The organism is Algoriphagus antarcticus (assembly GCF_002150685.1).
GTDB lineage: Bacteria > Bacteroidota > Bacteroidia > Cytophagales > Cyclobacteriaceae > Algoriphagus > Algoriphagus antarcticus.
In genome coordinates this window covers 1-179937 of record NZ_MSSW01000007.1, presented here as the reverse complement: position 1 = coordinate 179937, position 179937 = coordinate 1, and the positions used below count along the sequence as shown (strand labels likewise).

The following is a 179937-nucleotide window of genomic DNA, read 5'->3' as shown; positions in this document are numbered from 1 at the left end:
AAATATTTGATAGCCCTATTAGAGCTGATCCGACTTGAAAAGTACCTCATTTATTCTCTCAATCGACGCTCTAAATTTACATAGGGTCTGGGGCGTTTACATTGATCATATTGCTGGTTGCTGGTAAACAGAAATCAATAATTCGGCTATCCTTACATCCATATAATTGATCCATGAATTCACAAACTGCTCTATCATCTCTACTATTTGCTTTTTCCCCTGAAGTCCAGCTTCAACAGCAGAAAATTAATCGAAAACCGAATATTGATTTAAAGGGATTACAATGAATTTTGAACATGCTTAAAACCATTTGATGAGTGAGGCAATAATTTGTCTCGCTCTGATACCATATGGCGGTCTGAGAAGCGTCACATTATTAAGTCCGATGCGTTGCTTGAGCACACCTTTTTCATTACTGAAAGCCAAAAAACCATGATATCCATGTGCTTTGCCGATTCCACTATTATTGACCCCGCCAAACGGCAATTCCATATGGAGGTAGTGAAGCACGCAATCATTGATCACTGCATTTCCAGAGCTTGTTTCTCGCAGTACCGTGGAAGTGTCCTCAGAATTTTTTCCAAAATAGTAAAGCGCTAATGGTTTTGGTTTAGAATTGACATACGCAATAGCCTCTTCCAAGCTATTATAGGTTACAATTGGTAAGATAGGGCCAAAAATTTCCTTTTGCATCACCAGCATTTGGTCAGTGACATTGGTTAAAATCGTAGGTTCTATATAGCGCGTATGAGGTTTGGCCGTTCCGCCAAACGAAATCTCAGCTCCTTTTGCAACAGCGTCTTCAATAGTTCTTGTAAGTCGATCAAAATGTTTATCATTTACTATTCGCGCCATATCAGGCGATTGCTCTATTCCGTTAAAATCTGGATCGTACATCTTTTGTAGAGCGACTTTCATTTCTACGAGAAGTGTTTCTAGCTGAGATTCATGTACCAAAAGGTAATCAGGAGAAATACAGGTTTGTCCACAGTTGACATATTTTCCCCAAATCAGCTTTTCCGCAGCATCTTTACAATTTGCGTCTCGATTCACGATGGCGGGCGATTTTCCACCTAACTCCAAAGTAACCGACGTCAGGTGTTCCGCAGCTGCTTTCATGACGATTTTTCCCACTGCTGGACTCCCTGTAAAAAAAATATGGTCAAAAGGAAGCTGAAGCAGATCCTGCGACACATCTACTTCACCTAAAATTACGGCTACTTCATTCGGCTTAAAGAGTTCAGAAATCATTCTTGATATTAACTCAGAGGTATGTGGCGTCATCTCAGAAGGTTTGATTATAGCTGTGCAGCCTGCCGATAAAGCCGAAATTAACGGTCCTATCGTAAGATTGAACGGATAATTCCAAGGGGAAATAATCAAGGCCCTTCCTTTCGGTTCAATGTATATCATACTTGATGTTCCAAGCATAGGAAGAGGTGTTGAAACTGATTTTGGACTCATCCATTTTTTTAGATGTTTGATGGAATGGTTGATTTCAGCTGTGACAGGAAATATTTCGCTGAGATCTGTCTCAGTTTCTGGCTTTCCAAAATCATTTTTTAATGCGTCTCGAATAGCTTGTTGGTTGTCTTTTATCCATGATCTGATTTTGATCAATCTTTCGATCCTGGACAGTGGATTTGATGATCTCCACAATTGGGCGGTTTTCGACTGATCTTCAAAAAGGCGTTTACGATTTTGGGCTTTGGATTCTGTTGGTAAAGGATTATTCATACCTATGGAGAGTCTTTGGGTTGGATACTATTGAATACATAATCAATTCACGAATGTTTTTTACAACAACTAATGCTATATTGATAACAGTGCCCCCTCGTTCAATTATTTAAAAGGGGTTGTTAACGACTAAAATATCCTTAAAATGCTGAATAAAACCATTAAATAGATGCCTCATAGAAAAATTTAAAATTCAAATATTTGATTGTAAATAGCAAAAAAATGTATGTTTGTAGTGCAATACTGTATAAAAAATAATTGCAGTAAAGATTTATTTATTCACTTTGGCAAAATCAAAGTGATTCCTCTCGGTTCCTAGGCAGAAGTTCCTGGAATAAATATATGCGAAATATTATGAAAAATTTTAAAATCTTATTACTGGCTTTAGTTGGTTATTTGACTGTTTCTTGTTCATTAAACTACGATGATGAAATTTTTGTCTCCGATTTTCAAGGGGAATGGATCGGGACTTATAGTGGGAGCGCTGATAAAGGCATCTGGGCAATGGAGATACAGGCAAATGGGGATGTCATTGGATCGGTAACTTCAGAGCTATCAAAGGATACCTACGAATTCTATGGTACTGTGAAAAAAAATGGTAATATAAGTGAAATCACAGGCACATCGACGAACGGCGCTAGTTTTATAGGAAAAATGTCCGGAAATACCACTGAAGGAATTTGGACAGTAGGATACTCAGGTTTAAAGTCCGAGTGGAGTGGTCGCAGGAAGTAAAGAGGTTTGGTTTAATCCCTTATTTCCTTTTCAATTTGCCCTATTATCAATCGAGTTTAAAATTTGAGGTTTGTGATAATTCCCACACAAAATCTGTTGCTATTGAAAATCTGATTTCCTTTTTAGATTTTGGGCAATCGGATAGATTAGTTTGAGTGACAATAAAGTCAAATCCAATTTGAGCAAAAGTCACCTAGCCTCCCGCATGATTTTGCTCCCCATCACTCCATAAATCTTTCTCCAAAGCTTCATAATATTTTCCAGCATTAGGAGCTAAAAGTTCGTTATCTGTAGCCTTAATTGATTGCATTAGATTGGATAGGCATTAATGCAATTACCTCCCTGATAGTTTTAAGCTCTTTCTGTGCTGAATTGATCAGAATCAGTTTTTAGGCAAAGATTTATAGTTTTTATTCAGGCAATAATTATGTCTCTTATTCAAGCTTGCTAAAAAGAAGCTTTTGCAACTTGCTATTTTGACTTAATTTGATCCTTTCTTTAGTGCCAAAGTCCTTTTACATGATCTATCGCACACTTCTCTTTCTATTTTTCGCACTAACACTTACTTGTAGTATCCAAGCTCAGTTCAAACCCGCTGGAACTGAATACACATTGGTTTGGCAAGAAGAATTTGAGAATTCTGGTCAGGTAAACCCGGAGTCTTGGTCTTATGAGAAAGGGTTTGTTAGAAACAGTGAGTTGCAGTGGTATCAAGAGCCAAATGCTCTGGTAAAGAATGGAAAGCTGGTAATTACTGGAAAGAGAGAGCAGATCAAAAACACAAAGTACGATCCTGAAAGTAATGATTGGAGAAGAAATTGTGAGTTTGCCGAATATACTTCATCGAGTATCAACACCCGCAACAAGTACGAATTCCGATATGGCATCGTGGAAGTTCGAGCCAAAATAGACACCGCAATGGGAATGTGGCCTGCGATTTGGACACTGGGAATTTCCAAACCTTGGCCTTCCAACGGTGAAATAGACATCATGGAATATTACCGAGTGACGGGCCAAGCTACCATTTTAGCCAATGCGGCTTGGGCAGACGAAGGAGCATACAATGCCAAATGGGATGAAACCAAGATCCTTTTTTCCGAATTCCTAAATAAAGACCCAGAATGGCCAAGTAAATTCCATCTCTGGAGAATGGAATGGACAGAGAAGACTATCAAACTCTTTCTAGATGATGAGTTGCTAAATGAAGTTGATTTGGCAAGAACTATAAATCCAGATGGATTCAATCCTTTCCATCAACCGCACTACATTTTACTCAATCTTGCGATAGGAGGCAATGGAGGAGATCCAAAAAGCACTGTATTTCCTAAAGAATATGTGGTTGACTATGTCCGTATTTACCAGAAAAGATTGTAAGCAAAATGCTACGTCTCCGTTATCCTGCTTCTCCAAAAGCAGGATAGTATAAATAGTAAAGTGCAGCTTAAGGAGAAGCAGCAAAAAAGACTGCGGCCTCTACGAAAACTCCGCGCCCACCGCGGTTAAATCAATCAAACGTCTTTGAACTATCCGAAACCATCTCCTTGATTTCTGCTAGTTCCTTCTCCGTCAAGTCACGCCATTTGCCCACAGGTATGTCCAAATGCACATTCATAATTCGTATGCGTCTCAATTGAACTACTTTGAAACCAAAGTGGTCGCACATTCTTCGAATCTGTCGGTTGAGACCTTGAGCCAGTATGATACGAAATTTGAATTTGCTGATCCGCTCCACTTTGCAGGGATCGGTTACCGTATCTAGAATCGGGACACCAGAACTCATCAGTTTGATAAATTCATCATTTACTGGTCTATCCACCGTGACGATGTATTCCTTCTCATGATTGTTTTTGGAGCGAAGAATCTTGTTGACAATGTCTCCTTCGCTAGTCAAAAAAATGAGCCCTTCACTGTCCTTGTCTAATCTCCCAATCGGGAAAATACGCTGAGAGTGGCCGATGTAGTCGATGATATTATCCTTTTCACCTTTGGTGTCAGTAGTACTTACTATTCCCACCGGCTTGTTGAAAGCAATGTAAATATGTGCTTGTATTGGCTTGCCTATAGGATTTCCATCCACTTCGACCATATCTTTTGGACCTACTTTGGTACCAAGTTCGGGTACTTTACCATTGATGGTGATTCGGCCTTCTTCCAAAAGTTTATCAGCTGCCCGTCTTGAGCAAAAGCCAACTTCACTCAGGTATTTATTGATTCGTATTTGTTGATTTGCTTCCACTGGAAATCGAAAATGGATTGAGCTTGCAAGTTACATAAACTGATTGAAGTCATTGTTTCCCTTAACCACGGAGAACACGGAGTTTTTCGCAGAGAGCACGGCCAGTTTATTTGCAGAAGTAATCAAATCAATTTATAGAATGCTGTCAATTAGCACATCTTTCGTCCGTAAGACGATTAGGAAGTAAAATAGTGAGGGCGCTGTTCAACTGGTTCTTCCGACTTGGACCGAAAGCAATGCAGTATCCTGACTGCTTAGCCTTTCAATGATGGTGTTTATGTAGGTTTTTACAGTGAACTAGACTAGTTGTATTTGCAGTTTCTTACTTATCCAGAAGCTGGACTTTAATAATAATTTCATCCCCATTTGTGAAATCTTAAGTAATCGATTTCCCCTTTGTGATAAAAGCAGTCTGAATACTTCAATGAAATAGGTCCAAGTCATGGTACTTGAACCAGAATAAAAAAAGCGCAAGCCCTGAGACTTACGCTATTGTATTTTTTAAGCCTAAGCTTTACTCACCTTTCGGTAAAGCAGCTGGTTTTGGGTTCACTGCTACCAATCTCGTTGGCTCACCAGGAAGTCTGATTGATGCCAGTCTTTCCATGTATTCAGCTTTCGTAGATTCAAATGCCAATTTATTATTAGATGAGATGGGCTCTGAAGGTGGAATCTTCTCACTCAACCAATCTTCTTGTTTGCCATTTTTCCAGAATCTAAAACAAAGATGTGGGCCAGTTGCCAAGCCAGTGCTTCCTACATAACCAATCACTTGACCTTGTCTGATACGAGCTCCAGGTTTGATGCCTTTGGCAATTTTAGACATGTGCAAGTACTGTGTAGTATAAGTGCCATTATGTTTGATTTTCACATAATTGCCATTTGCGGAAGCGTATCTAGCATCCGTTACAGTTCCTTCACCTACTGATCTGATTTCTGTACCTTTTGGAGCTGCGTAGTCCGTACCTAAGTGAGCTTTATAGCGCTTTTGAACAGGATGATATCTTCTCAGGTTATATCTAGAGCTAATTCTGGAATACTTCAATGGATCTCTCAAGAATGCTTTTTTGAAGCTATCTCCATTTTGATCGAAGAAAGTAACTTCTCCATTTTGCTCAAAAGGAATCGCATAAAAGGGTTCGCCTTTATGCTCGAAAAATGCCGTCTGAATATCTGAAACCCCTACTACAATTCCATCTATTACTTTCTCCTGATAAGAAACTTTGTATTTATCGCCCTTTTGCAAGGCTCCAAAATCTATAGACCATCCATACAAATCGGCAAACTGATCAATGATATCATACGTCACACCTAGACTGGTCATGTCAGCCGAAAGATTGGAATTGATTATTCCGCCAGCTTCTTTGGTTCTGAATTCTGCTGGTTTTTCTGCTTTGTATATATCTATGGAGTCCAAATTGAAAACTACATATTCAGCTGGATTTGGCTCGTATATGAAGAATTGAGCTTGGGAAGAATCAGCAGGAGTGACCACCGTAAATTTTCTATTTGCGGCGATACCTCTTACATCGAAAATCTCCTTTGACTTCTTGGCGATTTGATCTATAATTTGGTAAGGGACATTGAAAGGTGCGAGAATAGAACCAAGAGTCTGATTTTTACTTACGGTTCCTTCTACAATATTCAGCCCAGTGACGTTGATTCCATAAAGGAAAACCTGATTCGCAAGGGAATCAATCAAGGGTGGTTCAACAATCTCTGCTTCCTTTTCAGCTTGAAAAGGCAGGCTGAAAAATTGGAGTGAAGATGCTGCGCCAATGGTGATAACGAGTGTAGCAATTCCTATCCAAGACTTTTTCATCAATATATTCTATTATGGGAAGGTGAAAGTTTAATTCAATAAAGCAAAAAAGGGCTCTTAATCCAAGTTTTGTGGCATAAACCTTTCGGGCGCTTGCTTCCAACTATCATACCAACGATGAAAGGCATTTGAATATTTTATAAAAAATTTCTTATCCTATTAGTTGAAGGTATCTAATTTCTAGTTGACATTTATTGAAGAATTGACTGCTTTTCCGTGAAAAATGGAAGGAAATCAACGAAATAAATGCTAATCCTTCAATGATTCCTGTGTACTCGCTGTCATTTCTTTATCTTTAACTTCCCAAAAAAAACTAAATAAACATGCTGAGAACGCATACTTGTGGCGAACTGCGCCTGGATCACGTAAATCAAGAAGTAACCCTTGCCGGTTGGGTACAGCGGGTAAGAAATAAAGGAGGTTTAATCTGGGTCGATCTTAGAGATAGATACGGCTTGACTCAATTGATTTTTGAAGAGGATTCCAGCGAGAAAGCGTTGTTGGAAAAAGCGGCGGTACTTGGGCGTGAGTTCGTAGTGCAGACTACTGGTAAAGTAATCGAGCGCACATCCAAAAACGATAAGATCCCCACAGGTTCCATCGAAATCAAAGTGACAGCACTCGAAGTTTTGAACGCTGCGAAAGTTCCCCCTTTTATCATTGAAGATGAGACAGACGGCGGCGAAGAGCTCCGTATGAAATATAGATATCTGGATCTTAGGAGAAATGTAGTGCGAGAGAAACTTCAATTGCGTCATAAAATGATGCAGGAGACGCGAAAGTACATGGATGCGCAAGACTTCATCGAGGTAGAAACTCCGGTTTTGATCAAGTCAACTCCTGAAGGAGCAAGGGACTTTGTCGTGCCTAGCCGCACCAATCCAGGTGAATTCTATGCCTTGCCACAGTCACCACAGACCTTCAAACAACTGCTGATGGTTTCTGGGTTTGACAGGTATTTTCAGATTGTAAAATGCTTCCGTGACGAAGATTTGAGAGCAGATCGCCAGCCTGAGTTTACTCAGATTGACTGCGAAATGGCTTTCGTAACTCAGGAAGACATCCTAAACACTTTTGAAGGCTTGACTAAGCATTTATTTAGCAAAGTAAAAGGTGTGGAGCTGGAAGAAGTGAAGCGAATGACATATGCCGATGCCATGAAGTATTATGGTAACGATAAGCCGGATCTTCGTTTTGATATGAAATTCGTAGAGCTGAATGAACTGGCGCAAGGCAAAGGATTTAGCATTTTTGACCAAGCGGAACTGGTGGTTGGGATCTGCGCCAAAGGCGCTGCCGAATATACCCGTAAGCAACTGGATGCGCTGACTGATTGGGTGAAACGTCCTCAGATCGGAGCAAAAGGAATGATATACGCCAAGTACAATGCTGACGGCACGATCAAATCTTCTGTGGACAAGTTCTACTCAGCTGATGATCTTCAGGATTGGGCGGATGCGTTTGGAGCAGCACAGGGAGACTTGATGTTGATCCTAAGCGGAGATGCTGATAAAGTGAGAAAGCAACTTTCCGAACTTCGTCTGAAAATGGGTGAAGACCTTGGCTTGCGTGACCGTTCGGTATTTAAGCCACTTTGGGTGATGGATTTTCCATTGCTGGAGTGGGATGAGGAAAGTGCGCGCTTCCACGCGATGCACCATCCATTTACTTCTCCAAAGAAAGAAGACATTCCTTTACTGGATTCAGATCCGGGAGCAGTTAGAGCAAACGCTTACGATTTGGTAATTAACGGCGTAGAAATAGGAGGAGGTTCTATTCGTATTCACGATAGAGCTACCCAGCAATTGATGTTTAAGCATCTTGGTTTTACAGAAGAAGAAGCACAAAAGCAATTTGGATTCCTATTGGAAGCTTTCGAATACGGGGCTCCACCACACGGAGGAATTGCCTTTGGATTTGATAGATTGTGTGCGATTTTCGGCGGATCTGATTCTATCAGAGATTACATCGCCTTCCCGAAAAACAATTCTGGAAGAGACGTGATGATCGATTCTCCAAGCAGCATTGCTGACGAGCAATTGAAAGAACTTTCTATTCAATTAGCAATTAAGAAGTAGGGGGGAATGTTTATTCGCTCTTGAGCAATACCATTTGGGAGAAAAATATTTCACCACTACTATCATATATAAAAGGCTGTTTCAGAGATGAGACAGCTTTTTTTGTTAGCGCACCTACAGCTCAAGCTATATAAAATGTTCGACAGCTTAGCCGGCGTGTTTCCATTCTATATCTCCTTCTACCCCCCAGTAGTTTGAATGCACGCCCTGCAAATTGGACACAAACTTATTCCGGGCCAATGCCTGCCCAAGGAAGTAGCGTAGAGCTCACAGCTTTTCTTACTTAAGGGAGTAGATATAAGGAATTTAACACCGGACGGCAAAATTGGTATCACTTTTCGGGTATTTCCTAGGGGTGATAGCAAAGGAAACAATTATGACAAATCTGTTGCTTCCGGAAATACTTTAAAGGTAGAAGGTGATTTTAATTGGACACTCATTAGGGTCACGCTTGATAACTTTCCTGCAGAAGCAGATTTTATTAAGGTCAGCTTAACTTATCCAAGTTTGAATACCGGGAGGATTTATTTTGATGAAATTTCACTTACGGTAAAATGAATTTGACGAATCCAGCTGTTCGAGTACCGATATTACGGATGTAATCTAGAACCTTGATCATGGGATTTTAATCCCGAAAAATCATTGATCAATTCAAAATTATGAGGACTCTGTTCTATGTGGTTAAAAAATTACCTTCCAACCGTTTTGGCGAACCCTCATTTTCACGATTGACAACCATTCGGCCAAAACCCGGAATCCGTTGGATTATCGCTTTTATATTTTGCGCCATCAGCGCTATACATCCAGCAATCTGGTATCATTTCAAATTTCGCTCTGCGAAACTCTGCGCTCTGTGGTAAAAAAAAATCTCCCAGCCTATACGTAGTTTTCCATATCCCGCTTTAATATTTTCTTGAAATTTGTAATTGCGTTTCCTAGCTTAAGCGTAGTCTTTTCCAATTGAAATACTTCAAGCCAATTTTAATTCCCTACGCATGATACTTCCGGATTGCAATTCGGCAAGAGGGCGATAGCGACATTCCTAGCCTTTATTCAACAGGTGGGGTCCAGCGAATTGTGACCTCTTGGTTACCCCATTCTCGGGCTTTGGAAACATCCTTGCCCATGTAGATATCGATTTTTTGGGTCCATCTGCGTTGCATTTTATCCAAGACTATATATTTCCCATCCAGCCCATCAATGCTTACTTCCATGTTATAATGCAATCCTGAATCAAGCAAATCCCTGGAAATAGCAATGGCTTTCATGCCTGGCTTTAACGTATCGCCCCATGCAGTTATGTTCGGATCATTTGCTGTTTGTGCTTTAACTGAGTTGTAAGCTGTAGCCGTCACTTCCATGGTTTGAATTTCGGGATTGCCGCATGCGGTGAGCAAAAATAAAAGCGCAACAGTAAGAAAATGAATGGTTTGGGTCGAAGGGCACATAACTTTTAAACAGCTGTTAACGACAATCGTTCCCTCGTTAGTTTAAGTCCCACCACAGTGGAAAGGTATGATAAGAGCAAATCTCCGATGCTTTAGGCCAAATTATTGATTTCATATTTTACTCGAAGATCGCCGCGATTTCCAATCTGAACGACGCGGTGGGAGGATGTAGCAGCGGTAGGTTGCGATTATAACATCGCAACAACTCATTCTGCCAGCAGCCCAATTCCCGATTATTATCCGCGCAGGCAACATTGTTGGGTGGAGCAAGAAAAAAGGCTACCAGAAAAATCAGGTTAGCCTTTCAAATTTTTATGGATAGGTATAAGAAAAACTCTTTTTCAATCAAGCATAGCTCAAGTGTTATACTTTTTTATTTTTGAGCTTCAAGCGGTTTTTCTACACGTTCCTTTATTTCAATTAAATAATTGTTGAATTCTTCAGGCTGCTCATACATCGGACTATGGGAAGATTTTTCAAATTCTTTATAAGAAATATGAGGACCAGCTAGCCTTTGGGCATATTCCTTTATTAAAGGTGTTGGTGTATTGAAATCATCTTTTCCGGCAATAAAGAAAACAGGAACTGCTATCGCTTTGACGTCTAGGAAGAAGTTCATTTTGCCAATGCTTTCCATCATTCGGAAAGAAAGCTCCATCCCCTTTAGATATTTCAGGATATCCATTGCAGAATACTCGCGCGAAAGCAAAATTTCTAAAGCGATATCAGTATACCCAGTTTTCCCATACCGTTCTCCTCCCAATGCCAACAACCATTTCCGTTGAACATGTACATCTTCTGGATTGGTATAGTTTCCCTGTATCGGGGCTTTTATTTTTTCAAGTTCAGCAATAGCCTCGGGTATATTTCTTTCTCTCGCTCGCTGCAGCGTGAAATGGTAGGATAGCTCCTGTCCCTTTGCTGTGTGGACAATTTGGCTTACACTGATGTAAGCTTTTAGCAGTTCAGGATGACGGTGGGCAGTCAAAAGGCCTAATGCACTCCCCCAGGAATGCCCGAGCAAATAAATCTTTTCCTGATCAAATCGCTCGCGGAGGACATCAATCAATTCTTTGGTATCAGTCAAGTACTTTTCCAGATGAATGCTTTCAGGGTCTATAGTTCGGAGAAAGACTTCGCCGCTCCCCTTTGATCCCAATACACCACTGTGAAATGCTGTTCATGCTCTTGGTTATACTTCCGGAACATGGCCGTTTCGGAAGAACCTGGTCCTCCATGCAAGAGCAATAAAACAGGATTGGTAATATCATGTGACCTTGTCAAAACGAACTGGGGAATGCCGCCGATTTTCAGGTATTCCATTTTCGAAATAGCTTTGCCGGAAGATTCCCGAATGGCAGGAGTAGAAACAAGATAGTCCATTAAAAAAATGGAAATCGAGATGATTACAATAGTGAGAAAGGCAATTTTAAAATTTTTCATGTGCATAAAATCTTTTGTGAATTTTTATGCAAAACAAGGTTCTTCTCACCATGAAGCGCCTTTTCCGATAGGATCGGACTTAATTTCATGTTTTTGTTGAAAGGAATTTCTGTATTCTAGTGGGGTTTGCTGGGTGTGTTTTTTAAAAGCGGTATTAAAAGCTGATTTTGAATTAAACCCTGCTTCCATGGCCATACCTAACAAGGAATAATGAGCATAAGCAGGATCTATCATCAATTTTTGCACTTCTTTGACGCGAAATTCATTCACGTAATCGAAAAATGTTTGGCCGAGATTCTCATTTAAAACCTGGGAAAGATGATGAGTTGAAACCTCCATTCTAGCTGCCAGCTTTGGAAGCGTCAACTTATTATCAGTAAATAATTTCTCATGCTGCATGCAGTCTTTCATTTTAAACAAGATTTCCTGTTTTCGATCTTCTCCCAAAGTCGAATTGCGATAGTTGTCATTTTTCTGCTGGAAATGCGCTGGACTTGGTTCCATTACCTCAGCTGTTGCAAAGAGGCGGGAATGTTTCATCCCCAGATAAGCAGTCACATAAATGAGCACTGCTCCCAATAAGGGCGCAAGCTTCAATATTTCTGCCCCCGTAAATACAAAGGAGGAAAGGCTGATCAGGTAGATAAAACACATTCCGATGAGGATATTCCGCAACCAGTTTATCCTTATTTTTTCCAGGCTGGCGTAATAGTTTTGGATCATTACCGAGTGTTGAAGCCAAACTTTAAATGATGCAAAGAGGTATACCAGAAACTGAATGGATATCAGAAGTTTTAAAAATTCTCCATTCATCTCCCAAGTAAAATTCTGAAAAGAAACGGCCTGCAAAACACTAAAAGCTAGAAAAAGCAAAGACGGTATAAAATGCAGGAAAAAAGATCGCTTCCATCCAAAACTTCCTATTTAACATGGATACGACATAAAGGAAAAAGAGCGGGCCATATAAAAACTCATTGGCTGGGAAGAGCCATCCCATATAAGGATGTGCTAGAAAAAAATCTGCCCGATGCACCACATTGCCAGCCATTCCCATACCCATGGAAAGTAAAAGTGCTGCCAATATTCTAAAGTTCAACACATAGTTCGATTTCAACGACAAGAGATATGCAGCTAGAAAAAAAGCATGTGCAACCCCTAATAAAATTCCAAGGGAAAGGAAATTAAGATTCATGTTGCTCATCGCTTAATTCGCAAGAAATTATTTTAGAACCAATTGGCCACACGGGAGGACTGCATTATTCAGTTTATGATTGCACTAAATAACAGCCTTTTTGATAAAAATAGTTGTTAAAAATATAGATTACAACAGCCATTTTCGTTCCTCGTCTAGGTCTGGAATGCTTCTCCACCCGTTTTGGGGAACCCTTATTTCTTCGATTGACATCCATCCTGCCAAAACACCAATTGCCTTCGATAATCTTAACCATGGGCGTTACCCATGGCTAACAGCTGTTCGAGTCCCGATAGTTATCGCGGATGTAATCTCGAACCTTGATCATGGGATTTTTAATCCCGAAGATAATTGATCATTCAAAACGATTAATAAATTACTATCTCCTGCTTATAAATCGTTAAAACGATTTTCCCTTTCTAAAATTGAAACCATAGCCAATGGTTTGATATCCTAATTCTAATATTCCTCCTAAATTAGCTCTATAATTTTCTCTACCTGTATATGAACAAAGTCAACCTGAACGAAAAATTTGATCTGATCAAGGAACATTGGAGCCCAAAGATTATCGGCGAACTCAATGGTCAGGATGTCAAACTAGCCAAAGTCAAAGGGGAATTTGTCTGGCATGATCACAAAGGTGAAGACGAGCTTTTTCTGATTATGAAAGGCACGCTGAGAATTGAGTTTCGAGACCGAAGTATTACACTGAATGAAGGTGAAATGCTGATTATTCCTAGAGCTGTGGAGCATTTCCCGATTGCGGAAGACGAAGTTTGGATTCTGCTTTTCGAGCCTCAAAGCACCAAGCATACCGGAGATGTGATTACTGATCGTACGGTGGAGAAATTTGAGAAGATTTAAGTTTAAATGGGTGTAAGGAATGATGCCATTAGTCTTATTTTCTTTGATTAGCAGGACGGAAGACCGATTACCGAAGAAAGAATTGCGTTGTTGCTAGTTTGCTATGGCCATTGAGGATCATCTCACGAGTCAGCTCAAGTTGCAAGTTGGTTTCCGTGGCCATAAAATAGCTTTTGTCAATTCGCCCTGCTATTGAAAGTTTTGCAAATGAAACCTCGCTTTAAAAGGCCTCTGCGTTAGTTTCTTCAGCATTTTGAGCGTTTCGGAGCCAGATATCGATTTCCCAGGAAGCTGAAAGCAAAGCGCCATGGAGACCTCCGACTAAGTAACCACCTAATCTTGTGATCAGATTATAGCAGTCCTATCCATCAAGGATGTGGGAATTATGTAAGCTTAGCCTTGCTTGGTGTAACACATTACATCTTGATTTAATTGATCTTTGGTAAGACCTATAGGAGCCTTTTCCAACATATTGAATACAGAATAAAATCATGGCTAAGAAAAAACGATAAAAGAAACGATGAATCAAGTCCTGAGCAATTGCACTCTTTTATAAATTTTCTATGATAAAGCCAGTGTTTGAAAAATCTATTGCGCATCAATTGGTCGATACGTTTGAGTATGTATCAGGAGCAGTGGTGATCAAATCCAATCTGAAAAGCAGACGCGGATGGTGACGGTGTCTTAATTCGATACAGTCGAAGGGATGCTGACCAAATCATCTCCATTTGACATTCTGATACAAATACTAGAAGGCCTGGCTGAGATTATTATCGAAGAAGAATCTAATATGGTACAGATGGGTCAGGTAATTATAATCCCTGCTCACGCAAAGGACCGGATAAAGGCTAATAGTAAGTTTAAAATGTTGTCCACAATAATCAAAAGTGGATACGAGGATATTAGTCTTTGATATAAAAGGCATGAAATGATAATCAATGATCAAGACAACAGATTCAAAGTAGGCGATTTGGTTCACACCAAGGTAAATTCTGACGTCAAGATGATTGTAAGGAAATATTACGCAAAGATCTACTATTGCACGTTTGCTGACCTTCCTATGAAAAAAGAATTAGCGCTCTTCGAAAGAGAACTTGTAAATGAAAAGCAGGAAAGTAAGCAAATAGCTAATCATTAATAAATCATAAAATGGCCCCAGAATTTTGGATCATAAAATCACAAGGTTTATATTTTGGATCTTCGGATAGAAGAACACAAATGGCACACCCTATTCTGGTTCATTTCTTTCCTAAGCTATTCAAGCGGTTCAGGTTTTTATCACCCAAATAATCACTGCCTGATTCCTATTGACAAAAAAAGCATATCTACCACTTAATGAGCAACTAAGATGAATATCACCAGAAGCTGGCGGGAACAAAAAGTAATGCTGAAACAACGGTTTTCAGTTCTAAGCGATGCTGATTTTGAGTTTAAAGAAGGACAAAGAGAAGGAATGCTTGATACACTTTCTCAAAAACTCAAGAAGACTAAAGAGGAGCTTCACTTGCTCTTTGCAGAATTGCAGACCTATTAATCTATTGGTAAATGCAAATCAGTAATTAGCAGAAGCCATGAAATCGAAACAAAAGCACATATGAAAAATTTGAAATTCGACAAGACTGGAAGTGCAGATTTCTCGAAAACTTTGAGGTCTAGAGTCAATGCATATTTCAAAAGCACAAATACCAACATCTATGGAGATCGTAGCATGGTCATCAAGACAATCATTATGCTCACTGTATTCTTTCTCCCACTGATTATCATGAGCACTGGATTGGTTTCAAGTCCTCCACTTATTTTTGCCCTATACATCACCAGCGGCCTGGGTATGGCCGGGGTAGGAATGGGCGTGATGCATGATGCTATTCACGGGTCTTATTCTAAGCACAAGCTGGTGAACAAATACGTGGGCTATACCATGAATCTGATTGGTGCCAATGCCAATGTTTGGAAAATACAGCACAATGTACTCCATCACACCTATACCAATGTGGACGAAGGAGATGACGATATCAATTCACCTTTTTTTCTACGCTTTTCCCCAAATGCGAAGCACTATTGGATACATCAGTTTCAATACTTGTATATCTGGTTTTTCTATGGCCTTTCTACAATATCATGGATTACCACAAAGGATTTTGTCAGATTAAAGAGGTATAAAGAAATGGGGTTCTTTAACAAGGAGGGCGAATATGGCAAAGAGGTGTTGAAAATCACAGGGTGGAAGCTTTTCTATTATTCTTATGCGTTAGTCTTGCCCTTGATTATGATACCGCTACCGGCTTGGATTATAGTGCTGGCTTTTTTGAGTATGCATTTTGTCACAGGTATTTGCATTAGTCTTGTATTCCAGACAGCTCATATTGTATCAGATGCGGTTTTTCCGAAGGCTGATCAAGAGGGTCTTATTTCCTATGATTGGACTGTACATCAACTGGCCACTACAAGTAATTACGCACCTCGAAGTAAGGTTTTTTCTTGGTTAATCGGAGGATTGAATTTTCAGGTAGAGCACCATTTGTTTCCCAACATCTGCCATATACATTACAGCAAGTTGTCAAAGATCGTGTCTGAAACTGCCAGAGAATTTAATGTCCCCTATATGGTGAAGAAAACTTTTGTAGAGGCACTTTCGGATCACGTCAAAATGCTCCGGCAGTTAGGAAGGGCTTAAGAGTTACTGTTGGTTGTAAGATCTGGCGCAAAGTCAGATCTTTCATGTTTTAGAAAGGTTACCTACTTCTTCTTGTAGGTCAACCTTGGGCCTCCATTCATACTCCAAGTATTATTGAGTTGATTGTTATCCCTCAATAGGATTACTCACTCTTTTTGCAAGAACAACTCTTGCCTAGCTCATCTCCGCCTTCCTTGCGCCTGGATTTAATTGCAGTCTTCAGATAGACTTGCGTTAGGTCTGTGCCATTAGAAGTCTGAAGACTTCATTGATATAAGTCCAAGTTATGAGACTTGAAATAATGTTCGTTGCATTCATTCGACTTCACATCATGTTCCATTTTTACCTTTTCACTCTCACAACTTTACTTCAGAGTTGGATGGAGCATAAGCGAGCGTATTCCCATCACGATCATTAACTGGGCAATGATATAAGTGCCCATAATGAGAATGCCTGCATCGGGAATAGGTTGGTAGAACTTATCCAGTGCGATAAATCCATCTGAAATAAAGAACAGACATGCTCCTATGAAAACCTGCCAAAAGGATGCTGAATTGCATTTTCCAAAGCGCTCTCTCGCGGTAGTGACCATACTTATGATCACGATAACGTACACAATCACTGGAATTTTCAATGCTCCAAGATTCGGATTGATCATATAGTACGTGAAAGCTGCCAAGAAATAAATAGGAAGATTGATAAAAAACGTTTTTATAAAATTCACATTTAGAATAGACTCTGGGGCTTTTTGAGCCACTTTGAAACCTATTATGTAGCATACATGTGCCAGGAGAAAAGCGCCAATTCCGTAAATAAATAGGTGATCCCATAAAAGCAAAATGTCGCCAAGGAGGGAGAAAATCAAAGCACCTAAGACTGATTTTGCTAGTAAAGTTGAAGAAATAGGTTTTGTTATTTGGTAGAAATAGCCCACTAACCCTACAATAATCAGAGGTTTGGAAAAAAATCTTAGCTCATTTTCTTGTTCTAAGATGAATGCAATGTCTGTAAGGGAAGCAAACAAAAACAGGTACAGCCAGAGAATATTTTTCTTTTTCAAAGGGATGATAATTTTGGTGATAATTCCAAATAAATAGTATTCGTTCGTTTAATCTCAGAATTCGGAATTAAATATTGAAAAAATAAGAGTTCTCCAAACGCTGCATTCTGGTTTTTTTTGAAATTTTATTCTAACATACGACCAGTTTTGTATGCAAAAGGTTTGAGAATCAATCTTTTTTGTGATTGAAACAGAATTTTATTCATCTGTCTATGTTAAGAAATAGTTAAAATTTGTGAAATTTGGATCGCAAAACTTAACAGTATGTACCCGTACTTAAGTCCGGGTGAATTTACCTTTGCAGGGAATATTTTCAAACCAACTCAAATAAAACGTACAAATTATGAGGCAAAATTTACTTAAAAGTTTGATGTTACTCGTACTGGTAGTCATAGCTACCATTGGTGTGTCTCAAGCGCAAGTGACCACAAGTTCTGTGGTAGGGCTAGTGGTGGATGCTACAGGAGAAACACTTCCTGGGGCTAATGTTGTCGCAACGCATGTGCCATCAGGCACTCGTTACGGAGCGGTTACGAATTTGGAGGGTAGATTTACCATACCAAATATGAGAATTGGTGGACCTTACACTATTCAAGTAAGCTTCATTGGGTACCAAGCCGCAACGTATGACAATGTGGTTCTTAGGCTGGGAGAGCCTTTTTCAGTTTCGATTACCCTTAACGATGATAGCACTGAACTTGGTGAGGTACTCGTTTCTGGCGCAAGATCATCTGAATTTGACGGTAACAGAACAGGTACTTCAACAAATGTATCTACGAAGCAGCTTACAGAGTTGCCGCAAATCAACCGATCTGTGACAGAGTTTACAAGACTTACGCCACAAGCAAACGGCACGTCGTTTGCAGGTCGGGATTCAAGATACAATAACCTTCAGGTGGATGGTGCAAACTTCAACAACGGCTTCGGCTTGAGTGGAAACCCCCTTCCAGGTGGAAATGCACAACCAATTTCTTTGGATGCGATCGAGCAAATCTCTGTAAACATTGCACCGTTTGATGTCACTCAAAGTGGTTTCACAGGTGCTGGTATCAACGCAGTGACTCGAAGTGGTAATAATACTTTTACTGGATCTGCTTATTACTTTACTAAAAACCAAGATCTACAGGGTAGAAAAATTGGTGACAATGAACTTGAGTCAGTTGAAGCCGCTACTAGAAATTTTGGTTTTAGACTTGGCGGGCCTATCATTAAGAATAAATTATTCTTTTTTGTCAATGTAGAAAGAGAAACGGAAACTGGAGCGAATGCTTCCGGAACAAATCTTTGGAGACCATCTGAAAATGGAATTGCTGATGCAGAAAACAATATCACTAGAGTAAGAAGAAGTGAAATGGATGCGGTAGGCAATCACTTGAGAAATCAATGGGGATATGAGCCGGGCAGATACGAAGGCTATGCCAACGAAGCTTCTCAGGACAACACGAAGTTTTTGGCTAGAATTGACTGGAATATCAATGACAAAAATAAACTCGCTGTTAGATATAATCAGGTAGTTGGAATTTCCAACCAGTTAACAAATGGCTCATCTGGTCCAAGACCTAGAACTCCAAATGATGCTAACAGAGTATCCCAAAATTCAATGGTTTTTGAGAATGCAGGTTACGGATTTGAGAACTCAGTAAGATCTCTAACTGCAGAACTTAACTCATCAATTAGCTCAAAAGTATCGAACCAGTTTCTATTTACTTATTCTAAAATTCAGGATAGAAGAACCACCCCAAGCGATCAGCTTTTTCCATTTGTAGATATCTGGGATGAAGGTAGAGGTGATGGAGACAGGAACTATATCTCTTTTGGTACTGAGTTATTCTCGTTTAATAATGACGTGATCAATGATAATTTTTCATTTATCAACAACCTGACGTATGTCGAAGGAAAGCATACGATCACTGGTGGTGCTGCATTTGAGATTCAGAAGTTTGGAAACAGCTTTACCAGAATGGGAACATCTTACTATAGATATGCATCTGTAGAAGATTTCTTGACTACAGGTACTCCAAATGAAGTTGCTCCAATCATGTTTGGACTAACTTACCCATACGAAGGTCAAGAAACTTACTCTAGAGTAAACTTTGGACTTGCTTCACTTTATGCTCAAGATAAGTATAGTGTCACTAATCGTCTAACCTTGACTTTTGGACTTCGATTTGAACTTCCTATTTATTTGAACGACCTGACGGCAAATCCTTCTATTAACAATTTGGATTTGTTGAATCCTGAGGGTGAAGTAGTTAATTATGATTCTGGCAACTGGCCAGATTCACGATTGATGGTTTCTCCTAGACTTGGATTTAATTTTGATGTGAAAGGAGATAGAAGTTTAATCTTAAGAGGTGGTACTGGTATTTTCACAGGTAGAGTTCCATTTGTTTGGTTGACCAACATGCCAACAGGAGCTGGTGTTCTTCAGAATACAGTTGAGCCAGGAAATTATGCAGAAGTAGCACCTTGGATTGGTAATGTAACCTTCCAGCCTGAGCGCTATTACTATGTAGAAAACCCTCCAGCTGGCGCTGAGAACGTGTTTATCTCAAATCCATTAGGTGGTGCGCCAAATTCTTTTGCCTTAGTGGATAGAGATTTTAGAATGCCAAGCGTATGGAGAACAAGCCTTGGAGCGGATTACCAATTAGGCGATTCACCTTTCTTGTTGACTTCTGATTTCCTTTATACACGAGATATCAATGCAGTGTATCAGTTCGGTGCCAACAGAGCAGAATCTACCAATAGAATGAACTATGCGGGCGATACCCGTGAGGTAGTATTGCCCGGAACTTCAGTGGCTTACAATCCTGCAATCGGAGCAAACAATGCTACAATTCTTACCAACACAGATTTAAAAGGTTATGCATTCAGTGCTACCGTTGGTTTGGTTGTTCCTGATTACAGAGGTCTTTCTGGAAGTATTTACTATACTTATTCAGAAGCTAAAGAAATCAGTGCCAACTCCGGATCATCTGCTAACTCAGCATGGGGAGCTAGTCCAAATATCAATTCTCCCAATGACGAGATATTGAATATTTCAAACTTTGCTTTACCGCATAGAATCGTGGCGAATCTTGCTTACAGAGTGGAGTACGGAAATCACTTTGCTACTACTGTAGGAGTATATTACAACGGATCACATCAGGGTAGATTCTCTTATGTGTATGGTAATGATTTCAATGGTGATGGAATTGCTGCTGACTTACTTTATCTACCCGAAAATTCAGCTGAATTGAAGTTTGTCGATATCGTACAAAGCGGAAACGTAGTATTTACTGCAGCAGAGCAGCGCGCTGCTTTTGACGAGTATGTGGCTGACAATAATCTTGAAGAATTCAGAGGTGGCTATGTACCAAGAAATGAATTCTTAAGCCCTTGGTTGAATAGATTCGATGTAAGAATCCTACAGGATATTTTCACTAACATAGGTACTAGAAGAAATACACTTCAAGCAAGTTTTGACATTGTTAATTTTGGAAACTTATTGAACAGTGGGTGGGGAATCCAAGAGAATTTAAATGGCGCACAGAACATACTTTCTAGATCTGGTTCAGTTTCAGCTGCACCTAATGTAATCATGAATAGAGTTTCTGATGAGCTTCCTACCACTCCATTCCAGAATGCCAATGGTTTCGGGACAACTTGGAGTATGCAGTTTGGTTTAAGATATATCTTCTAAGAAACACTAAATTCATTCCTAGTTTATTTTATTCAGAAAGGCTCGATATCACCTGTGGTTTCGGGCCTTTTTGCTTTTAGTATCCTGTATTTTTTCCATTGATAGAGGCGATTTGCCATCAGTATGTTTTATTACTTTTTCCTCCCTATTGTAAGTTATTTTTGTATTCTGACAACCTTAAGAAAGATCCAAAGGTTAACCAAGCATGTTGTATTATAAAATATTTTCTCATTCGGTGAGTAAGGAATGGGTCGTGTTCATACATGGGGCAGGAGGATCTTCTGCAGTATGGTTTAAGCAGCTTAAGGATTTCAGGGAAAAGTATAATCTTTTGCTTATCGATCTTCGTGGGCATGGCAAGTCTGCTGATCTGCCTCAGGCGATTTACAACGAAGAATATACTTTCAAAGGAGTCACTAAAGATGTGATCGAAGTGCTTGATCATCTGAGTATTCCAACTGCTCATTTTATGGGCGTGTCACTGGGGACGATCATAGTCCGCCAATTGGCAGAGATGGAGCAATGGCGTGTGAAATCACTGGTGATGGCAGGAGCAGTCACACGCTTAACTATCCAGTCGAGGATTTTGGTTTCCTTGGGGAGTGCATTTAAGAGAGTGATTCCCTACATGTGGCTTTACAAATTGTTCGCCTTTGTGGTTCTGCCGCGAAAGCAACATGCAGAATCTAGAAATCTATTTATCAGAGAGGCTCAGAAACTATGTCAGAAGGAATTTATTCGCTGGTTCGAATTGACAAAAGACATAAATCCGTTGCTTAGTTACTTTAAAGAATCCGATCTGGGGATTCCTACTCTTTATGTAATGGGCGATCAGGATGTTATGTTTTTGGAGCCGGTTAAGAAAATAATTAAGACGCATAAAAACTCAGTACTGAAAATTTTACAAAAATGTGGACACGTAGTGAACGTGGAAAGACCTCAGGAATTCAACCAGATCGCTCTCGCTTTTCTTCAAAACCACACCTAACAAGCCTATTATTTCCTCCATGAAATCGAGCATAACTCTAAATGTCACACAAGGGGATGACTATCTATCAAGCGAGATTCCTCCCGATAGCTATCGGGATGACCATAAAAAAGCAATTATTAACAGATGAAAAAGCAAACTAAGACCATATTGATTATTGCGGTTATCGTGATTGCTGCCGTTGCATACTTGTACCCACGAATGGACACCCGCAAGAGCAATGATTCAGGAGTGGGATCGGTGGGCGCTGGGCCTGGTGCTCCCTCTGATTTGCCTGTGAAAGTGGTGAAGCTTCAGCGTGAGACTCTGAGAAATCAACTGTCAGTTACAGGGACTATTCTTCCAAACGAAAGCGTGGATTTGCGGTCAGAGATTACAGGTCTCGTGACCAAGATTTCTTTTAAGGAAGGTCAATACGTGAGCAAAGGAACACCACTTTTATACCTAAATGACGATGAACTTCAGGCTCAGTATCAACGATTGGAATACACGCAAAAGCTTTTTGAGAGCCAGGAGAATAGACAAAAACAACTGTTGGCTCGTGAGGCAATCAGCCAAGTAGAATATGATATCGTACTAAATCAATACAATACAACTCTTTCAGATTTGAAATTGGTAGAAGCCCAGCTTTCCAAAACCGTCATTAGAGCTCCTTTCAATGGAATTCTGGGTTTGAGACAAGTCAGCGAAGGTTCAGTGATCGGCACATCTGATATCATCGCGAACTTTGTAAATATCGATCCCATAAAAATTGAGTTTTCCATTCCGGAGCGCTATGCTAATCAGGTGACTGTAGGTTCTCCGATTTACTTTTCAAATGAATCCTCTCCTGAGGAAGTTTTGGGGAAGGTCTATGCTTTTGAGCCTCAGATCGATGCCGCCACACGTACTCTGAAGTTACGTGCAGAAAGCCCAAATAAGGAGCGGAAATATCTACCGGGAATGTTTGTTAGAATTCGCTTTGTGTTGGAAGTGACTGAGGATGCCCTCATGGTGCCATCAGAATCGGTGATTCCCGAATTGCAAGGCTATAAGGTTTTCATAGTTGGTGCTGATAACAAAGCCGAGGAACGTAAGGTGGAGATCGGTACTCGTACAGATACACATGTTCAGATCACTAGTGGTCTGGATATCGGAGATCTGGTGCTCACTACTGGTGTATTGCAAGCAAGGACGGGAACGCCTGTTGAATTCACTCAAATCAACTAACATGTCGAGTTTATCAAGTGTAAGTATTAATAGGCCAGTTCTGGCAATAGTGATGTCCTTAGTCATCCTACTTTTTGGGGCGATCGGTATTTCTCTTTTAGGAATTAGAGAATTCCCAAGTGTTGATCCTCCAGTGATCAATGTAAGGACAAATTATGTAGGTGCAAATGCCGATGTAATCGAGGCACAAATCACAGAGCCGCTGGAAGAAGCAATCAATGGAATTCAAGGGATCAAATCCCTGACTTCTACCAGTAATGATGGATCAAGTAGCATTACGGTAGAGTTTGATGTAGGTGCAGATCTAGAGGCTGCTGCCAACGATGTGCGGGATAAAGTGGCCGGTGCTCAGCGAAATCTCCCTCCTGATGCTGAGCCGCCGGTAGTATCCAAAGCAGATGCGGATTCCCAACCTATTGTATTCTTGAATGTAAAGAGTGACGAGAGAAGTTTGTTAGAGCTTTCAGATATTGCTCAGAATATTTTTAAAGAAAGACTTCAAACCATTCCGGGCGTCAGTCGGGTACAGATATGGGGAGAAAAAGAGTATGCGATCCGACTGCGAATGGATCCACTCAAAATGGCTTCTTATGGAGTCACCCCATTGGATGTATTATCCAAGGTACAAAGTGAGAATGTAGAGCTTCCATCAGGAAGAATCGAAGGCGAGACGATCGAGCTATCTGTTCGAACCAAAAGTAGGCTTAGCAGTCCACAGGAATTCAATGATCTCATTATCAAAGAAGACCAAAATAATATTGTCCGCTTTCAGGATATTGGAAGAGCGGAGTTAGCCGCCTTAAATGAACGAACGGTACTCAAGAGAGACGGAGTACCAATGGTGGGTGTGGTGCTGGTACCACTTCCCGGCTCCAATAGTATTGAGATAGTAGATGAGTTTTATCGACGGTTGGAGTTTATCAAGAAGGACCTGCCTGCAGATATTGGGTTGGAGATAGGATTTGATTCCACAGATTATATTCGTAGCTCCATATCGGAAGTTCAGGAAACGATTATCACCGCCTTTGTCTTGGTTGTGGCGATTATCTTCCTTTTCCTTCGCGATTGGCGTACTACGTTTATTCCGGTACTGACGATTCCTATATCCTTGATTGGTGTATTCTTTATTATGTACCTGATGGATTTCTCCATCAATGTACTGACGCTATTGGGTATTGTGCTCTCGATTGGACTAGTCGTCGATGACGCTATCGTGGTTTTGGAGAATATTTATACGCGAATAGAAAAAGGGGAAGAACCTCAAAAAGCCGCAGAAAAAGGTTCTGAGGAGATTTTCTTTGCGGTGATTGCGACTACAGTAGCCCTTGCAGCAGTATTCCTTCCGGTCATATTTTTAACTGGTACCACGGGTCGTCTCTTCCGAGAATTTGGAATAGTAGTAGCTGGCGCAGTGATTATTTCCTCTTTTGTAGCCTTGACTATGACTCCAATGTTGAGCGCAAGGCTTTTGAAAAAGAGAGAAAAGCATAATCGATTTTACAATGCCACAGAACCGATATTTGTATGGATAAACGACAAATATGAATCTGCGTTAGCGTGGTTTATGCAAGTTCGCTGGGTATCCTTTCTAATGGTTGGATTAATGGGTTTTGGCATTTACTATTTGTTCAATCAAATACCAAGTGAATTGGCACCGACGGAGGACAGAGGCGAGGTTAGGATTATTCTTTCAGGGCCTGAAGGAGCCACATTTGGTTACATGGACCGTGTGATAGATCAGATGGTAGAAGATTTTCAAGCTGAATTCCCGAAGGATGATGTAAGAGGATTGATTTCAGTGACTTCTCCGGGATTTGGCACATCAAGCACTAATTCAGGATTTATTCGATTCATTCTGTCAGACGCGGAGGATAGAGATAAGACACAAAGGGAATACTTCAATCTAATCAACCAAAAATTAAAAAAATATTCGTCTGTAAGAGCATTTGCTTCAGAGGCCCAGTCTATTGGTAATAGTCGCGGTGGTCTTCCTGTCCAATATGTTTTGCAAGCCCCTACGCTGGATAAATTGAAGGAAGTGATACCAAAATTTATGGAGGAAGTAGGAAAAAGTCCGGTCTTCATCTTCTCGGATATCAATTTGAAGTTTACCAAACCAGAGCTTGAGATTGAAATAGATCGAGCTAAGGCCAGAAATATTGGAGTTTCTGTTCAGGAAATTGCCAGAACACTGCAATTGTCTTACTCAGGACAGCGATTTGCCTATTTCATCCGTGACGGTAAGCAATATCAAGTAGTCGGGGAAATGAGGTTGGAAGATAGAAATGAACCTGTAAATCTACGGATGCTATACGTGCGTGCCGAAAACGGATCGTTGGTTCAGCTAGACAACTTGGTCACCGTCACGGAAAAAAGCACTCCTCCACAACTATATAGATTCAATCGTTTTGTAGCGGGGACAGTTTCAGCTAACCTTGCTGAAGGCTATACGATTGGAGACGGACTAGAAGAGATGGACAGGGTCGCTGCTGAGGTACTCGATGATTCTTTCACGACGGACGTATCTGGCCCATCTAAGGAATTCAGAGAGAGTTCAAATTCACTGTTGTTCGCATTCATATTCGCTTTAGTCTTGATCTATCTTGTTCTTTCTGCACAGTTTGAAAGTTTCTTGGATCCACTTACCATCATGTTTACTGTCCCTTTGGCCCTATTTGGAGCCTTGTTTACTCTTTGGTCTTTTGGATTTACGCTGAATATTTTCAGTCAGATTGGAATTATCATGCTGATAGGGCTAGTGACTAAAAACGGCATTCTGATCGTGGAATTTGCCAATCAGCGAAAAGCTGCTGGAATGACCCCCCAAGAGGCAATTTTTGGAGCCGCAGTGGCTAGATTTAGACCTATTTTGATGACCAGTTTATCCACCATTTTGGGTATTTTACCAATTGCGTTAGGTCTAGGAGCAGGAGCAGAAAGCCGCGTTCCGATGGGCGCTGCCGTAATTGGTGGGTTAGCCTTCGCTACGATTTTGACTCTTTTTGTCATCCCAGCTATTTATACTTATCTCACTTCCAAAGAAGGAAGATTAGCCAGAATTTAATGAAGAAACTTAGCCTATTGTTCTTATTGAGCATTATTGGAACAAGCGTGTATGCTCAAAGTAATGAATCTCTGGATTTGGAGAAAGCCATTCAATTGGGGCTGGAAAATAACTTTCAGATCAAAATAGCGGTCGAAACCATCACAATTCGCGAAGGCGAAGAGCGGATCGGTAGGGGAGATCTATTTATGCCACGAGTGGATGCGACCTATTTGAGAAGCTATAGCAAAGAGGATGTAGAACAGAAATTTATTAATGATCCCGAGCCCCGTCAGATCAATGGTGCTAACTCCGATAATGAGAACTTTTCTATAGCTGCGATCTATGGCTTCAGACCTGAAAGCCTCATCGTGATAAAACGGCTGGGACAGCTCACGGAGATCAGCGAACTGGAATCAAAAGTCGTTGTGGAAAATACCGTTGCTGGTATTTCTTCAGCATATTACCGATTGGTATTGGAGCTTCAACGCTACGATGTATTGCAAAATACTCTAGAACTCAGCCAGTCGAGATTGGATATTGCGCAGGCTCAGTACGAACTTGGCGGTGCAGGAAAACGAGATTTTCTAACCGCACAGGTGGATTACAACTCAGATCTTACGCTGTTGCTGACTCAGGAGCAGGTGATTCAGAATGCAAGAGTCAATCTGAATGAGCTGATGGCTTTGCAGCCCGATGAGAAGTTTACTGTAAAGGACACCATCTTGATCGGTGATCCACTCTTACTGTTAGAATTGGAGGAAAATGCACTTATGGAAAACAAAAACCTTCTCATAGCGCAGCGGGCTGAAAACGTAGCTTTCCTTCAGATGAAAGAACTGAGAGCTTCTAGACTGCCAATTTTAAATCTAAATGGAAACTATGTAAACAATACTTTCGGTTCTGATGCAGGTTTCTTGATTCAAAACCAAAGACAGGGATTCAACGGAGGTGGAAATATCACAGTCAACCTTTTCAGCGGATTGACGCTGAACCGTCGGATTCAAAATGCCCGAGTGCAAGAGCGACTGCAAAGCTATGAAACCGAACAGTTTGAGGTTCAACTCAGATCGGATATTCACCGGTCGTACAATACCTATGTGAATAATAAAAGCTTGCTGGAAGTAGAGAAAAAGAACTATCAAGTCGCAAAGGAAAGTACCGAGATTGCATTGGAGCGATTTAGATTGGGGATTGCATCCTATCTGGAATTCAGAGATGCACAGGTCAATTTGCTGACTGCAGAGAACAGACTTATCACTTCGATTTTTAATATAAAAGAGCAGGAAATTGAATTGAGAAGACTCTCTGGGAAGATTTTCTTCCAAAATAGCTCGGAAGATTTTGAGTTGCCTTCAGAAGATTAGTTAAGAAACGAAGGTCTGAGAAATAGCCTTCGTTTTTTTATTCGCTTTTTTAACGATTGCTGTATTTTTCTTTTGGCATAGCATTTGCCAAATGGGCTTTTGTGTAACATCCAGAGTCTTACGGCTCTAGTGAATGAAAAAAATATTAATCCTATTTTCCTCCGTAGTAATACTTCTCCTCTTTGGTGTGCAATGTACCTTCATTGAGAAGCATTTTGGCTCCAATCCCAAGGAGGAAGCCTATTTACTCGATCTTCAGGGAATCCAAAACCGTGGATTTATCCGAGCTGCAGTGGATAATAATTCCACGGGTTATTATATCTATCGTGGACGAAGAATGGGTTACGAGTATGAATTACTTCGTGATTTAGCCAAAAGATTGAATGTGCAATTGCACTTAGTCATGGTAGCGGATATAGATAGAGCATTTGATTACTTACTTGAGGGTAAAGTGGATTTGATTGCCATGAATCTTGAGAAGAACATGGAAAGGTCTGAGAAAACTTCCTTTTCTCTTCCTTTAGGTAAAATGAATACCGTCCTAGTAGGCAACGAAACGTCTGGACAAATCACTTCTTGGGATCAATTAGCTTCAGACACAATATATGTGCGTGAAGGTGCAGTTTACAAAACTCAACTTTGCTCGTTGAAGGATTCCCTGAAGTTGACCTATACCATAATTCCTACACCTGATCACGAGGAAATGCTAATTGACCAGGTGGTAGATGGGAAAATCAAGTGGACCATAGCCGATCAGAATATTGCACAAGCCAATGCTACCTATTACGAAGGGCTGGATATTTCTTGGAAAGTCCAGAAAGAAGGCGATGTGTCATGGGTAGTTCGTGAGAATTCTCCCAAGCTATTGGCTTCACTGAATGATTGGCTTAAGGAAAAGAAAAAGCGATTTATCCCTGAATTGTACGCAAAATATTTCCTGAATTCGAAAAACAGTTATTTCCGAACCAATAGCCCTTTCTCATCTCTTGTAGGAAATCAGATTTCTGCTTATGATGATATTATCAAAGATGGAGCTGAGCTATTGGGCTGGGATTGGCGATTGTTGGCTTCTTTGGTATATAAAGAGTCTAGGTTCGATACCGTTGCGACTTCCTATGCTGGCGCAAAGGGATTGCTTCAATTGATGCCTGTGACATTAGAACGCTTTGGGGTAGAAAACCCCAATGATCCTTCACAGTCTCTCATGGGAGGAGTTAGATATCTGAGATACTTGGACAAGTTCTGGATGGAAAGAGTGCCAGATACCAGCGAGCGCCTGAAATTCATCTTAGCTTCTTATAATATCGGTCATGGACATGTAGAAGACGCCTGGAGATTGACCATGAAATTTGGGGAAAATACCCAGACTTGGGCTGATGTTTCCAAATTTTTAGTACTAAAAAGTGATCCCGATTATTACCGGGATCCGATTGTGAAGAGTGGCTTCGCCAAAGGACATCTGGCCGTAAACTACGTCAAAGATGTGATGAGCGTGTTTGAATCTTACAAGGCACTCGTGCAGCCCTAAACTCCGGGGACCGTGGTCTGTGGGACACAGACCACCCAAAGTATAAAAGCTGACGCTTTTTTCTGTGTCGCACAGACCACTGAAAGTAAGACCATTTCTGCCTTGGTATGTGTCCCTCTTGACCAATTCACTTTTGGATTCTAATAGATTCATTTTAGCCTTAGGCTCCTTCGTGCAGCTCAAACATTGCCTCCACTTCGACAGGAATATTACCTGGCAGCGATCCCATACCGACAGCGGATCTGACTCCGATACCATATTCTTCTCCCCATACCTGTGCGAATAATTCGCTGCAACCATTGATGATGTAAGGGTGACGCTCAAAAGTCGAGATGCAATTCACCATTCCCAGGACTTTGATCACGCGCTTTACACGACTGAGTGAGCCTAGATTTGCTTTGATGGTAGCAAGCATCGCGAGTCCTACTTGTCTTGCAGCTAGTTTTCCTGCTTCTATATCTAAGTCTTCACCTATTCTTCCCACGATCAGGCTGCCATCATCCTGCACTGTGCCATGGCCAGAGAGATAAAGGTATTTGCCGTCAATCAGGCAGGGCTTATATACACCAAGTGGTTTTGGTGCAGGAGGAAGTGAGAGACCAAGTTTGGAGAAATTGCTTTCAGGGGTTTCCATGTAATTTAGATTTTCTTTGAAATTATACAAAAATGTCCAAGATCAGGACTCCCGCCAAGCCTGCTACAGCTACAATGGTTTCCATCAGTGACCAAGATTTTAAAGTGTCTTTGATGCTGACGTTGAAAAACTCCTTATACATCCAGAATCCTCCATCATTGAAATGGGAGAACATCAAACTTCCAGCTCCGATGGAAAGTACTAAGAGATTTGGATCCACATTCATGGTAGTGACTAGCGGAGCGATAATACCTGCCGTAGTCAGTCCTGCTACGGTAGCAGAACCCACACAAACGCGAATAATAGCAGTAATGGTCCAGGCTAAGATCAGCGGATGAATATCCCACGATTGCAGACCTTCAGCGATCTCTAGACTGACTCCTGTATCTGTGAAAATTTGCTTCAATGCGCCAGCGCCAGCCACAATCAATAGAATCATAGCGATATCTTTGGTAGCTACAGTGTATAGATCCATGATTTGCCTCATGTTGAAATTGCGTCTTAAACCGAGCGTGTAAGTAGCAATAAGCACTGAAACCAACATCACGATTCCCGGATCTGCCACAAAGGAAATGATAGGGGCAAGGGGACTTTCTTCAGTTACATTGAGATTGAGAGCGGTGGTCCCTACCAATAATACGACAGGAAGTAGTGCAGTGAAAAAGCTGTTTGCGGCAGATGGAAGCTCTGATTCAGGTTTTATTTCAGCCTGAAAAGTTTTAAGAGGTTCAGCCTTCATGTTTTTCAATGTCTTAGCAAAAATAGGCCCTGCAAGTGCGATGGTAGGGATAGCGATCATGAAACCGTAGAACAACGTCAAGCCCATATTCGCATCAAACTGAGCTACTAATGCAGCTGGCGACGGATGCGGTGGCAAAAAGCCATGGGTAACAGAAAGGGCTGCCAATAGTGGAATGCCCACATAGACTGCAGAGATTTTATATTGGTAGGCTACGGTAAAAGCCAGCGGGACTAACAGTACAAAGCCTACGTTGTAGAATAAGGGAATTCCCACCACCAAACCCGTGATGGACATAGCCCAGGTGATGTGTTTCTTTCCAAAGATCTTCATTAGGAAACCGGCTATTTGCTGGGCAGCACCACTTTCGGCCACTAGCTTGCCGAGCATCGCGCCCATCACAATCACGATGACCAAGTCTCCCAACAATACCCCCATGCCCCGCTGCACGGAGCCTGCGATCTGGTCTGCGGGTAGTCCGAGCAGGAAACCTGCACAAATGGATGAGATCAAAAATGCTAAAAAAGGATTGAGCTTAGCCCAGACGATCAGCAGCACAAGGATGGCAATACTGAGCAAAACAAGAACAATGGTCATAGGAATAGGTTGGGTTTAGCTGGCTAAGATAAAAAAATTGGGGTAAAGTGCGTTTCGGTTTGAGAGATTACGCGATAATGCGCATTGGCTTAAACTGCACGTAAATTCTTAGAATCATGGATTGAGTTTAATTTCGGCAAATCCCTGCGCCGCGGCGGAGGGCAAGGGGGATTTTATATGCAAATGCCAAACATCACTCATGAACGCGAATTCATTAGGATACACCTTCACTCATATGCACTATTAATGTTTAATCCACCTCATTTGAACCGAGATATCCGAGTTTGAAAAAGTAATTAAGTATACCCCCGGTTGCATTATTTCTAATCTTTCGGAGAATTCAATATCATTAAAGCTAAAGGATGAAATCAAAACCCCTTGAGTAGAGTAAATCAGTACTTGAGTTTTTTCTGAATGGAAAGATTCTGGTACGCTAACTCGGATTTTGCCATTCGTATGAGGATTGGGGAATATTGAAAGTCGATCTGTTGATTTTGAAAAGTCGTTTTCATGTCGGACGACATGGCTCCAAGACCATTTGCCAGAAAAATCTATTTGCTTGATACGGTAATAGGAATCGATAAACCTTGGCAGGCTTTCATCTATGAAAGTATAAGAAACGGGAACATCTGAATTTCCGTCGCTTGAGACTTCTCCTATTTTTGACCATCCCATCAACGGATCCGTAGAACTATAGATCTCAAACTTTTCATTGTCTTTTTCCTGCGCGACCGACCAAGTGATCTGCCTAGCAGTATCTTTAAGTTTGGCTGATAGCGAGAGCCAGGTAACGGGAAGGATAGTCAATGTTCTGAAGCTGCCGACAGTGAAGTTTTTGCCCGGGAGATCATCAAAAGTCAGTTCTCTAATTGCCCAAAGTTCTGAAGTATCAGTACCAGGAACATGAACTCCTGGCGCTGCGTAACCAGTACAGACTAATCTCACATCATCGGGATTATCAACGATTAAATTATTAGCTGAAATTCTCAGTTCGAGAGGATTGGATGTTGAGGCTAATCCGGAAAACTGGAAATAGCTGAATAGGCGATAGAGTATAGGAGTGCTATCCAAGTCGTTGAAGCTAGGATTAAAATCTGCTCCTTTATATTCTGTGAATTGTATCGTCAGGTTTCCCCCTGCTGAAGTTCCGAGCATTTGAACTTTTCGGATTCCGCCTTGATATAGATCGTAAAAAGGGAAAGTGGCATTTAAAGCTGTAAGAGAAGTTGGCGTATTTTGATAAGTAAATAGTCCTAGATTTCTCCATTGTCCTCCATTATACTCCAATCCTCCACTCCCCAAGGTGTTCAGGATTAGATTGTTTCCCTGAAAATTTATTTCACCAGCATCCATCGAAAGTTTATTTCTTACGATGAGATTTTGCTCAAAAAAAGCTGTTCCTGCTGGCTTATTTACAATAAGATCATTCACGTTCATGGCAAAGCCTGAAACTGTTTGATCTGTTGATCCGATAATATGGAGTTCTGTGTTTGAAAGATTGAATGCTCCACTTCCTATTTGAGAGATATTACCAGTTAAAGACAATGTAGCAGGTAAATTGACATTTTGAGAGCCTTGAATTTCTAGGTCATGGAAATTCTGTGGTAAGGTAGAACTAGCGTACGATTTTGAAAGAAAGTTTTGTGTGCCTGAGTTTTTTCTGTAAGTGACTTTGCCGTCTAGTTGTATGTTTGCTGCTTCAATTTGTGGGGAGGAGCCTTCAAGAATTAGCTCACCTCCTGCTTGGAGATCGAAGAGAGCAGCTGATCTAGGTGTAGAAGCTGTTCCACTTCGAAATAGTATATCGCTACTACATTCACTTATTAATTTTGCTCCAGTTTCTATTATAAAGTCACCGTATTCATTAGATCCAAATGAGTTGTTTGTATTAAAAGAAAAAGTAGAACAAGCATTTGGTATAGATGTGGTATTTATTTTTTGGTTAACGATTCCTGATCTGATTGTGAATTGCAAAGCTTTGAAGGCTCTTTGAGTAATGAGTTCAATCCCCGATCCTGGATCAAAAATGACAGCGTAACGACTATTCGTGGATTGTGCTGACCATGTGCCATCTGGAATAATTACTCTACTTCCTCCTTTAAATGTAATCGTGCTAGATAAGGAATTTCCAATCCAGTCCAAGCTTGCATTTGTGCCAGCGGGTATTCCTGGAGCTGCACCATCGAAGGCCTGTAGTGTTCCATATATATCTAGATTATTTCCATTTAGATTTAATTTTTGCGCAGCACCGGCATCAGCGTTAATAAACAAACTCTTTACCTCTTCATTTCCAGTCAGCGTTAACAAATGAGTGCGGTCAATATAAATATCATTAATCTGACTTGGCTTTAAAGTAGCAGGTGACCAAATAGCACCATCATACACTTGCCAGATACCTATATTTCCAAAATTCCCAGAAGCAATTGTGCGGTAAGAACCAATTTCCTGGCTAAATGCGACGTTTAAGTAAAGGCAATGAAATGCAACTGCCGAGAATATGAAGTATATTCGGCATTGAAAAATTGCCTCTTGGGCCAACGTTTTGCCCCGTGTTTTCATTCGAAAAAATATCTTGAAAAAGCGTTTTATAATTTAGTGAAATGAATTTTAAAAAAATAGTAACTAGTTTATTTTTTTTACTGACTGTCAGCAGTTTAGATTCTTTGCAAGCCCAGCAGTATCAGATAAGCCTGTTGACCTGTGATCCCGGTGAGCAGATTTACAGCTCCTTTGGGCACAGTGGGATTCGGGTGCTGGATTTGGATTCGGGCAGGGATGTGGTGTACAACTACGGTACGTTTGACTTCGGCGCTCCTAATTTTGTCCTCAAATTTGCCGGAGGCAGACTGGATTACTTTCTCTCCGTGTCCACCTTTGATCGCTTCATCGCAGAGTACGATTACTTCAATCGCTCTGTGCGGGAGCAAGTGCTGAATCTCAATGAGCAGCAGAAGCTGGATTTGATCCTGTTTCTGCAGACAAACTATCTGCCTGAAAACCGCGCTTATCGCTACGATTTTTTCTTTGACAATTGTGCTACCCGTGTGCGCGATGCGATCAGCACGGTGCTGGGGGATCAGCTGGTCTGGGACGATGCTGTGCGGGAACCTGTGGATAAGAGCTTTCGGGAATTGATAGATGAGATGGTTTATTATATGACTTGGTCGGATCTGGGGATTGATTTGGCGCTGGGTTCTCGGCTGGATAGAGACGCCACTCCGCTGGAAGAACAGTTCCTGCCAAAGTATGTGGAGGAAGCTTTTGCCAGAGCAGAGATCCAAGGCGACGGACCTACTCGTCCTCTGGTGGAAAAAAGCAGGGTGATTTTAGATTTTGAAAAACCAACCGGTTCTTTTGGCGCGGTCAATCCCTACTGGATTTTCTGGGTAGTTGCCATCGTTTTTACCGGTATTACATTTCTAGGGTTCAAGAAGAAAAAGCTCTTTGTAGGGTTTGATGTGGCATTTTTTGGAATACTGGGAATCATAGGGGTAGTGATGTCTGCGCTTTGGATAGGGTCGGAAATCCCCTCTACCAAGTACAACTGGAATATTCTCTGGGCTTTCCCTGGCCACCTGGTGCTAGCCATTGTTTTGCTCAAGAAGACTATCAAACCTTGGGTGTTGAAATACTTACTCTTTGCGTTGATTATGGCAGATGCAGCGGTCGTTTTCTGGATTTTGGGCTGGCAGTCCTTTCACCCAAGTCTTATGCCATTGCTTTTGGTACTGATTCTGAGAACGAACTATTTGTATTATAATCTTGGGAAGTTTAAAAGGGTGGTTTGAGTCTTCGGATTCGGCACTTCATTATTCAGTATTACCTTGATCTCGCTTTAGCTAATAGCAAAGTATGTGCTTATCGACAGAAAGGCTTCGACTTTGCTCAGCCTGACAAGGAAATCTAAGACAAATAGCAATAATACTGATCGTGCCTTTGGCACGCTATAGTTCTTGGTTTGATAATAATACCCTGAATTTCGCTTTGCTGCATTCAGGGCTCTTACAGATTGTGCCTTTGGCACAATTACCATCCATTATTTTCAAACCCCTTGCCAAAGGCAAGGCCTTTAAAAGCCCAGAATTAGATTCTGGGTTAAAAAAGGCAATGGATTTTTATTGAGTGCCAACGGCACGATCAGTATTTGAATAAGTTACTTCCAGAAAGATTTTTCGGAGATTTTATTATCCGATTATCTGTATGTAAGCTATTCTGCCAGTACGCGAATTCTCTTTGGTCAATGGGTTGGATGACCGAAGACCGGAGTAAACCTGAATTCAATGTGTATTTGGATTATCGAACCTATAATTTTCTACTGGCAAGATTCCCTATAATCATATTTGATTAAAAGCAGAAAGCTAAAACCAAAATTCACTCCGATCTAGAAATTCTTGCCTGATTAAACTTTTGTATGGGGGATTGGTGTTGGGTACTTTCGGACGAAGCTTATGGAATTCAAACTTACCTCAGATTATCAACCAACTGGAGATCAACCCAAAGCTATAGAACAGCTCACGGAGGGAGTAAATAACGGCGATCAGGCTCAGGTTCTGCTTGGTGTGACGGGTTCTGGCAAAACATTTACAGTAGCAAACGTAATTCAGCAAACTCAAAAGCCAACTTTGGTTTTAAGTCATAATAAGACGCTGGCGGCGCAATTGTATGGGGAGTTCAAGCAATTTTTTCCCGAAAATTCCGTCGAGTATTTTATCTCCTATTACGATTACTATCAGCCAGAGGCTTTTATCCCTAGCTCCGGCACTTATATAGAAAAGGATCTTTCGATCAATGAAGAGATCGAGAAGCTGCGCCTAAGTGCTACTTCTTCTTTGCTGACTGGTCGCAGGGACGTGATCGTCGTTGCTTCCGTGTCCTGTATTTACGGTATAGGAAATCCTGATGAGTTTGGGAAAAATGTCATCAAACTTCAGGAAGGCGATCGAATTCCAAGAAATCAGTTGCTGTTCAAATTGGTGGATATACTCTACAGTCGAACTCAGCATGATCTGACCCATGGGACTTTCCGGGTGAAAGGTGATACAGTGGATATCTTTGTGGCTTATGCTGACTGGGGATATCGAATTTTCTTCTGGGGAGACGAGATTGAGGCGATTCAGCGCTTTGACCCGGCAACTGGAAAAAAGCTAAATGACGAGAAGATCATTTCGATTTTTCCGGCAAACCTATTTGTGACTGGTAAAGACACCTTGCAAACTGCCATCCATGAGATCCAATATGACATGGTGGATCAAGTGAATTTCTTTGAAAGAGAGGGGAGATTTGCAGAGGCAAAACGTCTTCAGGAGCGCACAGAGTTCGATTTGGAAATGATGAGAGAGTTAGGGTATTGTTCTGGTGTGGAAAATTACTCGAGGTATTTCGATAGAAGAGCGCCGGGAGCAAGACCATTCTGCCTCATAGATTATTTTCCGGATGATTTTCTGCTGATTGTGGATGAAAGTCACGTGACTCTGCCACAGGTCAGAGCGATGTGGGGAGGAGATAGATCCAGGAAGATCAATTTGGTGGATTTTGGTTTTCGCCTTCCTTCGGCTTTGGACAATCGTCCTTTGAAATTTGAAGAGTTTCAGGATCTCACAAATCAAGCGATTTATGTCTCTGCTACTCCGGCTGATTATGAGTTGTCATTGACCGAAGGTGTGGTAGTGGAGCAAATTATCCGTCCTACGGGGCTTTTGGATCCTACGATTGAGGTGAGACCAAGTCAAAATCAGATAGATGATTTGCTGGAGGAAATAGATCAGACTATTAAATCTGGCGCTAGAACTTTGGTCACGACATTGACTAAACGAATGGCTGAAGAACTTCAGAAATTCCTTGAAAGAGCCGGCGTGAAGTCTCGCTATATCCACTCTGAGGTGAAAACGCTTGATCGGGTTGAAATCTTGCGGGAATTACGCTTGGGGATTTTTGATGTGCTTGTTGGAGTAAATTTATTGAGAGAAGGTCTGGATTTACCGGAGGTTTCATTGGTGGCTATTTTGGATGCGGATAAGGAAGGTTTCTTGAGAAATGAACGAAGTTTGGTGCAAACCATTGGCCGTGCAGCTCGAAATTCTGAAGGGCGTGTGATTATGTATGCTGATAAAATCACCAATTCCATGCAATTGGCTATGGATGAAACGAAGCGAAGAAGGGTCTTACAAATAGAATATAATTTGGAGCATGGCATTACGCCGACTACGGTGGTGAAGTCGCATGATAAAATCATGGGACAAACCAAAGTAGCTGACTCGAAGAAAAACCCTAAGTTCTATGCGGAGCCTATGCCTGGAGAAGCGAGCATGGCAGCTGATCCAGTGGTGCAATACCTAAGCAAGGATAAGCTGGAGAAACTGATCCAGCAAACACAGAAGTTGATGGAGAAAGCTGCGAAAGAGCTGAACTTCATGGAAGCTGCGCGGCTTCGGGACGAGTGGCAATCCCAGAAATCAAGGTTGGATCAGCTGAATCAGGGAGTAAGAAAGTAGGAGTTTAGAATGTTTATTTTAACCGCGGAGAAAACACAGAGGTTTACGCAGAGGACGCAACTCTGTATTTGTATCCTGAAAGGGAGAACTAGTTATTTTACTTTCATCTATTTGCGGGTTCGAACCATAACTACAAGTTTCAATTCACAAGTATGTATATCCGCAAATGCACAAATAAAAAACAAAAAAGTGGCTTAATATATGGTAAACACTAGTATTGCTGCTACTACTCCCAATATTCTATCGGGACGTCATCGGTCTTCGTGCCAGTTAAGCAAAGAAAATAAGGTTACGGGCATAATTACGGATAATCAGATTCACAATTAACGCTATCTAAAAATCTACTAAAAATGACACTTCAGGATGTGAAGTTGCTCGCTGCGAAAGGCGAGGGTCTGAGAATAGAATTCAAAAAGAAGGCAACTTTTCCTGAGAAGATTGTGCGTGAACTTATCGCGTTTGCCAATACTTCGGGTGGCAGCTTGCTGATCGGAGTGGACGATGACGGCACGGTCAGTGGGCAGCGCTATATAGAGGAGGAGGTTTTTGTGATGGAAAAAGCTATCCATGCCCTTATTTTTCCTCGATTAGAATACGAGTTGTTTTCCCTGAAGCTAAGTGAGAAAAGGGGAGTTGCGGTTTTCAAGGTTCCCGTGAGCGCACATCGGCCACATTACCTTAAAGAATCAGACAGAAAACATGCGTTCATTCGCGTGGCAGATCGATCTGTGCAGGCGAGTAAGGAAGTTTGGGAGATTTTGCGAAGAGGTAAAAATCCAAAAGACATGGTTTTTACTTATGGAAATAAGGAAGATATCTTAATGAAAGCCCTGAGTGCATCCGATAAAATTACGCTGAAGGAATTTGCGAAGCTTGCGAATCTGCCAAGATTTCTAGCATCTAAAACATTGGTGAGGCTAGTGCTGGCAAATGTGCTTCAAATTCATCCACAGGAATCGGAGGATTATTTTACGCTTAAAGAATAAATCATTGGAGATCAAATCTGTAGAACTCCCAATTGCTCCACGATTTCCGGTAGATCTTTTCCATATTTTTTTTCAAGTGCATCCACCTTCGCCCTTGATAAAGTCTCGACAGCCGTTTCCACAGAAAACCAATTCATTGAATCTTCCTCATTGGAAAGTATCAGGTCATAGTAAGGCAGTGCTTTTTCGAAGTCATTTTCACGAAAAAATATGCATAAAGACACCACAGCATAGAAAAAGTAAACTTCCTGGATGTGAAAGATCTTTCTACTTGGCATGAGCTCTTGCAATTGATATTTACCTTCGAGGATTTCCCAAGCTCTTGAGTATTTCTTATTTTGGATCAGCTGAAAAGCTAAGAACAATCTTCCCAATAGGTAATCAGGAAAATCAATTACACACTGCTCAAAAAGCTGTGTCCCTTTTTTAACATCCCTTATTAGAAAGTAACTGTTTGCCAAATAATTGTGAAAAATTGGGTTTTCAGGATATTGCGTGATTTTCTCTGAAATATGTTTTTGGAAATTGGAAATCCCATCTATGCTCCCGGATTCTGTGAGCTCGCGAAGTTTATTGTATATGGATTCAATCGAATCCGCCATCTCCGCATTCGGTTCGTAAATAGGCTCCTCTGTAATGGTTAATTGCTCGTGTGCATTTTTAATCAACTGCTCAAAATCATCCTTTCCCTTTGGAAAGCTTTTGCCATAAGCGAGATCGATCGTCTTAAACATCAGCTTTTGGGCTTCATTTATCAAATCTTCCTCGTCAAATTCTTCTTCATCATCCCAATAGTCTGCATGATCATCCTCTTCATTGCCTGGTAAAAACACGGGTTTACCATCGATCCCAAACTCAAATTCAATCAATGGAATAGCCTCCGTATCTTCTTCCAGTAGGTATTGGGTGAGATCCCAGTCTTTATGAGATTTGATAGCATAGCCATAAGCAAAGTCTGCCGCTCCATAAATCAGATTATGCGCCATTGCGTAATCACAAATAATCATATCCTCTCCCATCCCCTTTATAAGTTCGTCAAATGCAAAAATGGGTTGGTTATAATTGAACATCGTGTCCTTCACTCCCAGTCCAAGCAAGTCTGTCAGATATGCGGCAAAAGTGAGGTTGCCATTTGTATGTTTCCTCGCGACGACTATTTGAGCTAGTTTTGAGCTTTCCCAGTCTTGATTAATATAACAGGCGTAAATAGGCAATTGTCTGGCTTTGGTCTGTATGTATTTTTTTGGACTGATCGCCGGAGCTTTGATGGAGGCACCTTTTCTTTTCTTATTCTTAGCCATATAATTAGTGAAAGATGGAGGAATGATTTCAAATGTCTGAAATATCAATTAATGAGACAATTTAAATAGCCTGAAAAATTGATCTTCAGATCTAAAACACCTAATTAATTTTGCTGACAATTGCTGTGGCAGTACGTGTCTTTGACAGGTATTTTATTCAGAAATGGAGGGTAAAGAAATCCCTGTCCTTTCAGTAAATCCAGTATTTCCCTGAAGTCCTCCAGAATGAATCATTAGGATTTTGGATCCTTTGGCAAAATGATTTTTCTTGATTAGATCCCAGATCCCAAAAGCCATTTTACCGGTATAAATCGGATCTAAGACTATTCCGAAGCTTTCATAAAACCACCAGATAAAATCGATTAATTCTTGCTTGTATTTGGCGTAGCCACCAAAGTGATAATTCGTAAGAATCTCGTAAGATTCTTTACTGGTGAGTTGATATTTCTCGATTAGGTCAGTGATTTCTTTCTGAATGAATTCGCCTTTAAGCGAGGAAAAACCAAGTAATTTTTGATTTTCAGAAATTGAAGCGTATAGCCCTGCGAAAGTTCCTCCAGTTCCTATTGAACTACAGATATGTGAGAATTCCTTATCTTCTTCAATTAAAATTTCTTTGGTGCCTTCTATAGCTAGTTCGTTGGTTCCACCTTCAGGAATAAGATAGAAATCACCGAATTTTTCTTTTAATCTCGCTAGAAATTCTGGCTCTGTTTTATTTCTGTAGCTTTTTCTATCAATAAAATGAAGGTTCATCCCAAGCTCTGATGCATGCGAAAGAGTAGCGTTTAGAGACTCGGTTCTTTCTCCCCGTATGATGCCAATCGATTCTAGGTTCTCCGCATTTGTTGCTTCGGCTGTGGCATAGATATGATTCGAAAAAGCCCCTCCAAAAGTCAGAATCTTGCTTTTACGTTCACTTTTAGCTTTTTCCAGATTGTATTTGAGCTTGAAAAATTTGTTTCCGGAAACTTTGGGATGGATTAAATTCAGACGTTTGATGGCCAGTTCGATTCCTTTTTTCTCAAGTAGATCATGAGTTAAAAACTGGACTGGAACTGGATTTGGGAGGAGCATTTAAGGTGCTTTTTTGCAGAGGTGCCAAAGTTAAGCCTGATAATCCTATTTTTGCAGCATGAGCATGCAACCAATGGAAGATTTTGATGAGGAAGAGTTAGAACTTTATGAGCATTTCAAGTTTGTAATCGATAAAGGCCAGACTCCGATCAGGATCGACAAGTTTTTGACAGATAAGATAGCTTTTGCCACCCGAAATAAGATTCAACAAGCCATAGACGCAGGCGCGATCCAAGTGAATGGCGAATCGATCAAGGGTAGCTATAAGGTAAAACCGCTGGATGATATTCGGGTACTTTTTGGCAAACCGCCACGAGATACGGAGGTTGTCCCTGAGAATATTCCGTTGAATATTGTCTTCGAAGATCAACATATACTGGTAGTGAATAAGGCCGCAGGCATGGTAGTTCATCCCGCGCATGGCAATTGGACAGGCACATTGGTCAATGCATTGGTGTACTACTTTCAGAATTTGCCAGAGATGAAAGGCAATGAAGGCAGACCAGGACTGGTTCATCGCATAGATAAGGATACATCTGGACTGCTCGTGATCGCCAAATCGGAGGATGCGATGACTCATTTAGCTTCCCAGTTTTTCCACCATACAATAGAGCGAACGTATCAGGCACTTGTATGGGGTGAAATGGAAGAGGAGTCTGGTACCATTACCGGTCATGTAGGCAGAAGTGCCAAAAACAGAAAAATAATGGATGTGTTTCCTGATGGAAGTCAGGGCAAGCATGCCGTTACCCACTGGAAAATGCTGAAGAGGCTCAGATATGTATCGCTGGTACAATGTAATCTGGAGACTGGACGTACGCATCAGATCCGTGCTCACATGAAATATTTGGGGCATCCGCTGTTCAATGATGAAACATACGGTGGAGACAAAATCCGAAAAGGTACTCAATTCTCTAAGTACAAGACCTTTGTCCACAATGCATTTACTCTTTTGCCAAGACAAGCATTACATGCGCTTTCGTTGGGGTTTATACATCCGGTGACTAAGGAAAAACTGTATTTCGAAGCTCCGCTACCCGAGGATTTTCAGGCAGTTTTGGATAAGTGGGAGAACTATGTGAATTTTGAATAAGAGAGGTTTGATTGCTGAATTAGTAACATTTCAATTGAAATGATATGAATTTCGCAATAAAAACATGCTTCAATGGCTGTATTGGCAATTTTGATCAGTAACGTTGAAAAATAGTCAATTTAAGGCACGATATTAATATTGATTTTAACGATAATGTATTTTTCAATCGATTTCATTAAATATACTGTAAAAATTCACTTTTATTTTTGAATTATTTTTAATAAACAAACCAGTCTGCTATATTTGAATCATAGAAAGAGAGCAAACAGACGGTAAGCACTCAAAATACATTGAAATTACACAACATTGTAGGATGTTGAAATTGGCAGACAAGCCCTCCTGTCTCGAGGGTGGAGGTCATAGGATAAAGCATTTAGCGAGCTCGTAAATTTGCCTAACTACTCCGTGGAGGTTCGAATCCTTCTCCTACAGCAGGTTATTTTGGGTTTATTGTTAATTGACTAAAACCATGAAATTTTGTTTCATGGTTTTTTTTATGTCCTTATCAAATTGACTCTCATTTTTAATTTGGTGTTAAAACCTATAGTCCGAATAAGATTTTGTGTAAATACTTAGCTGCTTCAATTATTAATTTATTAATTGCCTAGCTTAAATTGTGCTAAAATTTATTGATATGGCATGTATAAGTTATAATCATTATAAATACTGCAAAAAAATTAATTAATTGTTATTAAAATTTTAATAAACCAATGGTATTTCTAATTTTGACCCAGCGAAATTATAAACGGTTGAGACTAGTTTGTTTTAATCGGTCTGAGAATCTTGCTCTTTCAAACCTATTAACCTTTGGTTTTCTTTTAAACCATTAAAGCTGGCAAAAGGCCGGTGACGAGTACAAATCCATCATTGTAGGATGTTGAAACTGGCAGACAAGCCCTCCTGTCTCGGGGGTGGGGATCCGGTCCTGATAGCTATCGGGATCGAAAGTACAAAGCGTAATTCTACCGGACTATTGCCTAACTGCCCCGTGGAGGTTCGAATCCTTCTCCTACAGCATGAAAAAGCAGCACTGAAGTGCTGCTTTTTTCGTTTAAATTTGTCCTTAAATACCTATTTTAGACAAAAAACCAACTGAATGACAAAAGAGCATAAAGAGAAGCATTCCAGACATCCTCTTAGAAAGAAGGTACTGAGATGGGTGATGTTTACTTTTTTAGCTATACTTTTTTTGGAGTTTGTAATCTATTTTGGCTCAAACTTACTGCTCTCCAACTGGGCGAGGAGGAAAATTAATGAAGCAGCCAAGGATGTATATTTAGTTGATTTTAATAGAATTAGATTTTCTCTACTCAGGCGCGGACTTTTCATGGACGGCATCGTGATGAAGCCCATAGGTGAACGTAAGCCGGGACAAAACCAGGCATTGTTTGATTTGACTTTGGATCAATTGGCACTTAAGAATCTGTGGTATGATTTCTCTGAGGAAATTTTGTACGTGGGAAGCTTAGAGTTTGACAATCCTAATATTAGCATGGATTTGCCCCCAAAGTTAGATTCAGAAGATAGAAATGAAGAGGAAAGCAAAGGATCTCCAGTAAAAGCTTTAGAGGACGAGCTAAAAAAGATAATTGATAAGATCAATTTCACTGGGGTTTATATCAGTGAATTGGAAATCAATAACGCAGATTTATTCTTCCTAAACTTTCTAAGCCAGAACTCTCTTAAAGCTGAGAATACCAGGTTGCTAGTGAAGGATATTAATTGGGCGACCAAAGATGAGTGGACGACTCCTTTCAATGCCAGAGGGTTTGAGTTTGATCTGGAAAATGTGGTTTTCCCACTGCCTGACGGAGTGCATTCCCTTCAGTCCGAGAAAGTTTATATAAGTTCTCTGGACAACATGATCGAAATAAATGGTTTTCGGCTCTATTCTGATAAAACCGTTGAAAGTAGAGCTTATTATGATGTTTTGCTGAGCGAACTTCGAGTTGGAAATGTTGATTTGAACAAGGCATTTATGACTTCAAACGTCAGGATAGATGAAATTGTCTTGAACGATCCAGAGTTTCTAGTCGTGGATAATAGTGACAGCAAAAAGGATAGTACTGCCACTGGAGATTTGAATGAATTGATTGAGGGCATTTTGAAGTCCTTTGAGGTACAGGAACTCTCAGTGAATAATGGGAAATTCACTACCTATAGTTTAGCAGATACGCTCAAAAATCGGATTGATATCAAAAAGCTTGGCTTCAAAATGATCAATTTTTATCTGGGAGAAGATGAATCCAGAAAAACAGACCAGTTTTTCTATGGAGAAGAAGCCGCTATGGACATTGAAAAGGCTGACTTGTATCTGTCAGATAATGTCCATATAATCTACGGAGATAGGGTAAGTGTATCCTCTTTCAAAGATGAGATTGTCGTCGAAAACGTTCATATGGAGCCTAGGGAAGATGCTCTTAAAAATGGTGTAGCGAACCAGATTATCCGAATTTCCCTTCCGAAACTTGTGCTTTCAAAAGCCAACTTGAAGCGTTTGTACAACGAGGGTGTTTTCAATATTGACGAGATGCTCATACAATCTCCCAATGTGGAAATCACTGAGCTCAGCCAAAGAGATGATAGTCAAAACACAGTGCCCATCAGAGAGCTTTTGGAAGGCTATCTGGACGAGATAGCGATTGGTAAAATGGATCTGCGTGATGGGGAAGTTCAATTTACAAATGAAAAGGGAGTCAGAAGTAATGACATTGGATTTGAACGGTTCAGTTTGTTGCTTGAAAATGTATTGCTCCAACCAAATTCTGAGTCAGATGTTCGCAATATATTTTTAGCTGATGATATGGTGCTGAGTTTGGATAAGTATAGACTCAAATTGCGTGACAATCTCCATGAGTTCATGGCAGATAAGGTGCTGATAGATTCTAAGAATTCTCTCGTGGTGATCAATAACTTCACGCTGAGGCCTGAAAATCCTGATTCTACACAAGTGATTCTTGATGCCTATGGGAAGTCTGTCATTTTGGATATCTCCATTCCAGAGTTTCGCGTAGAGGGGATCGATTTGATGTCAGCTTATATGGATGAGAAGTTGATAATCAATCAAATTCTTGTGCCCTCTCCAGTAGCAAGTTTGACTCGATTTAGAAAGAATAGTAATGGAAACTCTACAACTGCCCAAGTAGATTCATCAGATGAAATAGAGGGTTTACTTACCTCTTATTTTTCTTCGATTCAGATAGATTCTATAAGTTTCAGCAATGGGCAAGTTCAGTATAAGAATTTCGCAGGAAAGAAGGATCTTTCCCTTAGTGAGGATAGTCTTTCACTGAGTTTGAAAGGCTTTTATCTTGAAAAAGGGCTTGAGAAAAGTCCTGGTAGAACGTTTTTTTCGGATGAAATTGACCTTATTCTGAGGAAATATGATTTCAGCGTGGCAGGTGGAAATTACGATGTGGATACAGATGGTCTTCGATTTAATTCTCGATCGAAAACAATAGAAATAGATAACCTGACGCTAAGTCCTAGTAAGTCTATCCAAAGCAAAATTGCTTTATCGTTGAATCTTCCAAGTGTATCTCTTGAGGGCGTTGATATTGAGTCGTTCTTATTTGAGAATCAGCTGAAACTCGATAAGCTAGCTGTGGATGGAAGTGCGATCAATCTTGAGATTAACAAGAATTTTCAGAGGGAAGAAACCGAAGTGAAGACCAGTCTACGCTCAGCCAAGACGCTTCCAAAATCTATTGAGCAGATTTCTATCGGAGATATAAAAGCAACAAATTCCAGGTTGAGTATGAATTACAGGGTAGGTAAGGATGGTTTCGAATTGATCCAGACAGACTTTGACCTGGGAATAAAAGGTTTGAATCTTGACTCAGCGGCCAATGCACAAAAGGACATCGCAGGATTGTTTAATGAAATAAATCTGACCCTGAATGATTTTTCGTACACCTTGCCTGATAGTATCCATACGATCAAATTTTCTAATCTTTATGTGGATAATTCAGCTGCTGAGACCATATTCTCCAACTTTGAAATAGTCCCCAGCACTATAACAGGAAACCCTGGTTCGCCTATTTTATCCGCTAAAATAGATGAGCTGGGAGTGAAGAATAATACGATCAGAGAGATACAAACTACCGGCGTATTAGATCTTACTCAGCTAAGGTTGATGAATCCCAAAATCGACGTATACCTCGATACGACAAGTAAATCGCGTAAGCCAAAGCTAAAATCGGATTCAATAAAAACTACTAATGTGGGATTGATAGAATCAATCTTACTTCAGGATGTGCTTATCAACAACGGCAATATTGTACTTCACAATAAGGACACAGGTCAGATTCCAAGGATGGCATTCAGTAATGTTAACCTTGGATTGGAAGAATTGAATCTCGATTTGATGAAGAAAGGCACTGACCTAAGTCCACAATTATTGCTGGAAAAAGATTTGAGTCTTTCGCTGACGAATTATCACATTTATACCAAAGACAGTTTAAATAAATTGAGAATCGGGAGGATAAGGTATCTCGATAATGCGATTGTTCTAGACAGTGTTCATTTCCAGCCAGCGATGGGACGCTATGACTATTTGCGCAAAAAAGAGTATCAGGACAATACAATAGACGCTTTTGTGGCGAAGGTACGGATAGAAGACATAGATTTTGACGAGTATTTCAGCAATCAAAATCTAAAGGCTCATGTGCTGAGAGTGGAAGGACTGCAAGTGGATGTTTTCAGAGATAAGAGAATTCCTCGCGAAGAAGGGATAATCAAGCCTATGCCGCAATATCTCATGGAAAACGCCCAATTTGATTTGGAGGTAGATTCGGTGATAGTACGTGATGGGTTAGTCCGATATCAAGAGTTCGTCCCCAAAGCCATGCTTCCAGGTTCGATTAGCTTCGAAGATCTAGATGCTTCTATTGCTCCTTTTGTGATGCGGAAAAGCACAGAGGAATTCCCGCTGAAGTCCAGTATTTTATTTGCAACAGCTCAATTGATGGGCGAAGGTGATGTCACATTGAAGGCAGATATGCGTTTTGGAGATCCTTACCCTATGAACGTAGAGGTGGAATTGGGAGAGTTTGATCTGACCAAGTTGAATAGTATAATTTCAAATGTCGCCTTTATCAATGTCGTCGATGGTAACGTGACGAATGGAAAGTGGGATTTCAAAATAGATGATGACGCAGCCAAGGGTAAAATGAAATTTATGTATGAGGACTTAAAAATTGAATTTTTGGATAGCCTCACCTTAGAAAGAGGACGAGGAAAGCTAGGTCTGTTTACCTTTCTCGCTAATACCTTTACCAAAAAAAGTAACCCAAGAAATTTTTTTAATCGTCGTGTAACCTCAAGAATATACTTTGAGCGTGATAAGTCCAAGTTTATTTTTGGAGGATGGTGGAGAGCTACTTTCAGCGGATTAAAAGGTGCTGTGGGATTGGGACAGGCAAAGCCGCCAAAGAGAAAAGAAGAAGAGGAGTAGAGTCAGGTGAAAAGTGGTCAGTGATCTGTCGCAGTCCCAGAAGTACGACGCTGTACGAGCCTTCCTTTGCCTGCAGGACACTGTAAAAATGAAGGTCCAAGTCTGAGGACCTTGAACCAGGCAAGTACAGTTAAGTATCAATGGTGTACTCCGTTAGTTCAGCGGTATATGAGTCTATAACAAAAAAGCCGATCCAGGGCTAGATCGGCTCTCTATGCTAATAAAGGGAAGTGGTTATTTCAAATTTCCTTCCGTATCAGTATATTTCCCTATTATTTTAGCTCCACTATTGATAGAAACTTTTCCATATACTGTAATCGTATTGCCTTCTCCTAAGAACTCAAGAGTCGCTCCACTGTTTAATTTTAGATCTCCATAGATTACTGTGCTGCCATGAAGCTGTAGTTTTGACTGGCTGTTGATGTTTAAGCTTGTATTTTTCTTGTATTGACCAAAAGCAAATGAACCGTTCACGGTCATCAATCCATTACTATTGATATTCAAGTTTTGCTCGATTGCCAAAGAACCACAGAATAAGAAAGTGCCTCCAATATTTACGTTTTTCAATACGCTTGATCCAGCGTAAGATTGAGACTCATTGCTGTTAATATTTAAGTTTGAATTACCAGTATAGCTAGACAGTCCTACGCAAGAGACATCCGTTGATACTTCACTCTTGTTGATTTTCAAAATTTGAAGGCCACCGAAACCAGTAGCTACGAACACAAATTCTTCTTCATTCCTCACGAAATTAGAAGATCCATCCAAATCCAACACACCAAATTGCTTGATTGCTGCCAGATTGGAAACGTCTGAGATAGAAATGCCAGCTGCACCGTTGGCCATGAATAGCAAATTGTCATCTACTGAAACAGCATTGGTTACGATATCTCCCGCATCCACATCCTCAGGCTTGATTGGAATGTGCAGTTTTTTAATTAAACTACCATCTGTCATTTTATATATGCCAGCACCGTTTGCTCCTTCAGATACAAAAAGATTACCGTCGGCAATATCCAAGGTTCTTTTAGCACCAGCTACATCAGCTGTCATGGGAATAGTAAATAGCTCGGAAAGACTGTTTGGATCCAGGATTTTTACTCCAGCATTACCCGTAAGCACTGCGAGTTTATCACTTCCAAAAGCTACTGCTCTTAGATCTTCTATTTCAGAAGTAGCTCCAGGAGTTTGAGTGGCATCAAATAGTCCAATTATACCGTCATTACCGCTGGTTACCGCCGTATTAGAATTTGTGTTTACAACATCTGTCGCCACATAACCAGGCAAAGAACTGTACACAAAGCCCGAAGTGAATTTGCCACCAGAAACAGAAACGGTGATTAAGTTAGCAGGAGAAGTTACATCAGAGTTTTCGTCGATGTTAACAGCCGCTGCTAAGTAAAGCTTACCATTCTTGAATTCTAAGGAGCTAATGTCCGTATCTGAAAAAATAGCTTGTTCTGTTATCTTTGGGCTATAAGGGCTGGTGATGTCGAAAATATCAACAGCACCTAAGTATGTTTCGCCTTCCGTATTGTAGGATACATAAGCGTAGTTGCCTTCGATATCTACGTGAGTTGCGCGAAGAGTTTGGCCACCCACTACTGGGGCATCTACTTGGGAAACCAAAACAAGAGGAAGCTCTGAAGCCACTTCTTGAATTCTGCCTGCAGGGGCGGAAGGGTCAATCAATCCAATAACTCCAGCGTTGTCCATTTTGACACGTGCAGTGAGTGACTCACTGTCAGAATTGATGGTGATGGAGCCATTATTCATTGGATCTGAGCTGTCATTACATGAGTAAAGCGCAAAGACAAGCGCTAGGCCGAGTAAATAATGTTTTTTCATAATTTTTTGATTAAAAGCTGAGATGTTTTTTATCTCCTGAAAATTGTAGTTCGAGTATAGTTTTTAGAATTTTATTCTGTAAAATCCAATTTATTAGACTTTAGATAACAAAAAATGAATTCATTAAGCACAAAGTTGAAATAATATTCTGATTTAAAAAATTGATGTTAAGAAAGTCTTGGTGATTTTAGCAATCAATTTCTCATCAGCTTGACTTGCTGTCTTTGATTTCCCCATGAAATATCTAGGATATAAAGTCCGGAAGCAGAAGCATTGAGCCAGTCGGATATAATGGATGTAATTTCCTCAGGTGAGGATGTATAATAGGACTTGATTTGACCAAGTAGGTTACTTAGAGCAACATGAATTTTTCCGTCTTGGAAGCTTCCAGGCTGGATTAATTTCACGTTTACTTCACTCCCAAGAGAGCTTGGGTTAGGATAAACATTCCAAGCGGTTTTAGCTTCAGAAGTATTTTGTGCCTGAATCGCTCTGGTTGAACTGTAGGTATAGCTACCATCGAAGTCCACTTGCTTTAGTCTATAGAAGATATTTCCCCTTGTAATCGGAAGAATATCGTTAGTAAATGAATATTCAATAGGACCTTCAGAGTAGCCATTGCCTTCTACTCTTCCTACTGTTTCCCAAGTATTAATAGTATTCACCCCACGCTCTATCTCGAAGTGAGAGTTTTCCCATTCTTTTGAGGTGGCCCAAGTAAGCAAACCAGATTTAGTTTCGGGTTGATAGTCGGCGTAGAAGTACAGGAATTCTACTGGCAGGATGCGCAACGCACCATAGTAAGCTGGCGAAGAATCAACTTTTATTCTTGGATCGCTTCCTTCTGTGGGAAAACTGCCAGTTATTTCAAAAGAGGAAGAATTTCTTACATTCAGGTTACTATTTCTTCCTTTTAAAAAATCACCTTCTACCAATACAATTACTGACTGAGAGTTTGTCCAAGAGGTTCCGTAGTTATTATCAAGAATTATATCTTTTTCACTGGTGACAGTCGAATTACCCTGCAGAATAACATCTGCACCATTTCTTACTTTTACATCATCTTTAAATGTGATTGATGAAGTTCCAGAGCTAACTAAGGTACTTGCATTGCGATTAAGCCTTACCTCTGAATTAAACTTACCTGTCGAATTACCATTAAGTTTTAGACCTGCACTTGGATTGTTTGTATCGATAGTTGCTCTATCCTGGACTTGAAGCGATGAATTTCCATTTAAGTTTACGAGAGATTGATCACTCAACGTCAAACGTCCATCAATTGTAATTTTATTATCAGCATTTCCATTAATTTTTGAACCGTTTTCCAGAGTAGTATTACCAGATACTTTTAAACTCGAGAATCCATTTAAAGTAATGTTCCCTTGATTGGAAATTGATATATCATCTCCTATTTCGATTTTGCTAGACTCATTTGCTACAATCTCTACTCCACCACTTAATGTTGACTTATCGGAAATAGTGACTGATGAATTATTAAAAATTAATAATTTGCTTTGATTTTCCATAAAGAGATCATCATGTGATTCAATTTTAGAATTATCATACATCGATAATACGGCACCACCTTGTATTGTTAAATCTCTCTTGGCTTTGATATACGAATTGTCTTCAAATCTTACTGATGGTGTATAACCTGAAATCGTTAAATCTCTATCAGAATCTATTCCGGAAGTACCTGAAAAAAATACCTCAGCACCATTCTGTATTTCAAAATCTTGATTGGTTGTTTCAAATATAGTATTGGTTTTTGCTGAAAAATTTAAGGAACCATTCCCATTAATGTTGGCGCTTTTTGATGTGATATTTATATTTCCATTAGACTTGAAAGTAGAAGCCTGACTCACATTTACTATTTTATCTACGTCTATAGTCAAATTACCTGTTATGGATATTTCACTGTTTCCTGTGGAAATTAAATCATCACCTATTTCGAGCATGCCAGACCCTGAAAGGTTTAATTTTTTGTTGTTGTATCCTGTTATACCCAGATCATCATCTATTGAAAGTGTTTTGGTGTTAGCAATTTGGATGGAGACAGTATTATTATTGCCTACTGTTAGACTGCTTGAGAGGTTAACATTGTGATTTATATTAATTATAATTGGACAGGATCTTGAATTTGTAGCGTTAGGAGGAGTTGAAGGAACAGTACTACAACCTGCTGTGCCGGTGATTGTCCAAGTCGAGGCAGAATTCCAATTCCCATTTGCTTTGGAAGTATAAGTCTGCCCCATCACTTCGACTCCAAAAAACTGGGTAACAGCAAAAGATAGAAGAATAAACACAAAATTACTTTTCATAAGGAAATTAATTCAGGTGTCCACAAGGGAGTAATAAACTTTAGACCTTCTGATTTAATATGGGATTAGCCTTTTTTAGGCCTGGGATAAATTTTTTCTTTACGCTAAATTATATCCATTAGATGGATCGACCTAGTAGAACTGGAATTGTTTTTCTTATAATAACTTGCATTTAAGCTATACAAAAAGTAGAAAGTACTGATTTCCTTATTTAAATACAAAAATTTAAGTTCTCAAAACAGAAAGCTGTATGTTATCGTATTGAGCAGAACTTAAAAATATTTGATCATTCAGTTTTTTTTATGCAAGTTTCTAATCTGATGATTCACCGAGTGTATGTTTTGTCAATACTCTTCCATGCATTAAAGGATATTTTTTCTAGGGGTATAGGTTTGAGTATTCCGCTTTTTGGGATTTGTAATCTCGAAACTTTATCCTAAGATTTTCAATCCGAATAAATAAATTCATTCGTGATTGCACTACCTAGAATAGCGAAAGGGAAAACCATTTATGATGATATGAATGAAGGCAAAAAAGAATTGAACAAAGCTGTTTACCAATTTACAATCCTCAGTATGTTCTTGTGATTGCAAATCATTCCGAGCGCAACAACCGCATGCCCAGAGTTAACCTTGGTAGGTGACCTCCTCTGTCGCCAGGTTAGTCAGAACCTCGGTGAATTCTTGAAAAACCCTTAATAAAAAAATCCCTGTCAGATTTTAATTCGACAGGGATTTCAATATTTAAGAGCAGTTAAATTCTACCTTCTAAGAATTACCTTATGATATTCCCGCTGAGCACCCCAAATGATCTCTATGGTATAGATTCCAGATGCCCGGGTTGTAAACCAATCACTGACTTGAGCTCCCATCTGCTTCATTTCAGAAACCTGAATCGTTTCGAACTGACCAGTAGCAGAGATAATTCTCAGAGTAATCGGCTCATCCTGATATGCTGATGGATCCAAGATATCTATATTGAATGGGGTACCGGTGGTTGGATTTGGGAACACTCTCCAATGCGTAGTACCAGGTAGCGCTTCAACCTTGATTGACTTAGTGTCACTATAGGTAAAGTCTCCATCAAAATCGTATTGCTTCAAGCGGTAGAAAATATTTCCTCCGGCTACTGGCAATTTTATATCTGAGTAGTCGTACTTCACTTCCTTATCTGAGTATCCCGCTCCGTCCACCTCACTGATAGCTTCCCATTCCTTCACATTATTCACAGATCGCTCAATTTCAAAGCGGTCATTTTCCCATTCTTTGGCAGTGGCCCAAGTCAAGTCTCCAGCTCTTTCAAATGAGTTGTATTTTGCATTGAAGTAGAGGTATTCGACTGGGAGGATACGGAAATTAGGGTAGCGAATATACACGACCCCTGGGAAGCCAGAAGAACCGCCTAATCTTCCGGCACCTCCACCCGATCCATAGGTTGTTGCTAATTGACCAAAACCATTATTAGTTCCACTTCCACCTGAATAAAACTGCGCACCATTGGAACCTAGGTAAGAACTTCCACCTATTCCTGATTGATTGGTTGTTGCTCCAGAAGATGTTCCTCCTCCTCCAGCACCATAATAAATAGCCTCGCCCGAAATAGTTCTTTCTTCACCCATTCCTCCTGTTCCACCAGCCATAGTTCCATTTCCAGCAGTATATGTTCCGGATAAGCCTAAACCTGAGAATCCACCACCACCTGCACCAGAAGAACCAAAAGTTTCTCCAATTCCATCTCCTCCACTAGTACCAACATTTCCATTCCCGCCAGCAGATTCATCAGTTCCTGAGGCTGCACCACCTCCGCCAGAAGCACCATCTGCACCCTGTCTAATTGTAGGGTTGGCACTTGAGGAGCCTGCGCCTCCACCACCTGCTGCAGTAAGAGCAACGAATGAATTTCCACCCGAAAAATCAAAATCAGGTCCAGTAAAGGTAGAGGCAACTCCATTTCCACCTTGGGTAGCTGTGGTTGCTCCCGGGCCTTGATCTCCCACGAATAGAGGGAATGAAGCACCTTGAAGCCCGGGAAGTCCACTCATCGTTATCCCTTGGTATTGCTGATATACAACAGCTCCACCGCCACCGCCACCGGCAGCTTCGCCAAAGCCTCCGCCTCCGCCTCCACCGACGACTAATACCTCAAACTCATCCAATCCATCCGGTGCAGCCCAAGCACATGGTCCGGCAAAATCAAATCTCAAAATCGTATATCCTTCCGAATCTGTATACTGTGTTCCATTATCTTGTACAGAGGCACAGGGAGGTAAAGTACTACAGTCATAAGTGATTACTATTCTTCCATTAGGTCCTGTTGTGCTTACGATTGCTTGGGCTAGTCTAACTGCAATTGGCTCAGTTGGAGAAACCTCGGTTGCAAAGACATCAGTTCCGTCGAATACAATAAAAATAATTCCAGCAGGCAATACGTTCATGGTTTCGGAGTCTGTGTTGCCTCCCAATCCATCTCCAAATACCTGAATAGTGACTTCGGATACATTAGTAGGCACATAGAAAGTAGCTTCTCCATTCACCTTAAAATATTCTGAGCTACAGTTTATTCCATAAGTAGCAGTATTATTTGAAGGGAAATAAGGGCAGAGATCCGTACTTTTTTGTATTGAAAGGATTGTTAAAAGAGTTGTCCCCTCGGTAGTATACGGGAGAGATGAGAAGGTAAGCTGACCCGCCGTGGTGACAGTAGCGGTAAGAGTCTGATTTGCTACTTGGTTAATTCCAGAAGTGCTATATATAAGTGTATAAGTTCCCAGTGTGAATCCTGGACTAAAGACAGTAAATGTGGAGGTGTAAGGCGGAGTTCCAAAGGGTGGATTTACCACACTGATGCTTGAGATAGGATAGCTAGGGTTTGAAATCGTGATGGTTCCGGTTGCGCTTACTGACCCGCATCCTCCGGTCAAGGGGATACTGTAATTGAAAATTCCTTCTTCGGTTGGTGTTCCGGAAATGGTAAGGACACCTGCATTCCAGCTTGCTGTAACGCCATTAGGCAAATTGTAGCTTACACCGCCTCCTTGCGGCACAATTCCGGTAGCTCCTGTTGTAGTATGGGTTATAGTTGGAGACAAAGATGTGTTAATACAAACCGCTTGCTGAGTTGATGCTGTAACTGTATTGTTTGGGGTAACTATTATTGTGCCTGTTGTGGTAGCTGGCAAACAACCGCCTGTTGTGGTTACTGTATAGTTAAATGATCCTGAAGCGGTTGGAATACCACTAATTGTCACAACGTTACCTGCCCAAGTGCCTGTCACACCTGCTGGCAAACCAGTTACTATTGCGCCGGTTGCACCAGTTGTAGCCAAGGTGACAGTTGTAATAGCGCTATTGATACAAACGGTTTGGTTTGTTCCTGCGACGACTGTATTCAATGGAGTTACTGTAATTGTACCATTTGTAGTAGCTATGGTACAAGCATTACCGGTGGTAGTTACTGTGTAGTTAAAAGGACCTGAAACTGTTGGAGTGCCACTTATTGTCAGGGTTGTCCCTGATACGCTAGAGTTAACGCCTGTTGGCAAACCTGTAACGGTAGCGCCTGTAGCTCCACCACCCAACGTCATTGTGATATTTCCCATCGCTGCATTTTGACAAACCGTTTGGTTGCTTCCTACAGTGATGGTATGGATTGGACTGACTGTGATTGTTCCTGTTGCAGTCGCTGTAGCACAAGTATTTCCTGTGGTAGTTACTGTGTAATTGAACGGACCTGAAACTGTAGGAGTGCCGCTTATTGTCAGTGTATTACCTGATGCACTAGATGTCAAACCTGTCGGCAAGCCTGTCACTGTTGCACCCGTAGCTCCACCGCCCAAAGTCATGGTAATATTTGCTATTGAGGCATTTTGGCAAACCGTTTGGTTGCTTCCTGCAGTGATGGTATGGATTGGAATAACTGTAATTGTACCAGTAGCAATGGCGGGTACACAATTTCCAGTGGTAGAAACTGTATAGTTATATGTCCCTATAGCTGCTGTTGTTGGTGAACCATTAAATCTTAAGGTTACTCCGTTCCATGAGGTAGTAATTCCTGGTGGCAAACCAATAACTGTTGGGCCTGCGATTCCACTACCTGCTGTGTAAGTAATATCGGTTAATGGAGAATTTTGACAAACAGTTTGACTATCTGTACCAACAGCAGAGGTCAATCTTAAAAATGTCGATAGAGTACCAAAAGAGATGTCATCTAGAGCGAAGTCATTTCCACTTAATGATCCTTGTAAGTTTACAATACTAATATTAATATTGCCACTGATAGCACCTGAATTCCATGAACCATAAAAACGTCTCCAATAGATGTTATTATTGACTTCAGTTGCATTAGTTGGTCCAGTCGGTAAAGCTGCTGAGATACCTAGCTCATCTCCATTCACGGCAAAGATCAGTTCTGCAAAAGGGCTAGCATTATTTATACTCATGGCCCATCCAGAAAAATAATATTCAGTATTAGGTTGAACGTTAACCTCTTGTTGCCAAACTGTTGTTGAAGGCAACAATGTGTTGAAAATCATTAGATTTCTTGGTCCCACAGCATTGTTGGTGTGATCAATCCCCCAAAAATTTGGATGATAATCTCGTGCACTTTGACCAACTCCATAAAGGCCTTCTGGAGTTAATTCGTTAGTGACAAGTGGATTATTAGCTACATAAATGTTACCAGTAGTGAAACTTATATTATTCGGATCAAAGTTTGTAAAGGATCCATCGATTACCAATTCCTGAGCTACACTGATGGTAGCTGTTGTAACACATCCGGCAGTAGAAGTTGCTGTCACAGTAAATGATCCGGCAAGATCCACGTCAATAGTTGAGCTAGTTGAAGGGGATGTGCTCCATGCCCAGGTTACTGGTATGTTTGAACTTGCTATTAATCTTACTCTTCCACCTACGGCACAATAATCTGCCAATAATGTCACTACAGGTGAAGGGTTAACAGTAATGGTAAAATTTCTTGGAGTTCCAGGACAGCCATTTGCAACTGGCGTAACTGTAATTGTTGCAGTAACTGGTGCTGCACCAGTATTGGTTGAAGTAAAAGAAGGGATATTTCCTGTGCCTGAAGCCGCTAATCCAATTGAAGGGGTGTCATTTGTCCAAGTATAAACCTTGCCCGCCACCGCATTGCCTGTGAAATTAACAGCATTAGTGTTTAACCCATTACATAGAGTTTGGTTGCTTACTGCATTTACTGTAGGGGTTGGTTTTACGGTTATGGTTACCGTAAAAGGAGTTCCTGCGCAACTTCCTGAGGTTGGTGTGACGGTATAAACTACTGTCTGAACTGAAGTAGTACTATTAGTTAATAATTGAGAAATATTTGCTTGTGGTGTTGCTTGATTAGTCTCACCCGTAACGCTGCCATTAGGTGCGACTGTCCAAGTGAAAGTTGTACCAGCCGGAACTATATCATTCGCGCCGTTAACAGGCGAAACTGTAAAGGTTTCGCCGCTACAAATCGCTTGTGTAATTGGAGTAATTGCCGGTCTAGGGTTCACAGTAACAGTTACATTCTGGGTATTGCTGCAACCGTTTGCCGTCAATGTATAGACATAAACAACATTAACAGGATTTGCTGTTGTGTTTATCAGGTTCTCGTTTGCTGTTGCACTCGCCCCACTGCCAGCACCATTGCTGATTCCAGCAGCCACCGCACGAGTCCATGAGAAAGTTGTGCTTGGCGTTGTGCTTATCGCTGTATAGCTAGTTGATAGATTGGTACATCGGGTCACAGCAGTTGCGCTGCTCAATATCGGAGTCGGGTTGACCGTTACAGTTGCTGTAAATGAAGGCCCTGTACAACCTCCTACAGAGGGAGTAATTGTGTAGGTTACCGTTTGAATTACAGCCGAAGTATTAACCAAAGTCTGAGAAATATTCGTTGGTGGCGTTCCCCGAGCCAAGTCACCTGTTACGTTAGGATTATCTACCACTGTCCAAGTATAAGTTGTACCCGTAGGGACGATAGTGGCTGAAGTTGGCGAACCGTTAGCTGGCGAAATGGTAAATTCTGAGCCGCTGCAAATTGCTGCTGTCCGATTGGAGACCACTGGTCTAGGGCTTACAGATACCGTTACGTTCTGTGTGTTGCTGCAGCCGTTTGCAGTGGTAGTATAAGAATACACCACACTAACTGGGTTAGCAGTAGTGTTGATTAAGATTTCATTTGGATTGGTTGACTGAGCGGTGGTAACCGCGGCATTGCTTATACCAGTTACCGCTGCTCTAGTCCATGTAAAGGTCGCACCACTCGTAAGGCTAGACGGAGTATAGGTAAACGCAGAATTGCTACAGATCGCAACAGGTGTTAATGTACTATTGAGCGTAGGTATTGGGTTTACCCTTACCGTTACATTCTGTGTATTACTACAACCGTTTGCTGTGATGGTATAAGCATATACCACATCAACTGGGCTGGCGGTGGTGTTTATTAAAGTCTCATTTGGATTTGAAGACTGCGCAACAGTCACTGCTGCATTGCTGATACCTGTTACCGCTGCCCTTGTCCAAGTGAAGGCCGTACCGCTCGTAAGGCTAGTCGGAGTATAGTTGAATGCAGAATTGCTACAGATCGCCGCAGGAGTTAATGTACTATTCAATACCGGTGTTGGGTTTACTGTCACTGTCACCGTAAAAGTAGTGCCCGCACAAGAACTGGTTATCGGAGTGACTGTATATGTGGCAGTTTGAGGAGAAGTAGTTGGATTGGTTAAAGTACCTGTAATGCTGGTTGGCGAGCTACTGCTTGCTGCGCCTCCGGTCAAACTTCCAGTCACAACCGGAGCAGGCCAAGAATAGGTCGTACCCGCTGGCACAATTCCATTAGTACTATTTATCGGTGTTGTTGTAAAACCTGAACCACTACATACTGCATTGACCATGTTTGTCACTGCTGGTCTTGGACTGACTGTCACAGTTACTGTGAAAGCAGGCCCTTTACAACTTCCTGACGTAGGTATCACCGTATAGGTAGCAGTTTGAGCGGTATTTGTTGGATTGGAAAGAGTCCCTGTGATGCTGGTTGGGGAGCCAATACTAGCTGTTCCTCCAATAAGTCCTCCTGTTACAGTTGGTGCCAACCAAGCATAGGTAGTTCCAGCAGGAACCACCCCATTCGTGCCGTTAGCTGGTGTAGCTGTAAAAGCTGCATCACCACATACGGAACTGGTTGATGCCGTTATTGCTGGTTTTGGACTAACTGTGACAGTTAAAGTGAAAGTAGGTCCTGCACAACTTCCTGATAGAGGTGTAATTGTATAAGTAGCCGTTTGAGCGATGTTAGTTGGGTTGGACAAAATCCCCGTAATGCTGCTTTCTCCACTTCCAGAAGCTCTACCGGTAAGTCCCCCAGTTACCACTGGAGCTGGCCATGAATAAGTTGTTCCGGCAGGTATCAAACCATTTGTCCCATTACCTGGTGTAGAGGCAAACCCTTCACCGCTACATATCATATCAGTCATGTTACTTATCGCCGCTTTTGGATCAACAGTAACAGTAACTGTAAAAGTAGCTCCCGGACAAGTTCCGGTTATAGGTGTAACAGTGTAAGTAGCTGTTTGAGTAGTATTAGTTGAATTGGTTAAAGTACCTGTAATGCTATTTCCACTGCCTGATGCTCCACCACTTAGCCCACCGGATACAGCAGGTATTGCCCATGAATAGGTAGTTCCCGCTGGAACCACGCCATTTGTGCCATCAACTGGGGAAACTGTAAACCCTGCCTCGCTACAGACTGCATCGGTCATATCATTTATTTGTGGTTTGGGATCAACAGTAAAAGCTCCTGAAACTGCTGTTGAAACGGTTCCGCAATCACTTGAGGCTAGTACATAATAGTAGCTAGTTCCTACCGATGAAGCTAGTGGGGTATAATCTTCATTGATTTCCCCAGGAATTAAAATGCCCCCACTATTGGTCGGATTTGAATTGCTATACCATTGGTAATTTATCGTGCCCTCACCGGATGCTAAAGCCGAAATAGTAGTAAAAGTATCTCCCAGACATACAGTTTGATCAACATCAGAAGGATCCACAGTAATTAAAGTCTTTGATGGATTGACTGTATATTCTCCTGAGGGAGCAGAAGTCTGGGTTCCACAGGAGCCGGTAACTACCACGTAATAATAAGTAATACCTTCTATAGCAGAAGGAGGTGCATAGCTTACAGATTCTGCTCCTGCTATCAAAGTCCCCCCTATATTTGATTGAGTGGTATTACTAAACCATTGATAGGTTAAATCTCCTCCAATCGCACCCACTGATAAAGGAGGAAAACCATCTCCAAAGCATTTGAATCGATTGGTGTTATCGGGAGGAAAATTTATTGCGGTTGCTACATTTACCGTTATGATTACTGTAAAAGGAGTACCTGTGCAACTTCCAGTCGTAGGCGTAACGGTATAGGTAGCTGTTTGCGCTCCATTGTTTGTATTTCTTAGGGTGCCAGAAATACTAGTTGCTGAGCTGCCTGCTGCTCCACCTGTCATTCCACCTGTGACAACAGGTGCAGACCAGGAATAAGTTGTCCCTGCTGGAACATTTCCATCAGTGCCGTTAACTGGTATAATTGTAAAAGTGCCATCGGTACAAACCGAGGTGATCATGTTACTAATTGCTGGGGTTGGATTGACGATAATTGTTTTAGTCGCAGTAGTTGTTCCGCAAGAACCTCCGCTTGTGGTTAAGGTCAGGGTGATGGAACCCGACTCAGTAGCACCTGCGGTGTAAGTTGCCGTTGAAGGATTGTTGGCATTTGTCCATATACCTGCTCCGCCACTCCATGTACCACTTGTAGCTCCACCACCGACACTACCGCCCATGGCTGCTGATGCAGCTCCTTGACAAATCGCTGCTAAATCGGGTCCTGCATTGGCAGTTGGAGTTTGATTGACTGTAATAGTCTTAGTTACAAAAGTTGTTCCGCAAGAACCACCGCTAGTGGTTAAGGTCAATGTAATGGGACCTGACTCAGAGATACCAGCGGTGTACGTTGCTGTAGCTGGATTAGTAGCATTTGTCCAGATACCTGCTCCGCCACTCCATGTGCCGCCCGTAGCTCCTCCACCAATACTACCGCCCATGGCTGATGATGTTCCCCCTTGGCAGATAGCTGCTAAAGCTGCTCCTGCATTGGCAGTTGGGTTAGGATTTACTCTAATAGTTTTGATTGCAGTAACTGTTCCGCAAGAACCACCGCTGCTTGTTAAAGTCAAGGTGATTGAACCCGACTCAGTAGCCCCTGCGGTGTATGTTGCTGTAGCTGGATTCGTAGCATTTATCCAGGTACCTGCTCCGCCACTCCAAGTACCGCCCGTAGCTCCTCCACCAACGCTACCGCCCATGGCTGCAGATGTTGCACTTTGACAGATAGCTGCTAAATCGCCTCCAGCATTAGCGGTTGGGTTAGGATTTACTGTAATAGTCTTGGTTGTATTAACTGTTCCGCAAGAACCACCGCTTGTGGTTAAGGTCAATGTGATCGAACCCGACTCAGAAGCACCTGCAGTGTAAGTTGCAGATGAAGGGTTGGTTGGATTTGTCCAGGTACCTGTTCCACCACTCCAGGTGCCGCCTGATGTTCCTCCACCTATACTACCACCCATGGCTGCTGATGTATCCCCTTGACAAATCGCTGCTAAAGCGGGCCCTACAGTGGCAGTCGGGTTTTGATTGACTGCGATAGTCTTAGTTATAAAAGTTGTTCCGCAAGAACCTCCGCTTGTGGTTAAGGTCAAGGTGATGGAACCCGACTCAGTAGCACCTGCGGTGTAAGTTGCCGTTGCAGGGTTGGTGGGATTTGTCCAAGTACCTGCTCCGCCACTCCAAGTACCGCCTGTGGCTCCACCGCCCACGTTACCGCCCATGGCTGCTGATGTTGCTGCTTGACAGATAGCTGCTAAAGCTGCTCCTTCATTGGCAGTTGGAGTTTGATTGACTGTAACAGTCTTAGTTACAAAAGTTGTTCCGCAAGAACCACCGCTGCTTGTTAAAGTCAAGGTGATTGAACCCGACTCACCAGCACCTGCGGTGTAAGTTGCCGTTGCAGGGTTATTTGCATTCGTCCAGGTGCCTGCCCCGCCACTCCACGTGCCACCTGTAGCACTTCCACCCACACTACCTCCCATCTGTGCTGATGTTGCTCCTTGACAGATAGCTGCTAAAGCACCTCCTACATTGATTGTTGGATCTGGATTAACGGCTATAGTACCAGTAGTGGTGCTTGTACTGCAACCACCGGTCAATGTAACGGTATAAGTACGTGCTGCTCCCGCTACTGTAGGCGTACCACTTATGGTTACCACATCGCCTGCCCAAGTTCCAGTGACACCTGCGGGTAAGTTGGTAACCGCCGCATTGGTTGCTCCGGTTGTCATATACGTGATAGGAACAATTGCTGTATTGATACATACTGCCTGGGTGGAGGTCGCAGCAGCAGAAGTTAGGGTAAGGGTATTATTTGGAGTAACGGCAATGGAACCTGTGGTGATGATTGCTCCACAACCTCCTGTCAATGTGACGGTATAGGTCAATGCAGCTCCGGCTACTGTAGGTGTACCGCTAATGGTTACTACATTCCCAGCCCAAGATCCTGTGACACCTGTTGGAAGGTTGGTAAATATAGCCCCTGTGGCATCGGTAGTCGAATAGGTGATGGGTGTGATCGGGGTATCGATACATACGGTCTGTGCAGTTGTAGCCGCGGCAGAGGTTCGCGTGATGGTATTATCTGGATTAACCGCTATCGTTCCTACGGTGGTGATTGTTTCGCAACCGCCAGTCAATATGACGGTATAGGCAAGCGCTGGTTTAGCTTCCGTTGGAGTACCACTGATGGTTACTACATTCCCAGCCCAAGATCCTGTGACACCTAGCGGAAGATTAGCAAAGGTTGCCCCTGTGGCATTGGTGGTAGCATAAGTGATCGGAGTGATCGGTGTATTGATACATACTATCTGCGCTGTAGTTGCAGGAGCCGAAGTTAGGGTGAGGGTGTTTGTAGAAATTCTAATATTTAAGACCCTTGTGGTACTTCCACATGAATTGGATGCGGTTACTGTATAATTAGCTGCTGGTACACCGCCAGTTGTGGTTGGGGTACCGGTTATTTGTCCTGTAGTAGTATTAAATGTTAAACCCGCAGGTAAAGCTGGGGATACTGAAAAACTGGTTGCTGCACCGCCTCCGCTTGTACTTGTGCTATTAGGGGTTATAGCCTGACCCACACAATAGGCTAGAGGGCCGTTTGAGGTATAGCTTAAGCCGGTGGGGGCTGCAGGCGTAATTCTAATATTCAACGTCCTTTCGTTAAATCCGCATGAATTGGTTGCTCTTACGACATAGTTAGCTGTTGCTACACCCGCTACTGTGGTTGGTGTGCCGGTTATCTGTCCGGTAGTTGTATTTAGTGTCAAACCGGCGGGGAGAGCTGGCGATACTGAAAAGCTTGTTGCAGCACCCCCTCCGCTAGTACTTGCGTTATTAGGTGTTATTGGCTGACTTGCACAATAGGTTAAAGGTCCATTAGCAGTATAGCTTAAGCCGGTTGGGGCTGCCGGGGTAATTGTAATATTCAAGACCCTTTCGGTAAATCCGCATGAATTGGTTGCTCTAACGGTATAGTTAGCTGCTGGTAAACCGACAGTTGTGGTTGGTGTACCGGTTATTTGTCCCGTAGTAGTATTAAATGTTAAACCCGCAGGTAAAGCTGGGGATACTGAAAAACTGGTTGCTGCACCGCCTCCGCTGGTTGCACTATTAGCGGTAATTGTCTGACCTGCACAGTAGGTTGGACTATTGATAGTATAGCTTAAGCTGGATGGGGGGGCAGTTACTGTCACTGTCCGAGTAGTTGTACCATTTGCACATCCACCTGTTCCTGTGACAGTATAAGTCATCGAAGCTGTACCCGCAGAAACTCCGGTAATAACTCCTGTTGAAGAATTGATTGTGGCAATTGCAGCGCTACTAGTTGACCAAGAACCACCTGATAAAGTGGAAGTAAAAGTAGTAGTTCCCCCAGCGCAGATTGTTTGTGCGCCACTCAACATTCCGGTTGTCGTATTACAAGGCCGAAGGGCTAAAAGGATTGAAGCATAGGTATCATTTTGACTACCATTCATTTCCGCGTCTCCATCTCCGGTATTACCGGTGTTAGGATTTAGAACCCAAGCAGCTCCGACGGATAAGTTAGCACTTGTTGTGGATGTTTGTTCAAAAATTTCTGTTAATTGTAGTACGCCAGGACCAGGAGTATTTGTATTCCATCCATCATCCGCATAGGTAGTATTGTCTGCTATGGCAGCCAGCATTACTAAAGCATTTCCAGCTACAGTCGGAGAAATCTCATCTGAAATAACATCATCTCCGGTACCTACATAGGGATTTCCAATTACGTCGAAAGGATTAGAAGAATCAACTCCCGAGAAGGTAGCAATACCTCCGACAATGCTCTCCGCCTGATTATCTGCATCAAAACCAAAATTACGGTTGGCCACATCACCGGCATCTGCAATCTTGTACAGCCAAGCTACAGCCCATCTATCATTTCCAGCCGAGGCAAACACACCAGAAGCAATAGTTGTCCATCCAGCCAAGTAACCTCCTTGACCTAAAGTGGCTCCATCATTATCACTTTCAGCAATATTAACGATCATCAAATCACCAACTTGTAAGGTTGCAGGCGCAGTAATGATTATTGAACCCCCATTACTTGTGTTGGTGGAGGATCCCCTAAAAGCTATCTGCCCAAATCCCTCACTCACTCCCCATCCAAAAATCAAAAATAGAATCATCCCCAACCTTCTAATGGCTAAAAAACGGGTAAAAAAAAGGGAAAAATGGAAGTTAGGAGTTTCCTTAAAGGGCATTACTAAGGCAAATTTGCCAGTAAAGTAATTAATTCTATTTTAAAACTAACTTTATTTTTTTCAAATACATTAAAATGGTTTTCAGATAATTTTAAGCGTGAATGATAGTTTAAAAAGCTGAGAATCAGAAGCTAAAAAAAAAGCTTTCTTACCGTCTCAGTATGACTTTATGGTATTCTCCCTTTGCCCCCCAAGCGATCTCGATAGTATAAACTCCAGCGGCTTTTGATTCAAAATAGCTACTCACCAAAGCCCCCATTTCTCGTATTTGATCTACCTGAAATAGCTCATATTGACCGGTCGGAGCGATAACTCGTAGGCTGATCGGCTCATCACGATAGGCAGATGGATCCATGATTTCTATGTTAAAAGGAGATCCTGTGGTAGGATTAGGGAATACTCTCCAATAGGTAATGCCAGGCAGAGGTTCCACCTTGATCGCTCGGGTTTCACTGTAGGCAGAATTTCCCTCGAAATCGACTTGCTTTAATCGGTAGAAGATATTCCCTCCGGCGATTGGGAGGTTAGAATCTCTAAAATCATATTCTACCGGAGCATCTGAGTACCCTTGTCCAGCTAACTCCCCGATCTTTTCCCAAGAAGTGACTGTATTTACAGATCGTTCGATATTGAAATGCGCATTTTCCCATTCTTTGGCAGTAATCCAACTTAGTTCTCCGGTTCTATTAGATTCAGAATATTTTGCATTGAAATAAAGGAATTCTACAGGCAAAATTCGATAAACAATTTGGACGATAACTTTTCCGTTTGAACCATTACCTCCTGAGGTGGAAGAACTTCCTGCGCCACCCCCAGATCCTGAATTGGAAGCTGCATTTTCTCCTGGTCCAGATGGATTTGAATTTCCTCCATCACCAGATCCACCAGATCCTCCATTCCTCCCATTTCCGCCGCCTCCTGCACCATATGAATTACCGGTGGAAGCTATAAATACTCCATTACCACCTTGTCCGCCAGTAGAGGAAGATCCATTTCCGCTTCCATTAGTACCAGGTCCAACTGCACCTCCACCGCCACCACCTTTAGCATTCTGTCCAGGTCCATTGACCAAACCTCCCGCATTTCCATTTCCATTTGAACCCCCATTTCCACTTCCGGATCCACCCTGACCACCACTTGAAGTGTATGCTTGAGAAAAGGATCCGGAATTTAAACTGACAACAGTATTTTCACCCGTTAATCCATTATCGGTATTATTACCTGATTGCTGTGCTCCCTTTCCCCCTTGTCCGATTGTTATCACCAAACTTGCTCCTAAGTTTAAAGTAATTGTTTCAATTTTAACTTGACCACCTCCACCTCCTCCGGCTGCACGCCCGCGTCCGGCACCTCCCCCACCTCCCACTATCACCACCTCAACTTCTGCTACAGCAAAAATCTCATTATTGGGGTCAAATCCAAGAATGTCTGAAAGGTCCGTAATCGTAAAAGATCCGTTTGATGTATAGGTCTTGGTCGCAGTTACAGACCTTAAATATTGGGCACAAGCCTCATTACAAGAAAGTAATGCTTAGGAAAACACAATAAGAGACACAAAAAATTTACTACTCATTAAAGAATTGCTTGGTAAAGAGGGCTTGGGTGAGCTAATAGGATTACTAATTAATCAAATAGGGGTATTTCAAAGATAGTTAGACTTTTATTTAAACGTATAAATTCATTTAAATAAATGTTGTTAGTATAGGTTAAAACGCGCTTCATATTTTGAATATAACTGTTGAATTTCCATGAATTATATACTTCCGATTCGATTCAGCATAAAAACAAAAAGGCTCTTGATTTGTTTAAATCAAGAGCCTTTAAGTGTTAATTGAATTGGAGTGCTACCCGTTCATACTGATCAAGAACTCAGCATTGTCCCGGGTTCCTTTCATTCGGTTGAGATGGAATTCTATCGATTTCTGAGAGTTCATATCCCTCATCAATTTTCTCAGAATCTGCGTTTCGGGATTTGTAATCGTGAAACCCTAACCTAGGATTTGCAATCCGAATAAAAAAAGTCCCTGACTCTCGCGAATCAAGGACCATTTATAGTTAAAAGCTTTTCCAATGTTTTCAAACTTTTGGAAAAGCTATTTTGCTGGCGTAGCAAAGAAAAAAACCGACTTTCTCAAGCCGGTTTCTCATTATATTATTGTTGGAAACGATTATTTCCGTCTCTCAGCATCGGACATCCAACATCGGTCACCCGACTTTCTACCCATTCATACTGATCAAGAACTCCGCATTGTCGCGCGTTCCTTTCATTCTGTTCAAGAGGAATTCCATAGACTCCTGAGAGTTCATATCGCTCATCAGTTTGCGAAGGATCCATACACGCTGCATCTCTTCTTTGTCCATCAAGAGATCCTCACGACGAGTGCCTGAATTAAGCACATCGATGGCAGGATAGATTCTTCTGTTGGAAAGCTTACGGTCAAGTGCAAGTTCCATGTTACCGGTTCCTTTGAATTCTTCAAAGATCACCTCATCCATTTTAGATCCTGTTTCTACAAGAGCTGTAGCAATGATGGTCAATGAACCGCCATTTTCCACGTTACGTGCTGCACCGAAGAAACGCTTTGGTTTGTGCAATGCATTCGCATCCACACCACCGGAAAGGATTTTTCCAGAACTTGGAACCACAGTGTTGTGAGCTCGGGCAAGTCTGGTGATAGAATCCAAAAGAATCACTACATCATGACCTACTTCCACCATACGCTTGGCTTTTTCCAAAACGATATTTGACACTTTCACATGTCTGTCGGCAGTCTCATCAAATGTGGAGGAAATCACCTCTGCTCTCACCGAACGAGCCATATCCGTCACCTCTTCAGGTCGCTCGTCGATCAGCAAGATCATCAAATGAACCTCAGGGTGATTTATCGTAATAGCATTTGCAATCTGCTGTAGCAATACCGTTTTACCGGTTTTTGGCTGAGCCACGATCATACCTCTTTGGCCTTTTCCGATAGGAGCAAAAAGATCTACAACTCTCGTGGAGTATTTGTCTCCTGTGGTAGATAGATTTAATCTTTCTTCAGGGAAAAGTGGAGTTAGGTATTCGAAAGGAACCCGGTCTCTGATTTCATCTGTAGTCTTGCCGTTTACGGTGGCGATCTTCAAAAGAGCGAAATACTTTTCACCTTCTTTGGGAGGGCGTATAGAACCTTTGATATGATCGCCGGTTTTCAAGCCGAAAAGTTTCACTTGGCTTGGAGAGACGTAGATGTCATCCGGTGAAGCTAGGTAGTTGTAATCCAATGAGCGAAGGAAGCCGTAGCCTTCTTGCATCATTTCCAATACGCCTTCATTGTCGATGACTCCGTCGAATTCCCGTGGATTCACGCCTGGACGTCTGCGATTAGAATGAGGAACTGTTTCGGCTGCGGGAGCCATCACCTCATCGGGCGACTTGAAGTTTCTTCTTTTGGGAAGCTCTACTTCCTGCTCAGGCCTAGCTTGAGTAGGAATATTAGCAGGCTTTTCTTCTTTAGTCTCTGTTGTTGTTTCTACTTCTTCAACGGCTTTACGTCTTGGTCTGAAAGTTTTAGGTTCTTCAGCATTTGCTTCAGCTTGTGGCTGAGGTTTTCTTTCAGGGCGTTCTGGCTGAGCTTCTTTTTTTGCTTTCCAATCCGGCTTAGCTTCTTTAGCTCTTGGTTCTGCTGTGTTTTTAGGCTCTTCTGCTGGAGTTTCTTCTGCTTTAGGGATTGCCGTTACGTTTTGTCTTTTGAATTTAGGCTTGTATTCCGGCTCTTCATTTGGTTTGGCAGCTGCAGGTTTTGGGGATTCTACAGGTTTGTCGGATTCTGCAGGTTTTTCAGGTGCTTTTGGTGGCTCTGTGGCTGCTGAAGGTTTCTTTTTTGGCAAGGCTTGCTCTGGGGTGATGGCCTGCTGGTCGAGGATAGCATAGACGAGTTCGTCTTTCTTAAGAGATTTGTGGTTTTTGACACCAAGCTCCTCTGCGATTTCCTTCAGTTCAGACAGTAATCTGACTCTGAGTTCTTCTATGTTGTACATAAAGAGGGTATGAAATAAATAAAATGTGGTAAATGCGGTATTTGAGAACGTGGATGATTTTCTGAGCAAAAAAGATCTGCAGGAAACAACTCAAGTCAAAGCGGGCTGACTTGCTCATACACGGTGATGGCACAATATTAACCCATGAGTTTGTATTAAACAAATATTTGTTTTGTAATTGTGTGATATAGAGAAAAAAGAGAGACGAGAATTTAGATTTAGAGAAAAGAGAATAAGAAGATTGGAGAATGAGAGGTTGGGTATATGGCATAGAGATGCACCGAGTATTTAAGGAGGTACACAGAGATGTGGAGAAAAGATTTAGAGAGAATGATTTCGCCTTAGCTCCTTAGCGGGAGGTATAACTACAAAACCTTCGAGGTTCAATCCCGATGGCTTTACTGGAAACCTCAAAGATTAAATTCGCCACGCCGCTACGCCGCCGCGAGAAACCTGCGCCTTGACGGGAGATCTATTCATTAATCTGCCTAAGAATCACCAAAGATTTCCAGTTTCCCGGATTGTCCAAGTGCTGACTATAAAAGTCGAGTAGGTGATCCAAAAGCTTTTGGCGGAGCAACTTGCCTATCTTGGCTTCATTGGCAAATGAGTCCGTCATAAGTGCTGTCAGGTAATTTTCAGCTTGAACGAGCTCGTTTGGAGAAAATGGCTGTGATCGACTTTCTGTCAAAAAACCCAGTGCTTCTTGGGGAGCAAAGCCCAGAAAGCTGGCTTTCTCGATCAGAAAAACCAGCGGAAATTGTCCGAGATGTACATCTTTGCTGTCTAGTTGGATGATGCAATCTTGCAGAAAATCAAACAGGGATTCGTTCTGATAATTCTCATAGATAGACTTACTGATTACTTCTGTAAGGAAAAGCGCAATCCCCGTCCGGGTAAAATCAAAAGGTATAAGTTGATGTGCTCTATATAGTTGCGCTTCGGAAATCCGTTGCAGTCCACCGTTGTCTTTATCATATACCACAAGATCCAATAATGTCAATGGTTGATATAAAGCTATTTTTGACTTGTTGCCTTGCGTTCGAACGCCGTTTACTAAATAGGATTTAAGACCTAGCTCCCGGGTAAAGATCTTCACTATGATGCTCGTTTCCTTGTATCGAATGGCACCTAGAACTATCCCTTGAGTCTTTTTGAGCATATTTTGAAGTAGTCTATCTACTGCGTTTTTGGGTTGGGGGTGATGATTGGCGGTGGTGACTTCATCATTCGCTATTCATCATTCGACATTCATTATTCAATTGTTATTTTATTGCTGTCAGACTTCGCTGTCCATTATGTCCGTCTCAGAGGAATCGAATGCACTCTCAATTGTAAGTGACATTATTGCCCTCGACTTTCATGCCTTTGGCAAATAGGACGCTTAAACTGACAAAATCGCAATCCAACATCGGTCATCCGACATCCAACACCCTACTATTTTCGATCTTCATAAAAACACTTTCTGCATCGGGCTTCATAGCTTTCCTTTTCTCCAAGTACCACTTTCTCTTTCGCATCTGAGAGTCGAAATGAAAATGCTGCCAAGTCACCACATTTCATGCAAATGGCATTTACTTTAGTGACATATTCCGCAATTGCCATCAGCTTGGGCATTGGCTCAAATGGTTTTCCTTCAAAATCCATATCCAGCCCAGCGAGTATTACACGCTTGCCTTGTCCGGCTAGCTTTTGTGCAACAGTTACTATTTGCTCATCGAAAAACTGAACCTCATCGATTCCCACTACGTCGCAGTCTCCACTGAGTAAAAGGATATCATCTGCGAAATTTACAGGAGTTGATCGGATCGAGTTCTCATTGTGAGAAACTACATCGTTTTCGTCGTAACGTTTATCAATTGATGGCTTGAAAATCTCTACTTTTTGCTTTGCTATTCTGGCACGATTCAGACGCCGAATCAATTCTTCAGTCTTTCCAGAAAACATGGAGCCACAAATCACTTCGATCTGACCTTTATTTCCTGAGGACTTCAGCCTACCAATTGAAGGTTCTATAAACATGCCTGAAACTATTCGCTATAGTCTATATGTGGAAATTTATTTATTTCGCCTACTCGGACAACTATCTCACCAGTAGGAAGGTAAGCTTGGCAGGCCAGCCTTTCTCCACGCCTCAATCTACCCTGCTTGAGGAAATCAAGTTCTGGTTTGGTAGGGGGGGAAAGGTTTTCCTCTCCGGTCTTCAGTATGATTTTGCAAGTGGTACATCGGCCTTTTTTCCCGCAGGCATGCATCCAGTCGATACCATTTTCATGAATAATTTCGATAACTTTACGATGAACGCTACTGGAATTAATCCTCAGATTAAATAGATTTTCTATGACGATTTGAGGCATTTGTTCGTTGACTTTTGTAAACACCACTCTTCAATGATAACTCAAATTAACAGCAATTATTTAGAAAAATACGCCGAAGACTATGCCGCAATTGTTTGCGGGCATTTTTTCTCTTCCAAACAATACATGACGGGTCAGGACATCGTGCAGCTGACCAACAGTGCCCAGGTGAATTTCTTCATTATCAAAAGACTCTTCGAACTGTGGCAAGAGGAGCTTGCCAAGCTCAAAAGCAATCCTTATTTTGATTACCGGGATATCACGGTTCATGAGGCGTTGACTGAGTTTATGAATGTGCTTTCCAGAAGAATCAAAATAGAAAAGGAGCAGTTACAGCCGTTGTTGGAAACATCTGTGCAACAGGCAATCCAAGTTGCTACAGATCCGGTTACCTTTTACCAAAATGAGATTTCTAAAGCACCGTCTGGACAAATCAATGAATTCCTGAAGGAAAATAGAAAGTATTATAAATGGCATTCACAGGCAGTCACTTTTTTAGTAGATAAGACGGGGTTCGGTCATGATGAAAGTGCTTACCTAAGAGCGGTTGCAGCTAATTATCAGGCAATACAGGATTCTTTGGAATCCGTGAATTTGCTTCTGGCAACTCTGGGAGACGTAAAGCCATTTGATTTGGATTTTTATTTGGTTCAGGAATCAGTGGAACCAACTCCTCCTAATAATCCAACTCCGGAGCCGACCAGGGAACAGGAAACCAAAAGCTCATTTTTCGATCAAGTGGAAATAGAAGCCTCAGAAAGTAGGAATGTTACTCCTGAGTATGTGAAAGCAGCGGAACCAGAACCACTGAAAGTAGCTCAGCATTCCTATTCTAATGGTTTGGATTCACATAATTTGAAAGCGAAATTTGAAACGCTCTCTTATAAAGGGATGAAAGGGATAATGGGTGAACTTGCTGAAAGCCTCGCCATCAATCAGCGCTTTATGTTTACCAAAGAGCTTTTTGACGGCAATGCAGATCTACTCAAACATGCGCTGAAATCCTTAGACAAATGTAATTCATTTGATGAGGCCATTGCTTTGGTCAATTCTCGCTATGCAAGTGAATTGGGATGGAAAGCAGAAGCAGAACCGGTACAGGAGTTTCTGTTGCTTGTTTACAGAAAGTTCGAAGTTTAGTCACTTACAAAGTATAAGAGTATAAAGAGCAGGTTTAAAGCTCTTTTTTCTTTTTGTAAATCAAAACTCCTTAATTTATAGGAATTGCTTAATTCTCAGATTATCTTGTTTTTACATGTTGATATTTTTCTGCAAGCCTTTTTTGATCAATGCGTAAGAAACTCCAAGACCTGAAAGACCTTCCTCCGTTAGAACCAGGCATAGATGCCGTGGATAATTATTGGTATCTAATCATGTATTTACGTGATTTGATCAAAGCTTCTGAGATCAAAGCTGGCCTGGTGCTGTCTTTTTATGGTTTACTGATGAATGTCTTTTTCCAGTTTTATGAGCATTTGATCGAGCTGGCATCTGCTGACTTTGTGACTTATGGATTCATGGGACTATGGTTCGTTTTCAGCGTCATTTCTATTTACTACAGTTTCAGATGCTTTATGCCGCAGATTGAGTCCAATTATGACAAAAGCGTATTTTTCTTCGGAAACATTATTTCTTCCTACGGCCCTATCAAAGACTACGTCAAGGAGTTGGAGAAAGTAAGTACAAGCAGGAAACCGCTTTTTGATCAACTGGGTGAGCAGGTTTTCATTAATGCCAAGATCACGGCAACAAAATTCAGAAATGTCAACCTTTCCGTCCGATACTTATCATTTAACATTGGCTTAGTGTTTGTCTTTATATTGTATTATGCACTAAAGACGGCCTTTTAGCCTATAGCCCTGTATCAACCAATGAAAGGATATCGTAGTCTTCGAAAACAAGTTCTATCCAATCTTGCGGCAAATTTACCCAAGACTTTGACCTACCATGCCCTTGATCACACGCTGGATGTGCTTAATGTATGCAATCAATACATAAAGAGAGAAAAGCTTCCCGAAGAAGAAAGATACTTGCTCAGAGCTGGGGCGATTGTACATGATATGGGTTTTCTCAAAGGCTCCGCAAATCATGAAGAAGTGGGGGCGAACATGGCTGAGATTATCTTGAAGGATTTGAGGGTGGATCAAAAAGATATAGAGAAAGTAAAGGGGCTAGTGATGGCTACTAAAATCCCCCAAAACCCAAAAAATCATCTACAGCGAATCATCTGTGATGCGGATTTGGATTACTTAGGAAGGCAAGATTATCCGGAGATTAGTCAGAAATTATTCGAGGAACTAAAGAATATGAATGTGATCTCTAGCGCTCAGCAGTGGAAGGATCTTCAGATTAATTTTTTAAAAGCGCATCAATATCACACCCCGTTTGCAATTAAAAATAGAGAACCTCAGAAGCAAGTCTGGCTCAATAAACTGCTAGCTTCTTAACCCATTCGTCCTAGCTGAAGTGCTCTTGAGCTATCCATTTTGATGAAAATGAACAGTAAAATTGTGAATGACCAAAGTGACGATCCCCCATAACTGAAGAATGGCAACGGGATTCCTACCACAGGAAATAATCCGATTGTCATGGCGATATTGATCATGAAGTGAAACATCAAAATAGATATCACGCAGTACCCATATATCCTGCTAAATCTATTCTTTTGGCGCTCAGCCATAATTACCAGCCTAGTAAGCAAAGTCACAAACAAAGCAATGACTATGAAGCTACCAAGCCAGCCAAATTCTTCGCCCAAAGTGCAAAAGATGAAATCGGTATGTTGCTCCGGAACAAAATCAAACTTGGTTTGAGTGCCCTGCAGATAGCCTTTCCCAGCAAGTCCGCCAGAGCCAATAGCGATTTTGGATTGAGTAACATTCCAGCCGGCTCCAAGCGGATCAAGGTCTGGATTGAAGAGTACCATGATTCTGTTTTGCTGGTGCTCGGGAAGCTTGGATACTACAAAATCAAGACTATACGTAAATGCTATTACTGCTATTCCTATTACACTGAAAGCAATTATCTGCTGGGGTGTCTTTTTCCCCATCAGGATTAGGATGACGACTATTACCACAATCGCACCAGCTAAATAAAGATTGTTTTCTATTCCTAACGCGAGTAAAACCAGTGCAATTAAGCTAATGCCAAGCACGAAGTATTTTTGCGGCAGCCCCTCTCGATAGAACATGATGAGCATGGAAAAATACACCATGGCCGTACCTGTATCTGGCTGGAGGATAATCAAAATTACCGGGACTAATAGCACCGCAAATGCCCGAAGTTGATATTGGGTTTTGGAAAGATCAAAGGTCGGTCTTTCCATGAATTTGGCGAGAGCCAAAGCCGTTGCAAATTTTGCAAACTCCCCAGCTTGGATCCGGAAAGAACCAACTCCAATGGCAAGTACCTGCCCATTTACTGCTTTCCCCAAAATCGGCGTCAGCAGTAATAACACTAGGAATACCAGATAAATAGGGATAGCTAGATTTTCAAACAGCCTGTAATCGGCAGCCATGATCACGATGATGATTGCCATGGCAGTTCCTATCCAGACAAGCTGCTTTCCGGAATTGATGGAGAAATCAAAAATGCTTTTATCTACCTGGCCATCATAGACAGCAGCATAGATATTAAACCAGCCTACCATCACCAATGCGAAATAGATCATAACGGTGATCCAATCCACCCGATTTATGTTGATATCCGTCTCGCGCATTAATAAATGAAATTTCCCGCTATGACATATTTCTCCAAATCAGGTCTGGAGATACTGTCTCTGAGGTATTTTTCTATCATCAGAGAAGCCGTACTTGCTGCGGCTCTACCTCCCCAGCCAGCATTTTCCACATAGACAGCAATTGCTATTTGCGGGTTTTCTTTTGGGGCAAAAGCAATGAATACAGAGTGATCTTCACCGTGTGGGTTTTGTGCCGTTCCAGTTTTACCTGCGATCTGTATGTCCTTCATGATAGCTCGCTGGGCAGTGCCGTATAACGCTTGAACCATAGCATCCTGCACCATGTCAAAATGATGTGCATCCACGCCCACTTCGTGTTTGGTAAGGTATTGCTGAGGGATTTGACTTTTGTCACCGTCTATTGCTCTTATCAAGTGAGGAGTGTAGTAATAGCCCTTGTTTGCGAAGATCGCTGCCAAATTGGCCATCTGAATTGGAGTGACTAGTAATTCTCCTTGACCAATTGAAAGTGAATAAATAGTGGAATATTTCCAGCGACCATTGCCATAGAAATGGTCGTAATACTTACTGGAAGGAACATCTCCGCCTTTTTCATTTGGCATATCTATTCCTAAAGTGCCGCCTAGTCCAAATTTCAGCACATTATCACGCCAGGCATTTAATCCAATCTCAGTGTCCTTATAGGTATTACTGGAAACTTCCTGATTGATGATTTGGCGGAAAGCCTGATGATAGTAAGGATTACAAGAATTTCGGATCGCGCCGAATAGATTTAAAGGAGATGGGTGATTGTGACAAGCTACCAAGGACTTATTGCAAGCGAAAGTAGTTTCAGGAGTCAAAACACCTTCCTGAAGACCAATTAAACTCTGAACAATCTTGAAAATAGAACCGGGAGGATAGGTCGCCATTATGGGACGATTGAATAGTGGCTTTGTCTCCAGCGCATTTAGTGCTGTATAGCTTTTGCTAAACTCTGAGCCAGTAAGCGTATTTGGGTCATAGAAAGGAGCGGAAATCATGGAGAGGATTTCTCCTGTTTTAGGCTCAATAGCCACAACAGATCCTGTCTTTCCCATCATAAGCAATTCGCCATACTTCTGGAGCTCCATATCTATGGAAGAGTTGATATTATGACCTGCAACAGATGCGGTGTCATACTCCCCATCTTTGAAGGGGCCTTTATCTACTCCACGTACGTTGACCATTTTGTATTTCACTCCTTTTTTGCCTCGCATCTCATCCTCGTAGAAGCGTTCCATTCCACTCAGACCTACATAGTCCCCTTGCACATAGTAGCCTGAGCTGTCACGTTCCAGCTGTCTGCCGCTGATCTCACCTATGTATCCTAAGGCATGAGCAGCCACTGGCTCTGGATAGGAGCGGACAGACCGAGTCATGATAAATAAGCCTGGGTAATCGATCAGAAAATCCTGAATTCTGGCAAATTCATTGGTGGAGATCTGCTTGATGAAAGTGGATGGTTTGACGTAGGAATATTTTCGCGCAGCCTGATATGATTCGATCAAGTGCTCTTTAGTAATCCCAAAAAGCTCTAAGAAACGGGTAGTATCTCCCATTTCAAATTCTTTCGGAACGATCATTAAATCAAAAATAGGATTGTTATAAACCAACAATTTTCCATTGCGGTCATAGACTAATCCACGATAGGGGTGATCTACTACTCGTTGAATAGCGTTTCGCTCAGCTCTTTTGAGAAAGCTGTCGTCCATCACTTGTATCATAAAAAGCTTGGTCAAAAGAACCACAGCTATTAAGAAAACAAAGATGATTATTACTACGGGCCTTTGGTCGTTCATCAGATTCCTCTCCTGCGTTTGAAGAACAGTAGTTGTACAATTATAGCCAAAATGACTGTGAATATCGAGGAGAAAAGACTTTTGTTTAACACGCCAAACAATCCTCCGGTTCCCCACTGATCGGCAATGAAAAACATCAGTGAAAAGACAAAAACCAAAGGCAATGAATAGCTAATGTACCAACCAATTCCCATTGCAGGGAAGGTAGGATTGTTAGCGTCATCATAGCCGCCATTGGGACTGATAGCTTTGAGCCAGTAGGTTCGCAGGAACGCCAAGAGTGTGGCCGCAGCAGCATGAAGTCCAAGTGTGTCGTAGAACACGTCGATAAGTAGGCCTAGTCCGAAGCTGATTAAGATCAAGGGAAAGCTTCGCATGTTGATAGGAAAACTCAGTATAGCCAATAGGTATATGAAACAGAAGGCTACACCAAAAAGCGCAAGGTTTTTCAGCAGGAGTATCTGTACCAAGCACAGGCAAATCACCAGGAAGACGTGAGTGATCAGATTTCTAAAATTCATTTTCTATTTCTGATTGCTTGTAAAGCGTATCAAGCTCAGCCAATTGAGTATTTTCTACCAAATAGACATAATGAGCTTTGCTAAAATCTACGCTAAGATGTATTACTACATCCAAGTAGTTTGGGTCTTCGCTTTGATTTACGCTTTCAATGATGCCAACTAGAATTCCTTCTGGGAATACTGCACTGTATCCAGTTGTGACGACCGTATCCCCAGGGTTCGCAGTCACGTGCCGAGGAACATACAGTAGTTTGGTTTTGTTGGAGTCTTTTCCATCCCATTTTGCGGTACCAAAAGAATCATTGGTTTTGATTTTGGAGGAAAGGTTCATTTCTGTGTTCAGCAGTGAAATGGCTACTGAGTAATTTTCAGAAACTGACTTCACTCTTCCTATTACACCTTGCTCATTGAATACTCCCATTCCCGGCTTTACACCATCGTAAGACCCTTTGTTTAGGGTAATATGATTTTGTGCAAAACGCAGGGAGTTACTAATAATCCTGGCTCCTTTGAAATTGAATTGTGCTTCAAATGCAGAATCCAACTTGATAGTTGCACTATCAGGAATTGCATTCATGGTTTTAAGCTCCTCAAGCAATCCGGCATTTTCGCTGAGTAGCGCTTCATTTGCCTCTGCAAGGGAAAAGAAATCCACGACGTCTGAGCGGGTCTTGAGAACAGATCCGGTTACTGCATTGGAACTATTATAGAAAGCTGCACCCTGAGGTGAATTATTGGAGACAATTAATCCTATCGCCAATACTTCAAGCAAAACAAACAAGAGAAAAGACCTTAGACTATAAAGGAATTGAAGGATGCGTAGCATTCGGGGTTTAAGTCATCAATACTGTTCGGAAATTCTGTACGTTTTTCAAGGCTGTGCCTGTTCCTCTCACCACAGCTCTCAGTGGATCTTCTGCGATATGAATTGGAAGTTTGGTCTTCTGATGAAGCCTTTTGTCAAGGCCTTTCAGCAAAGCGCCACCGCCAGTAAGGTGAATACCATTGTCATAGATATCAGCAGAAAGTTCAGGTGGAGAAATCTCCAATGCTTTCAGTACAGCTTCTTCTATTTTCGAAACTGATTTGTCCAGAGAGAAAGCAATTTCAGAATAAGAAACTTTGATCACCTTAGGAATACCAGTCATCAAGTCACGACCTCTGATCTCGTAATCTTCCGGTGGATCGTCGAGCTCTGTCAAGGCCGAACCAATTGCTATTTTTACTTTTTCAGCAGATCGCTCACCGATTAGCAAGTTGTGCTGACGACGCATGTAGTCCAAAATGTCTTTGGTGAATGTGTCACCTGCAACTCTGATAGACTGATCGGCTACGATACCAGAAAGAGCGATCAATGCGATCTCAGTAGTACCACCTCCGATATCCACAATCATGGATCCCATTGGTTTCTCTATGTCGATCCCGATACCGATAGCCGCAGCGATCGGTTCGTAAATCATATAAACTTCTTTTGCGCCAGCGTGCTCGGCAGAGTCACGCACTGCTCTTTTTTCCACCTCGGTAATTCCAGAAGGAATACAGATCACCATGCGGTGAGACTGTGGGAATAAGCCTTTCTTCTGACCAGGGATCATTTTGATCAATCCTCTGATCATTTGCTCTGCGGCGTAGAAATCGGCGATTACCCCATCTTTCAGTGGACGGATGGTTTTTATGTTTTCATGCGTTTTCTCATGCATGTTCATTGCTTCACGACCCACGGCCAATACTCGATTGGTAGTTTTGTCAATTGCGATGATGGAAGGTTCGTCTACTACAATTTTATCTTTATGAATGATCAGGGTATTTGCGGTACCGAGGTCAATTGCAATATCACTAGAGAAAAAGTCAAATAATCCCATTTTTAGGTATTGATTGTATTTACTGGAGTTGAGAGTTTAATATACTATGCTAAGCATTCATATTAAACGAGGGTCGGCAAAATTATTATCTTAATGGGACAAATTTGATAGAATCGGGATATATTTTGGTAACAAAATCAAATGACTTAAAAGGGGCTTTAGTTTGGCGAAGTTTTTTAACAGAAAAAAAACCTAATTATCTCTATCTCTTGATTTAGGAGGTGCTTTGTTTTTACTGCAAAATTATTTTACCTTTGCGTCGTATTCGAAAGTTTCTGGAGGGGACACCATATGGTCCCCTCTTTCATTATACATACTATGACTGAATTGAAGCAAGCTATCGAAGAGATTGTAGAGAAGCATCTTCCCGATGAGAATCATTTCATCGTAGAGGTGAAGATGTCTGAGAAATCGGGTAAAAAGCTTCTCAACATCCTTCTGGACGCTGATGTAGGTGTGACTATCCAAGCTTGCGCTAAGCTAAGCAGGGCGGTTTCGGAAGAGCTGGAGGCAAAAGATATGATGCCTGAGGCTTATATTCTGGAGGTTTCTTCCCCAGGGCTAGACTTTCCTTTGAGTAGTAGGAGACAATTTCAGAAAAATATCAACAGGGAGCTAAAGATTTCTTTGACTTCGGGAGAAGAAATTCAAGGCAAACTACTGGAGGTATCTGAAATCGGCGTAAAAGTACTGGTGAAAAAGAAAAAGGAAAAGGGCAAAAAAGCCACAGAGGAGGAAGTTTCTCTTCCTTTTGAAGAGATGAAGAAATCAATTGTACAAGTATCTTTTAAATAAATCAAATGGATGCCAAAGTCTTAATAGAATCCTTCGCTGAATTTGCGAGATCTAAAAATGTGGATCGACCTACGATGATCCGTATCTTGGAAGATGTGTTCAGAGCGATGATTCGCAAGAAGTTTGAAACAGATGAAAACTTCGATGTGACCATTAACGCTGATCAAGGTGACCTTGAGATATTCCGTATCCGCGAAATTGTCGACGACGATTCTGAGGATATTTGGGATTTAGACAAAATCAGCTTTGCGGAAGCCCGTAAAATCGAACCGGATTTTGAAATAGGTGAAGAGGTTTACGAGAAAATTGAGCTGGAGGCTTTCGGAAGACGTGCTGTGCAGATGGCTCGTCAGACATTGATCCAGAGAATCAAAGACCTCGAAAAAGATATTCTTTATAGTAAGTATGAAGAGCTGGTAGGAGAGATCGTAAGTGCTGAGGTTTACCAGATTCTGGGAAGAGAGATACTTCTGATGGATGGTGATGGCAACGAACTGATTTTGCCAAAGGCAGAGCAGATCTCTAAGGATCGCTTCAGGAAAGGGGATACCGTGAAGGCAATAGTCCACAGAGTGGATATGTCTAATGGTAATCCAAAGATCATACTTTCTAGAACTTCTCCGATTTTCTTAGAACGCTTGTTTGAGAATGAAGTGCCAGAGGTATATGATGGATTGATTACAATTATCAAAATTGTAAGAGAGCCAGGAGAAAGAGCCAAAGTTGCGGTGGAATCTTACGATGATCGTATTGATCCAGTTGGAGCTTGTGTGGGAATGAAAGGATCAAGAATTCATGCTGTGGTAAGAGAACTGCAGAATGAAAATATTGATGTGATCAATTTCACAGAAAACTTGGATCTTTATGTCACTCGAGCATTGAGTCCTGCCAAGGTTTCTTCCATCACTGCGAATGAGGAGACAAAGAGAATATCAGTATTCCTTAAGCCAGACCAAGTATCACTTGCTATCGGTAAAGGTGGATATAATATCAAACTTGCGAGTAGATTGATTGGTTATGAGATCGATGTATTCCGTGAGTTGAATGAGAGCGAAGAAGAAGATGTTGATTTGAGAGAGTTTGTCGATGAAATCGACAGCTGGATCATCGACGAATTAAAAAAGACAGGCTTAGATACTGCAAAAAGCGTATTGAGCTTGACTAAAGAGGACCTGACTCGAAGAACAGAACTTGAAGAAGAAACTGTTGATGAGATATTCAGGATTCTCGGACAAGAATTTGATCAATAAAGCGGGAAATAATCCCCGTATAATACCCTAATTATTTAAGATTTCGAAAGAAGTTTTTGCTTATGTCAGAAGAAAAAATGATGCGTTTAGGCCAAATAGCCAGAAAACTCAACGTGGGTACGGCAACCATAGTTGAGTCCTTGGCTAAAAAGGGCTATGAGGTGGAGAATAATCCTAATTCAAAAATCAACATGAATCAAGTTGAGATGCTGAATAAGGAATTCAAATCTTCTGCCCTGGATAAAGAGGAGGCTTCACACCTCTCTATAGGGAAACGCCATGAGCCTATTTCAATAGAGCCTGAAACTCCAAAAGAGGAGCCAAAGCCTAAGCCAGCGCCACCAGCGCCTGCGCCAGCTCCAACTCCAGCGCCTGCTCCCAAAGCAGTCGAGGAGCCAAAGCCAGCAGCCTCGACACCAACTCCAGCTCCTGCCAATAAAGCAGCTGAGGAGACTAAGTCAGCGCCGTCTTCTACACCTACTCCGCCTGCCGAGCCGGAGAAAGTTTCTGCCGAAACTCCTAAATTAGAGGGTATTAAAGTTTTGGGTAAAATTGACCTGAGTAAAAACACTGCTCCAGTGCCGAGGCATAAGCAGCAGCAAGGTCAAAACAAGTATGGTCAAAAGCATGGAGACACTAGAAAGCCGCATCCTGCTCAACAGTCCAGACCTCAGCCAAAACCAGCTCAGGAAGCGAGAAAGCCGAATGTTCCTCCAGCACCGCAGGTTAGAAAGGAACAGCCTAAGCCAGCTCCACAACAACCTACTCCTACTGCCCCTGCGGCTCCAGCTGCAAAGGATCAGTTAATTTCTGCTAAAGCAGAGTCTCTCAAAGGACTTACTGTATTAGGTAAAATAGAACTCCCAGCAGATCGACCTAAGAAAAAAGGTGGTCCAGTAGCTTCTTCTGATGAAAGAGGAAGAGATAAAAAGCGACCACGTAAGCGCATAGATAAGCCAGGAGGACCAGGACAAGGAAATCGTCCTGCGGGAGGCCCGGGCAACCGTCCTCATCCTGCCGGAAATCGTCCGGGTGGAAATCAACAAAGAAGCGGTCCTCCGGTCAGAGTTCAAAAAGCTGAACCTACTCAGAAGGAAATCCAAGATCAGATCAAGCAAACTTTAGCTCGTCTTCAAGGCAAAAGTGCCGGCGGAGGAAAAGGTAAAAGTCGTAGAGATAAGAAAGCCGAAAGAGATAGAGATGTAGATTTTGAAACAGATGAGGTTAAAATCTTAAAGGTTACTGAATTTATCTCAGCAAATGATCTTGCTTCATTGATGGATCTTTCTGTAAATCAGGTAATTTCCGCTTGTATGTCTTTGGGCATGTTCGTTTCTATTAACCAGCGATTAGATGCAGAAGCAATTACAATTATTGCGGACGAGTTCGGCTATGAAGTAGAATTCACCAAATCAATTGAAGATGAAATTGAGGTTGACGAAGCTGATTTGCCAGAACAACTATTAGAAAGAGCACCAATCGTGACCATCATGGGTCACGTCGATCACGGTAAGACTTCTTTGCTAGATTTCATCCGTAAGTCCAAAGTGACTGCTGATGAAGCAGGTGGAATTACTCAGCACATCGGTGCTTACGATGTAATGACTAAGACAGGCAACAAGATTGCTTTCCTAGATACTCCAGGTCACGAAGCCTTTACTGCGATGCGTGCCCGTGGAGCTAAAATAACCGATATCGCAATTATTGTAATTGCAGCTGATGATAACATCATGCCTCAGACTAAGGAAGCCATCAACCACGCGCAAGTGGCAGGTGTTCCTATGATCTTTGCGATTAATAAAATAGACAGACCAAACGCCAATCCCGCCAAGATCAAAGAAGAGCTTGCTAATATGAATCTCTTGATTGAAGAGTGGGGCGGAAAATACCAATCCCAAGATATCTCTGCAAAAACAGGTGAAGGTATCGATGACCTTCTAGAAAAAGTACTTCTTGAAGCGGAAGTATTGGAACTTACTGCCAATCCTGATAAAAATGCCGCTGGTACAGTTATCGAAGCTTCCTTAGATAAAGGACGTGGGTATGTCTCTACTATTATGGTTCAGGCGGGTACGTTGAGAGTTGGAGATATAATCCTTGCAGGTCAGCATTACGGTCGTGTGAAAGCGATGTTTGATCATAAAGGTAAAAAGTTGAAAGAAGCTGGACCATCTACACCTGTTCAGGTACTAGGTCTTGGTGGAGCTCCACAAGCAGGCGATATCATTAAAGTTTACGGCACAGAGCGTGAAGCTAGAGATATAGCTAACTCAAGAGAGCAAATCCAGAGAGAGCAAAGTTTACGAACTAAGAAGCATATTACGTTGGATGAGATCGGTCGTCGTTTGGCTATCGGTAGCTTCAAGGAATTGAATATCATCATCAAAGGTGACGTGGATGGATCAGTAGAAGCACTTTCCGATTCACTATTGAAACTTTCTAAAGATGAAGTGAAGGTGAGTATTATCCATAAAGGCGTTGGCCAGATCTCTGAATCTGATGTATTGCTAGCTTCTGCTTCTGATGCGATTATCCTGGGATTCCAAGTGAGACCTTCTTCCAACGCGAAGAAACTAGCAGAGCAGGAAGAGATCGAAATCAGACATTACTCGATCATTTACGATGCGATCAACCAGATCAAAGATGCAATCGAGGGTATGCTTGAGCCTACATTTGAAGAAATAATTACTGGTAATATCCAAGTAAGAGAAGTCTTCAAAATCACGAAGATCGGAACTGTTGCAGGTTCGTACGTTACGGATGGTTTCATTACCAGAAAAAACAAGATCCGTGTAATCAGAGACGGTATCGTAATTCATGAAGGAGAGATAGATCAATTGAAGCGATTCAAAGACGATGTAGCTGAAGTGAAAGCTGGTTACGAATGTGGTATTTCAATCAAGAATTTCAATAACATTGAAATTGAGGATACAATCGAAGGTTATGAAATGAAGGAGATCAAGCGTAAGAAATAATTTTCGCTTAGATATAGAAATGAAGAGGAACAGCATTGCTGTTCCTTTTTTAGTTTTACCTCATGATGTCTGCAATTCTAATCCTGCTTTGGTTTCTTTTCTATTTTTCTCTGGTTAGCCTGGTTGCTGGAATGATCCGCCCGGTGTTTGTACTTTGGTTTATGGACAGGATGAATCGTCTCAAAGTCCTAAAGATCTATGGGCTATCTTCAGTTTTACTTTTTATTATTTTGTTTATCCTAAAAATATTATTTCGATAGTTTTGAAATGGTAGAATATCATTTTGATTTAGTATTAAATAATAAAATATTAGATCATATATTTTTGGCTGAGGTTGGTTTTACAAATTGAATTTTGATATTTTTCGAATTGTAATAATCCCAGAATTGAAGAAAGCCCTTTCCATATTTCTTTTAGGATGCTTTGTCCTGTACCATTTTGGCTACTACGCATTCTATTTTTCTTACGACCAGCACCTGGAGCGTAAGTGGGTGGATATTATTTATAGTGAAAATTCAATTCCTGCTCAGGAGACACTAATTGAGATTCCGCTTTTAGCTCCTTACATGGCAAATCAAGAGCTTTTTCAACCTACCAATACCTCTTTTGAGAAGGATGGTCAATTCTTTCGTGCGATCAAGCAGCGTTATCAAAATGATACACTACAAATTATTGTGGTACCCGATACCGCTAGAGGAGTTCTGGACAGTACGGTAAAAAAGTGGATATCTTTCCTGACAGAGGATGACATTCCACTAGACCAAAATGGAAAAACGGTCATTAAACTTCTAGTCAAAGATTATCTTCAGCCAGTCCCTTTTTTCTTTGAAGTTTTTGCTAATACAAATTTGAATTCCAAAATTGAATTAGTTATTAATTTCTATTTAGATCCTGTTCATGGGATCGAATCTCCTCCTCCATTATTTTCTTGATTCTATTTTAACTGATCTCATCTTTTCTCTAGGCTCACCTGCAAAGAGAGTAAGAATGAGTTGTTTTCTATTTCCAGTCAGAAAGGCTCGGGAGTATTAAATCCAATCTACTACAGAATCAAAAAAATCTTTTTATGAAAAAATACTTCTGGACGCTGATCCTCCTAATGGGAGGATTAGGTCTGTCCTATATAACTATGGCACAAACTCCTACGGATGGTTTAATGATGCCAAAAGGTGATATATGCTTTTTGCTTAACTATGAGTATGGGCAATTTGATCACTATTGGGAGGGAGAGACCCTTCGGAAAAATGGAACGATAGCCAAAGTGCAGCGAAGAACGTCATTGGTAATGGCTGCTTATGGAATTACAAATCGCTTGAATGCTTACGTGGGACTTCCCTTTGTGAGTACAAATTCCACCACTCCGAACGGTGGCAAATTTGCTGGGACTACCGGAATTCAGGATTTGACTCTAGGCCTCAAGTATGAGGCATTTAGGTACCAAGGTGAAAAAGGCGAGTGGACCGCATTCGGCTCTGTGACATTTTCCACTCCAGTTTCAAACTACCTATCTGACTACCAGCCCTACAGTTTGGGAATTGGCGCTCCACAGCTTGCTTGGAGAGGCTTGATAGAATATGAGTGGAATAATGGATTCTATCTGAGAGGAAATGGAGGATATATCTGGAAAGGTTACACAGAAGCTGAGCGCGATTATTACTACAATGATGGAAGTTACTTTACTTCTTGGATGGATGTACCGAGCGCCTGGATTTACGAAGCCGTAGTTGGGAAATGGTTTATGGATAAATCATTAAGAGTAGAATTGAATTACAACTCTTCCATATCTACTTCTGGCGATGATATCCGGGCATATAATGCTCCTCAGCCAACCAATAAAGTAAATATGGATTGCGTTGGTGTATTTGCTCAATATTTCTTCAAAAAGCCAAAAGGACTGGGTTTGGTTGCATCTTATAGTCGGGTCATTGATGGCAGAAATGCACCAGAAATGTCTTCTGTAAATGCTGGTGTAACCTATCAGTTTGGTTTGTTCCATCCTACAAATTAATTCCATGAAAACACTTTACTTACTACTAGCAGTAATTATTGCTGTGGTCACGATGACTAGATGCAATATGGACTTAGCAACAGAATTAGAATACGAGAGCTATGCGTTTTCCGGAATAGATTCAGACGCTGGAAGTTGGAAACCTATTTTAATTTCCGCAGGAAGTGATATTTCTGTTGATGAACCCACAGCCCAAAATTCTCCGGTGTTTTTGGCAGAACTAGAAGCGGTAAAATCAAGGATCTCATCTATGTCCAATGATCAAAAGAAAAATGTGGATCACTGGACCAATAATGCTGTGTTACGATGGAATGAAGTCGCGCTGGGGCTGATTGCTAAGTATAACTTGATTCCAGGGCCAAATGTAGATGAATCTTATTCATTACCTGATCCGGCTAATCCAGCTGGACCTCCGGTATTCCCTTTTGCCCACCCTCCTTATGCGAGTAGAGCTTTGGCATATCTATCTGTGGCGCAATATGACGGGATGATTTCGGCTTGGCATTACAAATTCCAATTCAATAGGCCAGCTCCTTATCGGGTGGATTCGGAAATTTCACATGCTTATGTTTCCAATAATTTGCCTTCCTATCCATCGGAAGGGGCGGTATTGGCTACTGTTTCCAGAGAAATCTTAACCGCGATGTTTCCCTTGGAAGCTGATTACCTGAAGGAACTAGAAGAGCATCATTTGGAAAGCTTGATTTTGTCAGGGGAAAATGTGCCCAGCGATCTAGCAGCTGGAAAGAAAATAGGAGAAGAAATAGCTGCAATTGCTCTAGCCAGAGCTTCTAATGATGGCATGAAATATTCTCAGTCTCCAAAAGCAGTTTCTGATTCCTTACGAAAAGTAGCATTTGATCGATTTGGATGGCAATGGGTAAATTTAGAGAGCCCTGTTCGACCAGTTGGATTAACACCTCTTTTTGGGAAAGTGAAAATGTGGAGTGTCCAAAATGTGGAATCCACAAGACCTGGAATGCCTCCCGCACCAGGTTCTGAAGCATTCCAGAAGGATGTTAAGATTTTGCAGGATTATGCTGATAATGTCACACAAGAGCGAAGGAGAATTGCTAATTTTTGGCAAGATGGTCTAGGTACATATACGCCTCCAGGTCATTGGAATGACATCGCAGGAGAATATATTCTGAAATACAAGATGAATTCAATTCGTACAGCCCGTGCGTTTGCCTATATGAATATGGCTATAATGGATGGAGGGATTAGCTGCTGGGATACGAAGTACTATTATTACTATCCTAGGCCAATTCAGCTGATCAAGGATTTCGAGACTATTGCAGGTACACCTAACTTTCCAGCCTATACTTCTGGGCATTCTGTATTCTCAGCAGCGGCTGCAGAAGTGTTAACCTATCTGTTTCCTCAGGAGGGCAGTATTTTCCGAGAGTGGGCGGAAGAAGCAGCTCTATCTAGGATTTACGGTGGGATTCACTGGACTTTTGATGCTACAGTTGGCACCACCCAGGGCCGGGATGTAGCCCAATACACTATTGATGTAGCCAAAACAGATGGCGCTGATGATTAATTATTAGATAAGTATCTCATGAAATCGAGCATGATGCGAGAGGCACATAGAAGAAGGAATATTGACCATGCGAGATTCCATGTGACTTATACAATCAAATTATAAACACATGAAAAAATATACCAAAATACTGTTTGCTACTGTCGTATTGACTTTAGCATATTTTCATGCTTATCCTCAAGGCTGTGTTGCTATACGCCAGTTTTCAGGGCTTGGCAATGCTGTTGGCCAAGGAAATATGCTCAATGAAGGTGAATGGAACGTCAGTGCCAATTATCGCTATTTTAAGTCATTCAGACATTTTCGAGGTACTGAACAAGAACACGAGCGCTTGACCGATCACACTGAGGTGATCAATAAACAGCATGGTCTGGATTTCAATGTCAGTTATGCTTTTACTGAGCGATTTTACGGTATTCTCTCTCTGCCTTTGCAATACAACGAAAGAAGTTCGCTGTACGAACATGGTCGCACGGAGCGGCATACTTCCTATTCCCAAGGATTAGGGGATATGCGCATAGGAGTTGGCTACTGGTTGCTTTCTGGAGAAAAAGCCAAAAAAGGAAATACAGCGATTGGTCTAGGGATCAAATTTCCTACTGGAGATTACGCTGCCAAAAGCACTTTCTATAATCAAGGAGCTGAGGGATCGAGCAAGACAAAACCGTCGATCAATCTATTCAATTGGGAGATGGAGGCACAGGCTTGATCATTGATTTTCAAGGTCTATGGAACAGGGGTAGTGCATTCTTCTGGTATTACGATGGATTTTATATGTTTAATCCGAAGGAAGCAAATGGAACTCCCACCAATAGAAGCCGACCAAATGAAGCCATTATGAGTGTGCCAGATCAATTCGCAGTGAGAACTGGTGTATTCAAATCATTTGAAAAAGTACATGGATTGGGAGCCTCCCTCGGCGTAAGGATTGAAGGGATTCCAGTGCACAATGCTTTCTCGGGTAGCGAAGGTTTAGAAGACTTGGTTATATTATCTCTTTGGAGCCAGGAGTGAGATATATGCGGGGGGTTTGTGACAGGGACTTTGAATGTGCCGCTTGCTTTATTCAGAAATAGAACACAAAGTGTAACAGACATCGAAAAATCCACTCCCGGCAATGTGGTTCAAGGAGATGCGGCTTTTGCGGATTATCTGATCAATTTCACAGTTGCTGTGAGAATCCCTAAAAAAGTACAGGAAGTATTTAACTCATTATAGTTGTCAGAAAGTCAAAGAACCTTTGCGGGTTCTTTGACTTCTTTTTTCAAGCTTTTGGTGGCCAAAACCATTAAGGCTATCGCTAATATAAAAAGCAGTGCTGCTATGATGGCAAGGACATAAACTTCGTCTTTGAAGTTTTTCCAGGCAAAAAGGCCTAAAGATGAAAGCGTTACCGTGAACATGAAGAACATGGGAATCGTCACGAAAAGCGCATTGATGTTTTTCTTGATGAGCCAAACTGCAATGGTCAAAAGCGCAAGAGCTGCGAGCAATTGATTTGCTGAGCCAAAAATTGGCCAGAGCGTGGTGAATTCTCCCGAAAGCAACAGGAGTATAGAAAAGACAACCACAATTCCTGTGGAAACATATCTGTTTTTAGCGAGATACTGACCAGCAGCTTGAGGAACATCTTCAAAGTATTCTTGTAAGGTGAACCTGGCCAATCGAGTGCATGTGTCTAATGTCGTAAGTGCGAAAGCTGAAACGGTGAGTGCTACAAAGCCCACAGCAAACTCTTCTGAAATTCCCAACGTAGCAATCATACCTCCCAATCCTGTGGAGAAAAGTGCAACTGGGCCCTCTCCCGAAAGACGTTCAATATATTCAGATCGGGATAAAATAACCACTGCTCCTACAGAAATAATTGCTAGAAATGACTCAATTAACATTCCTCCAAAACCTACCAATTTAGCATCAGATTCCTTATTCAATTGCTTGGAAGTAGTGCCTGAAGCAACTAAGGAGTGAAATCCGCTGATGGCTCCGCAGGCAATAGTGACAAACAGTACAGGGAAAATATATCCAAGATTTTCATCCGAGACATGAATTTCATTGCTCATCTGAATTTCAGGATTAGCAATGAAAACGCCTAATACCGCAGCTATAATTAATCCATATAGCAAAAAACTATTGAGGTAATCTCTCGGCTGAAGCAGCGTAGCTACTGGAGTCACTGATGCAATGAATGCGTATGCCAAAAGTGCCAAAACCCAGATATTATAATCAAGCACAAAAGGAATTTTCATACCCAAATACACAAAGAAGTACATCAATATCACACCAATTATGGTGATGAAAATGAATGCAGCCTTTTTATCACCTATTAATTTATTCACTATTCCGAAAACAATCGCTAGCAAAATAAATAGAATGGATGCTGAGCCCACGCCCGGATTTGTGACAAAAGTCTTGGCAATAATATCTGCAAATACACCAATAACAAGGATTAGCGTAGAAAAACTGAAGATAACAAAGAGCTGCTTTCCTTTCATTCCGATTTGATTTCGGATGATCACACCTATAGATTTCCCATCAGTTTTGAGCGAAGTAGCCATACTTCCCAAATCATGTACAGCTCCAAAGAATATCCCTCCTACTAAAATCCAAATGACCGCGGGAATCCATCCAAAAGTTACTGCAATGATCGGCCCCACAATCGGCCCAGCTCCGGCAATTGAAGCGAAATGATGTCCCAAAACCACTATGGGCTTACTTGGCTCATAATCTATACCATCTCTGTGCGTATGAGATGGAGCTGGATTTTTATCGTTTAAGCCAAATTTTTTATACACAAATTTGCCGTAAATGGTGTAGGCTAAAAATAAAATTACAGCTGAAATGAGGAGTAGAACGGCTAAGTTCATGAATAGTTATTTGGATATTGATAGATTCTCCGGTGAAAAATCTTTTCTAATTGATTGATATCAAAATAAGGTAAATAATAATCACTGAAAAAGAGATTTTCGATAAAGTGTCGAATTCCTTTACGTAATTGAATTCCCGTCCTATTTCCAAGGGGGTTTTATTTACGGGATTTAACGACTAAATTTGTAACCTTTGACTCGTCAAAAGACAACCTAAACACTCAATATGGCTTGGTTTAAAAGAACTGACAAAGGCATCAAAACATCTACAGCTGAGAAGAAAGATGCACCTGATGGCCTTTGGTTTAAGACCCCAAATGGAAATATCATCCATACAAGAGAGCTCAAGAATAATGCTTACGTATGCCCGGACGATGATTTTCATGTGAAAATCGGTTCAAAGGAATATTTCGAAATTCTTTTTGACAACAACAAATTCAAAGAGCTTGATGCCAAGATGACATCGGCAGATCCTCTGAAATTCACGGATACCAAACCTTATGTTTCCCGAATAGAAGCTACAATCCAGAAAACAGAGTTGAATGACGCTGTGAGATCGGCCGTAGGTAAAATGAACGGATTGGACATCGTGATAGCCTGTATGGACTTTAATTTTATCGGTGGATCTATGGGTTCTGTAGTGGGTGAGAAAATCGCCAGAGCTATTGACCATTCTCTGAAAAATAAAATCCCATTCCTGATGATCTCTAAATCAGGTGGTGCTCGTATGATGGAAGCTGGATTTTCTTTGATGCAAATGGCAAAGACTTCTGCTAAGCTTGCTTTGCTGGATCAAGCTGGTGTCCCTTACATCTCGATGCTCACAGATCCTACTACAGGTGGAGTGACTGCTTCTTACGCGATGCTGGGTGATTTCAATATTGCAGAGCCAGAAGCATTGATTGGTTTCGCTGGACCTAGAGTGATTCGTGAGACGATAGGTAAGGACTTACCTAAGGGTTTTCAAAGTTCAGAGTTTGTACTCGAGCATGGATTCCTAGATTTTATCGTCGATCGTCGTCAATTAAAAGGCAGATTGACCACCTTACTCAAACTTTTGAATAATTAATCGAGTTACTACTAAAAGGATTTGAATATTCGGCTCAAATTTGGGTCGTGATCTAGTCTCTTTTAGTGATTAATAAATATATTTGTGCTCCCGTATTGGGCCAATCCATAAGAAAAATTAAACCAAAATTTCATGGGTTCAGTAATTATTACTTCCATTGTAGCTTTTACAGTTATCATATTGCTACTGGTATTTATTCTCCTTTTTGCCCAGTCTAAGCTGGTCAACTCGGGAGATGTCAACATTATCATCAATGGTGACGAGAGTTCTCCAATTGTGACAGCAGCTGGAACTACCCTGCTTTCTACACTAGGAGGCCAAAAAATCTTTCTTCCATCCGCTTGCGGTGGTGGCGGTACTTGTGCAATGTGTAAATGCGTGGTCGAAGAAGGTGGAGGAGAAGTCCTTCCTACGGAAGTTGGCCACTTAAGCAGAGCAGAGCAGCAAAGTAACGTACGTCTAGCATGTCAGGTGAAAGTGAAAAATGACATGAAGATCCGGGTTCCGGAAGAGATCTTCGGTATTAAGAAGTGGGAGTGTGAGGTTATCTCCAACTACAACGTGTCTACTTTCATCAAAGAATTCAAAGTAAAACTTCCTGAAGGTGAAACTCTTGACTTCGAGGCTGGTGGATACATTCAAATTGATGTTCCCATTATTACGGTGAACTTCAAAGGCATAGACATCACTCCCCATCCAGATCTGGGTCACCCTGATGACGTATATCAAAGTGATTGGGATAAATTCGGTCTTTGGGACTTGACCATGAAGAATGATGAGGAGCTGTTCAGAGCTTACTCGATGGCTAATCACCCCGCAGAAGGTAACATCGTAATGCTTACAATTCGTATCGCCACACCACCTTGGGATAGAGCAAATAACAAATGGATGGATGTGAATCCAGGGGTTTGTTCTTCGTATGTGTTCGGTAGAGTTCCTGGTGATAAGGTGACTATTTCTGGCCCTTACGGTGAATTCCATATTAATCCTACACAGCGTGAGATGGTTTACATCGGTGGTGGCGCAGGTATGGCTCCATTGAGAGCACAGATTTTCCACCTTTTCCATACAGAGAAGACCGGTAGAAAAGTATCTTACTGGTATGGCGGTAGATCTAAGAAGGAGCTTTTCTATGTTCCGCAATTCCGAGATATTGAAAAAGACTTCCCGAACTTCCAGTTTAATATTGGTTTGTCCGAGCCTCTTCCAGAAGATAATTGGAAGATCAAGAAATCAGAAGAGGATAAAGAAGGTGACGGATACGTTGGATTCATTCACCAAGTGCTTTATGATAATTATTTGAAAAATCATCCTGAGCCAGACGAAGTAGAATACTACCTATGTGGACCACCTTTGATGAATTCAGCAGTTCTGAAGTTGCTGGATGACATGGGAATTCCTGAGGAAAATATCCGATTTGATGACTTCGGAGGTTAATAAATAAACAAAAGATCCCGCTCAAGCGGGATTTTTTATTTGAGAGGCTATTTTGATTATTTTTACCTAAGACTACCATCCCTTATGAATATCCAATCCTACTTTGATCCTGTAGCCGAGTACCTTTGGCAGAAAAAATACCCACTCAATTCATTCTTCAAGCAAATTCACTTTTTCGGAGAGGAATTTCCCGATCTTAAAGGAGTGCAAATCGCTCTTGTCGGAATCAAAGAAAACCGGGGTCTGGCTAAAGTGGAAAGTGCAGATAGAGGAAGTAGCGAAATTCGCGAGAAGCTCTACGATCTCAAAAAAGGTTTTGGGCCTTATAGAGTAGCAGATTTGGGAGATATGATTTCCGGAGAGAAGCTGAGTGATACCTACCAAAGAATGCAGGAAGTGGGAGAGTATCTGATGAAGCAGCAGATTCTACCGATCTATTTTGGAGGATCGCACGATCTGGACTATGGCCAATATTTGTCCTACCAGAAAATGAAAAAGCTGGTCAGTCTGCTGACAGTAGATGCCAAGTTGGATATGGAAGAGGACGGCCCTCTTGCTGATCAGCATACACAGGAAATCATTCTTCATCAGCCTAATTTTCTCTTCTCCTCAGCACATTTAGCATATCAGAGTTTTCTGGTTGACCCTTCTTTGATCAACGTGGTGGAAAAGCTATATTTTGAGCATGTGCGTTTGGGCGAATTGAGAAGTGAGTTCAAGGAAGTGGAGCCGTTAATACGAAATGCGGATTTGCTGAGCTTTGACTTATGCGCTATTCAGTCTGCGGATGCTCCTGGGGCGGTAAATGCTGAGCCTTTTGGATTGACAGCAGAAGAAGCTTGCCAGATTTGCTGGTTTGCCGGTACCAATGAGAAGCTGAGTTCTATCGGGATCTATGGCTATGAGCCATACTTTGACGATACAGTAAATAAGACTGCGAAAGTGGTTTCGGTGATGATTTGGTATTTTCTCGAGGGATTTTATTCCCGAAAGGACAGCCTCTCTTTCAAAAGCAGTGACTATACCAAATACACAGTTTCACTGGATGCAAAGCCAAACATGCTGGTTTTCTATAAAAGCAAAAGAAGTGGGAAATGGTGGATGGAAATTCCGCATAATGAAACTGAGAAATTTGACCGAGTGAGTACCGTGCCATGTAGCTATGCTGACTATCAGATGGCTCAAAAAGGGGAGATTCCTGAGCGTTGGATCAATGCTCAAATCAAGTTGCTTTGATGAAATCGCGCATGTCCATAAAGTCACGCGGAGGGATGATCATTGTAAATGCGAGATTCCATGTGGCCGTAAAAAAAAATAAACTCATGAAAATCTATACAAAGCAACAGCTAGCACTTCGAAATGGCCAGGATAAACCCGAAATATGGGTAGCTTTTCAAGGAGTAATTTATGATGTGAGCGGTTCTAGGCTATGGAAAAGGGGTATGCATTACGAACATTGGGCTGGTCAGGATCTTACAGAAGAGCTGCCAGATGCTCCTCACACAGAAAAGGTATTTGAGAAATTTCAAGCCATTGGGCAATTAGCATAGATGATATTAATCGCAGATAGTGGTTCCAGCAAAACGGACTGGAGAGTAATTCATTCAGATCGAAGAATTAGTCAGCACCGAGGTATTGGGTTTAACCCCTATTATCAAACGTCGGAAGAAATGGCGATTCAAATGCAGAGCGAATTCCTGGTAAATCTGGAGAGTGAAATAGAAGAGATATTTTTCTATGGCGCAGGATGCTCTACACCTGATCGAAAGAATGAGGTTTCGTCAGCATTGAAAACTGTTTTTCCAAAAGCTAAAATAACTATAGATCACGACCTCACTGCGGCCGCAAAGTCAACCTGCGGTCACCAGCCTGGAATAGCATGTATTTTGGGGACAGGATCGAATAGCTGTGATTACGATGGAAAGCAGATCGTGGATACTCGCCCTGCTCCAGGTTATATTTTTGGAGATGAAGGCGGCGGAGGCTATGTTGGCAGGAAGCTTTTGAAAGATTTTATCAATGATGAAATGCCTTCAGAAATTAAAAGGGAGCTCACTAACAATTTTCATTTGACCAATATATTAATTCAGGAGCATGTGTATCAAAAGCCGTTTCCCAATAGATACATGGCTAGTTTTTGTAGATTTATCACAGAGCACAAATCCAATCCTTATTGCTACCTGCTCTACTACAATTCCTTTCAGGAATTCTTCAAGCAGCATGTGATGAAGTATAAAGAGTATAGGGAGAAGCCGGTGAATTTTGTAGGATCTATTGCTTATTATAACAGTGATATTCTTCGTAAAGCTGCCTCAGATGTGCATATTAACGTAAATCTAATAATTGAAAGCCCAATAGCAGGTTTGACACTTTACCACCAAGAGACCCTGTGAAATCGAGCATGTCTAAGGCAACGCTCGGAGGGATGATTATCCGTAATGCGAGATTCCATATGACCAATTAAAAAAAATTAAAAACAGATGAAAGTAACCGAAAGTACCTCCCACTATGATAATTTGGAGCAAATGGATTTGTTGGATTTGCTTCATAATATCAATACCGAGGATAAAAAAGTGCCGTTAGCCGTAGAGAAGGTGATTCCTAATATCAGTGGATTGGTAGAGGAAATTGTACTTAGAATGCAAAAAGGCGGAAGGTTGATTTACATCGGAGCTGGCACCAGTGGAAGACTTGGCGTGCTGGATGCGTCTGAATGTCCGCCGACATATGGTGTACCGTTCGATATGGTTTTGGGACTAATTGCAGGAGGGGATACAGCGATCAGGAAAGCCGTGGAAAATGCTGAAGACGATCCTGAGCAGGCGTGGAATGATATTTTGGAATATGGGTTCAATGCAAATGACACCGTGATTGGAATTGCTGCATCAGGGACAACTCCTTATGTGATCGGTGGCGTGAAAGCGGCTCGTGAAAAAGGGCTCTTAACAGGAAGCATCACCTGTAATCCAGATTCCCCACTTTCTAAAGAAGTGGATCATCCCATAGAGGCAGTGGTAGGTCCAGAGTTTATCACGGGAAGTACACGTATGAAATCTGGTACAGCTCAGAAACTTATTCTCAACATGATCTCCACAACAGTAATGATCAAGCTTGGAAAGGTGAAAGGCAATAAGATGGTGGATATGCAGCTTTCTAATGCGAAGCTGATGCAGCGAGGGATCAATATGATCATGGAAGCTACTGGGCTCGATGAGGCGACTGCCAAGGGACTCTTGATCAGTGAGGGTTCTGTTCGTAAGGCAACAGATTATTATTACAAAAATTTGAACTAGTGTTGTGCAAATCAAAACCTGCCAGGTTTCCAGCCTGGGGCTTTAATAAAATTTCCCTTTGCGCGATTTTTATTAAAACCTGGCAGGTTTTCTAGTCTAGATTATTTTTGGAGGAGATGATTAAAAATCTCCAGATAGACTGTACCTTTGCAGCCCGATTAAGCGGTTGAAAACCAAGTGCTTATTTTATTTACAATCAATCCAGCAGTGATGCTGCAAATCTATGAAAGATAACAATTCAAAAAAGCCGTTTTTCGGCGAAGGAAAAAAAGATTCCAACTCTTCAAATTCAGGACAAAGAGGAAGTTACAAGGGGAAATCAGAAGGATTTAATAAATCCAAAGATTCTGGGTTCTCCAAATCTGGCCCAGCAAAGAAGCAATTAGGCAAAAGTGAAGATGATTTCTCTGACTTTAAGAAAAAGCCAAGAACTAAGAAAGATGGATTTAAGAATCTGGGAGAAAAGAAATTTGGTTCTAAATCTCCTTTTGGAAGTAATAAAGAACAAGGTACGGACGTATCTGAAAAGAAGGATTTTGGCACAGGTAAGAAACAATTTTTCTCCAAAAAAGAAGAAGTGGAAGGTCCTAAGCCATACAAAAGAGATGCTAAACCAGGCAAGCCGGAATTCTCAGAAAAGCCAGGCGGACTTATTTACAAGGGACGAGGCAAGGATCAAAAGCCAGTGTTTGCAGAAGGCAAACCGACGTACAAGTCTGAAAAGAAGGACACGAAGGGATTTGGTAAAAAACGTTTTGTGGATCAGGATACTAACGTAGAGAGACCTGATTATAACTTCGACGCGCTTCCTCAAAAGAAGAAAAAAATGGAGAATGATGAGAATCTTATTCGCCTGAATAAATACATCGCCAATTCTGGTATTTGCAGCAGAAGAGAGGCAGATTCACTGATCAGCAAAGGTTTGGTGACGCTGAATGGAGAGATTTGCACTGAGCTTGGACGTAAAGTTAAGAAAACTGACCGTGTGGTCTATCAGGGCAGAAAAATCAATCCTGAAAAGCCTACTTATGTGTTGCTAAATAAGCCTAAAGATTTCATCACAACTACTGATGATCCTATGGATCGTAAAACGGTGATGAACCTAGTTGGTAACGCTTGCGAAGAGCGAATTTTCCCAGTTGGTCGATTGGATAGAAATACCACCGGGCTATTGTTGTTTACCAATGACGGTGAGTTGGCCGCAAAGCTTTCTCACCCTTCCAATGAAATCAAGAAAATCTATCAGGTGACGTTGGATAAGCCGCTTACGAAGAAAGACGAAGAGGCTATTATCGAGGGCTTGACTTTGGAAGATGGAAAGGTTAGTGTAGATGATATGCAGGTATTGTCTTTGGACAGAACTATCCTAGGTTTGGAGATTCACGTGGGAAGAAACAGAATTGTGCGTAGAATCTTTGCTCATCTGGGTTATGATGTGACAGCACTTGATCGCGTGGTCTATGCAGGGTTAGACAAAAAGGATTTGAAACGGGGGCATTATCGCTTCCTCTCAGAGCAGGAAGTGATTCGTTTGAAGTTCTTTATATAAAAATTAAAAGCTCCCAAATCGGGAGCTTTTTTAATTTAAGGGTTAACCGCTGTGAGCGCAAAGGTTCACGCGGAGAGCGCGGTTGTCTTGCTTCTCCGGAAGCTGGACTGAGTATTTTTCAAACAAACCCTTTCAACGCCTGATGTAAATCCCGCTTCGTAATCAAGCCGCCTTTTCTCCAGAGGATTTTACCTTTCTTGAAGAGGATGTAATTGGGGATAGACCGCACTGCAAATTGTTGAGCCATCTGAGGACTTTTATCAATGTTGATTTTAAGCAGTTTTATTTTCCCACCTAATTCTGTCAGTACTTCATCGATGATAGGATCCATCGTCTGACATGGACCGCACCATTCTGCATAGAAATCTACGAGTATAGCATCCTGGCTTTTACTGATTATGTCTTTTGGGTTCTTTTTTGGCATGCTTTGAAATAAGACTAGGAGCGAGGTAGAAAGTTTTAAGTAAGGAGTTTTCAATGGTAGGAGATAGTTGCTGCAGGGGGCTATGTATTAGGACTTAGAATCCCTTCCTTTCAGGAGGTAAGCGTTAGTCTGACATGGCAAATACTGCTAAAGACCTGCGCTCTCTGTGAATAACTCTGTGGTCTCCACGGTTAAAAAAGACCTTCGCAAAAAAAAGCCGCTAATTCGATATCGAGTTAGCGGCTTCTTAGTTACTATAAGTTAATTAGTTTGTTGGTGCTGGAGCAGCTGGCATCTCAAGACCCAACTTCGCTAAAACTAGCTCAGTGAATTTATCTTCTTCTTTAGTATAAAGAAGGATAGGAGCCTGTCCTGCTGACTCAGCAAAGATATGCGTGTAGCTGTTTTCAGCGGCCACTGCATTAATTGCATTAATCACCTTAGTCTGAACAGGTGAAAGAAGCTCACCTAGTTTTCTCTGATAACTGACTTGAGTATCAGACTCCATTTTTTGCATGGTGCCTTGTAGGGCAGTCAATTCTTTCTCCTTAGCAGCTCTAGCTTCTTCAGTCATAGTCTGAGCAGCTTGCTGATAAGCCTGTACCTGACGCTGAAAATCTTCAGCTTTTAGTTGCAAAGTAGTCTGAAGCTGAGTTTCGTAATCTTTAACATCAGCAGCTATTTGCTCCATTTCTGGCATCAAATCCATGATAAATTCTACATTGGTATAACCAATTTTGACATCTTGAGCCTGAGCCGCGAATCCTACGCAAAGCAAGGCTACTGCGGAAAGGATAACTTTTACTTTCATCATTTCTGTGTTTCTTTTTTATTTGTTTTCTTCAATTCCCAATTCCACCAAGACGAACTCCGAATAGTCGTGTCTGGGATCTGTATAGATAATTGCCGATGGTTCGGCTGCCTTATCAAACAGTATTCCTAGATTGTTTCTTCGAGTTACTCGCTCAATAGCGTCATAGATTTTGGATTGTAAAGGCTGCATCAGTTCCGCTTGTTTTTGGAAATACTGCCCGTCGATTCCGAAAATCCTACTATTGAATTCCTGGGATTCTTTTTGTTTCAATTTAATTTCCTCCAGCCGTTGCTGGTACATTTCTTCTGTGAGGAGCACTTCCTCTGCTTTTAGCTGGACAGAAAGATCTTTAATCTCTTTGTCCAAATTTTGTGCCTCTTTCTTCCATTCGGAACTTATGTTCTCTAGCTCTTGCTGGATTACTTTGTAGTCCGGATGCTTGTTTAGAATATATTCCGAATCAATGTATCCGATCTTCTGGGCTGCCAAAGGTGCCGTTTGGAGCACAAAGAGCAACAAAAATACGATTTTCAGTGATTTATTCATGAGTCTTAGAAGTTAACATTGACCTGATTTCTTAACATTCTTAGAACGTCATTTTTTGCATAAATTAACTATTCCCAATCCTAAACCCACACTTATCTTATTTGTTGGCCTATAGTAAAGTGGAATTGTGAGCCAGCTCGCTGAAGCGCACCAGGAGCTTTGTCAAATCCATAGCCCCAATCAATACCCAATAGACCAAATGCCGGCATAAAGATTCTTGCGCCCAAACCTGCAGATTTCTTTAGGTCATATGGATTGAAATCCTTGTAGGACCCCCAGTTGTTTCCTGCCTCTGCAAAACCAAGTACAAAGATCGTTGCAGAAGGATTTGGAGAGATTAGGTATCTCACTTCCATCACATATTTATTATAGACAACACCTCCGAATGGATCTGAGCCAGGTTGGCCTCTTCCAATGGCGCCTGGAGTAATAGACTGATTTTCGTAGCCACGTAAACCAATGATCTCCTGACCCAACGCAAAGTTGTTCATGTTCATACCATCACCACCCATTACGAATCTTTCCAGTGGAATGATTCCGTTCTTTTGGCTATAAGAGCCTAAGTATCCCATGTGAGCTCGTGCACTAGCCACCAATTTGGTTGAGCCAAATAAGGGAGTATATATCGATGCATCAAACATCCACTTGTGGTATTCTAACCACTTATATTTCTCCTCATCACTTGATTCCTCATTTATATTCTTGTTTAGTGAAGAATAGGGAGGAGTAAATGCTGTGGATAGGATAATGTTGGATCCAAATCTTGGGAAGGTAGGATTGTCAATGTTGTATCGGGCGATAGTTGTATTCCAGGTGATACTGTTGGATTTTCCCGTAGGATAGCTCAGGCCAAATGAAGTACCGAAACGGTCAAAATCATAAACCTGGAACTGCAAGGAGTTACTGATGCTGAAGTTGTCATCCGGCCAAGTAACTCTCTTAGCAAGACCTAAGGTCACCCCCGTGATCTTAAAGGATCCTAACTCGTTTCCAAAGTTATTTTGATTTTGGAAATCAAGCTGACGCTGTACTGAGTGATTGAATGAAAAGCTCAATGCATTAGGCTTTTTGCCGCCAAACCATGGTTCTGTCAAGGATACAGAGTAGTTCTGGAAAGATTGACCGTTTGCCTGTACTCTTAGTGAAAGTTTCTGTCCATCGCCTACAGGAAGTGGATCCCACTTAGAGAAATCCTTGATATTCTTAATGGAGAAATTATTGAATGAAAGACCCACCGTACCTACGAAACCGAATAATCCTCCCCAACCACCAGAGAGTTCAATCTGATCATTTGGTCTTTCTTCTAGCTCAAAAGTAATATCTACTGTTGCTGCTTCGAAATTCGGTCTTAGATCAGGATTGATTTTTTCAGGGTCAAAGTAACCCAACGTGGAAAGTTCGCGAATGGTACGAACTAGAAGTTCTCTGTTGAATTTTTGACCTGGTAGAATACGTATTTCACGCATTACTACGTGATCAGATGTTCTATCATTTCCTTTGATATTGACAGAGTTTACCGTCACTTGCGGGCCTTCAAAAACCCTCATTTCCAGATCAATAGAATCTCCGGCAACATTTACTTCCACAGGATCGATATCAAAAAAGAGGTAGCCATCATTTTGATAGAGCGAGCTTACGTCATCTCCCTTAGTAGGATCGTAATTAAGACGTTTGTCAAGTTTTTCTTTATCGTAAACGTCACCTCTTTGAATACCTAGCCTAGCTTGAAGTACTTGGTCTGGGTGGATATAGTTACCGTTGAAAGTGATGTTTCTATAGTAATATTTTTGTCCTTCTTGTAGCGCAATATCAATGTTGATTTTATCCTTCCCGTAGTTATATACCGAATCAGCTGTGATTTTAGCATCGCGATAACCTTTACTCTGGTAAAAGTTAATTACGTTATCCTTGTCATTTCTATATTCACTAGGGATGTACTTAGAGCCGCTGAAGAAGTTCAGTTTAAAATTCTTATTGATGTAATCTTTTACATCTTCATTGGAAGCAGAGTCCGTGTACAGTATGGTATTCTTAATGTCCGTAGCTGATGCGTCTGTCAATCGGGAATATCCATCTTTAAAAACGCTTACTCGTGCATGTTCCTTAGTCTTCTTAAGCTTCTTTTTCAGCTTGGAATCAGTGACCTCCTCGTTGCCATAGAATTCGATGGCATTGATTCTAACTTTAGAATTTTGCACTACGTCGAAAATCAATTTCACCGAATTGGGTAGTGTAGTATCTCTTTCCTGCCTGATTTTTACATCAGCATTCATGAAGCCTTTATCCAAGTAATATTTCTCAATAGTCCTCTTGCCGTTATTCAGTACATCGTCCCTTACTACACGTCCTCTGATATTTACTTTTTCTTTGAGTTCAGTTTCCTGAGTTTTGTTCATTCCGGTGAACTCAACACGGGAGAATCTTGGTCTCTCGGTCAAATCAAGAAGTAGCGAAATGTCTTCACCTTCTATTTTTGTCACCAAGATTTTCACATCTCCGATGATCCCTTGTCCCCATAGCTTTTTCAAAGCATTGGAGATAGCGTCTCCCGGTACCTCGATTTTATCATCCACTTTCAATCCTGATAAGGACAGTATGGCGATTTCATCCAAGGTAGTAAGACCCACAGCTTTTATTTCTGCGATTCTATAGGTTTGGGGCTTAGCGTAATTCAGCTCCAAAATATCGATTGGCTTGCTTGAGGCATAGCGACTTTGGCCCAAACGTATTTGCGCCATTGCTGAACTTGCCCAAACCAGACAAAACAGAATCAGTAAACTTTTTTTCATTAATTACTTAAGATTAAACTTGCTCACCCGTTTTGCCAAATCTCCTTTCCCGAGAATGGTAGTCAGAAACTGCAGCAAAGAGGTGCTCTCTTCTAAAATCCGGCCATAATACAGGAGTGAAATACAACTCTGTGTAGGCCAGTTGCCAAAGGAGAAAATTGCTAATTCGATATTCACCGCTAGTTCTGATCATTAATTCAGGATCAGGATAGTCGGCTGTTGCCAGATGCTCAGCCATTACTTTTTCTGTAATATCGGCAACATTCAATTTTCCTTCGGAGACTTTTTGAGCAATGTGTTTAGCTGCATGAGTGAGCTCCCAGTGACCGCTGTAGCTTAGCGCCAAGATCACTTTGAGTCCGGTATTTTTAGAGGTTATTTCCTTTACCTTCATCAGCGTATTGTAAGCTGACTTTGGTAAGCTTTCTACATCTCCAATACTTTCTAATTTGAAATTGCCATTCATTAGCATTGGGACCTCGTCAGACATGGTCTTCACCAGAAGTTCCATTAATCCGTCAACTTCGGCTTTCGGTCTTGACCAATTCTCCGTAGAAAACGAGAATAAAGTCAGGTATTTAACTCCAAGACTGTCTGCACCTTCTATGGCTTCTCTAACTGCCTTAGTGGCATTTTTATGACCAAATATCCGCATAGCACCCTTTTTCGTGGCCCAGCGTCCATTGCCGTCCATGATAATCGCAATATGCTTTGGGATGTTGTTATTGTCAGATACTTCCTTCATTCCAGCCGTCTCCGGTCCCTTACTTTTTTTGAGGTACAAAAATGCCATTTCTTTTCCAAATATTAGCCCTAGAGCCCGATTTATTAATATGCGTAGCATTTGGTAGTCATGAGTGTATAGCTGATCGTAACTCCAAAGAAGTGGTACCAATCCTTGTCATAGGCATTACCAAAGTTAATTCCAAAAGGCTGATTAGGATTATTGGGATCCTGAAACCTTGGAATTGATGGCTCAGTACTGTCTATTTTGTCTAAATAATCTGTAAAGGTTGGCCGAAAGCCTAATTCCGCTGCTAATGTCCAGCGTTCATCGAGCTGGTACTTGATGCCTCCGCCGAAGGGGATGACTACCGTGCCCAAATTGTATTTAGTTGATACGTTATAAGCAAAGGTGTTGCCCTTTGCAAAAGCTAGTGTATAGCCAATACCAAAGAAAGCATAAGGTGAGAATCGGAACTGGGAATTGCTAGAAAGGTAATCCAGGAAATTAAATTCCATCACCGCCGAAGCTTCCATTATTCCAGCTCTAAATCTACCATCTCTGACTTTTGCCAGTTGATCAATAGGTTTGATGCTATCTGCTCCATTGAGCATGCCTCCAGATATGCCGACACGCAGTGCCCACACATTGTCAAAATTTCTCCTGCCAAACAACGTGACTTGGGGTCCTAATTGGCCCGGGTCAATTTTTCTGATTATATCACCTGAATAGGCAGCGACTCCGATGCCTCCACCGATATCGAATTTCTGTGCTTGTATTTCTGAGGAATACCCCAGAAAAAGCATGGAAAATGCGAGTAAGTAATTGAAAATCTGAAAATTGACCTTTTTCAAGACGATGCAAGATATGAAGTACCTAACGTTTAAAAAACGCATCTCAGTATTTAGCGGGTTAATAATTGTTAAGCTCAAATTGGCTAAGTCTATTATTGGACTTTGATTCAGTTTCTCATGTCAAGACCCCAATTTAGCTTTTGTCTTAGTGTATCAAAGAAATGATAATGAGGCAACTTTACCAATTTTGCTGAAAAGTTCTCCTTTTTCACACTTAGCTTCACTTCCGAGGAAATTGACGTAGATCGTGAATCCAAAGATATTAAGAATTTCTCTGTCCTTCCCTCTATTTCAAAACTGATCTCACTTTCATCAGAAACGATGATAGGTCGCACGTTTAGATTGTGCGGACTTACTGGTGTGATTACCAAATTTTTAGCCTCTGGAGAAATTAATGGACCTCCGCAACTTAGCGAATAGCCTGTAGAGCCAGTAGGAGTAGAGACTATTAACCCATCCGCCCAATAACTGTTGAGATATTTCCCGTCAATATAGGTATGAACCGTGATCATAGACGAGGTGTCGCGTTTATGAATGGTGAATTCGTTTAATCCGAAATTCAAGCCATTGAATAACTTTCGATGACTTTGAAGAGAAATCAAAGTCCTTGATTCTATTTGATAATTGTTATTTGCCAAATCTGCTATGGAATCCGAAATCTTTTCTGTTGCTACCGTGGCCAAAAAGCCAAGCCTGCCGGTATTGAGTCCCAAAATCGGGATTTCGAGCTCGCCGACAAGACACACTGCATCAAGTAACGTACCATCTCCTCCTATAGAAATCACAAAATCCATAGAGGCCATGTCTTCTCGATTTTCCAGTACCCAATAATTCAAAGATTTATTGCCATGCATACGCAATTGCCGATCAAATTGCTCGGTGGCAAATATTTCGAATTGATGCTTGATAAGTTCGGCGAAAAGTGACTGAACGTCCGAGAACAATTCTGCTTTCAGCGCTAAGCCATGAAGGGCGACTTTCATGTCCTAAATATCTAAAAATCTAAGCAAGTTACCGATTCTGTCCTCTTCGCTACTGACACCACTTTCTTCCTGATAATGATCTATGATTTTGTAGCCGAATCGTTCCAGTGTTGCTTTGATGTGTCGAAGTTCAGGTTGATCGAGTTTTAAAGTGAGTTTGATTTTACTGTCATCCAACGGATCAGTTGTAATGAATGAGCTCAGGACTTTGGTGTTTTCCGATTCGATGATTCTGGCGATCTCTGCCAAACTATAATCAGTCATGCTAATAGATAATATCAACACACTGCCCTGCGATTTTATAGAGAGACTGTCTGCAAATGCAGCGATAGAATCCTCCATCGTCACGATGCCCAAGTAGTTTAATTCTCTGTCCAACACGGCCACAATATTGGAATGTTGCTCCGAACTGACGCGCAGCACATCATAAATATGCTTGTCAGAAAATACCCAGCAGTTTTGGTTTTCAGGCTCTATTTCACCAATTAAAGTATCAGGATTATTGATCTCAAATATTCTTTCCTCTTTTATAAATCCCAGAAAAATACCCTTATCAATAACTGGGAGTACGTCAGTTCTGATTTCTTCCATCCATGCCAAAGCCATTCCCGTTTTATCAGAAAGCTTCAAAGGTGGGATCAGATTGTTGATGTATTCGTAGGCGTGCATAGAAGTAAGATAGGGAATGAATTTAGATTTAAAAACGTCGCAGTCCCTAATCTTGTTCCTTTTGGGCGAAATTAAAAGGGTGCTCTTCAGTTTTACAGAAAGAAATTATTGTAAATAATCCCCAATATTACGCCACCGGCGATGATAACCGGCGATGAGATTTTAGTGAACTGAAGCAGTACATAAGTAGCGAGAATAAACAAAATATTCAAGCCATTTGCCTCAAGGGGCTCAAAAAGCAAGTAGGCTGCAGCGATTAGCATGCCGCATGAAACTGCATTAATTCCTTCCAAAGCAGCTCGCACCGGTCGATATTTTTTCAATTGATCCCAAAACCTGATTACGAAGAAAATGAGGAATATTCCTGGAAGAAAAATTCCTGCAGCAGCTATAAACCCTCCAATGAAAAAGCCTGCTGTTCCGAATTCTTTCATAGAAAGAGCTCCCACATAAGATGAAATACTGAATGTAGGGCCAGGGATACCTTGAGAAATCGCGTATCCGGTAAGGAACTCCTCTGAGCTCAGGAAGTGTTTGAAGTCAACAAATTCAGTATATAAATAAGGAACAAGCACTTGACCACCACCGAAAATCAAGGATCCGTTTCTGTAGAAGTTCTCGAAAAGGATGATAGGTTGATATTTAGTGACAGCACCCAACACCGCTGCCGTTATTAGCACTCCACCCCAGAGGTAGAAGTTGGCCCATTCGATTTTTAGTGGCGCATCTTTTTCCAGCTTAGGTTGCTGCTTGTATTTGATAGAGGTGCTTAATCCTCCTATAATCAATAGAACCGGGAAGATATAGGGTGAACTGTAGAAGAATGAAACGAAGGCTGAAATCAAGACTAGAACCATTGCTTCGGTAGTTTTGATCGTTTTGCCGATTATTTTTTGCGCAGCAAAAATGATAAATCCAATCGCCATGGGTTGGATAAATCGTGCGAAATCCAATGCCCCAGGCGTATTTTCCTGAAGAAAATAAATCAGCATTGCCGCGAAAATCATGAGAAGCGTAGCTGGCAAAATCCAGACTATTAGCGCAAGATAGGCCAAGTTTGGGCCGCCAACCCGGTAGGCAATCGCGCATATAAGTTGAGTAGAAGATGGGCCAGGCAGCATATTGCAAAGTGCATTAAGCTCCCATAGCTCATCCTCCAGAATATAGGCTCTCCTGTTTACCATTCGCTCCAGTAGCATCGCAAGAAATGCTTGCGGGCCGCCAAATGCGGTAAGAGAAAGAGTAAAAATGTCTTTCAAAAAAAGATAGTATCGGACCTGCTTTACCGACATCCCCTATTTTCTCAGTCCAAGTTCGCGAAGGCGTTCTTCTAGGAATTCACCCGCAGTAGTATCTTCAAATTGTTTTGGATGATCAGAATCTACGCAGCTTTCAAGGCAAGTGAGATCCATTTTGGAGCGGGGATGCATAAAGAAAGGAATAGAATATCTGCTGGTATGCATCTTCTCTCGAGGTGGATTCACCACACGATGAATGGTGGACTTCAATTTTTTATTCGTCAATCGCTCCAGCATGTCACCTACATTCACTACCAGTTGATCTGGCAATGCGGTAATTGGTATCCATTTTCCATCTCTTCTCAATACTTGAAGTCCATCTGCACTTGCGCCCATTAGTAAAGTGATCAAATTAATGTCTCCATGCTCAGCTGCTCTTACTGCATCAGCAGGCACTTCATCTGGATTTTCGATTGGGAAATAATGAATTTGTCTTAATATGGAATTTCCATGAGCGACTTTATCTTCGAAATAATCTTCCTCCAAATCCAATGAAAGCGCGATAGCTTGAAGCATGGATTTGCCTGCACTCTCCAGAGTTCGATAAGCTTCGTTTGCATCGTTTTGAAATTCAGGCAGCTCCGAGGGCCAGATGTTTGGAGGATATTCTGACTTGATTGGATCAGTATCCGGAATTCGGCTGAGTTCTTGTCCTACATGATAGAATTCCTTTAAATCACCGGTGTTTCTGCCTTTGGCATGTTCTTTTCCCTTTCCTGTGTAGCCCCGTTGAAATCCGATCTCTGGTTTCTCGTAGTTGGACTTGATATCATCCGTTAGCTCGAAGAAGTCTTTGATAGATCCATAGAGTCTTTCCTGGAGATCTTGGGACAAGCCATGGTTTTTGATGGCCACAAAGCCAATGTTCTGATAGGCTTCTCCAAGCTTCTGCACAAAGGCTGCCTTTTGTGCTGGGGTACCAGCAGTGAAATGAGCTAAATCTAAACTTGGGATCTCATCAAATAGAATTTCCATATCTGGATGTATTATAGTTTAAAGTCTAATTTATCTTTAAAATTAAATATCTTTAATCTCAATTTACATGCTGTATGAATAAAATCCTGACTTTACTCCTTTTGATTTGTCTTTTCTCAGCTTGTTCTTCCGAAAAACAGCGAGTGAACGAGGAAGTAGTAGTAATGCCTCCAAGCCAAGATGCTGAAGAGGCTGCTTCCCCAAAAGTGAAATTCTTTCAGTATGAGGACCAAGCTTCCTATCCAGACGCCATTCTTGAATTATACACTCCCTTAGGAAATCAAATCTTCAAGCCCGGAAAGGTGCCCTTTGAGTTTAATGTCAAGAATTTCCCCTTCGACCTGAATGCAACAAAGGAATTTAAGCTTTTCAATATTTTAAATGGAGGAGATCCGGCAGGTTTTTATTCACCAATTTTTCAACGGGATCTTACTGTAGGAAGCTACCGGGTTGTCGCATACTTGGTAGACGAGGAAGGGTTGGCATTGAAGAATTTCGGGAATTATGTGGATAGAGATTTTCAGGTTGGGAATTCTAGTCCTTTTCCGTATTCAGCAGAGCCTTATCTAGCGTTAAATTTTCCTCGTTCTGATCAGCTTTATGAGGTTGGCAGCGAAGTGATTATTGATTTTTTGGTTGTTGGAGGTGATATGAAGTTGGATGGTTTGAAAGTGGCAATTGAGGTGAATGACCTGCGTTATGAAATTGATCACATGGCTCCAGTCAGGATAGAAAATCTTCCTGCAGGCGCTTATCAAGTGAAAGTGAGCTTGCTTCGCTCAGATGGACAGGAGCTGGATGGGCCATTTTCAACTGTGAGTAAAGACATCATTGTTCGCTAACATGCTTATCTTTGAACTTCAATTTCAAAGATTTTAAGATGCTTTTAGTTAATCAGATTCGAGAAAACTACTCCGGTGTACTTACCGGACTTCAAAAAAGAAATTTCCCACATGTTGAAACGGTTTTAAAAACAGTTATCGATTTAGACGATTTAAGGAAACACTATCAATTCCAAAAGGATGATTTTAAGGCTGAAGGAAACTCAATTTCAAGAGAAATTGGACAGCTAATGAAAGAAGGAAAAAAGGAAGTATCCGATGTCATAAAGGTAAGGTCAGCTGATATAAAGGAACGCATAAAAAGGTATGAAGAATATAATATAAAGGCTGAGGCCGATTTGAAAGCCTTGCTTTATACTATTCCAAACGTTCCTCATATTTCTGTACCAGCAGGTAAAACAGCCGATGATAATGAAGTGGTGCTGGAAAATGGAGTGATCCCTACACTACATGCGGACAAACTTCCTCACTGGGACTTGATTAAGAAATATGATATAATCGATTTTGACCTTGGAGTCAAGATCACCGGAGCTGGATTTCCGGTGTACAAAGGAAAAGGGGCAAGGCTTCAGCGAGCACTGATTAATTTCTTTTTGGACGAAGCGCTGGCTCAAGGCTACTATGAGATCCAGCCACCAATTTTGGTGAATGAAGATTCTGGCTATGGCACTGGCCAACTACCGGATAAAGAAGGGCAAATGTATTTTGCTGATGCTGATAAGTTGTACTTAATTCCAACTGGGGAAGTACCAATTACGAATATCTACCGCGATGTGATTCTTTCTGAAAGTGATCTGCCAATCAAAAATGTGGGTCATTCACCGTGTTTTCGTAGGGAAGCTGGAAGCTGGGGCGCTCATGTGAGAGGATTGAACAGACTTCATCAGTTTGACAAAGTGGAGATAGTACAGATCACCCATCCTGATAAATCCTATGAAACTTTGGAAAGTATGAGCAGCTATGTGCAAGGACTTTTACAAAAGCTTGAATTGCCTTATCGAGTACTAAGGCTGTGTGGAGGTGATATGGGCTTTACTTCTGCGCTGACCTACGACATGGAAGTATTTTCTGCTGGGCAAGAAAGGTGGCTAGAAGTGAGTTCTGTTTCCAACTTTGAAACTTACCAGTCTAATCGATTGAAGTTGCGTTTCAGAGGCGAGGACAAGAAAATTCAACTTGCACATTCGTTAAACGGAAGTGCTTTGGCTTTGCCTAGAATAGTTGCTGCTATCTTAGAAAACAATCAGACACCTGATGGTATCAACATGCCGAAGGTGCTTCATCGGTACTTGGGATTTGATATGATTTCTTAAGAAATAGGACTATAAAAAAAGCGTGAAGATAAATTCTTTACGCTTTTTTGCTTTTAGGCTATCCTACATTTTCTTCAAAAAGTCTTTCTAGGGTTTTTTCCAGATCTTCTGCATAGCCTGAATGTGGACGGGAAGTCTGGATAATGGAGCTTCGCACTGCCGTGAGCCATCTGAACCTTGAAGCTAAATCCATAGAAGCGATATTGCCTCCATTGACCGAGCCAGTGCATATTTTTTGGAAAGAAGCCAGATTCAGCTGGATCATTTCCACATCAGCAAGTGGGTCAAGCATGAGTAATTTCCTGGAATCCAGATGAAGCTTGCACGCAAGAAAGTCTCTTTTCCAATGACAAATTACTACCCCGACATTGATGAATTCTTCTCGCTCCACCCGCGGGACTACGCGAATGATCGCATATTCATATAAGTGCTGTTCTTGCATCTTGAGCGTCTTTTATGAATTGATCTGAATAGGAAAGGCGGAGATCCAGGAAGTTTTGATAAACCTGCCGAATCTCGGTTGCATCCTCGGAGTCGCCGCCAGCTAATAGCCACTCTTCGGGAATTGTATTTACGATTGCTTTGATTTTTTCTGGTGTCAAAATCTTTTTAAAGGCTTCATTCACGACTTCAAGCTCGGAAGCTAGGGGAAGCAGCACATGGTTTTTGATAATCGGAAATGGACCTTCGGCATTTTTCTTCCAATTGACCCAAGCATGCTGAAATAAAAATGAAGCGCCATGATCGATCAACCATAGCTCTCGATTCCAAAGAAGCATATTCGTATTTCGAAACGTCCGATCCACATTCGTAATAAACATGTCCAGCCAAACAATTTTCGAAGCCATATGCGGATCTGTGCTCATTGCAACTGGATCGTAATTCATGGCACTGGATAAGAAATGCAATGCAAGATTTAGCCCTTGACTTCCTTTCAGTAGATCTTGGATTTCTTCGTCTCCCTCAGATCTGCCAAAAGCAGGATCTAAATTCGCAAATACTAATTCAGGTACTTTCAATCCCAAGGCTCTTGCGATTTCTCCTCCCAGCAGTTCTGCGATAAGTGCCTTTTCTCGCTGGCCAGCTCCGCGGAATTTCAGCACATATTTGAACCCATCATCTGCGTCTGCAAGAGCAGGCAAAGAGCCACCTTCCCGTAGAGGTAAGATATAACGGGTCACGTTTACCGTGCGTAGATTTAGTTTTTCATCCATTAGATTTCTATTTGAGACGGGATGGTCTGCAAAGAAAAAGTGTCTGAACGACAAGATTCCGGACTGAAATACCGAACAATATCTCAGCTATCAAAATTGTTGCGAGGTTGTTAGCGTATTCAGATTAATTCTTCTACGTGCTTTTGGATGTTTTCCGATAATTTCCCCATCGGCAAGTCATTCTCATCTGTGCCAAAGGGCTCTTCTATTTCTTCGGCAATCAATTCCAAACTGGCCAAAACGTAAAAAATGAAAGTCACGATGGGAGCGGCATAATATCCCAATGAAAACACATAGCCTAGCGGCAAAGTAGCAATATAAGCCAAAATAAATTTTTTTATAAATGAGCTGTAGGAATACGGAATCGGCGTGTTCTTTATCCGTTCACAAGCGCCACAGATATCTGTGAAAGACATCAACTCTTGATTCAGTACGATCAATTGGTCGCCGGTGATTTGCCTAGCTTTATATAGGTCATTTACCTTGGCAAATAGTAATTTAGCGACTTGATTGGGAACATGTTTTTCTGGGTCGATTTCTGGCTTTATCTCCTCATCTTCCTTATCATCCAGCATATAGAGGGTCACTTTGGATTGTAAATGCTCTTTCAGTGCAAATGCATAAATGGGGATAGTTCTTCTAAAAAATTTTCTTGATTCTTCATCTGAATTATCTAGAATTCCCGCTAGTTTGAGTGCGAGATTTCTGCTAGTATTCACCAATTGACCCCAAAGTTTTCGTCCTTCCCACCATCTGTCGTAAGCGGTATTCGTCCGAAAAACCAATAAGAGTGAAATCACAAAGCTCAATAAGCTGTGCATGATAGGGATATTCTGCACCCAGCTATTCTCTCCGATTTTTAGATAGTCCATTTCCAGCCATGCAATACCTAGGGAGTAGATAAAAATAATGAGCATAAATGGGCCAAGCTTGATTAGCGTGTCAGATTTTTGGATCAAAAATATTACCTTAAACCATTCCTTGGGATTGTATCCTTTCATAAAGTATTGAAAAGTGTTTTTTTGCTGAAAGAAGGAAAATAAGAATTACGCTGCTTTTATCACAAGCTTGAAAAGCCTATTTATCAGAGATTAGTTGCTGATGAATTTTCAAAACCTGCGGAATCAAAAGTTTGTTGTCTGTATTCTTAATTACAAAATCTGCTAATTCGTTTTTTTGCTCGTCTGGAAGTTGCTGATTGATGATTTGATTCACCTGCTCTTCAGAGCGAAAAGAATCTCTCATCAGCGTTCTTGCGATGCGGACTTTCAGAGGCGAACTCACATTGATTACAAAATCAAGGGCTTTATTATTTCCTGTCTCAAAGATCAAAGCCGCTTCTTTTAATACATAGGGAGTGTTTTGGGTAGATGCCCAATCAGAAAAATCCCTCCCAACAGCAGGATGAACAAGGGAGTTAACAGTCTTGACCTTCTCAGGATCGGAGAAGACCTCCTTTGCCAGAAAGCTTCTGTCCAATTTTCCCTCAGAATCATAAGACTCAGATCCAAATGCCTCTATAAGCTGTTTTTTAAGGATTTCATCATTAACCATTAGCCATTTTGCCCGGTCATCGGCAAAATAGATGGGAATACCGAGTATGGAAAAAATCTTTGCCACAGTGGATTTACCCGATCCGATTCCCCCAGTAATACCCACTAAAACCGGAGTGCGATTACTCATATTTTAGCTTTAGAATTGCGGGTACGGCCACCACTTTTTCGAGGTAAGCTGGCTTTGGCTTCACTTGTACGGTAAGCGTACTGTCTTCCTTGTTTCTTTTGTAATAATCCAAAACAGCTTCGAATTCTAACTCCTTTAATTCAGATGATTTTCGCTGATCTACTAGATACGATATCATAATTGTCACATCTTCATTCGCTAAGGAGACAGATTTCGGGAAATTTATTTTTTTGATCTTTAGCCTTTTATTTCCTTCAAGAAATTCAATTACTTCAAATTTCACATTTATTTCTTCCTCCTCTATTTGTACCAGTTCACCCCAGGCTTCAGGTTCCGCAAGAGAGATTTCTTTGTCAATCGATTTGTTTATGCGGCTTTCGTCAAGAAAGATTCGGAAGCTTCCGGTGAGGCTGTCTAGCATTGAACTAGGGCCTCTCAGGGTGATGGACTCAGGGCTAAAAGAAATCTGATCAATAATCCTGAAGTTCTTTGCCATAGAGAAGCTCATTGAGTCCAGGACTGGTTTCAATTTGACGGTTGTGATTTTATCAATGTTAAACTTTAGGGAGTCTTTTAGCACTGAAACGAGCTGGGTAGGAGAAAGGAAATCTCCTAGAGATCTTTTCAGATCTGCAGTAAGAATGTAATTAGTGGAGGCAGGATTGTTGAGTTCTACTTGGTAAGAATCGTTGTTGAAATTGAAGTACTTCCTCAGCAGATCCCAGCCATTTCCAGCGATTTCTATTTCCAGAGTTTTTGGTAGACTGGCTACCGCTACGAACTCATTTTGGTCATAAATTATTTCTACTGGGAAATCGACAATAGTGTTGTAATCGTCCTTATTCAGGGCGTTTAAAATCCAAAAAGTGGTAGCTGCTGCAATGCAGAGAACTACCACTTTTAGATTAGAGAGTTTTTTGGGAGAAAACCTGTTGGAGGCTTTTTTAGTTTCCGGCAAAATTCAATTTATTTTTTTGTTTCTGTCTTCTTAGAGAAATCAAGAGAAATGGCAGATTTTTCCACTTTAACTTTAAGGCCTCTATCAAGTTCTAGCATTACGGCATCGCCCTCAACAGAACTTACTTTGCCATGAAGTCCACCGATAGTCACTACTTCATCTCCTTTTTTTATTTCTTCTATAAATTTCTTGCTTTCCTTTTGTTTCTTTTGCTGAGGTCTGATCATGAAGAAATACATAATCAAAATGATAGAACCAAATAGGAAAACTTGTCCTAAAATTCCGCTACCACCTCCAGCAGCTTGAGCTAATACTGTAGAAATCATAATTATCGTTTAACCGGGCCAACTGATGCGGCCGCGCCTGCAATTTTTGGAGTTACTGTGCCTTTCAATCTCAGTCTAGTAACGCTAGGATTAGTATTAGCTTGAATACTCACAGTAGGAGCTTGAGCGCCAGACTTTGCGGAAGAATTAAATACTACTTTCACAAATCCCTCTTCACCTGGTTTTACCGGAGCTTTTGTCCAATCAGGGCTGGTACAACCACAGGAAGCTGTGATGTTAGATATTACTAATGGCGCTTGGCCATTATTAGTGAATTTGAATAGATGCTCTATAACTTCACCTTCCTTGATAATCCCAAAATCATGTTCAATCGCTGGAAACTCAAATGAACCCAAAGTAGCCGCATCAGCCACCTGAGTAGCTTGTGCATTGACAGGGGTTACGGCAGTGTTACTTGTTTCTAATTGAGCGATTTTATCTTCAAGAGCCTGAATCTTGGCATCCTGTTCACTTTTTTGGTTACAGGAAGTTCCCAATGCAAGCATGACAGCACAGACCGTCATATTCATTACGTTGATTTTCATAGATTAATTATTTCCTTGATTGATTTGATCTATTAATTTATTAACGTCACTAAGCAGGTTTTCTGCTTTGTTTTTTGCTTCGGAGATTACTCGCTTACCCTCGGTCTTTGCCTCGTTTAAGTGCATCTCTTTTCCATCTACTAGGTCGTCAATCAACTCTTCCAGCTCTTTCTTATATTTGGAAAGTTTGAAGGTAAGTCGATCGCGGGTGTTTGTACCGGTATCAGGTGCAAAAAGTACCCCAAGTGCTGCGCCCGCGCTTGCACCGATTAGGAATGCGATGAGTGTGTTACTGCTCTTGCTCATAGTTATTTTATTTATTGTCCAAAAGGCCTCTACCGCTCTTACGGATTTCTCCGTTTTCGGTTAACTCTTTTGCCATTACATCCAACAAACCGTTGACAAATTCCTTGCTTTTCGGTGTGCTGTAGGTTTTAGAGATATCTATATACTCGTTTATACTTACTTTAACAGGGATGCTTGGGAAATTTTTCATTTCCGCAACTGCCATGGAGATAATCACTTTATCTGTAAAAGCTAGTCTGTCAATATCCCAGTTTTTAGTTTTTGAAGTGATAAGAGCCTTGCTGCTGGCATCATTTTCAATGGTGAAGTTAAAGATATTTTGAAAGAACTCCTTATCCTCTTCCCAGTTCATCGCAATCTCAGGCATTTCGCTTTCATTTTCCTCATTGAGATTGGCTGCATTTTTTAAAACCTTGGAAGCTAAGCTTCTCACCACTGATTTGTCCTCTGTCCAGTTCAAGTCTTTTTCAGAGAAGAAATTCAAGACCACTTCATTCTTGAAAAGGACTTTTTTCAGCAAATCATCCACTAAGTCAAAATCCTGCGCCATCGTAGGACTCTCCAATTGCAGGTAAGCTTGATATTGCTCCGAGGGCTTCACGTAGTCTCTAAACCATTCTTTGATTTCCAGCTCTACATCATCCAGATTCACATTGTTTCTAGCAATAGCTGCTCTATAATAATCGGATTCGCGGAGAGATGCCAGTACTTGATTGTTTGGGAAATTCAGTTCATTCCCAAAACCAACTGGATTATTACCCGCAAACCTCTTCTTCTTCTCAATCTCTTTTTCTACATGCTTTGCAAAAGCCTGTAAAAGCTCAATAGCTAATAAATACAACTGAGGAATGCGCTCGGCAGATACCACCATATTTTTTAGCAGAAACTGGTGATCCTTTTCGTTTGCTTCATGAAATTTTTTCAAAGCATCCAAAACCACCTGTTTCACCTTAGGACTTGCATCACTCGACTTGAGTAGATCTCTGGAAGTAAGATTAAGTTTGAAAAGCTTAATTGCTTCCTCAGCTTCTTTGTTAAGTGCGGTTTTATCTTGCACCTCCATGCTATTCAAATCCGGTAAAAATGACGCGCGGATAAAATCTTTCGAAAGGTTGAGGTTGGACCCTTTGCACTGCTCGTATGCATATAGGTTTTGAAAAGCCTTTACTCTTAGTATTCTTCTGTTTAGCATGTCTTCGAAATGAGTTGCAAATATAGGTAATTTGATGGGGCTATTACCTAGTGGTGTTAGACAAAAAAACCACCGGAAGCCTTTCGCGGTGGTTTTGATGAGGATGTTTGATTGATTAGAAAGAAAGCTTCACTCTTCCGATAGCTTCAATTCTAGCTTTTGCTGTCTCGATAGCAGCTTGCTGAGCCGGGATATTTTCCTTTTCAGATTTATTCAAAATACCCAAACAGGTGTCGTAGATTTTCTCTGTTTGCTTGTAAACGGTCTCTCTATTGTAGCCGCCTAAGTACTCAGCACCTACATTGATGACGCCACCAGCATTGATCAGGAAGTCTGGTGCATACACGATTCCTTTTTTTACCAATATTCTACCATGCTTAGCTTCGTCTTTCAATTGGTTGTTAGCACCTCCAGCGATCACAGCACATTTCAAACGGTCTATGGTCTGATCATTGATAGTAGCACCTAGCGCACATGGAGAAAAGATGTCCATTTCCAGATCATAGATCACATTTGCATCGACTACCTGAGCGCCTGTAGCTTTTGCGACAGCCTTTAGTTTGTCTTCGAAAATATCAGTCACCAACACATTGGCACCTTCTTTCACCAAATGCTCTATCAAGTATTTGCCTACTTGGCCCACCCCTTGGACACCGATTATTTTCCCTTCCAAAGACTCTAAGCCAAATGCTTTCTTTGCAGCGGCCTTCATGCCCATATACACGCCATAGGCTGTCACTGGCGAAGGATCTCCACCGCCGCCTTTGATCTCAGGAAGTCCAGTCACATGGCGCGTTTCCAATCCAATCAGCTCCATGTCAGAAGTGTTCATGTTGACGTCTTCAGCTGTGACATATCTTCCGCCAAGACTCTGAACAAATCTCCCGAAACGTCTGAGGAAAGCTTCATTTTTTAATTTTGGATCACCCAAAATCACGGCTTTACCACCGCCGAGATTAAGTCCGGCTAAAGCGTTTTTGAATGTCATTCCTCTGGAAAGCCGAAGAACATCCGTAATCGCTTCTTCTTCAGAAGCATAAGGCCACATGCGGGTCCCACCCAATGCAGGCCCCAAGGTGGTGTTGTGAATTGCGATCAATGCCTTTAGGCCGGTTGCTTCATCATGACAGATCACTAGTTGCTCGTGATCCATCGTGGTGATTTGGCCAAAGATTGAACCTTCACGTACTGTTTCGGTTGCTTTAATCTCTAACATGTGAACTTAGCTTTTTAGAATGTGTTATATTTGGGTAATCCTGACGAATAATAGCCGATACAAAATTAAATACTTTTATTGGCCTTCAAAGGATTAATGTACCCAGTTTTACTAATCTATTTCCTTCATTTTAAAATTTTTATTTGGTGAAACCACTTTGGCGACTTAATAAGTATTTGTACAAATACAAGGGCTTGATCCTTTTGGGGATAGTTTTTACGGTGATTTCTAACATTTTCGTAATTATCCCTGCGCAACTAGTCCGGCTTGCAATAGATTATGTGGTTGAAAGTTTGTCCATTTATCGCCCTTTGGAGCAGGGTGGAATGGGTGAGCAGGCACAGGATATTTTTCTAAAATTCGTCCTGGTCTTCGGAGTTTTGATCCTAGTGATGGCTTTGCTACGAGGAATTTTCTTGTTTTTCATTCGGCAGACACTCATCATCATGTCCAGAAGAGTGGAATATGACATGAAGAATGAGATCTATGATCACTACCAAAAACTTCCGTTGAGCTTCTATAGAAAGAATAGCACGGGAGATTTGATGGCTAGGATTACGGAAGATGTAAGCCGTGTCCGGATGTATCTCGGACCAGCTATTATGTATGGCTTGAACCTGCTGATCCTCTTTCCTTTGGTGATTACTTATATGATCACCGTCAATCCTATGCTGACGCTCTATGCACTTTTGCCACTTCCGGTGCTTTCTTTGAGTATATATTATGTGAATAATATGATCAATGAGCGGTCGGAAAAGATTCAGCGAAGTTTGAGCGAGTTAAGCACATTTGTTCAGGAGGCTTTTTCAGGAATTCGAGTGCTAAAGGCTTTCGTCAGAGAAAGTGATAGTGCCAATGATTTTGCGACAGCAAGTGAAGATTACAAAGTGAAATCCATACGTCTAACTAGAGTCAATTCACTGTTTTTCCCGATCATCATGGCCTTGGTGGGTATTTCTACGATCATTACAGTCTATGCAGGCGGGTTGCAGGTAATCAGCGGCGAGATTGGCTATGGAGTGATAGCGGAGTTTATACTTTATGTAAATATGCTCACTTGGCCAGTTACTTCCTTAGGCTGGGTCACCAGTATTGTGCAGCGAGCAGCAGCTTCTCAGACTCGGATTAACGAATTCATGGATGAAAAGAATGACCTGCTGAGTACAGATGAAATCAAAGCAGACATCCGCGGAACAGTAGAAGTGGAGAATGTCTCTTTCGTATATCCTGATTCGGGAATAAATGCGCTGAAAGATGTCAGCTTCCAGATTAAAGAAGGACAAACACTGGGGATCATCGGTACCACAGGCTCTGGTAAATCTACGATTGCCAATTTATTGATGCGCATGTATGATCCTGATAGCGGAGTGATTAAGATTGATGGTAAACCAATTGATGCGTTCTCTATCTCTGATCTACGCAGGCAAATAGGTTATGTGCCGCAGGATGTGTTTTTATTTTCTGATAGCATTGGTAATAACATTGCATTCGGGATAGAAGAATCAGATCCGAAGATCATCGAGCAGGCGGCTAAAGATGCTGATGTCTATCAAAATATCGTGGATTTCCCTAAGGGATTTGAAACCATGTTAGGTGAGCGGGGAATCACGCTCTCCGGTGGGCAGAAGCAGCGTGTCTCCATTGCAAGAGCGATTGCTAAGGAGCCTAAGATTCTTATTCTTGACGATTGTCTTTCGGCAGTAGATACCAAGACAGAAAATGTGATCTTGACAGCGCTGAAGAATATCATGCTAAATCGTACTTCCATCATTATTTCCCATAGGGTGTCTTCAGCTAAGCTAGCAGATCAGATCATCGTACTGGACGATGGTAAAATCATCGAGCGCGGAAATCATAAGTCGCTGATGAAGCAGAAAGGAGTGTATGCTGAGCTGTACGAAAAGCAGACTCAAGCTGGGGAATCTGTTGATAATTAGAGATTTCAATTCATATTCTGTTAAAGAAAAGTAGCATTTACGAAAAAGTATTTAACTTAACGCATATCAGTTCATCTAAATATTTTTAGTCATGGAAGAAAAGAAATCCGCCACACAAGACATGGAAAAAGTACTCAAGGAAATTGGTGATAAAATTGAAGAACTGGTCAAGAAAGGCGCCGAGGCGGGATCGGATGCTAAGGACGAGATCGAAAAGAAGATCAAGGAATTGAAAGAGAACAAGACTACGCTAGAAGCGGAGTTTAAAAAAGGCAAGGATATTCTAGAGCGGGAGTTTAAGGAAAGATCTGACGATTTCAAGCCAAAATTGGAAGAGTCAAAAGGCTTATTTAAAGAAGGATTGAAACAAATAGGGCTGGCGTTTAAAGCGCTATTTGCTAAAAAGAAGTAGAAATTAGAGATTGAAACTCTCTAGAAATAAAAATGCCCGAGAATTTTCGCGGGCATTTTTTTGTTATTTCTCTGCGAGTGCATTACATCGATCATAGGCTGGATCGAGGTCAATGAAAATATCCTCTTTTGCTGTAATAAACCATTTTCCAAGAAGATCATCTTCCTTTTTGCGCAGAGCAGCTGCTTTTAGCTTTTCGTAGTCATCCTCCATATTAGCTCGGTGAGCAGGATACTTTGCTTTATAGTAAAGTATCCGCACTTTCTTTCCTTCTCTAGGATCATCAAACTGCATAGGCATAGTAATATCGCCAACCTGCATAGTATCTATCATAAAGAATAAAAGTGGATCCTCAAGCGTACGCAAGGATAGTCGACTTGAATTGTTGGAAGGATCTGTAAAGAAGCCTCCATTATCAGATGTGCTTCTATCGTCAGATAAGTCTTTAGCTGTTTTAGCAAAATCCATTCTTCCAGCCTCTATCTCCGTTTTTAAGCTGTCAAGGTACCTTTCTGCTTTTTCTATATCAGCAGTAGTAGCCTTCGGGATTCTCAAAATATGCCTTGTGTTAAATGTCCCGTCATCGCGTCTCTCAAGTAATTGAATTAAGTGAACTCCAAAAGCTGTTTCTACAGGGTCACTTAATTCGCCTGGCTTCAGTGCTAATGCTGTTGATTCAAACTCTGGGGCTAATTCGCCTCTTCGGAAAAAGCCTAAATCTCCGCCTTGAGCTCCAGATCCGGGATCTTCTGAATACTGTCTGGCTAGGTCTGCAAATTCCGCTTTTCCTTCCCCAATATCATTTTTGAATTGATTCAATTGTTTGAAAATATCATCTTTAGTCTGAAGATTTACTTCAGGTTTGATCACGATTTGGCCTACAGTAGCTTCTGAAGTGAATAGAGGCAAAGAATCGGCAGGAATACTGTTGTAAAATTGTCTCACATCATTCGGAGAAACTGTCAATCCTTCGGTGATCTGACTTCTCATACGTTGTACGATCAGTTGTTCTCTGATCACGTCCTCGATTTCAGCCTTCAGCTGCTCCGAGGTTTTGCCATAGGCTTCTACAAGTGTATTTTCATCTCCTCCAAACTGCTGCATGACCATGCTGAATCGCTGCTCTGTCTGTAGCATTACTTCTGCGTCAGTGACTATCACCGAATCTACTTCTGCTTTGGCGACCATCAGTTTATTGATCATCAATGATTCAAAAATTTGGCATCTAGATGGAGCTTCTTGCCCCTGCTGATTTTGGGACAAAGCTTCCAAATACGCTTTCTGCACATCTGATTCCAGCAAAATATAATTGTCCACCTTAGCCACGATTTTGTCAAGAACCTGTCCTGTTGGAGGTGCTTCTTGAGCAAATGATGCGGTAATTAGCAAGCTGGCAATTAAAGTGAATGTAAGTCGGTTTAGCAATTTCATGGATGTTTTGCCATCTCTTTATTTTTGGGAGACGGTTTTCTTTTGTGAATTATTATTGATTCAAAGCAATGAAAGTCTCTTCTTTAGCTTTTGGGTTGATTTTAACAGGATATTTTTTCCGTAAAGTCTCTATGAGATTTTTGTCCAAATACTCCTGATAATCCCGTATGACAAATCCGCGCGTTTCATCGAATTTTTTAGGCTCTGCATTCGTCTTTTCGCCTAGAAGCACGATATGCAAATGACCGTTTGCTTCCAGCTCTTGATAGCTTTCATTCATATTTGCTTTGGATAGAACCGGGTGCTCACTGTATTCGATGTTACCGGATTCTGTTTGGAAAGCCAGTGAATTGGTGCTTTCGTAGCTACTCTCGAAGGAAGCGATCAGCTCATCCGAAAGTGGATTGCCTTGGAGAATTTTCCTCGCAGCATCCAGTTGAGTCATATCAAGGACTTTAACGATGTAGGCATTCACTCGGCCTTTCCACTGATATTCCTGAATGTTTTTCTGGTAAAAAGCTTTTTGCGCCACAGAATCCATGAGGCCTTTTTGCCAGACTTCTTCATTCATAAGTGAAAATAGCAAAATACCGTCTCGGTACTCTTTCAGCAGCATGCGATATTCTTTATTGTTCGCTGCCAAATCTGCCTCTTCAGCCTTATTTAATTCTGATGCCGCAAAACGCTCATACCAAGCATCGAAAGTTCCGGTCTTAATCTTTAGACTAATTTCTTCTTCTGCCATATAATCTGCAAGATCCTGAGCGATGTAGCTTTTGCCCTGGAGGGAAAAGAGTTGATCAGCTGCTAGGTCTTTTTCGGTCAAATACTGAGCAAATCCAGATTTGGTGGTAGTATTTAATTCTGCTCTCAATTTTGCAACATTCCCTTCGTTTTCGTCGAAATTGTATCGGGATTTCTGAATGGACATCACCTGCGACTGAATCATTGTAGAGCGCGAATCTCTTAAAATTCTGGAGCGGATACTCTCTTCCATTGATTCAAAGCTTTCTACAGGTCTTTTTTCCTCTAATCTCAAAATATGATAACCATATCGAGTTCTGATAGGAGGGGACACTTCACCCGTTTCGGTCAATGAAAATGCAGCCATTTCAAATTCTGGAATCATAGATCCAACGCTAAACCATGGCAATATTCCACCTTTTAAGCTACTTGATGGGTCTTCAGAATAATTTTTTACGATGTCGTCCCAGATGGTGCTTACCTTCTGGATCTCATTATATATATCAGCCACCTTGCGCTTAGCCAGATCTTCGCCATTTGGCGCATTTTCATCTATTCTTATTAAAATATGCGAAACGCGGACTTGACCAGGATTAGGTTGACGATCCTTTACATTGATGATATGGTAGCCAAAGTTGGTCAAAACTGGGTCTGAAACTTGCCCTGGCTGAAGAGAGAATGCAGCGTCTTCGAATGGCTGAACCATTTGAAGGGCGGTGAAATACCCTAGGTCTCCTTTATTGATTTGCGCAGATGGATCATCTGAATATTCTACCGCAAGATCATTGATACTTCCGCCGTTTTTTATTTCATCTTCAATCTTCATTGCCATACGAAGGACTATCATACTGTCTTCCTCGCTTGCATTTGCAGGAAATTGGAGGAGAATATGACTGGCTCGTATGATCTCCTGCATTCTGGAATAGGCTTTTCTCAATTCGCCTTCTTCCAATGAATTTCGGATAAGGAACGGAGCTTTGATATTCTCTCTGAAGGATTCGAACTCTTTGAGAAACTCCTCAGACTGATCAAGCCCTTTGGCTTCAGCTTCTCTTACTTTTAGTTTGTAATTGATGAATAGATCAAGATTCTCATCAAACTCGTCTCTGGACATTCCTGGAGTGCCAGGTTCAGACTTATTTCCTTTTGAAAGTAAGTAAATCAACTCATCCTTATCCACAGTCTTACCTCCTATGGTCAATAAGGGGTCATCCTGCCCCGTTGCTTGAACAAAAGCCATCGTTGCTACAGAAGACTCAAATATTAGGAGGAGGGTAAATAGAAGTGCCGAAATGGTTCGGTTTGTCATGTATGAAATGGCAGAATTGGAATGCAATTTTACAAATTTATTAGGATTTCAAGTCAAATGTCCCGAATACTAAGCATTTAACAAGAATTAGGATTGAAACCATTTGATCAGGCGGCAGGTATTTGTGCCTTTGCTAGACTCAAACTCTATTTCATCCATTATCTTCTTGACCAAAATTATGCCTAAACCTCCTTTTCTCTTTTCAATTTTTACTTTATCTAAGGCGGGAACCTCATAATCGAGCATATTGAAGGCCTTGCCTTTGTCGGTGATTTCAAAAATCAATTTGCCGGGATTTTGTTTGATTTTGAGTTGGATATAATCTAGCGGATTGCACTGATGCGAGTGGATGATCAGATTGGCACATACCTCTTCCACTGCCAGCGTGATCTGGAGTTGGTCGATGTCAGACAGATGCAACTCTCCGAGCGTCTTTTTCAAAAAGACACGCAACTCAGCGAGTGCTGTAGTCTGACAGGATATTTTCAACTGATGTTCCATTTCAGCTAAGCAGGGCAGTTTTTTTATCAGGATAAATACGCATCAATTGGTCTAAGCCCAATATTTTAAACACTTCAAATACGCGATCGGAAAGCGAATAGATTTTGAGATCAATTTCTTTTTCCTGAAAATCCTCCAAATAAGACATGAATACTCCCAATCCTGCCGAAGAAATGTATTCCAGACCAGCCCCATCTACTAGAATGGAACTGCTTCCATCGGCAACTGCCTTGGTGATCGCCTCATCCAGTATCACCGAATTGCTGGCATCCACTTCTCCTCTGAGCAGTAAAATGTCGTGTCCGTTTTCGTGTTGGGTTTCTATTGTTAGCATCTTCTAGCTTTCTTTATTTGAATGGGTAAATTTCACTACCATAATAGAATAATCATCATCTATCAATCCATCTCCACCTACAAATGCATGCAGAGAATCAATTATTTTAGTCTGAATTTCTAGAGGATTAAGTTCGTGAGAAACTTCTAATAAGGTTCTGATGCGTTCATAACCGAATTGATGGGACTTTTGATTTTTTGCTTCTACTATGCCATCTGTGAATAGGACTAATATATCTCCTGACTGATAGGTGAATGTCTTCTCCACAACGTGATTTTCATATTGCATGTTTCTTAAAATTCCCAAACCCAAACCATCAATCTCTAAATAGGTAGAATTGTTCAGTTTTTTCTGATGAAAAAGGGTAGGGACATGACCAGCACGTGAATGACACACGGTTTGTTGAGCAGTATTGATGATGAAAATAGAGGCAGTGATGAAATGGTTTCTTTCCAAGCAGTTACTTAAAGCGGCGTTGGCTTTGATCATAAAATCAGAGGGACTGAGATTCAACTGAATGAGACTTTGGAAAATACCCTTCATCTGAGCCATGTGAAAAGCTGCCGAAGTTCCCTTGCCAGATACGTCCCCGATAATCAATACATATCTGTCTTCGTCGAGTTTGTAAGTGTCGTAATAATCACCCCCCACTTCATCCGCAGCATTGGAATAGGCGCAAATATCAAAAGTATGATTATGATCCAGTTTGGTAGGAAGTAGGGATTTTTGCACTCGCTGTGCGATTTTCAATTCCTCTTGATAGCGTTCGTTCAAAATTGCTTGATTTAGCAATCGATGGTTTTCTACTGCGATGCAGGCTTGGCTTCCAAAAGTGCTGATGATGTTCAACATTTCTTTGTTGAAGCCATCACGAACCTCTTTGCAGAGCACGATTTTTCCAATTACCGATTTGTTGATTACCAAAGGAACCAAGAGCACCGATTCGAATTTTGGATGATTCAGTCTGAGGGTGATTGGGTTGAGTTTGTCTAGACGCTTTTCAGTAGACCATTCTTGTGCAGGTTTTTGCTGCTCGATCAAATCGGCGATTTCTTCCCTAGTCTTTCGATCAATAAAATGCTCTTGAAAAAAACCATCGGGAAATTCTTCACTAGTCATCGACAGCCAAGCAGCATCAGCATATGCCGCACTCATACAGGAATCCATTAGAATGTCCAGCACTTGTTCCTCGTTTTCTTCGGGCTGTATGGACTGACTTAGGCGCTGGAAATTGATCGCTTCTGTCAGCTTTTGCTCAAAAACTGAAGAAGTGGGGAGATTGAATAATGTGACTAAAAAGCTGAGAACAGCATAAACTAAAACAAACCAAAAAAGAGAAATCAGGAATAAATTATAAGTTAGATTGACTGGATAATTCCTTTCGACCTCAATGGAAAAAGTGTACCAAACGAAATAAGATACAGAGGAAATAATGATGGCAAGAAAGAGTAAGGATTTCCATTTTTCTTTATAAGTCAAGTAAGGAATCCATTTCAAATTAGTTGAGAGGATTACTGCTAATATTCCCAGTAGAACCATGCCAAAGAAGAAGGGATAATCACTTACACCTCTATCAAAAAACACTAAAAACATTGCGATTAGCATAGCTATTTCATAAGCCTGCCATTGTTTTACTACTCCCTTGGTTTTTTGATAAAGAATAAGGTGCTGCCACAAAAGTGCAGTAGAAATCAAAAAAATAGTTAGTAACCCGAAGCGTACATGATAGAAGAATGTTTCAAGAAATGGATCTGAGGCAAGTTTACTTTCGCCTAGCGAGCCAATGAATAAATCAATGATAATATAGACCGCAACGGCAAAGATGCCGGTAGAAACTCCTCTCCATATTAAATTGAGGAAATCGCTTTGAGTACTTTTTGAAATTGAATAATTATAAAAACCATATACGGTCAAATAGAACAGCGTTTGCAAGATCCATGTGAATTCGATTGCAATACCAGAATCCATTTGATTGAGGCTTCCAACCAGTCTTACCAAATTCACAAATAGCAAGGCGAGCCATACCAAGATGGCGAGCAATAAGCTTAGCTTTCCGATATGGATAGGTGGTAGTTTGATCATGGATGTGCTTCCACAATATTACTCATTGGGATTGGGAAATGGTGATGGAGGATAAGTTAGTGAATGGAGTCGAATGTTAAAAAGCCTAAATTAAAGATAAACAGCTTGTATTTATATACAAACCAAATCATCGATCACTCCAGCACCATACTTCTCTGCGATCAGCGTGAGTACTTTACTTTTGTTCATCAATAATTCTTTCTTGATAGGCCCTGAACTTAGCTTCACAAAAAGTTTTTTGTCTTTAATAAATACAGAAGTGGTTCGATCTGCGATGGTTTTACCTACAAGATCTGGCCAGTCGTGCACCAAAGATTTTTCTCTGAATTTACCTTCCAATCGGTATGCTTTGAGCAGATCATTGAAAGCTGACTCGAGTGGTGCCACTTCCTTTTTTCTACTGAAATATCCGTCTTTGCTCATATTGAAGTGAATCTTAAACGAAAAGTGCAGCTGCAATACTGTCTGCGAGCAGTTTTCCGCTTTTGCTCAAAGATAGGTTTTTATCCTTCCATTCGAGCCAGCCTTCAGAATCCATTTGGGCCAAAATGGATTTTTTGGAAGACAAAAGATCATGATCAAAATCCTTATGGATAACTCCAAAATCAATTCCCCAAAGTGTGCGCAGTCCTGTAAGGATATATTCGTTTAATCGCTCCTCATCTGTCAGGTTGTCCACAGCAAATGGAATGGTCTGTCTCTCCATGCTTTTCAGATAAAGGGAATTATTGGAGGGATTTGCACCCCTATTTTTCCCATCAAAAGAATGAGCACTTGGTCCTACTCCTAAGTAGGGTACGCCTTTCCAGTAATTTGTATTGTGAAGCGCAAATTGATCGGGTTTTCCAAAGTTGGAAACTTCGTATTGAATATATCCAGCTTTGTCGGTTTGCTCTTGAAGCATTTCAAATTGCTCAGCTACAAAATCCTCATCCGCTGGCTGGAAAGCTCCTTTTTTTGCCCAGTTACCAAGTGCAGTTTTGGGCTCTACAGTCAATGCATAGCTGGAAATATGTCCTGGGTTCTGGGCGAGAGCTTCAGATAGATCCTGGTTCCATAGGGTGTGATCTGGCTGTGGATAACCATATATCAAATCCAGACTGAATTTTTCAAATCCTATCTTTCTCGCCTTTGCTATTGCGGATTTGGATTCTTCCGAAGTGTGTGCCCGATTGTAGAATTTTAATACATCCTCATCGAAACTCTGAATTCCCAGACTCAGACGATCTATTCCCAGGTTTTTCCAAGTGCTTAAATTTTCCACACTTAGATCATCAGGATTTGCTTCAAGCGTTACTTCTTTCCACCCCGAATTATAAGTCTTGGCAATCTGGCTTAGAATTTTTTCAATCAGTTTTGGCTTAAGAAGTGATGGCGTTCCTCCACCAAAATAGACGGTTTCTAAGTTTTTGTTTTTGAGGTAATCGGCTCTTAATTCCAATTCATGACAAATCATTTCGGTCATCTGATCCATTCTTTCCAGATTGGTGCTGAAGTGAAAGTCGCAATAATGGCAAGCCTGCTTGCAAAAAGGAATGTGTATGTATATGCCCGCCAATGTGAATTCTATTATTTTGCGAATATAATCAATCCCAGCCAGCCCTTTGAAAACCTCCTTTTTGGTATCCATCCTTTTTTTCCTTGCTGGAGGACTGACTTGCCAAGCTCAAAATGGCTATTGGGTGAAATGGTCTAGCGATGATCCACAGCAATTAGCGGATTGGACGGCATTTACTTCCAAAGCTGAAGGAGAGAAATACGTCGATTCTATTGAGAATTCTTTTCAGAATGAGGGTTACCTTGAGGTTTTTGTAATGGAGGAAGAAATAGCCAAGGATTCCCTTCGAGTTAGTTTTGTGCTTGGAGAGAAATATTTTTGGGAGTCAATTTCTCAAGGAAATGTACCTAGTGAGTTTTCCAAGGATATTGATCCATTGACTCAGGAATATGCCTCAGCTTCGCGGTGGATGCAGAATATGATCAAAGAAGCAGAGAACAACGGCTTTCCTTTTGCTCAAATAAAACTAGATAGCATTCAGAGGAAGGGCAATGAGCTTTCTGCTGTTTTTAACTATGACTCTGGTCCACTGATACTTTGGGATAGTGTGAAATTAGCTGGAGATACCAAAACTCAGGAAAAGTATATTCAGAATATTACTGGGATTCGGCCAGGTATGCCTTTTTCCCAAAAGCAACTGGATGATGCCAATCAAGTGCTGAGCCGTTCTCCTTATTTTGTGCAGATGCAGTCTCCCGAGATCGATTTTCAGATAAAAAAGGCGCAGCCTACATTTACATTAAGGGATAGAAATACCAATGTGCTGGATGGGATAATAGGATTGCTGCCCAATGCAAATGAACCTGGGAAGATGCTCATCACAGGTCAGCTAGACTTGGAATTGTATCATTTGGGAGGCCAAGGAAGAGACGTGGCTGTTCATTGGCAGCGTTTGAATGTGCAAACGCAGTCTCTGGATATTTCTGCAAAAGAGTCTTTTCTATTTAATTCTCCACTGGATGTCAGTGTGGGATTCAATTTGCTCAAGCAAGATTCCACTTTTTTAAATAGGTACTTGAGTTTGGATTTTGGCTATCACCTGACTATGGATAGTTATCTGCGGTTTTTCACTCGGCGACAATCCAGCAATGTGCTAAGTACTGAACCTTATGGGGATGTGACAGAACTTCCAGACGTAGCGGATTACCGCTGGAATCAATTTGGATTGGGTTGGAATTGGGATAAGTTGGATTCTCCTTATTTTCCCAGAAGAGGTTTTTTGATTAGGAGTGAATTTGCTTTGGGGAATAAGAGGATTTTAGAAAATACAGGTTTTCCGCCAGAGGTTTATGTGAATTTGGATTTGAACAGTCCGCAGTACTTGGGGAAGGCAGAAATAGAAAAGCACATTTTTATCAGACCAAGCTGGGGGATTTGGTTGAAAGGAAGTGGAGGATTCACCCAAAATGAAAACTTGCTCTTGAATGATTTGTTTCGTCTTGGAGGTTTGAAAAGTATCCGTGGTTTTAATGAGAACTACTTTTTTGCCAGATCTTTTGGCTATATAAATGTGGAGCAGCGACTTTTTTTTGGAGAAAATTCATTTCTCATGGTTTTTGCTGACTTCGGGATTCTGGAAAACCCGTACTTTGCACCCTCGATTGACAAACCTATCTCTTTTGGTGCTGGAATCAATCTGGATACCGGCTCTGGAGTCTTTCGGTTTATTTACGGAGTCGGGAAGTCAAATTTACAACCCTTACAATTTTCCTATTCCAGGATACATTTTGGCTACTTAGCCAGATTTTGAGTATGAAAAAATTGATCAGCAAGTCACTGCTTATACTTTCACTAATGTTCATAGTGGGGCAACATGCTATAGCCCAAGTTTTGGAAGATTACAATCCAAAGTGGCAGGAAGGAGAGCGTGAGAAATGGTTTAGTTCAAATGATCGATTGATCCTAGATTTGGATCTAGAGACTTTTCCATTGGCTTCCTTCTCATTTGAGTTTCCAGATCATTCAGTGGTTTTTGTGGGGGAGAAACTTTGGTTTTTCACCGATCAGGATACTGTATTCACAGAGCAAGTGGCAGATTTCAAGAAAGAAGTTTCCAGTGAAAGAGTAAACCTCACTGTTTTCAAGAATGGGATTTCTTCAGATCAGGCCAGTGTAAAGAAAATTTTGAAATCTGAAACCTTAGAATCCAGTATAACTGAAGTGGGATTGCTTTCAGATAAGAGGAATTTTGACAGGCAAAGTATTCGTGATTTTTTTGTTGTTGGATTACTCATTTCCTTGCTTTTGATAACACTTTATAAGTTGGCTTATCCATTCATTTTTGCAATGATGGTAAAGCCAATATCATTGCTGAACGCAGAAGATTTTTCTGAAAGTGGGAGTTTGCAGAAGTTTTTCTCCATAGATATTCTGTTTTATGTGTTTCTAGTGAATATGCTTTTGTCACTGGCGATGGTAACTGGTTTAGTTGCTTTTCGCCAGGAATGGCTAGAAGCGAGAATAGAACTGAGCTTTACTTCACTAATCATTATCTGGTTAGGAGGCGCATTTTTTCTTTTGATACTTACCATTCTCAAGTTTACAGCTATCAGAATCCTGTCTTATTTATTTGATTTGGGAAAATTGGAATTTCCCCATTTCTTTTATCTATTGCGTTTAGTTGTTATCTCTACCATCGGCTTGATATTGGTATGTGCATTTTTTTTACTCAATGAATTTTCTTCAATTAAAATGGCGTTAGAGCTCTCCTTTACAGGTTTTTTCTGGATATATATTTTAGGTATTCTAGCGTTGTTCCTAATAATGGTGAATAGACTCGGCTTTAAGAAATACCATTTATTTACTTACCTTTGCATCGCGGAATTAGTGCCCTTTTTAATCTTGGCCAAATTGGTGCTTGATTTGGGTCATTAATCTAAGCAATCACCAAAAAGGAATAATAGAAGCATGAGCGCAGTTACCAAAGACAGGTTCAAACCAGTAAAAAGTATTCTAGTATCTCAACCAGCCCCATCGGCTGCAAATTCTCCCTACTTGCAGTTGGCTGAAAAATATAATCTGAAGATTGATTTTCGTCAGTTTATAAAAGTTGAGCCAGTTGTGCCAAAGGAATTCCGTAAGCAGAAGGTTGATATCTTGAAGCATACTGCTGTGATTTTCACAAGCCGTAATGCAATTGATCATTTCTTTGCGATCTGCAAGGATTTCAAAATAGAGATGCCGGCAGATATGAAATATTTTTGTATTTCAGACCAAACGGCACATTATCTCCAGAAGTATATAGTAATCCGAAAGCGTAAATTATTCGTAGGTCAAAAGACCGCACAGGATTTATTTGATTATTTTAAAAAGCATAAATCCGAGAAGTATTTATTTCCGTGCTCAGATATTCGTAAGGATGATATTCCAGAATACATGGAAAAGAATGGGATTGCAATCACAGAAGCTATAATTTACCACACGCTGGAGGCAGATTTATCTGATTTGGCTGATGTGAAATATGATATCCTTGCCTTTTTCAGTCCTTCTGGGATTAAATCTTTGAAAATCAATTTCCCTGAGTTTGAGCAAGGATACACCAGAATAGCAGCATTTGGGCCTACCACTGCCCAAGCAGTTAGAGATTTGGATTTGATTTTGGATATTGAAGCTCCTATGCCAAATGCCCCAAGCATGACAGGCGCATTAGAGCTTTATATTAAAAAGGTGAATAATTTGTAAAACATAGAATCTAAATCTGTGGTTTTTCAGTTTAAATTCTTACAATAGTTATTACTTTGAACGAAACCATAATACAATGATTCAAAAAGGCCATTCTAAATGCTTTTTGAGATATTCGATTCTCTTATTATTCTTTTTTGAGATTTCTTCGCTCATGGCCCAGCAGGATCCTCAATTTACACAGTATATGTATAATGGCACATATTATAATCCTGCGTTTGCTGGTAAGGACGGAGGATATAGATTCTCAGCTTTACATCGCTCACAATGGTTGAATTATACTACTAATTCCGGCCAAGGAGGAGCGCCGGTCACCCAACTAGTGACAGCCCAAGGAAGGCTTGAAGGTAAAAATATAGGCTACGGACTTACGCTTGTCAATGATCAAATAGGAGCATCAAGTAATTTGGAGATTAACCTCCAAGGTGCATATCATAAGAAACTTAATAGATCTACGTTGAGTTTTGGTGCGTATGTAGGGATGTATTCCAGTTCGATAGATTACGATGAACTTATCTTGGTGAATCCAGAACCAAACCTTCCGAATTCTGGAAAGGAGAGCCAAATCAATTTCAACGTAGGCGCTGGACTGCTATTAGATGCTGGTGACTATTATATAGGTCTAAGTAGCAGACATATAAACGAGCCAAATTTTGATTTTGGGGATGGTTCTTATGAAAATCAATTGAAAAATCATTCTTATTTGTTGCTGGGATATAGGTTCAGACCAGTGGGGCAGCTTGCTATAGAACCTAGTTTGCTATTAAAAACAGTGTCTTATAATAATTTTTCTTATGAAGCGAGCGTTATCGCTACGTATCAGAATAAGATAAGTGGCGGGATAGGTTTTCGAGGTGAGGAATCGGTTTCCTTAATTCTGGGTTATAGTCTGTTAAAAGACAATTCTCTCAAATTAGGGTATGCCTTTGATTTAGTAATTAGTGGAGTTGAGGCTAAATCACCGACTAGTCATGAACTTATGCTTCGTTATACACTGTTAGATGTGAGTAAGGAAGTACAACGAGTAATTCAAAGAACTCCTAGGTTTAGGTTTTGAAATTATCTGAAAGAGTGGGGTTTTGTAAAAAATGGGGTTTACCTAGATGTTATGATAGTCCCATATTTTGGCTGGTTATTTGCATTATTGTGCCAAATTCAGCTACATTTCGAATCCTGAAAATACATTACAAAACGTAATTATTTGATGCACGAAAAAACGTCATTTATGTATAGAAAAATTAATGTTCGCTTATTGCCCATTACCTTAGGTTTGGCATTAGTGACGCTTTTGCCAAGTTGCGGTCTTTTTAATAAGAAAGGTTCAGCAAGCGAAAAGATGAATAGAAGAGGAGAAGTGACCGGAGTTCCGAAGCGTGAAAGCTGGCAGCAGAATCTTCCTTATGACATGGTGCCTGTTAAAGCAGGGACTTTTTGGATGGGGCAAGCTGATGAAGATATAGCATACACGCAATCGGCTCTGAACAAGCAAATCACCATTTCGGAATTTTTCATGGACAAATACGAAGTGTCCAATAATAAATACCGTCAATTTTTAGAAGCTGTAAAAAGTGGAACCTTAGAGACTGGTACACCAACCACATTGAAGGACCCTCCTCAATTTAACATTGACGAACTTAAGCCAGATACCACTGTCTGGTCTACTAGTTTCGCTTACCACTATGGAGATCCATTGATGGAATTTTATTTTGATCATCCAGCATTTGACAACTATCCTGTGGTAGGTGTTTCTTGGGATCAGGCTAAGCAATATTGCGAGTGGAAAACTTATCATATGAGAGCAAACGATGAAATGGTTTTTGATGGTCCAGCATTTGAACTTCCATCGGAGGCAGAGTGGGAGTATGCTGCCAAAGGAGGTAAAGAAGTGGCGAAGTATCCATGGGGTGGTCCTTACTTGAAGAATAAGAGAGGTTGCTTGATGGCAAACTTTAAACCTGGAAGAGGTAATTATATCGATGATGGGTTTGCATACACTGCACCTGTAGATGTATTTGCTCCAAATGGTTATGGACTCTACAACATGGCCGGGAATGTTGCGGAATGGGTACTTGATGCCTATGCTACTACATCCAGTTCTATTATGTGGGATTTGAATCCAGTTTATGAGGATCCTAATGAACCAAGAAAAGTCGTAAGAGGCGGAAGCTGGAAAGATATAGCTCATTTTCTAGAGACTAGTACCAGAACATATGAGTACGAAGATGTAGCTCAAGCTCACATCGGATTTAGAACCAAGATGACGTTTATTGGCCGTTCAGGCTCAATGGACGTGAAGAGTTCAACAAGAAGAAGAAGATAATCTTTTTCAAAAAGCAATATCAACTACCTAACATCTTATTATATCATTTTACATGACTAGTAACAGCAATTCATTTTCAGCAAAATTTTATTCCAGCATTATGCCAAAGGTTTATGGTATTGGTGCTGCTGTAGTTATTCTTGGTGCAATGTTCAAAATCTTGGATTGGCAGTTTGCTAATCTCATGATTGGAGTAGGACTTAGTACTGAGGCATTGATATTTTTCCTTTCAGCATTTGAGCCACGTTCAGAGGAAGTGGACTGGTCCAAAGTTTATCCTGAGCTCGCAGGTGATGCACCGGGAGCTCCAAGAGCACAAAGAGTAGTAGCTGGCGGAGATCAGGTTTCTCAGAAGCTTGATGAAATGCTCGCTAACGCTAAAGTAGGACCAGAATTGATTGAAAGCCTGGGCAAAGGAATGCAAAACTTAGCTACCTCAGCGCAGAAGATGGGTAACCTTTCTGATGCAGCATTAGCCACCAACGAATATGCTATCAATGTAAAATCTGCTGCTAAAACCCTGGTGGACATGAATGCCTCTTATAGCAAAACTGCAGCAGCACTTACAGAAATGTCTTCTGCATCTCAGGATGCTAAAGCATATCACAATCAAGTGGTGACTGTCACTAAAAATCTTTCTGCCTTAAATTCTGTCTATGAGATGGAGCTTCAAGATGCAAATAGTCATGTGAAGACATTGAATAAATTCTACGCTAATATGACTGCTGCTATGGAAGGCCTGACTGAAGCAGGTAAAGAAACCCAAGCATTTAAAACAGAATTATCAAAATTGAATCAGAACGTTAGTTCATTGAATAAAATCTATGGTGGAATGCTTTCCGCTATGAAAGGTTAATTTCTCTTCAATTCATTTAAAATCCATTAAAACTTAAAAATGGCAGGATCTAAAGAGACACCTAGACAGCGGATGATTGGTATGATGTATCTGGTATTGACGGCCTTGTTGGCCCTCCAGGTAAGCAACCAAATCCTCCAGAAATTTGTATTGATAAACGACGGGATGGAAAGAACATCACGAAATTTTATCAATAAAAATCAATCAACTGTTGAGTCTATCGAATATACAGTAGAGCAACAGGGTAATAAAGAAGTAGATGTGCCTAAAGTGGTGGCATCACAAGAAATCAGAGAGGCAACTGCAGAAATTTACAGGTATTTAGAGAATTTGAAGCAAGATTTGATTGTACAATCAAGAGCTAAGAATGACGAAGGTAATTTTGTGAATGCTAACCTGAAGAACACAGAAATCACAGGTAACCTTTTTGCAAATAATGGAAAAGGAGAAGAGATGAAAACTATGTTAAATGCTTATCCTGAAAAAATCTCCGAGATACTATCAGGTATAGGCTTAACAGATATGAAATTCGATGCGATTGCTAAGGATGCAGCTGACATTGAGTTATTTGCAAATGACAGGGAGGTACGGAAAAAGGATTTCGTTGCACTTACATTTATAAAGTCACCAGTAGGAGCTGTCATGGCATTGATTTCTCAGTTTCAGAATGAAGTTTTGAACATTGAAAGCGAGTCTTTGACAGCAGTAGCCAATACAATCGGTACATTCTATTTTAAGGCTGATGTGACGGAAGCAAGAATTGCAGCGTTATCAAATGTAGTGGCAGCAGGTACTAAGTTCGAAGCAGATATGTTTATCGCTTCTAGCTCCACTTCATCAGTACCTACCATGACTATTGATGGCAGAACTGTTCCAGTTGACGCTTACGGATTTGGTAAAATAGAATTTAACGTAACTCCGGCTACAGATTATGATGATCGAGGATTGGCTAGAAGAGTTATTAATGGGGAGATCGTAACAAATGTTGGTGGGGAAGATAAAGTACTTCCAGTAGAGTATGAATATTTCGTAGCTCAGCCAGTTATTAAGGTTTCTTCAGAGGTAGTTCAGCAGCTTTATGCAGACTGTGCCAATGAGCTTTTGATAGAAGTACCTGCTTTGGGTAATACCTATTCACCAGAGTTTTCCGTTAGCAATGGTCAGTCTATCAAAGGGAATAAGCCTGGTCAATTAACCGTAATTCCAGCAGCTTCTGGTAAGGTAAACATAGGAGTGAGCAGTGGGGGAAATAAAATAGGCACGGTTGATTATGATATCAAGCCAGTTCCAGCTCCTTCTCTAATTCCTGTTACATCTAATGGATCAGAACTTGATTTGAGCCAAGCTCAGGCGATCAGTTCTTTGATGGGGTTAAAGATGTTAGCTAAAGCAGAGCCTACTTTCGCAAGAACAATGGCTAAAGATGCCAACTTCGAAGTGACGGGAGGAGAAATGAGATTATTGAGAAATGAGGTTCCAAGACAAACCGTTCAGATCTCAAGTGGTAGCAGTCTGGCGATGCGTTCATTGCTTGAAAGTGCTAGAGCTGGTGATGTTGTGGTTTTTGAAATCAGACAAGTGACCAGAACAAACTTCAGAGGAAATAAGATTCCTTCAGAATTAAGACAAGTTGTCCCGATACGAGTTAAGTAAAACGTAATTAGGGATTAAGATAAACGAATGATTATGAAAAAGTTACTTCCAAAATTAATCTTGTCCCTGCTGATAGCAGCAGGCCTCGCACCGCTTGCAAGTGAGGCGCAGATAGCTGCTACAAGCGTCAATCCTTCAGGGTTTGGGGATCGTCAGTTTGATATGGACACTATCTACTCTGTCAAAAGAATCAGAGAAGATGATAAAATGTACCAAATTGGTGTGTGGAGGAGAATTGACCTTCGCGAAAAATACAATAAGCCGCTTTACGGATCTGGAGACACTAAGTCCACTGGGATTATAAATCAGATTTATAAGGCGATAGTTGAAGAGAACGCATTGGAAGTTTTTGGCGATGAGGAATTTACACAGCCACTTTCTATTGCCGAGTTTCAAGATAATTTCTGGTTAAATGCTACTGGAGATAGTATCTTCTCCAAGCAGCTCTACTACCTTGACTTCAAAGAGGATTTTGTTTTTGACAAGCATCATTCTGATATAGTATTTGATATCAAGTATCTTGAATTAGTCATGCCTTCTGAAACGAATTCCAATGCCGGACAGAAAACTATTGGTTTCATTAGGTACAAAGACTTCTATAATTACTTCAAAGATCATCCTGAAGCAAGATGGATTAATTTCCAAAACGTATCTAAGAGCTTGACTTATGCCGAAGCTTTCGAGACTAGGTTATTTAGATCTGTGGTTAGAAAGTTTACAAACTCAGAAGAAGCCTTGATTGTTGACCTTGTTGCCGCCGATAATCCTAATCCCGAAATGCAAGCTTATATAAATGCACTCGAATTTGAGTACAACTTATTAGAATACGAAAACTCCCTCTGGGAGTGGTAATAAATAAAGGGGCTTTAAGCTCCTTTATTTTTTTCTTTCCATTCTATCAAAGTCCTTGCACGACTAGATCCAATCACTCCAGCTATTTCTTCTTCACTAGCTTCGCTTATTTTCTTCACTGATTTAAAGTGGCTCAATAAGTTATCAGCTGTACTTTTCCCAATTCCAGGAATAGAAGTCAGCTGAGTCCCAAAAGCATTTTTGCTTCGCACATTTCTGTGGAATGTAATTGCAAATCGGTGTGCTTCATCACGGATTCTTTGTAATAGCCTTAGGCTTTCAGATTTCTTGTCTATGTGAACAGGATAAGAATCTCCGGGAAAGTAGATTTCCTCCAGTCGCTTAGCAATACCGATAATAGGCATCTGACCATAAACTCCCAACTCTTTCAGCGCATCTACAGCCGACGATAGCTGTCCCTTACCCCCATCAATTACTATCAGCTTTGGCATTGGCTTGCTTTCATCCAATAGGCGCTTGTATCTCCTGCCTACGACCTCTTTCATACTGGCGAAATCGTCTGGACCTACCACTGTTTTGATATGATAGTGTCGATATTCTTTTATAGCGGGCTTGCCATTTAGGAAGCATACCATACTTGCCACGGGATTTGTGCCTTGGATATTTGAGTTGTCAAAACATTCGATATGATCTGGGATTTCTGTTAAACTCAAATCTTGCTGAAGCTGTCGAATCACGCGATCTTTCTTGTCTTGATTTAGACCAACTAATAAAGCTTTTTCCTTTTTATAGTAAAGCGCGTTTTTCAGCGAGAGTTCGATTAGCTTTTTCTTATCTCCAATTTTAGGCATAAATACATTCAAACCTTCAATAGGCTCTGTCAATTCAATATTTAACAAAACCTCCTCTGCATCACTTTGGAACTGATCCTGAAGTTGGATCAGGGCGGTTAAAAGTAATTGTTCGTCTGATTCGTCCAATTTCTTTTTAAGCTCTACATTCTTAGATGTGATCAGCGATCCATTTTTCACACGCATGAAATTCACGTAAGCACTTTTCTCATCGGAGACTATTGTACATACATCAAGGTTGTTGATCGAAGGACTTGCTACAAGTGATTTTGCTTGATATTTTTCCAAGGATTCAAGCTTCCCCTTCATCTTATGGGCTTTTTCAAATTCCAGGTTTTCAGCGTGCATTTGCATTTCCTGCTTGAAATAAGACTTTGCCACACCTAGATTGCCCTTCAAAATATGCTTAGCCTGTTCCACGTCTTTATGGTAGTTTTCTTCATTTTGAAGACCAACACATGGGCCTTGACAGTTCCCGATGTGGTATTCCAAGCATACTTTATATTTTCCCTCAGCTACTTTATGCGGAGATAAATCCAGCTTGCATGTTCTGATGGTAAATAAATCTCGGATCAAATCGAGTACCGTGTTCATTGCCTTCACGCTTGCGAAAGGGCCATAGTAAGTGCCTTTTCTAGGGATCATTTTCCTAGTCGGGAAAATTCTGGGAAAATTCTCCTTTGTCAGCAGCAGATAGGGATAGGTCTTGTCGTCCCTAAGAAGAATATTGTATTTGGGGTGAGACTTTTTTATGAGGTTATTCTCTAGTAGAAGCGCATCAAATTCGCTATCCACTAGCGTTATTTCAATTCTTCTTATCTCTTTGACCATTTTTCTGGTCTTGAGATTCACACCAGTATTTTTATTGAAGTAACTACTTACGCGCTTTTTGAGGCTTTTGGCTTTGCCCACGTAGATTAATTCATTATCCTCATTGAAATACTTATATACGCCTGGATGATCGGGCAGGGTAAGATGATCAGTAGGTAAAAAGGAGGATGACTGCATGGTCTAAAATTAAAAAAACAGCCTTGGATTAAGGCTGTTTTGAAAGAGGATTTATGTTTTTCTAAAAATCGTTTTTCTTCGCGTCGTAATCAAAATCAGCAAATCGCTGGCTTTCTTTTTCATAGACATCACAATCTATCTCTATGCTCAGCGGGCGATCTGGTCTAGGGAATGGTCCCTTGGTGTAGCCTAAGCTTTGATCTGCATATACTTTTGCCATATAATCCACCCATATTGGTCTTGCTGTTCTACCGCCTTGTCCCGCAACCCAGCTTCTGAAGTGAATGGCACGATCATCTCCACCTACCCATGTACCACTGACTAGATCTTTGCTGATTCCCATATACCATCCGTCAGATGCGTTTTGAGTAGTTCCTGTCTTACCTCCCAATTCATTCCCTTCACGTAATGAATATGGTACACCCTGACTGGTTCCACCACGCTCCTCAAAGCCTCCTCTCAACATATAAGTCATTAAGTAGGCATGTTCTTCACTCATTGCAGGTCTCTTTTTGGCGGTGAACTGCTGGATCACATTACCGTTTTTATCTTCAATTCGGTCTATATAGAATGGTGTAGTATGTTCGCCTTTATTGACAAAAGTCCCGAAAGCTCCTACCATTTCGAAAATAGAGACATCATTTACACCAAGTGCCAAAGCAGGTACTTCTTCCAGATCACTGGTTATTCCTAATCTCCGGGCTGTTTCCACCACTATTTTTGGACTCAATTTCTTCATCATATAGGCAGTGATGGAGTTGACGGATTCAGCCATGGCCTGACGAATAGTTAATTTCTCATAGGTGAACTTCCCATTAGCATTGGAAGGACTCCATGCAGGCTGCCCTGGAATATAAACTTCCACCGGCTGATCGATGACGCTATAGCATGGGCTATAGCCGTTTTCAATCGCTGCAGCATATACGAAAGGCTTGAACGTAGAACCCGGCTGCCTCTTGCCTCTTGATACGTGGTCAAACTTGAAGTATTTGTGATCTAATCCACCCACCCATGCTTTTATTTGTCCAGTATGTGGATCCATACTCATAAAACCTGTCTGAAGGAATTTCTTGTAGTATCTCATGGAATCCATAGAACTCATGAGTGTGTCTATTTCTCCTTTTTCCCAAGAGAAAACCTTCATTTGTTTCTTCTCATTCAATTTCAGATTGATAGAGTCCGTGTCGTTACCAAACCGAACTTTAAGCAATCGATAGGCTTCCGTTCTCCTTACAGCGTCTTCGATGAAATTCGGAATGATACGATTCTCCCCATCTACCCAAGGCTCTCTAGTGCCCATTTCCTTATAGAAAGCTGCTTGTAAAGTTTTCATGTGATCACTTACAGCTTCTTCAGCATAGCGCTGCATGCGGCTGTCGATAGTCGCAAAGACCCTCAGTCCGTCGCCATACAGATCATAGGCACTTCCATCTGATTTTAGATTTTCCTTCGTCCATTTAATTAAGTCTGCCTTTACAATTTCACGGAAATAAGTGGCCAAACCTTTATTTTGATTTGCAACACTGTAGTTCAACTCGATCGGTAAACTGGCTAAAGAATCAAATTCTGCATCTGTCAGCACATCATTATTCCTCATTTGTCCCAACACAGTATTTCTTCTGCGGAGGGAATTCTCAGGATTATAGACCGGGCTGTAATAGGAAGGAGCTTTGAAGAGACCTACAAGAACTGCGGATTCTTGAATTGCTAGATCAGCAGGAGTCTTATTGAAGAAAGTCTTAGCGGCAGTTTTGATTCCAAACGCATTGGATCCGAAATCTGAGGTATTGAGATAAAGAGTTAGAATCTCATTTTTGGTGTAAGATTTTTCTAATTGAGTAGCTACAATCCATTCTTTAGTCTTAATGATAAGCATGCGAAGTCCAGGAACGGAACTAAGCAAACCATTGCTAGCATCCGTTCTTGTCTTGAAAAGGTTTTTGGCAGTCTGCTGACTGAGTGTAGATCCACCTCCGGCATTTTGTCCAAGTAAAATTGATTTGACAAAAACCCGCATCATTGCCTTCATATCTATGCCTGAGTGATCCTCGAATCGCACATCTTCTGTAGAGATCAGTGCTTTGACCAGATTAGGAGATAGTTCTTCATATTTCACCGGGCTTCTATTTTCCCTGAAATATTGGCCAAGCAATACCCCGTCAGTAGAATATAGTTCGGATGCGATCTCAGAGTCAGGATTTTCCAATGCTTTGAAGTCAGGAAGTGATCCGAATAGCCCAAGGAAATTGATACTGATCATCCAGACAAATAGAATGAAACCAAAAAATCCGGCTATAAAGGCGATCCAAAGAATTTTTATGGTCTTGGCCACCCAAGTGGAAGTTTGGGGTTTTGCTTTGTTACTCATAGTTTACTTATAAGCGGACTTAAAGAAAGTCCTATATTCTTCTAATTCTTCTAAATTTTTGCTTTTGCTCAGAACCTGAAAGTTTTCAATCGTTATGACGAATGAGTTTGACTTTACTTCTTCAGGAAGTTCATCGGATTTAAATTCTTTTTGAAACTTACTGTAATACTCTTTCGCTTTTTCTGCATTTGAAAAAGGGCTAATGATGAAAATCGCATTCTCCCACTTATTCATATTTCCTGTTCTGAGTCTTTCCTTTGAGAAATTTGATGAATGAAAATTCTCCAAATCCGCTAAAAGATTTTTTGCAGCGTCTGCCTGGCTCTGTTCCATTACGATCACAAAGATGTGCGTAGCGCTTTCGCTGTATTTATACGGTGACTCAGCCAATGCCTCATTTTCGCCATTACCAGCTAACTCTTTGTTATCAACCTGGGTGGAATCACCTGCTTCAATTTCTTTAGGATTAAGTTCTGCCAGCTCTGCCAGAGATAGCATAGGTTTTAGCATATTCCTTGCCAAATCTACCAAATTCTGATCTTGAGTATTCTGAATATAATTTTCCAGTCGTTCGCGGTATCTAGCACGGCTTTCAGTTTTGCCAGTAACCATGATATCCAAGAGTAGAAGTCGCTCTGTATTTCGAGTAAGAGGATATTCTTCTAGGGCAGATTTTATAAGGGTTTTACTGGACTGGTATTGTCCGTCATAATAGGCATTGTATGCTTGTTCGTATCTTTTTGAAGATTCCACATAGGCCAAATTGCCAGAGGCGGCATCGGGATTATTTACTGAGAAAGTGTACTGCGAATCAGGGAATTCTCCGTTCAGCCGACTAACATATTGTTGTGAATTGCCACTCAAATCTTTTTGTGCCAAATACAATAAATAATAAGCCTCAGGCTTCCTCGAAGAGGAAGGGTATTCACGAACCAAGGTTTCTAGGTTACCAATACTTAGCTCAGTTTCTTTCAGATCAAAATATAGTAGTTTGCCTAATTCGAAGTAGGACTCCTCCAGCTCTATGTTCAGAGTTTGGATCTGCTCCGGGGAATTAGGAATCCCTGCCAGTAGATCATCTATAGCTGGTAATTGACTGACAGGATTTTCTGGTTCAGTTGCTATAGAGTCATTTTCAAAAGGGTCGGGAATAGTGGGAGCAGCGCTCTGAAAGCTAATTGCGCTTCTCCTCCAGTTATCTTGCAGAGGTCGATTCCCCCAAGTACGAATGAAATCTATCGCCCCTTGTTGCATCGCAACACTGTTGTCAAAATAAAATGATGAACCTGAACCTCTGTCACTGAAAGCTAAAAGGTTGTCAAAAATGCTTGTGCTTTGCGGTTTTTGAAGAGCTTCTGCTTTTCTAATAAGCCGTTCCTCTTCCGATTTGATATAAGTTTCAGCCACCAATTTTTGCTCATCTGGAGTCAATTTTGCTAAGGTCAGTAAGCTGTCATTGCCATGGATTCGCTCAAAGTGGAATACATACTGATCCAAAGATTCTTTCTGACTCGTGATTTCGATAGCTGCAGGGTCACCTTCGTTAATAAATGTGAGGGCAGAATCCAGGTAATACTTAGTAGCCCGGTAATCTTTGAACTCGGAAAGATTTATTTCCGCAAGTTTCTGATAGATATAGCCTTTCAATCGTGGATTGCTGCCAGGTTCTTTTGCTGACTGATGCAGTAAAGCTAAGGTAAGTTCAGTATCTCCCTGTTTTTCCTCAAAAAGTGCCCGCTCGTAAATAACCACATCTTTTAAATCGCTGTTTTTTGGATCATTGTAAAGATCATCATAGTACTTTCGGACTTTCCGCAGGTCTTTTGAAGCATTCAGTTCTGCTACCTGCTGTGCGTAGAGTTGTGCGTAAAAGCTTCGCTCATAAGGAGGATTTCCTATAAGAGACTTTTCATAATATTCATGGGCCAATGCATCGAAGCCTTCTCGCTGATAGCGCTGAGCGAGTATAAAGTTTATTCTAGATGCTTCTTTATTATCTTGAGAGTATTCGATAGCCTTGTCCAAAGCACCGATTACTCCACTTCTATCTCCTCTTTTTTCATAATAATAAGCAAGTGTCCTGTAGAGTTCATAGCGATTTTCATCTGACACACCGTTTTCCTTTGAGAGGTAGTCAATCGTAAAATTCGCATTTTCAAATTCCCCCTGATCGATATAGAGTCGAAGTAGTGTGATCAGGGTCTGATGCCTTAAGTCAGCACTTTTTGAATTTACGTTGACATACTTGAAAGTATTCTGCGCGTCGTCAAACTGGGATTGATAATAATCAAGCTTTCCAAGAATGTAATAGCTGTCATCTACCCAATTACTGATTTTATGCCATTCGATTGCTTTGGAGGCCAATTCTCTGGAGGATTGAAGTTTCTCCGCATTAGCTTGAATCGTCGTCGAATCAAATGGAATAAAAACAGGAAGGATCTGGGTGAAATCTTCTTTGTAATTCTGAAAAACTTCTGATTCCACCTCTTTTAATTTGACATCCGCGAGGTAGTAAGCATTGAAATGAGCAGTTACATTGTGGAATGTCCTGTTAGTAAAGGTGTTGCGCTCTGAAGAGCACGCTCCGCTAAAAATTAAAATGACTAAAGTTAATCTGGAAGATATCCTCATAAGTTGTTTTGCTCAATTAAAGCAGCAAAATAGGTTTTTTGGCTTACTTAGTGAACGAATTCAATGGTCTATTATTTGTACTGGATCGAGTCAGTGTCATTTAATTTCCGATTTTTATTAATTAAAAGCTTGTACTACAGCAATTATGAGCCAAGATCGCAAAGATACCAAACCAAACAGTACCCCAGTTTATGTGAAATATATTGGCCTATCATTTCAGCTTTTTGGGATTATCGGCGCAGGAACTTGGTTTGGCTGGTGGCTACAACAGAAAAGCGACATGAAGTTCCCTGTTTGGTTGCTACTTTTCTGTTTCCTGTCGATTATTCTCGCATTCTACCAGCTTTGGATGTCCATGAAGCAGGATAATAAGTGAGTTAAGAAAAATGGGGTAATTTTGTGGACAAATGTCAAAAACTATGAGTTTGCCTAAAAATATGCACGTCCAATTCCTACTTTTCTCGGTAGCTGTTGCAGGGTTGATCGGTTTATTTTGTGTTTTATTGCCAATTATCATACATGAAAAGATCTGGAACATTTATTTTTTCATGTTGATTTTGTCCTTTTTGATCAGTTTACTGAATGCGTTTTTACTGAAATCCTTCGCTGAAAATTTCTTCAATATCATTGTTTTAGCTATGATTCTCAGATTTATAGGTTCAATAGCGTTTATCGGATTATCCGTTTGGCCAGAAATGGAAAATATTCTTCTGTTTATAGCGGATTTCTTCGTTGTTTTTTTGTTCTACTTAGTTTTTGATATCTACGCCTTTCTGTCTAACTTGCGCCCGATTTCAAAGTAGCCCTCAAAAAAAAGAGTTAATGAAGCGTAAAATACTGGTCCTAAGTCTTTTAATTTCAGCATTTCTGCTTGTTTTTAATAGCACCACCTTCGCCGCAGAGCAAGAAGAAGACAAGACGAGCTTCATTATGCATCACGTGAAGGATTCCCATGAGTGGCATTTTCTGACTCTTGAGCACACGCATATTACCTTGCCGCTTCCCGTTATCGTCTATTCTGGCGATAGAGGATTGGAGTTTTTTAACTCTTCGGATTTTCAAAATCACGAGACTCATGCATTTGGCGAAGAATATGCTCACGAAGGTTACTTTATAGATGAGCACGACCATTTAGGTAGAGTAGATGGAGCAAGCTTCGTAGAATTCTCGATTACCAAAAACGTGGTTATGCTATTTATAGTATTGATCGTTGTTGGATGGTTGGCACTTTCTGCAGCCGCTTTCTATAACAAGAATGGTGCTGTAGCTCCAAAAGGTGCTGCTGCGATCATTGAGCCAATTGTTATTTTCGTTAGAGATGACATAGCTAAGGAGGCAATTGGCCCGCAATACAAGCGTTTCGTTCCTTATTTGATTACACTTTTCCTTTTTGTGTGGTTTGGTAATTTGCTTGGGCTGATCCCGGGTGCCGCCAACATGACCGGAAATATTGCAGTTACTATGGTTTTGGCTGTATTGACTTTCATCATTACGAATGTGAATGGAAATAAGGATTACTGGAAACATGTATTCATGACTCCAGGTGTCCCTCCGTTGATGTTGTTGATCATCGTGCCTGTTGAGATTATTGGTTTATTTACCAAGCCTTTCGCATTGATGGTTCGACTTTTTGTAGCGATCACTGCAGGTCACATTGTAATCCTCGGCTTTATAGCTTTGGCTTTTATCTTCGAATCGTACACTATCGGTGTTGCAAGCACACTGATGGTTACCTTTATAAATCTAATTGAGTTGTTGGTTGCCACTATTCAGGCTTATGTGTTCACGTTGTTCACAGCGATGTACATTGGCTCTGCGGTAGCTGAGCATGCTGATGCAGATCATTAATTTTAGTAATTTCTTTGTTCAATTTATAAATTCAAACTTATGTTAACTATTATCTTGTTGACTGCTGGTTACGCTCTAATGGGAGCTGGTATCGGTGCAGGTATTGTCGCGATTGGCGCAGGCCTAGGTATCGGTCGTATTGGTGGTCAAGCTATGGAAGCTATTGCTCGTCAGCCTGAGGCTGCTGGTAAAATCCAGGGTGCAATGTTGATTATTGCAGCCTTGATTGAGGTTGTTTCTCTATTTGCAGCAGTTATCTGTTTGTTGATCGCTCTTAACATCGCGGGGATCAGCTAATCAAAATTTGAGAAGGGATTGGCGCTAGGCCTTTCCCTTTTCTTTATTCTATTGAACAATCTGAAATAACACATACCCCATGGATTTAATCACACCAGGTACCGGTCTTATTTTCTGGCAATTATTTGGCTTTTTAGGCCTACTTTTCATTCTAATCAAGTTCGCATGGAAGCCTATGCTAGCGGCATTGGATGAAAGAGAAAGCAGCATTAACAATGCGTTGAAAGCTGCTGAGACTGCCAGGAATGAAATGGCAAACTTGAAAGCTGAGAATGAGAAACTTCTTGCTGAAGCCAGACTGGAAAGAGATATTATTTTGAAGAAAGCACAAGATGCTTCTGTGAAAATGATCGATGATGCTAAGGGCGAAGCTGTAAAAGCAGGTGCTCTAATGATCGAGAATGCAAAAGCAGTTATTGAAACTGAGAAGAAAGCTGCTTTGGCAGATGTGAAAGCTCAAGTCGCTGCTCTTTCTTTAGACATTACAGATAAATTATTGAGGAAAAATCTATCAGATGACAAGTCTCAAAAAGAGTTGGTTGATGGATTCCTCAAAGAACTTAAGCTTAACTAATACACCTCCATGTCAAACCAGAGAGTAGCATCCCGCTATGCGAAGTCAATCATGGAACTTTCTTTGGAAAAAGGAAGACTAGAGGAGGTGCATACAGATTTCCTACGTCTTACCGCGTTGGCAGCTAGCAATCGTGAATTGGCATTGGTTCTTAAGAATCCTGTTATCAATTCCGACAAAAAATTGAATGTGCTGAAAGCACTTTTTGCTAAAGGAGCAGAGCCACTGACCATGACGTTCTTCGTTATTGTTTCCGGTAAGAACAGAGAAGAGATTCTTCTGGATGTAGCAAAGGAATTTGAAAACCAATACAATCTTCACAAATCTATTCAGGTGGCTGAAGTGACTACTACCTTCCCGATCGATGATATGCTTCGAAAGGAGTTTTCCGAAGTAGTGAAAGAAATTTCTGGTAAGAAGACAGTACAATTGGTGGAGAAAATAAATCCAGACTTGATAGGTGGATATATTTTGAAAGTAAATGATCGTCAGCTGGACGAGTCATTGAGTAGCAAACTGAGACAGTTGAAAACTCAGTTTACCCAAAATCATTACGAAAGTAAAATCTAACAAAAAGCATTAATCTATATATCATGGCAGAAGTAAGACCTGATGAAGTTTCGGCAATTTTAAGAGAACAACTCTCTGGTGCAAGAACCGAAGCTGAACTCGAAGAAGTGGGTACAGTCCTTCAAGTGGGGGATGGTGTAGCTCGTATCTATGGACTTTCTAAGGCTCAGTCTGGTGAATTGCTGGAATTTGACAACGGTCTGAAAGCAATGGTACTGAACCTTGAAGAAGACAATGTCGGCGCTGTGCTTTTCGGTGACTCCAAAGGAGTGAAAGAAGGAGATACAGTAAAGAGAACTAAGAGAATTGCCTCGCTTCAAGTAGGTGAAGGAATGCTTGGCCGTGTAGTGGATACCTTGGGTAATCCTATTGACGGTAAAGGTCCTATTACTGGTGATTTGTATGAGATGCCTTTGGAGCGTAAAGCTCCTGGTGTAATCTTCCGTCAGCCAGTTACCGAGCCGCTTCAGACAGGTATCAAATCTATCGATGCGATGATTCCAATCGGTAGAGGACAAAGAGAATTAGTAATTGGTGACCGTCAGACCGGTAAAACTGCGGTAGTTATCGATGCTATTCTCAACCAAAAAGAATTTTACGACAAAGGTGAGCCAGTTTTCTGTATCTACGTTGCAATCGGTCAGAAAGCATCTACCGTTGCTGGTGTAGTAGCAACTTTGGAAAAATTTGGCGCACTTTCTTATACAGTTATAGTTGCAGCTCCTGCATCTGAGCCAGCTCCAATGCAGTTCTTTGCACCTTTTGCCGGTGCATCGATCGGTGAATTTTTCAGAGATACAGGTCGTCCTGCTTTGGTGGTTTATGATGATCTTTCTAAGCAAGCCGTAGCTTACCGTGAAGTTTCCCTACTATTGAGAAGACCTCCGGGACGTGAAGCATATCCTGGAGACGTGTTCTACCTTCACTCTAGATTGCTAGAGAGAGCTGCAAAAATCAATAAGTCCGATAAAATCGCTCAATCAATGAACGATTTGCCAGATTCTATCAGGCATTTGGTAAAAGGTGGCGGGTCTTTGACAGCACTTCCAATTATCGAAACTCAAGCTGGTGACGTCTCTGCCTATATCCCGACTAACGTAATCTCTATTACTGACGGTCAGATCTTCCTAGAGACCAACCTTTTCAACTCTGGTATCCGTCCTGCGATCAACGTAGGTATCTCGGTATCTAGAGTAGGTGGTAACGCACAGATCAAGTCTATGAAGAAAATCGCCGGTACATTGAAATTGGATCAAGCGGCTTTCCGTGAATTGGAAGCATTCTCTAAGTTTGGCTCTGATCTAGATGCGACTACCAAGCGTACGATCGAAAGAGGTAGAAGAAACCAAGAGATCTTGAAACAAGCACAGTACTCTCCAGTATCTGTAGAGCACCAGGTAGCTATTATCTATGCTTCTACTAGAGGCTTGATGGATACAGTTCCAGTGGAAAAAGCTAGAGCATTTGAGAAAGAATTCTACACACTTTTGGATACTACTTATCCTGAAGCGCTACAATTCATCCTGAAAGGTGACGTAGATGCAGCTGGAAAAATTCTTACTAAGGCGGCTGCTGAATTAGCTCCTAAATTCTCGAAATAATTGATTTGAATTCCGGAAGGCGTGAGTCTTCCGGTTATTTATACCCTAGCACAACGTAACCAAAATGGCTAACCTTAAGGAAGTAAAGGAACGGATCACCTCAGTAGTCTCTACCCAGCAGATCACTAAGGCTATGAAAATGGTATCCGCCTCCAAACTTAGAAGAGCTCAGGACAAGATCGTACAGATGCGTCCTTACTCTCAGAAGTTGACCCATATCCTGAATAACGTATCAGCTGCTTCTGACGGAGCTTCGGATGTCGTTTTTGCTGAAAAAAGAGAAGTGAGAAATGTACTGATCATTCCCGTTACTTCAGATAAAGGCCTTTGTGGTGCTTTCAATTCAAATATTATCAAAGCAGGGAATCAGACGATAGCTAGGCAGTTTGCTGGAAAGAACATCACAATTCTTCCGATAGGCAAAAAGTCATTTGAAGCCTTCAAAAAGCGTGAGTTCAACATGGTGACTGATTATTATCAGTTATTTCAGGATCTTACTTTTGAAAATGTGAGAAATGCTGCCGAATATGCGATGAATTCATTTATTGCCGGTGAATACGATCAGGTAGTGTTGGTATACAACGAATTCAAAAATGTAGCTACTCAAGAAGTGCAGGTGGAGCAATTCTTGCCTATGGCAAAAGATGATTCTACTGAAGAGAAAACTACTGAAACTGAATACCTTTTGGAACCATCCAGAAAATACATTATCGAAGAATTGGTGCCGACTTCATTGAAGATCCAGTTTTATAAAGCTGTATTAGAAAGTAATGCTTCTGAGCATGGCGCAAGAATGACAGCGATGGATAAGGCTACTGAAAATGCCGGTGAATTGCTGAAGGAGCTTCGATTGATGTACAACAGAAGTCGCCAGGCTGCTATTACCAACGAAATTCTAGAAATAGTCTCCGGTGCTAATGCACTTGAAGGCAAGTAATAAACGATAGACCTAATTTCCGAAACCACGGCTCGCAAGGGTTGTGGTTTTTTGTTTTTCTATTGCAGAGTGGTAGCGGCGAAAGATTTATCGCCCTTACTATCCAGTTGCAATGGGTTCCTTTTCAAAAGTCCCTTCCTTGTATCCATCGCTCAAAGAATACATCATACGATTGGTAAAAAGGTGCGCCTCTCTGATCAATTTCTTTAAATATCATCTCTTTTTCCAATAAAGAATCGATGGATTTGAATACCGTAGCTGCACTTCCTAGCTTGTTTTTGCTAATAAAATCCTTGGAAGTGGGGGCGAAAACTACACCTGTTTTTGCGATGGCTACTAAAAGCCTCCATTGCTGTTTGCTCAACAGCGATCTGAAGTGGAAAAAGAACACTTCTTGTTCCTTTAAAATTTTTTGTGCGCAATCCTGCCAATCACCCTGTCCATAGATTTTCTTGATCAACTGAAATAATCTGTTGCAGAGATGCTGGACATAATAAGTACGACATTTCGTCCAAATCAAAATTTCATCTGCTAGAGCATCTGTTAATATTCTCCCATGTTTTGCAAATGTCATGACGATAAACTCCCTGTATTTCTCTTGAGGTATTTTTTTCAGTTTGAATGAATTTGTACTTTTATAAAAAGGTCTTTTCGGATTCGAAAATAGTTCAGAAAGTATTGTTTGTCTGCTTCCGGAAAACAGGAACGTTACACTATGGAGTTGCTGGATAGTACTGCGTAGCCAAGCGTCTGTATTCTTTTCGGGGTAGGAATGGATCTGCTGTAACTCGTCAATAGCCACTATGTTCGGCTGATCAAGTTTTGATAGAAAAATCAAAATATCCTGCACAAGCTTCTCATATTGTTGCACTTGAAAGGAAACCTGTGGAGTGCCACTAAGCTGGTCAAAACTGATAATTGGTCGTAAACCTTTTATAAATTCCCAAACGCGCTTTCCAATTGAGCTTTTTTCAGGAAATGATTGGACCAAAGCGGAACCAAGTGCATCAAGAAATTGCTGCTCATTTTCCGTAGCTAGAATATCCAGATATATGAATCCATACTCATACGGTAATAAATATTTGATATGTTGGATCAATGCAGTTTTCCCTAGCCTTCTATTACCCACTAAAAGACAGGATTGCCCGTTTTCAAGAAGCTTTAGGATATGTGAACTTTCGTCCTCCCGGTCGCAGAAGTAGTCCGAACCATAATAGCTAGTTGTAGGAAATGGATTGCTTGGAGTTTGAAATTTCTTGGTTTCATTGAATTGATTTAATAAGAGTAATTTACCTTTTGTAAATTTCCAAAAGTAAATCTATCTCCTTCTAATTATTCTGATTTGATAGCGCTGCCCTCTATTGGTTTTTATAAGTGGAGCCTTAGGCCTAGATTGAAGCCAATTGTCTTAGCTGAAATCCCATGAAATTCCTCATCAACATTCTTGTAGTTGTTTTCACCTTTTTTGGAGTTATCTCTTCTGCTGAGAAAGCCAAAGCGCAAGCGCGCCTACCAAATATTGTGGTTATTTTAGCAGATGACCTAGGCTATGGAGATATAGGAGCTTTTAACTCAGACAGCAAAATCCCAACACCTCATATCGACCAATTGGCTTCGGAAGGAATGATTTTCACCGATGCGCATACGCCTTCAGCGGTTTGCACGCCTACACGCTATGGGTTTTTGACTGGCAGATATAACTGGAGAAGCACATTGAAGAGCGGTGTACTCACCGGTAATTCTCAGGCCTTGATTCCTGATAATCGTAGCACAATTGCCTCAGTGCTCAAAATGCAGGGATATCACACTGCTTTTATCGGCAAGTGGCATTTGGGTTGGGATTGGGCGACAACTGATGGTGATCCGCTGACCGCTGATGGTTGGGGGCCAAATGATTTCGATCAGATTGACTTCTCCAGTCCAGTGACCCACACGCCAAATGATCTGGGTTTTGACTATGCTTATGGGCATGCTGGGTCACTTGATATGGCCCCTTATGTCTATGTGGAAAATGGGAAAGTGACTGCCGTTCCAGATACAATCACGGTGAATACTGGAAAATATTCTTGGTGGCGTGAAGGCCCAACATCTCCTGACTTTGATCATGAGAAGGTAACGCCGAATTTCTTTGAAAAATCAATCCAATATATAGAGGCCCAAGCAAAAGACGAAAAGCCATTTTTCCTATACCTAGCACTACCTTCTCCGCATACTCCGATATTGCCTCCTGCATACTGGCAAGGCAAAAGCGGATTAGCTCCTTATGGAGACTTTATGATGATGATCGATGATTATGTGGGAAAAGTAAATGCAGCGCTTGAGAGAGCTGGGATAGCCGAAAATACCCTCGTTATTTTCACGAGTGACAACGGAGGTTCTCCAGCCGCAGGACTAGATGTGATGCAAGCAGCAGGACACTTATCCAACTACATCTACCGAGGTCATAAAGCGGATATATTTGAAGGAGGACATCGCGTTCCTTTTATAGCCAAGTGGCCAGCTAAAATCCAGAAAGGGACTTCACGAAGTGAGACAATCTGCCTCACAGATCTGATGGCAACAGGAGCAGAACTTACAGGCTATGAGTTGAAGGATAATGAAGGAGAGGACAGCTATAGTTTACTGAAGTTGTTTGATGCAGATCATAAAGTCGAAAGTTTCCGTGAAGCAACAGTTCATCATTCGATCAACGGGAGTTTTGCGATTCGTGAAGGGGATTGGAAACTGATTATGGCCAAAGGCTCTGGAGGCTGGAGCTTTCCTAAGCCAAATGATCCTGCCGAAGAAGATCTTCCAGACGTGCAACTGTACAATCTATCCGCAGATCCAGGAGAGACTACGAATGTCCATGCCGAAAATGCTGATAAAGTAGCATCGCTAAAAGCCCTTTTATCCAAGTATATCAAAGAAGGTAGAAGTACCCCTGGAGCCCCACAATCGAATGACAAGATCGAGGGCGAGTGAAAGCAGATTGGATTTGTGGAGGATTGAAAGATTTGATAGCGGTAATTTTTTCGCAACGACTCGGCGGCGCAACGTATTACCAGGAACTCTGAATTTGTGATTTTGAGGTAAGAGTCTGGGGTTTTAAGGCTGATACATTACGAAAAGAGTTGCTTCCTGAAATCCTCCAGAGAAATTTTGGTCGCTTTCCCTGACTTAACCTCTTTTATCGCTTCTTCAGTGTTTTTATTATAGCGAACTTCTTCTATCTCAATAAAAGGCAGCGTTTTAAGGTATTCATAGAATGCCTTTGCCTGTTCGCTACGCCTATCTATTTTTATCGTTATTTCCATATCCAATCATTTAGATGATACTACCTCAATAATACATGATTGCATTCCAAAACCTACCATCAATATTTGATCTCCAGTTGAGGATGAACTCTTTACAGAGGAATTACAAATTCCAGAAAATAGAAAAGCGTAGATACAATCTACGCTTAGTGGAGCAACCCCGGAGAGGTGGAACTTTTGGAATCAGAATTGCAAATCCATAAAAATACAGAAGTGTAGATACTCCCGATCATTATCTTGGGCTATGCTTAGAATAACAAGGGTTCTACAAATTCCTGGGAGAATTTCTTAGTCGAGTCTCAGAGGTAACCATTATAATAAATTTATTTAGGGTTTTAGTTTTTTTTTTTATAATTGGATTCACTTTAAACGTAATAGTTATGAACAAAAAAATTTTAACTTTCTTTGGCATGTTTGTTATTGCAATTGTATTGGATTTTTCTAGCGCTATCTTTTCTCCAAGGGGCTCAGAGATTACTTCGATTTTCACTAAGACTTTTGCCCTAGAAGAAGAAGGGGAAAAAAAAGACTGGTATTATTTTGACTGTCCGTATACTAATGGGCAATATTGTAAGACAGTCAAAAGTGATTCATTTTGTGGAAGGGCAAAGAATTCACCTATCAGTGCTTGTCCCCTTTAAGTGATTAATAATTTTGGATTAAACCTGTTTTGCCATATTTGGCTGAACAGGTTTTTAAACTATTTTAATAAAAAATCAAAATGAATTTTTCTCATTTGTACAGGACTATTTTTGTTGCTTGTTCGTTATTGTTTAACTTTTCGTGTTCCCCATCTAGGGAGGCTGAAAGAGTAGATTTTAATGTAACTGTCGAAGATAGATTTATTGAAACACATGATGAGCTCGGGCATTTTTACTACTTCAATCAAGTAAAGAATGATTCTTTAATTATTTTTAATGTTCTCAATCATTCTTTGGAAATAGTAGATTTAAAGGAAAATAGACTAATTAAATCTATAAACTTTGAGTTGAATGGAATGAACTCTGTTGATCAAGTACGGGGTTTTTATTTTCACAATTCAGATTCTATTTTCTTGGCTGAGGGAGATTCAAGAGTTTCACTTATGAATATAAAAGGGGAATTGATTAATAGATATTATAACTTTTCGGATAGTTTTGATGATGGTGATAGGGAAGAACTATACGAAAATAATCCTTCGCTTGATTTTTCTTCCCAGCTTTTATTTAGCCCCATCACCGATGAAATATTAGTGTATTTTCAAAGTTTTGACCAGCCTGAAAAGAAACGTATTTTTTCAGCGTTTTCTATTGAAACGGGAAAATCTAGATCCCTACCAATTTATTATCCTGAGGCTTATTTAGGACAAAGGTTGGATTTAAGTAAACTTTTTTTATCCTCAGCAACACAAAATGAGAATGGCTTCGCTTTTATTTTTTCGGGAAGTCCCAATGTATATAAATACAATCTTGAGACAGGTGAAATCTCCTTTTCTGAAGCATCTCCTCCTTTTGAAAAAGTGGAGGGTGATGAAATTCCATTTGGATCAATATCTAGAGAGGAGAAGCAGTTGTATATGGCAAATAATCCATTTTACTATAAAATTCATTATGACTCTAATAGCGAACTTTACTATCGCTTGAGTAGCCCCCCAAGACCTAATTCTATAGAGGAAGACTTCCACTATGTTAATTACAATAAAATCTTGATATCGATTTTAGATAAAAATTTTCAACATATTTCAGACGTTTATTTGCCCAAACAGAATACTTATAATGTTGGTTTTTCTTTTGTTACATCAGATGGACTATGGATAAGCTATAACTCTATGCATCAAGATGATGAGCGATTTATTAAAGGGGATTTGATAAGATTTAACATTGATTTAGAATAATTCCGTATTAACACCTTTAAAAATCTGATCTCTAATTTTTCGTAGGAGTTTTTGATTTTCGGCGTGTTGATGTATTAAAACAAAACCCTGCAGATTTCTAAAAACTTGGAGGGTTTGTGGTTTATAAAGAGATTGCTTCGCTCTGCTCGCAATGACGTTTGCCCCTACAATCGGATTGCCCTTGCCACCACCTTTGCCATAATTCCCAACCCTTCCGTATTAGGGTGCACTCCGTCAGGAAGCAAATCCTCGTGTCCCATGAATGGAGTATAAAGATCTACTAGCTCAGAGCCGCTCTCATCGGCGATATCGATCAGCATGAGTCGCTGCTCGTTGTTCATCACGTCTGGAGTAATTCCAAAATTTACGCGAGTTACGGGCACAGGAAGGATCACATATACTTTCCCATCTACAGGCATTGTCTTTTTGAATTCATAGATCATGTCGAGGTAATCCTGTCTGAATTCTGAAGCGTATTGCCAGTTCTGTGGTTTGGAATCGTTCGTTCCCAGCATTATGATCAGAATGTCCGCTTGAAAGTCTTTCACTTGCTGAAACTGCGGCTCAATCCAATATGGGTTATCTCCTTTGCGAAGCAATGTTCTTCCACTGACTCCAAAATTACCCACTTCGTAAGCATCACCGAGAATTGTCTGCATCTGTAGTGGCCAGCTGTCAGGATTGTCTCTTCCCGGGCCTTGGGTGATGCTATTGCCTACGCAGGCGATTTTGATAGGTGCTTGCGCCAAAGAAACGGTGGCGAATCCTAGAAAAGCGACTAAAAGTAAATTGAATTTTTGCATGAGTAAAGGGTTATTGGGTTGAGAATTGGCTGGTAAATTACTTATTTATAATTGTCCGCAATGAGGCCATTCAACTTAATCTCTTTGATTGAAAGGTTGGAAGTCAGGTGACGGATGACCGAAGTAGCCGAATTTAAATCCTTTTCCTCATTCTATATTGGCCACATTATATTGGCGTTAATTAAGCAGATATAAGATTTAATGAATTACAATAGCATCTTCGTGTCAACTAGGCACTTTTGCCTATTCCCCCTATCTTTAATCCGTGCAGTTTCTTTTTAAAATCTATCAGCGATTTACCTGGCTTTCAATTGATGTAGTTCTCGGCGCGATGGCTGGCATGCTGTTTTTTGCGAAAGCACTGAGAGCTGAGTTAGACTGGCAGGAATATGCCTTACTGGGAATGGCCGTTTGGTGTATTTATACGGCTGATCATTTGATGGATGCCAGAAAACTTGCTTCGGATCATGCAGAAGACAGGCATCATTTTCACCTTCTTTACCAAAAGTCCCTGTTAGTCATGCTAGGAATAGTTGGCTCAGTTGGTCTAGTTTGGGCGATACTATTCTTTGGGTTTTCGCGTGAGCTGTTTTTAGGTGCTGGATTGGGAGTACTGATTTTATTGATCATGCTCGCTGTCAGGAAACTTGCATCAAAGCAGTTTCACTTGAAGGAACTTAGCTCAGCGATATTATATGCGATTGGTATTGCATGGCTTCCATGGTACGAAACGCCTGAAATAGATTATACCTGGACGGTTTTTAGCTTGACGATTTTGTACATGGGCTTGGCCTATTTGAATTTGATTATGCTTTCCAGTTTAGATACAGAATCCGACAAAAAAGCTGGATTTTCATCTATTGCCACGACCATACCTCAGGAAAGACTCAATCTAAGAATCCGTCAGTTGGCAATTCTATTGATACTTCTTGCTCTCACTGGATTGCTACTGGTAGAGTCTTTCTATAGAATATTCCCGAGTTTACTATTGATCATGCTGCTTTTGCACTACTTGAGCTTTTTCAAATCTGGACTAGGACCCGAACAAATCAGAATGCGAATGGAAATTGCATTCTTGGTTCCGGCACTTACTCTTTTGCTCTAGACGAATGCACTGTGACCTGTAATAGCCCGACCTACGATCAGTGAATTGATTTCTTTGGTCCCTTCATAGCTATAAACAGCCTCCGCATCAGCCACGAATCTCGCGATATCGTAGCGCAGCAAGATTCCATTGCCTCCGAATAATTCCCGGGCATGATCCACTATAGAGCGCATTCGAAGTGTACAGAATACTTTTGCGAGCGAGGCATGCTCATCCTTGAGCATATCATCATCTTGCATTTCCGATAGGCGAAACACCATCGTCTGCATGGCGGTAAGGTCGCCAAGCATCGTCACAAGCATGTCTTGCACGAGTTGGAAGGATGCGATGGGACGACCAAATTGGATTCGCTCGTTCGTATAGGCCAAAGCCAATTCATATGCTCCTCTTGAGCATCCTACTGCTTGCCAAGCTACTCCGGCTCTGGTCATGCGTAGTACTTTTGCGGTATCCCGGAAAGAGTTGGCTTCCTGAAGTCGATCTGACTCGGGTACTTCGCAATTCGTCAGCGTGATCAAGGCATTTTGGACTGTTCGGAGGGCCATTTTATCTTCCATCTTTTCTGCTAAAAATCCAGGATTCCCCTTTCGAACGATAAATCCTTTCACCTGCTGATCTTCCAAATCCCTTGCCCAGATGATCGTCATATCGGAAAAAGTCGCGTTGCCGATCCATTTCTTTTGACCATTGAGAACCCAAGAGTTGCCTTCACGCTTGCAAGTCGTGTTCAATCCGCCAGCCGCACCTGAGCCTACTAACGGTTCGGTCAGTCCAAAAGCTCCGATTTTTTCCAGCTTTTGCATTGGGGGAAGCCATTCTTGTTTTTGAGCTTCTGAGCCACAGAGGTATATCGATCCCATGGCAAGACCGCTTTGTACCCCAAAAAAAGTAGAAATAGACGTGTCGATTCTTGCCATTTCCATGGCTATGAATCCCTCCAGAAGTGCGGAGTGACCCGGACAGCCATAACCTTGATAGGTCAATCCGGCAATATCTAGTTCGGCCATTTTTGGAATAATCTGCATGGGGAATTCCCCTCGATTCCAATAGTCATTGGCAATAGGCTTGATTTCTCGTTCCATAAACTCGCGCACACGAAGCTGGATCTCACGCTCATGATTCGGAAGTGTTTTCCCTAATTCATAAAAATCACCATTAATCGGGGGAATCACCTTGGGTTTACTTCCACCTTTAAGCATTCCCATCATTTTGGAGAGATCTTCCTCACTCATTTGGGAGACAAGCCCAACCATTTTTGAGAGGTCTACTTTTTGGGAAAGCTTGGAGATTTGGTCCAGATCCACCGAGGACAAAAGCTGTCGAAGCCCTCCGATTTTTTTGAAAAGGTTCTTCATATGATATAGTAGTTTTTCAATGGCCATATGGAATCTCGCATGGCTGATAATCATCACACTGTGTGACTTTTTTCATTATGCTCGATTTCATATAAAGGTATTTTGGAGTTTATTCCATTCCTTTAAACTAGTGAAAGATCATTACAATTTCCTCGCTCCATTTTACAATCGCCTCTCCAAACTGGTTTTTGCCGATCAGTTGATGCAGGCAAAAAGCTATTTTGTAGAAAATCTGTCGAAGAAAAGGCTCTTAATTATCGGTGGTGGAGATGGTCTCGACTATCAAGATTTCCAAAGTCAGCTATCAGGAGAATATTGGGAAATCTCCCATGCGATGCTCAGCAAGGCAAAAGTAAATCTGGCAGAAAGCAACCTGACGTTTCATTTGGACTTTTTTCAAGCTGAAAAGGGAAATTTATTTGATGAAGTTTGGCTTCATTTTGTATTGGATACCATGGAGGACGAGGAGATAGTTGATTTTTTGGAAGAAATTAGAAAAAGTATGACCGCACAAGGCAGGATTTATCTTGCTGATTTTTTTCCTCCCAAAAACACCTATCAACGGTTTATGAATCGGAGTATGATTCTTTTCTTCAGGATAACAGCGAATCACAAGCGGACAAATCTTCCTGATTATGAGGGGATTTTTCTTGCCCAAAACTGGGTAAAAAATGCAGAAAAGGAATTCTTGGGTGGATGGATGAAAGCACAGGTTTGGAAATCACACGCAAATATCGGCTAATTCACTCCTGAATTGGTCTGAAGTTACGGTTGATTTTTTTTCGAAAAGCCTGCTGAAATGCGTTAGTAATCAGTTGGAGCTTGGTAGATCTTTGCCACGAAAGGGGACAAAAAACGCAATCCACATTGATCTACTAATTCTATAAATAAACGGAGTTAAAACCAGGATAGCTACCCCTATTAACGTGAGCAAAAGGGTAAGCGAATAATCAGGTTTGAGTAATGATACAGCTACCCAAATTGCTATAAAAACAGCTGTATTGAAGCCGTAGCTAACGAACATAGCACCTAAATAAAAACCAGGCTCGGGTTCAAAATATTGTCCACAATGCGAACACTCCTTATTCATATCCGAAAATTTGGTTGGATTGAGTATTTGACCACGTAGAAACAAGTCTCCTTCATGGCAGCGTGGACATTTGCAGTGATATATACTTTTCAGTGTTGATGATTTCATAGAATTTACAATTAAGGTACTACCGACTTAAAGACAGATTTCTTTATTCGGACAATTTTGTCAAAAATAGGCAATTAAAGACAAAATACTCCTTTATTTTTCTAAGATCTTCAAAATTAAATCATCAAAGTATTTCCCGTTTCCTGGACCGTACCAATTCATCTCGCGTACTTCATGGAAGTTTTCGTCATACAGCTCATCAGGAGTAATGTAGCCGATGTAGCCGCCGTTGAATGTAGTTATGATCAGGTTCAAGTCTCTGCTTTGCGCCAGCTTCTCCCATTTCTCATAAAAAACTCCTGAAATTTCTCCACTTGATGCGATCATCAGCGTATTGCCGATCTGAGTGATGTCGAGGTGAGCATTCGTGTCGCCGAGTAGGTAATTGAACAGCCAAGGGCGGAGGCGTATATTATCAGACACTCTTAGGTGTGGTTCTCTTAAGGAGATTGGCAAGTACCCAGTTCGGATCTGATTGTTCTCAATGGCAGAATAATTTGTTATCCGAAGATTTAACGTTGAATCCAATCGATGAGCGTATAATTTTACCATTTCAGGTGTATTCCCGGACCTAACTGGACTATGGCTCCCCACTGTCCCAGCTGCATAGAGCGCAAATTCAAATCCTCCTTCCTCCAAGTCTTTAGCTAGGTAAAAAGGGTAATCTCCCGACAAGCCCATAAACTTGGGACTCAAAGTGGTGGCATGTGCCGAGTAGGTTAGAAAAGTGGCTTTTTTACCAGACTTTTTGGTGAAAATAAGCTGACGAACAAAGGGATCTGTCGGCCCGTCTTTGACGAATCTATTGGCAACCAAAGCGCCTGCATCAGCTTTTCGATAGTTAATGGAAACTGTATCCTGATTAGCTATCGCGTTTTGCAAAGCTGAAATGCTGCTGTTCACCATCAGGTCAACGATTTTCTGATCGTACCCTCCAAAAGCAATTTCACCCATAGGACCAGGCATGTAGCCACCCATTCCAGAGTGCGTGTGGGTAGCGGTGAAAATTACCTGATCAAGTGGTAGTTTTGCTTCTTTTATAGCTTTATGTATTTGCTCAGCAAGGTTAGGATGAACAATTAGTAATTCATAATTGAGCCAAGCGACTCGCGATTTTCCGTTCGAAAGCGCAATTGCTTTGACATAGCTACTGTCCTGCACGAACTCGTATTTTCCCCTAGGTGCATAGCCCACCAGATCCGCGGGCTCGGCTGGAGTCATGTTGACCCTAGACCAACCTGCAATCCACGTTTCACCTTGGGAAGTTGAAAAAGTGCTTTGATCTAATCTCTCTAAAGTCTCCTTGTAAAAAGGCTGATCCTGAATCGGTGAGCGATCTACTTTTGTTAATACGATCAATCCAATTATTACCAAAACAACAAAAGTCCAGGAAAGGACTTTTGTTGTTTTCATGACGATGCTTTTAGCGCCCATTTTGCTTAATATTCAAAATTACCGTGTGGGCTGTTTATAGTTACTTTTTTGCCTTGATGAGGTTCTACACGACCGATAATCTGCGCCTCTACACCATAGGATTCGGCAATATCGATGATCTCTTCAGCATAGCGCTCGTCGAGATAAACTTCCATTCTGTGGCCCATATTGAAGACCTTATACATCTCTTGCCAGTCAGTACCACTTTCTTCCTGGATGATTTTGAAAAGGGCAGGAGTCTCAAAAAGATTGTCTTTGATCACATGCACATCATTTACAAAATGAAGCACTTTCGTCTGCGCTCCACCGCTGCAATGAACCAATCCATGGATTCTAGATCTCATGTAATTCAGCACATCCACCATAATCGGCGCGTAAGTTCTGGTCGGGGAAAGAACTAGCTTTCCAATATTTACCTGTGCACCTGGTGCTGGATCAGTCAGGTTATATTTTCCTGAGTAAACAAGCTCATCCGGAATAGTTGGATCAAAGCTCTCAGGGTATTTTGTCTTCAAAACTTTATTGAAAACATCATGACGGGCTGAGGTAAGGCCATTGCTTCCCATGCCGCCGTTATATGATGTTTCATATTTCGCCTGACCAAAAGAAGCCAAACCTACAATCACGTCACCACCTTGAATCTGATCATTTGAGATCACCTCATCGCGTCTCATTCTGCAAGTCACCGTGCTATCTACGATAATCGTGCGGACCAAATCTCCCACATCGGCAGTTTCTCCACCTGTGAGAACAGCATTTACACCATTGTCACGAAGCATCTGAAGTACTTCTTCGGTGCCTTGGATGATAGCGGAAATTACTTCGCCTGGAATCAGATTTTTGTTTCTTCCGATGGTGGACGATACGAGGATATTATTGATCGCACCTACACAAAGCAAATCATCTATATTCATGATGATCGCATCCTGAGCGATGCCTTTCCACACACTCAGGTCGCCTGTTTCTTTCCAGTAGGAATAGGCTAGGGAAGATTTGGTGCCGGCACCGTCCGCATGCATGATGTTGCAGTAGTCAGGATCGTTGCCGAGGGTATCTTCTACGATTTTGCAAAAGGCCTGAGGGAAAAGTCCTTTGTCAAGATTGGAAATAGCCTTGTGGACATCTTCTTTGGAAGCGGAAACTCCCCTTTGCATGTATCGTTCGTTCATGTCGATTTTGGTTGACCAGATATGCTTGCAAAGTTAATAGGTTCTATGTAAAAGGGGGAGATATGGAGGTTAAAGTTGAATCGCCTAATGAGAGGTATGAGGTGCAGGTTTTTTGTGAAAATCTATTTTAACCGCAACGCCCATAAAGATTTCGCAAAGTTCACAATTCCTTACTTGGTGCGAAGTCTTCAGACTCGCAATGCAGTGTCCAGACTGCGTTCACTATGAATAATATCGAAAAAATTCTTTCCTCCTACGGGGATGGTTCGTCGAATAAGAAGAAAAGAGTTGTTCTTTGTTTAGTTTGCTTTTTTAACCCAGCCCTAAAGAACTGGGCTGGGTTATTTAGGGCCTTCAGTCCTAATCCTAGAAATTGATTTTCACCTACTAAACTCTTAGCCCAAAGCTCGATTGGAGAGCCTTAAGTGCTGCTTCTGGAGAAGCGTGAAAACGGCATTCTCAAGACTTTCAGTCTTTTTATAAGCAGGATAAAATCATAAGCTGCGCTCTCTGTGTTTTCCTCCGCGCTCTCAGTGGTTAATAGTCTCCCGAGAAGTCATACCTGATTGCTCCAGCACCATTTCTTTCACGCATTCCACCCAGGTATTTTCAGAATTCAAACTAGGAACTAAATCCCACTCTTCTCCTCCCTTTTCCATGAATTTGTCTCTGTATTCTTCCGCCACTTCTACGGTAGTTTCTAAGCAATCTGCAACAAAAGCCGGAGAGAAAGCCAATACTTTCTTGACTCCCTGTTTCGTTAAATCGTCGATCACATCGTCAGTATACGGTTTCACCCATGGGTCATTGCCTAATCTGGACTGGAAGCAGTTCACAGCCTTGTCTTCTGGGATTCCGAGTTTCTCGCATATCAAGCGTGTAGTCTTAAAGCATTGTGCCCGGTAGCAATAATGGTTTTTTGCACCATATTTATTACAGCAAGCACCAAGCTGGCAATACCCATCTACAGAGCCTTTGAGGATGTGCCGCTCAGGAAGTCCGTGGTAGGAGAAAAGGATTTTGTCGTATTCTTTCCCTTCCAGCATAGCTCTTCCCCGCTCTGCCCAAGCTTCCAAGAACAACGGTTGCTCTATGAAATTGCTGATAAATGAAATGTCAGGAATGATCTGCCAGCCTCGTACAATCTCCATCACTTTGTCCTGAACGGAGCCAGTTGATGCGGAAGCGTATTGAGGAAAAAGTGGAAGTACGATGATTTTGGATACATGTGCTTTTCTCAATTCTTCCAATCCGGCTTCAATTGAAGGAGTTTGATAGCGCATTGCGAAAGCTACTTTGTACTGCTTGGGATCAAGTTTTTCTATCAGCCTATCTTTGAGATCCACTGTATGAAATAGCAATGGTGAACCTCGATCTGTCCAAAGTTTTCGGTATTCGTGAGCGGATTTGGGTGCTCGAAAAGGCGCAATGATCAAGTTGATCAGCATCCATCTAAAAACAACCGGGATGTCGATTACTCGCCCGTCCATTAGAAATTCGCGAAGGTATTTTCTTACATCGCCGGTAGCGGTACTGTCTGGAGTTCCCAGGTTCACCAGCAAAACGCCGGTTTTTCCGGTTTTAGTCATGTGCGCTCTTTTGTAAATATTTCTGATTGAAAACCCAAAAATACGTCCGATTGTTAGATTTAGCCAATTGATTCTGGAAATCAACCATAGTAAAAAGCACTCAGATCTTCAGATTCCTTGCCCAACCTATCAAAGGCCCCGCACTCATACTGGCGATAATCGCTAAAATCACCAAGCCAATAAAGAGCGGCTCGGTCACCAATCCGTTCTCTAAAGCTATCAATCCCAGTACTATATCCATACTTCCCCGTGTACTCATACCAAAGCCCGCCACGATGGATTCTTTGCGGGATACTCCTGCGAGTCTTCCTCCAAAATAGGCTCCATAATATTTGGTCACCAACCCTACAATAATCACCACCCCGACGATCCCCGGGTCAAATCCTGTGATGAAGTTCACTTTGAGTCCGATAGAAACAAAGAAGATAGGCGCGAAAATATTATTGATAAACTGGTGTAAAATCTCCTTGGCTTTTTCCGTCAAATACTCCGAATCTCCCAATGCAACGCCAATGATAAACGCTCCAAAAATGGCGTGAATTCCAATGAATTCTGTGAACGACGCAGCCAAAAAACAAACTGCCAATGAAAGAGAAAGTAAGCCTCCTGGCCATGCCATTTTTTTGTTAATCCATGGTAATACCTTGTTGATAAGTCCTTTTCCCACCGTCAGCATGACAAGTGTAAAAAGTAGTGTTAATCCGATTGTGGGCCATACTCCCAAACCTTCACTTCCAGACTCGGAAAGAGATAAAATCACGGAGAAAATTAGCCAGCCTAATACATCCACGATCATGGCTCCTGCTATAATTAGCAGTCCTGAGGATGTTTTGAAGAGATTCAAATCCATGAGAATCCTGGCAACTATGGCCAGCCCGGTAATGGAAATGGCCAGCCCGAAAAATGTAGAGGCGACTATTCTATCATTGATATTTACACCTAAAAACTCAGGGAATGCGTAGGCTACTACAAAACCGGCAATGATCGGTAAGATCATGGAAGCCACAGCTATGTAAAGTGCTTTTTTGCCCTGACTCCACACGATGTGCAATTCTACTTCCAGACCAGCGATGAAGAGCAACAGCACCACGGAGATCTGAACAAAGCCATCAAAGGCTATATTGGTCATCTCATGCGAGCTGAATAAATACTCATGGGCTCCTGGAAAGAAATTTCCGAGAATTGTCGGGCCTAGAATAATCCCGGCAAATATTTCACCTATTACGGCGGGTTGCTTGAATTTCCTTGCTATCTCAGCAAAGACTCTTGCCAGAATAAGAATAGATGCGAGCTGGAGGAGCAGATTTATTACCTCCTTATGGTCTAAAGTTTCCATGGAGGTTTAATTCTTTACGATTAACAAATTACAAGGCAAAGTGCTCAACAGATCTTCCAGGTCATGAGGAAAAATCCTATCGAAGAAGTTTAATTTATAATCATCACCTACCACGAGAAGATCAGCATCGATTTTTTCGCAGAATCTTGCTAGCTCTACCGACCATCTTCCTCCTGTCACTTTAATATTCAGCTTCAAATTTCCCTGATCGATGTTTTTCAAAATCTCCTCCACATACTGCATTTCATTTTGTACCAGCTGCCGGCGAGTTTGCGAAGCTTCTTCTTCTGAATCTTCGCTGGCAGTCCCCATCTGCAGGCCATACATTTTGATTTCATTCAAAATATGAACCTGCTCAGCATTTAGTTGTTTGGAAAAATTGATTCCTACCTCGATCACGTGCCGGGTGATTTCCAGTTGGGTGCCATTGATTACAATTTTCTCGAAAGCGGTGGATCCTATGTTAGGTTCGATCAGTGTCAGCACAGAGCACGGAGCTTTTCTTATGATTTTTCTACCTACCGAACCCATGTAGTAGGTCAGAAATCCTTCGCGCTTCAATGCTCCTGCCACCAATAAATCAGCATTTTCCTCCTTGCATGCTTCGATAATCTTTTTCACCGGCTTTCCCTCTTTCCATATAAGTTTGGTTTTGAGCTTGTCCAAACCAGTTTTGGTAATTATTTCGTCGAGCTTGACTTCGAGATCATCGGTTTTTTTACCAATATGAATCAAGATCAAGTCAGAGCCAAAAAGCTGGACAAGTCGTTTAGTCTCAGAAATCAAAGCTTCCATCCTTGGAGAAAAAGCTATGGCAAGGGCTACTTTTTTATACATTTTGAAAAAGCTAAGGCCATTAAATAAGCGAATTTTCCCCATCTGTCCTATAATTAAATAGCAACTCCACTTATCCCGAGCAATATCCATTCAAGGGCTATTTCAGCACACAGAAAAAGGAAAAGGCATTTTATCACTAAATTTTGCTAAAATTCAGGCAACGATCTTCATAAGGGAATCGACAAAACAGGAGATTATAACCCAAGAGATTTTTGAAATTCAGTATGAGGAAGAGAATCACACAGAGTGAAGATTATCGATCCAGCAAGATTCTCCCTAATCAATTGCGGGACAGGCTATATTGCCATTTTAAAACAATTATAATTATATGAAAAAAACATTACTCAGTTGGTTGTTGATCGGAGGGATGGGACTTTCAGGAGCTGCATTTGCGCAGTCTGATTATCCTACACTCAGTCAACTCAACCAGCGATTGGAGCGCGTGGCTTCCAATGCCTCTGCTGAACTTACCTCACTTACCAAAACCGAAGGAGGCAAAGATATCTGGGTGCTGAAAGTAGGCACCGGACAACTAGATCAAAAGCCAGCCATGGCCGTAGTTGGCGGAGTGGAAGGCTATGAAGTGTTGAGCGTGGAGCTGGCAGTTCAGTTTGCTGAAAAGCTAGTAGCAGATCATGCAGATGCTCTTGAAGCTACCACCTTTTACATTTTCCCAAACATGTCTCCCGATGCCTACGAGCAGTATCACGCTTCGCTAAAATACGAGCGTAGAGGAAATGCTGTCGCGGTAGATCATGACCGAGATGGTACGTCAGGGGAAAATGGCTACACGGACCTGAATGGTGATGGAATGATCACCATGATGCGTGTAGAAGACCCTTTGGGTGAATATATGATCTCAAAAGAAGACGAGCGCGTACTCATAAAAGCAGATAAATCAAAGGGTGAAGCGGGCAAATACTCACTATACAAAGAATCTAAAGATGATGACAAGGACGGTGAATTTGCGGAAGATTTGAAAGAAGGAATCGCTTTCAATAAATCATTGACTTACAAATTCCCCGTATTTGAGCCCTTAGCAGGTGACATGCCAGTGACGCAGAAAGAGTCCAGAGCACTACTTGATTATTTGTTTGAGCAGTGGAATATTTTCGCTTTTGTCACTTTCTCCCCAGCTAACAATCTGTCTTCACCATTGAAGTATAATGCTGGAAACGCCAAAAAACGAATTGTGACGTCCATTTTGGAAAAAGATCAAGCTTTGAATACTATGGTGTCGGATCTCTACAAAGAGATCGTGGAGCAGAAAGCTTATCAACAGGACAACCAAGGAACAGATGGTGATTTCTTTCAATGGGCGTATTTCCACTTTGGTAGATTGAGTTTTGGTACTCCTGGTTATTGGGTGCCTGAATACAAAGATTCTACAGGTAAAGCCAAATCAAATGCAGAAGTCAATTACTTGGCTTGGGCAGATTCGCTTGGAATGAATGACGTTTTCGTTCCTTGGAAAGAAGTGCAGCATCCTGATTTCCCTGGGAAAAAAGTGGAGGTTGGTGGAATCAAGCCTTTTGTGATGACAAACCCTTCTTTTGATAAAGTAGCTGAAATCGCAGATCAGCATACAGAATTCATCTTGAAGCTGGCGGAGATGCAGCCTAAATTGGAGATTCACAACGTAAAAGCCGAATCGCTTGGCAACGGATTGACCCGAGTGACGATGGATCTTTTCAATAATTCAGCTATTCCTACGCATTCGGAAATGGGTGAAAACTCCCGATGGCTACGCAAGATCAGAATTGATATGGATGCAGATGCTGAGAAAATAGTATCTGGAAATAAGATTGAGTTGATGGATTCATTAGAGGCTTATGAGAAAGCAAGTTTAAGCTGGATCATCCGTGGTAATGGGAATGTGACTGTAAAAGCCGGTGCTTCTCATGCCGGATTCACTTCTACTACTTTAAAACTCTAAGCCTTGAAAAAGATGAAATCGAGCAGGGCGCAGAGCGTGACACAGAAAGTATTATTTACAATGCGAGATTCTACCTGCTTGCCGGCAGGTGTGGCCTTTGGAAGAAAAATTTAAACATATGAAAATAGCAAAATTGCTCATTGCCTTGGCTGTAGGTGCACTTAGCCTTGGGAGTTATAAAGCAGATGCGCAGGAGAAATTTTTCCGTGCAGTCGGCACCCCTCACAACCCTAAAGTAGAGATCGCTTTCAACCGATATTATACCTACGAAGGGCTGGTGGATAACATGAAAAAGATTGCGGCAGCACATCCGGATATCGCCAAACTCGAATCTATAGGAAAATCCTACGAGGGTCGCGACATGTGGACGCTGACGATTACTGATTTTTCCACAGGAAAAGACACAGACAAGCCAGGTATGTGGATCGATGGTAACATTCACTCCAATGAAATTCAAGGAGGGGAATTCTCTCTTTACGGGGCTTGGTATTTGACCGAAATGTTTGCAGATAATGAATTTATCCAGCAGCTATTGAAGGATAAGGTGTTTTACATCACACCGACCATCAATCCTGATGCTCGAAATGATTTTTTCCTCGAACCAAATACGGCCAACTCTCCACGATCTGGTATGATGATACTGGATAATGACGGAGATGGAGAAGCTGGTGAGGATGGAATGGATGATCTCGATGGAGATGGCAACATCACGATGATGATCAGAAAGTCTCCGACAGGTCGCTACATCAAAGACCCGCAGGATTCGCGTAAGCTAATAATGGTAGGCGCGGATAAAGTAGGAGAATACGAAATGCTGGGTCAGGAAGGTACAGATGGCGACGGCGATGGTCGTGTGAATGACGATGGTGTAGGTTATTATGATCCCAATAGAGATTGGGGATGGAACTGGCAGCCGGATTACATTCAGCGCGGGGCGTTGAGATATCCTTTCACTCTTCCTGAAAATCGCTCAATCATGGAGTTTGTGATGAAGCATCCAAACATTGCCGGAGCTCAAAGCTTTCACAATTCAGGTGGAATGATCCTTCGCGGCCCGGGTGCTGAAGAGGATGTGGACACCTATAACCGAGAAGACATCAGAATCTATGATGCTATCGCAAAAAAAGGTGAAGAAATGATTCCTGGTTACAGATACTTGACCGTGTATAAAGACTTATATTCTGTATTTGGTGGAGAACTGGATTGGTTTTATGGAGTAAGAGGCGTATTTACCTATTCCAACGAGCTAATGAATTCCTACCTCTATTTCCACAAAGAATCTGAAGGACGAGGACAAGACGAAATGTTCAAGGTGGATGAGCTATTGACCATGGGTGATGCTTTTGTAAAGTGGCAAGAATTTGAGCACCCGCAGTTTGGAACAGTGGAAATCGGTGGGTTTAAGAAAACATTTGGCCGTGCTCATCCAGGTTTCTTGCTAGAGCAGGATGCACATAGAAATATTGCATTCACGATTTATCATGCCTATCACACGCCAAAGCTATCAGTGATGGATGTGAAGGAAGAAGATCTCGGTGGAGGTTTAAAAGCAATCACAGCTACAATCTTCAACGAGCGTTTGATGCCAACTCATGCAAGCCAGGATCTCAAATACAACATCGAAAGACCTGACTATGTAACTATCTCTGGAGCTAAAGTTGTCGCGGGATTTGTAATAGAGGATGAAGACTTCAACAAGTTCACTGAGCAAAAATTGAATCCTGAGAAAATCTCTGTAGCTAATGTACCTGGAATGACCGGGGTAAAAGTGAAGTGGATAGTGTCCTCAGGGTCTAACTATTCCATTACTGTGGATTCTGCCAAAGGTGGAAAAGCAAGCTGGAAGAAATGAAAATCAGTCCAAAGTGATCAGTCGCAGTAGTTCTGTGAATGAACTTTAGTAAAATGAATAAAATACGAGGCAGAGATGCTCCGTATTTTTTTTAGGAGTTTTTTGTAACCACAGGGACACGGAGATTTGCACAGAGGCCACTAGTTTTGATTTTACCTATAAACTGAATTATTATGTATTTTTTCAAATCCACTTGTGATATATTTTTTCTGAATGTCTTTATTACTTTCCGAAAAACCGGAGCCCAACTGGTGAGAGAGGAGATGTAATATTGATTTGACATCAGGGAAGAATGGATTGAATCTTAGGTTGTGTTCTCCGTATTTGCATCTGTGACCACAGTGGTTAATTGACATTTGGAGAAAATAATCGCAGCACCCTGAATTGCTTGTAAACAACAAAACCCCGCCTGATTGCTCAAGCGGGGCTAGTTTATAGAGAGTTGGTATAGTTTATAGGCTAGTCACATATCCTTCGAATCCTGATGCAGTTTTTACTTTAAAGTTGATACCTGCTCCACTTACGTTTTCGATAGTGTAGATTTTGTGAAGTCCCTGAGGATTGTCGATTTTCTCAGTATGGATCAATTTGTCTCCGTCATAGATCATCACTTCTACATCTTTAGCTTGTAGGTTGCTCACAAGCAATCTATACTGGTTGTCACCCAATTGAGAAACTCTAGAGAATACAGTTGGAGTTTCTGCTACAAAGTTGGTAAACGAGGCAGTACTCAAAACGCCTGAGTCGTCTTTAACTTCTATAGTGTAGTTTCCTTGGGGAAGAGCTTTAAGATCATATTTTTTAGCAAAAGCTTCATTCTTTGAGATTCTGTCTCTCATGATCAAGCGATCATCTGAATCTGTGATTCTTACGATCACTGTACCCTGTGGTGCTTCATTGAAGGCTACGGCTACCTTAGTGGTTTCAGTTTTTCTGATTTGAACTGATGTACCTTCTGTTTTGGCAAAGGCTCCTGCAGCGATCCCCGCTACAAAAAGCAATGTGAATAATTTTTTCATCTTAATAATTGGTTTGAATAGGTTCTAAATTTGTGTAACCGCCAGACGGCTGATCCGTCTCTAGGTGGGGTATTTTGGGCCACACTTTCCATCGGGGTAACCGATTGGTTTGTTATTATGATTCAAAGGTAAGAAAAAGAGTTTTAATTGCAAATAATACAATAAACAAATGTTTATGTTAATGATTTGGTAATATAAAGACTGAATTGTTGATTTATTAGTAAAATTACTCCGCAATCGTTCGCATAACTTTATTTATTTTGGCAAAAGGAAGTTATTTAAAACAATATTCTAATAATATCAGTTTTACAAAATCATGTCACAACATGAATTCATTATAAAAGTCGAAAACAGATTTATATTTTGTTGAAAATAAAAATTTAACCAACTGAATTTCTCTCCGTTACCAGTATAAAGCACTAACTACTATGAAAGCATTTTGGAATAATCAGCTGCTTGCAGAAAGCAATGAGACTAAGATCATCGAAGGAAATCACTATTTTCCACCTGGGTCAATAAATAGGGATTTTTTTAAATCATCGAATACACACACTTCATGTCCTTGGAAAGGGAAAGCATCTTACTTCAGTCTTGAGGTAAACAGTGAAGAAAACAAAGATGCTGCTTGGTATTATCCTGATCCTAAGCCAGCGGCTAGTGAAATCAAGGATTATATAGCGTTTTGGAAGGGTGTGGAAGTCACCAAATAGCTTCAAAAAGGCTATCCTTTTAAAAGAAATGGCGGAAAATCTTTTCGATTTCCGCCATTTCTATGAGAGATGATAGTTACTTAATTCTTGTTTTTATAGTTTGTGGCCTTGGCTATCAATTCTTGATCGAAGGAACCCTTAAGTTCCACTACCATCAAGTCACCCTCATCACCACCAACAAGAACGACTAAATCGGAAATCTTATTGCCACCTTTAGAATAAACCATCACCCCACCTTTTTTTCCTTCGGAAGCTTCCATCAGAACCTCATATCTTTCTCTCTCTAGGCCCTTCTGAAGCGCTTTGTATTCTTGGCGTGCATCATCTGCATGATCAGGTAGCGTAAAGAAATTCAACTTCTCGATAGACTTGGCCACGGTAGCCATGTCGTTTTTGTCTATATCGATTTTGAAGCCTTCGGCAAAATTCATGAAATTGCCTCCCAGCTCCAAATGGAAGAAGTCATCTTCACTCTTATATTTTTCATACAGCGCTTTGACGCTTTTGCTCTGTGCCTGAGCAGCCATCACTGATCCAATCAGTGCTATAGTTAGAATTAGCTTTTTCATAGTATTATATAATACGGTTAGTTTGAATGATTTTTTAATTTCCGAAACCCAGGCTACTGTTTTACAGTTTCGCGTTACTTGTTACTTGTTACTTGTTACTTGTTACTTGCTACTTATTTCACCCCTTTTGGCCCCTTGCTTCCTTTCCCATACAAATCCATTCCTGGGATATCTGTCTTCTCCGCAAGCAGGTTTAGATCCTCGTAGGTGAAATTCCCGAGCATAGATAGAAGTGTGAAATCACCTTCTTCTCCAGAGATCATCATAAGTTCTTTTACCAAGCCTCCTTCTTCACGCACCATAAACTTCAGACTGCTTCCTTTGTCTTCAACGACCATCAGATCCTCGTATTTATTTCGAGTTAGCGTTCCCATTGCTTCCTTGTAGAAGGCCATCCCATCGACTTCTTCTGAGGAAAGAATCCGAATGCCTTTCACTTTCTGAATCAATACCCCCAAATCCTCAGAGTCTTTATCTGTACCGGCATTGCTTTTCAGAAAGCCTCCAGCCATCTGCATCATCTTTGGGCTGATATATACCCTGGAAAATCTATCATCGTCCATATACTTGGAGAAAAAACGCTGAATAGCATCATCCTGAGCCTGTACCTTTATAATAAAGGCAAATAGCACTAGCGGAATTAGTATGAATTTTTTCATGTGTTTATAATTTGATTTTAATTGGCCATACCTGCGTGCGGGCAGGGAGGTGGAATCTTAAATGGTTATCCCGAGCTATCGGGACATCCCAGTGTGTGACGATTGGGGCATGTTCGATTTCATGGCTTATTTTATTGTTGGGTTGCCAAATAGCTGGTTGGTCGTATTCAAATATTTTAAATCATTCATCACATGCATCTCCTCCTGTCCTCTGGAGAGGTTGGTTTGTATCAGTGCAAAGGCCTGCATCACTTCCATGTAAGCCTCTCGTTCTGCTTGCTTTTGCTCATATACTGTCCATCCCCAAGCAGTTCCAATCAAAATTGCTACTGATGCTGCCCAACTCATCCAACTCCTGGATTTCATCGGTACTACTTTAGCTGGCATTTTTAGATCTGGCTCTTCAGTAGAAAAGTCACTTATACCTAAGAACAAAGCTTTCTCATCGGCATATCCTTCTGCTGACAGAAGTAGCTCTTTTAACTCCTGCTCCTCCGCTAGGCTGCTCTTAGCATCCCAGTATTTATCGAGTAATTCGTCTATTCGCGGATTCATTTGATTGATTTTTGGTTGAGCATCCGCTCTCGAATGCTTTTTCTGGCACGGTGAAGGTTTACTTTCACCTGTTCCAGACTTATATCTAAGTGCTCGGTTATTTCCTCATAACTCAATCCTTCCACTTCTCTAAGATGAAAGATCTCTTGCTGGCGCAAAGGCAATCCTTTCACAAGATTCATCACTTGCCGCACCGAGTCTTTTATGTCTTCAGAAACTGACTCTTCCACTTTCAATTCTTCCAGGCCATCTAGAGAATCCAATTTCTTAGTTTGACGGAAGTGCATCAAGACTTCATTTTTCAGACTTCTTACCAGCCAACCTGCAAGATTTGGATGACTGCGAAGTTCATCTTCCCGTTCGAAAGATTTTTCGAAGACATTCTGAAGCAGATCCTCTGCAAGGGATCGGTCCCTCACCCAGAGATACCCCAGCCTGTAGAGCCTGCCTCTTTGCGGCCAGATATGTGCTTCAAAAAATGACTTCATTTAATATGGTAATGCATGGAGATGGCGAATGTTACAGTTGAAATGGAAAAAAAGTAAAAGTTTTTTCAAACATACTATACTAGAAAAACTGAGACCTCAAGAAGCTCAGTAATTTATGCTTTTGGCTGAGATGGCTAACTATTCTAAATTGCTTCTAAATTAGAGATGAAAATAGTATGCATGCCTACTATTTATTAATTTGCCTTTCGGGTATCCAAAAAATGATTCAGTCTTATGGTAAAGCAATTGCAACAATAATGAGTAGGGGCTACATATATGAGATAAAAAGAGGCGTGACTGATCCGATTTTCTGTTCAAAATATGAAACTGTGCCCTCTGCGAAATCTTTATGCTCTTTGTGGTTGAAAAAATGCATAAAAAAAGCCATGAATTGCTTCATGGCTAGTGGTGATAAATGGACTCGAACCATCGACTCACGGATTTTCAGTCCGATGCTCTACCAACTGAGCTATATCACCTTGTTTGTAAAGTGATGCAAAGGTAGATATTTCAGTTTTTGAAGCAAGTCATTTTATAAAAAAATATAGATTAAAACCCTAGAAACACGCTAATAACATCATTATGAGCTTTTTACCTCAACTTATATTTTTGATCATTTTGGGAGCGGCTAGCTTCTTTCTGATCAAACGAGTTAAATTCCTCCGCAGAAATATTCTTTTGGGCAAATCAGAAATCAGAAATGATCAACCTGAGAAGAGATGGAAGACCATGCTTTTGGTGGCTTTCGGACAGCAAAAGATGTTTAAGAGATTTATCCCTGCTTTTCTTCACTTCTTCGTATATGTGGGCTTTCTGGTGATCAATCTTGAAGTCTTGGAATTTGTTTTGGATGGAATTTTGGGAACCCACCGACTCTTCGCTCCCTATTTAGGAGGAGTTTATACTGCGGCAATGAATGTATTTGAATTTCTCGCATTCGCTGTTCTCGTTTCATGCGTCATATTCCTGATTAGGAGAAACGTCACGAAAGTCCCACGTTTCACGAAGCCTGAAATGAAGGGATGGCCAGCCATGGATGCTACTATTATTTTGGTTGTCGAGATTGTATTAATGGTTGCTATTCTGAAAATGAATGCAGCTGATCAGATTTTGGCTTCGAGAGGTGTAGGTCATTACATCTCTGTGGGAGGACTATTTTTCAGTAGTTTTCTAACTCCAATTCTTGAAAATTTCAGTACAGAGTTTCTGATTTTCGTAGAGAGGGCCGCTTGGTGGTTTCACATTGTAGGAATTTTAGCTTTTGCCATTTATGTGACTTATTCAAAGCATTTACACATTTTCCTAGCCTTCCCTAATACGTGGTATTCGAATCTGAAGCCTAAGGGAGAAATGGTAAATATGCCCGCAGTGACCAACGAGGTCAACATGATGCTTGGAATTCCTACGGATGCGCCTGTTGACCCACCTGCTGAAATCGGCAGATTTGGAGCCAAAGACATCAATGACTTGAGTTGGATCCATGTGATGAATGCCTATTCATGTACCGAATGTGGTAGATGTACTGCAGAATGTCCTGCAAATCTGACAGGCAAGAAACTTTCTCCCCGAAAAATCATGATGGATGTGCGGGATCGTGCTGAGGAAGTAGGAAAAAGCTTGGATGCAGGTGGTAAAGGCCTTGAAGATGGAAAGTCACTATTGGGAGATTATATTACCAAAGAGGAATTAAATGCTTGTACAAGTTGCAATGCCTGTGTGGAAGCTTGTCCTATAAATATCGATCCGCTGGCAATCATTTTGGATATGCGGCGCTACGTGGCCATGGAGGAATCCGGAACGCCGGCGCAGTGGAACGCGATGTTCCAAAACATGGAAACCAGCTTTGCGCCATGGAAATTCAGTCCTCAGGATCGTTTTAACTGGGCTGAGAAAGTGAAAAATGAAGAGATTCCAGATTAGAAATTGAAAAATTTATCAGGTGTTTTAATCATTGACAAACAAGCAACAACGAGTTTGTTTAACACTGGCAATGAGGCTACTTCGGTCATCCGTCATCGGTCATCCAGCCTGTCAAACAAGGAAATAAGGATGCTGTCATAATTGCGGCAAATCATATAAACTAATCACCATGTCAACATATAAAGTACCAACTATGGCCGAGATGGCCGGCAAAGGAGAAAGTCCAGAAGTACTTTTTTGGGTAGGATGTGCCGGATCTTTTGATGACCGATATAAAGCCGTGACTCAGGCTTTTGTGAAGATTTTGAATAAAGTCGGAGTGAGTTTTGCCGTACTTGGGCCAGAGGAAGCTTGTACTGGCGATCCTGCAAGACGTGCCGGCAATGAATTTCTTTTCCAGATGCAGGCTGTTGCAAACATCCAAGTGATGAATGGTTACGATATCAAAAAAGTAGTCACTGCTTGCCCGCATTGCTTCAATACCATCAAAAACGAATACCCGGCTTTGGGCGGAAATTACGAAGTGATTCACCACTCGCAATTTCTCCAACAGCTGATCAATGAAGGCAAAGTGGCATTAAAAGGTGGAGGAGAATTTAAAGGAAAGAAAATCACTTTTCACGATTCATGCTTCTTAGGGCGTGGAAACGGTGTGTATGAAGCGCCAAGAGATGTCATCAGGGCTTTAGATGTGGAATTAGTGGAGATGAAGCGTTGCAAAACCAAAGGACTTTGCTGCGGAGCAGGCGGAGCGCAAATGTTCAAAGAACCAGAGCCAGGAAAAAAAGACATTAACATCGAACGAACAGAGGAAGCTTTGGCAACAGGAGCCAGCACAATTGCGGTTGGGTGTCCTTTCTGCCTTACCATGATGACAGACGGTGTAAAGAACAAGGAAAAAGAAACTGAAGTGAAAGTCTATGACTTGGCAGAAATGATCGCCAAAGACATGGGAATTTAGGTTTATTGTATATCCACTTTTCTACCAGTAAGCAGTTAAAAGCATCCAAAGATTAAGTAAACCCACCGATCAAGGTGACTTCGGTCTTCCGTCTCCCGATAGCTATCTCAGAGGACGTGCTTTTGGCAAGAAAATATTCTGAACCGGGTTACCATAGTTCGGTACCGCCACTGATGTCATCGCAAGCATCCCAACCAGAATCCCGCACGTGCTTGCTGGTGATTCCAGGAGCGACAATTCATACAACGGCCTTGCAGAGAGTCTTGAAAATTAGCAAAAAAACATCAGCTAAATTAGACCCGTTAGCTTACGAAGTCAACTTTATCAAAGTAGAGGGAATTGCGGATAACCAAGTAAGTTTTTCAATGAATCAATTTGACCCTTTTGGCCGTTAGGTAGAAAGGGTTTTTCTTTACCAATAAGAAACAAGCAATTATGTACGTTGAATTTAAAGATATGTCAGAAGATTCACGGGTTTGGGTTTACCAGGCCACACGTCAATTTTCTGAGCAGGAAAAAGAGTTGATCACCTCCAAATTATCCATCTTTTGTGATGGCTGGAATACGCACGGCAACAGAATGCCGACCTCATTTCAGATTTTGGAAGAGCAGATATTGGTGTTGGCAGTAGATGAGTCAGGCTTGGGAGCAAGCGGTTGCTCCATTGATAGTTCTGTCAGGACTTTGCGTGAGCTGGAAAATGAACTTCAAAACAACATTACCGATCAGGGCAAGGTGACTTTCAAATCCAGATCAGGTGAAATCACCGTAGCTCCTGCGCTGGGAATCAAGTCAAAAGTCACGTCTGGAGAGATCGATTCTCAAACCTTGGTAATCAACCCACAAGTTCAAAGCAAAAAAGACCTCGAAAGTGTATGGATTTTGGCAGGGAATAGCTGGCTGAACCGATACTTTCCAAATTAATTTAGTAATATTCAGAATAGATCATCAATCGCCCTTTCAGATGAAATCGAGCATGACTCAAGCGTCACATACTTGGATGTCCCGATAACTATCGGGATAACCATTTAAGATTCCACCTGGCGGCAGGCAGGTGTGGCCAAATAAAATCAAATTATAAACAGATGAAAAACCATTTTTTTTGGATTTGTCTTTTACTCCTCGTAGGAGTAAGCTCATGCAAAAGCCTTCAGGAAAAAGGAAATGACCAGTTTCTTTCTGGTCAGTACCAATATGCCATTAATTCTTTTTCACAAATCTTGGCAGATGACCCCGAAAACCAAGAAGCCAATCAGGTAATCGCGGAGAGCTACAGGCTATCTAATAGAATTGAAGATGCGGCTCCGTATTACCAAAAGTTAACGGAAGAAGATCCTACTTTCGATAGCTATTACCGTCTAGGATTGAGCTTAAAAGCACAAGATAAAGATGAGGAGGCAAAGGAAGCATTCGAAAAAGCAAAGGGACTCACACAGGATGAAGTCTATTTGGCAGAGACTCAGCGTCAACTTGAAACCATCAAATTATCTGAAGGGATAGAGAATTACTGGCCTTACCATGTCTTGGTTAATTACAAAGACCTCAATACGGCTGGCCCCGATTATGCGCCGGTCATCAGTGAAGATTTTATTTACTTCACCTCTGGCCGTCAGGCAAGTGGACTTTATCCTGCTGATGGCTCACCATATACTAAATTATTCAGAGCAAGAGCTGAAGGAATTCGAGTTGATGTAAGTGGAACTCAAGCCCTTCCTGAATTCAAAAATGAAGAAGGTCTAAATCAGGCAGCAATCACGATCAGTCCTGATGGAAATACGATCATCTACGCCAGAGGAAATTCTACTTCAGATAAAGATCTACCGGAAACAGCACTTTTTGTATCTTATTTCAGAGGCGGTGGCTTTACGCAGCCGATTTGGATGCCCATAAATGAGGATGAAACTTGGTGGAATTCCACTCCTGCCTTCTCAGAAGATGGCTCTGAACTGTATTTTTCTTCAAATAGACCAGGAGGTTTTGGAGGAATTGATCTCTACAAAGCAACCAAATTAGCTAATAGCGATTTTGGAAATCCGGTCAACCTTGGTCCCAACGTGAATACACCCGGAAATGAGCTTTTCCCAAGACCAATGGGAGATGGTAAATTCTTCTTTTCATCAGATGGACATCCTGGCTATGGTAAACTTGACCTTTTCGTAGCTGAAAAAGACGCCTCTAGTGCTCAAGTGATCAAAAATCTAGGAGAGAATTTCAACAGTATTGATGATGATTTTTCACTTTTCTTCACAGAATATCCTAAAGCTGGTTTCATCTCCTCAAATCGTGAAGGTGGCGTAGGGGATGACGATATATATTTCTTTGAAGACAAGACTCCAAAGCCAAAAATCATTAACGTATTACTGAATGTCTATACGAAGCAGCGTGTTGCTGGTGCTGATGATGCAGTACTCGAGCAAACGAGAGTGGTGTTATATGATAGTCTCAGCAAGCAAGCAGGCGGAGATTTCTCCAATACGAATGGTCGTGTAAGATTTACCTTGACGCCAGATGCGGACTTTACAATCATCGCTTCTAAGAGTGGCTACTTCTCCAAGTCTATGCCTTATACTACTAAAGGCAAGACTCCTGATGTTTCCACACTGATACAGGACGTGACCAATATTACCTTGGATACCACGATAGTGTTGGATCAGCTGGTTCTGGATCGTTCTATTGTATTGGAAAATATCTATTACGATTTGGATAAAGCTGATATTAGAACTGATGCAGCGGTAGAACTGGGTAAATTGGTTCAGATTCTGAAAGACAATCCAGCGATCAGAATCGAGTTGAGCTCGCATACTGATGACAGATCATCCGATCAATACAACCAAGACTTATCTCAGCGAAGAGCACAGTCGGCAGTTGATTACATGGTTTCTCAAGGTATAGCAACAGATAGATTGGTAGCTAAAGGTTATGGCGAAAGTCAGTTGATCGTCAAGAGTGCAACTACAGAAGAAGAACATCAGACGAACAGAAGAACTGAGTTTAAAGTAATTGAGATAAGAGAGTAAGCTGAACATACAGCTCCAACTAAAAATGAACCTGGACTTTCTCTATAGATTGAGTCCAGGTTCTTTTTAGTTTAAATCTCGTTCTCCCTCATGATTGGAAGATCTTTAATTTAGTTTTTAAGAAAGTAAAAATTTCACTTCGCTCAACTCTTTGTCAATTTGATTCACTCCTTTGAGAATTCTTTTGGTCTGGGTAGCTGATGGTTTTTTGTTTCCCTTGATATACTGCCAGCAAACTTTGATTCATTCCGATTCTTTCTGATATAGCATTAGCGTTGATTACCTTATAAAAATCAAAAAAAGCTCGCCATTTCAATTTTTATCTTCTCAATTGAATAATCGAAGCCTTCTTCTTCAAATGATAAGTTGATTACGTCTAATATCATGGCTTTTAATTCATCGAAGCTATCCCCTTAGGTAGCAATTAACTTTTCTTCCACATTGGTAATCGCACTATAGCCCAAGTCTTCTTTGATCACTGCGATGCTTATTTTTGGCATTTTCATCATTTTTTAGTTTCGATTTTCGCTGGCTTTAGGATTGCATTTAACACTCCTTTCTTTACTTCCTTGGCCCCATGAAAAGGATCAGGTATAGTTTGAGACCGTTGCAAAAAAGCATCCTTGTAAATCATCTCCGATTTTTCGGTTTTTTTTTGCTCTGTTTTTC

At 41.2% G+C, this 179937-nt stretch carries 142 protein-coding genes and 1 tRNA gene; 69 read left to right on the top strand and 74 right to left on the bottom strand.

What is annotated here, in order from left to right:
- Window positions 1-300: 300 nt before the first annotated feature.
- Entirely contained in the window at window positions 301-1737 is a 1437-nt protein-coding gene (locus BVH04_RS04450; RefSeq protein WP_086540121.1) for an aldehyde dehydrogenase family protein, read from the bottom strand.
- A gap of 354 nt (window positions 1738-2091) precedes the next feature.
- Here BVH04_RS04450 and BVH04_RS04445 point away from each other — a divergent pair, with 354 nt between their 5' ends.
- Both BVH04_RS04445 and BVH04_RS04440 read left to right on the top strand, forming a co-directional pair.
- Window positions 2092-2472 carry a hypothetical protein gene (locus tag BVH04_RS04445; RefSeq protein ID WP_140160520.1) on the top strand — a complete coding sequence of 127 codons (381 nt, stop codon included), beginning with the start codon at window positions 2092-2094 and terminating at the stop codon, window positions 2470-2472.
- A gap of 519 nt (window positions 2473-2991) precedes the next feature.
- Window positions 2992-3846 (top strand): glycoside hydrolase family 16 protein, encoded by an 855-nt coding sequence (locus BVH04_RS04440; protein WP_086540119.1) that lies wholly within the window; start codon window positions 2992-2994, stop codon window positions 3844-3846.
- A 130-nt stretch (window positions 3847-3976) separates the two neighbouring features.
- On the opposite strand, the gene rluF is transcribed toward BVH04_RS04440, so the two are convergent.
- Both rluF and BVH04_RS04430 read right to left on the bottom strand, forming a co-directional pair.
- Window positions 3977-4708, bottom strand: a complete 732-nt coding sequence (gene rluF, locus BVH04_RS04435; protein ID WP_086540118.1) for a 23S rRNA pseudouridine(2604) synthase RluF — start codon at window positions 4706-4708, stop codon at window positions 3977-3979.
- A gap of 514 nt (window positions 4709-5222) precedes the next feature.
- A complete protein-coding gene (locus tag BVH04_RS04430; protein ID WP_086540117.1) occupies window positions 5223-6530 on the bottom strand; it encodes a peptidoglycan DD-metalloendopeptidase family protein in 1308 nt (435 codons plus the stop codon).
- Window positions 6531-6853: 323 nt separating this feature from the next.
- Here BVH04_RS04430 and aspS point away from each other — a divergent pair, with 323 nt between their 5' ends.
- Entirely contained in the window at window positions 6854-8608 is a 1755-nt protein-coding gene (aspS, locus tag BVH04_RS04425) for an aspartate--tRNA ligase (protein WP_086540116.1), read from the top strand.
- Between the two features lie 1049 nt (window positions 8609-9657).
- On the opposite strand, the gene BVH04_RS04420 is transcribed toward aspS, so the two are convergent.
- The 5 genes from BVH04_RS04420 to BVH04_RS04400 form a co-directional block, all read right to left on the bottom strand.
- Window positions 9658-10056: a 3D domain-containing protein gene (locus tag BVH04_RS04420; RefSeq protein WP_086540115.1), complete on the bottom strand. Its 399-nt coding sequence runs from the start codon at window positions 10054-10056 to the stop codon at window positions 9658-9660.
- 373 nt (window positions 10057-10429) lie between these two features.
- The gene (locus BVH04_RS04415) at window positions 10430-11143 is read right to left on the bottom strand and encodes an alpha/beta fold hydrolase (RefSeq protein WP_169714354.1); all 714 of its coding nucleotides are present in this window, start codon (window positions 11141-11143) and stop codon (window positions 10430-10432) included.
- A gap of 29 nt (window positions 11144-11172) precedes the next feature.
- Window positions 11173-11499, bottom strand: a complete 327-nt coding sequence (locus BVH04_RS04410; protein WP_140160519.1) for an alpha/beta fold hydrolase — start codon at window positions 11497-11499, stop codon at window positions 11173-11175.
- A gap of 45 nt (window positions 11500-11544) precedes the next feature.
- Window positions 11545-12222, bottom strand: coding sequence for a helix-turn-helix domain-containing protein (locus BVH04_RS04405; RefSeq protein ID WP_169714353.1), 678 nt, complete (start codon window positions 12220-12222; stop codon window positions 11545-11547).
- A 130-nt stretch (window positions 12223-12352) separates the two neighbouring features.
- Window positions 12353-12691: a hypothetical protein gene (locus BVH04_RS04400; RefSeq protein ID WP_086540111.1), complete on the bottom strand. Its 339-nt coding sequence runs from the start codon at window positions 12689-12691 to the stop codon at window positions 12353-12355.
- Window positions 12692-13195: 504 nt separating this feature from the next.
- Here BVH04_RS04400 and BVH04_RS04390 point away from each other — a divergent pair.
- The 4 genes from BVH04_RS04390 to BVH04_RS04370 all read left to right on the top strand — a co-directional run bounded on the left by BVH04_RS04390 (window position 13196) and on the right by BVH04_RS04370 (window position 16229).
- Window positions 13196-13555 carry a cupin domain-containing protein gene (locus tag BVH04_RS04390; RefSeq protein WP_086540109.1) on the top strand — a complete coding sequence of 120 codons (360 nt, stop codon included), beginning with the start codon at window positions 13196-13198 and terminating at the stop codon, window positions 13553-13555.
- Window positions 13556-14483: 928 nt separating this feature from the next.
- Complete coding sequence (locus tag BVH04_RS04380; protein WP_086540108.1) at window positions 14484-14693, top strand: hypothetical protein; 210 nt, start codon at window positions 14484-14486, stop codon at window positions 14691-14693.
- A 210-nt stretch (window positions 14694-14903) separates the two neighbouring features.
- Entirely contained in the window at window positions 14904-15089 is a 186-nt protein-coding gene (locus BVH04_RS04375) for a hypothetical protein (protein WP_086540107.1), read from the top strand.
- 60 nt (window positions 15090-15149) lie between these two features.
- The gene (locus BVH04_RS04370) at window positions 15150-16229 is read left to right on the top strand and encodes a fatty acid desaturase family protein (RefSeq protein WP_086540106.1); all 1080 of its coding nucleotides are present in this window, start codon (window positions 15150-15152) and stop codon (window positions 16227-16229) included.
- A gap of 364 nt (window positions 16230-16593) precedes the next feature.
- On the opposite strand, the gene BVH04_RS04365 is transcribed toward BVH04_RS04370, so the two are convergent.
- On the bottom strand, window positions 16594-17289 hold the full coding sequence (locus BVH04_RS04365) for a lysoplasmalogenase (RefSeq protein WP_086540105.1): 696 nt from the start codon (window positions 17287-17289) through the stop codon (window positions 16594-16596).
- Between the two features lie 343 nt (window positions 17290-17632).
- Here BVH04_RS04365 and BVH04_RS04360 point away from each other — a divergent pair, with 343 nt between their 5' ends.
- The 6 genes from BVH04_RS04360 (at window position 17633) to BVH04_RS04335 (ending at window position 29109) form a co-directional block, all read left to right on the top strand.
- Window positions 17633-20974, top strand: coding sequence for a TonB-dependent receptor (locus BVH04_RS04360; RefSeq protein WP_086540104.1), 3342 nt, complete (start codon window positions 17633-17635; stop codon window positions 20972-20974).
- Between the two features lie 205 nt (window positions 20975-21179).
- Complete coding sequence (locus tag BVH04_RS04355; RefSeq protein ID WP_086540103.1) at window positions 21180-21962, top strand: alpha/beta fold hydrolase; 783 nt, start codon at window positions 21180-21182, stop codon at window positions 21960-21962.
- Window positions 21963-22088: 126 nt separating this feature from the next.
- Window positions 22089-23171: an efflux RND transporter periplasmic adaptor subunit gene (locus BVH04_RS04350; RefSeq protein ID WP_086540102.1), complete on the top strand. Its 1083-nt coding sequence runs from the start codon at window positions 22089-22091 to the stop codon at window positions 23169-23171.
- 1 nt (window position 23172) lies between these two features.
- Window positions 23173-26235 (top strand): efflux RND transporter permease subunit, encoded by a 3063-nt coding sequence (locus BVH04_RS04345; RefSeq protein WP_086540101.1) that lies wholly within the window; start codon window positions 23173-23175, stop codon window positions 26233-26235.
- Window positions 26235-27581 carry a TolC family protein gene (locus BVH04_RS04340; RefSeq protein WP_086540100.1) on the top strand — a complete coding sequence of 449 codons (1347 nt, stop codon included), beginning with the start codon at window positions 26235-26237 and terminating at the stop codon, window positions 27579-27581. The genes BVH04_RS04345 and BVH04_RS04340 overlap by 1 nt, the downstream gene beginning before the upstream one ends.
- Window positions 27582-27714: 133 nt before the next feature.
- On the top strand, window positions 27715-29109 hold the full coding sequence (locus BVH04_RS04335) for an MltF family protein (protein ID WP_086540099.1): 1395 nt from the start codon (window positions 27715-27717) through the stop codon (window positions 29107-29109).
- Window positions 29110-29269: 160 nt separating this feature from the next.
- On the opposite strand, the gene BVH04_RS04330 is transcribed toward BVH04_RS04335, so the two are convergent.
- From BVH04_RS04330 to BVH04_RS04320, 3 genes are all read right to left on the bottom strand, one after another.
- Window positions 29270-29743 (bottom strand): RidA family protein, encoded by a 474-nt coding sequence (locus BVH04_RS04330; RefSeq protein ID WP_086540131.1) that lies wholly within the window; start codon window positions 29741-29743, stop codon window positions 29270-29272.
- Window positions 29744-29765: 22 nt separating this feature from the next.
- Window positions 29766-31079: a gluconate:H+ symporter gene (locus tag BVH04_RS04325; protein ID WP_086540098.1), complete on the bottom strand. Its 1314-nt coding sequence runs from the start codon at window positions 31077-31079 to the stop codon at window positions 29766-29768.
- Window positions 31080-31322: 243 nt separating this feature from the next.
- Window positions 31323-33638 carry a T9SS type A sorting domain-containing protein gene (locus BVH04_RS04320; protein WP_086540097.1) on the bottom strand — a complete coding sequence of 772 codons (2316 nt, stop codon included), beginning with the start codon at window positions 33636-33638 and terminating at the stop codon, window positions 31323-31325.
- A 41-nt stretch (window positions 33639-33679) separates the two neighbouring features.
- Between BVH04_RS04320 and BVH04_RS04315 the strand changes: the two genes are divergently transcribed.
- The 3 genes from BVH04_RS04315 (at window position 33680) to BVH04_RS04300 (ending at window position 38556) form a co-directional block, all read left to right on the top strand.
- On the top strand, window positions 33680-34867 hold the full coding sequence (locus BVH04_RS04315) for an Lnb N-terminal periplasmic domain-containing protein (protein ID WP_086540096.1): 1188 nt from the start codon (window positions 33680-33682) through the stop codon (window positions 34865-34867).
- Between the two features lie 660 nt (window positions 34868-35527).
- Window positions 35528-37570 carry an excinuclease ABC subunit UvrB gene (gene uvrB, locus BVH04_RS04305; RefSeq protein ID WP_086540094.1) on the top strand — a complete coding sequence of 681 codons (2043 nt, stop codon included), beginning with the start codon at window positions 35528-35530 and terminating at the stop codon, window positions 37568-37570.
- A 350-nt stretch (window positions 37571-37920) separates the two neighbouring features.
- Entirely contained in the window at window positions 37921-38556 is a 636-nt protein-coding gene (locus BVH04_RS04300) for an AlbA family DNA-binding domain-containing protein (protein ID WP_086540093.1), read from the top strand.
- An 11-nt stretch (window positions 38557-38567) separates the two neighbouring features.
- Here the strand turns inward: BVH04_RS04300 and BVH04_RS04295 are convergent, their stop codons facing one another.
- Both BVH04_RS04295 and BVH04_RS04290 read right to left on the bottom strand, forming a co-directional pair.
- Complete coding sequence (locus tag BVH04_RS04295; protein WP_086540092.1) at window positions 38568-39857, bottom strand: tetratricopeptide repeat protein; 1290 nt, start codon at window positions 39855-39857, stop codon at window positions 38568-38570.
- A 153-nt stretch (window positions 39858-40010) separates the two neighbouring features.
- On the bottom strand, window positions 40011-40934 hold the full coding sequence (locus BVH04_RS04290; RefSeq protein ID WP_086540091.1) for a 1-aminocyclopropane-1-carboxylate deaminase/D-cysteine desulfhydrase: 924 nt from the start codon (window positions 40932-40934) through the stop codon (window positions 40011-40013).
- Window positions 40935-40992: 58 nt separating this feature from the next.
- On the opposite strand from BVH04_RS04290, the gene BVH04_RS04285 reads away from it, so the two are divergent.
- Together BVH04_RS04285 and BVH04_RS04275 are read left to right on the top strand one after the other, a co-directional pair.
- Complete coding sequence (locus BVH04_RS04285) at window positions 40993-42027, top strand: RluA family pseudouridine synthase (protein WP_086540090.1); 1035 nt, start codon at window positions 40993-40995, stop codon at window positions 42025-42027.
- A 1096-nt stretch (window positions 42028-43123) separates the two neighbouring features.
- Complete coding sequence (locus tag BVH04_RS04275; RefSeq protein WP_086540088.1) at window positions 43124-47482, top strand: AsmA family protein; 4359 nt, start codon at window positions 43124-43126, stop codon at window positions 47480-47482.
- A 234-nt stretch (window positions 47483-47716) separates the two neighbouring features.
- On the opposite strand, the gene BVH04_RS04270 is transcribed toward BVH04_RS04275, so the two are convergent.
- The 8 genes from BVH04_RS04270 to BVH04_RS04230 form a co-directional block, all read right to left on the bottom strand.
- A complete protein-coding gene (locus BVH04_RS04270) occupies window positions 47717-49330 on the bottom strand; it encodes an LVIVD repeat-containing protein (protein ID WP_086540087.1) in 1614 nt (537 codons plus the stop codon).
- 194 nt (window positions 49331-49524) lie between these two features.
- A complete protein-coding gene (locus BVH04_RS04265) occupies window positions 49525-51651 on the bottom strand; it encodes a T9SS type A sorting domain-containing protein (RefSeq protein ID WP_086540086.1) in 2127 nt (708 codons plus the stop codon).
- Window positions 51652-52411: 760 nt separating this feature from the next.
- Window positions 52412-64534, bottom strand: coding sequence for a beta strand repeat-containing protein (locus BVH04_RS04260; RefSeq protein ID WP_086540085.1), 12123 nt, complete (start codon window positions 64532-64534; stop codon window positions 52412-52414).
- A gap of 148 nt (window positions 64535-64682) precedes the next feature.
- Window positions 64683-65933: a glycine-rich domain-containing protein gene (locus BVH04_RS04255; RefSeq protein ID WP_449353820.1), complete on the bottom strand. Its 1251-nt coding sequence runs from the start codon at window positions 65931-65933 to the stop codon at window positions 64683-64685.
- An 818-nt stretch (window positions 65934-66751) separates the two neighbouring features.
- The gene (gene rho, locus BVH04_RS04245; RefSeq protein WP_086540082.1) at window positions 66752-68554 is read right to left on the bottom strand and encodes a transcription termination factor Rho; all 1803 of its coding nucleotides are present in this window, start codon (window positions 68552-68554) and stop codon (window positions 66752-66754) included.
- A 472-nt stretch (window positions 68555-69026) separates the two neighbouring features.
- On the bottom strand, window positions 69027-69716 hold the full coding sequence (gene recO / locus BVH04_RS04240; RefSeq protein ID WP_086540081.1) for a DNA repair protein RecO: 690 nt from the start codon (window positions 69714-69716) through the stop codon (window positions 69027-69029).
- Between the two features lie 275 nt (window positions 69717-69991).
- Complete coding sequence (locus BVH04_RS04235) at window positions 69992-70576, bottom strand: thymidine kinase (RefSeq protein WP_086540080.1); 585 nt, start codon at window positions 70574-70576, stop codon at window positions 69992-69994.
- Between the two features lie 8 nt (window positions 70577-70584).
- On the bottom strand, window positions 70585-70911 hold the full coding sequence (locus BVH04_RS04230) for a 2Fe-2S iron-sulfur cluster-binding protein (RefSeq protein ID WP_086540130.1): 327 nt from the start codon (window positions 70909-70911) through the stop codon (window positions 70585-70587).
- A gap of 33 nt (window positions 70912-70944) precedes the next feature.
- Between BVH04_RS04230 and BVH04_RS04225 the strand changes: the two genes are divergently transcribed.
- The 3 genes from BVH04_RS04225 to BVH04_RS04215 all read left to right on the top strand — a co-directional run bounded on the left by BVH04_RS04225 (window position 70945) and on the right by BVH04_RS04215 (window position 73358).
- Entirely contained in the window at window positions 70945-72051 is a 1107-nt protein-coding gene (locus BVH04_RS04225) for a hypothetical protein (RefSeq protein WP_086540079.1), read from the top strand.
- A 149-nt stretch (window positions 72052-72200) separates the two neighbouring features.
- Window positions 72201-72761 carry a Pycsar system effector family protein gene (locus BVH04_RS04220; RefSeq protein WP_086540078.1) on the top strand — a complete coding sequence of 187 codons (561 nt, stop codon included), beginning with the start codon at window positions 72201-72203 and terminating at the stop codon, window positions 72759-72761.
- A 21-nt stretch (window positions 72762-72782) separates the two neighbouring features.
- Window positions 72783-73358 carry an HD domain-containing protein gene (locus BVH04_RS04215; RefSeq protein ID WP_086540077.1) on the top strand — a complete coding sequence of 192 codons (576 nt, stop codon included), beginning with the start codon at window positions 72783-72785 and terminating at the stop codon, window positions 73356-73358.
- On the opposite strand, the gene rodA is transcribed toward BVH04_RS04215, so the two are convergent.
- From rodA to BVH04_RS04190, 5 genes are read right to left on the bottom strand one after another with little or no spacing between them, the layout of a single operon-like run.
- The gene (rodA, locus tag BVH04_RS04210) at window positions 73355-74629 is read right to left on the bottom strand and encodes a rod shape-determining protein RodA (RefSeq protein ID WP_086540076.1); all 1275 of its coding nucleotides are present in this window, start codon (window positions 74627-74629) and stop codon (window positions 73355-73357) included. The two genes, BVH04_RS04215 and rodA, sit on opposite strands and share 4 nt — an antisense overlap.
- The gene (gene mrdA, locus BVH04_RS04205; protein WP_086540075.1) at window positions 74629-76431 is read right to left on the bottom strand and encodes a penicillin-binding protein 2; all 1803 of its coding nucleotides are present in this window, start codon (window positions 76429-76431) and stop codon (window positions 74629-74631) included. Before mrdA ends, rodA begins: the two co-directional genes overlap by 1 nt.
- The gene (locus BVH04_RS04200) at window positions 76431-76952 is read right to left on the bottom strand and encodes a rod shape-determining protein MreD (protein ID WP_086540074.1); all 522 of its coding nucleotides are present in this window, start codon (window positions 76950-76952) and stop codon (window positions 76431-76433) included. The genes mrdA and BVH04_RS04200 overlap by 1 nt, the downstream gene beginning before the upstream one ends.
- Entirely contained in the window at window positions 76942-77778 is an 837-nt protein-coding gene (gene mreC / locus BVH04_RS04195) for a rod shape-determining protein MreC (protein ID WP_086540073.1), read from the bottom strand. Before mreC ends, BVH04_RS04200 begins: the two co-directional genes overlap by 11 nt.
- Before the next feature lie 7 nt (window positions 77779-77785).
- A complete protein-coding gene (locus BVH04_RS04190; RefSeq protein WP_086502068.1) occupies window positions 77786-78814 on the bottom strand; it encodes a rod shape-determining protein in 1029 nt (342 codons plus the stop codon).
- Window positions 78815-79132: 318 nt separating this feature from the next.
- Here BVH04_RS04190 and BVH04_RS04185 point away from each other — a divergent pair, with 318 nt between their 5' ends.
- From BVH04_RS04185 to BVH04_RS26010, 9 genes are all read left to right on the top strand, one after another.
- On the top strand, window positions 79133-79609 hold the full coding sequence (locus BVH04_RS04185; protein WP_086540072.1) for a ribosome maturation factor RimP: 477 nt from the start codon (window positions 79133-79135) through the stop codon (window positions 79607-79609).
- 5 nt (window positions 79610-79614) lie between these two features.
- Window positions 79615-80859, top strand: coding sequence for a transcription termination factor NusA (nusA, locus tag BVH04_RS04180; protein ID WP_086540071.1), 1245 nt, complete (start codon window positions 79615-79617; stop codon window positions 80857-80859).
- Between the two features lie 62 nt (window positions 80860-80921).
- Window positions 80922-83834 (top strand): translation initiation factor IF-2, encoded by a 2913-nt coding sequence (infB, locus tag BVH04_RS04175; protein WP_086540070.1) that lies wholly within the window; start codon window positions 80922-80924, stop codon window positions 83832-83834.
- 386 nt (window positions 83835-84220) lie between these two features.
- Entirely contained in the window at window positions 84221-84766 is a 546-nt protein-coding gene (locus tag BVH04_RS04165; protein ID WP_140160517.1) for a hypothetical protein, read from the top strand.
- A gap of 134 nt (window positions 84767-84900) precedes the next feature.
- Entirely contained in the window at window positions 84901-85842 is a 942-nt protein-coding gene (locus BVH04_RS04160; RefSeq protein WP_086540067.1) for a transporter family protein, read from the top strand.
- A 4-nt stretch (window positions 85843-85846) separates the two neighbouring features.
- Window positions 85847-87388 carry a phosphatase PAP2 family protein gene (locus BVH04_RS04155; RefSeq protein WP_086540066.1) on the top strand — a complete coding sequence of 514 codons (1542 nt, stop codon included), beginning with the start codon at window positions 85847-85849 and terminating at the stop codon, window positions 87386-87388.
- 109 nt (window positions 87389-87497) lie between these two features.
- Complete coding sequence (locus tag BVH04_RS26020) at window positions 87498-88097, top strand: transporter (RefSeq protein WP_240510826.1); 600 nt, start codon at window positions 87498-87500, stop codon at window positions 88095-88097.
- Window positions 88073-88402 (top strand): hypothetical protein, encoded by a 330-nt coding sequence (locus BVH04_RS26015; RefSeq protein ID WP_240510825.1) that lies wholly within the window; start codon window positions 88073-88075, stop codon window positions 88400-88402. Before BVH04_RS26020 ends, BVH04_RS26015 begins: the two co-directional genes overlap by 25 nt.
- A gap of 18 nt (window positions 88403-88420) precedes the next feature.
- Window positions 88421-88606 carry a hypothetical protein gene (locus BVH04_RS26010; protein ID WP_240510824.1) on the top strand — a complete coding sequence of 62 codons (186 nt, stop codon included), beginning with the start codon at window positions 88421-88423 and terminating at the stop codon, window positions 88604-88606.
- A gap of 11 nt (window positions 88607-88617) precedes the next feature.
- Here the strand turns inward: BVH04_RS26010 and BVH04_RS04145 are convergent, their stop codons facing one another.
- Window positions 88618-90252: a carbon starvation CstA family protein gene (locus BVH04_RS04145; RefSeq protein WP_086540065.1), complete on the bottom strand. Its 1635-nt coding sequence runs from the start codon at window positions 90250-90252 to the stop codon at window positions 88618-88620.
- Window positions 90253-90478: 226 nt separating this feature from the next.
- Here BVH04_RS04145 and accD point away from each other — a divergent pair, with 226 nt between their 5' ends.
- The 7 genes from accD to BVH04_RS04110 all read left to right on the top strand — a co-directional run bounded on the left by accD (window position 90479) and on the right by BVH04_RS04110 (window position 97600).
- A complete protein-coding gene (gene accD / locus BVH04_RS04140) occupies window positions 90479-91321 on the top strand; it encodes an acetyl-CoA carboxylase, carboxyltransferase subunit beta (RefSeq protein WP_086540064.1) in 843 nt (280 codons plus the stop codon).
- A 132-nt stretch (window positions 91322-91453) separates the two neighbouring features.
- A complete protein-coding gene (gene nqrF, locus BVH04_RS04135) occupies window positions 91454-92758 on the top strand; it encodes an NADH:ubiquinone reductase (Na(+)-transporting) subunit F (protein ID WP_086540063.1) in 1305 nt (434 codons plus the stop codon).
- Between the two features lie 84 nt (window positions 92759-92842).
- Entirely contained in the window at window positions 92843-93994 is a 1152-nt protein-coding gene (locus tag BVH04_RS04130; RefSeq protein WP_086540062.1) for a formimidoylglutamase, read from the top strand.
- An 86-nt stretch (window positions 93995-94080) separates the two neighbouring features.
- Entirely contained in the window at window positions 94081-94308 is a 228-nt protein-coding gene (locus BVH04_RS04125) for a cytochrome b5 domain-containing protein (RefSeq protein ID WP_086540129.1), read from the top strand.
- Window positions 94309-95151, top strand: coding sequence for an N-acetylglucosamine kinase (locus tag BVH04_RS04120; protein ID WP_086540061.1), 843 nt, complete (start codon window positions 94309-94311; stop codon window positions 95149-95151).
- Between the two features lie 87 nt (window positions 95152-95238).
- On the top strand, window positions 95239-96051 hold the full coding sequence (gene murQ / locus BVH04_RS04115; protein ID WP_086540060.1) for an N-acetylmuramic acid 6-phosphate etherase: 813 nt from the start codon (window positions 95239-95241) through the stop codon (window positions 96049-96051).
- Between the two features lie 223 nt (window positions 96052-96274).
- Entirely contained in the window at window positions 96275-97600 is a 1326-nt protein-coding gene (locus BVH04_RS04110) for a pseudouridine synthase (protein WP_086540059.1), read from the top strand.
- A 118-nt stretch (window positions 97601-97718) separates the two neighbouring features.
- On the opposite strand, the gene trxA is transcribed toward BVH04_RS04110, so the two are convergent.
- From trxA to BVH04_RS04060, 10 genes are all read right to left on the bottom strand, one after another.
- A complete protein-coding gene (trxA, locus tag BVH04_RS04105) occupies window positions 97719-98024 on the bottom strand; it encodes a thioredoxin (RefSeq protein ID WP_086540058.1) in 306 nt (101 codons plus the stop codon).
- A gap of 265 nt (window positions 98025-98289) precedes the next feature.
- Window positions 98290-98838 (bottom strand): OmpH family outer membrane protein, encoded by a 549-nt coding sequence (locus tag BVH04_RS04100; RefSeq protein ID WP_086540057.1) that lies wholly within the window; start codon window positions 98836-98838, stop codon window positions 98290-98292.
- Between the two features lie 15 nt (window positions 98839-98853).
- Window positions 98854-99384, bottom strand: a complete 531-nt coding sequence (locus BVH04_RS04095) for an OmpH family outer membrane protein (protein ID WP_086540056.1) — start codon at window positions 99382-99384, stop codon at window positions 98854-98856.
- Window positions 99385-99476: 92 nt separating this feature from the next.
- Window positions 99477-102173: a BamA/OMP85 family outer membrane protein gene (locus tag BVH04_RS04090; protein WP_086540055.1), complete on the bottom strand. Its 2697-nt coding sequence runs from the start codon at window positions 102171-102173 to the stop codon at window positions 99477-99479.
- A 13-nt stretch (window positions 102174-102186) separates the two neighbouring features.
- Window positions 102187-102918, bottom strand: coding sequence for an isoprenyl transferase (locus tag BVH04_RS04085; RefSeq protein ID WP_086540128.1), 732 nt, complete (start codon window positions 102916-102918; stop codon window positions 102187-102189).
- An 83-nt stretch (window positions 102919-103001) separates the two neighbouring features.
- On the bottom strand, window positions 103002-103751 hold the full coding sequence (porG, locus tag BVH04_RS04080; RefSeq protein WP_086540054.1) for a type IX secretion system protein PorG: 750 nt from the start codon (window positions 103749-103751) through the stop codon (window positions 103002-103004).
- Window positions 103752-103858: 107 nt separating this feature from the next.
- On the bottom strand, window positions 103859-104734 hold the full coding sequence (locus tag BVH04_RS04075) for an NAD kinase (RefSeq protein WP_086540053.1): 876 nt from the start codon (window positions 104732-104734) through the stop codon (window positions 103859-103861).
- A gap of 3 nt (window positions 104735-104737) precedes the next feature.
- On the bottom strand, window positions 104738-105403 hold the full coding sequence (locus BVH04_RS04070; protein WP_086540052.1) for a CBS domain-containing protein: 666 nt from the start codon (window positions 105401-105403) through the stop codon (window positions 104738-104740).
- Between the two features lie 92 nt (window positions 105404-105495).
- Window positions 105496-106695 carry a chromate efflux transporter gene (chrA, locus tag BVH04_RS04065; protein ID WP_086540051.1) on the bottom strand — a complete coding sequence of 400 codons (1200 nt, stop codon included), beginning with the start codon at window positions 106693-106695 and terminating at the stop codon, window positions 105496-105498.
- Between the two features lie 3 nt (window positions 106696-106698).
- On the bottom strand, window positions 106699-107676 hold the full coding sequence (locus BVH04_RS04060) for an isopenicillin N synthase family dioxygenase (protein WP_086540050.1): 978 nt from the start codon (window positions 107674-107676) through the stop codon (window positions 106699-106701).
- A gap of 74 nt (window positions 107677-107750) precedes the next feature.
- Here BVH04_RS04060 and BVH04_RS04055 point away from each other — a divergent pair, with 74 nt between their 5' ends.
- Both BVH04_RS04055 and serS read left to right on the top strand, forming a co-directional pair.
- Window positions 107751-108518 (top strand): hypothetical protein, encoded by a 768-nt coding sequence (locus tag BVH04_RS04055; protein ID WP_086540049.1) that lies wholly within the window; start codon window positions 107751-107753, stop codon window positions 108516-108518.
- 38 nt (window positions 108519-108556) lie between these two features.
- Window positions 108557-109831, top strand: coding sequence for a serine--tRNA ligase (gene serS / locus BVH04_RS04050; protein WP_086540048.1), 1275 nt, complete (start codon window positions 108557-108559; stop codon window positions 109829-109831).
- Window positions 109832-109889: 58 nt separating this feature from the next.
- On the opposite strand, the gene BVH04_RS04045 is transcribed toward serS, so the two are convergent.
- The 10 genes from BVH04_RS04045 to BVH04_RS04000 all read right to left on the bottom strand — a co-directional run bounded on the left by BVH04_RS04045 (window position 109890) and on the right by BVH04_RS04000 (window position 117271).
- Entirely contained in the window at window positions 109890-110273 is a 384-nt protein-coding gene (locus BVH04_RS04045) for a DUF3037 domain-containing protein (protein ID WP_086540047.1), read from the bottom strand.
- Window positions 110251-111045 carry a HipA family kinase gene (locus BVH04_RS04040; RefSeq protein ID WP_086540046.1) on the bottom strand — a complete coding sequence of 265 codons (795 nt, stop codon included), beginning with the start codon at window positions 111043-111045 and terminating at the stop codon, window positions 110251-110253. Before BVH04_RS04040 ends, BVH04_RS04045 begins: the two co-directional genes overlap by 23 nt.
- A 119-nt stretch (window positions 111046-111164) precedes the next feature.
- Window positions 111165-112046 (bottom strand): bestrophin family protein, encoded by an 882-nt coding sequence (locus BVH04_RS04035; protein ID WP_086540045.1) that lies wholly within the window; start codon window positions 112044-112046, stop codon window positions 111165-111167.
- Window positions 112047-112122: 76 nt separating this feature from the next.
- Window positions 112123-112728 carry a dephospho-CoA kinase gene (gene coaE, locus BVH04_RS04030; protein ID WP_086540044.1) on the bottom strand — a complete coding sequence of 202 codons (606 nt, stop codon included), beginning with the start codon at window positions 112726-112728 and terminating at the stop codon, window positions 112123-112125.
- Window positions 112721-113686: a YbbR-like domain-containing protein gene (locus BVH04_RS04025; RefSeq protein ID WP_086540043.1), complete on the bottom strand. Its 966-nt coding sequence runs from the start codon at window positions 113684-113686 to the stop codon at window positions 112721-112723. The genes coaE and BVH04_RS04025 overlap by 8 nt, the downstream gene beginning before the upstream one ends.
- A gap of 8 nt (window positions 113687-113694) precedes the next feature.
- Window positions 113695-114012, bottom strand: a complete 318-nt coding sequence (gene yajC / locus BVH04_RS04020; protein ID WP_086540042.1) for a preprotein translocase subunit YajC — start codon at window positions 114010-114012, stop codon at window positions 113695-113697.
- A 2-nt stretch (window positions 114013-114014) separates the two neighbouring features.
- Complete coding sequence (locus BVH04_RS04015; protein WP_086540041.1) at window positions 114015-114557, bottom strand: DUF1573 domain-containing protein; 543 nt, start codon at window positions 114555-114557, stop codon at window positions 114015-114017.
- Window positions 114558-114560: 3 nt separating this feature from the next.
- Window positions 114561-114863, bottom strand: a complete 303-nt coding sequence (locus tag BVH04_RS04010; protein WP_086540040.1) for a YtxH domain-containing protein — start codon at window positions 114861-114863, stop codon at window positions 114561-114563.
- 7 nt (window positions 114864-114870) lie between these two features.
- Window positions 114871-116055, bottom strand: coding sequence for a transcription antitermination factor NusB (nusB, locus tag BVH04_RS04005; protein ID WP_086540039.1), 1185 nt, complete (start codon window positions 116053-116055; stop codon window positions 114871-114873).
- Between the two features lie 115 nt (window positions 116056-116170).
- The gene (locus BVH04_RS04000) at window positions 116171-117271 is read right to left on the bottom strand and encodes a Glu/Leu/Phe/Val dehydrogenase dimerization domain-containing protein (protein ID WP_086540038.1); all 1101 of its coding nucleotides are present in this window, start codon (window positions 117269-117271) and stop codon (window positions 116171-116173) included.
- Window positions 117272-117417: 146 nt separating this feature from the next.
- Between BVH04_RS04000 and BVH04_RS03995 the strand changes: the two genes are divergently transcribed.
- A complete protein-coding gene (locus BVH04_RS03995; protein WP_086540127.1) occupies window positions 117418-119208 on the top strand; it encodes an ABC transporter ATP-binding protein in 1791 nt (596 codons plus the stop codon).
- Window positions 119209-119299: 91 nt separating this feature from the next.
- The gene (locus BVH04_RS03990; protein WP_086540037.1) at window positions 119300-119620 is read left to right on the top strand and encodes a hypothetical protein; all 321 of its coding nucleotides are present in this window, start codon (window positions 119300-119302) and stop codon (window positions 119618-119620) included.
- A 63-nt stretch (window positions 119621-119683) separates the two neighbouring features.
- Here the strand turns inward: BVH04_RS03990 and BVH04_RS03985 are convergent, their stop codons facing one another.
- The 7 genes from BVH04_RS03985 to hemW form a co-directional block, all read right to left on the bottom strand.
- The gene (locus BVH04_RS03985; protein WP_086540036.1) at window positions 119684-121051 is read right to left on the bottom strand and encodes a peptidylprolyl isomerase; all 1368 of its coding nucleotides are present in this window, start codon (window positions 121049-121051) and stop codon (window positions 119684-119686) included.
- Between the two features lie 52 nt (window positions 121052-121103).
- Window positions 121104-123104 (bottom strand): peptidylprolyl isomerase, encoded by a 2001-nt coding sequence (locus tag BVH04_RS03980; RefSeq protein ID WP_086540035.1) that lies wholly within the window; start codon window positions 123102-123104, stop codon window positions 121104-121106.
- A gap of 87 nt (window positions 123105-123191) precedes the next feature.
- Window positions 123192-123605, bottom strand: coding sequence for an ATP-binding protein (locus tag BVH04_RS03975; RefSeq protein WP_086540034.1), 414 nt, complete (start codon window positions 123603-123605; stop codon window positions 123192-123194).
- A 1-nt stretch (window position 123606) separates the two neighbouring features.
- A complete protein-coding gene (locus tag BVH04_RS03970; RefSeq protein ID WP_086540033.1) occupies window positions 123607-123939 on the bottom strand; it encodes an STAS domain-containing protein in 333 nt (110 codons plus the stop codon).
- A 3-nt stretch (window positions 123940-123942) separates the two neighbouring features.
- Window positions 123943-126021, bottom strand: a complete 2079-nt coding sequence (locus BVH04_RS03965) for a GAF domain-containing SpoIIE family protein phosphatase (protein WP_086540032.1) — start codon at window positions 126019-126021, stop codon at window positions 123943-123945.
- 111 nt (window positions 126022-126132) lie between these two features.
- On the bottom strand, window positions 126133-126444 hold the full coding sequence (locus BVH04_RS03960) for a DUF721 domain-containing protein (protein WP_086540031.1): 312 nt from the start codon (window positions 126442-126444) through the stop codon (window positions 126133-126135).
- 13 nt (window positions 126445-126457) lie between these two features.
- Window positions 126458-127651 (bottom strand): radical SAM family heme chaperone HemW, encoded by a 1194-nt coding sequence (hemW, locus tag BVH04_RS03955; RefSeq protein WP_317045484.1) that lies wholly within the window; start codon window positions 127649-127651, stop codon window positions 126458-126460.
- On the opposite strand from hemW, the gene BVH04_RS03950 reads away from it, so the two are divergent.
- The 8 genes from BVH04_RS03950 to porN all read left to right on the top strand — a co-directional run bounded on the left by BVH04_RS03950 (window position 127626) and on the right by porN (window position 136941).
- Window positions 127626-129329 (top strand): BamA/TamA family outer membrane protein, encoded by a 1704-nt coding sequence (locus BVH04_RS03950; RefSeq protein ID WP_140160516.1) that lies wholly within the window; start codon window positions 127626-127628, stop codon window positions 129327-129329. The two genes, hemW and BVH04_RS03950, sit on opposite strands and share 26 nt — an antisense overlap.
- A gap of 2 nt (window positions 129330-129331) precedes the next feature.
- The gene (locus tag BVH04_RS03945) at window positions 129332-130453 is read left to right on the top strand and encodes a DUF4271 domain-containing protein (protein ID WP_086540029.1); all 1122 of its coding nucleotides are present in this window, start codon (window positions 129332-129334) and stop codon (window positions 130451-130453) included.
- 33 nt (window positions 130454-130486) lie between these two features.
- Window positions 130487-131260: a uroporphyrinogen-III synthase gene (locus BVH04_RS03940; RefSeq protein WP_086540028.1), complete on the top strand. Its 774-nt coding sequence runs from the start codon at window positions 130487-130489 to the stop codon at window positions 131258-131260.
- Between the two features lie 76 nt (window positions 131261-131336).
- Complete coding sequence (locus tag BVH04_RS03935) at window positions 131337-132317, top strand: PorP/SprF family type IX secretion system membrane protein (protein ID WP_086540027.1); 981 nt, start codon at window positions 131337-131339, stop codon at window positions 132315-132317.
- A 168-nt stretch (window positions 132318-132485) separates the two neighbouring features.
- Window positions 132486-133580 carry a T9SS ring complex lipoprotein PorK/GldK gene (gene porK / locus BVH04_RS03930; RefSeq protein ID WP_086540026.1) on the top strand — a complete coding sequence of 365 codons (1095 nt, stop codon included), beginning with the start codon at window positions 132486-132488 and terminating at the stop codon, window positions 133578-133580.
- A 52-nt stretch (window positions 133581-133632) separates the two neighbouring features.
- Window positions 133633-134436 carry a type IX secretion system motor protein PorL/GldL gene (gene porL, locus BVH04_RS03925; RefSeq protein ID WP_086540025.1) on the top strand — a complete coding sequence of 268 codons (804 nt, stop codon included), beginning with the start codon at window positions 133633-133635 and terminating at the stop codon, window positions 134434-134436.
- A gap of 39 nt (window positions 134437-134475) precedes the next feature.
- Window positions 134476-136089, top strand: coding sequence for a type IX secretion system motor protein PorM/GldM (gene porM / locus BVH04_RS03920; protein ID WP_086540024.1), 1614 nt, complete (start codon window positions 134476-134478; stop codon window positions 136087-136089).
- A gap of 33 nt (window positions 136090-136122) precedes the next feature.
- Window positions 136123-136941: a type IX secretion system ring subunit PorN/GldN gene (porN, locus tag BVH04_RS03915; RefSeq protein ID WP_086540023.1), complete on the top strand. Its 819-nt coding sequence runs from the start codon at window positions 136123-136125 to the stop codon at window positions 136939-136941.
- Window positions 136942-136955: 14 nt separating this feature from the next.
- On the opposite strand, the gene uvrC is transcribed toward porN, so the two are convergent.
- The 3 genes from uvrC to porW all read right to left on the bottom strand — a co-directional run bounded on the left by uvrC (window position 136956) and on the right by porW (window position 143760).
- Entirely contained in the window at window positions 136956-138761 is a 1806-nt protein-coding gene (gene uvrC, locus BVH04_RS03910) for an excinuclease ABC subunit UvrC (RefSeq protein ID WP_086540022.1), read from the bottom strand.
- A 61-nt stretch (window positions 138762-138822) separates the two neighbouring features.
- A complete protein-coding gene (locus BVH04_RS03905) occupies window positions 138823-141129 on the bottom strand; it encodes a penicillin-binding protein 1A (protein WP_086540021.1) in 2307 nt (768 codons plus the stop codon).
- Between the two features lie 3 nt (window positions 141130-141132).
- Complete coding sequence (gene porW / locus BVH04_RS03900) at window positions 141133-143760, bottom strand: type IX secretion system periplasmic lipoprotein PorW/SprE (RefSeq protein ID WP_086540020.1); 2628 nt, start codon at window positions 143758-143760, stop codon at window positions 141133-141135.
- A 145-nt stretch (window positions 143761-143905) separates the two neighbouring features.
- Here porW and BVH04_RS03895 point away from each other — a divergent pair, with 145 nt between their 5' ends.
- From BVH04_RS03895 to atpG, 8 genes are all read left to right on the top strand, one after another.
- Window positions 143906-144136, top strand: coding sequence for an AtpZ/AtpI family protein (locus BVH04_RS03895; protein ID WP_086540019.1), 231 nt, complete (start codon window positions 143906-143908; stop codon window positions 144134-144136).
- 43 nt (window positions 144137-144179) lie between these two features.
- The gene (locus BVH04_RS25725; protein ID WP_086540018.1) at window positions 144180-144563 is read left to right on the top strand and encodes a hypothetical protein; all 384 of its coding nucleotides are present in this window, start codon (window positions 144180-144182) and stop codon (window positions 144561-144563) included.
- A 19-nt stretch (window positions 144564-144582) separates the two neighbouring features.
- Complete coding sequence (gene atpB / locus BVH04_RS03885; protein ID WP_086540017.1) at window positions 144583-145608, top strand: F0F1 ATP synthase subunit A; 1026 nt, start codon at window positions 144583-144585, stop codon at window positions 145606-145608.
- A 39-nt stretch (window positions 145609-145647) separates the two neighbouring features.
- Window positions 145648-145905 carry an ATP synthase F0 subunit C gene (gene atpE, locus BVH04_RS03880; protein ID WP_057939158.1) on the top strand — a complete coding sequence of 86 codons (258 nt, stop codon included), beginning with the start codon at window positions 145648-145650 and terminating at the stop codon, window positions 145903-145905.
- A 79-nt stretch (window positions 145906-145984) separates the two neighbouring features.
- Entirely contained in the window at window positions 145985-146479 is a 495-nt protein-coding gene (locus tag BVH04_RS03875) for a F0F1 ATP synthase subunit B (protein WP_086540016.1), read from the top strand.
- 9 nt (window positions 146480-146488) lie between these two features.
- A complete protein-coding gene (gene atpH / locus BVH04_RS03870; RefSeq protein ID WP_086540015.1) occupies window positions 146489-147049 on the top strand; it encodes an ATP synthase F1 subunit delta in 561 nt (186 codons plus the stop codon).
- A 23-nt stretch (window positions 147050-147072) separates the two neighbouring features.
- Window positions 147073-148650: a F0F1 ATP synthase subunit alpha gene (atpA, locus tag BVH04_RS03865; protein WP_086540014.1), complete on the top strand. Its 1578-nt coding sequence runs from the start codon at window positions 147073-147075 to the stop codon at window positions 148648-148650.
- A gap of 64 nt (window positions 148651-148714) precedes the next feature.
- On the top strand, window positions 148715-149587 hold the full coding sequence (atpG, locus tag BVH04_RS03860; RefSeq protein WP_086540013.1) for an ATP synthase F1 subunit gamma: 873 nt from the start codon (window positions 148715-148717) through the stop codon (window positions 149585-149587).
- A 124-nt stretch (window positions 149588-149711) separates the two neighbouring features.
- Here atpG and BVH04_RS03855 read toward each other — a convergent pair whose 3' ends face one another.
- The gene (locus BVH04_RS03855; RefSeq protein ID WP_086540012.1) at window positions 149712-150905 is read right to left on the bottom strand and encodes an AAA family ATPase; all 1194 of its coding nucleotides are present in this window, start codon (window positions 150903-150905) and stop codon (window positions 149712-149714) included.
- A gap of 104 nt (window positions 150906-151009) precedes the next feature.
- Between BVH04_RS03855 and BVH04_RS03850 the strand changes: the two genes are divergently transcribed.
- The gene (locus BVH04_RS03850; protein WP_086540011.1) at window positions 151010-152551 is read left to right on the top strand and encodes a sulfatase family protein; all 1542 of its coding nucleotides are present in this window, start codon (window positions 151010-151012) and stop codon (window positions 152549-152551) included.
- Window positions 152552-152688: 137 nt separating this feature from the next.
- On the opposite strand, the gene BVH04_RS03845 is transcribed toward BVH04_RS03850, so the two are convergent.
- Window positions 152689-152883 (bottom strand): hypothetical protein, encoded by a 195-nt coding sequence (locus BVH04_RS03845; RefSeq protein ID WP_086540010.1) that lies wholly within the window; start codon window positions 152881-152883, stop codon window positions 152689-152691.
- A 380-nt stretch (window positions 152884-153263) separates the two neighbouring features.
- On the opposite strand from BVH04_RS03845, the gene BVH04_RS03840 reads away from it, so the two are divergent.
- Window positions 153264-153524: a hypothetical protein gene (locus BVH04_RS03840; RefSeq protein ID WP_086540009.1), complete on the top strand. Its 261-nt coding sequence runs from the start codon at window positions 153264-153266 to the stop codon at window positions 153522-153524.
- 80 nt (window positions 153525-153604) lie between these two features.
- Window positions 153605-154756 (top strand): DUF4221 family protein, encoded by a 1152-nt coding sequence (locus tag BVH04_RS03835; protein ID WP_086540008.1) that lies wholly within the window; start codon window positions 153605-153607, stop codon window positions 154754-154756.
- Window positions 154757-154920: 164 nt separating this feature from the next.
- On the opposite strand, the gene BVH04_RS03830 is transcribed toward BVH04_RS03835, so the two are convergent.
- Window positions 154921-155559 (bottom strand): GDSL-type esterase/lipase family protein, encoded by a 639-nt coding sequence (locus BVH04_RS03830; protein WP_086540007.1) that lies wholly within the window; start codon window positions 155557-155559, stop codon window positions 154921-154923.
- Between the two features lie 265 nt (window positions 155560-155824).
- On the opposite strand from BVH04_RS03830, the gene BVH04_RS03825 reads away from it, so the two are divergent.
- The gene (locus BVH04_RS03825; protein ID WP_086540006.1) at window positions 155825-156664 is read left to right on the top strand and encodes a hypothetical protein; all 840 of its coding nucleotides are present in this window, start codon (window positions 155825-155827) and stop codon (window positions 156662-156664) included.
- Here the strand turns inward: BVH04_RS03825 and BVH04_RS03820 are convergent.
- The gene (locus BVH04_RS03820; protein ID WP_086540125.1) at window positions 156661-158019 is read right to left on the bottom strand and encodes an acyl-CoA dehydrogenase family protein; all 1359 of its coding nucleotides are present in this window, start codon (window positions 158017-158019) and stop codon (window positions 156661-156663) included. The two genes, BVH04_RS03825 and BVH04_RS03820, sit on opposite strands and share 4 nt — an antisense overlap.
- A 130-nt stretch (window positions 158020-158149) precedes the next feature.
- Here BVH04_RS03820 and BVH04_RS03815 point away from each other — a divergent pair, with 130 nt between their 5' ends.
- The gene (locus BVH04_RS03815) at window positions 158150-158761 is read left to right on the top strand and encodes a class I SAM-dependent methyltransferase (protein WP_140160515.1); all 612 of its coding nucleotides are present in this window, start codon (window positions 158150-158152) and stop codon (window positions 158759-158761) included.
- A gap of 69 nt (window positions 158762-158830) precedes the next feature.
- Here BVH04_RS03815 and BVH04_RS26575 read toward each other — a convergent pair whose 3' ends face one another.
- The 6 genes from BVH04_RS26575 to BVH04_RS03785 form a co-directional block, all read right to left on the bottom strand.
- Window positions 158831-159109 carry a DUF983 domain-containing protein gene (locus BVH04_RS26575; RefSeq protein ID WP_394335222.1) on the bottom strand — a complete coding sequence of 93 codons (279 nt, stop codon included), beginning with the start codon at window positions 159107-159109 and terminating at the stop codon, window positions 158831-158833.
- 201 nt (window positions 159110-159310) lie between these two features.
- The gene (locus BVH04_RS03805; RefSeq protein WP_240510823.1) at window positions 159311-160630 is read right to left on the bottom strand and encodes a neutral/alkaline non-lysosomal ceramidase N-terminal domain-containing protein; all 1320 of its coding nucleotides are present in this window, start codon (window positions 160628-160630) and stop codon (window positions 159311-159313) included.
- A gap of 26 nt (window positions 160631-160656) precedes the next feature.
- Window positions 160657-161820 (bottom strand): AIR synthase related protein, encoded by a 1164-nt coding sequence (locus BVH04_RS03800; RefSeq protein WP_086540002.1) that lies wholly within the window; start codon window positions 161818-161820, stop codon window positions 160657-160659.
- Window positions 161821-162350: 530 nt separating this feature from the next.
- Window positions 162351-163409 (bottom strand): ferrochelatase, encoded by a 1059-nt coding sequence (gene hemH, locus BVH04_RS03795; protein ID WP_086540124.1) that lies wholly within the window; start codon window positions 163407-163409, stop codon window positions 162351-162353.
- 100 nt (window positions 163410-163509) lie between these two features.
- Complete coding sequence (locus BVH04_RS03790) at window positions 163510-164745, bottom strand: cation:proton antiporter (protein WP_086540001.1); 1236 nt, start codon at window positions 164743-164745, stop codon at window positions 163510-163512.
- Window positions 164746-164751: 6 nt separating this feature from the next.
- On the bottom strand, window positions 164752-165582 hold the full coding sequence (locus tag BVH04_RS03785; RefSeq protein WP_086540123.1) for a universal stress protein: 831 nt from the start codon (window positions 165580-165582) through the stop codon (window positions 164752-164754).
- A gap of 328 nt (window positions 165583-165910) precedes the next feature.
- Between BVH04_RS03785 and BVH04_RS03780 the strand changes: the two genes are divergently transcribed.
- A complete protein-coding gene (locus tag BVH04_RS03780; protein WP_086540000.1) occupies window positions 165911-167518 on the top strand; it encodes a M14 family metallopeptidase in 1608 nt (535 codons plus the stop codon).
- A 118-nt stretch (window positions 167519-167636) separates the two neighbouring features.
- A complete protein-coding gene (locus tag BVH04_RS03775) occupies window positions 167637-169370 on the top strand; it encodes a M14 family metallopeptidase (RefSeq protein ID WP_086540122.1) in 1734 nt (577 codons plus the stop codon).
- A gap of 452 nt (window positions 169371-169822) precedes the next feature.
- On the opposite strand, the gene BVH04_RS03770 is transcribed toward BVH04_RS03775, so the two are convergent.
- Complete coding sequence (locus BVH04_RS03770) at window positions 169823-170389, bottom strand: hypothetical protein (RefSeq protein ID WP_086539999.1); 567 nt, start codon at window positions 170387-170389, stop codon at window positions 169823-169825.
- A gap of 428 nt (window positions 170390-170817) precedes the next feature.
- On the opposite strand from BVH04_RS03770, the gene BVH04_RS03765 reads away from it, so the two are divergent.
- Window positions 170818-171099, top strand: a complete 282-nt coding sequence (locus BVH04_RS03765) for a DUF427 domain-containing protein (RefSeq protein ID WP_086539998.1) — start codon at window positions 170818-170820, stop codon at window positions 171097-171099.
- An 80-nt stretch (window positions 171100-171179) separates the two neighbouring features.
- Here the strand turns inward: BVH04_RS03765 and BVH04_RS03760 are convergent, their stop codons facing one another.
- The 5 genes from BVH04_RS03760 to BVH04_RS03740 all read right to left on the bottom strand — a co-directional run bounded on the left by BVH04_RS03760 (window position 171180) and on the right by BVH04_RS03740 (window position 173849).
- Window positions 171180-171668 carry a DUF4252 domain-containing protein gene (locus BVH04_RS03760; protein WP_086539997.1) on the bottom strand — a complete coding sequence of 163 codons (489 nt, stop codon included), beginning with the start codon at window positions 171666-171668 and terminating at the stop codon, window positions 171180-171182.
- 113 nt (window positions 171669-171781) lie between these two features.
- Window positions 171782-172327: a DUF4252 domain-containing protein gene (locus tag BVH04_RS03755; RefSeq protein WP_086539996.1), complete on the bottom strand. Its 546-nt coding sequence runs from the start codon at window positions 172325-172327 to the stop codon at window positions 171782-171784.
- Window positions 172328-172453: 126 nt separating this feature from the next.
- Entirely contained in the window at window positions 172454-172882 is a 429-nt protein-coding gene (locus BVH04_RS03750) for a hypothetical protein (protein WP_086539995.1), read from the bottom strand.
- Window positions 172879-173370: an RNA polymerase sigma factor gene (locus tag BVH04_RS03745; RefSeq protein WP_086539994.1), complete on the bottom strand. Its 492-nt coding sequence runs from the start codon at window positions 173368-173370 to the stop codon at window positions 172879-172881. The genes BVH04_RS03750 and BVH04_RS03745 overlap by 4 nt, the downstream gene beginning before the upstream one ends.
- 406 nt (window positions 173371-173776) lie before the next feature.
- Window positions 173777-173849, bottom strand: a tRNA-Phe gene (locus BVH04_RS03740).
- A 103-nt stretch (window positions 173850-173952) separates the two neighbouring features.
- Between BVH04_RS03740 and BVH04_RS03735 the strand changes: the two genes are divergently transcribed.
- From BVH04_RS03735 to BVH04_RS03715, 4 genes are all read left to right on the top strand, one after another.
- Complete coding sequence (locus tag BVH04_RS03735) at window positions 173953-175290, top strand: 4Fe-4S dicluster domain-containing protein (protein ID WP_086539993.1); 1338 nt, start codon at window positions 173953-173955, stop codon at window positions 175288-175290.
- Between the two features lie 169 nt (window positions 175291-175459).
- Window positions 175460-176251, top strand: coding sequence for a (Fe-S)-binding protein (locus tag BVH04_RS03730; RefSeq protein ID WP_086539992.1), 792 nt, complete (start codon window positions 175460-175462; stop codon window positions 176249-176251).
- 435 nt (window positions 176252-176686) lie between these two features.
- Complete coding sequence (locus BVH04_RS03720) at window positions 176687-177175, top strand: hypothetical protein (RefSeq protein WP_086539990.1); 489 nt, start codon at window positions 176687-176689, stop codon at window positions 177173-177175.
- Between the two features lie 161 nt (window positions 177176-177336).
- Window positions 177337-179268 carry an OmpA family protein gene (locus tag BVH04_RS03715; RefSeq protein WP_086539989.1) on the top strand — a complete coding sequence of 644 codons (1932 nt, stop codon included), beginning with the start codon at window positions 177337-177339 and terminating at the stop codon, window positions 179266-179268.
- The last annotated feature ends 669 nt before the right edge of the window (window positions 179269-179937 follow it).

What these genes read in the sequence shown, in the direction of transcription:
- BVH04_RS04450 (WP_086540121.1), bottom strand. Translation starts at nt 1,737, where the DNA reads ATGAATAATCCTTTACCAACAGAATCCAAAGCCCAAAATCGTAAACGC.
- BVH04_RS04445 (WP_140160520.1), top strand. Translation starts at nt 2,092, where the DNA reads ATGAAAAATTTTAAAATCTTATTACTGGCTTTAGTTGGTTATTTGACT.
- BVH04_RS04440 (WP_086540119.1), top strand. Translation starts at nt 2,992, where the DNA reads ATGATCTATCGCACACTTCTCTTTCTATTTTTCGCACTAACACTTACT.
- BVH04_RS04430 (WP_086540117.1), bottom strand. Translation starts at nt 6,530, where the DNA reads ATGAAAAAGTCTTGGATAGGAATTGCTACACTCGTTATCACCATTGGC.
- aspS (WP_086540116.1), top strand. Translation starts at nt 6,854, where the DNA reads ATGCTGAGAACGCATACTTGTGGCGAACTGCGCCTGGATCACGTAAAT.
- BVH04_RS04420 (WP_086540115.1), bottom strand. Translation starts at nt 10,056, where the DNA reads ATGTGCCCTTCGACCCAAACCATTCATTTTCTTACTGTTGCGCTTTTA.
- BVH04_RS04410 (WP_140160519.1), bottom strand. Translation starts at nt 11,499, where the DNA reads ATGAAAAATTTTAAAATTGCCTTTCTCACTATTGTAATCATCTCGATT.
- BVH04_RS04405 (WP_169714353.1), bottom strand. Translation starts at nt 12,222, where the DNA reads ATGATCCAAAACTATTACGCCAGCCTGGAAAAAATAAGGATAAACTGG.
- BVH04_RS04400 (WP_086540111.1), bottom strand. Translation starts at nt 12,691, where the DNA reads ATGAATCTTAATTTCCTTTCCCTTGGAATTTTATTAGGGGTTGCACAT.
- BVH04_RS04390 (WP_086540109.1), top strand. Translation starts at nt 13,196, where the DNA reads ATGAACAAAGTCAACCTGAACGAAAAATTTGATCTGATCAAGGAACAT.
- BVH04_RS04380 (WP_086540108.1), top strand. Translation starts at nt 14,484, where the DNA reads ATGATAATCAATGATCAAGACAACAGATTCAAAGTAGGCGATTTGGTT.
- BVH04_RS04375 (WP_086540107.1), top strand. Translation starts at nt 14,904, where the DNA reads ATGAATATCACCAGAAGCTGGCGGGAACAAAAAGTAATGCTGAAACAA.
- BVH04_RS04370 (WP_086540106.1), top strand. Translation starts at nt 15,150, where the DNA reads ATGAAAAATTTGAAATTCGACAAGACTGGAAGTGCAGATTTCTCGAAA.
- BVH04_RS04360 (WP_086540104.1), top strand. Translation starts at nt 17,633, where the DNA reads ATGAGGCAAAATTTACTTAAAAGTTTGATGTTACTCGTACTGGTAGTC.
- BVH04_RS04355 (WP_086540103.1), top strand. Translation starts at nt 21,180, where the DNA reads ATGTTGTATTATAAAATATTTTCTCATTCGGTGAGTAAGGAATGGGTC.
- BVH04_RS04350 (WP_086540102.1), top strand. Translation starts at nt 22,089, where the DNA reads ATGAAAAAGCAAACTAAGACCATATTGATTATTGCGGTTATCGTGATT.
- BVH04_RS04345 (WP_086540101.1), top strand. Translation starts at nt 23,173, where the DNA reads ATGTCGAGTTTATCAAGTGTAAGTATTAATAGGCCAGTTCTGGCAATA.
- BVH04_RS04340 (WP_086540100.1), top strand. Translation starts at nt 26,235, where the DNA reads ATGAAGAAACTTAGCCTATTGTTCTTATTGAGCATTATTGGAACAAGC.
- BVH04_RS04335 (WP_086540099.1), top strand. Translation starts at nt 27,715, where the DNA reads ATGAAAAAAATATTAATCCTATTTTCCTCCGTAGTAATACTTCTCCTC.
- BVH04_RS04330 (WP_086540131.1), bottom strand. Translation starts at nt 29,743, where the DNA reads ATGGAAACCCCTGAAAGCAATTTCTCCAAACTTGGTCTCTCACTTCCT.
- BVH04_RS04325 (WP_086540098.1), bottom strand. Translation starts at nt 31,079, where the DNA reads ATGACCATTGTTCTTGTTTTGCTCAGTATTGCCATCCTTGTGCTGCTG.
- BVH04_RS04320 (WP_086540097.1), bottom strand. Translation starts at nt 33,638, where the DNA reads ATGAAAACACGGGGCAAAACGTTGGCCCAAGAGGCAATTTTTCAATGC.
- BVH04_RS04315 (WP_086540096.1), top strand. Translation starts at nt 33,680, where the DNA reads ATGAATTTTAAAAAAATAGTAACTAGTTTATTTTTTTTACTGACTGTC.
- uvrB (WP_086540094.1), top strand. Translation starts at nt 35,528, where the DNA reads ATGGAATTCAAACTTACCTCAGATTATCAACCAACTGGAGATCAACCC.
- BVH04_RS04300 (WP_086540093.1), top strand. Translation starts at nt 37,921, where the DNA reads ATGACACTTCAGGATGTGAAGTTGCTCGCTGCGAAAGGCGAGGGTCTG.
- BVH04_RS04295 (WP_086540092.1), bottom strand. Translation starts at nt 39,857, where the DNA reads ATGGCTAAGAATAAGAAAAGAAAAGGTGCCTCCATCAAAGCTCCGGCG.
- BVH04_RS04290 (WP_086540091.1), bottom strand. Translation starts at nt 40,934, where the DNA reads ATGCTCCTCCCAAATCCAGTTCCAGTCCAGTTTTTAACTCATGATCTA.
- BVH04_RS04285 (WP_086540090.1), top strand. Translation starts at nt 40,993, where the DNA reads ATGAGCATGCAACCAATGGAAGATTTTGATGAGGAAGAGTTAGAACTT.
- BVH04_RS04275 (WP_086540088.1), top strand. Translation starts at nt 43,124, where the DNA reads ATGACAAAAGAGCATAAAGAGAAGCATTCCAGACATCCTCTTAGAAAG.
- BVH04_RS04270 (WP_086540087.1), bottom strand. Translation starts at nt 49,330, where the DNA reads ATGAAAAAACATTATTTACTCGGCCTAGCGCTTGTCTTTGCGCTTTAC.
- BVH04_RS04265 (WP_086540086.1), bottom strand. Translation starts at nt 51,651, where the DNA reads ATGAAAAGTAATTTTGTGTTTATTCTTCTATCTTTTGCTGTTACCCAG.
- BVH04_RS04260 (WP_086540085.1), bottom strand. Translation starts at nt 64,534, where the DNA reads ATGCCCTTTAAGGAAACTCCTAACTTCCATTTTTCCCTTTTTTTTACC.
- rho (WP_086540082.1), bottom strand. Translation starts at nt 68,554, where the DNA reads ATGTACAACATAGAAGAACTCAGAGTCAGATTACTGTCTGAACTGAAG.
- recO (WP_086540081.1), bottom strand. Translation starts at nt 69,716, where the DNA reads ATGCTCAAAAAGACTCAAGGGATAGTTCTAGGTGCCATTCGATACAAG.
- BVH04_RS04235 (WP_086540080.1), bottom strand. Translation starts at nt 70,576, where the DNA reads ATGTTTATAGAACCTTCAATTGGTAGGCTGAAGTCCTCAGGAAATAAA.
- BVH04_RS04230 (WP_086540130.1), bottom strand. Translation starts at nt 70,911, where the DNA reads ATGCCTCAAATCGTCATAGAAAATCTATTTAATCTGAGGATTAATTCC.
- BVH04_RS04225 (WP_086540079.1), top strand. Translation starts at nt 70,945, where the DNA reads ATGATAACTCAAATTAACAGCAATTATTTAGAAAAATACGCCGAAGAC.
- BVH04_RS04220 (WP_086540078.1), top strand. Translation starts at nt 72,201, where the DNA reads ATGCGTAAGAAACTCCAAGACCTGAAAGACCTTCCTCCGTTAGAACCA.
- BVH04_RS04215 (WP_086540077.1), top strand. Translation starts at nt 72,783, where the DNA reads ATGAAAGGATATCGTAGTCTTCGAAAACAAGTTCTATCCAATCTTGCG.
- rodA (WP_086540076.1), bottom strand. Translation starts at nt 74,629, where the DNA reads ATGCGCGAGACGGATATCAACATAAATCGGGTGGATTGGATCACCGTT.
- mrdA (WP_086540075.1), bottom strand. Translation starts at nt 76,431, where the DNA reads ATGAACGACCAAAGGCCCGTAGTAATAATCATCTTTGTTTTCTTAATA.
- BVH04_RS04200 (WP_086540074.1), bottom strand. Translation starts at nt 76,952, where the DNA reads ATGAATTTTAGAAATCTGATCACTCACGTCTTCCTGGTGATTTGCCTG.
- mreC (WP_086540073.1), bottom strand. Translation starts at nt 77,778, where the DNA reads ATGCTACGCATCCTTCAATTCCTTTATAGTCTAAGGTCTTTTCTCTTG.
- BVH04_RS04190 (WP_086502068.1), bottom strand. Translation starts at nt 78,814, where the DNA reads ATGGGATTATTTGACTTTTTCTCTAGTGATATTGCAATTGACCTCGGT.
- BVH04_RS04185 (WP_086540072.1), top strand. Translation starts at nt 79,133, where the DNA reads ATGACTGAATTGAAGCAAGCTATCGAAGAGATTGTAGAGAAGCATCTT.
- nusA (WP_086540071.1), top strand. Translation starts at nt 79,615, where the DNA reads ATGGATGCCAAAGTCTTAATAGAATCCTTCGCTGAATTTGCGAGATCT.
- infB (WP_086540070.1), top strand. Translation starts at nt 80,922, where the DNA reads ATGTCAGAAGAAAAAATGATGCGTTTAGGCCAAATAGCCAGAAAACTC.
- BVH04_RS04160 (WP_086540067.1), top strand. Translation starts at nt 84,901, where the DNA reads ATGAAAAAATACTTCTGGACGCTGATCCTCCTAATGGGAGGATTAGGT.
- BVH04_RS04155 (WP_086540066.1), top strand. Translation starts at nt 85,847, where the DNA reads ATGAAAACACTTTACTTACTACTAGCAGTAATTATTGCTGTGGTCACG.
- BVH04_RS26020 (WP_240510826.1), top strand. Translation starts at nt 87,498, where the DNA reads ATGAAAAAATATACCAAAATACTGTTTGCTACTGTCGTATTGACTTTA.
- BVH04_RS04145 (WP_086540065.1), bottom strand. Translation starts at nt 90,252, where the DNA reads ATGAACTTAGCCGTTCTACTCCTCATTTCAGCTGTAATTTTATTTTTA.
- accD (WP_086540064.1), top strand. Translation starts at nt 90,479, where the DNA reads ATGGCTTGGTTTAAAAGAACTGACAAAGGCATCAAAACATCTACAGCT.
- nqrF (WP_086540063.1), top strand. Translation starts at nt 91,454, where the DNA reads ATGGGTTCAGTAATTATTACTTCCATTGTAGCTTTTACAGTTATCATA.
- BVH04_RS04130 (WP_086540062.1), top strand. Translation starts at nt 92,843, where the DNA reads ATGAATATCCAATCCTACTTTGATCCTGTAGCCGAGTACCTTTGGCAG.
- BVH04_RS04125 (WP_086540129.1), top strand. Translation starts at nt 94,081, where the DNA reads ATGAAAATCTATACAAAGCAACAGCTAGCACTTCGAAATGGCCAGGAT.
- BVH04_RS04120 (WP_086540061.1), top strand. Translation starts at nt 94,309, where the DNA reads ATGATATTAATCGCAGATAGTGGTTCCAGCAAAACGGACTGGAGAGTA.
- murQ (WP_086540060.1), top strand. Translation starts at nt 95,239, where the DNA reads ATGAAAGTAACCGAAAGTACCTCCCACTATGATAATTTGGAGCAAATG.
- BVH04_RS04110 (WP_086540059.1), top strand. Translation starts at nt 96,275, where the DNA reads ATGAAAGATAACAATTCAAAAAAGCCGTTTTTCGGCGAAGGAAAAAAA.
- trxA (WP_086540058.1), bottom strand. Translation starts at nt 98,024, where the DNA reads ATGCCAAAAAAGAACCCAAAAGACATAATCAGTAAAAGCCAGGATGCT.
- BVH04_RS04100 (WP_086540057.1), bottom strand. Translation starts at nt 98,838, where the DNA reads ATGATGAAAGTAAAAGTTATCCTTTCCGCAGTAGCCTTGCTTTGCGTA.
- BVH04_RS04095 (WP_086540056.1), bottom strand. Translation starts at nt 99,384, where the DNA reads ATGAATAAATCACTGAAAATCGTATTTTTGTTGCTCTTTGTGCTCCAA.
- BVH04_RS04090 (WP_086540055.1), bottom strand. Translation starts at nt 102,173, where the DNA reads ATGAAAAAAAGTTTACTGATTCTGTTTTGTCTGGTTTGGGCAAGTTCA.
- BVH04_RS04085 (WP_086540128.1), bottom strand. Translation starts at nt 102,918, where the DNA reads ATGAAGGAAGTATCTGACAATAACAACATCCCAAAGCATATTGCGATT.
- BVH04_RS04075 (WP_086540053.1), bottom strand. Translation starts at nt 104,734, where the DNA reads ATGAAAGTCGCCCTTCATGGCTTAGCGCTGAAAGCAGAATTGTTCTCG.
- BVH04_RS04070 (WP_086540052.1), bottom strand. Translation starts at nt 105,403, where the DNA reads ATGCACGCCTACGAATACATCAACAATCTGATCCCACCTTTGAAGCTT.
- chrA (WP_086540051.1), bottom strand. Translation starts at nt 106,695, where the DNA reads ATGTCGGTAAAGCAGGTCCGATACTATCTTTTTTTGAAAGACATTTTT.
- BVH04_RS04060 (WP_086540050.1), bottom strand. Translation starts at nt 107,676, where the DNA reads ATGGAAATTCTATTTGATGAGATCCCAAGTTTAGATTTAGCTCATTTC.
- BVH04_RS04055 (WP_086540049.1), top strand. Translation starts at nt 107,751, where the DNA reads ATGAATAAAATCCTGACTTTACTCCTTTTGATTTGTCTTTTCTCAGCT.
- serS (WP_086540048.1), top strand. Translation starts at nt 108,557, where the DNA reads ATGCTTTTAGTTAATCAGATTCGAGAAAACTACTCCGGTGTACTTACC.
- BVH04_RS04045 (WP_086540047.1), bottom strand. Translation starts at nt 110,273, where the DNA reads ATGCAAGAACAGCACTTATATGAATATGCGATCATTCGCGTAGTCCCG.
- BVH04_RS04040 (WP_086540046.1), bottom strand. Translation starts at nt 111,045, where the DNA reads ATGGATGAAAAACTAAATCTACGCACGGTAAACGTGACCCGTTATATC.
- BVH04_RS04035 (WP_086540045.1), bottom strand. Translation starts at nt 112,046, where the DNA reads ATGAAAGGATACAATCCCAAGGAATGGTTTAAGGTAATATTTTTGATC.
- coaE (WP_086540044.1), bottom strand. Translation starts at nt 112,728, where the DNA reads ATGAGTAATCGCACTCCGGTTTTAGTGGGTATTACTGGGGGAATCGGA.
- yajC (WP_086540042.1), bottom strand. Translation starts at nt 114,012, where the DNA reads ATGATTTCTACAGTATTAGCTCAAGCTGCTGGAGGTGGTAGCGGAATT.
- BVH04_RS04015 (WP_086540041.1), bottom strand. Translation starts at nt 114,557, where the DNA reads ATGAAAATCAACGTAATGAATATGACGGTCTGTGCTGTCATGCTTGCA.
- BVH04_RS04010 (WP_086540040.1), bottom strand. Translation starts at nt 114,863, where the DNA reads ATGAGCAAGAGCAGTAACACACTCATCGCATTCCTAATCGGTGCAAGC.
- nusB (WP_086540039.1), bottom strand. Translation starts at nt 116,055, where the DNA reads ATGCTAAACAGAAGAATACTAAGAGTAAAGGCTTTTCAAAACCTATAT.
- BVH04_RS04000 (WP_086540038.1), bottom strand. Translation starts at nt 117,271, where the DNA reads ATGTTAGAGATTAAAGCAACCGAAACAGTACGTGAAGGTTCAATCTTT.
- BVH04_RS03990 (WP_086540037.1), top strand. Translation starts at nt 119,300, where the DNA reads ATGGAAGAAAAGAAATCCGCCACACAAGACATGGAAAAAGTACTCAAG.
- BVH04_RS03985 (WP_086540036.1), bottom strand. Translation starts at nt 121,051, where the DNA reads ATGAAATTGCTAAACCGACTTACATTCACTTTAATTGCCAGCTTGCTA.
- BVH04_RS03980 (WP_086540035.1), bottom strand. Translation starts at nt 123,104, where the DNA reads ATGACAAACCGAACCATTTCGGCACTTCTATTTACCCTCCTCCTAATA.
- BVH04_RS03975 (WP_086540034.1), bottom strand. Translation starts at nt 123,605, where the DNA reads ATGGAACATCAGTTGAAAATATCCTGTCAGACTACAGCACTCGCTGAG.
- BVH04_RS03970 (WP_086540033.1), bottom strand. Translation starts at nt 123,939, where the DNA reads ATGCTAACAATAGAAACCCAACACGAAAACGGACACGACATTTTACTG.
- BVH04_RS03965 (WP_086540032.1), bottom strand. Translation starts at nt 126,021, where the DNA reads ATGATCAAACTACCACCTATCCATATCGGAAAGCTAAGCTTATTGCTC.
- BVH04_RS03960 (WP_086540031.1), bottom strand. Translation starts at nt 126,444, where the DNA reads ATGAGCAAAGACGGATATTTCAGTAGAAAAAAGGAAGTGGCACCACTC.
- hemW (WP_317045484.1), bottom strand. Translation starts at nt 127,651, where the DNA reads ATGGATACCAAAAAGGAGGTTTTCAAAGGGCTGGCTGGGATTGATTAT.
- BVH04_RS03945 (WP_086540029.1), top strand. Translation starts at nt 129,332, where the DNA reads ATGAAAAAATTGATCAGCAAGTCACTGCTTATACTTTCACTAATGTTC.
- BVH04_RS03940 (WP_086540028.1), top strand. Translation starts at nt 130,487, where the DNA reads ATGAGCGCAGTTACCAAAGACAGGTTCAAACCAGTAAAAAGTATTCTA.
- BVH04_RS03935 (WP_086540027.1), top strand. Translation starts at nt 131,337, where the DNA reads ATGATTCAAAAAGGCCATTCTAAATGCTTTTTGAGATATTCGATTCTC.
- porK (WP_086540026.1), top strand. Translation starts at nt 132,486, where the DNA reads ATGTATAGAAAAATTAATGTTCGCTTATTGCCCATTACCTTAGGTTTG.
- porL (WP_086540025.1), top strand. Translation starts at nt 133,633, where the DNA reads ATGACTAGTAACAGCAATTCATTTTCAGCAAAATTTTATTCCAGCATT.
- porM (WP_086540024.1), top strand. Translation starts at nt 134,476, where the DNA reads ATGGCAGGATCTAAAGAGACACCTAGACAGCGGATGATTGGTATGATG.
- porN (WP_086540023.1), top strand. Translation starts at nt 136,123, where the DNA reads ATGAAAAAGTTACTTCCAAAATTAATCTTGTCCCTGCTGATAGCAGCA.
- uvrC (WP_086540022.1), bottom strand. Translation starts at nt 138,761, where the DNA reads ATGCAGTCATCCTCCTTTTTACCTACTGATCATCTTACCCTGCCCGAT.
- BVH04_RS03905 (WP_086540021.1), bottom strand. Translation starts at nt 141,129, where the DNA reads ATGAGTAACAAAGCAAAACCCCAAACTTCCACTTGGGTGGCCAAGACC.
- porW (WP_086540020.1), bottom strand. Translation starts at nt 143,760, where the DNA reads ATGAGGATATCTTCCAGATTAACTTTAGTCATTTTAATTTTTAGCGGA.
- BVH04_RS03895 (WP_086540019.1), top strand. Translation starts at nt 143,906, where the DNA reads ATGAGCCAAGATCGCAAAGATACCAAACCAAACAGTACCCCAGTTTAT.
- BVH04_RS25725 (WP_086540018.1), top strand. Translation starts at nt 144,180, where the DNA reads ATGAGTTTGCCTAAAAATATGCACGTCCAATTCCTACTTTTCTCGGTA.
- atpB (WP_086540017.1), top strand. Translation starts at nt 144,583, where the DNA reads ATGAAGCGTAAAATACTGGTCCTAAGTCTTTTAATTTCAGCATTTCTG.
- atpE (WP_057939158.1), top strand. Translation starts at nt 145,648, where the DNA reads ATGTTAACTATTATCTTGTTGACTGCTGGTTACGCTCTAATGGGAGCT.
- BVH04_RS03875 (WP_086540016.1), top strand. Translation starts at nt 145,985, where the DNA reads ATGGATTTAATCACACCAGGTACCGGTCTTATTTTCTGGCAATTATTT.
- atpH (WP_086540015.1), top strand. Translation starts at nt 146,489, where the DNA reads ATGTCAAACCAGAGAGTAGCATCCCGCTATGCGAAGTCAATCATGGAA.
- atpA (WP_086540014.1), top strand. Translation starts at nt 147,073, where the DNA reads ATGGCAGAAGTAAGACCTGATGAAGTTTCGGCAATTTTAAGAGAACAA.
- atpG (WP_086540013.1), top strand. Translation starts at nt 148,715, where the DNA reads ATGGCTAACCTTAAGGAAGTAAAGGAACGGATCACCTCAGTAGTCTCT.
- BVH04_RS03850 (WP_086540011.1), top strand. Translation starts at nt 151,010, where the DNA reads ATGAAATTCCTCATCAACATTCTTGTAGTTGTTTTCACCTTTTTTGGA.
- BVH04_RS03845 (WP_086540010.1), bottom strand. Translation starts at nt 152,883, where the DNA reads ATGGAAATAACGATAAAAATAGATAGGCGTAGCGAACAGGCAAAGGCA.
- BVH04_RS03840 (WP_086540009.1), top strand. Translation starts at nt 153,264, where the DNA reads ATGAACAAAAAAATTTTAACTTTCTTTGGCATGTTTGTTATTGCAATT.
- BVH04_RS03835 (WP_086540008.1), top strand. Translation starts at nt 153,605, where the DNA reads ATGAATTTTTCTCATTTGTACAGGACTATTTTTGTTGCTTGTTCGTTA.
- BVH04_RS03830 (WP_086540007.1), bottom strand. Translation starts at nt 155,559, where the DNA reads ATGCAAAAATTCAATTTACTTTTAGTCGCTTTTCTAGGATTCGCCACC.
- BVH04_RS03820 (WP_086540125.1), bottom strand. Translation starts at nt 158,019, where the DNA reads ATGAAGAACCTTTTCAAAAAAATCGGAGGGCTTCGACAGCTTTTGTCC.
- BVH04_RS26575 (WP_394335222.1), bottom strand. Translation starts at nt 159,109, where the DNA reads ATGAATAAGGAGTGTTCGCATTGTGGACAATATTTTGAACCCGAGCCT.
- BVH04_RS03805 (WP_240510823.1), bottom strand. Translation starts at nt 160,630, where the DNA reads ATGAAAACAACAAAAGTCCTTTCCTGGACTTTTGTTGTTTTGGTAATA.
- BVH04_RS03800 (WP_086540002.1), bottom strand. Translation starts at nt 161,820, where the DNA reads ATGAACGAACGATACATGCAAAGGGGAGTTTCCGCTTCCAAAGAAGAT.
- hemH (WP_086540124.1), bottom strand. Translation starts at nt 163,409, where the DNA reads ATGACTAAAACCGGAAAAACCGGCGTTTTGCTGGTGAACCTGGGAACT.
- BVH04_RS03790 (WP_086540001.1), bottom strand. Translation starts at nt 164,745, where the DNA reads ATGGAAACTTTAGACCATAAGGAGGTAATAAATCTGCTCCTCCAGCTC.
- BVH04_RS03785 (WP_086540123.1), bottom strand. Translation starts at nt 165,582, where the DNA reads ATGTATAAAAAAGTAGCCCTTGCCATAGCTTTTTCTCCAAGGATGGAA.
- BVH04_RS03780 (WP_086540000.1), top strand. Translation starts at nt 165,911, where the DNA reads ATGAAAAAAACATTACTCAGTTGGTTGTTGATCGGAGGGATGGGACTT.
- BVH04_RS03775 (WP_086540122.1), top strand. Translation starts at nt 167,637, where the DNA reads ATGAAAATAGCAAAATTGCTCATTGCCTTGGCTGTAGGTGCACTTAGC.
- BVH04_RS03770 (WP_086539999.1), bottom strand. Translation starts at nt 170,389, where the DNA reads ATGAAAAAATTATTCACATTGCTTTTTGTAGCGGGGATCGCTGCAGGA.
- BVH04_RS03765 (WP_086539998.1), top strand. Translation starts at nt 170,818, where the DNA reads ATGAAAGCATTTTGGAATAATCAGCTGCTTGCAGAAAGCAATGAGACT.
- BVH04_RS03760 (WP_086539997.1), bottom strand. Translation starts at nt 171,668, where the DNA reads ATGAAAAAGCTAATTCTAACTATAGCACTGATTGGATCAGTGATGGCT.
- BVH04_RS03755 (WP_086539996.1), bottom strand. Translation starts at nt 172,327, where the DNA reads ATGAAAAAATTCATACTAATTCCGCTAGTGCTATTTGCCTTTATTATA.
- BVH04_RS03750 (WP_086539995.1), bottom strand. Translation starts at nt 172,882, where the DNA reads ATGAATCCGCGAATAGACGAATTACTCGATAAATACTGGGATGCTAAG.
- BVH04_RS03745 (WP_086539994.1), bottom strand. Translation starts at nt 173,370, where the DNA reads ATGAAGTCATTTTTTGAAGCACATATCTGGCCGCAAAGAGGCAGGCTC.
- BVH04_RS03735 (WP_086539993.1), top strand. Translation starts at nt 173,953, where the DNA reads ATGAGCTTTTTACCTCAACTTATATTTTTGATCATTTTGGGAGCGGCT.
- BVH04_RS03730 (WP_086539992.1), top strand. Translation starts at nt 175,460, where the DNA reads ATGTCAACATATAAAGTACCAACTATGGCCGAGATGGCCGGCAAAGGA.
- BVH04_RS03720 (WP_086539990.1), top strand. Translation starts at nt 176,687, where the DNA reads ATGTACGTTGAATTTAAAGATATGTCAGAAGATTCACGGGTTTGGGTT.
- BVH04_RS03715 (WP_086539989.1), top strand. Translation starts at nt 177,337, where the DNA reads ATGAAAAACCATTTTTTTTGGATTTGTCTTTTACTCCTCGTAGGAGTA.